Annotated in this window: 164 protein-coding genes, 2 pseudogenes, 1 riboswitch and 1 other annotated feature; of the genes and pseudogenes, 41 read left to right on the forward strand and 125 right to left on the reverse strand. The window is 50.2% G+C overall.

Features of this window, described 5'->3' with window-relative positions; translation table 11 throughout:
• Positions 1 to 451: 451 nt before the first annotated feature.
• The 10 genes from C173_RS16955 to C173_RS17000 all read left to right on the forward strand — a co-directional run bounded on the left by C173_RS16955 (position 452) and on the right by C173_RS17000 (position 14,761).
• Complete coding sequence (locus C173_RS16955; protein ID WP_036726663.1) at positions 452 to 2,266, forward strand: TerB N-terminal domain-containing protein; 1,815 nt, start codon at positions 452 to 454, stop codon at positions 2,264 to 2,266.
• 9 nt (positions 2,267 to 2,275) lie between these two features.
• A complete protein-coding gene (locus C173_RS16960; RefSeq protein ID WP_036726664.1) occupies positions 2,276 to 3,595 on the forward strand; it encodes an ATP-binding protein in 1,320 nt (439 codons plus the stop codon).
• Positions 3,592 to 5,799, forward strand: a complete 2,208-nt coding sequence (locus tag C173_RS16965) for a DEAD/DEAH box helicase (protein ID WP_036726666.1) — start codon at positions 3,592 to 3,594, stop codon at positions 5,797 to 5,799. Before C173_RS16960 ends, C173_RS16965 begins: the two co-directional genes overlap by 4 nt.
• A gap of 901 nt (positions 5,800 to 6,700) precedes the next feature.
• Positions 6,701 to 7,519, forward strand: coding sequence for a membrane protein insertase YidC (gene yidC, locus C173_RS16970; protein ID WP_036726668.1), 819 nt, complete (start codon positions 6,701 to 6,703; stop codon positions 7,517 to 7,519).
• A 279-nt stretch (positions 7,520 to 7,798) separates the two neighbouring features.
• A complete protein-coding gene (locus C173_RS16975; protein ID WP_036726670.1) occupies positions 7,799 to 8,260 on the forward strand; it encodes a GNAT family N-acetyltransferase in 462 nt (153 codons plus the stop codon).
• 93 nt (positions 8,261 to 8,353) lie between these two features.
• Positions 8,354 to 9,730 carry an extracellular solute-binding protein gene (locus tag C173_RS16980; protein ID WP_051478117.1) on the forward strand — a complete coding sequence of 459 codons (1,377 nt, stop codon included), beginning with the start codon at positions 8,354 to 8,356 and terminating at the stop codon, positions 9,728 to 9,730.
• Positions 9,731 to 9,950: 220 nt separating this feature from the next.
• Positions 9,951 to 10,841, forward strand: a complete 891-nt coding sequence (locus tag C173_RS16985) for a carbohydrate ABC transporter permease (protein WP_036726672.1) — start codon at positions 9,951 to 9,953, stop codon at positions 10,839 to 10,841.
• Positions 10,842 to 10,859: 18 nt separating this feature from the next.
• On the forward strand, positions 10,860 to 11,684 hold the full coding sequence (locus C173_RS16990) for a carbohydrate ABC transporter permease (RefSeq protein WP_036726674.1): 825 nt from the start codon (positions 10,860 to 10,862) through the stop codon (positions 11,682 to 11,684).
• A 90-nt stretch (positions 11,685 to 11,774) separates the two neighbouring features.
• Positions 11,775 to 13,562 (forward strand): cache domain-containing sensor histidine kinase, encoded by a 1,788-nt coding sequence (locus C173_RS16995; RefSeq protein WP_036726676.1) that lies wholly within the window; start codon positions 11,775 to 11,777, stop codon positions 13,560 to 13,562.
• Complete coding sequence (locus C173_RS17000) at positions 13,559 to 14,761, forward strand: response regulator (protein WP_036726678.1); 1,203 nt, start codon at positions 13,559 to 13,561, stop codon at positions 14,759 to 14,761. The genes C173_RS16995 and C173_RS17000 overlap by 4 nt, the downstream gene beginning before the upstream one ends.
• Here the strand turns inward: C173_RS17000 and C173_RS17005 are convergent.
• The 5 genes from C173_RS17005 to C173_RS34695 form a co-directional block, all read right to left on the reverse strand.
• Positions 14,739 to 15,335: a DUF2441 domain-containing protein gene (locus C173_RS17005; protein WP_036726679.1), complete on the reverse strand. Its 597-nt coding sequence runs from the start codon at positions 15,333 to 15,335 to the stop codon at positions 14,739 to 14,741. The two genes, C173_RS17000 and C173_RS17005, sit on opposite strands and share 23 nt — an antisense overlap.
• Positions 15,336 to 15,712: 377 nt before the next feature.
• Positions 15,713 to 16,060: a DUF4190 domain-containing protein gene (locus C173_RS17010; protein ID WP_036726681.1), complete on the reverse strand. Its 348-nt coding sequence runs from the start codon at positions 16,058 to 16,060 to the stop codon at positions 15,713 to 15,715.
• Between the two features lie 46 nt (positions 16,061 to 16,106).
• Entirely contained in the window at positions 16,107 to 16,880 is a 774-nt protein-coding gene (locus C173_RS17015) for a GNAT family N-acetyltransferase (protein WP_036726683.1), read from the reverse strand.
• The gene (gene murI / locus C173_RS17020; RefSeq protein ID WP_036726685.1) at positions 16,877 to 17,692 is read right to left on the reverse strand and encodes a glutamate racemase; all 816 of its coding nucleotides are present in this window, start codon (positions 17,690 to 17,692) and stop codon (positions 16,877 to 16,879) included. Before murI ends, C173_RS17015 begins: the two co-directional genes overlap by 4 nt.
• A gap of 147 nt (positions 17,693 to 17,839) precedes the next feature.
• Entirely contained in the window at positions 17,840 to 18,010 is a 171-nt protein-coding gene (locus tag C173_RS34695; protein ID WP_200869561.1) for a hypothetical protein, read from the reverse strand.
• Positions 18,011 to 18,106: 96 nt separating this feature from the next.
• On the opposite strand from C173_RS34695, the gene C173_RS17025 reads away from it, so the two are divergent.
• On the forward strand, positions 18,107 to 18,634 hold the full coding sequence (locus tag C173_RS17025) for a GrpB family protein (RefSeq protein WP_036726687.1): 528 nt from the start codon (positions 18,107 to 18,109) through the stop codon (positions 18,632 to 18,634).
• An 8-nt stretch (positions 18,635 to 18,642) separates the two neighbouring features.
• Here the strand turns inward: C173_RS17025 and C173_RS17030 are convergent, their stop codons facing one another.
• Positions 18,643 to 19,803: a C45 family autoproteolytic acyltransferase/hydolase gene (locus C173_RS17030; protein WP_036726689.1), complete on the reverse strand. Its 1,161-nt coding sequence runs from the start codon at positions 19,801 to 19,803 to the stop codon at positions 18,643 to 18,645.
• Positions 19,804 to 20,110: 307 nt separating this feature from the next.
• Complete coding sequence (locus tag C173_RS35370; RefSeq protein WP_268748454.1) at positions 20,111 to 20,233, reverse strand: hypothetical protein; 123 nt, start codon at positions 20,231 to 20,233, stop codon at positions 20,111 to 20,113.
• Positions 20,234 to 20,444: 211 nt separating this feature from the next.
• Here C173_RS35370 and C173_RS17035 point away from each other — a divergent pair, with 211 nt between their 5' ends.
• The 5 genes from C173_RS17035 to C173_RS17055 all read left to right on the forward strand — a co-directional run bounded on the left by C173_RS17035 (position 20,445) and on the right by C173_RS17055 (position 26,029).
• Positions 20,445 to 22,991: a diguanylate cyclase domain-containing protein gene (locus tag C173_RS17035; protein ID WP_036726690.1), complete on the forward strand. Its 2,547-nt coding sequence runs from the start codon at positions 20,445 to 20,447 to the stop codon at positions 22,989 to 22,991.
• A 380-nt stretch (positions 22,992 to 23,371) separates the two neighbouring features.
• Positions 23,372 to 24,052 (forward strand): succinylglutamate desuccinylase/aspartoacylase family protein, encoded by a 681-nt coding sequence (locus C173_RS17040; protein WP_036726692.1) that lies wholly within the window; start codon positions 23,372 to 23,374, stop codon positions 24,050 to 24,052.
• Positions 24,053 to 24,151: 99 nt separating this feature from the next.
• Positions 24,152 to 24,532: a GntR family transcriptional regulator gene (locus tag C173_RS17045; RefSeq protein ID WP_036726696.1), complete on the forward strand. Its 381-nt coding sequence runs from the start codon at positions 24,152 to 24,154 to the stop codon at positions 24,530 to 24,532.
• Positions 24,529 to 25,398, forward strand: a complete 870-nt coding sequence (locus C173_RS17050) for an ABC transporter ATP-binding protein (protein ID WP_036726698.1) — start codon at positions 24,529 to 24,531, stop codon at positions 25,396 to 25,398. Before C173_RS17045 ends, C173_RS17050 begins: the two co-directional genes overlap by 4 nt.
• Entirely contained in the window at positions 25,391 to 26,029 is a 639-nt protein-coding gene (locus C173_RS17055) for an ABC-2 transporter permease (RefSeq protein ID WP_036726700.1), read from the forward strand. Before C173_RS17050 ends, C173_RS17055 begins: the two co-directional genes overlap by 8 nt.
• Positions 26,030 to 26,126: 97 nt before the next feature.
• On the opposite strand, the gene C173_RS17060 is transcribed toward C173_RS17055, so the two are convergent.
• Positions 26,127 to 26,489 carry a ribosomal protein L7/L12 gene (locus tag C173_RS17060; RefSeq protein ID WP_051478118.1) on the reverse strand — a complete coding sequence of 121 codons (363 nt, stop codon included), beginning with the start codon at positions 26,487 to 26,489 and terminating at the stop codon, positions 26,127 to 26,129.
• Positions 26,490 to 26,662: 173 nt separating this feature from the next.
• Here C173_RS17060 and C173_RS17065 point away from each other — a divergent pair, with 173 nt between their 5' ends.
• On the forward strand, positions 26,663 to 27,616 hold the full coding sequence (locus C173_RS17065; RefSeq protein WP_081751208.1) for an NADP-dependent oxidoreductase: 954 nt from the start codon (positions 26,663 to 26,665) through the stop codon (positions 27,614 to 27,616).
• Here C173_RS17065 and C173_RS17070 read toward each other — a convergent pair.
• Positions 27,613 to 28,215 (reverse strand): TetR/AcrR family transcriptional regulator, encoded by a 603-nt coding sequence (locus C173_RS17070; protein ID WP_036726704.1) that lies wholly within the window; start codon positions 28,213 to 28,215, stop codon positions 27,613 to 27,615. The genes C173_RS17065 and C173_RS17070 overlap by 4 nt on opposite strands.
• A 154-nt stretch (positions 28,216 to 28,369) precedes the next feature.
• On the opposite strand from C173_RS17070, the gene C173_RS17075 reads away from it, so the two are divergent.
• A complete protein-coding gene (locus C173_RS17075; protein ID WP_036726714.1) occupies positions 28,370 to 28,561 on the forward strand; it encodes a hypothetical protein in 192 nt (63 codons plus the stop codon).
• Positions 28,562 to 28,847: 286 nt separating this feature from the next.
• Complete coding sequence (locus C173_RS17080) at positions 28,848 to 29,405, forward strand: GNAT family N-acetyltransferase (RefSeq protein ID WP_036726715.1); 558 nt, start codon at positions 28,848 to 28,850, stop codon at positions 29,403 to 29,405.
• Positions 29,406 to 29,429: 24 nt separating this feature from the next.
• Here C173_RS17080 and C173_RS17085 read toward each other — a convergent pair whose 3' ends face one another.
• Positions 29,430 to 30,209, reverse strand: a complete 780-nt coding sequence (locus C173_RS17085; RefSeq protein WP_036726716.1) for a helix-turn-helix domain-containing protein — start codon at positions 30,207 to 30,209, stop codon at positions 29,430 to 29,432.
• A 135-nt stretch (positions 30,210 to 30,344) separates the two neighbouring features.
• Here C173_RS17085 and C173_RS17090 point away from each other — a divergent pair, with 135 nt between their 5' ends.
• The 5 genes from C173_RS17090 to C173_RS17110 all read left to right on the forward strand — a co-directional run bounded on the left by C173_RS17090 (position 30,345) and on the right by C173_RS17110 (position 35,362).
• Positions 30,345 to 32,135: a glycoside hydrolase family 2 protein gene (locus tag C173_RS17090; protein WP_036726717.1), complete on the forward strand. Its 1,791-nt coding sequence runs from the start codon at positions 30,345 to 30,347 to the stop codon at positions 32,133 to 32,135.
• Between the two features lie 125 nt (positions 32,136 to 32,260).
• Entirely contained in the window at positions 32,261 to 32,734 is a 474-nt protein-coding gene (locus tag C173_RS17095; protein ID WP_036726718.1) for a C40 family peptidase, read from the forward strand.
• Positions 32,735 to 32,879: 145 nt separating this feature from the next.
• Positions 32,880 to 33,305, forward strand: coding sequence for a MarR family winged helix-turn-helix transcriptional regulator (locus C173_RS17100; protein WP_036726721.1), 426 nt, complete (start codon positions 32,880 to 32,882; stop codon positions 33,303 to 33,305).
• 122 nt (positions 33,306 to 33,427) lie between these two features.
• Positions 33,428 to 34,810 (forward strand): MFS transporter, encoded by a 1,383-nt coding sequence (locus C173_RS17105; protein ID WP_036726723.1) that lies wholly within the window; start codon positions 33,428 to 33,430, stop codon positions 34,808 to 34,810.
• Between the two features lie 48 nt (positions 34,811 to 34,858).
• On the forward strand, positions 34,859 to 35,362 hold the full coding sequence (locus C173_RS17110; RefSeq protein ID WP_051478119.1) for a hypothetical protein: 504 nt from the start codon (positions 34,859 to 34,861) through the stop codon (positions 35,360 to 35,362).
• Positions 35,363 to 35,699: 337 nt separating this feature from the next.
• Here the strand turns inward: C173_RS17110 and C173_RS17115 are convergent, their stop codons facing one another.
• A complete protein-coding gene (locus C173_RS17115; protein WP_235191923.1) occupies positions 35,700 to 36,719 on the reverse strand; it encodes a YeiH family protein in 1,020 nt (339 codons plus the stop codon).
• 154 nt (positions 36,720 to 36,873) lie between these two features.
• Here C173_RS17115 and C173_RS17120 point away from each other — a divergent pair, with 154 nt between their 5' ends.
• The gene (locus C173_RS17120) at positions 36,874 to 37,764 is read left to right on the forward strand and encodes a LysR family transcriptional regulator (protein ID WP_036726728.1); all 891 of its coding nucleotides are present in this window, start codon (positions 36,874 to 36,876) and stop codon (positions 37,762 to 37,764) included.
• A 13-nt stretch (positions 37,765 to 37,777) separates the two neighbouring features.
• On the opposite strand, the gene C173_RS17125 is transcribed toward C173_RS17120, so the two are convergent.
• From C173_RS17125 to arsC, 21 genes are all read right to left on the reverse strand, one after another.
• Positions 37,778 to 38,353, reverse strand: coding sequence for a dihydrofolate reductase family protein (locus tag C173_RS17125; RefSeq protein WP_036726730.1), 576 nt, complete (start codon positions 38,351 to 38,353; stop codon positions 37,778 to 37,780).
• Between the two features lie 622 nt (positions 38,354 to 38,975).
• Complete coding sequence (locus C173_RS17130) at positions 38,976 to 39,851, reverse strand: hypothetical protein (RefSeq protein WP_036726732.1); 876 nt, start codon at positions 39,849 to 39,851, stop codon at positions 38,976 to 38,978.
• Positions 39,817 to 41,646: an ATP-binding protein gene (locus C173_RS17135; protein WP_051478120.1), complete on the reverse strand. Its 1,830-nt coding sequence runs from the start codon at positions 41,644 to 41,646 to the stop codon at positions 39,817 to 39,819. Before C173_RS17135 ends, C173_RS17130 begins: the two co-directional genes overlap by 35 nt.
• Positions 41,630 to 42,808 (reverse strand): SIR2 family protein, encoded by a 1,179-nt coding sequence (locus C173_RS17140; protein ID WP_051478121.1) that lies wholly within the window; start codon positions 42,806 to 42,808, stop codon positions 41,630 to 41,632. Before C173_RS17140 ends, C173_RS17135 begins: the two co-directional genes overlap by 17 nt.
• A gap of 578 nt (positions 42,809 to 43,386) precedes the next feature.
• Entirely contained in the window at positions 43,387 to 44,469 is a 1,083-nt protein-coding gene (locus C173_RS17145; RefSeq protein ID WP_235191924.1) for a hypothetical protein, read from the reverse strand.
• Positions 44,470 to 44,472: 3 nt separating this feature from the next.
• Entirely contained in the window at positions 44,473 to 45,744 is a 1,272-nt protein-coding gene (locus tag C173_RS17150; RefSeq protein ID WP_036726735.1) for a hypothetical protein, read from the reverse strand.
• Complete coding sequence (locus tag C173_RS17155; protein ID WP_036726737.1) at positions 45,741 to 47,027, reverse strand: ATP-grasp domain-containing protein; 1,287 nt, start codon at positions 47,025 to 47,027, stop codon at positions 45,741 to 45,743. Before C173_RS17155 ends, C173_RS17150 begins: the two co-directional genes overlap by 4 nt.
• Entirely contained in the window at positions 47,024 to 47,893 is an 870-nt protein-coding gene (locus C173_RS17160) for a sugar phosphate isomerase/epimerase family protein (RefSeq protein ID WP_036726738.1), read from the reverse strand. Before C173_RS17160 ends, C173_RS17155 begins: the two co-directional genes overlap by 4 nt.
• Complete coding sequence (locus C173_RS17165) at positions 47,883 to 48,875, reverse strand: hypothetical protein (protein ID WP_036726740.1); 993 nt, start codon at positions 48,873 to 48,875, stop codon at positions 47,883 to 47,885. Before C173_RS17165 ends, C173_RS17160 begins: the two co-directional genes overlap by 11 nt.
• A gap of 4 nt (positions 48,876 to 48,879) precedes the next feature.
• Complete coding sequence (locus tag C173_RS17170) at positions 48,880 to 50,022, reverse strand: phenylacetate--CoA ligase family protein (RefSeq protein ID WP_036726741.1); 1,143 nt, start codon at positions 50,020 to 50,022, stop codon at positions 48,880 to 48,882.
• On the reverse strand, positions 50,019 to 50,276 hold the full coding sequence (locus C173_RS17175; protein ID WP_036726742.1) for an acyl carrier protein: 258 nt from the start codon (positions 50,274 to 50,276) through the stop codon (positions 50,019 to 50,021). Before C173_RS17175 ends, C173_RS17170 begins: the two co-directional genes overlap by 4 nt.
• Positions 50,260 to 51,804, reverse strand: a complete 1,545-nt coding sequence (locus tag C173_RS17180; protein WP_036726743.1) for a class I adenylate-forming enzyme family protein — start codon at positions 51,802 to 51,804, stop codon at positions 50,260 to 50,262. The genes C173_RS17175 and C173_RS17180 overlap by 17 nt, the downstream gene beginning before the upstream one ends.
• A complete protein-coding gene (locus tag C173_RS17185) occupies positions 51,801 to 53,597 on the reverse strand; it encodes an ABC transporter ATP-binding protein (RefSeq protein ID WP_036726747.1) in 1,797 nt (598 codons plus the stop codon). Before C173_RS17185 ends, C173_RS17180 begins: the two co-directional genes overlap by 4 nt.
• The gene (locus C173_RS17190; protein ID WP_051478123.1) at positions 53,584 to 54,957 is read right to left on the reverse strand and encodes a glycosyltransferase family 4 protein; all 1,374 of its coding nucleotides are present in this window, start codon (positions 54,955 to 54,957) and stop codon (positions 53,584 to 53,586) included. Before C173_RS17190 ends, C173_RS17185 begins: the two co-directional genes overlap by 14 nt.
• A complete protein-coding gene (locus C173_RS17195; protein ID WP_036726749.1) occupies positions 54,920 to 55,867 on the reverse strand; it encodes a DUF6005 family protein in 948 nt (315 codons plus the stop codon). Before C173_RS17195 ends, C173_RS17190 begins: the two co-directional genes overlap by 38 nt.
• 1 nt (position 55,868) lies before the next feature.
• Entirely contained in the window at positions 55,869 to 56,141 is a 273-nt protein-coding gene (locus tag C173_RS17200; protein ID WP_162174698.1) for an acyl carrier protein, read from the reverse strand.
• Between the two features lie 26 nt (positions 56,142 to 56,167).
• A complete protein-coding gene (locus C173_RS17205) occupies positions 56,168 to 56,449 on the reverse strand; it encodes a phosphopantetheine-binding protein (protein WP_036726752.1) in 282 nt (93 codons plus the stop codon).
• Positions 56,442 to 57,590, reverse strand: a complete 1,149-nt coding sequence (locus tag C173_RS17210; RefSeq protein ID WP_051478124.1) for an AMP-binding protein — start codon at positions 57,588 to 57,590, stop codon at positions 56,442 to 56,444. The genes C173_RS17205 and C173_RS17210 overlap by 8 nt, the downstream gene beginning before the upstream one ends.
• Positions 57,591 to 57,857: 267 nt before the next feature.
• Positions 57,858 to 63,209 carry a sugar-binding protein gene (locus tag C173_RS35005; protein ID WP_051478125.1) on the reverse strand — a complete coding sequence of 1,784 codons (5,352 nt, stop codon included), beginning with the start codon at positions 63,207 to 63,209 and terminating at the stop codon, positions 57,858 to 57,860.
• Between the two features lie 305 nt (positions 63,210 to 63,514).
• Complete coding sequence (locus tag C173_RS17220) at positions 63,515 to 65,491, reverse strand: sigma-70 family RNA polymerase sigma factor (protein WP_036726756.1); 1,977 nt, start codon at positions 65,489 to 65,491, stop codon at positions 63,515 to 63,517.
• Between the two features lie 467 nt (positions 65,492 to 65,958).
• Positions 65,959 to 66,378: an arsenate reductase (thioredoxin) gene (arsC, locus tag C173_RS17225; protein WP_036726758.1), complete on the reverse strand. Its 420-nt coding sequence runs from the start codon at positions 66,376 to 66,378 to the stop codon at positions 65,959 to 65,961.
• Between the two features lie 638 nt (positions 66,379 to 67,016).
• Positions 67,017 to 67,180: riboswitch (cyclic di-AMP (ydaO/yuaA leader) on the forward strand.
• 205 nt (positions 67,181 to 67,385) lie between these two features.
• Here arsC and C173_RS17230 point away from each other — a divergent pair.
• Entirely contained in the window at positions 67,386 to 67,853 is a 468-nt protein-coding gene (locus tag C173_RS17230; protein ID WP_036726760.1) for a hypothetical protein, read from the forward strand.
• A gap of 19 nt (positions 67,854 to 67,872) precedes the next feature.
• Here C173_RS17230 and C173_RS17235 read toward each other — a convergent pair.
• Positions 67,873 to 68,007: pseudogene (locus tag C173_RS17235) on the reverse strand (3'-5' exonuclease); the annotation flags it as partial.
• Positions 68,008 to 68,190: 183 nt separating this feature from the next.
• Here C173_RS17235 and C173_RS17240 point away from each other — a divergent pair.
• The gene (locus C173_RS17240) at positions 68,191 to 68,934 is read left to right on the forward strand and encodes a suppressor of fused domain protein (RefSeq protein ID WP_036726762.1); all 744 of its coding nucleotides are present in this window, start codon (positions 68,191 to 68,193) and stop codon (positions 68,932 to 68,934) included.
• Between the two features lie 84 nt (positions 68,935 to 69,018).
• Here C173_RS17240 and C173_RS17245 read toward each other — a convergent pair whose 3' ends face one another.
• The 16 genes and pseudogenes from C173_RS17245 to C173_RS17320 form a co-directional block, all read right to left on the reverse strand.
• On the reverse strand, positions 69,019 to 70,368 hold the full coding sequence (locus C173_RS17245; protein ID WP_235191926.1) for an FAD-dependent oxidoreductase: 1,350 nt from the start codon (positions 70,366 to 70,368) through the stop codon (positions 69,019 to 69,021).
• Positions 70,369 to 70,409: 41 nt separating this feature from the next.
• The gene (locus C173_RS17250) at positions 70,410 to 72,038 is read right to left on the reverse strand and encodes a response regulator (RefSeq protein ID WP_036726764.1); all 1,629 of its coding nucleotides are present in this window, start codon (positions 72,036 to 72,038) and stop codon (positions 70,410 to 70,412) included.
• Positions 72,019 to 73,872, reverse strand: a complete 1,854-nt coding sequence (locus C173_RS17255) for a sensor histidine kinase (RefSeq protein ID WP_036726766.1) — start codon at positions 73,870 to 73,872, stop codon at positions 72,019 to 72,021. The genes C173_RS17250 and C173_RS17255 overlap by 20 nt, the downstream gene beginning before the upstream one ends.
• Positions 73,873 to 73,932: 60 nt before the next feature.
• Positions 73,933 to 75,426: an extracellular solute-binding protein gene (locus tag C173_RS17260; RefSeq protein WP_036726771.1), complete on the reverse strand. Its 1,494-nt coding sequence runs from the start codon at positions 75,424 to 75,426 to the stop codon at positions 73,933 to 73,935.
• A gap of 38 nt (positions 75,427 to 75,464) precedes the next feature.
• Entirely contained in the window at positions 75,465 to 76,346 is an 882-nt protein-coding gene (locus C173_RS17265; protein WP_036726773.1) for a carbohydrate ABC transporter permease, read from the reverse strand.
• 13 nt (positions 76,347 to 76,359) lie between these two features.
• Positions 76,360 to 77,325 carry an ABC transporter permease gene (locus C173_RS17270; RefSeq protein WP_051478127.1) on the reverse strand — a complete coding sequence of 322 codons (966 nt, stop codon included), beginning with the start codon at positions 77,323 to 77,325 and terminating at the stop codon, positions 76,360 to 76,362.
• Positions 77,326 to 77,567: 242 nt separating this feature from the next.
• Positions 77,568 to 77,954 (reverse strand): MerR family transcriptional regulator, encoded by a 387-nt coding sequence (locus C173_RS17275; RefSeq protein WP_036726775.1) that lies wholly within the window; start codon positions 77,952 to 77,954, stop codon positions 77,568 to 77,570.
• A gap of 22 nt (positions 77,955 to 77,976) precedes the next feature.
• The gene (locus C173_RS17280) at positions 77,977 to 78,921 is read right to left on the reverse strand and encodes an aldo/keto reductase (RefSeq protein WP_036726777.1); all 945 of its coding nucleotides are present in this window, start codon (positions 78,919 to 78,921) and stop codon (positions 77,977 to 77,979) included.
• A gap of 210 nt (positions 78,922 to 79,131) precedes the next feature.
• Positions 79,132 to 79,452 (reverse strand): annotated as a pseudogene (locus tag C173_RS17285) (DinB family protein); the annotation flags it as partial.
• A gap of 21 nt (positions 79,453 to 79,473) precedes the next feature.
• The gene (locus C173_RS17290; protein WP_235191928.1) at positions 79,474 to 80,238 is read right to left on the reverse strand and encodes a hypothetical protein; all 765 of its coding nucleotides are present in this window, start codon (positions 80,236 to 80,238) and stop codon (positions 79,474 to 79,476) included.
• Positions 80,239 to 80,778: 540 nt separating this feature from the next.
• Positions 80,779 to 81,750 carry a proline dehydrogenase family protein gene (locus tag C173_RS17295; protein ID WP_036726781.1) on the reverse strand — a complete coding sequence of 324 codons (972 nt, stop codon included), beginning with the start codon at positions 81,748 to 81,750 and terminating at the stop codon, positions 80,779 to 80,781.
• Between the two features lie 75 nt (positions 81,751 to 81,825).
• On the reverse strand, positions 81,826 to 82,635 hold the full coding sequence (locus C173_RS17300) for an AraC family transcriptional regulator (RefSeq protein ID WP_036726783.1): 810 nt from the start codon (positions 82,633 to 82,635) through the stop codon (positions 81,826 to 81,828).
• A gap of 2 nt (positions 82,636 to 82,637) precedes the next feature.
• Complete coding sequence (locus C173_RS17305; RefSeq protein WP_036726785.1) at positions 82,638 to 83,093, reverse strand: GNAT family N-acetyltransferase; 456 nt, start codon at positions 83,091 to 83,093, stop codon at positions 82,638 to 82,640.
• Between the two features lie 148 nt (positions 83,094 to 83,241).
• Positions 83,242 to 84,390, reverse strand: a complete 1,149-nt coding sequence (gene dgoD / locus C173_RS17310; RefSeq protein WP_036726787.1) for a galactonate dehydratase — start codon at positions 84,388 to 84,390, stop codon at positions 83,242 to 83,244.
• Entirely contained in the window at positions 84,387 to 85,058 is a 672-nt protein-coding gene (locus tag C173_RS17315; RefSeq protein ID WP_036726792.1) for a bifunctional 4-hydroxy-2-oxoglutarate aldolase/2-dehydro-3-deoxy-phosphogluconate aldolase, read from the reverse strand. The genes dgoD and C173_RS17315 overlap by 4 nt, the downstream gene beginning before the upstream one ends.
• Before the next feature lie 31 nt (positions 85,059 to 85,089).
• On the reverse strand, positions 85,090 to 86,046 hold the full coding sequence (locus tag C173_RS17320) for a sugar kinase (protein WP_036726794.1): 957 nt from the start codon (positions 86,044 to 86,046) through the stop codon (positions 85,090 to 85,092).
• A gap of 261 nt (positions 86,047 to 86,307) precedes the next feature.
• Here C173_RS17320 and C173_RS17325 point away from each other — a divergent pair, with 261 nt between their 5' ends.
• A complete protein-coding gene (locus tag C173_RS17325) occupies positions 86,308 to 86,937 on the forward strand; it encodes a FadR/GntR family transcriptional regulator (RefSeq protein WP_235191929.1) in 630 nt (209 codons plus the stop codon).
• A 227-nt stretch (positions 86,938 to 87,164) separates the two neighbouring features.
• On the opposite strand, the gene C173_RS17330 is transcribed toward C173_RS17325, so the two are convergent.
• The 6 genes from C173_RS17330 to C173_RS17360 all read right to left on the reverse strand — a co-directional run bounded on the left by C173_RS17330 (position 87,165) and on the right by C173_RS17360 (position 93,011).
• Positions 87,165 to 88,013, reverse strand: coding sequence for a hypothetical protein (locus tag C173_RS17330; protein WP_051478129.1), 849 nt, complete (start codon positions 88,011 to 88,013; stop codon positions 87,165 to 87,167).
• 613 nt (positions 88,014 to 88,626) lie between these two features.
• Positions 88,627 to 90,027, reverse strand: a complete 1,401-nt coding sequence (locus C173_RS17340) for an ester cyclase (RefSeq protein ID WP_063830920.1) — start codon at positions 90,025 to 90,027, stop codon at positions 88,627 to 88,629.
• Between the two features lie 3 nt (positions 90,028 to 90,030).
• Positions 90,031 to 90,657: an ABC transporter permease gene (locus tag C173_RS17345; RefSeq protein WP_036726801.1), complete on the reverse strand. Its 627-nt coding sequence runs from the start codon at positions 90,655 to 90,657 to the stop codon at positions 90,031 to 90,033.
• Positions 90,654 to 91,424 carry an ABC transporter ATP-binding protein gene (locus tag C173_RS17350; protein ID WP_036726803.1) on the reverse strand — a complete coding sequence of 257 codons (771 nt, stop codon included), beginning with the start codon at positions 91,422 to 91,424 and terminating at the stop codon, positions 90,654 to 90,656. The genes C173_RS17345 and C173_RS17350 overlap by 4 nt, the downstream gene beginning before the upstream one ends.
• Before the next feature lie 13 nt (positions 91,425 to 91,437).
• Positions 91,438 to 92,343, reverse strand: coding sequence for a glycine betaine ABC transporter substrate-binding protein (locus C173_RS17355; RefSeq protein WP_036726805.1), 906 nt, complete (start codon positions 92,341 to 92,343; stop codon positions 91,438 to 91,440).
• 11 nt (positions 92,344 to 92,354) lie between these two features.
• The gene (locus C173_RS17360; RefSeq protein ID WP_155991508.1) at positions 92,355 to 93,011 is read right to left on the reverse strand and encodes an ABC transporter permease; all 657 of its coding nucleotides are present in this window, start codon (positions 93,009 to 93,011) and stop codon (positions 92,355 to 92,357) included.
• A 135-nt stretch (positions 93,012 to 93,146) separates the two neighbouring features.
• On the opposite strand from C173_RS17360, the gene C173_RS17365 reads away from it, so the two are divergent.
• Positions 93,147 to 93,503 (forward strand): winged helix-turn-helix transcriptional regulator, encoded by a 357-nt coding sequence (locus C173_RS17365; RefSeq protein ID WP_017688258.1) that lies wholly within the window; start codon positions 93,147 to 93,149, stop codon positions 93,501 to 93,503.
• A 55-nt stretch (positions 93,504 to 93,558) separates the two neighbouring features.
• Here C173_RS17365 and C173_RS17370 read toward each other — a convergent pair whose 3' ends face one another.
• Entirely contained in the window at positions 93,559 to 95,424 is a 1,866-nt protein-coding gene (locus tag C173_RS17370) for an alanine--tRNA ligase (protein WP_036726806.1), read from the reverse strand.
• Positions 95,425 to 95,493: 69 nt separating this feature from the next.
• Positions 95,494 to 95,737: a binding site (T-box leader), on the reverse strand.
• A 53-nt stretch (positions 95,738 to 95,790) separates the two neighbouring features.
• Positions 95,791 to 96,372 carry a TetR/AcrR family transcriptional regulator gene (locus C173_RS17375; RefSeq protein ID WP_036726808.1) on the reverse strand — a complete coding sequence of 194 codons (582 nt, stop codon included), beginning with the start codon at positions 96,370 to 96,372 and terminating at the stop codon, positions 95,791 to 95,793.
• 162 nt (positions 96,373 to 96,534) lie between these two features.
• Here C173_RS17375 and lpdA point away from each other — a divergent pair, with 162 nt between their 5' ends.
• Entirely contained in the window at positions 96,535 to 97,911 is a 1,377-nt protein-coding gene (lpdA, locus tag C173_RS17380) for a dihydrolipoyl dehydrogenase (RefSeq protein ID WP_036726810.1), read from the forward strand.
• A 33-nt stretch (positions 97,912 to 97,944) separates the two neighbouring features.
• A complete protein-coding gene (locus tag C173_RS17385) occupies positions 97,945 to 98,508 on the forward strand; it encodes a GNAT family N-acetyltransferase (protein WP_036726811.1) in 564 nt (187 codons plus the stop codon).
• A gap of 20 nt (positions 98,509 to 98,528) precedes the next feature.
• Here C173_RS17385 and C173_RS17390 read toward each other — a convergent pair whose 3' ends face one another.
• Together C173_RS17390 and C173_RS17395 are read right to left on the reverse strand one after the other, a co-directional pair.
• Positions 98,529 to 99,206 carry an MBL fold metallo-hydrolase gene (locus C173_RS17390; RefSeq protein WP_036726812.1) on the reverse strand — a complete coding sequence of 226 codons (678 nt, stop codon included), beginning with the start codon at positions 99,204 to 99,206 and terminating at the stop codon, positions 98,529 to 98,531.
• Positions 99,207 to 99,283: 77 nt separating this feature from the next.
• Positions 99,284 to 100,126: a M23 family metallopeptidase gene (locus C173_RS17395; RefSeq protein WP_036726820.1), complete on the reverse strand. Its 843-nt coding sequence runs from the start codon at positions 100,124 to 100,126 to the stop codon at positions 99,284 to 99,286.
• A gap of 407 nt (positions 100,127 to 100,533) precedes the next feature.
• Between C173_RS17395 and C173_RS17400 the strand changes: the two genes are divergently transcribed.
• Both C173_RS17400 and C173_RS17405 read left to right on the forward strand, forming a co-directional pair.
• Complete coding sequence (locus tag C173_RS17400; protein WP_036726822.1) at positions 100,534 to 101,259, forward strand: response regulator transcription factor; 726 nt, start codon at positions 100,534 to 100,536, stop codon at positions 101,257 to 101,259.
• The gene (locus C173_RS17405) at positions 101,256 to 103,022 is read left to right on the forward strand and encodes a sensor histidine kinase (RefSeq protein WP_036726823.1); all 1,767 of its coding nucleotides are present in this window, start codon (positions 101,256 to 101,258) and stop codon (positions 103,020 to 103,022) included. The genes C173_RS17400 and C173_RS17405 overlap by 4 nt, the downstream gene beginning before the upstream one ends.
• Before the next feature lie 76 nt (positions 103,023 to 103,098).
• Here C173_RS17405 and C173_RS17410 read toward each other — a convergent pair whose 3' ends face one another.
• The 31 genes from C173_RS17410 to C173_RS17560 form a co-directional block, all read right to left on the reverse strand.
• Entirely contained in the window at positions 103,099 to 103,524 is a 426-nt protein-coding gene (locus C173_RS17410) for an SRPBCC family protein (protein WP_036726970.1), read from the reverse strand.
• A 37-nt stretch (positions 103,525 to 103,561) separates the two neighbouring features.
• On the reverse strand, positions 103,562 to 104,248 hold the full coding sequence (locus tag C173_RS17415) for a TetR/AcrR family transcriptional regulator (protein ID WP_036726825.1): 687 nt from the start codon (positions 104,246 to 104,248) through the stop codon (positions 103,562 to 103,564).
• Positions 104,249 to 104,302: 54 nt separating this feature from the next.
• Positions 104,303 to 105,475: an FAD-dependent oxidoreductase gene (locus tag C173_RS17420; RefSeq protein WP_036726827.1), complete on the reverse strand. Its 1,173-nt coding sequence runs from the start codon at positions 105,473 to 105,475 to the stop codon at positions 104,303 to 104,305.
• A 33-nt stretch (positions 105,476 to 105,508) separates the two neighbouring features.
• Entirely contained in the window at positions 105,509 to 106,930 is a 1,422-nt protein-coding gene (locus C173_RS17425; RefSeq protein ID WP_051478130.1) for an MDR family MFS transporter, read from the reverse strand.
• Between the two features lie 230 nt (positions 106,931 to 107,160).
• Entirely contained in the window at positions 107,161 to 108,624 is a 1,464-nt protein-coding gene (locus C173_RS17430; RefSeq protein WP_036726829.1) for an alpha/beta hydrolase family protein, read from the reverse strand.
• A 188-nt stretch (positions 108,625 to 108,812) separates the two neighbouring features.
• Positions 108,813 to 110,021, reverse strand: a complete 1,209-nt coding sequence (locus C173_RS17435) for an SGNH/GDSL hydrolase family protein (protein WP_036726831.1) — start codon at positions 110,019 to 110,021, stop codon at positions 108,813 to 108,815.
• A gap of 17 nt (positions 110,022 to 110,038) precedes the next feature.
• Complete coding sequence (locus C173_RS17440; RefSeq protein WP_235191930.1) at positions 110,039 to 112,255, reverse strand: FAD-dependent oxidoreductase; 2,217 nt, start codon at positions 112,253 to 112,255, stop codon at positions 110,039 to 110,041.
• Between the two features lie 99 nt (positions 112,256 to 112,354).
• Positions 112,355 to 113,980, reverse strand: coding sequence for a response regulator transcription factor (locus C173_RS17445; protein ID WP_327196460.1), 1,626 nt, complete (start codon positions 113,978 to 113,980; stop codon positions 112,355 to 112,357).
• Positions 113,977 to 115,716, reverse strand: coding sequence for a sensor histidine kinase (locus C173_RS17450; RefSeq protein WP_036726835.1), 1,740 nt, complete (start codon positions 115,714 to 115,716; stop codon positions 113,977 to 113,979). Before C173_RS17450 ends, C173_RS17445 begins: the two co-directional genes overlap by 4 nt.
• 91 nt (positions 115,717 to 115,807) lie before the next feature.
• Positions 115,808 to 117,394: an extracellular solute-binding protein gene (locus tag C173_RS17455; RefSeq protein ID WP_036726837.1), complete on the reverse strand. Its 1,587-nt coding sequence runs from the start codon at positions 117,392 to 117,394 to the stop codon at positions 115,808 to 115,810.
• 65 nt (positions 117,395 to 117,459) lie between these two features.
• Positions 117,460 to 118,329 carry a carbohydrate ABC transporter permease gene (locus tag C173_RS17460; protein WP_036726839.1) on the reverse strand — a complete coding sequence of 290 codons (870 nt, stop codon included), beginning with the start codon at positions 118,327 to 118,329 and terminating at the stop codon, positions 117,460 to 117,462.
• 13 nt (positions 118,330 to 118,342) lie between these two features.
• Positions 118,343 to 119,290, reverse strand: coding sequence for an ABC transporter permease (locus C173_RS17465; protein ID WP_036726841.1), 948 nt, complete (start codon positions 119,288 to 119,290; stop codon positions 118,343 to 118,345).
• Between the two features lie 312 nt (positions 119,291 to 119,602).
• A complete protein-coding gene (locus tag C173_RS17470) occupies positions 119,603 to 121,159 on the reverse strand; it encodes a glycine betaine uptake BCCT transporter (RefSeq protein WP_036726848.1) in 1,557 nt (518 codons plus the stop codon).
• Positions 121,160 to 121,273: 114 nt separating this feature from the next.
• On the reverse strand, positions 121,274 to 121,462 hold the full coding sequence (locus tag C173_RS17475) for a hypothetical protein (protein ID WP_036726849.1): 189 nt from the start codon (positions 121,460 to 121,462) through the stop codon (positions 121,274 to 121,276).
• Between the two features lie 101 nt (positions 121,463 to 121,563).
• Positions 121,564 to 121,866, reverse strand: a complete 303-nt coding sequence (locus tag C173_RS17480; RefSeq protein ID WP_200869562.1) for a MazG-like family protein — start codon at positions 121,864 to 121,866, stop codon at positions 121,564 to 121,566.
• Between the two features lie 23 nt (positions 121,867 to 121,889).
• Positions 121,890 to 122,900 (reverse strand): hypothetical protein, encoded by a 1,011-nt coding sequence (locus C173_RS17485; protein WP_036726977.1) that lies wholly within the window; start codon positions 122,898 to 122,900, stop codon positions 121,890 to 121,892.
• A 113-nt stretch (positions 122,901 to 123,013) separates the two neighbouring features.
• Positions 123,014 to 123,850 carry a class I SAM-dependent methyltransferase gene (locus C173_RS17490; RefSeq protein ID WP_036726850.1) on the reverse strand — a complete coding sequence of 279 codons (837 nt, stop codon included), beginning with the start codon at positions 123,848 to 123,850 and terminating at the stop codon, positions 123,014 to 123,016.
• A 388-nt stretch (positions 123,851 to 124,238) separates the two neighbouring features.
• Positions 124,239 to 124,586 (reverse strand): winged helix-turn-helix transcriptional regulator, encoded by a 348-nt coding sequence (locus C173_RS17495; RefSeq protein ID WP_036726851.1) that lies wholly within the window; start codon positions 124,584 to 124,586, stop codon positions 124,239 to 124,241.
• A gap of 45 nt (positions 124,587 to 124,631) precedes the next feature.
• Positions 124,632 to 125,378, reverse strand: a complete 747-nt coding sequence (locus C173_RS17500) for an SDR family NAD(P)-dependent oxidoreductase (RefSeq protein WP_036726853.1) — start codon at positions 125,376 to 125,378, stop codon at positions 124,632 to 124,634.
• Between the two features lie 149 nt (positions 125,379 to 125,527).
• Positions 125,528 to 127,267 carry an ABC transporter ATP-binding protein gene (locus C173_RS17505; RefSeq protein WP_036726855.1) on the reverse strand — a complete coding sequence of 580 codons (1,740 nt, stop codon included), beginning with the start codon at positions 127,265 to 127,267 and terminating at the stop codon, positions 125,528 to 125,530.
• Positions 127,268 to 127,446: 179 nt separating this feature from the next.
• The gene (locus C173_RS17510) at positions 127,447 to 127,839 is read right to left on the reverse strand and encodes a GNAT family N-acetyltransferase (RefSeq protein ID WP_036726856.1); all 393 of its coding nucleotides are present in this window, start codon (positions 127,837 to 127,839) and stop codon (positions 127,447 to 127,449) included.
• Entirely contained in the window at positions 127,826 to 129,112 is a 1,287-nt protein-coding gene (locus C173_RS17515) for an ABC transporter ATP-binding protein (protein WP_036726858.1), read from the reverse strand. The genes C173_RS17510 and C173_RS17515 overlap by 14 nt, the downstream gene beginning before the upstream one ends.
• An 11-nt stretch (positions 129,113 to 129,123) precedes the next feature.
• The gene (locus tag C173_RS17520) at positions 129,124 to 130,848 is read right to left on the reverse strand and encodes an ABC transporter permease (protein WP_155991511.1); all 1,725 of its coding nucleotides are present in this window, start codon (positions 130,846 to 130,848) and stop codon (positions 129,124 to 129,126) included.
• A 112-nt stretch (positions 130,849 to 130,960) separates the two neighbouring features.
• On the reverse strand, positions 130,961 to 133,207 hold the full coding sequence (locus tag C173_RS17525; protein ID WP_036726859.1) for a hypothetical protein: 2,247 nt from the start codon (positions 133,205 to 133,207) through the stop codon (positions 130,961 to 130,963).
• A gap of 248 nt (positions 133,208 to 133,455) precedes the next feature.
• A complete protein-coding gene (locus C173_RS17530) occupies positions 133,456 to 134,205 on the reverse strand; it encodes an ABC transporter permease (protein ID WP_036726861.1) in 750 nt (249 codons plus the stop codon).
• Positions 134,202 to 134,963, reverse strand: a complete 762-nt coding sequence (locus tag C173_RS17535; protein WP_235191932.1) for an ABC transporter permease — start codon at positions 134,961 to 134,963, stop codon at positions 134,202 to 134,204. Before C173_RS17535 ends, C173_RS17530 begins: the two co-directional genes overlap by 4 nt.
• Before the next feature lie 20 nt (positions 134,964 to 134,983).
• Positions 134,984 to 135,697: an ABC transporter ATP-binding protein gene (locus C173_RS17540; protein WP_036726864.1), complete on the reverse strand. Its 714-nt coding sequence runs from the start codon at positions 135,695 to 135,697 to the stop codon at positions 134,984 to 134,986.
• 91 nt (positions 135,698 to 135,788) lie between these two features.
• A complete protein-coding gene (locus tag C173_RS17545) occupies positions 135,789 to 136,799 on the reverse strand; it encodes a histidine kinase dimerization/phospho-acceptor domain-containing protein (RefSeq protein WP_036726866.1) in 1,011 nt (336 codons plus the stop codon).
• A complete protein-coding gene (locus C173_RS17550; RefSeq protein WP_036726867.1) occupies positions 136,796 to 137,473 on the reverse strand; it encodes a response regulator transcription factor in 678 nt (225 codons plus the stop codon). Before C173_RS17550 ends, C173_RS17545 begins: the two co-directional genes overlap by 4 nt.
• Positions 137,448 to 137,663, reverse strand: coding sequence for an aspartyl-phosphate phosphatase Spo0E family protein (locus tag C173_RS32930; protein ID WP_036726871.1), 216 nt, complete (start codon positions 137,661 to 137,663; stop codon positions 137,448 to 137,450). The genes C173_RS17550 and C173_RS32930 overlap by 26 nt, the downstream gene beginning before the upstream one ends.
• Before the next feature lie 208 nt (positions 137,664 to 137,871).
• Positions 137,872 to 139,281 (reverse strand): helix-turn-helix domain-containing protein, encoded by a 1,410-nt coding sequence (locus C173_RS17560; protein WP_235191933.1) that lies wholly within the window; start codon positions 139,279 to 139,281, stop codon positions 137,872 to 137,874.
• A 236-nt stretch (positions 139,282 to 139,517) separates the two neighbouring features.
• On the opposite strand from C173_RS17560, the gene C173_RS17565 reads away from it, so the two are divergent.
• Complete coding sequence (locus C173_RS17565) at positions 139,518 to 139,754, forward strand: helix-turn-helix transcriptional regulator (protein ID WP_036726873.1); 237 nt, start codon at positions 139,518 to 139,520, stop codon at positions 139,752 to 139,754.
• Positions 139,755 to 139,858: 104 nt separating this feature from the next.
• Here the strand turns inward: C173_RS17565 and C173_RS17570 are convergent, their stop codons facing one another.
• Genes C173_RS17570 through C173_RS17580 form a run of 3 tightly spaced genes read right to left on the reverse strand, consistent with a single transcriptional unit; the run spans position 139,859 to position 143,281 of the window.
• On the reverse strand, positions 139,859 to 140,620 hold the full coding sequence (locus C173_RS17570; RefSeq protein ID WP_235191934.1) for a (S)-benzoin forming benzil reductase: 762 nt from the start codon (positions 140,618 to 140,620) through the stop codon (positions 139,859 to 139,861).
• 11 nt (positions 140,621 to 140,631) lie between these two features.
• Positions 140,632 to 141,345 (reverse strand): TetR/AcrR family transcriptional regulator, encoded by a 714-nt coding sequence (locus C173_RS17575; RefSeq protein WP_081751216.1) that lies wholly within the window; start codon positions 141,343 to 141,345, stop codon positions 140,632 to 140,634.
• Positions 141,346 to 141,403: 58 nt separating this feature from the next.
• Positions 141,404 to 143,281: a beta-L-arabinofuranosidase domain-containing protein gene (locus C173_RS17580; RefSeq protein ID WP_036726877.1), complete on the reverse strand. Its 1,878-nt coding sequence runs from the start codon at positions 143,279 to 143,281 to the stop codon at positions 141,404 to 141,406.
• Positions 143,282 to 143,633: 352 nt separating this feature from the next.
• Between C173_RS17580 and bioA the strand changes: the two genes are divergently transcribed.
• Genes bioA through bioC form a run of 6 tightly spaced genes read left to right on the forward strand, consistent with a single transcriptional unit; the run spans position 143,634 to position 149,539 of the window.
• Entirely contained in the window at positions 143,634 to 144,956 is a 1,323-nt protein-coding gene (bioA, locus tag C173_RS17585; protein WP_235191935.1) for an adenosylmethionine--8-amino-7-oxononanoate transaminase, read from the forward strand.
• A gap of 5 nt (positions 144,957 to 144,961) precedes the next feature.
• On the forward strand, positions 144,962 to 145,708 hold the full coding sequence (gene bioD, locus C173_RS17590) for a dethiobiotin synthase (RefSeq protein ID WP_036726881.1): 747 nt from the start codon (positions 144,962 to 144,964) through the stop codon (positions 145,706 to 145,708).
• Positions 145,709 to 145,713: 5 nt separating this feature from the next.
• Entirely contained in the window at positions 145,714 to 146,712 is a 999-nt protein-coding gene (gene bioB, locus C173_RS17595) for a biotin synthase BioB (protein WP_036726883.1), read from the forward strand.
• A gap of 13 nt (positions 146,713 to 146,725) precedes the next feature.
• The gene (bioF, locus tag C173_RS17600; RefSeq protein ID WP_036726884.1) at positions 146,726 to 147,904 is read left to right on the forward strand and encodes an 8-amino-7-oxononanoate synthase; all 1,179 of its coding nucleotides are present in this window, start codon (positions 146,726 to 146,728) and stop codon (positions 147,902 to 147,904) included.
• Positions 147,901 to 148,698, forward strand: coding sequence for an alpha/beta fold hydrolase (locus C173_RS17605; RefSeq protein ID WP_235191936.1), 798 nt, complete (start codon positions 147,901 to 147,903; stop codon positions 148,696 to 148,698). The genes bioF and C173_RS17605 overlap by 4 nt, the downstream gene beginning before the upstream one ends.
• Positions 148,679 to 149,539, forward strand: coding sequence for a malonyl-ACP O-methyltransferase BioC (bioC, locus tag C173_RS17610; protein WP_036726890.1), 861 nt, complete (start codon positions 148,679 to 148,681; stop codon positions 149,537 to 149,539). The genes C173_RS17605 and bioC overlap by 20 nt, the downstream gene beginning before the upstream one ends.
• A gap of 356 nt (positions 149,540 to 149,895) precedes the next feature.
• Here the strand turns inward: bioC and C173_RS17615 are convergent, their stop codons facing one another.
• The 8 genes from C173_RS17615 to C173_RS17650 form a co-directional block, all read right to left on the reverse strand.
• Complete coding sequence (locus tag C173_RS17615; RefSeq protein WP_036726892.1) at positions 149,896 to 151,467, reverse strand: glycoside hydrolase family 3 N-terminal domain-containing protein; 1,572 nt, start codon at positions 151,465 to 151,467, stop codon at positions 149,896 to 149,898.
• Between the two features lie 30 nt (positions 151,468 to 151,497).
• On the reverse strand, positions 151,498 to 153,387 hold the full coding sequence (locus C173_RS17620) for a DUF4838 domain-containing protein (RefSeq protein WP_036726894.1): 1,890 nt from the start codon (positions 153,385 to 153,387) through the stop codon (positions 151,498 to 151,500).
• Between the two features lie 524 nt (positions 153,388 to 153,911).
• Complete coding sequence (locus C173_RS17625) at positions 153,912 to 155,075, reverse strand: N-acetylglucosamine-6-phosphate deacetylase (RefSeq protein ID WP_036726896.1); 1,164 nt, start codon at positions 155,073 to 155,075, stop codon at positions 153,912 to 153,914.
• Positions 155,072 to 155,848 carry a glucosamine-6-phosphate deaminase gene (locus C173_RS17630; protein WP_200869563.1) on the reverse strand — a complete coding sequence of 259 codons (777 nt, stop codon included), beginning with the start codon at positions 155,846 to 155,848 and terminating at the stop codon, positions 155,072 to 155,074. Before C173_RS17630 ends, C173_RS17625 begins: the two co-directional genes overlap by 4 nt.
• Before the next feature lie 196 nt (positions 155,849 to 156,044).
• Positions 156,045 to 159,101: a CBM96 family carbohydrate-binding protein gene (locus C173_RS17635; protein WP_051478133.1), complete on the reverse strand. Its 3,057-nt coding sequence runs from the start codon at positions 159,099 to 159,101 to the stop codon at positions 156,045 to 156,047.
• An 85-nt stretch (positions 159,102 to 159,186) separates the two neighbouring features.
• Positions 159,187 to 160,755: an extracellular solute-binding protein gene (locus C173_RS17640; protein ID WP_036726902.1), complete on the reverse strand. Its 1,569-nt coding sequence runs from the start codon at positions 160,753 to 160,755 to the stop codon at positions 159,187 to 159,189.
• 42 nt (positions 160,756 to 160,797) lie between these two features.
• Positions 160,798 to 161,667 (reverse strand): carbohydrate ABC transporter permease, encoded by an 870-nt coding sequence (locus C173_RS17645; RefSeq protein WP_036726904.1) that lies wholly within the window; start codon positions 161,665 to 161,667, stop codon positions 160,798 to 160,800.
• A gap of 15 nt (positions 161,668 to 161,682) precedes the next feature.
• Positions 161,683 to 162,609, reverse strand: a complete 927-nt coding sequence (locus C173_RS17650) for an ABC transporter permease (RefSeq protein WP_051478139.1) — start codon at positions 162,607 to 162,609, stop codon at positions 161,683 to 161,685.
• Between the two features lie 304 nt (positions 162,610 to 162,913).
• Here C173_RS17650 and C173_RS17655 point away from each other — a divergent pair, with 304 nt between their 5' ends.
• A complete protein-coding gene (locus C173_RS17655; protein WP_036726907.1) occupies positions 162,914 to 165,205 on the forward strand; it encodes a helix-turn-helix transcriptional regulator in 2,292 nt (763 codons plus the stop codon).
• A 41-nt stretch (positions 165,206 to 165,246) separates the two neighbouring features.
• Here C173_RS17655 and C173_RS17660 read toward each other — a convergent pair whose 3' ends face one another.
• The 24 genes from C173_RS17660 to C173_RS17770 form a co-directional block, all read right to left on the reverse strand.
• Positions 165,247 to 166,002 carry a MerR family transcriptional regulator gene (locus tag C173_RS17660; RefSeq protein WP_036726908.1) on the reverse strand — a complete coding sequence of 252 codons (756 nt, stop codon included), beginning with the start codon at positions 166,000 to 166,002 and terminating at the stop codon, positions 165,247 to 165,249.
• A 298-nt stretch (positions 166,003 to 166,300) separates the two neighbouring features.
• A complete protein-coding gene (locus C173_RS17665) occupies positions 166,301 to 167,185 on the reverse strand; it encodes a CPBP family glutamic-type intramembrane protease (protein WP_155991514.1) in 885 nt (294 codons plus the stop codon).
• Between the two features lie 73 nt (positions 167,186 to 167,258).
• Entirely contained in the window at positions 167,259 to 169,922 is a 2,664-nt protein-coding gene (locus tag C173_RS17670) for an ABC transporter permease (RefSeq protein ID WP_036726910.1), read from the reverse strand.
• Positions 169,919 to 170,602, reverse strand: a complete 684-nt coding sequence (locus tag C173_RS17675) for an ABC transporter ATP-binding protein (protein WP_036726914.1) — start codon at positions 170,600 to 170,602, stop codon at positions 169,919 to 169,921. The genes C173_RS17670 and C173_RS17675 overlap by 4 nt, the downstream gene beginning before the upstream one ends.
• Before the next feature lie 82 nt (positions 170,603 to 170,684).
• The gene (locus tag C173_RS17680; RefSeq protein ID WP_036726916.1) at positions 170,685 to 171,674 is read right to left on the reverse strand and encodes a sensor histidine kinase; all 990 of its coding nucleotides are present in this window, start codon (positions 171,672 to 171,674) and stop codon (positions 170,685 to 170,687) included.
• Entirely contained in the window at positions 171,661 to 172,347 is a 687-nt protein-coding gene (locus C173_RS17685; protein ID WP_036726917.1) for a response regulator transcription factor, read from the reverse strand. Before C173_RS17685 ends, C173_RS17680 begins: the two co-directional genes overlap by 14 nt.
• Positions 172,348 to 172,430: 83 nt before the next feature.
• Complete coding sequence (locus C173_RS17690) at positions 172,431 to 173,672, reverse strand: MFS transporter (RefSeq protein ID WP_036726918.1); 1,242 nt, start codon at positions 173,670 to 173,672, stop codon at positions 172,431 to 172,433.
• Positions 173,673 to 173,796: 124 nt separating this feature from the next.
• Positions 173,797 to 175,266 carry an N-acetylmuramoyl-L-alanine amidase gene (locus C173_RS17695; RefSeq protein WP_036726919.1) on the reverse strand — a complete coding sequence of 490 codons (1,470 nt, stop codon included), beginning with the start codon at positions 175,264 to 175,266 and terminating at the stop codon, positions 173,797 to 173,799.
• 256 nt (positions 175,267 to 175,522) lie between these two features.
• Positions 175,523 to 176,512, reverse strand: a complete 990-nt coding sequence (locus C173_RS17700; RefSeq protein WP_036726920.1) for an alpha/beta fold hydrolase — start codon at positions 176,510 to 176,512, stop codon at positions 175,523 to 175,525.
• Between the two features lie 136 nt (positions 176,513 to 176,648).
• Positions 176,649 to 178,256 carry a bifunctional metallophosphatase/5'-nucleotidase gene (locus C173_RS17705; RefSeq protein ID WP_051478135.1) on the reverse strand — a complete coding sequence of 536 codons (1,608 nt, stop codon included), beginning with the start codon at positions 178,254 to 178,256 and terminating at the stop codon, positions 176,649 to 176,651.
• A gap of 23 nt (positions 178,257 to 178,279) precedes the next feature.
• A complete protein-coding gene (locus C173_RS17710) occupies positions 178,280 to 179,107 on the reverse strand; it encodes a carbohydrate ABC transporter permease (protein WP_036726921.1) in 828 nt (275 codons plus the stop codon).
• 12 nt (positions 179,108 to 179,119) lie between these two features.
• Entirely contained in the window at positions 179,120 to 180,004 is an 885-nt protein-coding gene (locus C173_RS17715) for a carbohydrate ABC transporter permease (protein ID WP_036726925.1), read from the reverse strand.
• Positions 180,005 to 180,089: 85 nt separating this feature from the next.
• The gene (locus C173_RS17720) at positions 180,090 to 181,385 is read right to left on the reverse strand and encodes an ABC transporter substrate-binding protein (RefSeq protein ID WP_036726929.1); all 1,296 of its coding nucleotides are present in this window, start codon (positions 181,383 to 181,385) and stop codon (positions 180,090 to 180,092) included.
• Between the two features lie 255 nt (positions 181,386 to 181,640).
• Positions 181,641 to 182,486: a response regulator transcription factor gene (locus C173_RS17725; RefSeq protein WP_036726931.1), complete on the reverse strand. Its 846-nt coding sequence runs from the start codon at positions 182,484 to 182,486 to the stop codon at positions 181,641 to 181,643.
• Positions 182,483 to 184,282 carry a sensor histidine kinase gene (locus tag C173_RS17730; protein WP_036726932.1) on the reverse strand — a complete coding sequence of 600 codons (1,800 nt, stop codon included), beginning with the start codon at positions 184,280 to 184,282 and terminating at the stop codon, positions 182,483 to 182,485. The genes C173_RS17725 and C173_RS17730 overlap by 4 nt, the downstream gene beginning before the upstream one ends.
• 165 nt (positions 184,283 to 184,447) lie before the next feature.
• Positions 184,448 to 185,413, reverse strand: coding sequence for an acyltransferase domain-containing protein (locus C173_RS17735; protein WP_036726937.1), 966 nt, complete (start codon positions 185,411 to 185,413; stop codon positions 184,448 to 184,450).
• A gap of 27 nt (positions 185,414 to 185,440) precedes the next feature.
• Positions 185,441 to 186,118, reverse strand: a complete 678-nt coding sequence (locus C173_RS17740; protein ID WP_036726939.1) for an MBL fold metallo-hydrolase — start codon at positions 186,116 to 186,118, stop codon at positions 185,441 to 185,443.
• Positions 186,119 to 186,278: 160 nt separating this feature from the next.
• A complete protein-coding gene (locus C173_RS17745) occupies positions 186,279 to 186,776 on the reverse strand; it encodes a DinB family protein (RefSeq protein ID WP_036726940.1) in 498 nt (165 codons plus the stop codon).
• Between the two features lie 177 nt (positions 186,777 to 186,953).
• The gene (locus tag C173_RS17750) at positions 186,954 to 188,486 is read right to left on the reverse strand and encodes a methyl-accepting chemotaxis protein (protein ID WP_036726941.1); all 1,533 of its coding nucleotides are present in this window, start codon (positions 188,484 to 188,486) and stop codon (positions 186,954 to 186,956) included.
• 155 nt (positions 188,487 to 188,641) lie between these two features.
• A complete protein-coding gene (locus C173_RS34260; protein ID WP_155991517.1) occupies positions 188,642 to 188,956 on the reverse strand; it encodes a hypothetical protein in 315 nt (104 codons plus the stop codon).
• A gap of 400 nt (positions 188,957 to 189,356) precedes the next feature.
• The gene (locus tag C173_RS17755; protein ID WP_036726943.1) at positions 189,357 to 190,943 is read right to left on the reverse strand and encodes an FAD-dependent oxidoreductase; all 1,587 of its coding nucleotides are present in this window, start codon (positions 190,941 to 190,943) and stop codon (positions 189,357 to 189,359) included.
• A 27-nt stretch (positions 190,944 to 190,970) separates the two neighbouring features.
• Positions 190,971 to 191,888 carry an ROK family protein gene (locus C173_RS17760; RefSeq protein ID WP_036726945.1) on the reverse strand — a complete coding sequence of 306 codons (918 nt, stop codon included), beginning with the start codon at positions 191,886 to 191,888 and terminating at the stop codon, positions 190,971 to 190,973.
• A gap of 354 nt (positions 191,889 to 192,242) precedes the next feature.
• Complete coding sequence (locus tag C173_RS17765; RefSeq protein WP_036726946.1) at positions 192,243 to 193,076, reverse strand: MurR/RpiR family transcriptional regulator; 834 nt, start codon at positions 193,074 to 193,076, stop codon at positions 192,243 to 192,245.
• Positions 193,063 to 193,705 (reverse strand): N-acetylmannosamine-6-phosphate 2-epimerase (locus C173_RS17770; RefSeq protein ID WP_036726948.1); only part of this gene is annotated, 643 nt, incomplete at its 5' end. The genes C173_RS17770 and C173_RS17765, both read right to left, overlap by 14 nt.

The following is a 193,705-nucleotide window of genomic DNA, read 5'->3' on the forward strand; positions in this document are numbered from 1 at the left end:
GCCCCGAGCGGACTGAGTGGGATTATTAGGGTTATTCGGCCCTGAAATGAGACATTATCGTTCAAATAAGGGATTCTGAGTCCGCTTGACCGTCATATTTGCCTGATTTGTTCAGAATAACGGAATCTCAGTCCGGCAGAGATAACTGGGGAGTAATAGTAGCAGGAAGTGGTAGGGATAGCGGTAAGTAGATGTGAGTTGCAGTAAGTAACAGTGAGTTGCAGTGAATAGTAGCGAGTAGCTGTAAGTAACAGTTAGTTGTAGTAAATAACAGTAAGTTTCAGTAAATAACAGTGAGCTGCAATGAATAGTAGCGAGAAAGAAGCAGGAAGTAGCAGTGAGAGTAGCTGCATTAACCGTACCTGCACATGACTGGAGCGGCTGCATCCGCTGCATAGGGTATATGATATAATGTGAGAATTACCAAGACATACGGGTGGGGCGATGAAGCATGGCTAAAGACAGGCAGGGGCTGCATTTCTCGGAGCTGGTCTGGGAGAGTACGGAGCAGAATGTGGCGATTCCGCCGCGCGGTACTGTAGATGAAGGCAGCCGGAAGCCTAAGTCAGAGCCGGTTAAGAAGACAACGTCCGGTTACGATACAGTCCAGCTCCAGCTCTGGGATATGGAAGAGAGTGTGGAGCCGGTAACCACTACAGAGAGCGAGTTCGTTCAGCGTGCACGTGAGCTTGTAGAACATAAGGAGCCTGCGGCGCTGTTCGTCCCGTTCAAAAGCTATTGGCCCACCTACGGGCATATGACCGGCGCGCAGAGCAGATGGTATTTCTTTTGGCGGGATGAAGTCCGGCAGGGGAGATACCCGAAGACCGATCTCTCATATATCTTCCTGCATATCTATGAGCTGATTAACGGTGTGGGCTGGGACGAGCCTCAGGAGGGCTGCCGTCAGCTCAGTCTGCTGTGGGAGGCCTACCGTGATAGTTACAAACGTCTGGATCAGTACCTTGGCGGGTGGATTGCGGATTTCTCTTTTGTCCATAAGCTGGATATCCCCCTCTCGGAGATTGTGGCCCGTTCGCGCGGGCTGGCCGGGGATCTGGCTGAGCTTGAATTGGTCCGCTGCCTGTCGGCTGCCCCGGAGCAGCTTAGGATTGAGGTACTGAGTGTGATGTCGGACTATGATATCAGCAAGTCCAAATTCTATACCGGCGAGGACAAAATCGCTGCGGATCGTTATATTCCCCAGGTTGTAGCCCTAATTGATGCTTATGTCGCGCGGAAGCATGGCTCGAATCTAATCACGATGTTCCCGCCCGCCCCTCCTGTCGTCCGTGAGCGTTATTTGTTCCGCAGCGCGGTATACGATATCTCCCTGTATGGCTATTCTGTTCTTGTGCCTGTTATCCGGGTCAGCAAGTCCCCGCCGCTGCGCAGCCTGATTACCCGGCTGTTCCGGCTGACCGAGAATAAGCTGCGAGCGCTGATGGGATACCGGGGAAGACTGAAGGATGTCCGGGTTGATGCTGATATGGATGATCTCGTCACCCGGTTCCTGGAGCGTGAATTCCGCAAGGCGGAGCAGGAAGAGAAGGGACCGGCAGTGGTCATTGACCAGCAGAAGCTGGAGCAGTTGGCAAGCGACTCCGAGGTGGTGCGTTCCTTGCTTACGGTGGAAGACGGCGGGGAGTCGGATCATGAGGATGACGCGGAATGGATAATTGAGTCTGAAGGAGCACATGGAGAAGCCGGATTGGCTGGTATTGGAAGTGATGCGGCTGCGGCTGGGAGAGCCGGATCAGCATATGTGATAAGTGATGCGGAAACACATGGAAGCGCTGAATCAGCGGGCGAGGAAAGTGTTGCGAATGCGAATGCAAGAGTTACATCAGCTGTATCAGCAAATGCGGAAAGTGTTTCCGATAGCTCTGCAAAACCTGATGAGCAAGTGGCCCGGATGGCTGGTGGTGAGCGGATAGAGATGCACAGGGAAGACCCTCTGGCAGAGTCCCTTTCTAACGGGCGGGAACTTCCCCCTTCCCTACCACCTGCCTCTGATAGCGAAGCAGACCGCTGGACATTGTTCGCTTCGGAGCTGACTCTGCTGCAACGGGAGGCCGTGCTGGCGCTGGCAGAAGAGGACGGTCCTGCGAAGGTGCAGCGGCTGGCAGCGGGAGCAGGAACGATGGCAGAGCTGCTGTACGATGAGATTAATGAGCTGGCAATGGACAGTCTGGGAGACCTCATCATTGACGGGGAAGAGCTGACCGAAGAATGTCTATCCATGCTGGACTATATAAAGAGGTGAAATTCGTAAATGAACCCACTCAAAATACCGAAGCGGATGACCACCGCGCTCGTCAATTCGCTGACAGCGGGAGTTGTACCGCGTATCGGTCTTGAACATATCGCCGTCGGCCGCCGGCCGGAGGTGGAGGCGATTCTCCGCGATATGGAGAATATTGCCGATGGCGGAGCTGCCTTCAAGCTGATTACAGGCAAATTCGGCAGCGGCAAAAGCTTCCTGCTCCAGATCATCCGCAACTATGCGATGGACCGCGACTTCGTGGTTGCCGATGCTGACCTGTCACCGGAGCGGCGGCTGGTTGGCACGAAGGGACAGGGGCTTGCCACCTACCGCGAGCTGATGAGCCATCTCTCGACCCGGACCCGCCCGGATGGAGGGGCGCTGGAGATTATGCTGCAGAAGTGGATCATGACGCTGCAACAGGCGGTGATGCAGGAGAAGGGCTACGGCCCTGACGCGCCGGAGCTGGGCGATGAGGTTGAGCAGCGTATATATTCGGTTGCTTCCGAGATGCGCGGGCTGGTGCATGGCTTCGACTTCGCTAAGGTGCTGGCCTCTTACTGGAACGGGCACAAGCTGGCCGATGACGGGCTGAAGCAGGATTCCCTGCGCTGGCTGCGGGGAGAGTTCCCGACCCGTACGGAAGCGCGGAAGGCGCTCGGCGTTGGTGTCATCATCGATGATGACAACTGGTATGACTACATGAAGCTGTGGGCGGAATTCACCGGAGCCATCGGTTATAAGGGTTTGCTGCTGTTCATCGATGAAGGGGTGAACCTCTACAAGATTACCAACAGCATCTCGCGGCAGAGCAATTACGAGAAGCTGCTGACCATGTTCAATGATACGATGCAAGGCAAAGCAGAGCGGCTGGGCATCTTCGTTGGCGGTACACCGCAGTTCGTGGAGGACCACCGGCGCGGACTGTTCAGCTATGAGGCCCTGCGCTCCCGGCTGGTGGCCGGACGGTATGCAGGCAGCGGGCTGAACAATTACACAGGACCGATTATTGCGCTGGATATGCTCTCCCACGAAGAGATTCTGATCCTGCTCCAGAAGCTGCGGGACATTCATGCGCTGCATTACGGATATGAAGCAAGACTGACGCAGGAGCAGCTGGTGCATTTCATGGAAGAGGCGGTCAACCGGCTGGGAGCTGATGAACTGCTCACCGCGCGCGAGGTTGTGCGCGACTTCATGGATCTGTTGCATACCCTGCACCAGCATCCGGAGATTTCATTCGAGAAGCTGGTTGGAGAGCGGACTTCGCGGCCTGCCGAGACGGAGCAGAATGAGCTGGACGGCTTCCTGGCGGAGTTCGACCTATGAGTGATAACCCGTTCTACCGGCTGGCTCCGTTCATCAAGGAATTCATCTACAAGAACCGCTGGGATACGCTGCGCGAGGCGCAGGTCGATGCCTGCCGGGTGCTGTTTGACACGCCTCATCATCTTCTGATCGCTTCAGGGACGGCCTCAGGCAAGACAGAAGCGGCCTTCTTCCCGGCGCTAACGGAGCTGTATGAGCGTCCGTCTGCCTCAGTAGGTATTCTATACATCGCGCCGCTGAAGGCGCTGATTAACGACCAGTTCACGCGGCTAAATGATCTGCTGCGTGAAGGGAACATTCCGGTCTGGCACTGGCATGGCGATGTGCCACAGGCGGACAAAACCAAGCTGATGCAGAATCCTTCGGGAGTCCTACAGATCACCCCTGAATCGCTGGAGGGCCTGCTGATGAACCGTCCGAATGCGATCCCGGCCCTGTTCCATGATCTGCGCTTCATCGTCATCGATGAAGTTCATGCCTTCATGGGCGCGGACCGCGGCATTCAGGTGCTGAGCCAGCTGGCGCGGATCTCGCGGATGGCGGGCTGTCATCCGCGGCGGGTCGGCCTGTCTGCGACCTTAAGCGACTACGCCTCCGTCACGGAGTGGCTGGCGGCAGGCACGCGAGAGAGCGTGGAGGTCAGCGCGCCGCAGGGCGGGCGCAAGCTGCGGCTGAGCGTGGAGCATTTCTCGTTCCCGGATGCGCGGGACGAGGTGCAGGCCGAACACCTGGAGCGGGCGCGCCAGGCTTATTATGGCTTCATCTATGATCACACGCATGTGAAGAAGGCGCTCATCTTCACGAACAGCCGCACCGATGCCGAAGAGGCCATTCTGGAGATGCGGCGCATTGCCGCCAAGCGCGGCGAGCGGGATGTCTTCCATGTGCATCATGGAAGCATCTCCGCGATGCTGCGCGAGGAGACAGAGGCCACGCTCCGTGAGGGCGCAGGGCCGGCTGTGGCTGCAGCGACGCTGACGCTGGAGCTGGGGATTGATCTGGGCGAGCTGGAGCGGGTGCTCCAGCTCGGCGCGCCTTATAGCTGCGCGAGCTTCGTGCAGCGGCTGGGTCGCTCAGGCAGGCGTGGGGACGCCGCCTCCGAGATGATCTTCGTCACGCCCGAGGAGGAGGACGAGGAGGCGCAGCTCCCGGCGCGCATGCCGTGGACGCTGCTGCGGGCCATAGCCGTAATCGAGCTGTATGTACGCGAGAAATGGGTGGAGCCGCTGGCCGTGCGCCAGCTGCCGGTCGGTCTCCTGTATCATCAGACGATGAGCATTCTGAAGAGCATGGGTGAGGCAGAGCCGGAGGAGCTGAAGGAGGCTGTACTGAGCCTGCCGTCCTTCCGCAGCATTGATCCCGCTGATTATGATGACTTCATGGAGTATATGCTGGGCATGGGCCATATCGAGAAGATGGATGAGGGAAGTCTGCTGATTGGGATGGCAGGCGAGAAGATCGTTAACAACTTCCGCTTCTATGCGGTATTCAAGGACGATGAAGAGCATGTTGTCTATAACGGGACGGAGGAGATCGGGTCCATTACCACCGTGCCGCCTCCGGGCTACTGCTTCACACTGGCAGGCAAGCTGTGGAAGGTCGAAGAGGTGGACAACCGCCATAAGGCCGTCTATGTCAAAGGCTCACGCGGCAAAGTGGACACCTTATGGCTCGGTGCAGGCGGAGATGTCCATACCCGGATTATGACGAAGATCCGCGAAGTATTAGGATCTACGGCCCTGTACCCATACCTTGCACCAAGCGCGGCCGCCAGACTGGAACGGGCCCGCAGGCTCGCGAAGGAGAGCGGACTGCTGACGCGTTCAGTTCTGCCAGCCGGGGGAGACTCCATGTTCATCCTTCCGTGGGCTGGTAGCCGCCAGTTCCGTACGCTGGAGCGCCTGCTCAAGAACAATCTGAAGGAGCCGCTTGGCTTGCGCTCGGTCGTGCCGATGGAACCGTATTACATGGTAGTCGCCGGCAAAGTGGATGCAGAGAAGCTGGAGGATGAGATCATCGCTGAGACCGCTGCCGCTACGGATGCACTCACGCTCCTGAAGCCGGATGAAGCCCCTTACCTCGGCAAATACGATGAGTTCATCCCGCATGACCTGCTGCGCAAAGCCTTTTCGCTCGACGGTCTTGATGTACCGGGTCTGGTCAATGTCATCAAACAATGGCGGCAACAGCCAGAACAAGCTTAGTATAACGGCCTTCTTTACATAACCGTAGAGAGGGCTTTTCATATTTTTTACGAAATCTTATAGTGAATTCCTGCAAGAAAAGCAGCAATGTTGCCCAAAAGAAGCGGCCTATGCTGAAATCAGGCAGTGGAAAAGGCGGACAGGCGGGATATAGTCGAAAAACCGACCGCGTTGGTGCGCGGGAAGGCGAACTGGCAGGATATAGTCGAAAAACCGATCACATCGGCGCGCGGGAAAGGCGAACAGGCAGGATATAGTCGAAAAATCGACCGCGTTGGTGCGCGGGAAGGCGAACAGGCGGGATATAGTTGAAAAACCGATCACATTCTCCTGCAAGATTGTGCAACAATGCTGCTCCATATAAGCGGTCGTTGAGAGAACCTCTCAGAATTGGCGAGAGTTAAGGGTAATTTTGTTCTGTACAGAGCAGGAGCTTGAAACCACATCGTTACTCTGACGTATAGACGTTTAACCTTTAAAATATAAGAATTTATATGTTTCACACGATAACTTATCCTTCTATTTCTCGCTGAAACAGTACCGTCCTTTAAAAGGGCGGTACAGCCGTTTCCGCTTGTTCAAATTATTCCATTATGACGCATACAGGCGGAGGTGAACCGGACTGGAGCATTTATATGATCTGATTGCATTGGCATTCTCCATCGCTTTTATCTATTCGTTAGTGTCGATACCCCTTACCTACTTTTCTTTGCAGGAAATCCACTGGGGTCATGAACTTGCTGCACCCGGTTTAACCTGGTCTGTATCGGTCCGGCTGTCGGAGCCGAGCAGTATTCAGCGGTGGATCGCACGAACCGCCAGGCGTAGAGAAGCACCTGATGAGGATGACAATAATCCTTTCCTACATTGAGATCCATACATTCAATTAGGGAGGGCAACAATGAACAAGATGAACCTGTATCCAAAATGGGCCAAGCCCATTCTCGTCCTAGCAATGGGACTTATTACGGCCATAGTGCTTAGCGGCTGCTCAGCAGCATCCCAGGCCAGCCCGATTCTGGCGGATTCACCGGGGATATTCAACCACTTCTTTATTTATCCGTTTTCGTTCTTAATCCAATTCTTCGGGGATAGCTTTCAAGGAAATTACGGTTTGTCGATTGTGCTGATGATGCTCATCATCAGGCTTGCAATCCTGCCGCTCATGATGAATCAGACCAAGAAGCAAATGGCTATGAGAGCAAAGATGGCCGTCCTCCAGCCGGAGTTAACGGAGCTGAAGGAGAGGTATAAGAACAATGCCAGTGCGGATGCCGCTAAGCAGCAGCAGGCCGAGATGATGCTGCTCTACCAGAAGCATCAGTTTAATCCGTTAAGTATGGGCTGTTTACCGATGCTGCTCCAATGGCCGATCACCCTCGCATTTTATTACGCCATTCGCCGTACCCCAGAGATTGCCGCACACGATTTCCTGTGGTTCAACCTGGGAACCGCAGATATGATTCTGCCGCTTATTGCCGCTGCGGTCTATTACGTGCAGTTCCGCGTATCGCAATCCGCAGCTGTACAGAATCAGCAAAGCCCGGGTAACCCAATGGCTTGGATGGGATGGTTGTCGCCGGTTATGATGGGCCTGTTCTCGTTTCAGGTACCCGCAGCCTTGCCGTTGTATTGGGTGGTTGGAGGGATATTCATTATCGTGCAGACAGTCATTCTGAATAAAATGTACGCGAAGCCGGATAGAGCAAGTAGTAAATGAATCTGGAAAGCAGCCGATCTATCGTGATCGGCTGCTTTTAATGAAGATGCACTTCCAAAATTAGCAAAAAGCAAAAAGAAGCGGAGGGGAAATTTGGAACTGTAGGAGCGATAGCGACCGCCTTTGTATTTGGATTTCTACCGCTATGGGAGGTTGTAATTAGGAAATCCAAATACAACAGCGGCCGGAAGTCCAAATGTTCACCGCAGTGACGACCAAGCTTAGAGTTCAATTCTTTAGTGCTTTTTATAAAAATATAAATAAACGAGGTGATTCCAAGTGAATTCACTTATAACGGTAAGGCTAGCGTCCATAACAGATGCTGAGGCATTGTCGCGACTCAATCAAGAGTTCAACGGCGGCGTCCACAGACCTCCGGCCCAAATTATTGAACATCTGCATACTAACCGTAACGAGCTGATTGCCGTAGCCGAGTTGAACGGTAGCATCGTCGGTTTTGGCTGCGCCCAAAGCCTGTATTCCTTTTGCTATGAGGAGCCCTATGGAGAAATTACAGAACTCTATGTGCAAGATACCGCCCGAAGAAAGGGAGCTGCCAGAGCTATCATTACTTGTCTGGAAGACGAGCTTAGGTTGCGCGGAGTGAAACGGGTCAAGGTATTGACGGGTAGAAGGAACACTGCGGCTATTCAGACCTACGAAGATTGTGGCTATGTGAAAGACGATGAGCAGATGTTAGATAAAGAGCTGACGAACGAAGCCCGCCCAAGCATACCCTAGAAAAAACAAACCTCATTTCTGCAGTTCCCACCTTGCCCGGAAGCGCTCTACGCGATGATAATTAGCTTATCACGACAGAGGGGGCTTTAATGAATGGTCAACAGAAAAATGAAGCAAACCGCCACCGTCACGTTCGCCGCGCTAATGGCAGTAAGCCTTGCCGCATGCGGGAACTCGAACAACAACGCCAATTCCAAGGCTAAGGACACCGCCGCACCGAACGCCGCCACAGGCAGCGGCAATGCCGCTGCTACAGACGCTCCGAGCGACAAGAAGGTAACTATTACCTTCCAGAACATCTACCCTGACCCTGCAACACCGTCTTACAAAATGATTCACGAGCTGACTGACCAGTACATGAAAGAGCATCCCAATGTAAAGATTGAGCTGGATACGCTGAACACGGATCAACAGAAGGTGAAGCTGAAAACACAAGCAGCCTCCAAAGAAATACCTGATATTACGATGGTTAACCCTGCCGCTCAAATGAAGCCCTTTGTAGATGCAGGATTATTAGCCCCGCTGAATGATGTGCTCGATCAGAATGGACTGAAAGATACGTACCAAGCGGGTCTGCTTGACTATTACAGCTTCGATAACAATGTGTATGCGCTTCCTGACGGCAACAATATCGAAGTGGTCTACTACAACAAAGACTTGTTCGCCCAAGCCGGAATTGCAGCACCTCCAACCACGTTTGAAGAATTACTGAAGGACGTTAAGCTCTTAAAAGACAAAGGGATTACTCCACTGGCTATCGGTGAAAAGGATTCGTGGACCGGCTCGTTCCTGTTCATGAACATCCTGCTTCGTACAAACGGCGGTCCTGGCTTCCTGAAAGACGTAGTGGATGGCAAGAAAACATTTGAAGATCCTGCCTTTGTTGAAGCGGTAGACGCGTTCCAGCAACTGGTAGCAGCAGGCGCATTCCCTGACGGGGCAACTTCCATCGATGCAAATGCCGGCGGGAATATTTTCAGATCCGGTAAGGCAGCAATGTGGGTTATCGGTACTTGGGAGACGGGCGCGAATGATGCTTCTTCCGTAGCCGGTAAAGTGGGAGCCTTCCAATTTCCTACGGTTAACGGTAAAGGTGATCCGAACGAATTCATGCTTGCACCGGGCAGCGCATTTGCCGTGTCTGCAAACAGCGAGCATCTGAAGGAAACGAAGGATTTCCTGAACTTCTTCGCTTCTGAATATCCTAAAAAACAGTTCGAGCTGAAGAATGCTGTAGGTATCGGGCAAAAGGTAGACGGTGACCTGAAAGCTGCCGGTTACTCCGAGCTGGCTATCACTGTGGCTGGTCTGTTCAACCAAGTAAAAGGCGGCGATCTGTCCTTCGACAACACGATGAATCCAGCAACTTCACAAGTCCACCTCAGCAGCATTCAGAACCTGTTCGTTCAAAAGATGGATTCCAAGGCGGTAGCCAAAGAGCATCAGGCCGCATTTGAAGCCAATAAATAAGCCTAAGACTTCAGCGTTTCGTATAATCTAAGCTTCACTCAATTTACGCCATCTAACGCATTCCCTGCAATCGTATAGCCGTCCTGCTCGATGCGAAGCCAGCTGATTCAGGCTGCTTCGCATCGGGTTTATCATGCACTTTTTAAAGTTAATAGCATTAATCATTAATGATATGAATCAGTAGATAAAGAAGAATCTGCTTGATTAGGAGGCGGGAAAGATGAAAGTCCTTAAGGTTCCGGCATACACAATCGCTGCCTTCATACTGCCATGTCTGTTGCTCTATGTGTGCCTGGTTTTCGTTCCCATACTGGTCTCATTATATACGGGCTTATTGAAGTGGGACGGTCTAACGACCTCTCAGTTCGTCGGCTTCGGCAACTTCAAGAATATGTTCTGGAATGACCCGGTGTTCTGGCCCTCTGTTCGGAGAACGCTGCTGTACGCCGTGGCTTCCATGCTGGAAATCCCGCTCTGTCTGGGGATGGCGATCCTGCTGAACCGCTATCTGCGCAGAGCCAACACGCTGGTGTCGATCTACTTCACGCCGGTTATCTTATCAGTCGTTATTATTGGACAACTCTGGAAGACCATCTATAACCCTACTTCGATGGGGGGCATGCTGAACGGTGTGCTGGTGTCCCTGGGGCTGGAGAGCTGGACGCATAACTGGCTGACCGAGCCTAACATCGCCATGTATTCTCTGTATCTGGTGTCCCTGTGGCAGTATTTCGGCTACCATCTGCTGATTCAGTATACCGGAGTGCAGAACATTCCCGACGAGCTGTACGAAGCGGCCAGAATTGACGGGGCTGACGGCTTCAAGGCGGATCGTTACATTACGCTTCCGCTGATCATTCCGATTTTCAAAATCTCGATCATCCTGGCGTTTATCGGGTCCCTGCAAGCCTTCGACCTGGTCATGGTCATGACTGGCGGCGGTCCTGCGCATGCAACGGATGTCATCTCCACCCATATGTATAACAGCTCCTTCTTGTCCTTCAAGTATGGCTACGGCAGCGCGATTGCGACCTTCCTCGTTGTGGTCTGTCTCATTTTTACCGGCATCATCAACATGATCTTCAACCGGCTTGAGCGAAAATTCGAATAGGAAAGGAGTGCGCGGACCATGCGTAAGCTTAAAAAAGGAATCGTGTATCTTCTTTTTGCCATTCCTGTCATTACCCAGCTCTACCCGCTACTGTGGCTCCTGTTATACTCTCTGAAGACGAATGAGGAGATTCAGGACGGGAGCTTCTTTTCTTTTCCGCGAAAATTCCAGTGGCATAACTACTATGAGGCTTACACCTCGGGCAGTTATCTGAAGTACCTGTCGAACAGCGTGTTCGTTACCGCCCTTACGATGATTTGTGTCATTCTGCTGGCTTCTATGGCGGCCTATGCGATCTCCCGGTTCCGGTGGAAATACGGCAATGTCGTGATGACCATTTTCCTGATGGGGATGATGATTCCGATGCAGGCCACGCTGCTGCCGCTGATGATTATTTTCAAAAACATGCATATTCTCAACACCCACTGGTCGCTGATTCTGCCGTACATCGCGTTCTCGACTCCCATCGCCGTGTTCATCTTGAGCGGCTTCATGAGAGCTATTCCACATGAGATCGAAGAATCGGCGTTCATCGACGGGGCGAGCGTGTACCGGATCTTCCGCAGCATTATCCTGCCGGTGTCGATTCCGCCTGTCATGACCGTATGTATCTTAACCTTCATTAATATCTGGAACGAGTACATCCTGGCCGCCACGTTCATCTCGTCAGAGAAGCTCAAAACCCTTCCATTCGGGGTCTATACCTTCGTGAGCCAGTATTCGGTCAATTACGGGAATATCGGGGCCTTCCTGGTGATGGGCGCGCTGCCGGTAATTCTGATCTACTTCTTCCTCTCGAATCAGATTACTAAAGGGATGGTGGCCGGAGCGGTTAAGGGGTAGGGTAAGGCGTGCTGAATTCCCTCATTGCATAAAAATGGAAAAGTTTTATAATAGGAAACGGCAGAACAGGTGCGTAAAGGGGAGAGTCTTATGAAGCTCGGCTTTCATTCCATTCATCATCGGTTGTTCTTGCTGTTTCTTTTTTGCATGTCCAGTATTCTGCTTATTGTCAGCCTGCTGTACTATAACCGGACTACAGACCAATTGCATGAGAAGATTGGTGATTTGTCGCAAAAAAACGTCGCCCAGAGCGCAGGCTTATTCACGCTTCTCTATAAGGGGTATGACGCCTTGTCCAAATCGCTCAGCAATAACTTCGAGATGATCCGCTTGATTAATGAGAAGACGGACGGGCCGGCGGTGGCCTATATCAATGAGCAGACGGTGACGAATATCATCGGCTCGATTTTTTATTCGCGGGACGATCTGGTGGGTATTCATGTGATCACGGACCGCGGCAAGATCTACAACTATGGCAACTATATGAATGTGGTCGATCCGAATTATAGTCAGGAGGACTGGTACCGGCAATTGCAGGCTTCTTCAGGGAAAATGGTCTGGCTCGGGGTGTACCCGCACTCCCTGATCGACCAGGTGGAGGACAGTCCGGTCTTCGCCTTCGGGCGGCAGCTCTATGACCTGAATGAGCATAAGCCGATAGGCATCGTGCTGTATGAGACGGACCCGCAGCCGGTGCTGGACGCGCTGGAGAATCTGAAGCTGGGCGCGCACAGCCAGGTCTACCTGATGTCCCCGGATGGACGGTTTGTCACCTCGGCCACAGATCCGCAGCCGGACACTGCCCGTCTGCCTAAGCTCCCCGCTTCGGAGCATGTCATGGTTCAGCAGGAGCGCGGCCAACTGGTTGTGGCGTCTAAGCTGTCTTTCTCGGGCTGGTGGGTGATGAGTATTACGCCGGACAAGGATCTGAATGTGGAGCTGGTGGAGATGAAGCGTTATCTCTTGATCGTGATCTCGGCGCTCATTCTGGTCTCCACGCTGATTGCTTCGATCGTATCGCAGACCATCTCTTCGCCGCTGAAGAAGCTAATCCGCGAGATGCGCCAGGTGGAGGTGGGGAACTTCGGCGGCATGGTCAAGGTCTCTTCGTATCAAGAGATTAACATTCTGGTCGCTTCCTTCAACCGGATGGTCCGGCGGATCGAGGAGCTGATTGAGCGGGTCAAGCTGTCCTCAGTCAGCGAAAAGAATGCGGAGCTGCACGCTTTGCAGTCCCAGGTGAACCCGCATTTTCTATACAATACGCTGGATATGATCTACTGGATGCTCGATGAGGAGGGCAATGAACAGCTTGGCGAGCTGGTGCTGTCGCTGTCCTCAATGTTCCGCTACAGCAGCCAGTGGGAAGACGGGGCTGAGGTGAGCCTGAGGGAGGAGCTGGAGCAGATCGGGCATTACCTGAAGATTATCTCGATCCGTCTGGAGGGCCGCCTCGTAATCGTGACGGATATCGATGAACGCTGGCTGAACATAAGGGTCCCGAAGATGACGGTGCAGCCGGTCATTGAGAATGCGGTCAAGCATGGACTGGAGCCGCTCTCGCGTCAGGGGATTCTTAAGGTGTACACCCGGCAAGAGGACGACCACCTTGAGCTAATTGTGGAGGATAACGGGGACGGAATGAACGGGGAGCAGCTTGCAAGGCTACAGGAGTCGCTGAATGTGGATGGTCCGGATAGTTCGGGCTCCAGTGGCAGAGAAGGCGGCAAAAGCGGGATCGGACTCCAGAACCTGCACCGCCGCCTGCGGTTCATGTTCGGGGAGGGCTATGGTCTGCAGATTCAGAGCTTCCCCGGTGAGGGGACGCAGGTGGCGATCGTGCTGCCTATTCCAGTGGAAGGAGAGCTACCGGGATGAATATTCTTATAGCCGATGATGAACGGGCCATCCGTGAAGGCATCAAGCGTACGATTAAGCAGATTAGTGCAGAGCATCAGGTGTTCGTGGCTGAGCGGGCGGAGGAAGCGGTGAAGATTCTGGAAGAGCAGCACATCCATATCGTGCTGACCGATATTCTGATGCCGGGCATGAACGGGCTGGAATTCATGAAAATCTCGAAACGCCGGTATCCGTATGTGAAATGGATTGTCATCTCTGCCCACAGCGAATTCTCCTATGCCCAGGAAGCGGTCCGGCTGGGGGCACGGGACTATCTGCTCAAGCCGATCGGCAAGCATAAGCTGACCGAGCTGATCGACAGCCTGACAATCGAAATCCAGCAGGACAACCAGCTCTCGCGGCAAGGCGAGCGGCTGAAGGCCAGTCTGCGGTTCCTGCGCGAGGGGGTTTTTCAGCGGCTGGCCTCCGGGCTGGATATCGGGAATCTGGACATCGACGCGTTCATTGAAGATTATCACTCCTTCTATCTGGTGATGGTTCAGCTGGAGCCTGGGGATCAGAGCGCCCGGCTGGAGCATTTCATTGTCGAGAATGTTCTCTCCGAGCTGATCGAGCGGTATGGGCGGGGCTTCGTGGTCAGCTATGACCGCCAGCACCTGCTGGGCCTGATCTCACCGGGCGAGAGCGTCCGGGTAGAGCAGTTCCAGGAGGAGGTGAAGACGCATCTGACGCATTATTTGAAAATCCCTTTTCAGATGATCTATTCCGGGCGGAGCTGTGACTTCCATACGGTGCCGCAGATCGTGAAGCGGATGCGGGAGGCTTCGGCCTTCCAGGGGCCGCCGCTTGAGCCGCTTAAGGGGAGTGGAGAGAAGGCGATTGAAGTGGCGCTGCAATATATTAAGGAGCATTTCTATGAGGAGCTGTCGCTGGAGAGAATCGCTTCGGTGGTGTTCCTGAATCCGGCTTATTTCAGCCAGCTGTTCAAGCAGAAGACAGGACAGGGGTACAAGGAATATGTCACCTCGCTGAGGCTGGAACAAGCGAAGTTATTATTACTGAATCCGGGGCTGAAGCTGGCCGATATCGCGGAGCGGGTAGGCTACCAGGACATGCGCCATTTTACCCAAATGTTCCGCAAGAAATACCAGCTCACCCCCACGGAGTACCGCCAGCAGGAGAGCATCAGCATTCTTAGGAGCAGGGGTACTCTGTGAGGATGTCTGCCACTTCGATTCTTCCGTTAATCAACAGCTCTGGGAGCGCGTTACTATAATTACCTTTCCAGTATTCTCTGGCTTGTTCGATTTTACGGGAGAATGGGGCACCGTCTTCCTTGGGCAATAGACTGCCATCACCTTCAAAAATAGCTCCAGTGACCTTAAGTTTCACGATCTGCAGCACTTTCCGGTGATACGAATCGAATATGCTTTTCCACATCATGGCGTCTTCATAGCTCTTTGCTGCGTATAAGCAAGACAAACGTGAAGGATACTCAGGATGTTCCTGTAGCCTTACCATTTCAACGATCACCTCTCGAACCGCTCGGATGGTCTGCTCCGCATACTTAACCGTAACATCTGCATCCTCTTTATCCAATTTCAAACCGTCATCAGTATAATTGCCGTGCAGGATTTGAATAACGTCTTCCCCTTTGGAATTCAACTGTTCTTGCTCAAAAAAGTAGTGATACAAGGTGTTTTTTTGCTGGTTGTCAAAATGAATGATTTGATTCAGGGCCATCTTCTTCCGGGTTACAATGTGGTAAACGTATCTTTCGCTTGCTTGCATTGTCTACCTCCTAGTAGAATATCTGATTTAAACGTGTGAAAATTACCTTTAACTCATCACTTGCTGAAGGTGGCTGTGCTTGATTAGGTGCAAGAGATAGGCTTAGTTGCAATCTGTACAACTAAATCGCCGGATGTGCCGCTGAATCTCTGTTTAGCTGTATTTCGTACAACTAAAATGCTTCTGTATCCGTCTTTTCGCCCATTCCGCCAAATTTAGTTGTATGGAATACAGTTAAGAGAGGTGTGCCTTCGTTTTTATTGTTTTTAGTTGCACCGAATACACTTATTTCTGAATATTAGCTATGAACGCAGCTTCATACCTTACTGCAATTATGGAATTAAAATAGTGCAGTGGGCATGTTGAGGCCGTTTCACCTAAAACACAACATAACCCATCGTAGTCTGTGCACTATTGAATAGCAGAATAGTTAAAACAAACATGATGATGAGAATGGTATAAATAAAGGTGGAGACTATTCCGCAGACCAGTCCGGCGGTCGCGAGTCCCCGGCCTTGCTCATAGCTGTAACGGATCTCCTTGAAGGCAAGTGAAGCCAGAACAATTGCGGTAATTCCGAAGAGGATGCCGACATAAGGTATTACGATGGAGAGAATACCCAGCACCAGTGCTGCAACTGCTTTGCTGTTCGTCCGCTCCTGCGGAGGCTTCGGGTACTGCTGATAGTAATTCTGTTCGCCATAGGGTGGAGGGGGATTATTCATAATCTAACTCCTTCATCAGTAGTGAGCGAATGCTCCAATTCAACCATCAATAATTAACCCAGTGCTCCAGCGTAACGGCGCGGGTAAGTCCAATGGATTCGGCGAGGCGGATGGAGGCGAGGTTGTTCTCCAGCACCTGGTACCTGGGAATGTAGCCCCGTTGCAGAGTATGGAAGACTGCTGTACGGACTACACGCTGTGCCAACCCCCGCTGTCTGGCAGCTTCTATGGTACGTACGCCGCCTATCTCCCAGATTCGCTCCTCATTGCGGTACACCATACATGTACTGAGTGGCGTATCCCCGTCAAATAACGTCACAGCGAACGCCCCGTCTTCAAAATACTGCGTGATTTCCTCTAGCGAATAATCATTCGCCATCCACAGCGGCAGCAGCCGTTCATCGATAGCTTCACTGACCGTGCAGGCCTCATCTGCGCTGAACCCCTGGCCTTCGGCCGAAGAATAAGAATAGAGACTACGGACCCGCCGCAGTGCGAAATACGGTTCCAGCGCCTGACGGTATGCATCCTCCTGAAGCTTGAAGACCAGGTTGGCGTCCTGCGGCAACCGCTTGAGCAGGGCAGGGAAGACCTCAGGACTGCTGTAGTCCATCAGCACAACGGTGTCAGCCTCCGGGTAGGTCCGGTGATCATAGCCGAAGGTTGCGGCAGGCATAAGCAGCAGCACGCCCCACTCCTCCTGCTGTTCAATCAGCACGCTGTCGATCTGAGCATGATACGCCGTCATCATTTTGAGCAGCGTAACATTCTTCAGCGGATTCCGGCGTAATCTTTCCATTATGGCTGTATAGTGACTCATGCGGGATCACTCCTTTTACTCAGATTAATAGATAGTTCAATGTCATCCAGACGCTGGAACAGACACTCATATTGAGATAACAATGCAGGATCCTCTACCTGGACACTGGATCTGTAAAAAAGGATATCGCCCGTCCCCTCATTGATCCGGCCCCCTGCTTGAAGAATCTGCTTCAGATGCCTGGCGGTTCCGAGACTGCCGGAGATGAAGTTCACCCCTTCGGGGAATATCTTCCGCAGGCTTCCCTCGAAGTAGGGGAAATGGGTACATCCAAGGACCACCGTGCTGTACCGCTTAAGGTCCAAGTGTGCCAGCTCACTTTTCAGATAGGGAATAATTCTCTCTTCGTCAAAATCAAAATGCTCCGCAAACTGAACCAGCCCGGGAAGCGGCAGACTATCTACAATCTCCCCGTGATCGATACGGTGCACCAAATCATGATACTTCTTCTCCTGAAGCGTTAAGCGGGTGGCCAGTACCAGCACCTTCTTCTGCTTGCCCTCCGATTGTTCAACCGCAGGCTTGACTGCCGGCTCGATCCCGAGGACCGGAAAGTCATACCGCTGCCGCAGCTCTTCGATTACGATGCTGGTGGCTGTGTTACAAGCGATAACCAACGCTTTGATATGCTGACTGGCCATAAAATCTACCGCTTGCAGGATGTATTCCCTGACTTCGTCTTTTGTCTTCTCCCCGTAGGGAACATGGTCTGTATCTGCATAGAAGAGGTAGTCCTCTTGCGGCAAGAGCTTAAGCGCCTGATGAAGCACCGTTAACCCGCCAATTCCGGAGTCAAAAAATCCAATTCGCATATGTCCACTCTTTCCGTCATTATTAAAAGGATTCTATTATTCTATCATTAGACTTATTGTAGAACTATAGCGCATGGATAAAAGACCAGACTTCCGCCTCTGTTGCCGGAGAGGGAAGCCTGGACAATAAGCATATCAAAGCTGAAATCAGCTCTCGTTCTTGGTCACGCCGTTTAGACTCGGCACGACATCTGCTGCTTTATCAGGAGTCACCATCTGGGGGATTTCGCTGATGCTGGCGTGATTCTGCTGGTTGTTTTTAGAATCGGCGCGGTTATCTGCACGGTCATGCTTCGGGTCTGCACTATTCTTGGGCATACTGTTCACCTCCGTCTCTGCGGGTTAGTATGAGATAGAGGTTTGTATTTTATTCCAGTGGCGGGTACAGGTTATAGCCGAAGGAGGAGAGGGATTATGGCTGAGAAGACTAAGGTTGTAGAGGTGGTTCCGTATGATCCGGCCTGGAAGGCGGAATATAGCAGAATTGAGAAGCGGATGCTGGAGATCGCCGGAGATCTGATTATCGCAGCGGAGCATGTGGGCAGCACCTCGATTGAAGGACTGTGGGCCAAGCCTGTGATTGATATCGATCTGGTGATGGAGAGCTATGACCAGCTGCCGGAGATCATCCGCAGACTGCATGCGTTCGGTTATGAGCATCAGGGTAATATGGGCATTGAGGGCCGGGAAGCCTTCAAGAGCAACCAGGATGACGGATTCATGAAATACCATCTTTATGTATGTCCCAAGGACGGCAAGGGTTACGTGGAGCATATCCGGTTCCGTGATTATCTGCGCAGCCATCCCGCTGCCCGGGAGGAATATCAGGCGGTCAAGCAGCGGCTGGCTGAAGCGTACCGTTATGATATCGATGCGTATTGTGACGGGAAGACCGCGTTTGTGCAGTCTATTTTGCGGAAGGCGTCACAGCAGCAGGAGTGAGGGTGAGCTTACCTGGGCCGGGTCCAGAATCCCTCAGCGGACGGCTTGCCCGGCAGCACTGCCTCGTATACACGCATTCCCGCCGGGTCAAGGAACCCGAATGTTCTCCAGCCGTTTAACTGCGGGGAACCGAAACAGATATGCAGCTCGCGGGCTGTGTTGTCACAGACCATGGACCATAAGGTGCCTAAGCCTTCGCTGTAATGGTGACAGCAGATCCCTTCGGGATATTCGCGTCCTGCGGCAGCTTTCATGGCTTCTACAGGATTGATAGAGGTGTTATCGTCCATAAGTGCTGCACGCAGCGCGTCATATCTTGTCCATGAGTTCTCCATGACTTGCTGATTGTGTAGCTGCATGGAGGGCAGGGTGTAATGGTTCGCCGAGAGCACAAGCTGGCTTACGCTTAAGCTGGCAGCAGTAGCAGGATGGTACTGGATCTCTTTCTCGGTACCAGCCGTCTCCACAAGGGCGATGTTCCCCTGGGCGTCAGAGATCAGGAAGTTTCTGTAGTCGGCCACCGGCATGCTGCGCATGAGCTGGACCGCCCCTTCCGCGGTAGTACATTGATCCAGCAAGGCCCGGACTACGCCTGGAAAAATAAAGCCCTCCCCGGTCATCTCCGGCCGGACTCTCCCCGAGGTGGTGGTTACGGTAAGTCCTGCTTCATTCATCCCGTCATAACGCCCGAACAGCTGCAGCGCAAAGCCGGTATGCGCCGGTTTGCCCTTCACCCGGGTTGTGCTGAGCAGCAGCTGATTATACGGCTCATCCTCCCAGCCAAAATCATAATTACGCATATGACAGATATGTCCGCTCTGTTCCCCACTTGCTCCAGTTCGGTAGGCTGCCTGTGTGCAGTGGCCCGGTGCCTGAAAATAGGAATAATAGAATACGACATGGGCGGCCTCTACGCCGGTCTCATCGGCGAAGCCTTGAATTTCTTCATTCAAGCCGGGGCAGTAGCGCTCGAAGCTCTCCATGGCTTTGTCTGCAGCATAGGGAGTCAGCGGGGAGGCTCCCATGAAGGGGGAGGACAAGAAGGATAGCATGGTGGAGCTATTCTTATGATGGGCGCCCAAGGCGCGTCCGACCTCATAATGAGTGCCTTCGGTAACGAGATGTGTAAATTGTGCGGTCTTGCGCTGTAACAGGGGATTAGCATCCATGTGAATGTTCCTTCTCTCGGTTATTCTCTGCGCAGAGTAGGTTCATTATAACGGGCGTATAGATCAGGCGGCAAAGCCTGCTGCGCCCCAAATCCCCGGATGCGCAGCCAAGCGGCGAAGCGCTGTTATGAATTAGTCACATTTTCACTGGAATAGAAGGAAATACTTGTATTATTGAGGTTTTTAAGGTAAATTATTGGTAAGACTTTCGGATTACAATTCTTCCGGAAGTGCAACCTAATACTTGGTATATGCAAGCCGAAGAGGAGCATTTCCCCCAAATGCTCCTTTTTGCGTGGGCAGGCTGTTAAGGTGCGAATGAAACGGTCTGAAGCACATAGCGGATGAGGAAGAAGGCAATGATCAGTATGGAGAAGGCGCTTAGCAGAAAAGAAACAATCTCTCTACCTGAACGTTTGGTTCGCCGCATTACGGTCACCTCGGAGTATAGGAATGGATTAGCCGTCACAGGTTATGCTCTATCCATCCATATTATACATAATTATTCCAAGACTGTAATACAAGCCAAAACAGGCTGTGCAGACCAGACTTATGTTTGTTATTGTTGCCCAAATTAAGTTAGAATGAACCTACGCCAAAACAGCTTAGAAATCATTTACTTCAATGGAGGCATTGCACCTATGTCAGATTTTAATACAGAACATGAGAATCAGCCGCTGAATCGGACCCTGTTGAATGAAGCCGGGCTGGACCCCAAGGAACCCGTGGATCTTAATAACTGCGAGAAGGAGCCCATCCATATTCCCGGACTTATTCAGCCGCATGGTGTATTGCTGGCCGTAACTCAGGACACAGCTCCTAGGATTGTCCAAGCCAGTCTGAATACGGGTAAGTTACTGGGAACAGCTGCCGAAGCACTGTTAGGAACGCCTATGGCTGACTTGGTAGGCCCGGAGCAGCTGAAGATGATGCTTGAACGCAGTGTGAATGCGAAAGAAACAGCAGATTTACAATATATAGTTATAACGATTAAAGTGGCAGATCAGCCGGAGGACTTCTTCTGCATCATTCACGAAAGTGAAGGTCTGATGATCGTTGAACTGGAGCCTGCCTCCATCGATCAGAGCGACAGCTCCAATGACTTCGACTGGATCCGCACGTTCTTCGGACGGCTGAAGCATACGGCGAACCGTCTCGAAGCCAGCCAGGCCGCCGCCGAGCAGGTGAAGGAGATGCTTGGTTATGACCGGGTCATGATCTACGAATTCGATGAACAGTGGAACGGCAAGGTGATTGCGGAAGCCAAGGAAGAAGGACTGGAACCGTTCCTTGGCCATCATTATCCTGCGTCTGACATTCCGAAGCAGGCACGTGAGCTGTATCTGCGCAACTGGCTGCGGACAATCGTTGATGTGAACTATCTTCCGGTTCCGATCACCCCGGTGCTGCAGCCGCTTACCGGTAAGCCCTTGAACCTCAGCTTGTCCATCCTCCGTAGTGTGTCTCCGCTCCATATTGAGTATTTGCAGAATATGGGGGTAGGCGCAACGACCACCATCTCGCTGATCAATAATAACAAGCTCTGGGGACTGATCACCTGTCATCACTATTCTCCCAAGTATGTCCCGCACCGTATCCGTAATCTGTGTAATTTCCTGGGTGCCTTCTTCTCGAGTGAGCTGTACCAGCGTCAGCAGCTCGACAATTATCAGACGGAGCTGGAGCTGCGGACCAAGGCGATGAGGATTGTCGATATTTTCACAGGTAACGTCAGCTCTTCCCGGGTGATTGAACAGCTCGGCGATGAAGAGCAGACGCTACTGGGGATGATGGAGGCCTCCGGCGCAGCCGTGTGTTATCAGGACAAGCTGATGCTGTTCGGAGTAGCACCCTCCCAGGAGCAGGTGCGGGAGCTTGCCGGCTGGCTGGCAGGGAAGTCGAAGGATTACACCTACTGCACCTCCAGGCTCAGTCTGGAATATGAATCAGCCAAAGCTTACAAGAATAAAGCCTCCGGTGTCATCTATCTCGCCCTGACTCCAGGACACCAGAATTACATGATCTGGTTCAGGCCTGAGGTGGTCGAGATTGTGGACTGGGCCGGAGATCCGGCTAAGGCCGTCATTCAGGAGAATGACGGACAGCGCCTGTCTCCCCGCAAGTCCTTTGAGAAATGGCGGCAGGTGGTTCAGTCCACCTCACTTCCGTGGAGAGAGCAGCATCTTAACATTCTGCCTCAGCTCAAATCTATTCTGCGCGGACAGACCGAGAACCAGCTGCGTCAGGCGGAAGAACAGGCCCTGCAGAATGCCCGCAGTCTGCGCCACAACGAACAGCGGTATCTGCAGCTGATGGATCTGTCTCCGGTAGCCTTTTTCATGATTACCGATGATGTGATCGCCTACTGCAATAACCGTGCAGTGGAGCTGATAGGTGAAGAGAAAGGAAAATCCCTGATCGGGCAGCCGTTCCTGAACTATGTGCAGGAGTCTTACCGGCCAGCCCTGGAGCAGCACTTCACAGACCTGAGCCAGAATGTGACCCAGTTCGTATCTGATCAGGGACAGTTCCTGAGCAGCGACGGGCAACCGCTGGACGTAAGCCTGAGTCTGGCTTCGGTCATTCATGGCGGCAGACCATCCATTATGGCGGTGCTTAACACTGGAACCGGTACAGAGGCGAAGGGTGAAGCCTATATCGATGCGGCCAATCAGATGCAAAGCTATCTGACGACCGATTCACTAACCGATCTGCCGAACCGCCATGCCCTTGTGCATGAGCTGGATCAGCGCTGGGAGGATACGCTGAATACCCGGGAACCCTTGCTGCTGCTGTCGATTGATATCGATGATTTCCATTCCTATAATGCGGTACACGGGCTGAAGGGCGGCGATCTTTGCATCCAGTCGGTAGCCGATGTACTGAATATCATCAGCATCACGCACGGCACCTTCGTGGCCCGCTTCAGCGGGGCGAACTTCATCCTCACGATGGCGGGTGCGTCCGCCTCCCAGGCGGAGCAATTAGCCGAGTCCGTCCGTCAAGGTGTCTCTGATCTGCAGATTCCCCGCGACCGCTTTGAAGAGGAAGGGGTGGTCACTGTAAGTATAGGCGGCCTGTTGAAGGTACCGGTTCCCTCTGACCGCCCGTCTGACTTCATTGCCAAGGCGGAGAAGGCTCTTTATGAGGCGAAGTCTGCCGGGAAGAACCAGGTCGTGTTTTATTAAAAATATAAGAATTTATATGCTTCACACTATAAACTATCCTTCTATTTCTCGCTGAAACGGTACCGTCCTTTAAAAGGACTACGAAGCCGTTTCTACTTGACACCCGCTAGTACTATCGTGCATCCAGAGAAGAAGCCGGATGAGTCCATATTGGACTTGTCAGGCTTTTTTAGATAGAGTTTATATGTTTTGGGGTCCCCGCAAAGTTTTTGAGTCATCACCTACGCTAAAGCTCCACTTTGTGGGGTTATTTTGCTGTCCTATTCGTCCAATCCCCCGCAGGTAATCCGCATACATTACAGAGTAACCGTTGGTGCTGTCCAGAATCTTGTATACCATCATCCACATGATCCGCATTATCCAGAGCGAGGTGAACCGCATTGTCTGTAGAGAAGCATACACTGGCGGCAGGAACGCCCTATGCCACACCTTATTATGTCATTAGCAGCGGCGTCCCCGGACCTGTATTCATGATCATCTCCGGTGTTCACGGCAATGAGCCGGCGAGCAGCCGTGCAGCGCAAGGCATCGCCAGCCGGCTCAGCCGGGGAGATCTGATGCTGCGCTCAGGGAAGCTGATTATCGTCCCGCTGGTGAACCAAATCGCACGGCGCAAGGGGATTCGCGGGAATCCTGACCTGAACCGTACCTTCCCGCGCGGACAAGGCGTCCCGGCCCGTCATCCGTTGTCGGCAGCTGTATGGCAGCTTGCCTTGCGCTACCGCCCTTCGTGGGTGCTGGATCTGCATGAGGCAAACGGGCTGTCCGAGCTGAATCCGAAGCGGGTCGGCCAGACCCTGATCATCAGCCCGGTCAGCCGGGCGCATGGACTGGCGAAGCAAATTGTGAAGCGGATGAATCAGACGATCACGAATAGAGCTTACCGCTTCAACATACGGCATAGGGAGCGTGCAGGAACTTCCCGGATGGCCTTTCAGCGCCTGCTCGGTGCCCGGGCGGTGACCGTAGAGACCTGCTGGAGCCTGGACTATGCCTTAAGAGTAAGGCTGCAGAGTGAGATCGTCTACCACTTTCTGCGGTCTCAGGGGATGATCGGCTAATTAAGGGGATGACTCAAGGGATTGACACAACTGAATATAGTGTATATATTACATATATACACTAGTTACAACAAACACAAAGGAAGCTGATGCTGCTGCATGAATATCGTGATATCAAGTACATCTGGCGAACCGATCTACGCCCAGATTGTGGGGCAGATTCGCCAGATGATTCTCCAAGGCGAGCTACTCTCGGGTACGCCGCTGCCATCGATCCGCTTACTGGCGAAGGAGCTGCAGATTAGCGTCATTACCACAAAGCGGGCTTATGAGGAGCTGGAGCGGGAGGGGCTGATCAACTCCATTGTCGGCAAGGGATCTTTTGTCTCCGGGGCCGATCAGGAATATATCCGGGAACAGCGGCTGCGGATGGTAGAGGGCAAGCTGAAGGAGATTATTGACGAGAGCAGACAGCTGGGCATGGAATACGCTGAACTCGCGGAGATGCTTAAGCTGCTCTATGAGGAGGAACCGGAATGAGAACTGTAATTGAGCTAGACCATGTAACGAAGAGCTACGACCGTTTTGAGCTGAAGGATATTTCGTTATCGATTAAGGAGGGTTACATTACCGGGCTGATCGGCCCGAATGGCGCAGGTAAGACCTCAATGATCAAGATGATAATGGGCTTAATCTCGCAGGACCAAGGGGACATCCGGGTCTTCGGCCAGAACAACCATCAGGAGCAGGCAGCGATTCGGGGGCGGATCGGCTACGTCTCGGATGAGAGCTTTTATTATGAGAATATGACCGTGAAGCAGATGAAGAATATTATTGCTCCGTTCTATCCAGGCTGGGACAACGATACATATCTGAGATTTCAGGAGCAGTTCAAGCTGTCGCCGGGTAAGAGAATCAAGGATCTGTCGAAGGGGATGAAGATCAAGTTCTCGCTCGCCATCGCTCTGTCCCATGGTGCCGATCTGCTGATTATGGATGAGCCTACTTCGGGGCTTGATCCGATCTTCCGCCGGGAGATGCTGGAGCTGCTCAGTGAGCATATTCAGGATGAGAAGAAGTCGATTCTGTTCTCGACTCATAACACCACAGATCTGGACCGGATTGCCGACTATATTGTATTTATTAACGAGGGACGGATCATCTTCAATGAGATGAAGGAGAGTCTGAGCGAGCGCTATTTGCTGGTCAAAGGCGGGAAAGAGCTGCTGGACCGGGATGTACGCCAGTGGTTCGTGGGGTTGCGGGAGAACGGGCTGGGATTCGAGGGCCTGATCAGCAACCGCGCGGAGGGTGAACGTTACTTCAGGGACACCGCAATCTGCGAAACGCCTTCGCTGGAAGAGATTATGTATTATACGGTAAAAGGGGACGAAGCCCATGCATAATTCCATTGCGCTGATCCGTAAAGACTTCATGCTTACCCGGAAGTTCGCTTTGCTGCTGATTCCCTATTTTGTCCTTATGCTATATTACAATTCAGAAGCCTACACGGTATTCGCCTTGTTACCAGCATTACTGCTGCTGACTAACGCCTGCACGATTGATATGCAGCATAACAACCAGAAGTTTCTAGCCACATTGCCGGTGCCGAGACAACGGCTGATTCAAGCGAAATATTTGACGCTCTTGCCGCTCGCGCTGTTTAGCCTCGTCTGTACCATTGTAATGTACTATGTTGCGGTCACGATGGGCAAGCTGGATGAACCGCTGCGCTGGAGAGAGCTGGGGCTGATTACGGCTCTGATTCCGCTGCTTGCGTCATTCTATCTGCCGCTGTATTACTGGCTGGGGCAAAAAGGGATGCAGATCGTCAATTTCATCTTTATGATGGTGATCATGCTGAATTTCACAGCCTTTGCAAGCTTGAACAAGGAATTTCCGGCTCTCGCTCAATGGGTTCAGAACGGTAAAATAGAAAATATGCTGCTCGTTGTCATCGGCGTGCTGGCATACCTGATCATTATTTATGCCTCCTATCTGATTTCGTCGCGGATTTATGTGAACAAGGATATTTAGTCTCGTTGCCGGTATAGACTGCATCACAAAAATGACCTCAGCTTCCACCGTCCAGTGGCAGTCTGAGGTCATTCTTGATCATTCAGACATGGTTCACTCAGCGGAAGTTCCCGCTCCGTTCCAGGTTCTCTACGAAGTCCTTGGCTTCCTTGAGGCCCAGATTCCGCGCTTCGCGCACGACCTTGATTGCCTGGATCTTCTTGCCCTCGGCTATCAGCAGGCGGATTCTCCGCTCGAGGTCCGGTGCCAGCTCCGGGTTCTGCACGAACATCGGCGCAGGAATATGGCTGGTTCGGCTGAAGGAGGGGTCAGCGGGCATTCCTCCGGAAGGATCTCTTTGATTGAGCCGGGCTTCCAGCTCGTTCACACGCCGCTTCAGGCTGAACACGCTAAGCATAAGCAATAGCGCCAGCACCAGAGCCAGAATGGCGATGAGATCGATCGTATCCATATGTTCCATAGGCACAACTCCTTCCCTAATTATCTACTACCCGTAAGAAGAAAGAATGAACACTTCAGGCCTGATTGTTGATTGTATCCGCTTGGGCGGGACCCTACAATGAGTTACAGGAACAGTACACCTATTGCTTCAACGGTACGCGGATTCCCAATTCATCTGGAGGAGTGATCGCAGTGAACGAAGCTACACATATGAAGGCGATTCGGATACATCAATTTGGAGGGCTAGAAGAGTTAAGGTATGAGGATGCGCCCATCCCCGTTCCCGCAGCGGACGAGATTCTGGTTAAGGTGGCAGGGACCGCATTCAATCAGGCAGATGTCAAAATCCGCAAGGGATACCTACAAGCTATTTTCCCGCATGATTTTCCTTACATTCCTAACTTTGAGGTGTCGGGTACGGTGGAGGCAGCAGGAGCAGAGGTTACCGACTTTCAGGCGGGGGACAGAGTCTATGCTGCACTCGATATGTCCCGGGACGGTGCTGCCGCAGAGTATGTGGTCACCAAAGCGCAGTATGCTGCGCTAGCGCCAGTCTCCCTGGAGCTATCCGATGCTGCCGCGCTGCCGATTGGAGTCTTAACCGCATGGCAGGGGTTATTTGATCATGGTAATCTGCCGCAGGGTGGACGTGTGCTGATTGCCGGAGCGGCTGGCGGGGTAGGCAGTTATGCAGTGCAATTTGCCAAGCAGCATGGAGCGTATGTTATCGGGACTTCCTCAGCGGCCAGCATGCCGATGCTTCAGGAGCTGGGGATTGACGAGATCATTGATTACACCAAGGAGAGCGTCACGGACAAGCTGAAGGACAAAGTGGATCTGATCCTCAATTTGTCCCCTGAGAGCACTGAGGTACTCAACACATGGCTGCCGCTGCTAAAAGAGGGAGGAGCGCTGATCTCGGCAGTGAATCCTGCGGACGAAGCGCTGGCAGCGCAGCTTGGCGTTAAGGCACACCGGCTGTTTGCACAAGAGGATCGTACGCTGCTGACGCGGGTTGCAGAGCTGGTGGATGCGGGCAAACTGAAGCTCTGGATTACTGAGCGTCTGCCGCTGACCGAGTTGGCTGCCTCCCATGCCATGAGCGAGGCCGGTAAGATCCGTGGTAAGGTGCTGATTACGATTTAGGCCTTAGCGATCAGAGTCGACTGCATGAATAAGACCTCATTATAGATCACCGCCAGCTCCTCCGGAGTATAAGGCATCCCGCTGTGCAGCCATTCTTCCGTAATTCCGAGGAAAATAGACGCGGAATGCGCAGCGAGATACTCTGGAGGAACCGCCGGGTGTTCGGCAAATACGCCATTCATCTCCAGTTTCCGGTAGAAGCTGCGCTTGATAACCTCCTTGAATTGCCCCGGAAATACCGCATCCCCTTTAGCCCCGAGAAATAAGCGGATTCGCTCGCCGTGCTGGTGCAGATACTCAAGGATATGCACCAAGGGCGGATAGGGCAAGCCCTTCAGATAATGCCCGGACATCTCTTCACGTACGATTTTGACAACCATCACCTGCTCCAGACCTGTCAGTATTTCCCACTGCAGCTGCTCCAGCAGATCGTATTTATCTGTAAAATGCAGATAGAACGTTCCCCTGTTAATATGTGTTCTAAGCGCCAGCTGGCGTACGCTCACCTTGTGAAATCCTTCCTGCTCCATGAGCTGGAGGAAGTTATCCTCGATCAAAGCCCGGGTTCCCGCTGACATCCTCTCATGTATATCGCCCATACTGTGTTCGCCTCTTCCGTTAGCTGCTGAAACTCTATCTTTTTAAAATAGGATATTTAAAGCCAAAATTCAAATGTTAGCTAAGCCAAAGTCTTTCTGTTTACCATAAATGAGATTAAATGGTGTATAATTGTGGGAAAGGGAGGCGATTGTAATGACTGATTTCTTCAATCCGGGACCTCATGCGAATTCGACTGATCCCGGCGGGCACAAAGCCAATCATGACGTTAATGAACAAAAGCTTCATAAAGAAGGGCCTCAGGGATTATGGCGGCAGATCTCTGATCTGTTAATTGCCGTAGGTGTTATTGCATTGATTATTGTTGTATTCATGTGGATTTTTTAACCGAATAGTTTGAACTGATGTTTTTTTCTGCTATGGGACTGCCATGACTCCAGAGAATGTTTGGCCCTCCGGCCGCTGCCCAATTTGGATTTCCTGAATATAACCGCTCCTCGCGGTAGAAATCCAAATACAGCCTATGCTTACGATGCGAGCTTTCCTTCGGAAAGCTTTCAGGCGTACGCTACGCTCTTACAGTTCCTAATTTCCCCGCCACTTCTTTTGCTTTTTTGTTAATTTCTTTAGTGCGTCTTATATAACATCTCCAAATGATAGGGAGAGGGTCTAAATGATATATCACCGGGCCGAGCGGATGATTGAGACAGAGCGGTTACGGCTGCGCTTATTCAAGCCAACGGATGCAAAAGATGTCAGCTATCATTGTAACAATTACAACATTTACAAGAGTACTTTGACCCTTCCGTATCCGTACCCGCTGGAGTGTGCGGTCGACTGGATCGCGAATCATAAACAGAATTTTCACCTGGACAAGATGTATGACTTCGCAATCACTGACAAGGCAGACGGCCAGCTATATGGAGCGGTCGGGTTATCCAATCATCCGTCCCATCATAACGGTGAAATCGGGTATTGGATCGGCGAAGCCCATTGGGGGCACGGTTACGGAACGGAGGCAGCCCGGGCGGTTATTGAATTTGCTTTTGCAGAGAAGAAGTATCACAAGGTCTATGCACGGCATTTCGCCTCCAACCCGGCCTCAGGCAGAATTATGCAAAAATGCGGAATGTCCAATGAAGGCACACTGAAAGATCAAATACATAAGAATAATTCCTACGAGGATTTGGTGTATTACGGAATCATTAATCCCGCTCATCTAAGCCAATAACCCCGAGCCTCTCTTCCTTCGCCATCAGCCCTTCCCTCGATATTCACTCGGGGTTTGGCCGGTGAACTTCTTGAACTGCCGCATGAAATGGACATCGTTCTCATAACCGCAACTTGCAGAGATCTGGCAGATGGTATAGGTGGTGCTCTTCAGTAAATAGGACGCATGGCCCACGCGGTTAAGGATGATGTCACTGACGGCCGGAATGCCGAAGATCTGCTTGTAGATCTGCTGAAAATAGGAAGGGCTCATGTTCATCCGCTCCGCAAGCTGTTCGACAGAGTACCAGGTGGAGGGGGAACTGAGCACTTCATTTCTCAGGTTCAGGAATGAATCATAGTATTTGCTGACCGGCTGGCTAGACTCCACATGATGCCGCATATCGCTAAGCTTCATGAACAGGCAACGAATAATGGAGTCGATAATCTCCTGGCGGAAGCTGCCGTTCTGCAGATTCTCCCAGTGAAGCTCATTCACTTTTCTAGTGATATAGAGCGGGTCATGGGCCTTCATTAAGGTGTCCAGCGGCAGCTTCAAGCGTTCAAACCAAGCATTCGCCCCCTCCAGCTCGAAGTGAAACCAGTCATGCACCAGCGGCAGCTCTGCGTCTCTGTAGAAGTAGTGGCTGTTTCTGTTATAGATGATGTAAGTATTCGGTTCAGCGTAGACGCTCCGCGTCTGAAGCCTCAGCTCCATCTTGCTCCGAAAGAATACAAAGACGTAATCGCCGGAGCCTTCCGGGCGGTCAATCGTCATGCCCTCTGGATGAATAACATTCGAACCGCACCGCTTTAGGGTGATCATACACAATTCCACCTTTTTGGAGGATAGATCAGTCAATCAATAGAATAATTCATTTTCTTTCCCGGGACAAGGGAGTACTCTGTGATAGTGAATATGGAGAATACTTCAGTAATGAGAAAGAGGGTTAATTCTAATATGACTGGAACAACGACGAAAGCAGCTACGAAATTCTATACCCCGAACTACCCGAGACCCCAATTTGTCCGCAGCCAGTGGCTGGATCTGAACGGAGAATGGGACTTTAGCTTTGATGATGATCACGCAGGCATTGCGGCGCGCTGGATGGATCATTTTCCGGCCACACATACCATTAACGTTCCATTCACCTACGAGACAGCGGCCAGCGGCATCGGTGAGGAGAACTTTCACCCACGGATCTGGTACCGCAAGCAACTCGTCCTGTCCCCGGCGTTAGAAGGGAAGCGGACAGTGCTGCATTTTGAAGGCGTGGACTATAAGGCGGTCTGCTGGGTAAACGGCGGCTATGCCGGAGAGCATGAGGGGGCGTATGCGCGGTTCTCCTTCGATATTACTGATCTGCTCAGGCAGGATGGCGTGAACGAGATTGTGCTGATGGTGACCGACAGCGACAGCTGTCTCCAGCCCCGGGGCAAGCAGCGCTGGGCGGGCCGGAACCACGATTCGTTCTATGTGCAGACCACCGGCATCTGGAAAAGCGTCTGGCTGGAGCATGTCCACGCTACCCGGCTGGATTCAGTGAAAATGACACCCGACATTAACCGCCAAATGCTCCGCTTGGACTACAGCCTGCAAGGCTTGAATGAAGCACAGGATCTCCGGCTGGAGACGGAAATTACGTTTCAAGGGGAAAGAGTGAATAAGCTTAGCCTGCCGGTAGATAGAGCTTCGATGACCGTGGAGGTCAGCATGATGGGCGGCATTAACGGGCCTTGGCTGCAGAACCTGTGGTCTCCGGGGAACCCGAATCTTTTTGACATCGAGTTCGTGCTGTATGCGGGTGAACAGGAGATAGACCGGGTCGGCTCGTATTTCGGTATGCGCAATATCTCGATCAAGGGCGGCCAGATTCTGCTGAACAACCTCCCGCTGTATCAAAGACTGATCCTGGACCAGGGCTACTGGACCGATAGTCATCTGACCCCGCCGTCAGAAGAAGCGCTGATTCAAGATATTGAAGCGATTCTGGAGATGGGCTACAATGGGCTGCGCAAGCATATGAAGGTGGAGGACGCCCGGTTCCTGTACTGGTGTGACGTCAAAGGGGTATTGGTCTGGTCGGAGATGGCTGCCGCTTATGAATATAACGACGAGGCGCTGGAGCGGTTCACCAACGAATGGCTGGAGGTCGTGCGGCAGCAGTATAATCATCCGTGCATCATCACCTGGGTGCCTTTTAACGAATCGTGGGGAGTGCAGAATATCCTTCATGACGTCCGGCAGCAGACATTCACGGAGGGTATCTATTATTTGACCAAATCTATCGATCCTTACCGTCCGGTGATTACGAATGACGGCTGGGAGCATACGGTATCTGACATTCTGACCCTGCATGATTATGTCGAGCGGGGCGAAGCGCTATATGAAACTTACAAAGATAAATATTCTATCACGGGCAGCAGCGGTACCTATAACGAGTGGAAGTTTGCTTTTGCAGAAGGTTACAAGTATAAGGGGCAGCCTATCATCATCAGCGAGTATGGAGGCATTGCCTTCAAAAGCGAACACGGCTGGGGCTATGGCCATCAGGTGGATAGCGAGGAAGCTTTTCTGGAGCGGTTCGGCAGCTTGACCCGGGCGATTCAGGCCATTCCATTCATCTCCGGGTACTGTTATACCCAGGTTACCGACGTTCAGGATGAGGTCAACGGGTTAATGACTGCGGATCGCGAGCCAAAGGTGCCGCTTGTACGGATTAGGGAGATTAACCTGGGCCGGGGGATGTAAACTCTTTCAAAAAATCATAGAAGGGGTTGACGAAAGGAGAATATTAAACTATCATTCATAATAGTTACAAAAAATTAATATTTGTCAGGCAGCATTAGCCGGCAAGAAAGGAGACTGAGTTCTTTTTGAAGAAAGGAATCGTATGGCTACTGAGTATTGTGCTATTGCTATCGTTTGGATCTGAAAGAGCATCTGCGGATGACAGCTCCAGACTTGATCAAGAGGTTAATGATGTGATGGGAACTCCATATAAATGGGGGGGCACCAAGGCATCTGAAGGGTTTGACTGTTCCGGATTTATCATATACATATTTGGCAAGTTCAACTTAGATCTTCCGAGAACATCCAAGTCGCAGGCAAGTGCAGGCGAATATGTAGCCAAGTCCGATTTACGTCCGGGAGATCTTGTCTTTTTCGAAACCGGGGGCAACGGCATCTCGCATGCAGGCATCTATGTGGGCGACAACAACTTTGCACATTCCTCAAGCAATAAGGGCGTTACGATCACCAGCCTGTCATCAGGTTACTACAAGGAACGTTATGTTACCGCCAGAAGAACCATTTCTGAGAGCACTTATCAGAAGATGACTGGCAATTAAATATAGTAATACTACGAGCCTCTAGAACTTCTAGGGGCTCTATTTATATATAAGTACTGATCTTTAAATGATTTGACACGGGAATGAGGTGAGAATATAATGGTCGTAGCAACTATAGTCATGACTGCTATGAAGGAGGTCAACCTTGGAATTAGAACAATATATTGGTGTGAATGTGCAGCGCGCGGCACTTAAATTGAATAATTACTATCAAAAGGTAGTCAATCCGTTTGACATTACAGTAGATCAGTGGGAAATCCTCATCGTACTATGGGAAAAGGAAGGGATTACGCAAAAAGAACTTGCCGAGAGACTGCACAAGGACCAGACTAATGTTGCACGAATGCTGTTCAAGCTGGAGAAGAAGGAATTCATTTATCGTGTGGTTCATGAGACGGATCGAAGGTCTTTGCGTGTATATTTAACGCCTAAAGGACGGGATATCAAAGAAGAAATCCTTACCCCTTCCAATGAGGCATATAACAAAACGATCCAGGGGTTATCCAAAGAGGAAGTTGAGACGTTTCGCAGGGTTCTTACTGTAATCTACAACAACGTAAAAGATCTATAGTCTTAAGAGGAGACTCTCTATAATCAAAGGGAAGAGAGTTTTCTCGGTTATATACTTGCTGCGGCAACTATAGCTGTGACTATTATAATTCCAAAACTTATTCTTAAAAGGAGAATTGTCAGATGGAACTATCAGCAAAAGAAGCAGGGGTCTTCGACGCCAAGTACAGAGCATTGACCATTGGGATTATTCTTGCTGTAACTACCGTTGCGTTTGAAGGTTTAGCCGTGGTTACGATTGCTCCAAGCCTGGCACAAAAATTGAACGGGCTACATTTATACGGCTGGATATTTAGCTCTTTTCTGTTGGCACAAATCCTGGGAACGATGATCATAGGAGCGCGGATTAACAAACACGGCCTATTTGCCTCGTTTGGCCTATCCATACTGTTTTTTGTGATCGGTATCGTGATTGCGGCGACTTCCGTGAATATGATTACCCTAATCATAGGGAGGGTGTTTCAAGGTTTTGGTGGAGGTGCTATCATTACATGTGTGTATTACAGCATCACTTTAGGTTACCCCGATAAGCTGAGAACGAGAATACTTGCTTTGTTTTCCGGCGCATATATTGTACCTGCCTTAATTGGCCCTTATATTGCCGGGCTTATAGCGGAGCATGTCTCCTGGAGACTTGTTTTCTGGCTGGTGCTTCCCTTCATTGGTTTGGCTGTCATGCTGACGCTTCCCGCTTTCCGCAAATTTACAGTTAGAGTGAATACCTCGTCCAAGAATAACCGAAAAGAAGGTTTGGCAGTCCTACTGACTATTGGAGCGGGAATGTTGCTGGCTGGGCTGGGCTTTATAACCGATTGGAAAGGCATGGTGCTGTCGGCAGCAGGCTTACTTATCATGATTCAGCCCTTGCGGAAGCTGCTGCCAGAGGGCACCTTAAGTGCCAGAAGAGGTTTGCCGGCTACGATTGCTTCCAGAGGATTCTTTGTGGCCAGTTATAATGCGACCGAGAGCTATGTTGTCCTGGCTTTGACAGATGTGAAAAAGCTTCCTGCGGATATGGCGGGATTAATTGTAGCCGCAGGTGCATTAAGCTGGTCAGCGGCAGCCTGGATCCAGTCCAAGTTAGATGCCAAGGATCATGGGACGGGACGGAAGAAGCGGGTAACCGTTGGTATTGGATTTATGATTATTGGAGTGGCTGCGGTCATTCTCGCTGTTGGCCTTCCCGAAGGAGGGATCGCATTTGCAGTGATTTCACAGCTTTTCACTGGCTTCGGCATCGGTTTGGCACATCCTACGACCGGAGCGATTGCCCTACAGCATACCAAGACAGGTGAAGAAGGAGAGATTGCCGCCAGCCTTCAGTTTACCGACGCATTTAGTCCGGGACTAAGCATCGGAATCGGCGGAGGCCTTATCGCCGTCAGTCAATCACTGGATTTGGGGTTGTTGACTGGGATTATATTGGCTCTGTCTCTTCAATTGTTTTTCGTTCTTTTGAGTTTTATGCTTTCCTTCCGTATTAAGCAGGCGAAGGGCTTTTTCTAACAGAAAGATTAACAAACTCCAGATCGATAGAAGTATTTCTTATAAAAAATGCCTGAAAGAAATACGGCGCACTATCGCAGCGGATTCAATGATCATCTACGGATTCCATGGAGAGCAGTTTACTCCTTCCGGTGGCGTGGACTCCTTCATTACCAGTGGCTAGTCTCTGCGGCGGAAGAAAGCGTAGAATTCACCCTGCTGGCGCTGCTGCAAATGGGCAAAGGCAAACCTATTGTGGTTGACACGGATATAGCCCCGGAGTTTCTGCGGGCGATAGCGGGTGACGAGCGGATGGTCTATGTATATGCGGAGGATGAGCTGATCCGCCGGGATTATTTCAATCGGGATCATCTGCGGGGGATGCTGGATCTCTTCCCAACCCTGTCAGATCCGGAGCGTGCCAAGCGTGAGACACTGGAGGGGATTATTGAGAATACCCACAGGTCTTTACAGCGGGCAAGACAGCATCATGTGCAGCATTATATAAGAAATGCCCAGACCACCAAGGAAGAGATGCTGGCCAAGATTGAGACGCATTTTGGACTAAACTAGAACCGCCCGGCCACCCTTCATGAGGTGGCTGGGTGTGTTTTCCGAAAGGACACAACTATGAACCTGTCAGAACTAACCCAACATACTGCATCCCGCCTAAGTCCAATGCGACTGATCCCATGGGCATGTAGATGACCGTGAATTAGCCTGATCTCTACTCCTATAATCAGACGGCGACGTTGCCCTGGAATCCACCGGGGGGAGTCGCCGTTTTTGTTAGGGTGTGTAGCTCATAGTGTGCCCTGGCTCCTCGATATGCACCATCACCCGCACCAAATAATCCTCCGGATGCTTTATAACGATCTCATCCAGCAGGAATTCCTCGTAAGCATCTCTTTTAATAACATAAGTTCAAAACCTTCACAAGCAGGAAACCTAACCCGGATAGCAGGACCGATCCGATCAAGCCGGCTCCGAAGGCCTTGAGGCCCATGCGTCTAAAAGCAGCTAAATCTACGTTCAGGCCGAGGCCCGCCATAGCCATTGCAATGAGGAAGTACGCAGCAAGTATAAGCTTATCCGTGATTGCTTCAGGGATGATCTGCAGAGTATTGACGGTGCTCATTAGCAGGAACCCCAGGATGAACCATGGAACTGGAACAGACCTCCAATTGGATGGTCCGGTCTCCGGGTTCGCCTGCCGCTCCTTGCGGTTGGCCCAGATTCCGATGATTACAGCGATCGGAACCAGCATTGTGACACGTGTTAATTTGACGATGACGGCCAGATCAACCGCCTGCTTGCCGGCCGGCCCGGTTGCTGCAATGACATGAGCGATTTCATGTAGCGTGGCACCTGAGAAGATGCCGTAGCCTAGTGGAGTCAGGTTAAGAAAAGGGTAGAGAAGGGTGTACATCAGTGTGAAAATGGTGCCCAAGATTGCAACGGTTGCCGCGCTGATCGCCGTTTCCTCGTCACTGGCTTTGAGCTGTGGAGCGATGGCTACAACTGCTGCCGCTCCGCAGATCGCTGTGCCGCAGGCCGTCAGCAGTCCCAGTCTGGATTCTACCTTGAACAGTCTCGCCAGACCAAGCACGGTACACATTGTGAACCCAATACAAACCAAGGCGATCAACAGCACCTCGGGGCCTGCCTGAAGGATATCCTTCAGGCTAAGCCGCATGCCGAGCAATATGATGCCATACCGCAAAAGCTTTTTGGAGGTAAAGGAGATTCCGGGTGTTAAATAACTTGGAACGCCTAGCGTGGCTCTCCAGATCATTCCGAGCAGAATAGCTATGACTAATTGCCCCATAATGCACAGGAAGGGGAAGGCGGATACGTATTTGGCGAAAAGGGCCAGCATTAGAGGCAAGGCGATACCGAGCGCAAAGCCCTGTTTTTTCTTTACTTCCATGCGCACAGCTAAGTGTAGATTCATCGAAGTCACGTCCAATAGGTTGAATTTAGTTCCTTTAAACACTATATTCAGTTATGATTGTTTAGGGAAATACGGATTTTAAATGTATATCATAATAAATAGTTATCTTAAAGGGGGTGCGCGATCAACCATGCTTGAATCCTTGGTGGTCTATGTAACGGTTGTGGAGCAGCGGAACTTCTCCAGGGCGGCAGAGCTTCTGCATCTGTCACAGCCTGGGGTCAGTCTGCAGATCCGTAATCTGGAGAAGGAACTTGGCGTAAAGCTGATGAACCGTTCGCCCAAATGGGTGAAGCTGACGGAAGCGGGGGAGTTGTTCTATAGACGGGCGAAGGAAATGTTGAATCTCTACGAGTCGGTGAAGCTCGATCTGGCCCGGCTGCATGATACCGTCAGCGGAAGCTTACACATCGGGGCAAGCTTTACGATTGGCGAATATGTGTTGCCCCGGCTGTTCTCATCCTTCGCCAAGCAATATCCTGACGTAGATATGGGAATGACGATTGCGAATTCAACGGAGATTGTCACTGCCTTGCGAGAGAATAAGATTGAAGTGGGGCTGATCGAAGGAAGCATCGAGGCGGCGGATCTGCAGGTTGTTCATTTTATGAAAGACGAACTGATTATTGTCGCTGCTGAGAATCACCCGCTCTCGCGAACGGGCGCGGTGGAGGTGGGCGTACTCCAGGATCAGATATGGGTGCTGCGTGAGAGCGGTTCGGGGACGCGTTCGTTCAGCAATCATTTTTTGGCACAGGCTGGTCTAAGAATGAAGCGCTCGTATGAGATCAACAGTAGTCAGGGCGTGAAGGAGGCCGTAGCTGCCGGACTGGGGATTTCCATTCTCTCAAAGTGGGTGGTCCGCAGGGAGATCGAGACCGGTAAGCTCTTAGAAATTCCTGTGCAAAGCCTGAGCCTTGAAAGAGACTTCTCGATTGTGCGGCTGACCGGTCATGTTCCCAGCCGGGCGAACGAGGTGTTCGTGGAGAGATTGGTTAAGCTGGATAGTACATTGGTCTGAATAAGTGACGAGGTTATCTAACGGTCTGGTATACGAGGCCTATGGCTCCAGAATCAAATGTTTTGTTCTCAATAAGCTTCAGATTAATCTTCTCCTGGACACCTTGGAATAACGGCAAGCCGCTGCCGATCACGACGGGGGAGACCGTAATTTTATATTCATCGATTAAGCCAAGCTGCATAAGAGTGTGTGCGAACCGGGGACTGCCGAGAATGACGATATCCTCGCCTGGCTGCTCTTTGAGACGCTGGATCTCTTCCTCGACGTCCTCTTTGACCAGTCTGGAATTATTCCATTCAACGTTCTCCAGGGTTGTGGAAAAGACCACTTTGGCTGTCCTCTCAATCCATTCCGCATGATCCCGTTCGTGCTGCGAAGCGGAGGGATCTGCTGTGACGGAGGGCCAATGACTATGCATCATTTGATATGTACCACGACCCCAAATGACCGTGTCCGCAGTACTCAGAATTTCCCTCGCGTGGCTCTCCAGATCAGCATCATAGGCAACCCAGCTAATATCCATTGGGCCGTTCGGGCCTTCTACAAAACCGTCAAGCGAAGCGTGCAGGAATAGAACGAGTTTCCTCATATTCGTTGATCCTCCGATATTCAATTTGGTTATTAGGCTTAGTATAACTCATTATGTTTTGAATATTAAAGATTTAAGATTTAAGGATTGATTATGGAAGAGACAACATATCTTGAAAATTGCTAAAGATAAGGATTTAGGCTGAACTTGGTCAGGAATATTACATAATATGGTATGGAAATAATCAATTTTATAAGCTGGTGTAAGCTGAATATGATATTGTGGTGTTATAAGAATGTTTGTCAGTATACTTAATGATACAATTGTTATCTATGTTTATTGGATAAGGATTTATGTCCGCGGGTAGATGAGACAGTTGATGCGTTATTGGGATGGAAGCGATAAATACAACGTAGCATGTAAACCGTCAAAATCCTGTCAGAGGACGATTAGTACATGATTTAATTATACGATTGAGTCGCGGTTCACTTTTAAATAAGTACTTATTCACAAAACCCGTATTTTGTACATATGTATCTATGTGTATTTTTGCTTCTGAACTCTTCTTTGGCCTTGATTTGTCGGTGGACAAAAACATAGTCCCTTGTAGGACAAGAACATGATCCCATTGCCGACGAGGCCCCCTTTTGGCCACAAAAAAACAACTCCTTAGGAGTTGTTTTTAATAATCCTGTTTCTTAATATAGGAACTCACGTAATTAATCAATTCATAATTTTGGGGGTAATCCATGGATATTCGAGCCGGTAAATATGATTTCATTTTTGGAATAGCTCTCTTTCTTCTTAAGCTATGATTTGGACATTGATGTTCAGGTATTTTAGTGTTAGCTGTATTCTCATAATACATTTTAAAATTTATACCTTTAGCGCGCTTTCCTTTAATCTCTTGGTATTTGAAAGCAATTTTAAAATTGGCTTTTGTGCTCATGAGGATCTTATCCCAATCTGTATGTTTCTTGCCATGCAGCAAAGTATCGTTGGCATATTTAAGACAGTCATAAAAAAATGCTAAACTAAAACGATATGACCATTGTTCTTGAATCCACACCAATGTATCCTTATTAACCTGTTTACCCTTACTACTAAGAACATATTCTTCTAATAATAATTTAATGTCATCAGTTATTGCATTAGTAAGCAGCTCATATCCGTGTCGTCCTCCACTTCGCGCCACAACACTACTTCGGGTATCAGAACTATAAAAATGTTCAGTCTTTAAAAGTGTTTTACGCCAGTTAATATACGCGTAAGCATATGGACAAATATCAGGGAACTCTTCCTCATCACTTTTTAGTAACTGCCAAAATTGTTTTATACAATTAGAATGATTCCTGAGTAGATTCTTTCTTAAATAACGATTACAAGTTTGGAATGTATTCACATTATTATTATATAGATCTTTGTTAAATTGAGTAGAATAATAAAAATCATCTATAAGTATCTTATTGTTATCCTGAGTAAACGATTTCTTTGTATTATTACGTAAAGTTAAAAAAGGATACTTAATCTGTTTCTTTGCTAAAAGCTCCCCAAACATTTGATGGGAGTAAAGTACTCGACGGATAACCGTAGTCTTCTCCTTTAATTATTATTTCCATCGGCACTGAAAATGCTTCACCTACCAGTAATGCAGAACCTGTTATTAAGTAAGAAATGCGTTGTAACTGTGAATCACTAATATATGGTATACTCCTTCTCATTTGTTCTAGGTCAACATTGCTTCTAATTCTGTGAAGAATGAAATTATTACATTGAGATAACACTGTTTTGGATAACTCGCCGGGTCTCTGACTTGCTAAAAACATGAAAATTCCAAATTTCCGCCCTTCTTTTGCTATTTGTTCAAAAATCTTTATAGAATTATAAAAATCATTATCACTTTCGGTTATATATTTATGTGCTTCGTCAAAAATAAAGTGGTAAAGTGAATTAACTTGTTTATTATTTCGAGAACGTTGTTCCTTTTGATTATTATAGATTATTTTTAATACATAACTAGTAAAGAATAGCAAGTCTTTATTCTCAAGACTGGCGACTTTAAATAGAGTAAAACCTTTATCGAATTTACAAACTTGATTGAAATTATTGATTTTTTGCTGGTCATTATCAAACATTGATTTAGAGTATGAGGCAATTAAATTGCTGATACGCGTCATTAAAGTTGAACAGTATGAACGCACTTGAGAATTTCCTTTACTTTCTTCAAATAAAAAAGTCAGTTCTATTCCCAACTCTAAATTTTTTAGTTGTGATACTTTACTATTAGAACTTTCCAAAAGAGATAAAATTAATTCGCTACAATCTTCATAATGATATGTTGATTTATTGCGTATAAAGCTTTTAATGGCATCAATGAAAACTTGTTCATCATAACCTTGAAAATTACCATATTGAGAACTATATCTTGTTAGAATACTTTTTATTGTTGGATCAGTTATATTTTGAAGCAAAGACACTATTTTAGTTCTTTTACCTACAACTTCAGTGTGAACATTATTATATAGTTCTAAAGCGCAATATGCCTTAACCCAATCGCAAAAAGAAGCTTCATTATTTTCAATTAGATTGGCTAAACGTAGCCCATTCATTAAAATAGGAAGTTGCACTGCACTAGCTGGCTGTACTAAATTAATCCAATCATCTGGAGATAATGTGTCAAGAGGGATTGAGATGTCTTTTAGTACATCGGTAATAGTTGATGCTTTATCCGGAAGATTATCATACTCATCGTGAACATCAAATATAATAAAATTAGCAGAGTTAATATCTAATGAGAATTCTTCTGCCGTTAAGATTATTTCATTTAAAAGTTTACGTACAGTTGTTGATTTTCCTGATCCTGTGTTACCTAAAACACACATATGATTTGAAAGTAATTTGTCCAATGAGAATTTCGGAGAATAGTATTCATGGCTCGCTAATAAGCCTAAGGTCAACGCAGGGATATTATCTTCAATTTTGAAAATTAAATCCATATCAAGAAAATCGGTAAGATATACATCATTTCCAATCATCGGAAACTTTGATAAGCCAAATTTAAAGTTATCTCCCTTTATCTCTCCTATAGGTATTGCTTCGAAATATGCCTTATTATAAAATTTTGATTCTTCTTCTACATTATCAAATGGCTTTTCCAATTCAGCTAAATTTATAATTTGATAAATGAATTTTTGATGTAATGATTTATATATAGTAACGAAAGAATTTATCCCTTCGCAAATATAAAGATCCCCATGGAAATTATAATTAATTTTATTGGTATCTGGTATTTCTATAACAATTTTATTCGTTGATACCTTACTTATAACTCCTATGCTATTCAGAGTCTGCATTATTAATCCCATCCTCTAGCAGTTGGATAACGTTACTAAAAAAATGACCATCTTCTTTATTCGCATAATTCCCTCCGATGAAATGAAAGTTGCTTTTTTCTTTATGTTTTTCAATGAAAAGCTTAGCGTTTTGCTCGATTTTATTACCAAATACTATTAAGTTGAAATCATCGTGTTGAAGTGATTGCGAAATTAATTGATTGATATGCTCATCGGGAAAACCATATCCAATTACTATTAGTGTTGAGTTTTTTCTTTGCATATGATTTGTGAACTCTCTGAAAAGTTCAGAATAAGGACTTTGTTGAGATTCAAGGTGTTTATGTAACGTTGGATAAATCAAAATTTGTTGGGAATCATTGGTGAATTCATTATTAAAACTGTTGCTTTGCTTTATTATTTGATCTTTCTCATCAAAAATCCAATCAATAGAACCGTGAATTTTAAATAATTTCACAAATCGTCTAACAGCACTCCATTTTTCTTTGTATCTATTCTCTTCATCGACGAGTCTTAAGCGAAATACAGAAGGATCGAAAGTTCTAGAGACATACCCCTTAAATCCGTTGGTATAGTGTATTCCTAGCATTTCAAGTGATACTTCAGAGAACAAATCGTAATTAGTTGTAAAGACGTTAACAGGAGATACTTGCTTATTAAATTCTCGAAAGCTAAAGATGCTCCTATAAAATCTAAGATATAAGTCTAAAGTTACAATAGTATTCAAATCTCCGGGTGTTGATTGTTCATGTTGTTTTACATAATAATCAAGCATTATAGATTTCAAAAGAAATTTTTTTGTTTTTTTGAAGGCGTCTTCTATGCTATTAAAGTATTCAGAATTTGGCTCCAAAAAATTCAAGCCGTGATTTAAGTGGTTTAAAAAACCCTCAATATCCTTACTGTCTCCATCGTACTTCCCCAAAACTTCAGTTAATTGGGGTTCATTTGATTTTAAATCCATAAAGGTTTTACCCATCAATTGAATTGCCGGTAATGAGCAACCAGAACCAAGCAAAAAGTTTAAATTTTCTGATTTACTGCAAATTTGTTTCAAGATATTAGAAATATCTTTCTTTTGATCTTTAAATTCCATTTCGTCATTAATATCCTTATTGTTTCTTAAATGATATAAATGAGGCACTGGGAAGTAGAATGTCATTTTATCTCACCTTTTTGTTTTTTATACTAGTAAGTATAAAATTCGACATAACTCTCCCCATTTCCTTTTATTTTCATTTTAAAAACACCCATTATACAAATATAGAAAATAGTTAAAAGTGGCTATAGCAAACCTACAGTGTCTATAGAAACAGTGCCTGTAGTTATCGATAATAGTAAAATTGTGTAAGTGATAAGTCTAATTCTTGACATAACACAGCTGCAAATAAGCGGCAAGGTGAATATGAAAGCGTTTTATGGTAATTACTCAAAACGGACTTTCATTTTATATACGAGTTTTTCATATACGACTTCTGCTAAAAGTTTAAGGACCGTATAATAGGAAGTGTATATCTTTAAGTCCGTGGAGCTTAATAATTCTAATTTATTTGCTCAGCTATACAATGAATGTGTCGGTAACTCCATTTCACGACCTCCTATTACAGTAAAGTTGTGTATCTATTCCACATGGTTCTTGTAGTTCCCTGCTTTCGTGAATTTATATGCCTAAAGGTACGGGAATATCATGCCTGACCGAAAAAGCAACATAAAAAAGGCCGCCAATTGGCGGCCTTTTCGCTAAGAGTTACTAACCTCAGTTGCCATCTTCATCGTCTGGACCATGTGATATTCTTTCTTCACAATCTCTTCGAGTTTTACGAACGCTTGATTATAAACACGATTATTAGATGCCATCATTTTAATAACTGTCGTTCTGTAAATTTCCCATAAACGACTTAGCTCCATGCTTTGTTCTGCTAACTGCTTATAGAGATTTGTATGGGCCGATTTATCTTCTAGTAACTTAAAAAGCCTGTTATTCTTCTTATGATTCTGTGCAAAAGAACTGCTTCTCAAGGCAAATATGCTAGTTTCGTTTAAATTACCTACAAGTTCTTCGAATTCTTCTACATAATCGGTCAACGCTTTTAGTCCCAACTGATAATGAAGACCATATTGCTCAAGAAAAACGACTTTATCATCCAATAGATTGCTTCTGAGTTCTGAGATAAACGAGTCCTGTACTGAAAAATCATGGTTAAAATTCCTTATCGATCCTTCATGAACAGACACCATTATGAATCTAACTTTTCTGCCGCTTGTAATTAGATATTGGGTAGATTCCATAATGACTTCAAGTGGAGTTAGATAATCGTGCATTCGCCCTGGAGATAAGCAATCTTCAATTACGGTGTATGCCTCCCCACTGGCACTTTTTCCATGAATAAAGGTCGGATGGATAAAATGTATTTTTCCGGCTTCTCTTCCACTAGAATAAAAAAAGCGGTCCACATCGAGAAAGACATATTTCTGCTTGTCTAAAGCGCCTTGAATCATCTCATCCAGGAAAGGGATATCCGATTGCTCAATAAGCTGATCCTCAAAGCGAAGATAATGATAGAGCTGTTCAGTATCATATTGAATCTTCGGCAGCATTAATCCTTGCTGAAGCAAGCTTTCAAAATTGTCTTCGGGGAAGGTCTGGTTGATGAGTTTTTTCCAGTACTGTGTTTTAAAGGTCAGCGGCAGCTTCTCGAACGATGAATGATGACTAATCAGAATCGCCATCAAGTTATTATTGACACAATCAAGCCATATGTCATTATAAGGCACAATCCGATGGGCAGGTGTCACATGGTCAACTCCCTTTGATGAACTCACTGATTAGGTGGATAGCCAGCTCACATCATTTAACGTACCGTCAGGGCGGAGAATCACTTCCTTCGGAAGAGCATGAGACAGAAAATGAATATTGCCGCAGGTTAAGCCATATGCCCCCATATGGGGAAACGCGATCCAATCCCCCGGCTCTAGAGGGGGGAGCATGACGCTGCCTTGCAGCACATCTGCGGGAGTGCACAATTTACCGCAGACATTGTAGGAGATCCGGCCTTCTCCTTCACCGGATTCGTATAGCCTGCGCTCCCCCGCCTTCCAAAGCTGAAGAGGCAGCGGCTGCTTGAAGCTTCGTCCCATCAGGCTGGAAAAAGCCCGGTGATGGGTTCCCCCATCGACAATGGCGAAGGCTTTGCCTCTGGAGAGCTTGGTGTACAGCACTCTGACCGCATAAATCCCCATCGTTGCGGCAATCCGCCGCCCTGATTCTACGAATACCATTTTGAGTTCCAAATCCCGGTTGCGCTCTAACTCCCCGGCAAGATACGCCCCGAAAGCTTCGACAGGAAACGGCTCATCGCCTTCAAACATGGGAACACCGAAACCGCCGCCGAGCCCTAAGCATCGAAGCTGCAGGCCGAATTGGTTTCGCACCTGCCGGGTGAGACCGAACATCATCGGAACGCTCTCCCGGTAAAAGTCGAGGTGAAAATTTTGCGTGCCCTGGTACGTATGCAATCCAATCAGCTCTAGCCCTTCAAGGTTAATGGCGGTTTGCACCGCTTCATTAATTTCACAGTCGTCGATGCCAAATTGGGAGGCAAGTCCGACCGATGACATACGCGAGCCTTTGGCTCCAGTAGACAAATTGACCCTTAACATAACGGGAGCGGCCATACCAAGCGCAACAGCTTCATCGTGAATGACGAATAGCTCGGGGATGGACTCTGCATTAATCGCGTAGATCCCATGGCGAAGCACATGATGAATCTCGTCCGCGCTTTTGCCCGGTCCGGTAAACACGATGCTGTTCGGATTTACCCCGTTAGAGCGGGCAATCTCATATTCCCCCACCGATGCGACTTCGATCGGCGAACCCCAGCCGTTGATGAGACGGCATACCTCCAGATTGGGGTTGACTTTCATGGAATAATATAGCGTCACATCCTTGGGTAAAGCGTCTCGCAGCGAAAAATAATCGGAGGCCAGCTTTCCCTCGTCATATACATAAACGGGTGATCCAAACGGCTCGGCTGCTTCCAGCCAAAAGGGTTGGCCCACTTCCTGCTGATTAGACAGTTGTTGTGAAACCATAGTCATATGACAGCTCCCCTCCATTCCATGATTGCTTCCTCCAGCCCTTGACGGGCAAGCTTCTCAGCTTCATCGTCCACACCCCAGCTCAGAGCCGAGACCCTGCAAGGCCGGATACGGTCTGCCGATTCCCCATCACGGTGGAAACCATACACGAATGCCCCGCCTTGTTCGGCAGAGATCCTTATCGATGCCACCTTTTCGGCAAATTCTGCAAATGTGGCTCCAGGGTGGAGCTTGAAATCATAGGATTGAGTCTCCATTCTAGGAAACCCGCGTTCGAGCAAGTGCTTGCGGATCTTCAGCAAATACGTGACCATGGTCAGACGGGCGTTGATCTCAATAACCGGTATTAAAGTTCCGTCTTCATCCAGTATGGAGTCTACCCCGATGAAACCCTCGTAGCCCCGGGAATGTAAAGATTTCCCTAGCTGTTGCAGCTGTTCGGTATAAGCTACGATCAAGGATTCAGGAAGGTCCGGGTGCAGCCGGCTCCCCCTGTAAACTCCTGCATCCGTAATCCTCTGCTCGGTCATAGCCAGGATCTCGCAATCGGTTCCCCCCAGCCAGAGCTGTGCCGTCAGATGGCGCTCGACCTGATGCCAGCGTTCCACCGTCACCACCGGTTGCCCGCCTCCCCGGGAGATCTGCCTCTGTAAATATGCGAGCAGCGTCTCCAAATCCGCGCCCCGATGGATATGGAACAGCGCTTTGCCGGAAGAACCGTAAGCGGTTTTTACAACCAGCCGGGCTCCAGGATGCCGTCCCTCCAACTCGGCGCAAGTACGGCGGATCGCGTCAAGCCCCTCGCATATCCTGCCGTCGCTGACTGGAAAGCCGATTTCTTCGCATAATTTACGCGTTGCGATCTTGCTGTTCAGTTCCACGGACAATCGGGCTGGCGGGCCGATCCAGCTCCCTCCGTTTTCCTTGAGAAACTGCTCCTCCTGCTCGTCCATCAAGTAAGGAACAGCAATCCGGTGGCGAAACTCACCGGTATATTCAGACCGTGTGCCAATCGCGATGGATGGCATGATGATCTTCTCTTCTTCCAAATAAGCTAGGAATTCAGGATCCGGAGCCTCTTTCAGGAGAACAAGATCATCCCGGTCAGCCAAATAAATCTGGTAGAGATCCATTTGCGAGACGAGCCGGTCTCCGGACGCATTGCTAATTTGGGGTAAGCGAATCGCTTGAGCGGCTTTTCCTTGTTCCCAATTAATATTGGAGTACCAGAGCTTCGGTGCGCGCGTTCCGGTCAGATGCTCCACATAAGGTGCGTTATTCATGTTCCCGTCACCTCCACTTTCTCCGGCTTGAGACCGGACTCCAGCCCTTTAAGCCAGCCTAGCTCCGACTTTAAGATTTGAAAGGGGTTGGCTCCGAACCATTCCAGAGATACCGGGGCCTGGGTAGGGTCCAGGATAAGGCGCTTCATGATGGCTTGGCAGTCCATTTCTCCATCGGCCAAGGGTACGATACCTCTGCGGCTGCCGCTCGGAGAATATATATTGTTAGGAGAGAATACTTCGAGCCATTGCCGGGCTTCCACATTCTTCAGATGGATATTGACAATCCATGGCTTCAAGCGTTCGTAAGCGGCAAGGGGATCAGCGCCCGACTCCCAAATGTGCAGAAAGTCCAAATTCAGCTTCAAGGCAGGGTGGCCGGTTTGCCGGAGCAGTTGAAGTGTGGAATCTAAGCCGTCGGCAGCGGTTCCCGGATGAGTCTCAACCACGGTATAGACCCCTTCCCTCTCTGCTACGGCGCAAAGGATATTTAAACGTTCGGTGCAAAGCTCCCAGTCCTTCTCATCAAGAGATTGACTGCTCAGGCTTCCGGCGAAAATCCTGAGCTTATCTGTGTGGAACGCTTTGGCCGCCTGTACGGTTTCCTGCCATTCCTTAAGTAGAACGTCCATTGGGAGATTCCCCATGAGAGGGATATAATCGCTAAGCATGTTGATTTCGAGCCCGTAGCTGAACATTTCATCCAGCATATCTTCCAGCTCCTGTCCCCGTTGGCGAAGCAAAGCCTTGGCATGCACGCCCCACAGTTCTATACCGTTGAAGCCCGTATCAAGAGCATAACGGAGCAGCTCCCGGAAGGATACCAGCTCGTGCCGAAAAGAAATCGTGCATAGATTATACCGCAGTCAGATCACCGCCTATTCCATTCATCCAGGCTAGGAATTGAAGCTCCGCATCCCGAATTTCCCGCAGTCTGGCAAGAGCCGAGCGCAGCAGCGCTTCGTCCCCGATGTGCTTGCGGTATTTCACAAGCAGGAAATTCAGTGTAGTCCATAACTTCACGATCCCGCTGATCCGGTTCGTCCCTTCCAGCACCTGTCCCTTGTCCATCACGCCCAGCCCGGTAAAGCTCTTCCATATGGAGGAGCGGAGCTTGGTTATGGAAGCAATACCGATCGAGTTCTGGCTCAACCAGTTCGACGTTTGTTCCGGGCTTAAAGCTAGAGATTCCTGCAAATCCCGGGCAAAGCTGTCCAATGCGGCGGTACCCGAACTGTATTGAGAACGGACATACATGTCGTAGTTTCGCTTGGCTGCATAGGCGAAGATATCACGCTTGCCGGGAGACTCGAACCCCTTCCCTTCTAGATCCGGCTGAAGCTCGTAGTAAATGATTTCCTCCTCTCCCGGCTCCGCCGATGCCCGCATAAGCTCTTCACCGGTCAGGAAGCCGTTGAAATCGACAATGGGATCGAATACTCTGAAGGCGTTACGCACTTCATCGAAGCTGTCTGCGAGGATATAATGCTCGAATCCGCTCTCCGCCATGCCCAGCATATGGGGTGGAAAAAAATCCAGATCGGATGGGCGGCATTTCACTACCGCACGGTTCCCTGACTGAACAGACTGCTTTAGCGCCTCAGGTCCAGTTCCCTTGTAGACCAGATGGATGCCGTACAGAAAGGGCAAGCTTTTGTTCAATCGCACATGCTGGCTCGCTGTAATAATGCGCGACACATAATTAACATTCCAGTAATCCAGCAGAAACAGATCAGGGTTGGCCCCGGACCGGTATAAGTGGGTCAGGATGCAGGAAGCTGCACATTCCATCGCCGCCAGCTTCAACATTTCCGGCTTGGCAGCCGGCGTATCCGTATGAGACGTCATCTCTTCATTCTCCTTCTTCATTTGAGGAAATACGGCAGACAAAGGACGGTATTTTGCCGCTGACAGGATCGGCTTCAAGCCTTGAGACGGTTTCTATGGACAATTCCACCGTCTTGCCCGCCGCTTGGTGAAGAAAAGCGGATAGCTTGGTCAGCACGTCCCCGAACTCGCTTGGCGGGGCTTCAGTCGCCAGCGGGACGGAAAAAGAAGTGTACGTATGCTGCACGATCTGAAATTGGCGGACTCCTCTGGCTGCAGCAAGCTCCCAAAAAAACTTGTCCAAATACCGGAAGACGGCAGAATGCACCTGCGCTCCAGGCAGCCGGATCTGGGAGGTTCGGACGGGAAGCAGTTGAAGCAGGAGACGGCCGGTTTCAGGGTCCCTGCGCATACTTCCGATATCCCCTGTCCGGTAACGGACATAAGGCAGACTCTTCATGATCTGCGAGGTGACCAGCACTTCGCCGAATTCCCCCTCCTCTACATGGTGTCCGGAGGCCGGATCGATAATTTCCACATATACGGCGGACTCATCGATTTCCAGTTGGCCGTTCTGGCCTGCGAACGCGATACACCAGAACTCTTCCAGTCCGTAATAGTCTACGCATGGAACGCGGAATACCTCCTCGATCCGTTCTTTCTGGGAGCCATGCAGCGTTTCGCCCCAGTTCTGGGTAAACAGGAGGGAAGACGGCAACGAATATCCCTCGTCACGCATATATTCGGCCAACGCGCAGAGAGCGGAGGCTCTCCCCTGGATAAAATGAGGATCTTCGCTGATCATCAGCTCTGCATAATGTCTAAGAGACCTGGGCTCCGCCAGCAGACGGTTGCTCAGCAGCAGCATCCGGTGCCTGGACGGCAGCCCCCACTTTTTTCTATGCTTATACAGGGTCAGCGAGAGCTTCCATATCTCCTCCGGGGTTTTCACGCAGCGCAGCGGCACTCCGGTAGTTCCCGAGGTGAACGATTCGATCACCCTTCCTACATCGGGATGTTCGAAAAGGGCGCGGTTGCCTGCGATCAAGTGTTTGTCTGTAATCGGCAGCTGATGGAAATCAACGTCCGTATAAGGGTTATAAAACGGATAAGTCCGGCGCAATTCGTCGGCCAGCTCTTGCAAATGGCCCGGGGTGAACACTTTCATGAAGCCACCTTGCGTTCTACTAAATGCAATACGGCCTGGACGCTTCGGAACGATTCCGGGCGAATATCGTCCACATCCAGCTCAAAGCTGAATGTATCCTCCAGGGCCGCCAGAAGCTCCAGGATTTGAATGGAGTCGATTCCCAGATCATCTACCAAGGCATGGTCCAGCTCGACCTCGCTTGTTAGCCTCTTGGCCACAGCGGCTATTGTTTCTCTCACCTTAAAGAATAGATCTTCATGCTCGGTGGACATGCTCTTCCTCCTTCACCATAGATTTCAGGGCTTTGCGGTCCAGCTTTCCGCTGGCGGTTCTGGACAGAGCCGTAACGAAGCGGAATTCTCTGGGACGCAAGGCCGAGGATAACCGCTTTACGCACCAGGCATGCAGCTCCGGGCTGCTGACAGGCTCTGTGGAAGCTTCGGATACGACCACGGCAATCAGACGATGTCCCCATTGAAGGTCTTCTACGGCCGACACAGCAGCGTCCGCCACCCCAGGCAAGCTTAATAGGACGCTTTCGACCGCTTCCGGGTACACCGTATGTCCCCCGACAAGGAGAGCGTTATCGGTCCGCCCGGTCAAGTGCAAATATCCATCCTCGTCCAGATAGCCGGTATCCCGGGTATGCAGGCCAAGGGGGCCTAGGATCTCGCGGGTGCGATCCGGATCGTCATAATAGCCGATCATCACATTCGGCCCGCGAACGACCACCTCTCCACTCTCCCCTGTTGCCGCCTCCCTTCCGTCCTGAACGATGGCCAGCTCGACGCCGTTAATGGGTATTCCGGCGGATTGCGGCTTCGTCCTCAACTGCGCATAGGGCAAATATGAGACGCGCGGGGATGCTTCGGTCAGTCCATAGGAGGGCGTCAGCCGCACGTGAGGCAGACGGTCAGCCAGACGAAGCAGCATGACGGCAGGCATCGGGCCGCCGACAATGAGCATCTGCCGGAGCGTGAGCAGATCCTCCGCCGACCATTTGGCGGAATGGATTAGAGGCAGGATCGCAGATGGTACAGTACATAAGAAGGTCACCTTGTTCGTACGGACGCACTGGATCATCTCGAAGGGATGCACGAAGCCCCCGCTTAGCACAAGATTGGCTCCGGAGGCCATGGCGGCAAACCATTCCCCAACAATGGTCGAGCAGTACCCCAGTGACTTCGAGAGCAGAACGATGTCCTTGTCGCACAGAGACGTGTAGTCCAGGATTGCGTCCACATTGGACAGCATGTTGTGGTCGCTCAGCATGATACCCTTCGGCTCTCCCGTCGAACCGGAGGAGAGGAATATCATACGCGCGGCCTCTGGCGGCGTGTACCGGCGTATCGGCCGCGGAGCGGAGCCGATTCCTGCAACCGGTCCGCTTGCCATACCTGCATACAGGCAGAATGCCAGCTCTTCCCCTTGCATGTTCCATTCCGCAAGGATTGGAAGATTCTCTTCCGAGACGAACACAGCTTCGGGTTCAAATTTGCGGATGAGGCGAAGCATGTCCTGTCCCGGCATGTAGCTGTGGATGGGGAGCGGAATGCCTCCCGCCAAAATGACGGCCCCGATGACAGCCAGACACTCCGGCGTCGGAGCCATCCAGACGGCCCCGATAAAATTCGGACGCAGCTGCTCCTGCTTCAGCCGTTCAGCGAGCAGGTCCATGCGGTTTCCGAGTTCCGCATAACTTGTCCAATCGGACTCGCCGCTTCGTGCCGCGTAAGTGATTCCCCGGTCATGCCTTCGTGCACGTTGAAACAATTCCCTGAGGGTGCCTGTGCCATTCATGCCGTAACCCCCTCTTTATGAGATGCCTGTCCGGCCACAGATGTATCGCGCTCGAAGGTCGATGCCATAGCATAATACTCAGGCGATTGCTTCATGAGCTCTTCGTGGTCGCCTTCCGCCACCAGACAACCGTTCTCCATCACCAGAATACGGTCCGCGTTCATAATGGTTTGCAGGCGATGGGTGGCTACCAGAACCGTCTTGCCCGCCATGGCGTGGCGTATGGAATTCATGAGTTCACTCTCCGTAAGCTGGTCCAAGGCGGAGGTCGGTTCGTCCAGGATAAGAATATCGGGATTATGCAAGAGGGCACGCGCAATAGCCAGCCTCTGCCGCTGTCCGCCAGACAGCTGGAAGCCTTTATGGTCAATCTTCGTGTGGAGTCCTTCAGGCAGTTGATCCAGCAGAGAGCCGAGCCGCGCATTCAGGGCTGCTTGCAGGATCATCTCCTCCGTCGCGTCCAGCTTCCCGACAGCAATATTTTCCATAAGGGTACCCCGGAACAAGTAAGGCTCCTGGAACACGATGCCAACCTTGCGGCTGATTGCGCTGCGGGTCATCTCCTCCAGATTCTGTCCGCCGATACGAATTTCACCTTCGAGAACGGGCATCATCCCGATAAGCGCCCGGAAAAGGGTGGATTTCCCTGCCCCGCTTCGCCCGACGAAAGCATATACCTTGCCCGGAGACAGCGACAGGGATAGATCCTTCAAGATTTCCGTTCCACCGTACCCGACGCGCAGACTGCTCACCTCAATATCGGATGGCGTTGCTTCAAGCTGAGGCTCCCTTGCAGGCGAAGCCTGCTTCCTCTCATTTTCCGAATAGAGATCGATCGGGGTCTGGATGAATTGCTCGATTCTGCCCATTGCAACTTCCGCGCCTTGAAGCTCTCTGAAAAAGTTGTTAATCTGCTGTACCGGATTCAGAGCGTTTTGCAGATAGGTTACGGAAGCAACCATCATGCCAACGGTCAACATTTGGTGGAGCACCTGATAGCTGCCGACCCAATAGATGGCAGCCAGGATCAGGCTAATCACGAAACCACTGATTTGAAACGACATAACGGCATACAGCGTTTCCCGAGTGCTGGCCTTCACCAGCCCCTTGTACATCGTTTCATTCCGCTTCCGTTCCCATCCCTCTAGTCCTAAAGCCCGGATTTCCTGCGAGCTTTCGATCGCTTCATAGAGATAGGCTCCGATCTCTTCATTGTGGGTTCGAACGTCGGACGAATAACGCACCACAGCGTTGCGGAACAGCCCTGGCACCCATAAGAGGAAGGGGATACTAAGCGTCGCAACGATGCCAAGCCGCCAGTCCATATAGAACAGGATTCCGAGGGATATCAGCATCATAAACAGCTGTGAGGTAATCTCGACCAGAATGTGGTTGAGGAAATTACCCATCGTAGCTGTATCCATCCCGAGCAAGGCCGTGAATTTCCCGGGTCCATGCTTCTGAATCTCCGGAATGGGAATCTGCCGGACATGCTTCAACAGCTCGTCCCGGATATCCAGCATATTACAGATGCCCAGATAGCGGAACAGACCTACCCGGATAAACAGGAACACGATGGAGAGAACACCTATTCCCAAGGAAAGGCTAAGCAGCGGGACAATCAGGTCACGGTTTCCTTCAATTAGCACATGGTCGATCAGATAGGCGAAGATTAAGGGCTGAAGCATGACGAGTCCCAATTGCAGGAACGTGCAAGCATAAGCGATCAAGGTTAAATTCCATTTGATCTTCACGTAGGGAGCAAGACGTCGGAAGAGTTTAAACGTGTGCATGATGGTTCCTCCCGGCAAAATGTTGAATAAGCGGCTTCACCCTGCGCATCCATTCCTCCGTGTCACCGGGCGGCTGCCAATCCAGAACCGACAGCGACGATTCACTCAAGCAGCCTGTCGCTTCCAATAAGCTGCAATGATAGATTTCGTTCAGCGTTCTCATAGAAGCTTCCAGCAGGGCGGTCTCCTCCGCCTCACCCGCTATCTGTCCAAGGGGAGCATTCAGGAGCCTCCTGATCTGCGGCATGATGGTTCGATAGTCGTACATTAGAGCGTTGCGCCGCGCGCCTTGCGAGAGATTGCCGTGAAACTTCTCATCCAGCAGAACCTCGGTGCAGCAGCGAACCAGCTCGTCCAGATCGATCTTAGGATGTTCACCGGACCAGTCTACCTGGACAAAGGAACCGTCCTCGCCGTCAACAAGCAGCTCCCGGAAACCGTCCCAGTTGGTGCAGACCACAGGAAGACCGTGGGCTTTCGCTTCCAGGAGGTTGAAGCCAAACGTCTCTCCCGGATCGGTGGAGAGGTTGACCAGAAGCCTGGATTCCCGGAACAGGCGGTCTTTCTCACTCCCGTGGACGGGACCTGTAAATTCCACGGCTTGCTCCAGTCTATATTTCGCTACGATGGCTTCAAGCCGTTCTTGATACCGGTCAGCTTCCTGCACAGCCCCCGTATATTCTCCGGCAATCGTCAATACCGTGTCCGGGACACGCTGCTTGATTTCCGCCATAGCCTCTAAGAGCACATGAATGTTCTTTACCTCTTCCAGCCGGCCGATGGATAGCAGACGTTTACTAGCAAGCGGCCGAACCGGCTCCGCAGCCAGCAAGGTGTCGATGCATAACGGAATCTTATGGGCATGCGCGTACCGGGGGGAGATATTCACCAGCGCCTGTCTGCAAGATTCCGTACTGGCAAGCAGCACATCCTGTTCGGTAATCCAAGGCGCACAGGACAGCCAGGTTGTCAGCCAACGGGCGGATGCGACGGAATGGGCGATAACCATGAAGCGAAGCGGAAGCTTGGCGAAGCTCCGAACCAGCATCAGGAAAGGCATGAAATAAGGAGCGTTCACATAAAGCGTATCGATTCCGTATTCTTCGCATAAGCGGGCCAGCCGCTCCGATGCTTGCGGAAGCGAAGACATCGGCTGCTTGGAGAACTGGCGAAGCGAACCCCCGAAGATCTTGGCAAAACGTACCGGCGGAATGCGGACCAGCTCCGTATATTCAGCCAGATACCCTGTCCATTGGTCATCAATCACCCGTTCGTTCAACCGGGGGGAATGGCCATCGAAGCAGCCCACCCTGGGTCTGTACTCAGCATGCAAATCGAGGTTTCCAGCGGTGATAGACATCGGTCAATTCCTCCTTCAGCTGTTGCTCCGTCCTGTGCAACTGCTCCACCTTATCCACCAGCAGTCCGATTTCTCCGGTTCGTCCCGGCATGGACGTACGGATCACCAGGTAAGCGAGCGTACTCCACATTCTTATGAAGCCTTCCAGCTGCTCCTGATACAGCTCCGTACCTTGATTAAGCGCTTCCGAAAAATATTGATACAGCAGCCCGTAGCTGTATTTGCGTTTGGCGAGGATGCCTAGCTGGGATACAGCATCCTTCAAGGCCCCGGGCGGATACATATCGGGCGACTCCACCGTCTGCATAATCCTCCGCCTCACCGTGCCGGTTAGCGACCATTCACCCGGATCGGTCTCGATCGTATCCTCGAAGATTCTCGCCACCTCGTGAGCGTCCGGCGCATGCAGCCATTCGGGATGAAGCAGCAGTCCCCCGCCCAGCTCATTGCTCAGAAAAGCATCGTGTACATGGCTCGCGGCCACTAATCCTTCCCACTCAAAATAGCGGTCGTATACCATGAATTGACCGCCCCGCATTCCGTGTACGATGACAAAATGGGGCTGATGCATGGTTTGAAACGTTCTTTTTTGATAAGGCATATGAAACAGGTCAAGCTGTACCAAAACTGGAAGCTCCGGATGACGCCGCAGGACCTCCAGGAACTTCTTCAGGTTGATGAGCTTTTCGGCCCCGTAATCATACCACTCCACGGCCCCTTCCCCGTACAGACGGGTGAACAGCTGCAAATATTCGGACGGGGTGATGTCCGCTGAGAAATAGGTCAGCTTGCCGTCCTCCGTAACGCTGAATGGCGCGTCCCAAGCACCGATATAGAGCGGACGTTCATCCCATCCGGCTTGCTCCAAGCCATAACCGAGTCCGTTCAGAAAGCAATGGGCTTGTTTCACATCAAACCTCGGTTTGAACGGCCCGTTTGGCCAATATGCGCTGTGAGATCAAGCGCGCGGTGGCGAAGTTCTCCTGCAGAAGCTCGTCGTCCTCGTAAAAAATCTCGTACTGCTGTTCAATCTGCATCATCAGGTTGACCAGCAGCACCGAATCCACGCCTGCATCCTCCAATGGGGCGTCCCCATTCAATTCCTCCGCCAGCTCCGGTCTGGAGGTCAAATCGGCCACCCGGTCAATCACGAATTGTATGATATCCTGTTCATTCACGTTCATCATCATATCCATCCTTTTCTATGATCTTAAGATTTGGTTTCCACTTGGGCGATGGGCTCCCCCTTAAGGGCATGGATGAAATCGACTAAAGAACTGACCGTTTGGAAGACGGCAGGATCCAAATCCTCCTCGGGAACAGTTACGTTGAACACTTCCTCGATGTAGACCACCAATTGGAGTACCATGATCGAATCTACGTTTAAGTCTTCGTACAGCCGGTCTTCCTCTTTAATGACGTCCGGGAGAGCGAGCTCCAATTGTTCGGACATGACCTGCCTCAATTGAGCTATCGTTTGTTCCTTATCCATGAATACCATACTCCTCTTCTACCAATTGTTTTCGCATAACCTTCCCTGTACTCGTCTTCGGAATGTCCTCCGTAAAAGCAATAAAGCCCGGAACTTTATAAGCAGGCAGAAACCGCGCGCACCACCTCTTCACCTCCTCCTGAGACAGCGCATCGCCCTTCCGGACGATTCGGGCTTTGACAGCCTCCCCCCAAACGGGATGCGGAGCCTTGTGCACGACAGCTTCCTGAACGCCGTCCAGCCTTCGGATGACATCCTCCACCTCGGAGGGAGCTACCTTCAGTCCTGACACATTAATCAGATCATCCATCCGGCACTGAACATGAAGCCTGCCGCCCGACCAATATCCCAAATCTCCGGTATGAATCCGGCGTCCGCCTGTGGCAATGATGATTTCATCCGGCTGCTCCCGGGTTCCGGCCCTTTCCATTGCCATATGCTCCAGAAGCATCCCGGCATCCGTAGAATCGGAGGGCCGGTCGCCAAGCGAGATGCAGCCCGCCTCAGAGCACCCGTATTGCTGGATCACCTCCACCTCTGCACCCCCAAGCCTGTTCAGCAGTTCTGCAGACATCGGGGAACCAGAGGATACCAGCTTTCTAAGAAGCACCTTCTCTCTCATCAGACTGAGCAGAATTTGAAAGAGGAAGGGCACCGCATACACCACATGGCGATCATGCTGCTGCATGAGATGCAGGGCGAACTTGGGGTTCTTGTCCGTCACGATAACCGGCTCTACACCGCGCTTAAGTGCGGAAAGCGTGCCTGTGATGAATCCGAAGGAATGGGATACGGGCACCAGAATGATCGGTGTATCCTCCCCGCTGCAGGGCAGCAGCTTGTTGTAGGCCTCGATTTCCATTTGCACATGAGACCAAGACCGCTGCACTAGCTTGGGAGCGCCGGTCGTGCCGGAGCTGAATTGAAGCAAGGACGGCTCACCATGAATCCGATCCAGGCTTGAGTGTAGAGGGTGAAAGACGGCGCTGCCTCCTGCGTCGGTCAGCAGACCCGTACAGCCTGCGTCATCGGCTTGACTGAGAGCGGTTTCAATCGGGGTGTCGCCGTTTATCAGAAGCACCGAACCCTCATTCCTAATAATCAGCTCCGTGGCGGCCAGAATATTCGCCGGCTCCTTCATGCATACAGCTGTCCGCCGTTCCTTCCAAACAGAGGAACCCAATAATGCGTATATCGCGTGTATTCGACGTTCCAGTTCATGCTGGTCATAATGTTCTTTATTAACAATGAACATGGGGTCTCCTTTCCCATGAGATTTTTTTACTTCTTTGAGTATTTTCGCCACATAACGACGTTTTCCTTCCCTTGTAATCAGGATTGCTAAAAAGAGACCCTTCCGGCTGGATCTTGCCCAACCGAAAGGGTCCACATGTTTCTATTTACGCTTTTACTTAGCGAGATATTCGATGAGCTTTATAAAGATAGCAGCTACTTCAGCGCGGGTGGCGTTGGCTTGGGGGGCAAAAAAGTTGCCCGGCTTGCCTGATACAATTCCGATGCCCTGCTGTGCCTGAACGGCCTTCAACGCCCATGAGCTGATCTGACTCTCGTCCGCGAAGGACTTCGATTGACTTTCAGGTATCTCATAGCCCTTGTACTTCATGTAATTGTACAGCATCACCAGCATCTGCTCGCGTGTAATCGGTGAATTGGGTTCAAACAGGTCTGCGTTTATACCGTTGACGATGCCGCTTTCGGCCGCCCACTCGACTGCCGCCGTGTACCACTGCCCATCCATCACGTCGCTAAAACGGGAATTCGTGTAGCTGGAGCGGTTTACGTTCTCAAGATTGGCCAGTACCTGCACGTACATCGCACGCGTCATTGAGGTGCCCGGTGAGAACGTCGTGGACGTCGTGCCGTTGAAAAGACCGTATGTGTAGGCGGAGTTTACGTAGCTGTAGAACCAGTCGTCCATGTTGACATCCCTGAAAGGATTGCCAGACACCACACGGAAGCCCAGCGGGGTGTCGTCTTCAAATACAAATTCCGTACCCTCATGGATGTTCAGCGACATGCCTTTGTCTAAGCCGGCACTCGCGCCGCCGTGTAGTGTCACTTCGGCGCTCTTGCCCGCCGGAATGGTCACCTTACCTTTTGAGTCTATAGTCGTGCCTTCGGGTACCTTAATCTTCGTCCCGCCCTTGGTCGTAATCTCGCCGCCGCCGGGCAGGATGGTGTTGCCGTTCTTGTCCGTGACCGCAGGCTTATCCTTCGGTGTGTTCACTGTGTAGGTCGGCTTCAACGATCCAGTGACTGTCCCGGTGCTGGTATTGCCCGTATTGCTGGTGCTGGTATTGCCCGTATTGCCCGAACTGCTGGTATTGCCGGTATTGCCACCAGAAGCACCGGGTACGCTCGTTTTTCTCTGCGCGAACATCCAATCAAAGACGTCAGTGTAGTCATTGTTCCAAGTCGGCAACTTAGAGGACTGCGCCGTAGGCTTAAGGCTCCACTCCTTGTTGGAACCTACATTGGACAAAGTATCTGTGTACCCTGAAATATTGTTCCACAGAACTGAAGCTTCCATCTCATGGCCGGAAGGAATCCAATTGGTTCCATTAACAGGTGCTTCCGCCTTGGTCCATTGGTCATAAGGCCAGACGAATATTTCATTTCTGTCGATGAACGTGTGCCTAGCGTTTTCCAATAGGGGCATTATATTCGCTATATAAGCTTCCGCCCCTGTTTTTATTGTTGAAGAATCAGTGGTGTTAACGAATGACCAGTATGCAAAGCTTTTAAGAGCATCGGCTTGTTTCGCGTTGATTGATGGTGGAAAAGACATAGGCGCCGCGGCTGCGAGCACATCGGGATATGTCGTCAAGAAAGTATTCGTATAAGCGGCTCCCATAGAGAAGCCTGCCATGTAAATACGGTTGGGGTCAACAAGTCCCTTACTTACCAGATCATCGATATAAGCCTTTAAGGTAGCAGGTGTTGCCTGAACGTTGTTTTGCGCCCGCAAAGCGATGATATGACTAGCGTATTTAGCGTTCTTCTCCATTTTTTTCATAAGCGCGGTGGCTCCGTTGGCGGACCTGATGGGCGCAAAGGTATCCCCGTCCTGTGTACCGCCGCGGGTAGAACCGTGAGCATAGATGTAAAGGGGAAGCCTTTTTACCGGAGCGCCGTTGCCGTCCTTATGAATATAGAGTCCATACTGCATCGCGTCCGCTTTATCAATTTTGGGACCCACTTCAAATTTGTCGATGATTTCATTGACGGTACCTGACTGTGCGAAAGCCGACTTAACAATGGCAGCCTTGCCATCAAGCTTGATATCGCCACTAGATACAATGTTGTAATTCTGGACGGTGGATTTGGATGCTTCCAAAGTGGACTGTCCGCCGGTTAATGTCCAAAATTCCAATTCTACAACGATGTAGCGGCCTTTAGTAAGTCCAGCTTGATAATCAGGGGAGTTCTGGTTCACACCCTTATACCCTCTGGGTCTAGGTTGGTCATTGACGTATACTCTACTGACGGTGCGTGTGCCTTGATATGCCAGGCTACCGTTGAACAGAGTATTCCTCGCCGATACTGTAAACAGATTTGAACTAAGCTCGGCACCCACAGCTTCATTTCCCGCACCCAGATCAATGATAACAGCTGTGGTAAATTCTCCGGTGGCAAAGTTATCATTGTATACGATAAAGTTAAGTAACGTTGCGGCCGGATCGGGTTTGAAGGTAACATGGATTACCTTGTCATCGGTGTTCACGTTATTCAAGGTATAGGTATTGTTTGCAATCTCTACAGACTCTCCATTTACAGTTACAGTATCCACGACATAACCGCCGATCGGAGTGAATGTAAAGGATTGGCTTCCGCCGTCAGCTACCCGAATCAAGCCGGATGGCGAGATGGTGCCGTTTAATCCTGCCGTGGCGTTAACGGGATGTCTGGTTACCGTGGAGCTCCCAAGCAGCAGCAAGCTATTCTTGAAACTGTCAGAACTGCCATAACCCGCATCGGGCTTACCTAAAGCGGATACAACCTCATAACGGTCATTCCCTGCACCAGTTGAGTTATTGATATACACATCAAACGTAATCGGGGAATTGCTTGTGAATTCAATGGTTCTTCTAGGTATCTTCACTTCCGCGATATACCCGGTATCCGTTCGTGTAACTGAACCGTCGCGGCCCTCAGCGGCTTGACCTGAGAAAATACCGCTTGCGCCAATACGCCACTGGTTTGAGCCACTTTTTCCGTCACCGACATAAAATTCCACGCTGTCGGTCATGTACTCAGTGCCAGGCGTGTGACCGGTGCACACATTCGGGTCTGTAACCACAACGCGTGCATACAGGAAGTCTTCGTCCCAAAATACTTTGGCTTTGCCGGTGGCCTTGGGGCCTATTTTCTGGTCGGGTGCGCTACTGTTGTTGATGTCAAACGCCGCAGCTTGTTCCCACAGTTTGTCGTTAGTGCTGAGTACAGGTGAACCGTATCCGGCAACAGGCCGATGGTTTGCTGCGGTCTGCGCGAACATCCAATCAAAGACGTCAGTGTAATCATTGTTCCAAGCCGGCAAGTTAGAGGACTGCGCTGTTGGCGCTATGCTCCACGTCCCCATCGTTATGTCATTGTAAAGAACAGCCGCTTCAACTTCATGCGCCACCGAATCACTCAGGGCAGGTGAATGGTTCGGATTCGGCTTCTGATTCGGCTGATCAAATTGATTGTAAGGCCATATAAGAGCCTCGTTGCTCTCAAAGCGCGAAGCTCTCGCGTTGATCATTTTTGGCATATTGGTGTTTATGAAGTTAGCGAGGTTAGTCTGGTATACTCCAACGTTATACTCATTGATAAACATCCAATAGGCCAGGTTGGTGTGAACGTAGTTGGCGTTCGCGTTCGGTGAGCCGCTTACCGGAGACATAGGTGCGGCGGACGCGAAGAAGCCGGGATAAGCGTTAATTAAGCTGTTCGTATACTGACCGCCCCATGAGAAGCCCGCCGCGTAAATACGGTTAGGGTCCACTGCACCGCTGGCAACCAGGTCGTCTATAACCTTCTTAACATTGGCTGTGGAGGGAGTACTCGTGCCATTATAGGAAATATTCAGGATATGGCTGGCGTATTTCTCGGGAGACTTTTCCATTTTCTTCATCAGAGCGACCGAGCCGTTCGCGGATTTCATCGCCGCTTTTGGGTCAGTCGCAGCGCTTGTGCCGCCGCGCCCCCTGCCGTGGGTATAGACATACAGCGGCAAGCCCCGCGACACCTCACCGTTTCCATCCTTGTGAAGGTAGAGCGCGCGATTGACCGAATTGCCCGTAGGTGCTGTAAATTGGTCAAGGATCGGATTCACAACTTTTTCCTGTTCAAAAACCGCGTAGTTAAGCGGATCCCCTTCTGTCAGTAAAATCTCGCCGTTTTGGACGACGCTGTAAACCTGTTTTGTTGAGTTCATGTTGCCATCCAGTGTTATATTGCCGCCGCTCTCTGAATAAAACTCAAACTCAACTACGATGTAACGGCCGCGTTCCAGTCCCTCCTGATAATCCGGTGAACGGCTTACCGTCCCCAGATAGCCGCGTACCTTCGGTTCGTCATTGGCGTATACCCTAGTGATCTTGCGCGTCCCTTCAAAGGTTACCGAGTCGCCGTTCAGGGTCGTGTTCCTGGCCGAGACGGTAAACAAGTCCGGATTAAGCTTGGAGCTTTCCGCCGACTTCCCTCCGCCTAAGTCAATGATAACAGCCGTCGTGTACTCGCCACGGGCGAAGTTGTCATTCCATACAATAAAGGGGAGCAACTCCGCGGCCGAATCATTTTTGAAAGTCACTTGAAGGGTATGGTTAGCGACAACATTTGAGAAGGTATAAGTGCCGTCATCGGATAGAGCTGCGTCCTCTCCGTCTACCTTTACGGTGTCTACAGTTTTGCCATAATCGGGGGTAACCGTAAAGGTTGTGTCTGAGCCGCTGGCTATTCTCAGAACATTGCCGGGTGCGTTCGGAGTTATTCGGCCGCCCGATTCCGCCGTAGCGGTGATTGAGAATCTCTCGTCCGCTTCATTGGCTTCAATGAGATTCAGGCTGTTTGTATAAGAGGCAGCATTGTTGTAAGCCGCATCCGGAATTCCGAAACAGGAAACGACTTCATAGCGGTCACCGCCCTTTTCCGACGAGTTATTGATATATACTTCAAAGGTAAAAGGGCCTGCCTGCAAGTTCAAGGTTCTTTTAGGTATTCTCATCTCCACGATATATCCTGTGTCCGTGATCTCAGTCCACGCAGCTCTGCCCGGAGCGTTTTGCCCTGAAAACACGCCCGTCGCGCTGATACGCCATTGATTCGCGCCTTGGGTTCCAGCGCCGGCATAAAACTCCAGGCCGTCGTACTGATAATCATTGCCGGGTCCCTGATATAGATTGCTGTCCTCCACGACTACACGGGCATACAGGTAATCTTGGTCCCAAAGGATCCTGGCTGTACCTGTGGAATGGGGCCTGGGGTCGCCGGGCACAGCGCTTTTGTTGATGAGATGCTCCATTGTCAGGGCCCACAGCGGGTCGTTTGCCCCGAGTTCGGGAGTGCCAAAAATGGCGGTAGGCGTTTCATTTGTCTGCAAGCTTGTAAGATCTGTAGAACTGCTGTCGCTATTAAGTGCTTCTGTATATTCGTTGTTGTCAGTGGCGGCGGCAAAGCTGGCAGGCATTAGTGACGCCACCATTAACAAGCAACATAGGAACACGAGCATTTTGCCAAATCGTTTTGACATCATTGACAATCCTCCTTTTTCGATCCGTGCACCCACGGCTAACCCATATCGTAAACACCAAGGCTTCAACAGCTTACTTCATCGCAGCGAATATAATAGCGCTTTCATATTTTCTCCTCCATAAATTTGTTATTATTTCACCCTATGCAGAATTTCACAGTTTATTCAAATATCAATCTACAGTGTTGTTATAGTTCTTGTCCTGAGAAAAGGACAAGAACTTGATCCCTTAAAACAGAAAACCCACGCTGGGCGCGGGTTCTAATAGGGCTATGTTCTTGTCCACTGACAAAAGATGTTTGTGTTTGTCAGTAAAAAGTATTTTCGTATAATTTCCCCGTATGCGCATCAAGCACTTCGGGCGTCCGCTCGTACTCGCTACCAATCATTCGATACACTAGTTCGTACGGGGCCTCTTTCGCCCTAGCATTGTGCATCCGTTCCCATTGCAGACGCAGCTTGGCCTGTGCCGTCCATCGGAGGATGGCTGACTGGGAATCAAATGAAGGCACGGTCTCCAGCTTCTTTAACTGTTCTGGCCTTATGGAGGGGGACATCAAACTTTTGACCCTCCCATTAGAGCGGTCAACAGCTAGTTGATAGCATTCATCCCTGACAGATACGTCTTCAACATATACACAAAAGCGAATGATTTCCAAACGATCTTCGTCGTCGGTCTCTTCAGTTAGAAGCTTGAGATACGGCAACATTTCGGCTGCTAGTCCTCGGACATAGTCCATAGCTACTTCTATACATGCGTCTCGATCCCAGGTTAATGGAGCTAGTTGATCTGGTTTAACATGCGAAACAAAGTCAATCAGTTGTCCGGTTTGGCTGTCTACTCGCGCCTTAACCGCTCCCTCCATCTGATCAGCCCAATAGGCCTTCCAAGACCGGTCATTCTTGGCTGGACGCTCTTCATTCTGTTGCTTCCACACCATCAACTTGGTGTTCGAGCCAATATTGTCGTCTTGTACTAACTGAAATTGTTCCTTGTCTACGCCAATCCACTCTTCTAGGCTTCGTGCGGGCGGGAACTCACCTGGCCACTCGTCCAGAGTTCTTGGGTCAGAAGGGACAGCTTCTGCCCTATAGGCTGTCGGAACTTCCTCCTGTGATGATGCAGTATAGATTAGTCCTCTACTTCGGGGGGCGTAAACAAGATGGACCTGATCGTCACCATCCGTGTACACGGCTTTGTCCAATACGCAATATTCCACATGTAGCAAAAAATTCGCCTTCATCCACGCCAACTGTTCCTCTTCTGGTGTGATCATGGTTGGGAGTGCTGGCCCTGGAACGGTTCCGTAGTACCTAAATCCGACCACGCGACCGCTGGGGTGAACCATAATCAGGCATCCCGTCTCAGGAAGCGGCAGCCCCATCGCCTTCTGCTGTCGTGTGTACCCAAACATCCCTTCCATCCACTCCATCTCACAATACGGAAAATTACGCAGTGCGCCGGGATAATGATCTTCCAGGAATTGCTCTGCCTGCTGTTTGAGCTCCTCCTCAGATAGCCGTGTCCCGTTGTCCAATGAGGCCCAGGAAATGGCATAGTCTAGCAAGTTGCCGTCCCTGGAGATTGTAGCAGAAACGGCGTCATCAGTCCCCGTTTTAACCCATAAGAATCCCGCTTCTCCCTTCCCTGTTCCCCTCATGGTGTTCTCTTGATAGTCATTGACGATCAAATCATAATCCGGTGAAACGGCAAACTGGTGCTCTGCCTGTTGTCTTAACTGCAGGCGTAATGTATCCAGGTCTCGTTCGGGAAAATCTTGAGCCATTTCGTTGCGCAAATGCTCCAGCCCCTTCCGTAATTGTGTTTTTACAGTACCTAATGGCATGTCCAGGAGATGGGCGATTTGCTGCTGGGTCAGGTCCTTCTTATATTTTAAGAACAGGAGCTGACGCAGCTTCGGATTCAGACTGGCCAATGCACGCTCCAGATCCAGGGTTTGATCGATATCATTAACGACCAATGGCTCTTGCGTCTGCGGGTCTTCGCTCAGGTGAACACGCTTGGATTTCTTCAAATGATTGAGCGCCCGGTTCACCACAATTCTGGTAAGCCAGCTCTCAAACGCTTCGGCTTGCTGCAGCATATGCAGTGACTCATAAGCCTTAACCAGGGCATCCTGAACGATATCCTCCGCATCTTTGGACTCCCGTACATAATGGCGAGCCACTCGGTGCAGCTTATCCGTTCGATCCTTTATAAGAGAAACGAAGGCATCGTGATCTCCGTTTTGTGCGGCATTGATTTGTTGCTGTGCATCGATCATTGTCGTTCACCTCCTGTTATATAGACAGCTAACTCGGGGGTTTGGATTTAATTAATGTAACATTATTCTGGAACTGACCGATCAAGTGACCACCCGCATGCGGCAAGCATGGGTGCCAAAGAGGAGGTCACTCTTGGCGTGTTCCTGCTGAAGCTCCTTCATCCACTGAAGCAGTTCTTCCAGCCCGGTACGGATATTGGAAAACACACAGTCCTTTGTTAGACCACCACATATACATGCTGGGATTCGGGCAGTATTGAGCTTCGCTTTATGTGGCAAGCTCGTTTCACCGCCAAGTTATCATCCATGCCAGGCGCACCCAAAAAACCGACCTAGTAATAAAGGTCGGGTTTAATTTGGGGTTTTAGCAAAAAAGATCTATTATACTTTACCTTCAATCAGTTCATGATAATTTACCATTATAGTTCTCTCCTATCTCATCAGCAGCAGTTATTCCACCATCGCGACTATTCACCCGTTTCAGCAAATTGTTTGATGCGCTCTCCCACTTGATCACGAACCTGCTGGAAGACTGCCCACTTCTCTTCATCTGTTCCTTGCGCTTTTGCCGGATCGTCGAATCCCCAATGCTCACGTTTCACCTGAGGCGGGGTAATGGGACACTTATCTGCTGCATCTCCACATAAAGTAATGACGAGATCAGAGCTGTTCAGCAGCTGCAGATCAATAATATCTGATGTTTGACCTGAGATATCTATACCTACTTCACTCATCGCCTGAACGGCTTTCGGATTCAACCCATGAGCCTCAATGCCTGCACTATACACATTCCATTCATTGCTCAAATATTTCTTAGCCCAGCCTTCGGCCATCTGACTCCGGCAGGAGTTTCCTGTACACAAAAAGTAAATGGTTTTCTTATCCATGAGTCGCATTCTCCTTTGATTTTAAAATAAGGTCAATGTTATATATAAACTCATTTTTTCTCGGAATAAAAGGTAAACCTACAAGTTCAAAGTGTTAGTATGTCCAAGTATCGGTAAGCACAACGCCCCTAGCATTTGCTCCCATAAAGCTTTATGTAGGCGTCCATTTTGCACTCTTGAGGATCTTATCCCAATCCGATGTTTCTTGCCATGCAACTTACGGCAAATGGCATTTGATAACAGAACTGATGTTCTCAGTTGATTATACCAGAACATTTATTCTCAATCCATTCCAATATTGGATTCATAATGGCGGCACTCCATACAAGCAAATAATTAATCGGGCTCTCCCCCATGTTCACCTGTAAAGGCAGACAATAAACTTCCTAGTTTCTACGCAACCAGTCTCAATCTCTCCGATTCTCTTTTATATAATCATGATTAAAGAAGCATTAAGATTCATTTAGCCCCATTTAGGTTGCATTAAAAAGTTAATAAATACGCGATAACTTCAGAAAATCGGGGATGAATGCGAGATTACAAGGGATTTTCTTCATTTTTATATCCTATAGAGTCTTATTTAGTCTCCTAGAGAACTTTCGGCATTTTACAAACAGTGATGCTCAGCGTAAGATTCCTTTTAACAAATGCTGAATTCCCGTCAGGCGGGAAGCGGGGGAACCAAATGGCTGTGGCCAGCCGAAATGGGGTGAATCCAAAGAAGATTGAACTCTTCACTGGTAGGACGACTCTCACCGTCCGAATCCGTCAGCTAACCTCGTAAGCACTGGAGAGAGCCTGCATTAACCATGCTTTTTTGCTGCGATCCCGCAAAACCTTTCCATTACACTTATCCATCGTACAGAAAACCAAATATTCCGTTTGGCTTGAGCATGCTGCTGTATGTGAGAATGAAACTGAACTGTCAGCCTATGTAGCCACAGCTGAGCAGACCCATAATCTGCAGCGTTATATGAAATCTATAGACAACCTAGGAGGCATTATTCATGATTAACGCCAGACTGTCACGAATCGAGTTGTTCGCATTTAGCTGCCGCCCTTCCTTCATGCATATTTCAGAGCCTTACGGATACTGGTATGGGGTGTTGAAGTTAACCTTCGGAGGACAGATCAGCTATGGGAATTGCATTCTTTGTGCGGGTGACAATGCGGTGGATTTAATCAAATGGGGCTCTTTTCTGAAAGAGATATGTCATTGTACTGCAGAAGAAGCCACAGAATACGTCCGGATGCACGGACAAGAATGGGCCCCCAATCAACTTAACATGATCAAGACTGCACTCGATAGTATGTTCATTCAAAATGACCAAATCCGAATGAAGGTAGGAGCCGGATCGGAGCGGTATCGCCATCAAAGGACAAAGCAAAGAATCCATTCAATTAATACGGTGAAGAGTCATCTGAATCCAACCATTTTATTTGCAGAATCAGTATCCTATTATTCACTGCTATAGACATGATCAATTTAAATTATCAAACCTTCAATTGGTCAAAAATCTTAACGAATATTTTCGCGAAGTTCTTGGCATCATCGATACCTCTATGGTGAGTACCTTCAAGCGGCAATTCAAGCATAGTCAAGGCTCTCTCCATGCCTACGCCCCGCTTGCGGTCATTTTCCCAACAGGTGGCTTCCAGATCAAAAATGATATAGTTCATATCTGCTCCTTTTGAAATTCGAATCGATAGACCCATCGCTCCGGGGCTATGTCTTTTGTTATACTTCCAAGTGAGGTTTCAAATACTTCATTTCGCACTTTAATATACACCCACACAGAGGAGCGCAAAGACATGAACTTTTTCAAAAAACTGTTTGGCGGCAAGGAAATGGGCAAATCGGAAGATGGTACCACCATTTATGGTTATGACGCTTCGGATGAGCAGCAGGTTACGCCTCCCGCCAATATTTTGTACATGGAAGATTTAAACGAACATTTCAATCGGGTCTTTCCAAACCGGGAAACTGGCGTGTTCCACGAACTGATTTCAGACATCGTACATATTGATGTAAATATTATGGAGGCTACACCTGATGAGCCCTACCGGGTGCTGTACACCAATGGGATGAGCGATCTGCCGCTGACGCTCCCTCAGGAGATCCGTAAAGAGTATAAGCATCTGGAACGCGCGGAGCTGATGATGTTTTTGCCGGCGGACTGGCCGCTTACGCAGGAGGATTTTGAAGTGGAGGAGAACTACTGGCCGATCCGCCTGATGAAGATGCTTGCCCGATTCCCGCATATGTATCAGACGTGGCTTGGATACGGACATACGATCCCCAACACGGAGGATTACGAGCCTTACGCGGATAACACGGAGCTGTCCGGTGTGATCCTGTATGCTCTGTCGGAAGAGGTTAGCACCGTCCATACGAAAGATGGCAATCAGGTTCAGGTTTATTTCCTGGTTCCGCTGTACCGGGAGGAAATGGAGTTCAAGCTGGAGTCCGGTATAGACGAACTGGTGGCCAAGCTGTTCGAGCTTCCAGAGGATTTCCTCGTTCTGAATCCGAATAGACGCAACGCCTGTAAATAACTGCCCGGAATAACAGGCTTGCAACAGCTTGAAAAGGCTGAGCCTAAGTCAAGAATATGACTTTGGGCTCAGCCTTTTTATTTGCTAGTACCGCTCATTAATCTGCTCCCCTAACCATGCGCCTTGGCGGACAAGTCTGCGCTGCAGGTCCATGATGTCGATACTGCGCGTTTCCCGCGTACCTGTCTTGGCCAGAATCGCCGCGGCCGTACCGGAGGCTTCGCCCATGGCAAAGCAATTCGGCATGACCCGGGTGGAGCCTTGGGCCGCTCTATCGGTTGATATCGCTCTGCCGGCTACGATTACGTTCTGAATACCAACCGGAAGTAAGGCGCGATAAGGAATGCCGTGCGACTCTCCCGGCGATAGACGTACCATCGTCATGCCGCTCGTAGGCTTTGCCATATGAATATCAATAAAGTAGGCATTTCGGGCAATGTCGTCCGGAAACGAACGGCACGCCAGAAAATCGTCGGCGGTGACGATATAATCGCCGATGATCCGGCGGGTCTCCCGAATGCCGATCTGTTCGCCTGTCAACGTCAGGAAAGCGTTCTCGAATCCGGGAATCGCTTCCCGCAGCCATCCGGTAATGTGTTCAACAAGTGCGCGGCCTTCGATTGCTCCGCGGGTCAGATCATCCGTATTTGAACCATCTATCCCGAATACATGCCCGAAATTGAAGCCTGCCGTATGATTGTTCAGCCAGGAAATACCGGCCCAATCTCTGGCGACGCGTAATCTCCCTTCAAGCTTCGCCTTGTTGATCGCATGTTTCAGATCGTGGCCGTGCGTCTCAGCACTTGAGAGAAATTTGTTCCGGTCCAGGTTATTCAGGACAAAGCACATCGTCCCCGGCTGCAGCTCTCCGTCATCTCCACCTTTGGCGAGCTGCCCGCCCGCAAGATAGGTGAGATCCGCATCGCTGGTTGCATCAATGTATATCTTCCCCTTCACCGCCTGGGTTCCGGTCTTGTTATTAATGATCGCCGCTTCAATGATGCCGTCCTGTTGAAGAACTTGACTGACGAAGGTATGGTACAGCACTTTAACGCCAGCCTCCATCATCTTCTCATCCAATATGCGCTTTAAAATTTCCGCATCAATCGGCACCCAATCCAGCCGGTCCTTCCATGCTTCCTGAAACGTCTCCTCCATCCTGCTCTTCATAGCAAGCAGAATTTCCAGCCCAATCCCGCGGATTACTGGCTTGATCTGATCGGTATACGGGCAAAATGCAGGAACCTGAGAGACCGTCGCCATGCCGCCCAGGTATCCTCTTTGCTCTATCAGCAATACGGATGCCCCGTTTCTTGCAGCTGCGAGCGCTGCCGCTACTCCTGACGGTCCTCCTCCGGCAACAACAACATCCACTTCCGTGTAGATTGGAATATCGCGCTCGGGTATTTTAACGGTTAGTGCCATATCGGTCATTCTGACCACCTCCACCTGTTTTCTTCCATTGTAGCTTTAACTTACATCAACCGCGGTGAGTCTGAACGCTCTTGTTTCTTTAATTCACTTGGGGCTACACCCCAATATTTACGAAACACTCTGGCAAAATAGCTGACATCACGATATCCTGCCGCTTCTGCTGCATCATACACCTTAACGCCGCTGTATAAGAGCTCTTTGGCATGCTCCATACTCCGCTTCAGGAGATATTCCGAAATGGATTTCCCTTCCTCCCGCTTAAAGAGCCGGCTAAGGTAAGAGGGATTGACATATAATCTTTCGGCCAGCGTGTGCAAGGTCAGTTCTTCTTTCCCCAGCATTTCCTCCACGGCTTCGATCATTTGTTTAACGAGCCGATGGCTGGAATGCTTTCGCTCGCGTTCCCGGTATTGGGTAATGCGGCTGGCCACTCTTTTGGACCATTCCACGATCTGCTCTTTGGAGAGCAGGGATTCAAAGGACAGAAACATCGAATAATCCTCCTGCAGCACCTCCTGCATCGACCAGCCTCGCGATTGAATCATACGTGTAAATAAGCTGCTCAAATACAGCAAATGCTCGTATACCTTTTGGGTTGAGACCGCTTGGGAGTATACGTCCTTGAAATAGCAGTCCATCAGCTCAGCAACCGTTGTCGCGTGATCCGTATGAACCGCAATCTCCAGCTGTTTTTCGAACTCGGCGTCATAATGAAACGGCTGCTCCATGTTGGTTACGTCCAGGTAAGGAACGAACACCTCATTTCCGTAAATGGCCCGCTCCTGCAGCGCACGGCGTGCCTGCCGGTAGGACAGCGAAACATGATCCCATGAGCCTGGGGTCCCGAGTCCGGCGCTGGCGGTAAGCTTCAGACACTCTTTCACAATGTTGAAGAGACGGGGAACGTGAACATTGATCCGCTGGATGATATCTGGAGCCGATTCTTCCGGTTGTCCCAAAAAGAGCAGCACGGTTGCTCCGTCCGCATCATTAAAGACCCGGCAGTCTTCATGCTGTAAACATTCAGCCGCTATGCATTCCAGAGAAAACTGCAGCAACGCCTGATCCGAAGACGTAAACCGTTCTCCTTGCTCGTGAATCGGATCAATTTCACATACGGCTACTGCAAACCAGGTATAGAGGGCAAGCTCCAGATTCAGCTCTTCCATATGCTTCTTGAGCTCCCAGTCCGCATACCGGCCCTGTATCCAGTTTCTATAAAAATCATCCTGGAGCTGAGGCAGGCGGTCCTGCCATTTCCGCTGCAGCTCAATCATGCTGTGCTTTTCCATCAGTTCCTCTCGGATCTCTTCCGCAGCCGCAAGAATAGCCTTCAAAATTTCATCGTCTCCGGCCGGCTTCAGCAAGTACTTCATGACGCCAAGCCCCACAGCAGCCTGCGCATACGGGAAATCGTCATGGCCGCTTAAAATCACGATTTTCATGTGCGGTTCCTGCTGCAGCACCGTTTGCGCCAAGGTCAACCCGTCCATCTCCGGCATCTCGATATCGAGCAGCATGATATCCGGTTTCCTGCGCCCGATCATGGACAGCGCTTCTAAGCCGTTCTCGGCAAGCGCGACCACTTCGATGCCATGCTCATTCCACGGTATATTATTGGCCAGGCTATTCAAAATTCGTATTTCATCTTCAACAATCATGAGATTCATGTTCCGGTTCCCCTCTCTCCTCCCGGCAGCGCTCTGCCGGCAAATCGATGATCGCCGTCGTTCCGTTCCTTTCCTCGCTGACGATCTTCAATTCCGCCGTCTCCCCATAGTAAATGGCGATTCGAGCCTGGACATTGAGCAGCGCAAAAAACTCGGAGTTCTTCTCGGGGGGTGTCGTGTAATCCCCGAACCTGATTCTTGCCAAGGCCTGTTGAATCCGCATAAGCCTTGACTTTGGAATCCCTCTTCCATTATCGGTTACCTGGATGATCAGCCGGTCATTAGACACATCGGTGCGAATGCTTAATACTCCGCCCTTTTTTCGTTTCTCCAATCCATGCAATATGGCATTCTCAACCAGCGGCTGAAGCAGCAGCTTCAGAATATGCAACTGATGGCTATCCCCGGAAGCGCAGTACTCCACCGTAAACCGCTCGGTAAAACGGATTTGCTGAATGCGAATATAGTAATGAAGGTGCTTGAATGTTTCCTCCACCGTAAACGACTCCTGCCCTTTGCTCAAGCTCAGCCTGAAGAAGTTCGACAAGTTCAGCACCATTGTACTGATCTCTTCCGCTTCATAATTTTTGGCCGTCCAATAAATCGAATCCAGCGTGTTGTACAAGAAGTGGGGATTAATCTGAGCCTGCAGAAATTTGAGCTCCGTCTTGGTCATTCTGAGCTGTTGCTCATAGATGTCCTTGATCAAATGACGCTGCTGGCTCGCCGTTTCGTTGAAAGCATCCGTTAAATACCCCAACTCGTCCTGCCGCCCGTTCTCCAGCCTGATATTCAGATTGCCTTTACGCAGCTGCCGCATACCGGACACAAGTCTTGATATCGGAGAAGCAATTCCGCTGTAGATAAACCAGGCAATCCAGACGGCAAGCACGACACTGAGTGCAATAATGCAGTACGCAAAAATTTGCAGCGGCCTCGACTTATCATAAATCTCACGCTCGGGCTGGATCAGCAGCAGCGACCATCCGCTTCGGGGAGAAGTCACCCGCAGAATCAAATTTTTCTCATCCGTTTCCGGGGTTTCCCGGACAAACACACTGCCTGGCTGGACGTCCCTCCATTCGAAAGACAATGTTTCTGCAGGAGCACTCGATACGATTAACCGCTCCCGGGCATCAAACAGATAGACCTTGGAGCTGCTGTTCGCCAGCAAATGGGACAACGAGCGGAGCAGCTGATTTTTGGAAATCGACAGCATGAGGACATTTTCGCCTTTTTCGCCGCGATAGAAATCCATAAGTCTCATCATAATAAGCTGATTCCGGTTATAGATAGGATCCGGGATTCCGGACAAATTTTCTTCATGGCGTTCTGACAAGTAGTATATGCTTGCGCCATTTGCCTTCAGAGCCTCACCGTACCATGGCTCAGGGCTTTGGGATTCACGGTGCAGCAGCCCGAGCTTTGTTGTGATCAGCGAGTTGGAAGGACGATGATAAATCATGGTATCGCTTAAATATTCATTGACCATAGTTATATTCGTAAGCTCTTTCATGACACGCGTGAAGTCCATAATTGCCCCGGAGGTCAGGGTCTTCTCCTGATGAGACAGCAGGGCGGATAAATTGGTATCAGTTGCGATCAAGGTGGACAGATTGTGGATGCTTTTTAAGGTCAGGTCAACAAACTCCAACGCGGAGTTCATGGCACTGAGTGTGCGCTCGCCAAGCTCCTGCTCCAAAATCCGCTGAGACTTTACATTGGCAAACATACTGAACGCCACCAGCGGCAGCAGGATAAGAAGAAAATAACAGGTAAGCCTAAACTGAATCGACTGCTTCAAGACGTTGCGGAATTGCGTCAGCCACTTCATACGATTCCCCCACGATTCTGCATGCCTTCATTATAGCTTAGACCCTGTTATCCGTCCTGTTCACTGCCCGTTGACCTCCTTCGTCATTTCCTCGCCGCCGTTTTTCTTCCAGTCTTCAACAAATTGATCAAAGCTGTCTACCGGCTGCTGGCCTATGATGATTTTCGTGAATGCTTCGACCTCCATTTTGGACAGCTTAGGCCCGTATTTACCCATTCCTGGCGTCGGTACGCCCAGATATTGATTACGGATGGCAACCTCGTTAATCTTGTCGACAATCTCATTCAGCTTAAACTCCATACCGAGCGAGTCCAGACGCTCTCTGGATACTTCAGAATTGAACGGTACAATCGCTTCGCCGAGCGTTAGCCGGTAAATATGCTTGTTGTGCTCATCAAAGTTCGTAACCACCTTCCCGTCCTCCATATTCCATACCTCGTCCTCAAATCCGAGCATGAGTGTGCGGTATCCGTCTCCGATCATGAAATCAAGCATCTTAATAACAGCCTCCGGATGTTTGCTCGTAACCGGAATCACATTAAACCCGGCAACATAGCTGTTGCCCCAGGTTCCCTGCTTCCCGTCAGGTCCGGTTGGATATTCGAGGGGAATCCACTCTGCATTGGGATCATTCTTCTGGTTGGTTAAGATGGGGCCACGGGTATCATACCAGTTCCCGGAGAACAGGCCCACTTTGCCGCTGGCGACTTTCTCGTCAACATTAGCCATCTTATTTAGAGCCCACTCGGGATCAATCAGCTTTTCCTTATAGAGATCGGCAAGATAGCTTAGTGCTTCCTTCATTTCCGGCAGTGTGCTGGAATTCACCAATTGCCCGTCCCGTTCAGTCCATTGGCCCCGCTGGATTCCCCATGCCCCTATAAACGGAGCTACTCTGCCGAGGTTTTCCTGCAGGATCAGGCCAAACGTATCATCTTTGCCGTTTCCGTCGGGATCATCCTGCGCAAAAGCGCGAATCACCTCTTTGTATTCTTCCAGCGTTGTCGGCGGCTTGAGCCCCAGACGGTCCAGCCAATCCTTGCGTGCAAACATGATTTCATTGCCCGGGATCGGGTTCAGGCTGGGAATCGCATAGATCTTTCCGTCCACGGTGACGACCTTCCAGGCTTCCTCCGGGATACTTTTCTTCAGATTCGGTCCGTATTCGTCGATTAAATCATTCAGAGGGGTAAGGGCCTTCTGCCGGACATAGCTTTCGAACCAATTGGCGTCATAGGACAGGAGCATATCCGGCAGATCATCGGAGGCCATAATCACGTTCAGGGCATCCCCGTAACCGTCCGCAGGAGGCGTGAGCAGCTTGATGTCCAGGCCCGTGTTCTCGCGGATGTAATCAATGTAAGGATTATTGTTCTCGTCCATGCCCGGCGGGAACTTCCGTCCGGCATTGCTTAATACGATATCAATGGCCTGGCGTTCTTCCTTCCCTTCGGCTCCTTCCTTCTTCGTGCCGGATGAACACGCGGACACCAGCAGCATGGAGGTCACCACCAGGATGGACACGGATCTTTTTACCAAGATTGAGACTTTCATGTGACAATCCCCTCTCTTTTTTCATGTTACATGCAGTTCTAGCCTTTTACGGATCCAAGCGTAATCCCTTTGACAAAATGCTTCTGCAGAAACGGATACACGAGCAGGATCGGAACTGTGCTGGCAATCAGCGCCGCAGCCTTCAAGGACTCCAAGGCCAGCAGGGTGCTGTCGATATTAGCGGAGTACCCGTTGTTATTGCTGATGTTCGATTGATTGAACATGATCAGCTCACGCAGATACACCTGCAGCGGGAAGAGATTCCGGTCCGTCACATACAGGACGGTGTCAAAGAAGGCGTTCCAATGTCCAACCGCATGAAACAAGGTAATCGTTGCAATGACCGGCATGGATAACGGAACAACGATCCGGACGAGCGTTCCGATATTGGAGGAGCCATCAATCTTGGCGGATTCCTCCAATTCGGGCGGCACGCCTTGAAAGAAATTTTTCATAATAATAACATTGAACGCGCTAACCGCTCCAGGAATGATATAGACCCAGAAGGAATTCAGCAGCCCGGTCGCTTTCACGACCAGAAAGGTCGGAATCATGCCCCCGTTAAACAGCATCGTGAACACAATCAGGAACATGATGGCTGATCGTCCTTTAATATAAGCCTTGGACAGCGGATAGGCCAGCATACAAGTGATCACCACATTTAACAGCGTCCCGATTACCGTGCGCAGCAAACTGACCTTGAAGGCGTTCACAAAGGCATGCTCGCGCAGTACCTTCACATACGCTTCGAAACTGAAATCCACCGGCCATAACGTCACCCTGCCGGATGTTATCGCCTGATGACTGCTGAAAGACTGGGCCATGACATGCAGGAATGGCAAAAGCGCAAGCAGAGCAATGAAACCCAGGATCAGGTAATTAAGCCTCGATGCCAGACGTTCTCCCCTAGTAAGTCTCATAGATTCACCCCCTCTACCATAAGCTGTTCTGGCCAAGCTTTCTGGCGGCTTTGTTGGCGAGGACGACCAATATCAGACTGATGACCGATTTGAACAACCCGACAGCGGTTGTAAAGCTGAATTGACCCTGCGTGATTCCGGTCCGGTATACATAAGTCTCGATAACATCGGCCACATTGTAGACCAGCGGATTATAGAGCACAAAGATCTGTTCGAAGCCGACATCCAGAACGCTCCCGAGGCGCAGTACGAACAGGATCACGATGGTCCCGATGAGCGATGGCAGGGTAACGTGGATCAACTGCTTCCATTTGCCCGCGCCGTCTACGACAGCGGCCTCGTAGATCTGCGGATCGATCGATGCCAGCGCAGCCAGATAGATGATGGCCCCCCATCCCGCTTCTTTCCAGATATCACTGACCACCAGCACCGTTCTGAACCATTCCTGACTGCCCAGGAAGAAGATCGGCTCCAAGCCGAGCATGCCCAGAAACTGATTGACGATGCCCGTTGCCGGGGACAGCACGTTGATCAGAATGCCTCCGATGATGACCCAGGACAGAAAATGCGGTAAATAGACAAGCGTCTGGACCCCTCGCTTATACAGCATGTGCCGGACTTCATTCAGCATCAAGGCCAGGATGATCGGACCCGGAAATCCCCAGATCAGCTTGTACAAACTGATCAGCAGCGTATTTTTGAATACCGTGTAAAACTCGCTGTCCGTAAACATATTTTTAAAATGCGTAAGTCCCACCCATTCACTGCCGCGGATGCCGGCAAAGGCGCTAAAATCCTGAAACGCAACGATGATGCCCCCCATTGGCACATATTTAAAAATGATAAAATACGCGAGTCCCGGCAGCATAATCAGGTATAAGTCCCAGTACTTTTTCAAGGCCTGAAACCGCTCCGGCTTTACCGTACGAAGGGGATGGTTCTCGTGCTGCCGATCCGCCGCTGCCAAATCTGAATCCATAGGATACCTCCTTTACCCTTAGTCATAATCTCCTATCCGTGTGACATCCTCATTGTACCTGCCGTTCGGCATTTGCTTTAAGGCCATTTGCATGACCTTTTAGGTGAATTTCTTGACCACTTGGCCGTGAACAACAATATTCCAAACCGAAACTCTCCATCTGCGCAACTTTACATACAAAAAAGCTGGCTAATAAGCCAGCTTCTAGTCCATCCAGTATACTGAGTCTTTCTATTATTCTTTCAGGCCTCCCGCCTGGTATCTTTTTCCCAGGAACGGTAGTAATCAATTTTATCCCGCAGAATATCCAAAGTCTGATGAATCGTCTGAGCCTGCTCGATTAATTTCCGCTCATGCTCCTCCAGAAGTTGTCTGCGCTGGGGAATGCCCTCATTGCCAAGCCGCATCATATCAGCGAACTGTTGCATAAGTGCGATCGGCATTCCTGTAGTCTTAAGTTTTGCGAGTAATACGATCCATTCAAAATCATGCTCCCGATAGATCCGATGACCATTCCCGGCACGGGGTATGGGGTCCATCAGACCGATCCTTTCATAATAACGAAGGGTGTGAACGCTTAACCCCGTCATCTCAGCTGCCTGCTGAATGGTCAGTTCTTTACCGGTCATAACGAGTACGCTCCTTTCAACATCAGTTCAATTGATCAAGCTGTTCTGGGCTAATTTGGAGCTGAAGTGCCCCCAGATTTTCTTCTAATTGCGCTAGACCGCTTGCAGCAACAATGGGAAGAGCTCTCGGATGCTTGTGCAGCATCCAAGCCAGGACAAGCTGATTCGGTGTCGCTCCCAGCTCTCCGGCAACCTTCCTTAGCGTATGCAATCGGGTCATCTGATCCTCTCTCCGGTATGCATCGGGTAGGACAGCTTCCTTTTTGTTGTACACGCCTCCAAGGAGGGGGGAATAAGCCATTAGCGTAAAATCATCGTGCTGACTGCAGTAAGCAAGTAAATCCTCATCGGTACTGACTTGCACTCCGAAATCCGCATCCGCTTTAGGCTGCAAATACGTATATCGCTGCTGGATGCAGCAATAGGATTGCCATCCTTTTGACTGACTGACCGCTTTGGCCTCAAGGAGCCTGGACAGCTGGTAATTGCTGCAGCCTATAGCCCTTACTTTACCCGATTTGACCAAGGAATCAAAGGTCTCCAAGGTTTCCTCAAGTTCAGTTTCATTATCGTCTACATGAGCATAGTATAAATCTACATAATCTGTTCCAAGCCTCAGCAAACTTTCGTCAATTCCCTTCTCAATTGCTTGGCGGCCTAAGCCTTCCATTTTTTCGCTTTTCGGCACGACCGGTTTCGCTCCCACTTTGGTGGCTAAAATGATCTGATCTCTGTTTTTTCTTTCTTTCATCCATTCGCCAAGCAAAGACTCGCTTTCTCCGCCAACACAGCCTTCATTCCAGATCGCATAATTATTGGCTGTATCCAGAAAGTTCCCGCCTGCTTCAAAAAAATGATCAAGCAGCTGGTAAGAGGTTTTTTTGTCGCTTCGCGATCCAAAATTCAGACAGCCCAAAGAATAAGCACTTACCAGCATTCCTGTATTCCCCAACGTAAAATGTTTCACACGAAATCCTCCCTTTAACATCTATTAAGTTCCACTTACTTGCATCTACGTGACCAGTATAAAAGTTTAAGCGCACTCTAAGTCAATACTACTGCTTGCGCTTCGTTTGAAAGCGCCAGCCAGCCTCATCTCCCCGTTACCCCTATCGTAAAGCAGTTATAAAAATAGGCCAACCAGAAATCTCTGGCTGACCCAATAATACGAGATCCGCTAGATTAGCGGTTCTGCTTGTTCATTTACTTGACTAGGTTTAGCGAGGTTCATTTTCGGCGGGATATATCCGAGCTGCCTGCCCATTTTTACAATTTGTCCTCTATGATGAAATTCGTGGGTGATGGTGTGCGAAAATAACCATAACTCGGTTAGCTCTACACTGTCACTATGCCAGGCTGCTGGTTTGGTGGAATCCCATTTGATTTTAAAGTCAGTTAGAAATTCATAAACCAGCTCATCCGTGTTCTTAAACACTTCGCGCATTTTCTCTACATTGTCAACGGATTCCACGTTTATTGTGGGAAGTGATTTGCCAAGGGCGACTCTTTTATATTTAACTCATTCGAAGTATTTTTTTGTATACTTATCTAGCAGAGCCTCTACCTTATTCAATAGCTTAATGCCTTCTGCGCCCTTCTTTTCAGCTGCATTATATTTGGTGAAATTTATTTTGGTCGTCTTCATGCTGTCCCGCATTAAGATGAACGCTTCCAGTTGGAGTTTTGCCCCTGCCAGATGGTAGTTGTAGATTTCTTTCAATTCAGCATTGTTTTTGTTGGGTTTAATGTTTTTCAACCCAGATACATATTTAGTATAGTTGGGCACTACAGTATTGTTTAAAGCCAGGAAGATAGATTTTCTTGTTGAATCGTTTACGATTTTATTATATTTATTAATTGTAGTTATGGCTTTATTTTCATAGTTATTTATGAGATTTAACTGATCAGTATAATCTGACAGATCCTGTGACATGATTTTTGCTTGGATTTCTGCTTGTGTAAGTTCCTTTACAACAACCGGTTTTGTTGGTTCAGGGGTTGGTTCGGGGGTTGGTTCAGGAATGACGGTGTATTCATCCACTACTTGAACAGTGAATACATAAGGTTCAAACTTTTCTCCGATATTAACGGTTAAGGTAGCCGTCCCTTTATTAATTGCATGAAGTTCAGAAACCCATTGTGTTTTTCGGACTACCTTGATTATATTCTCATCCGAAGAGGTTGGAGTGAAGTCATGGTCTGTAACTTCTGCATTGGTCCAGTCAGTGATGGCTATTTCGTAGGACTTCCACTCTCCAACTTTAATCTCAGTAGGTTTGGTCACTTTGACAATATCGGTGATGTTCCTCGCGGCCGCATGGATACTGCCATTCACTGATACAATCGATACTATAATTGCTAGTAATAATGAATAAATCAAACTCTTTCGTTTCATAATATTATTGTCCCCACTTAATTAATAGTAAAGCATCTACCATCTTTGCCAAATCATATCACGAATAGTTTGCAGGCAGCAAAAGCAGCAAATTACTTTCCTCCAATATTATACAACTTAATAGTATGAAGCGTCTCACTAGCAGCGTAAGAAAAGAAGGAATACTCATCCACTTTGCTTCCTAATGAACTTTTTCTAATCAAATCCGGATGAAAGCATAGCATCCAGCCTCCTGAACCGCTATCACTCGGATCGTAGTCAACCGTTAATAGCTCTTCCAGCCACGAAGATCATACTTCCTTCAATGAAATCATAGTAGCGGCGTCCGTATTTGATATCAAAATTCTCACCGTTCTTTAATGATATCGTATAAAATCCGTTTTTACCGGCTGACAAGGTGGGTTTATTTAACTAACGTTCACAATTGGTTCAATCATATGCCTCCACAGGATCAACGCGCTGCGAATCGGCTATATTTGCAACTGCCCGGTACAGATTCGGTGGATATTCGGCGATCCGGTGGCATAGGTACAAGTACCACTCATGGCCATAGGTCAAATAGATCTGAACCGGATAACCGGCTGATTTCAGCCTGCTGCCCAGCTCCGACCGGATGCCGTACAGCATCTCCAGCCTCGCGCCACGCTCCGTCAATAGACCCCGCTGTATCACTTCCTCTATGATGCGCTCATCATGCGTAGCAACTGAAACCCGGTGTCCGTCTCCGAGCGCCTGTCCCACTAGCTGCAAATACCGCTCATTCAGCGATTCGGATCGGGGTATCGCGACCTCATCCGACTCCTGATAGGCGCCTTTCACGATTCGTATCCGGCCTGGCGAAGCGGATAGCGCGGCCAAATCATCCGGCGTCCGATGTAAATGCGCCTGCAGCGTAATGCCGATATTCGGATAAATGGACACGGCCCGCTTGTATACCTCGAGGATCTGCTCTGTCTTAGCGGACTCTTCCATGCTGATGAATAGCTCCAATTCTGTTCCCTGCGCTCGTTCCGCTAATTTGACCAAGTTCGTATAAGCAAGCTCGGTATCCAGTGTTAATCCGATATGCGACAAATCGAAGGATACGCGGGCGGATGCCCCCTGTTCATTGAGATCATCGATTAGCGCTGTTATTTCCAGAGCGGCCGCCTCGCATTCCTCGGCATTTACCGTATTCTCGCCAATGTACTCTAGCGAAATGGCATAGCCTTTGGCAGTAAGCCTCTGCCCCGCTTCAAGCCCGTCTTTACGGGAGTCGCCTGTTACATACTGTAAAGCAGCCTTTTTCAGAAGCTCGTATAGCAATGGCGATTGCTCCACATAAGCCTTGATATCCATTCGTCTGGCGACCGACTTTAATGCGTCTGCCGCTTGCTGTTCCCAGTCTTTGTTATCATGCATATTACGTTTCCCCCTTCTACAAGTATTTCAAGTGTACTTGCGCAGAAGGATGTAATCTTGTAAAAAATTGCTCTTCTAAATCGACATCGCATATTGCCTGGGCGTTGCCCCTACAATTTTCAAGAAAGCCTTGGTAAAATGGCTTTGGTCATAATAACCTGCCTCTGCCGCGATATCAACGATAGGACGTTGCTTCGCCAGCTGGATTTTGGCATGATTGATGCGCAGCAGGTTTTGATAGGCGTGAGGGGGCAGATGGCTCCCTTTCTTGAAGAGCCGGATCAGATGAAAGCGGCTGATTCCGGCTTCCTGTTCCAATTGCTCAAGCGTGACCTGCCCGGTAAAATTCGCCTGTAAGTAGTCTTTGATCCGCTTCACGTATTTTTGCTCCTGAACACCTGATGAGCCTGTGTGCCCCAGGTCATTCTCGTTAGGGTCAACCAAAGCTTGCACCAGTTCAATGAGAGCCGTCTCGGTTTCAAGCGGAGTACCGTTGCCTGCGAGCGCACCCATCGTATGATTTAATCGTTTGCGGCACGCTTCATTCTTGCCTCCGCCCAGCAAGAACGGGATGTGCAGCCGATTAAGCTCCCCCGGTCCAAGCTTGTGCAGCCAGTCGGGGTGGATAAACAACATCTTATAGCGCCATTCCACGTCCGGTGCCGGATGGCAGGCATGCAGCATCATCGGCGGAAAACTGATCATCCTACCCGCTTCCACCTGAATCTGTTCACCGTCGCACCAAGCGTTCGTGTGGCCTGCATCTATGAGCCCGACCGAATATTCTTCGTGAAAATGTCTATGGTAGGCTAGATCGTCCGCCGTACAGTGCTTCCCCTCCAGAAAGGGAAGCGCTTCATCCCGGTAAAACGTAACTTCAGGCATGACTACAGTTCCTTCGTCATAAAACTACTATTCGGATCTGGGATATAATCTGCAAATGGCTCACAATACGTGAAGCCGAAATCTTCATACAGCTTGCGTGCGGGGATGAATGAATCCATGGAGCCAGTCTCCAGACTGATCCGTTTATATCCGCGGCTTATGGCTACTTCAATAATATGAGCAAGAATTTTTCTGGCTACACCTTTGCGCAAATGCCTTTTAGCGGTCCGCATCGATTTGAGCTCAGCATGTTCTTTGTCCAATTCCTTGATCGCCCCGCAGCCCAGAAGCTCTTCATCCTCCCAAGCGCACCAGAAGGTAATTTCCGGCTGCTTCAACCCGTCCAGATTAAGGGCATGAATGCTCTCTGGCGGAGAGTCCTCTGCCATTCCTTGCAGATGCTCTGCAATTAATCCAATCACTTGTGCCCCGCTCAAATCATCTACAAGAATTTTCACTGCAACCACTCCTACGTTAATGTTAGGTATGAATTATACCTGTTAATATTCTGTATTTCATATTACTCCCATGGTAGGTTTTCTGACAACATCTAAAATAAAAAAGCCGCTAAATTAGCGACTTCAATGGGACTATAAATGCTTAACCTTACCACTCAGCAATGCTGCCGTCCCGATGACGCCATACCGGATTTCTCCAGCGGTGGCCGTCCTCCGCCATCTTCCGCACATACTCCTCGTTCACAGTAATGCCAAGGCCCGGTCCGGAAGGAATATGGACATGCCCGTCACTGTAGGCAAAGACGGACGGATCGGTGATATAATCCAGCAGGTCATTGCCCTGATTATAATGGATGCCCAGGCTTTGTTCCTGAATAACTGCATTGTAAGACGTTGCATCCACCTGAAGACAGGCGGCCAGGGCGATCGGCCCAAGCGGGCAATGCGGAGCGACCGCGACATCGAACGCCTCGGCCATGGCAAATATTTTCTTACATTCCGTGATCCCTCCTGCATGGGACAAGTCGGGCTGAATAATGTCAACCACCCCATCCTTCAGCAGATTTTTGAATTCCCAGCGCGAGTACATACGCTCACCCGTGGCGATCGGAGTGCTGGTATGATGTGCGATCTCCCGCAGAACTTCGTTGTTCTCCGGCAACACCGGCTCTTCTATGAACATTAGACGGTAGGGGTCCAGCTCTCTGGCCAGTCCCCGTGCCATCGGTTTGTGAAGCCGTCCGTGAAAATCAACAGCAATCCCGAATTCCGGTCCGCAGGCCTCCCTAATGGCGGCGACCCGCTCGACGATAGCATAAATCTTGTCATGGGTATCAATGAACTGCATCTCTTCCGAGGCATTCATCTTAATCGCCGTGAACCCGGCGGCCTTCTTCTCCAGAGCCGCCTTGACAACATCGATGGGGCGGTCTCCGCCTACCCAGGAGTACACCCGCATGGAATTGCGGCAAGCGCCGCCCAGCAGCTGGTACACAGGCGCATTGTAGATTTTCCCTTTAATATCCCATAACGCCTGATCGATCCCCGCTATCGCACTCATCAGAATAGCCCCGCCACGATAGAATCCTCCCCGGTACATGAGCTGCCATAGATCTTCAATCCGCTGGGGGTCCTGCCCAATCAAATAGTCCATCAGCTCTTCTACCGCGGTCTGCACCGTATGTGCCTTGCCTTCGACCACTGGCTCCCCCCAGCCGGATATCCCTTCATCGGTTTCAATCTTCAGAAACAGCCAGCGGGGAGGAACGATAAAGGTCTCAAATCCGGTGATTTTCATAGTTTTTTTGCTCCTTTGGTGTTGTTCATTCTGGCCTTGCGGACTTCCTCGGCGAAATAGCGGGCCATCTCTGTGATCTTCCCATAGTCGCCCTGCTCCACTGCTTCCCGGTCGACGAGAGCGCTTCCAAGACCGACGGCAACAGCTCCGGCGGCAATGAAGGCTCCTACATTCGCAAGGGTCACGCCTCCTGTCGGCATCATCCGGATGTGGCCAAGGGGCCCCTGCAGTTCCTTGATGTAGGAGGCACCGAGTGAACCGCCCGGGAAGACCTTAAGCAGGTCTGCGCCCGCTTCATGTCCTCTGACTGCTTCGGTCGGTGTCATTACACCTGGAATCGAGATTCGCCCGTGCTGTAAGGTCAGTTCTACAATCGCCTCATTCAAATTGGGGGAGAAAATAAAATCGGCTCCTGCCGCGATTGCCTGCTCGGCCTGCGCCAGCTTCAGTACGGTACCCGCCCCCACCAGCAGGCGATTTCCGTATTTCGCCTTCATGTCTGTGATCAGCCGATATACTTCCGGGGTATCGGCTGTAATCTCCAGCGCCCCGACCCCGCCTTCTGCCAGTGCCGCAGCAATGTGCTCAACCCGTTCAGGCGGTGGTCTGCGGATAACGGCGACCAGACCGGAGGTTATCAGCTGCTCAATTTGCGTTTCTTTGTCCATGTCCTTCCTCCTCCTTGGGAATGTGCCTCACTTACCGGATAATATCCTCCATGCCAGTTTCCCCTGCCAGGAGAAGATCCACATCCTGCCGGGCCGGCAGACCTTCCACATCGCCGCTTACCCCGACAACAATGGAACCTACAGCGTTGCCGCGCCGCACGGCAGAAGGTAGCTCCTCCCCAAGCAGCAATCCGCTTATAAACCCTGCGGCAAAAGCGTCTCCGGCACCCATCGGATCAATGAGTCTCTTCACGGGAAACCCTGGCTCAGTTCCAGAGATTCGTCCGTTACTGTAATAAGCACCGTCCGCGCCGAGCTTGATAACGGCAGCGCCGGCACCGGCTTTCTGCAACCGGTCTGCGATCTCTGTAGGGTCACTACATCCTGTCAGGAACTGTCCCTCGTCCATACCGGGGAGCACGTAGTCGGCAAGAGCCGCGATTTCGTTAAGAACACGATAAGCCTCATCTCTGTTCCACAGCTTCCAGCGGATATTGGGATCAAATACAATGGTTGTACCGTGTTTTTTTGCCGCTTCCAGGGCACGAAAGGTTAATCTCCTGCACTCATGGCTAAGCGCCGGAGTAATACCCGTAACATGCAGGATGCGGGCACCTCCAACATAAGCCTCATTAAGCTCCTCCGCTTGCATCAGGCTGGCCGCCGATTGTTTGCGGTAGTAGTACACCTGTATTTGGTCCGGGGATATTTGTTCTTTGAAGAACACTCCCGTCGGCGCTTCATCTGTAACCCTGACTTCGGAAGTATCAACGCCATGTCCTCTTACGAACTGCCTGATATACCGTCCAAATGGATCATTTCCGAGCTTGCTGAACCAGCCTGTGGTATGCCCCATTCGGGCAAGTCCAATGGCCACATTGGTCTCAGCTCCTGCAACATGCTTGTGAAAACCATTCACATACTCCAGGGGAACCATCCGGTCCGGTGCCAGTAGTACCATGGTTTCCCCAAAGGTTACGACCTCCATTGCCCCTCCTCCTTCTGCTGTTTCACTAATTGAGTCTCCTTGCAAAGATCGTATCTTTATCATTTTTCTTTCAATATAGATATGATCTTTACGGTATGATCATATTATCTTGCTCTTCGCCAGTCAATACTAAATCAATGGTCAGACGTATCTGTTTATTGTCACGAAGCTCATATGCTAGAATGAATGTATTCCAAGTCAAAGGGACGGCTAATTATGAAACAGAATAAACAAACCGCGTTTCAAGCTACAATAGAGCTTATGAAGCAGAAAATTATAGGTGGGGAATGGGCTCCGGGAGACCGGCTCCCTACTCTTCAGCAGCTGGCTGTTGATTTCTCTGTTAGTGTCACTACAGTACGTGAGGCGCTGCGGATATTAGAGAGTCAGGGGAATGTCAGCATTGAGCACGGGCGCGGAATGTATGTGCGGAATGATCCGCTGCTGCTGGATGATCCGGCGGTCGCCTTAGAGGAATTAGACAACATTTCGATCGTGGATCTTTTGGAAGCCAGATTGCTCATTGAGCCTGAACTTGCCGCTTTAGCCGCGAAGCGGGCCGATCAGGATCAGATCCGCCGGCTGCGGGTACTGGCAGATCGTATGGTGCAGCAAATGGAGGAAGGCGGCTCCTTCTTCGAGACCGACCTCGCCTTTCATCAGTTAATCGCCGAAGGGGCAGCCAATCCGGTGGTGGCTCGGATGCTCCATTCGATTCTTCCCTTGCTGGCCGAAGGACGCAAGCAGACCAATACGCTGCCCAATATGCGGACCAAGGCTTCCAATTACCATGTTCTGATCGCCATTGCCATTGAGGAGCGGCAAAGCGAAACAGCCAGGCAGCTAATGGAAAGCCATATTCAGAGTATGCTGACTACTCTTAAGCAGTAGATTCTATCAGAATACAAAAGAAACCCAGAGTCTTTAAAAGACCTGGATTGCTCTATTGAACAATTAAAAAGACTCTACCTTGACGATAGAGTCTTTCCTTAATAAAGATAGAAATTAATTCATCTCAGACAAATCAGTGGCCCATGCCGTGGCTATTGGTTGTTACTGTTGTGGACTGAAATGAAGTGACATCTTCGGCACTTGCGGCAGTCAAAATGGTTAATGAGCTAATCAGCAATACGGTTGTCAATAATAAAAGCTTCTTTTTCAACATTTTCATCATTGAACTCCCCTTCTAAAATATTTCGCATAATTGCATGATACTCTTGTAGCTGTGAAATATTGGCCTTAGCTCTAACAAGCTCATAAAAAGCAATAGCTTTTCTAAAACCTGCTCTATCAAATAGTTTACCACTTAATATGATATTTTCCAGTGTTAGGTTTATTGCAATGGCTGACTTCCCCCGTATAAACCAATAAATTGATAATAGGTGAATGTATTCTATGTAGTACCTAACATCTACAGCAGGTGAAGTATCATCAGGTTTCTCAACGTCACTTTGCAGTTCTTCCAATGCCCAGTCCACCTGGTAGTTGTATCTTAAAGCGGAGTCCAAGATATTTAGCAACCCGGCGGTCAATTCTTCCCTTGCACCCATCTTTAAAAATTTCACGTATTCAGGCAATACTTCCTCCTTTCCCTCAAGTAAGTCAAGAACGAAGGTGTTTGCTCTAGCTGTACTCTTGTAATATTCAATTTCTGCCAATGATTCCTCATCTTCAAGTTGAACCCAGCTCAAATCTGAATACTTTTCTATGCACTGTCGGGCGTTTTTGTAATCGCCAAGTTTTTGGAGAGCAATGCCCTTTGCACAAAGACTAAACCCAAAGTAATACACTATAGAACGCTTTAACCTCTGGCCCTCAAATCCCTTGGGGGCTGTAGCATGTATTACTGCGATCATTCCCATAAGTTTGTCAGATATATCTATCATTGCTGTAAAATTGTCTAAGGTGAATGAAGCTTTTAGCATAGCTATTAAAGAGTCGGCATCCATACCATCAAGTTCCAACAACTCCTATTTCACTCCTTACAGACCATTTTATAGAAATAATAAGTCTTTTCCATCCTGTGGTCAATTAATTTGTTGGCTCTTAAATTGCCATTCGCTCCTCTCAACCGAAAAAAACCTGCAACTTGCGCAGGTTTCAAAGATTTCAATCTCCTGTCTCTTCAGCTTCAATCTGCAAGCTCCAGATTTTCTCCAACTGCTGCCTTCACCTGACGTTATATTTAGATGTTTATCAAATCGGAAATAGTACCATGTTCTTGTCTTCTGACAAAAAACAAATTCTAAGGAGTTGCTTTTAATAATCATGGCTGACATCATCAACATTATGGCAATCATAAGCATAACAGTGCCAAACGTAAACATGGGCTGTTTGAATGCCCTCAAGTCCATGTCGTATTAGCCAGCCCCTCGAAAGCTACGGTGGTTAGAACCAGCATAATACCAATCGTCAACGCCCTGTGCTGCCTGTAAAAAATTCCAATCTGATTGTTGTTTGTCTCCTACACCTTCTTTGTAAATTTAAATGTTTAAAAAGTAAATTAGAAATCAAAAAAATGCCGCTTTTAATAGCAGCATTTTCTGAGATTAATTCATTTATTTACAAGTGGTGATATAATTATGCTTTTGGAATTGCCCCTATTTGTTGGAGCAAGCCAAGCATATCGGGTTGACCATACTCTTCAATAATTTGGCCATTAGAGATCCGATAAAAATTCATTGCATTTACTTCAATTTTCTTTCCTGTTGGTGGAAACCCGAGAAAAACTCCGTCTTGTGTGCCCTTCATGACAAAATGAGCTGCTATTAGATCCTCTTCTGCTACCAGCTCCTTAACAGTCCATTGTATATCGGAAAAACCAGATCTCATCATATGAATTATGGAGAGATAACCATTTGGACCATTCATTGGTTCTTTTTGCATAGGTACATAAAAAACAGCATCTGGAGAAATCAATTCTTCAGCAAGTTCCTTGCTTGCCGTATTAATGAAGTTCGTGAAACGATGCATCAATTGTTTGTTTTCTGTAATCGTCATATTTAAACCCCTTTCTATTTCGTAAGATATAACGATCTTACCGTTTGCGGTGTTACTTTCCATTAAAAGATGTGCCTCTCCAATCTCCTCGAGTGTAAAGACTCGGGCAATAGGTGGGACTATACCATATTTTTGGAGATGCTCAAATAAAGAGATCAGTGTACTTTCTTTGATAACTTCACTGGTGAACGCTGTAAAATACACACCTGTGGGTATATCCACTAAAGGTTCAAAGGCATCAAGAGTCCATTCATTTCCTAATATTCCTGACATGCAACATATCCCTCGTTCTGAGATGAATTGCAAGGACTCCTTTACAGTTGGTGTACCAACCAACTCTAGAACCTTGTTTACCCCATTTGGAGCAATAGCATACACCTGTTCTCTCAAATGCTCATTATCGAGCAGTGCATAGTCTGCTCCAGCTTGTTGGAGAAGTGCAAATTTCTCTTTGTCTCGAGTCGTTGATATGACTGTTGCTCCTACACTCTTAGCTAGCTGAAGTGCTGCTAAGCCTACGGAACTTGTCCCACCACGAATAAGCAGCATCTCTCCTGAAGTCAATTGAAGACATTCAAATAAGGATGCATACGCGGTATAATACATTTCCGGTATCGCTGCAAGTTCAGTCCATTTCATATCCCTAGGAATAGGATACACCTGGTCCGAAGGTATAAGTGCATATTCAGCATAACTTCCGTCAAATGCACGGCCTAACCCTCCCATTAATGAAGCGACGGCTGTTCCCTTTATAAATGTGCTATCAGAAGGGTCTTCAATCTCCCCTACGCATTCGATCCCCATAATACGCGGAAATTGAACGGACGGTGAATGCCCCTGTCTAGTAAACATTTCCGAGCGATTTATTCCAAACGCCCTGATTTTTACAAGTACCCACCCAGGTTTGACTATAGGAATAGGTACTTCAGTGATCTGTAGTTCTTGTGGGGTACAGACCCTTTCCAATACAACTGCCTTCATTATTTATTTCTCCGATCTCAAATGGATTCGTTTCTCAAACAGCATGAATATTGCGTTCGTCACAATGGCAAGTCCTGCTGACAATAAGCCCCCCCACAAAATCTTATCGATATTCATGGTCCGTAATCCATCATTTAATATCGTACCTAGCCCTCCTGCATTAATGAAGGCAGCGATGGTTGCCATGCCAATGGTTGTTACCGAAGCAAGTCGAAGGCCTGCAAACAGAGGCTTGATTGCTAAGGGTACCTGAACTTGAAGTAAGATCTGAAATCGGCTCATACCGACCCCTGTAGCAGCTTCAATAACAGATAGTTCAACATGATTCAAAGCTGCAGTGAACTGACGTAGAAGGATATATTGGTTATAAGCAATGAGCACGGTAATGGCTGTCGTTTTCCCCAATCCGGTCACAGGGATCATGATTGCAAACAAAGCCAAGCTCGGAATAGAATACAAAATTGAAAACATGTAAATGAGTGATCTAGATACCTTATCAGAGGCCAGAGCTAAGATGGTTAAAACGATGGCAATGAGCACAGAGAGCAGCATGGTCAGAATGAGGATCTCCACATGCTCCAATAATGCTTGTACCAACTTATCCGGATGTTTAATGGCATAGTTGATCATGTTAAGTTCCCCCAGAAGCGTTCTTGCTCCTTCGAAGATTGAATGAGTGAGTACACAAAATCATCTGCAGGATGAGTTATAATTTCTCTCGGGGTATCGAATTGACAAACCTTACCCTGATTCATAATCACAACTCTGGTTCCTAGCTTGAATGCTTCATTAATATCATGAGTCACGAACAAAAAGGTTTTTTTCATTCCCCCATGAATCTTTAAGAGTTCATCCTGGAGATTCAAGCGCGTAATAGCGTCCAAGGCCCCAAAGGGTTCATCCAGCAGCATAATATTGGGATCGGTTGCCAATGCTCGCGCAAGACCGATTCTCTGTTGCTGCCCTCCGGACAATTGTGAAGGATAACGTCGTTTGAAGTTCTCTGAATCTAATCCAACCAAAGCTAACAATTCTTGTACCCGATCTTCGATTTTCTTTTTGTCCCATTTCAAAAGACGAGGAACGGTAGCTATATTTTGTTCAATATTGATGTGGGGGAACAAGCCTACTTGCTGAATAACATAGCCGATTTTCCTTCTAAGTATTACAGGATCAACTCCAGCGATATCCTCCCCAAATATTTTAATAATTCCGTGGGAAGGATCGTTAAGCCGATTCACCATCTTCAATAAAGTTGTTTTTCCTGATCCAGAGGAGCCGAGGATGGTAATAAACTCCCCTTCACTTATCGACAGGTTCACATGATCCACTGCATATTCATTGGAATCTGAATATGTTTTACTCACATCATGGAATTCGATTGCTGTTGGATTCATGTTAACGCCATCCTTATTTAATGGAATCATAAAATTCTTTGGCCACATCTTCATATTCTTCTTTGTCTACGTCCACTTTCGCGTTTAGTGCGGTTACGGTGTCTGTATCCAATACCGAGCTAACCTTGTTGATCACTTCAGCGATGCCGGAATCCGTTGAAAGCACATTATCACGGATAACAGGCGCCAAGTTATAAGGGGGCCATACTTGTTTGTTATCTTCCAATAGAGTAAACTCGTCTTTGTTTACCAACTGACCTTCAGTGGTATATGCGGGCGCAACATCAGCCTCGTTGTTTCTAAGCACTTCATATTTCAAACTGTTATCATATACTTTGGATGATTTCCAATTGAGCTTGCCATACACTTTCTCCAGTGCTGGAATACCGTCAGCGCGCTGGTCCACCTCTCCTTGGGAAGCAAATCGAATCTCCCCGGCATGTTTTTGCAGGTCAGTAATGGTCTTGATCCCTAATCTTTGTGATACTTCCGTTCGAATAACGAGACCCGCTCCATCATTTGCTTTTGAATAATCGAGCCATGTGATATTGAATTGCTTTTTGTACTCTTCCTTGACTGTTGTATACACTTCATCCGGATCTGTCATCAAATCCATCTGTAATACGGCCAACAACCCAGTACCTGTGTACTCTGGATACATATCGATATCGTTATTAACAATCGATGAATGAATGATAGAACCCGCAATATTAGGAACACGCTCTACTTGGTATCCCGCGTTCTCCAAAGCCAAAGCATATAGCTCCCCGACAATTAAATTCTCAGTAAAGTCTTTTGAACCAATTCGTATTGTCGATCCATGATTATTCGTTTTATTACCACATGCGCTCAACATTATGGACAAAACAAGTGTGATTGAAATGGTTAAAACTAATTTTTTCTTTATGTTCTTTTTCATTTGTGTGAACCCTACCTTTGCAAGAATTTATATCTAAATAATACACGTTCAGACACATCTAAAATGAAGCCTATCCCAATAGCCAGAATCGCTACTGAGATAGCACCAATTAAAAGTAAATCCGTTCGATTGAGTCCTAAACCGGTAAAAATGATCTCTCCTAATCCACCAGCTCCAATTTTGGCAGCCAAGGTAGCGCTGGCGATAATTTCAATCGCAGCGGTTTTAATCCCTGTCAAAATCAATGGTCCAGCCACTGGAAATTGGATTTTCCATCTGATTTGTCGTTCAGACATCCCTACACCTTGTGCAGATTCAAGTAAAGACATGGACACACTTTGTAATCCGGATACTGTATTCATTAAGATTGGAGGGATTCCTAAAATAATGAGAGCGACAAGGGCTGGCCTAATTCCAGTACCCATGATAGGAAGCAACAGAAGTAAGATTGCTAGGCTGGGAATGATTCGTAATGTTTGAAATAACGAGATGATCCATTTTTCGGAACGACTGTATTTAGTTGATAAGGTACCTAAGATCATTCCTATAAGTGTAGAAATCATCAATGCCAATAAACTGATCTCTAAATGCTCTTTCCAAGAATTCAAGAACGTTGACATATGATTCGAAAAATAGTCACTCAGTTGCATCCATAAACTTTCTCTCAAACTCCCTCCCCCTTTCATCATTTTCATTTGATTTTTCATCGACAGAATTATAATATAAGCAATGTATTGGTTTTGAAAGTAGGCACCTTTTTGTTATATAGGAACCTATTAGTAACTATTGGAGGCGATAATGTAGTGATTTCAAAAAAAGAGTTGCCGTTGTGTCCCGTCGCAACGACAGTTGGATTGATAGGTAACAAGTGGAAGCTATTGGTTATGAGGGATCTTTTGAAGGGAACTCAACGATTCGGAGAACTTCGTAAAAGTATCCCGGAGATCAGTCAAAAGGTTCTCACTGAAAATTTACGCTCAATGGAAGAGGATGGAATTGTCATTCGTACTGTTTTTGCAGAAGTCCCTCCGAGAGTCGAATACAGCTTAAGTGACTTAGGAAATTCACTGAAGCCAATTATATTCTCTATGGAAACATGGGGACTCGGGTACCAGAAACTCAATGATGAACTTCCGAACGATATTCATCAGAGTGAATGATGTCAGATTGATACTCTCTGCAATATTTCTAATAGCAGTAAAAAAGCAATGCGGATTAAATCCGAATTGCTTTATCTTTAATTACTCCTTTAATCCTTCTGACTCCAGCAGCAGAAGATTGTTCTTTTGCAATACGGAACGTTCCTAAGTTTGTGGTATCTTCTACATGAGGCCCTCCACATACTTCCCGGCTCCACACTTTCCCTTCGTGATCTTGGATGGTATACACCTTAACGATATCCGGATATTTATCCCAAAAGTTTCCTTCCACATTACTTTCTTTCGCTTCAAGTTTAGGCAGCTCTGAAATAGAGGTAACTGCTTTGGATGAAATTGCATCATTCACATACTTCTCCACCTCAGCTATTTGCTCGGGGGTAAGTTTTTCATCATGGTTGAAGTCAAACCGTAATCGTTCGGAAGTAATATTACTTCCTTGTTGGTGAACATGATCACCTAGAACTTCCCTTAACCCCGCAAGTAGCAAATGAGATACCGTGTGCAGCGCGGTTGTTTCTGCGGAATGTTCAGCTAAGCCACCTTTAAATTTACCTGCAGAAGCAGTTCTGCTCATTTCAGTATGTTTCTTTGCCGCTTCTGTATAAGACGCCTTGTCCTCCATGCTATATCCACTTTCAGTTAAATACTCTTCTGTCAACTCCAAGGGAAATCCATAGGTTTCGTAAAAGTAAAAGGCATCTGCCCCCGTAACTTTACCCTTATTCTTCAGATGTTTCTGTATTTCAAATTCTCCTTGCTGTAATGTTCTATAGAAAAGACTTTCTTCCTTATTTACGATTTCAATTACTTTCTTTTTATTGCGGATCAAATCTTCATAAGCTGTTGCTTCATCGATATAAACTTCAGACAACTGACCCACAAAGCTTCCTTGTATCCCTATTTTTTTACCCGCACGGATGGCCCTTCTTAATAGCCTTCTTGTTATATACCCTGCATCACTATTTGCCGGCTCTGCACCGTCATTAATGAGAAACGTAGCCGCTCTCACATGATCCAGTATGATTCTAAAGGACTTTAGATCGTCAGCATAGGATTTACCGCTTAGCTCCATCAACTTGTTCTTGGGATTAAGGAAGAAAGCCGTATTATAAATATCCTTGTCCCCGTTAAGGGCTGTAGCCACCCTTTCTAATCCGCCTCCATAATCCAGATTGGGATTTTTCATTTTTACGAATCCGGTCTCTCCTTTTGTGTAACACATAAATACGTTGTTCCCAATTTCCAGGAATCTGTCGCTTTCAGAAGCAGGATGATCCAGTGGATCACCGCTTGGGTCAAGATCATAAAACATTTCACTATCGGGTCCACCCGGTTCACCAACTGGCATATGGAGAGGACTTCCGGCCCGGCTCCACCAGTTTTCTTTTTCATCGTATAAGAATATTTTCCCGCCTCTAGATGCCCCGTATTGCCAGGGATCATCTTCAATGATGGGTTCTATCCCGACGGATTTGAATTTTGCTGACCAGAGCTGAGTGGCTTCCGTATCTTTCGGTATATTCAATTCGTCACTTCCTGCGAAAGCACTGATATACAGCCTGCCCGGATCCATTCCTAATTCGATGATCTGCCAATGCCAAATGGCATCGATTTGCTTTTGCTTATAGTTATGTTCATTTGCTTTGAACTCCCACCGGCCTATCATTTCAAAAAATGTCAGATGCGACGTATCCCCTACTTCATCAATATCCACTGTCCTTAAGCACTTCTGAATATTAGCAATCTCATTGCCGATCGGATGCTTTTCCCCCAATAAATAGGGAACCATCGGCTGCATGCCGCTTCCTGTAAACAACGTTGAGGGATCATTTTCCGGTAACAAGCTAGAAGAAGGCACTTGGCTAGCCCCTATTCTTTTCATAAAATCAACATAGGATTGTCTCAACTCATCTGGTGTCATTGTAATACCTCCATCAAATATTAGTTATGCTTAAAACAAAAAAGCCCTAAGCTGACATGTTTCTTGTCAACTTAGGGCGAACGATTATGTCCGTGTTACCACCTAACTTCAGATTGCTCTGCGCTCTATCAGTACGGGATTGCTCCGATACTGTTTCCTGAATAACGGTGGAACTCCGTTGAAGCCTACTAAGATTCCTCTGTTCGGTCCACAGCTCCGAGACTGCTTCACTATTAGATCAATGAAGATTCGCACCAACCATCTTCTCTCTGTGAGATCCCTAATAGCTACTATTTCTCATCATAGCCTTTTCGTTTTAAGTTAAAGCTATGCTAGCACAATCAACTTACTTCGTCAAATAAAAAGTTACCTGGTGCCGGCGCTTACCATTTGTTTGATCTGCACACGACCTGCCTGTAATAAAGCATCACTGAACTTCTCATCACTAACTGCCCTTGCCAGTGCCACAGTACCCACCATACTGCTCACCAACGCATAACCATTAGAGGGATCGATCCCAGCCATATTTGTAATAAACGCGATGAAACGTTGCAGCTCTTGTGTGTACGCTTGCCTAATATTTTCCGGTAGCTGGGCAACCTCTCCTGATAAAGCAGGTAAGATACAACCGGCTTCCATCTGATCCCGATGCAGAGGGCTTAAGTAAAAATCAATGACGGCCTCAATCGGCGTCTGATCTTCATTTTTATTTTGGTCTGCAATTCTCTGAAGTGTGTCGATGGTGTCACTAATTGCGAAATGACAGGTCTCCATCACAAGCTGATCTTTATTTGCAAAATGGGAGTAAAATCCTCCGTGCGTCAGTCCAGCACCTTTCATAATATGTGGAAGACTAATATTCCGCACGCCGTGGGTGCGAAATGCTTTGGCTGCGCTGCTAATAATATGGCTTCGAACTTTGAGCTTGTGTCCTTTCGGATAAGGCATCCTGCTCTCTCCCTTTTGTATAAGTCTGTATTTATGAATGTTTTTAAAATATTATAATTATCATATTATTTGATGTCAATTTATTATGAAGTGTTGACTCTTTTAAAATATGATGATTATAATATATTACGATCATCATATTTTAATTTGGAGGTACTCATCATGAACTCATTAGAAGCTGTAGATACCCTGGTCATTGGATCGGGGCCTGGCGGTTATGTAGCCGCATTACGTTCGTCACAATTGGGTATGAAAACATTCATTGTGGAGCGCCACCAGATCGGAGGGGTATGTACGCATGTAGGCTGTATTCCTTCCAAAGCGCTGATTGCTGAAGCGGAGCGTATTCATTTGCGCAGACACTGGTATACTGTTGACGAAGCTTCTTCTTTTCAGGAGGCTCAGTTGTTTAAGCAAGCTGTGGTGGATAAGCAGTCTGGAGGAGTTCGGTTTTTACTTAAAACAGCAGGTGTGACAGTTATCGAAGGAGAAGCCAGCTTGATAGACGCGAATACCGTTGATATTCATCACTCTGAACAGAATGAGCGCCGAATAGGCTTCAAACATCTCATCCTGGCAACCGGTTCCCGTCCGATTGAAATCAGCGCTCTTCCTTTCGGCGGACGGATTCTTTCATCCACTGAGGCGCTATCGCTAGCCGGTATTCCTAAGAGCCTTGTTGTAGTTGGCGGCGGTTATATTGGCGTGGAACTGGGTCAGATGTTTGCGAGATTTGGAACCACAGTTACGATGCTTGAGGGCGGTGAACAGATTTTACCCGGATTTGAAGCAGAGCTTGTCGCACCTGTCGTTCGTCAACTGAAGCAGGACGGGATAACCATCTTAACGGAAGCTAAGGTTACAGGAGCAGACCAATATACGAGTCACATCAATCTACATTATATGCGTCAGGATCAACACCATGTTGTTCAAGCTGAATATGTGTTAATTACGGTGGGCAGGAAACCGAACACAGATGGAACCTTGGGTCTTGAAAATATAGGTCTGTCCCCTACTCCACAAGGCTTGATCAAGATTGACAAGCAGTGCAGAACATCTATCCCGCATATCTATGCCATTGGAGATATTGTTCAAGGCCCTGCCTTGGCTCATAAAGCTTCATATGAAGCAAAAATTGCAGCAGAAGCGATCGCGGGTAAACCCTCTGTCATCGACTACAAAGCTCTTCCGCTGGTTGTGTTCTCTCACCCGGAGATTGCGAGCGTTGGTCTTAGCGAAACGGCGTGTAAACAACAATCGATTCCTGTTGTCGTTGGAAAATCTATTTTTTCTATTAATGGCCGTGCGCTGGCTCTGAAAGAAACCGAAGGCTTTGTCAAAATCGTCGCTCATGCTGCGTCTGGTCTTGTATTAGGTGCACAGATTGTAGGCGCTGAAGCATCTACTCTTATATCTGAGCTATCCCTTGCGATTGAGATGGGAGCAACGGTAGAAGATATGGCCATGACCATTCATCCGCATCCAACGTTAGGCGAAATCATCATGGAGGCCGCAGAACAAGCCCATCGCAGATTGTAACAAACGAAAATTATTGATGCAGGAGGTTTACTTATGGAGAAATCAAACGAAGTATATTGCGTTTCCGACCGGCTTGTTATTCGAAAGTTTGATTTGCAGGATGTACATTCTTTTTATCAATACCGGACGAATCCAGAGGTTTCCCGTTTTCAATCCTGGGATCATTATACGCTTCAAGAAGCTGAAGCATTTATCAGCAGACAAATAGTACATTCCCCGGATCAGCCCGGGACTTGGTTCCAATATGCAATTGCTCTAACGGAGTCAGATCAATTAATCGGTGATTGTGCCATCCACACACTCGCAGATGAACCCCGAATGGTTGAGATAGGATTCACTCTAGCACCTGAGCATCAAGGAAAAGGATACATGAATGAGGCGCTTCGTGTCCTGATTGACTATGTGTTTGGCTTACTAAATAAACATAAGCTGATCGCTTTTACCGATGTAAGGAACACAAAATCGATTCAAGTGCTAGAGCGTTTAGGCATGAGACGTGAAGGACACCTGCTCGAAAATTACATGTCCAAAGGCATTTGGGTAGATGAATTTCAATATGCAATGCTGCGATCGGAGTGGCTTAACAAACAAAACTGATTTCAAAAGAAACTTTCAGGTCAAATAGAAGTTGTTGTATTTACTATTTTCTGGAGACTTTCCTTGATACGATGCGTAACTTCGTTACCATGATAAGTGATCACTTTTTTAATATCCAGCTCTAGCAGTTTGGCAATCGACTTCAACGCAGCAGGATGATCCAACGTGTAATAGTTGTCAAAGGACAGGAGCTTACCAGCTTTTGAATTTAATGCATCGCCGGCAATTAACGTTTGAGTTGGGATATGATATAGCGATATATGATCTGGTGTGTGTCCAGGTGTAAAGACGACTTGAATACCGCCGGCCAGGGGCAGAATATCTCTATCCTTTAGTGCTGTATGAACGTGCACGGACGGTGCAAAAGTTGTACCTCTAATAAGCGGAAGCGCACCCGTCAAATAGGGTACAGTCTCCTCATGTGCGAGCACCGTCACCTCGTTCCCCCTTGCCTGAATAAGCTCCGGCAGACTGCCAATGTGATCGCTGTCTTGATGTGTAATGATGATATGCGTTAGCTGATCAAGTCCAAAGCCTTCCGTTTCAAGTAACTTACGGATCTTATCCAATTGCCCGGGAATGCCAGTATCAACAAGTACAAGATTCCGTTCATCCCACAACAAAGTTGGGTATACAATAAATGATCCCATTTGCAGCTCTATCGCTTTAATTCCGGTATTCGGCTGAGACAGGGACATTCCTTCATCATCCTTTCCTATAAGTAGGTATATTATATTACTTATAGGAAGCCGAAAGTCAACACTTTTTACACTCTCTATTCGGGCAGTCCCTGAAAAGAATTCCCTCGTGTCAGCTTCTGACTCTGATCGGCCCAGCGGATCTGAACCGAACGGGAAGTGAAGATGTCGGGCCCGTCTGATACCTGAAAATGCAAGTGTGCTTCACTGGAGTTCCCTGAATTACCGAGATGTCCGATGAGATCTCCCTGCTTAACGTTATCCCCTTTATTGACGGCTACACTGCCTTTCTTGAGATGTGCTGTGATGCTGTGCTCCCCGTTTCCATGATCAATGACCACAACATTCCCTGCCGGTTCTTCAGCGTTCATCACGCCCGGCGTGTTATCCGGAATGTCATTTTTGACTTCAACCACCTTGCCATCTGCGGCTGCATAGAGCGGTTCACCAAAAGCATAATAGTCCTCGTTGTTTTTCCCCTCACCTTGATAGCTTGAAGCATCCTGTGTGCGGATAATGTCGAGTGCGTAGCGCTGGGTTTCATGAGCATAATGATAGTTGGATAACACATCGTTTCCGCCCCAGAACACAAACCATTTGCCCTTCATCGGAAACTGGAATGCAGTCTTGGTCATCGGCTTATCCGTTGCTTCATGCGTCTCCAGCGGCTGAATCAGCAGTCCCGCAATCTGGTGATTTTCGGCAAAAGAGGCTTGAATCCCCTTGGTCCCCGTCTGATCCTTCCATGAGCTTTCAACCAGATGGTTCATTTTAAACTCGGTAACCTTCTCCCATGAAGCAGTGCCTTCCATAAAGCTATCGGCAGTCGTCTTGAATTCGTCCAGCGATATGATTTCCTGTAGCTCCGGACTCATCTGCTTGTAGATGTCCTCCTTCGATCCCTTTATTAAGGTATCCATGAAATTGTCAGGTGTAATCCTAGCGCCCTCCCCCGCTCCATTCGCAGCTTCCTCTGCTGGGGCTGGACTGGATGTCTGTTCTAACGGTAATTTCTCTTGTGGTTTAGATGCTTCCGAATTACCACATGCAGACAACATCACACACGTACCAAGAACTGCGGCAAGCCCCTTCCAGCTTTTCGAATATCCTCTAGTCATTTCCCTGCACTCCTTTGTTTGAACGATATCTTTACAGTCCAGTGTACGACATCAATCTTATCTGCCGTCTAACTTACTCTTACGACTATCTTAACTTTGCGGCGGGCTACCTCTCCAAAATTAAGCATCCGTTAAGGTTACCGGCAAGCAGCACAGTGTTTCAGAATGGTATGATACTTATATAAAAAGCTGGGAGGCTCTATTTCGCCATGGATGAAGTTTCAATTTTGCTTGTTGATGATGAACAGGCGATTCTGCATATGCTCCGAACGGTATTGCTCAAGGAGCAATTCCGAGATATTGATACGGTCACTATCGGTGAAGACGCAATTGCTTCATGTGAAAAGAAAACCTATCACTGCATCGTGTTGGACGTGATGCTACCAGGCCGAAGCGGGCTGGAAATCTGCCCTTTTCTGCGTCAAATTACAGATGCCCCTATTCTCTTTCTGACTGCGAAAACCACCGATTATGACAAGCTGACCGGCTTTGCGGTTGGCGGAGACGATTATGTCGTTAAACCCTTTAACCCGCTGGAAGTAGTCGCACGGATCAAATCCCTGCTGAGACGGTATTTGCCCAGACAGACGGAAGCGGAAAAACTGCCGCGGGAAGGGATCTATGACTATGGGCGCTTCCAGGTTATGGAGCCAGCCGGTGAACTCAGAGTCGAAGGTCAACCCGTGAACTGCCCTGCGCTGGTATACCAGCTGCTGCTATTCTTTTGCAAACATCCCAATCGTATCTTCACCAAGTCTGAATTGTATGAGCGGGTCTGGGGGTCGGAGGCCATTTCGGATGACAACACCGTCATGGTACATATTCACCGGATTCGTGAGCGTATTGAGGCTGATCCCTCCAACCCTGAATTATTGGTGAACGTTCGAGGGCTAGGGTATAAGCTCATTCAGTCCGACATGGGGCATGGGCGATGAGTGTAAGACGCAGATTGATGACGCGGTTCATTGGCCTGCTTGCGGGTACGGTGATTCTGATCTTGATCATCGGCGGAAGTATAGCTTACTGGGTCATTCAGCAGCTGAATGAGGCCAGCCTTGTTGAAGATTTTGCCACTGTCGGACTCGACCAGCTAATCAGTACAGCAGAGATTTTGCCGGACGGTAGTGTTAAGTATGATCCGGGGTTGCTGAAGCGAATTGATGAAAACAACGGCTGGCTTCAGGTTCTCGATGAGCAGGGTCGTGTGTTGGATGCTTTTCATACCCCTTCCGATGTGCCGAATCACTATAAACCTGGAGAACTCATATCTTATTGGCAAGGACAAAAGCCCTTTCCCTACCGGCTATATCTGCTTATCCGCGAAAGAGAAGGCATTAATTTCACCCTGTTGTATGGAGAGAACAACCAGTCTGTAACCATGCTGGAGCAAGCATATAACGGGGGCCGTTATGCCAATAACAAGCTGGAATTGGCATCCGGGCAGCAGGATATCATCCGCTCGGCGGATGCCTATCTTCAGATTTTGGATGAACAGGGACAGGAGATGGCTTCTTTCAACAAGCCCGCAGCAGGCATTCCGGACAGCTACAGCATCCAGGATCTGATTCTGCGTACACGATACCCCATCCGGTATGGAATGACCACAGTGACCAGCTATGATGAGCAGAACCATTCCACCTGGATGCTTAGTGTTCCTCTTGCGGACAATCCGGCGGGTAGCAACGTGAACCCCTTCGGGTTTATTTTTGGACCTGCCCTGATTGCGCTTCTGGTATCTATTATCGGCTTGCTGATCCTGCTTGCTGTCTGGTATGCCAACCTGTTCGGTTATCCGATGCTCCATATGCTGCAATGGCTGCAGCGGCTTGAACGCGGACAATATGAGGAGCCGGCAGGCCCCCGCGGCAGGCCGCTTAGCCAGAAGAAGAACGGGAGATGGCGGCGAAACTATCGGGTATATACGGAAGTGTTACATTCCATCCAGACGTTATCCGCTACCCTGAAGCAGGATAAAGAACTCCGCAAACAGACCGACTCTCTGCGGGAGGAATGGATTGCTGGAATTACCCATGATCTGAAGACACCGCTATCCTCGCTCCAGGGTTATGCACACATGCTGGAGGCAGAGAAATACCAGTGGACTACGGAAGAGGTACGCGAATTCGCGGGCATTATGGTGGACAAGTCCATGTACATGGACAGGCTGGTAAGCGACCTGGCCATGACATATCGTCTGCGCAGCGGCGGATACCAGCCTCCTGTTGAGCTAACGGATATCAATGCTCTGCTGCAGGATTTGGTACAGCGTGCTGAGCGGAACCCGGCTTTTGGAGTGGGCCGCATTACGTTCCATCCCGCCCCGGTTGAGGTACAGGGTTATGTACACATTCCCTCCTTTGAACGGATCGTTGATAATCTCACCGCCAACGCCCTGCTGCATAATCCGCCGGACACGAAGCTGATTGTAAGGGTGCAGTCAGGTAAAGAGGCAGGTGATTTCATCGTTCAATTTGCGGATGATGGACGCGGAATGGATCAGGAGACGGTGTGGAAGCTGTTCGAACGATACTACCGTGGCACAGATACAGCGGCACCCGATGTCGGCTCAGGCCTGGGTATGGCGGTAACCAGAGGGCTGATTGAGGCCATGCAAGGGCGAATTGAGGTTCATTCCAATCCCGAAGAGGGGACAGAAATACGTTTGATATGGGATGCCCGTTCGAGGGCTGGAACATAATAATCCAGAGATCATGTACACATTGGGGCTGCAAAAGAAAGACGCCGGAAATTTTCCCCGGCGTCTTCTTTGATCATTAGTTGTGTTCGGTATAGGATTTAAAATTGTCCATGATCGCTTGCCAGCCTGCTTGCTGGAGCTCGACGGGATTGGCGTTTTCCGCATCGAACGTTTGAATGATCTTCGTCTCATTCCCTTGACGGGCGAACGTAATCTCCACTCTTCTTCCGTCTTCTATGGTGTAGCTGATCACCTCATGCTGATTCACGACATCGTATACGCCGCCAAAATCAAAGCCCATGCTGCCATCCTTCGCTTCCATCCGTGTCATAAAGGTACCGCCAGGCCGCAGATTGTTCTCGGCTCTTGGCGCATGCCAGTCCTCGGAGGCCTGATTCCACTTCGTGATGTGCTCCGGCTCCGTCCAGTAGCGCCATACCTTCTCGATAGGGGCTTGTACCACAGTTTGTACGGTTACTTTCGTCGTTTGATTCTCTTCCATTTCAATAGACACCTCTCTCATGAACTTCGTCGCTTGGTTACTTACCATTGTCTCCCAACTGTTTGTGCAATATCCCCTGGAGTATTACTTCAATGGCCCAGAAGAACCTCTCCTTGGAGGCGGTATCCCCCGAGAATAAATCAGTCTTCAGACTGTTCATGAGCGGAAAACGTACCGGATCTGCTTCATTATAGTAACTCTGGGCAGTTTCCATCAGTTCGTTTGCTCTCTTAGCCTTCTCCAAGGCAACGGAGGACACGTACAAGAGCAACAGGTCCGTTCCCCAGGCAGCGGCCGTAGAGGTGATTCCGCCCTTCTGGAGGACGGTAAGTAAATGCTCATTCAGACGAAAGGCGTGATTCCCAATAGGAATCGTCTGTAGGGATAGCTCAGCTAATCCAGGTTGCTCGATAAGCAGTTCTGCATAAGCCTGCAGCGCTTGAAATAACTGCTCCTTCCAGTTCTCGTTCGTCAGCTCCGGCAGGTTCAACTCACCGAGACCAAGGTCAAGCACATATGAGCTCAATTCCTGCAGATTTTTAACGTAAACATACAGGGAGGAAGGTCCAGTGTCCAGTTGCTTGGCTACCTTCCTCATACTCATGCCGGAGGTCCCTTCCTGCTTCAGCAGCTCATACGCGGTCTTGACAATGATTTCATGACTAAGGGGTTCTTTGGCTGGCCGGTTGCGGCGGCTCACAATTTCACGTTTAGGTTTCATCATACTTTCCTTATAACATGCCGGAAGCCAATAGTAAATACATCGCCGAAGATAACATCATCCTTGCTGCTCATACAGGTCTTGATAAGATTGCATGAGTGCTGCGAACTTTGGAGCGGCATTCTCTGAGAAACTCAGGATGAGGTTTTCGTTAGACACATGTGCTTTCTCTGAGGCATACTGGAACATTTTCTCTTCATATTCTTCAATTGCCCCAGCTGTGTCCTTATTTCTTACAATGGCAAGAGCCAGCTCCAGCGCATCCAGCATCGCAAGATTCACCCCTTCTCCGGCAAAAGGAGACATGACATGAGCTGCATCACCGATTAATGTGACACCAGCGCTGCGTTCCCAGCGAAACCCGACGGGCAGCATGTAAATCCGTCTGGGTACAACCGCATCTTCGGCATACCTGATATAATTCTTGAGCGGTTCACTCCAATCGTGAAACAGCTCAAGCAGCTTGGCCTTCGTCTCCTGCGGATTATCGTTCCGAATTTCGTCTAACCAGTCCCTCCCTACCTTGAAGCTTGCATATACTTTGATCCGTCCGTTGCCGTTCAACTGGCCCAGAATCCCTTTATGATCATCCAGTGCGAACATCTTGCCACGTGCGTTAAATGCGGCCAGATCCGGGTGTTGCTCTGCAATAACGTTAAGCTCCAGCATTGTCAGACCTGAATATTCCACGTCTGTATCCGTAAGCAGAGGACGAACGCGGGAAAAGGCACCATCCGCCCCAATGACAAGATCAGCCACTGCGGTATGTCCATTCTCAAAATGAAGCTCCGTCTTACCCTCGCCCAGAGACACCGCCTTCTCCAGTTTATAGCCATACTGTATGGTAGACGGATCTAGTTTGTTTAAGAGCAAGTCACAAAGCACACCGCGGTCAATCTCCGGGCGTCTCTGCCCTTCCGAGCTCTCTTCGTCGGCCACTTCATCCAGGTATAGGGTCCCCGTCTTATCCATAAGCCGGAAGTCTTCGCCCTCAAACCGTGCTGCCTGCAGAAAAGCTTCATATAATCCGGCTTCCTTCAAAGCGAGCTGCCCGGACTCTTCATGGATATCTAAGGAGCCTCCACGTTCATGGCTAAGGTCCTCATGTTCACGTTCATAGATTGTCGAGGTAATACCATGCTTTTGCAGAATCAGGGCAAGCGTTAGCCCCCCAGGTCCACCTCCAATAATAGCGATCCGGCGTTGTTCTGTAGAATTATTTGTTGTCATGTGTAGACATCTCCTTCGTTTGAAAGTATTTTCTCAAGAATCGTGCTTCTTGCCTGCAAAAAACAAAGATAAAACCAATGCAATAACTGCAAAGCCCAAAGTAATCCAGAATGTTGAGCCGAAGGCATGACCTAATTGATCGGGTGAATGCTGTGCGGGAAGTCCCCTGATTTGTTTGGCCAGAAAAGCCATCGTGATGGTAACGCCGAAGGAGGACATAATTTGCTGTGCTGAAGTGGTTATGGGCGTAACACGGCTTATTAATTCCTTGGGAGCTGATCTGAGGACATGGGTATTAATCTGCATCATCGTTAATCCTTGCCCAAGCCCTGCAAAAGCAAAGCTGCAAATGATATATAGCGAACTGGTATGGGCATCAATCTGCGTCAGTGCAAGCAAGGACCCGCAGAGCGACAGAATACCCATGATTGCTACCGGGCGAACACCGAAACGGTCAAACAAGCGGCCGCCGGCATTAATCCCGACCGTAGATAACAGTGCTTGCGGGATCACATATAATCCAGCCTCAAGAGGAGTTAACCCCCTCACTTGCTGTAAATACAGCGGGAATAACAGAATACTTCCGAATAAAGCGATCTGATTCAGCCAGGCGACAGAGATGCCATGCACAAAGGTAGGTGAACGGAATACTCTTAGCTCCAGCAGCGGGTGCTTTTGCCGCAGCTCATTCCAGATAAAGATGGCCAGTATAACCAGGCCCCAGGCCAGTGGCGCTAACGTCCATAGGTTGGACCACCCCTTCTCACCTGCTTGATGAACAGCAAACACAATGGAAGTAAAGGCAACCGGAGCCAAAAGCGCGCCGATTACATCCAGCTTGTTGTTCGATTTTGCATCCGATGCAGGTAAGTACCTCCAGGCCATGAATAAAGCCAAGATGCCAACCGGAACGTTGATGAAAAAGATCCAGTGCCAGTTGATGTACTCGATTAGCCAGCCCGACAATAACGGGCCAAGAATAGGAGCAAGCAGCATCGGGATCCCGAGGATGCCCATGACAGATCCTCTTTTGTCCGGAGGAGCGACCATGAATACAGTGGCAATTCCGATGGGAGCCACCATGCCTCCGCCCAAACCTTGAATGATGCGGAAAATGATAAGCTGACTAGGAGTGGTTGCCATTGCACACAGCACAGAAGCGAGTACAAATAACACAATGCTAATCATAAACATCCGTTTGGGCGAGAAACGGTCAGAGAACCAGCCGGCTAACGGAATGACTGCCGATAAAGATAAGGTATACGCCGTGATGACCCACTGAATCGTACTAAGATTGGTATCGAAGGCACTTACTAATTTCGGCACGGCTACATTCATGATGGTGCTGTCTAAGATCACCAGGAACATCCCTGAAGCAACTGCGAGAAGTATGGGCAGGATCTGTTTTAAGGAAAAGGCTGCTTGAACACTGCGGCTATTATTTGTCTCTGACATAAACGCTCTCCTCCTTTCCTTACATAAGCGTATGAATTAGTTAAGTTGATACATTTATAACACAACGAACACCGTTCGTCAAGAACGATGTTCGTTATAGATTGGAGAAAGCCCCCTTCTTATTTCTATTCTCAGAATAGTATAAATAAAGGGGCTGCTCCCGAAATCGTTTGTAATTATATCAAAATCGTATATGATTCCACACTATGCTTAATTGAAATGGCCTCGTCTTAAAGCTCTTCCGGATTTATAAATTTCACCTCGGGATAGCTGTCGTTTGGCCCCTCCAATAGTTGTCCCCCTTCTCCTTTCAATTCCTTATTAAAGAAATCGAGAACATATTGATTTACGACGTCTGATCCTCTTTTACCATTTATATCTCCTGTGATTCCAGTCAGTTTAATCAGCTCAGAATAGAACTGAAGGTCCGTGAAATTGAAGTGCTGGGTACCCTCTATATAAATCGCAGGTCCTCCCTGATTGATCACATTTTTAATAATGTGCAGCTCTTCTTCAAGTTGTTTGGTGACTTCGTTATCCGGATTGGTATCCTTCTTGAAATCTGTCAACCAGTCTTTAAAAACTCCGGATCTTATGAACATAAACGGCTTGTTTAGATCATCTCTATTGTCCACTTCGATCAGTGACCCGTCCATATTGACCCCGGCCTTGATTCTAGGATCTACATAAGTAGTATTAAACGCTGTTGCCCCCCCGAAGGAATGCCCCATTACGCCCAGATGATCTAGATCGATTTTTCCTTTAAATTGACTTTCGATTGCACCTGAATTCAGCTTTTCAATTTCGTCGATTACAAACTCCACATCTTTCGTCCATATCTTACCGATTCTTCTGCGATCTTCTACGTTAGTCGTCTTGGTGGTATAGTCCGTTACACGGCCATCCGGAAAAATGGTAGCAAAGGTGCTATACGTATGATCGATGGTGACCACGATATATCCGTGACTGGCGAGATTCTCGGCCTGAGACGCATGGAGAACCCGACTGGTTCCCATACCGTGAGATAGCAGTACCACAGGATAAGGACTTGTAGAAGGCAATATTTCTACATTTTCATAAGAGTTGGTTTTACTATACTTCCAGTAATCGAATACAAAGTCTGGTAGGTTTAATGAATTAGAATAGGTCTGGATATACTTTTTGAACATTTCTTTATCTTTGGGAAAAAGAGCTTCACTCTTCTTGTTACTGCTATTTGCAGTAGGGTACCACACTTGAACCATTAGTTCCCTCTTATCGCTAGGATCTTCAGTCAAGACTTCATCTCTGTTCTGATCCGTAAAATGAAAGGTTTGAGTACCCACCTTCTCCGGACCTTCAAGCTTCGGCAAATGAAAGACTGGCAAGTATACAGACAAGCCGGTAGATATAACAAGCAGAATGACGATGATGGAAGATGAACTATATTTCAACAGCTTCCCTGCTTTTATATTCCTTATATTCCCCATCTTGCCTAAATGCCTGAGTATAACGATGAGTATGAGTAACGCCGTCATCATATATACCAAAAGCAACTGCCATCTGTATCCCTCTACAAATAATTGAACTACCAATATAACGCTGCTTCCTATCCCCAAAACCAGTCCTGTTGTCTTTGCCCCTCTTCTGATAAACAATAGATCTGCGAGTAGCGCGAAACAGGATAGAACTAAAAGTATCTCAAATAATCTCATTTGACACCCTCTCTTTCTACTTCTTCTTTTGCTAAGATGTAAGCTTAACCAATGAAAGTGTACTCCCCGTGACGTCAATATGAACTGAATATGAACGGACAAAAGAAATGCATCAAAAGCTAAAAACCCTCAGGACGCTAGGATAGCGTTCCTGAGGGTTCATCCATTGTACAATGTCTAATGAGCCATTATAAGGGAGGCTGCACCAATAACAACTTCCCAAGCCGGATCACCGTTTGATCATACCAATCCGGATGCTGCCGGAAATGCTCACTGCTCCGTGCATTGCCGGATGCCTCGAACACAGCCGCTTTGTCTGTCTTGCCAGTATCGAGCTCGAAGTGAACCGTATGTTGCCCGTTCGGGAGCTCCGGCAGGAATACATACTGATTCCGGTTATGATCGTTGTAGAATGTGAAGCGATCGACAATAAAGGGTTCTCCGCCATCCACCGTCACCTTCAATCTGCCGGAATCAGGTCCCCCGATATCGAATAATCCGATACGGGTGCCCTCGAACTGCACCGTGACCGCATCTCCAGGATCGGCTGCCCGCCACAGGCCGGGAAACAACCAGCTGTACTCGCGAGCTAGAGCAGAATTACCCGGTGTCAGATATGACCATCCTGCAGAAAAAGTAGTCAGACTATCCAGTGGCAGCATGGCCGCATACTCCCAAGGATTAGCGGGGACCAGCGGATTCTGAGGCAGGTGATGTACGAACCTTCCCGGCTGATCTTGAAGCTCTCTAATGAGCTCAAAGGAACGGGTGATCGTATCCGTGTAAATCTGGTGTCCTTCGGGAATGGTCGGATGGATCGAATCATGCGTAAAAATAACGGTGCCGGGAATGGATACGTCTTCTCTTGAGGTGAACACGAGTTGTCCCTCCGACACCAGATGACTGACCGCTACGCCCAGATGGATCGAAGGAATCCCATAATAGTCAGCCACTTCCTCTTGCATTAGAGCGCCCTTCTGGTATTCCCCGGACTGGAACAAGGCCACATCCCGCTCCTTCAGCGTATACACGAACAGGATATCGGTAAACCGGCTCCGCTTGCGGATCTGACGGACAATCCCTTCGATCCGCGCCTTGGATTCGGGATCTCCGCCATCGTTACCGACAAATTCAACAAATACCAGATCAGGCCGGTGACGCAGTACATCTGTCTCCACACGGGCACAGCCCAGATCCGATCCTGTGCCGTTAATACCTGCATTCACCGCGCGGATATCCGCCTTAGGATATCGCTCTTGAAGCCAATCCTCCGTCATAACCCTGTATCCTTCAGAACGCGTATTGCTGCCACCGAAATAGACGATGGTGACCGTATCCCCATTTTCCAGCTTCTGAATGACATTAGGGAGCCCTCTTCGAGGGAATACATCCTTCATCTCGACTTCACCTGACCTCACTTATCGTTTTTAGGAGCAAAGCATTTTACAGCAAACACTTCAAAATAAGGCGAACCATACGTTGCATAGAAATCAAAACGGATTCGGGTGACCGCTTTCGCGTCCACCTTATGTTTGTTCAAGGTGAGATAATTGCCGCGGGTTATGATTGTCCGCTCGCTTCCGTCTTCTAAGGTTAAGGTCAACTCATAATCTTGGATCAGAGACTCAATCGGATCGTCGAAATGCTCCAAATTCAGCTGCGGGTTGAAAATAAGCTGGATTTCGTCCACATTTTTGGGGCTGGCCAAACCAAATTCCAGCCATTCCTGTCCTTCCGTACGCTCAGAAATCCAGCTGTTCGGCAGACCATAAGGTCTGGAGAAGCCGTTGACGACATTCCCCGGATTATACATATCCTGGGCCGGCAACAGCTCCTTGAAACAAATGCTCTTATTGAATTTCTTCAGTCCGGACGGCTCTTCCGGTCTATAATAGAAGCTGACCGCTCCGGTCATTTTCTCTTCATTGCCGTATACGGCAAGGCCCGCCGTACCTTCCAGTACGATGTAAATTTTGTCGTCAGCCGGTGTCTGGCAGCCGAGGTCCAGCGTAATCCAGTCGTCATGACCGGGTGCAACAGCCAAGCTGTAGTCATTCAACCCGCTGACGGGAATATAATTTTCCTTCCGTTCCCCGCCGAACAGCTTCACCTGCAGGGTTTCCGGATGCCCGGACCTGTTTTTAATTTTGATCCGTACGCTTTCAGCTACGGATGTCTGAATCGGCAGGACCAGACATAACCCTGTCTCCAGGGAAAGCTCTTCGGTTGGATGAAGATTGTCGTAGCTGCGCTGAGATGAAGCACGAACCGTTAATCCGTCAGCGAAGTACGGGTCCAATTCCTCCTGAAGCCCTACAATCGTCTGTCCGTCCCGGAGCAGCAGCGCCTGCAGCTCGCTCATATGTTCCTCAGCTATAGCCGCAGGGTCGGCCTCATATTTCAAGCATAACGAAGCAGCCGTTCCCACCGCCTGTCCCATGCAACCGCAGGTTGCCATTACCCTGGTTGATCCGAAGGCCACATGGGTAGCACTTATATTGCGGCCGGCGAACATAAGATTAGGAATATTTCGTGAATACAAACTGCGGAAAGGGATATTGTACAATCCGGGCACGAAATTCCAGGCTGTAGCCGGCCCCTCATCGTAGATGCCCTTATTGGCATGTAAGTCCATATACCATCCGCCAACGGATACAGCATCCTCGAAATGCGGCTTTGTGGTAAGATCGTTCTGGGACAGCATGTGATCACCAATAAACCGCCTGGACTCCCGCTTTCCCGGAATCGGGCATACATAATCCAGGATGAGATTGGCTACATCATCAAATTCGCCGCTATTTTTGATATAATCCCAAATTCCGTACACCAGTTTCCGCAGCTCCAAGGCGATGTCTTCATTATTCTTAATAATATCCAGATGCCCGCCGTATTCCAGCCACCACAATCCGCCAAGCCCGTTGATTTTCCTTGGAAAAGACCGGTGGTTTAAGCCTTGTCTGATACTATCGAAAAAAGCCAGCTTCGTAATATCATACGCAAAGCCAGGTCTTTGGTAGGCAACGGAATATCCTACGTCACGGGCCTGAAACAGGATCGTATCGCCCATGGTATAATGGTCCGCCACTTCAGGTGCCAATTCTTCCTTATATTCATGCTTCGCCTCTCTCCCCTGCCGGAAGAGAGCCCCTGCCTGATAGCCGACAATGCCATCTCCGGAACAATCGATATAGGTCCGGCTTTCGAAACGGAATTTTCTTTCGGAAGCTAACTGAAGACCCTCCACCCACTTAATTCTGCCGTTCTCCATCCCCGTTTCATGCACACATGTATTCAGGAATAGAGCAATGTTAGCCTCACCATAGACCATGTCGAGCAAGACCGTATCCGAAAGCGAAAGCATAAGCTTCTTGTTGTACAACGGATTATAGTGAAAAATCTTCAGCTTGAGCTCTTCCACCAATCCGCCCTCGCGCGCATAATAGGATGGACTGTTTCCGAGATATGCCGACCCGTTGATATGAACCCTGACCTCGCTGCTCGCATTTCCCCCAAGGACCGGCCGGTCATTAATGAGTGAGACCTGCAGCCCTTGGCGTGCGGCAGCAATGGCTGCGCAGATCCCGGCAATACCTCCGCCTACGACGGTTACATCTGCTTTAATAAGCTCCATTTTGATAACCTCCATGATTAGATCCTTCTCTCATGGTAAGCTTTTTGGGGAGCTTTTTTTTACATGATTTCACGAAAAAATTATACGATTGTTGCAAGGTTATCCCGATTCATACCGGGTCATTTTAATCCGGTATTGCTTGGGCGTATCCCCCGTATATTCTTTAAATAATTTGCAAAAATAACCTTCGTTCACAATCCCTACTTCCTCGCACAATTCCAATATTGAATAATCCCGAATATTTAACAGCTCGAGAGCTAATTGGATTTTTTTACGGTTGATGTAAGTGATCACGCCCTCGTTCATTGTTTTTTTGAATAGGCTGCTAAAATACGATGGAGCTAAATTCACTTCCTCGGCAATCGCCTCGAGCGTTAACCGCTGTTTCAGGTTACGCTCTATAAACTGTATAGCACTCATGATTTCAGCGCGGTGTAAAAGCTGGCCGGCGTGTACATAGTCGTAGGTGAAGTCGCCAATATAGGCAAGCTGCTCCCGGAAAGACATACACTCGATGGGAAACTCTGCTACCTCCGTGGTCAGCTTGTTTCCTGATTTAAACTTCACCGTAATGTCTCTGTACAAGTCCCGCAGCATAGGCACCATGATGGACTTATGGATTTTATGTTCCGTAACGAACTGGTTCAGATCAGTAAAGGCCTGCTCCAGCTCATCCTTGGAGACCTTTCTTTTCAGCCCGTCAAGAAATTCAGCCAGCCTCTGCTGAAATTCTTCTTTTCTGTCATTGTGGTATTGGAAGCGGTGCATAGGTGTTTTTACTGCTTTCTCCGTATGATAATAGAAATCATCACTCACCTTTTGTGCTTCCGTGTAAGCCTGTTTGATCGATTCCCAGCCCCGGTGCGGACCTCCAAAAGCGACAGATACCCTTACATTCAAGTATTGGTGCAAATGGGAGACGATCTGCCCCCCTAATGCCTGGCAATCATATTCCGTTTCCAGATCACTGCGGTTATTCTCCCAGGATAGGAAACCAATAAAACGGTTAGCGGATAAATCCGCAGCTACACCACTGCCCCCATTCATCACTGTTTCCTCGATGATATTCGTAATCGCATACCTCAGGATGCTTTGATCAGACGCTGAATAAGCGTTCCGGAAACTTCCATACCTGTTCATTTCGACAATAAAACAGCAATAGCTGGCTTGGAAGAAATGAAACTGCATGCGGTTGGCAAAATCCGATGCCCGGTGAGAAGGAATTTCCCCTCTGATCAGCTCGTTAAAAAACTGCTTGCGGACTCTATATTTATTTTCAAGCACGGATACGTTTAACGATTGAAATTCCGCTTCTTTTTTCTTAAGCTCATTTAAATTCCCGGCTGCCTTATCTAAAGCCCGGTTCAAATCCGCTTCCCTGAGCGGAACCTTAACAATGTACTCCATTACGTTGGCTTGAATTGCTCTCTGAGCGTATTCAAAGGAGGAATAAGCGGTCAAAAGAATGAACTGGGTACGGGGGAGCGTTGACTTTAGCTGCTCTATCATGGAAATCCCGTCCATTCGCGGCATCACGATATCAGATATCACGATATCCGGCTTAAGCTTTACGATCTCCTCTATCCCCTCCAGCCCATTATTCGCTTTGCCCACCAGATGAAATCGCTTATCCCTAAGGGAGAGCTCTTGAAAAAACAATTCCAGCCGCTGAAGGATCAGATCCTCATCATCAACAATGAAGCAGGTGTATTCACTCACCATCATGCATCTCCTTTAAACAAGCCTACCGGGAATACGGCCTGAACACGGGTTATTTCCTTAGGTATGCTCGTGATTTGGAGTCCAAATTGTTCTCCGTAGTGAAGTCTGATCCGGTCATGAATATTGTTTAATCCGATTCTTTTCCTTTTCACTTCCACATCACTGGGTTCTGAAGTTAAAATATGCTGTATGGTATCAGCCGGAATACCCTCGCCTTGATCAACGACTTCTATGATGACCCTGCCGCCCTCTCTGTACGCATGAATAGTAATAGGGCCTTCGATCCCCCCTCCGTTATAACCATGGAAGATACTGTTCTCCACAAGCGGCTGCAGCAGCATTCTAAATACCGGAAAGTCTGTTAATCCTGCTTCGATATCTTCAATCAATTGAAAGCTCCGGTTATAACGGATGTTCTGGATCGCGATATAATCCGATACATTTTGCAGTTCCTGGCGCAGTGAGACCTTCTCCGAAGCGTCGGCGATCCCGTATTCCAGGATTGAAATCAGAGACTCGATCACCACATCTACTTTCTCAATCTGTCCGAGCCGTATGACATTGCTGATAGAACCAAGCGTGTTATACAGGAAATGAGGGTTGATTTGCGACTGCAGCACTTGAATTTCCAGCTTGCGTTCAAGGTCATGATGAAGCTCTGCTCCCCGGATCAGCTCCACAATTTGCTGCAGCATACGATCGAATGCCCGGGAGAGATCGCCAAACTCATCGTTTCGGTTAATAGATATAGTAGTTGTCAGGAGACCCTGCTCCACCCGTTTCATTTTTGTTTTGAGTGCGTAGAGCGGAGTCCTTATATATTTGGCAATAAAAAAGGATACGAACAGGCTTAAGAGAAAACCCGCAGCCAGAAGCTCGATATAATAGGTTTCCAATCTGGATAAAGCCGCTTTCAAACGTGATTCATCATTGATTGAGAGGATGGTCCAGTTGAACTTTTCCGTCGGCTTTTTCAGCAGGGAGACCTGAGCTCCCTCCTTGGTGTGCAATTGAAGGCTTGTTTCTGCGGTATCCAGAATTTGTTTCGCTGATGTTTCACCGATTGAAAACGTATGGTCTTGAATATTCAGGGAGCCTTTATTTTCCGAAAATCCGGCAATGATTTTACCCGATGCGGTGATTAGAGCCAGATTCATTTGTTCTTGTCTGTTAATCTTGAACAAGGTTTCTTCAATGGCATTGAGATCCAGATCTACCGCAATGGCCATAGGAAACGGAGTGCCGTTCAGATACCGGACCATGGTAACGGTCCAGCCGGAATATTTAGATTTGTAAGGGTCGCTGACAAAGGTAGTCCTTCTGTTCTGGTCAGCGGCAGCAAACAAGGGTTCTCTTTCAGCTAAAGGTTCATCGAATATCCGGGTAGCCGTGCTTCCGCCTAGAATGGATAAATCGCTTTGGATCAGATAAATATTACTGACGTAACTGCTGTTGAGTTCATACAGCTCTCTTAATTGCTTTTTAATTACGTCCGTATTGTCAATATTGGCTTTCACCGATGATTCCACAGAGAACAGGATCGTCTGGAAGGAGGAGAAATTAACGGTGAAATACTGGTCTATCTTGTCAAGAATTTGGTTGGTGTAATACACATCAGTGGTTCTTATTTCCTTCTGGACATAGCGGTAAGATAATTGGCTGATCAAGATGATGCAGCTTAATACAAAGGCAAAGACGATCAAAAATAATTTTAAGGGCAGGCTGATTCTTCTTCGCATCGATCATCTTCCTTCTGCATCGGTATGGAACAAATCATAGCATATGACAATAAAGAGAGGGCTATGGATAGCCGCTCTCTTCATTTAATTTTTACTTGATTAAGCCTGCTTCCTTAAATTGTTTGATTACAGACTCCCTATATCTCTGCATGTCAAACTTGGTCTCCAATGTATCTAGGAAATTGTCCCAGTTCGAAAGTGGTTCCTTGCCAGTCATAAATTTGACCAGGCTCTCATTAATGTAACGCTGGCGGTCAGCTGCCAATGAATCGTTCGGGTCTTCAGTTAATAAGTTCCCGGGCAACGTGGGCGCCACGTATTTCTGATTGTTCTCAAACGCTTCTGCCGTCTTGGGATTCTGGAAGCTGAAGTACTCCGCATCATCCCCGCGGCGCGGCATTCTGTAATGATCGACCCAGAGGTACTTTTCTTTCATGTCCTTCGATAATTCGGAGGTTTTATTTTTGATCTTACCATCCACCACATCCCAATGAATCCCTTTGATCCCGTAGGCAAAATTCGGATAGGCTTCTTGGTCCGTGAAGAAATAATTCAGCATGGACAAGATCCGGATGATTTTCTCCTTATCCGCTTTCTTGGAGATGGCCCATGAATTGCCCTGGAACGATTTTCTCTCTACAATCTGATCACCATAAGGACCTGTCATTGGAGGAATAACGATCCATTCCGGCACCTCTCCGCTGATTTCTTTCATTTTCTGCTGATAATCCGGCTCCAGTCTGCGGGCGTCTCTGATCATAAAGCCCACTTTCCCCTTAAATAACTTTTGGTCGAGCAAATCGGGCGTATTCATCGTCACCCAGTCCGGATCTACAACTTTGGCTTCCATCATTTTATGGATATAAGCGAGCGCTTCTTTCATTTTGGGATCGGTATACAGGAACACCGGTTCATTGTCCTTCACATCAATGGCTGAGGGAGGATTGACACCGAACATCCACATCAGACTATCGAAGCCGTAGGTTTGCAGATTGCCTTCTTTATTCATACCACCGATGAATCCGTACGTATCGTTCTTGCCGTTACCGTCCGGGTCCTTCTCTGTAAAGGCTTTCATAACTTCAAACAGCTCGTCAGGTGTTGTTGGCACCTCCATATTCAGCTTTGTCAGCCAATCCTGGCGGATGAAGTAGCTTCGGCTGATACCGTTGACATTATCATAACCCGGAACCCCAATGGTTTGTCCCTGATAGGTCACCGCCTCCCAGGAGTCGCTGCTGAAACGTTTCTGCAATTCAGGAAATTGATCAAGATACGGTGTCAGATCCGCAAGAACGCCTTGATCATAATATTGCGCAAGATCCGCCCGGCTTTTCAAGAAGATCAAATCCGGAATATCTCCGCCGGCTATGAGCGTATTTAATTTAGTCGTGGCTTGCCCGGATTGGGGAATCATCATTTCGAGGTCAATGTTTACGGCTTCCTCCAGCATTTGGCGCTGAATATCTTCTTCACGTGGAGGAATCGGAGCAGCCGCATTGAACGTACCCTGGTTAAACATCGTAATCTTCAATTTGGTTTCAAAGGGACTCTGCTGGCCCTCTGAATTCCCCGATGCTGCCGGCGGTTCCTCTTTGGGTCCCCCACATCCTGACAATACCGTTCCCATACCCACTATTGCTGTCAGCATAGCCAATGTAATTGCTTTACGTTGCATAATGACCTCTCCTTTGCTTCTATATTATCACGGTTTCCCCGTAACAACTCAGGTTGGAATGCCTTTTAACCTTTAACCGATCCCAAGAGCACACCTTTGGTAAAATGCTTTTGCATAAACGGGTAGACCATCAAAATCGGAACCGTAGTCACGACAACGGCAGCCATTTGCACAGCGAACGTACTAACCGTGCCGGAATTGGCAAGCGAATCCGCACTTTGTGTGGCGACGTTAAGCAGGATGTTGCGCAAAATCACTTGAAGCGGCATTAGGCCCGAATCATTGATATACACAATCGCATCGAAGTAACTGTTCCAATGCCCGACTGCGTAAAACAAAGAAATTGTGGACAGGACGGGCAGTGACAGGGGTAAAATGATCCGCCATAACGACTGAAGCTCACTTGCACCGTCCACCCTCGCGGATTCCTCGATTTCTGCGGGCAATTGCTCGAAAAAACCTTTGATGATGACCAGATTAAAGGCACTAATAAGCTGTGGAATGATCAGTACCCATGGGCTGTTCAGCAATCCCAGAGAGCGGACTAATAAATAAGTCGGAATTAATCCTCCCCCAAACATCATGGTGAAGACAATGAATAGCAGGAACGGGCTTCGTCCCGGCAAATATTTTTTGGATAAGGGATAAGCCGCGATTACCGTAAAAAACACATTCAGCGCAGTGCCTGCAATCGTCCGAAACAAGGTGATTTTATACGCCTGACCGATCCCGTGAGAAATGAATACTTCTTTATAGGCTAGAAAGGTAAAGGTCTCTGGTATAATCACAATTCCTCTTCTTAACACTTCTGATTCCGGGGTCACTGAAACAGCAACCACATAGAGAAAGGGCAGTAAGCACATCAAGGACAGCAAAATAAGAATGAAATAAACGACTGCTTGCCAGACTTTTTCCCCGGTTGTCAAATTGATCATTTGGATCACCCCCTCACCAGATTTGCCCATCGAATTTTTTGGCCAGCTTATTCGCCGCGAGCACTAAACCAAATCCGATGACCGCTTTAAATAATCCCACAGCCGTAGCCAGGCCAATCTTCAGCCGCTCGAGCCCTTCACGGTAGACCCATGTGTCAATAATGTCGATCTTCTCCTGATTGAAGCTGTTGGCAAACATGAATATCTGGTCAAAACCGGCATCCAGAATATGGCTTAATTTGAGGATCAGCATCAGAATCATAACTCCCCGGATGCCGGGAAGGGTTACATGCCAGAGCTGTCTCCATTTGGAGGCGCCATCCATTCTGGCCGCTTCATATAAGCTTGGATCGATTCCTGCTAATGCGGCAAGGTACAATATCGCGCCCCAGCCAATATCCTTCCATATTTCAGATAAGATAATCAGCAGCCGGCCCCAGGCAGGTTCTGTCAGGAATGAGATGGGTTCAACTCCAGCCTCCTTCAAAATCATGTTGAACAGCCCATCCCCCGGGGCTAATAAAGCCACCATCATTCCATACACAATGACCCATGACAGAAAATGGGGCAAATAAGTGATCGTTTGTACGATTTTCTTAAACCACTGGGTATACACTTCATTCAGCAGCAAAGCCAGAAGGACCGGAGCCGAGAAACCGAACAACAGCTTATACAGCGATATGATAATCGTGTTTCTCATGATGTCCCAGAAATAAACGCCGTTCATAAAATCCGTGAAATTTCTAAATCCCACCCACGGGCTGTCCCATAGCCCCAAAGCCAGGTTATAGTTCTTAAAAGCAATAATGATTCCCGCCATAGGAATGTATTTGAATACGGCAAAATAAACTAACGCCGGGAACAGGAGCGCGTACATCACTTTATACTTTTTTATCGTTCTTATCCATGAGTTCCGCTTTTGGGGTAGGGGCATGGCGTCCGCTGCCAATTTCGCTTGCATGTCATCACCTCGTCTCTATTTATAGTTGTATAGTAGCACCCCCTGCCCGGATAAATTTCTGTGATTTCTAGAATTTCTTATAAGATATTAATCTGAATTGTGAATGGAGGCTTTACGAAAAAAAACCTCAGGACGCTAGGATCGCGTTCCTGAGGGTTCAGCCATTGTATATTATTTCAGGCTAACCGCGCTGAAATTTTTTAATAAATTCTCTGCAACTAGCTCCATTCTGTTAGCTTCTATCCTTAGATTATCCTTTGTGATCTTTAACACACACCTTTTTATAATTTTAGTTATAAGGATAATATCGGGTCAAATGGAATCCGCATTAGCTTGGATAGCCTCATGCTCTTCCAGCAGCTGCTTCAGCTGTTGGCGTTGGCGTTTTTCCCGTTGACGGCGCTCTTTGTCCTCCTCCTTGAGCGCTTTAAGCAGGGAGAAGCACATGCCGATCAGAACAATGGCAAAAGGCAGCGCAGCTACAATGGAAGCGGTCTGAAGGCCGCCCAAGCCGCCGCTAATCAGCAGCACAACAGCGATGGAGGATTGCAGAATTCCCCAGGTTAATTTGACTCTTGCGCTGGGATTCAGCTTGCCGTCTGACGTCAGCATGCCCAGTACAAAGGTAGCCGAGTCGGCTGATGTAATGAAGAAGATCATAATCAGGATCGTAGCTATTAACGATACTATGGTGCCTAAGGGCAATTGCTCCAGCATGACGAAAAGGGCTGTGGTCGTGTCTCCTTTAACGGCTTCAGCCAGCTGGACACCATCGAAGAGCTCCATTTGTATGCCCGTTCCCCCGAATACCGAAAACCAGATAAAACCGAACAGACTCGGTATAATCAGCACACAAATGACAAATTCCTTGATTGTTCTTCCTTTGGATACCCTCGCAATGAATGTTCCGACAAAGGGTGCCCAGGCAATCCACCAGGCCCAATAGAATAAGGTCCACGCCCCTACCCAGGTTCCCTTGGAAAAAGGCGTTAACCTCAAGCTCATATTGACGATGTTTTGCAGGTAACTGCCTAATGTGGTGGTAAAGGTATCAAAGATAAACGAGGTCGGACCCGTCATCCATACGAACAGCATCAAAAGAACGGCGATCACCAGGTTTGTGTTGCTGAGGATTTTGATACCCTTGTCCAGACCGCTGGTAGCGGAGATGAGGAACAGCACGGTCACAACCGCAATAATTGCAATCTGAGCGGCTACGGTGTTCGGAAGTCCGAATAAATAATGCAGACCTCCGTTAATCTGCAGAGCCCCGAGACCCAGCGAAGTCGCTACTCCAAAAATCGTAGCAATCACCGCCAAAATATCGATGGCCTTGCCCAGCCAGCCGGAAACGAGCCTTTCCCCTAGTAAAGGGATGAAAGCTGAGCTGATCAAGCCTTTGTACCCTTTGCGGAACTGGAAATAAGCAAGCGTCAATCCAATAACGGCATAGATGGCCCATGGGTGCAGTCCCCAATGGAAAAAAGAATAGCGCATGGAGATCCGTGCTGCTTCTGTCGTCCCTCCTGTTACGCCCTCCGGCGGAGATAAATAATGGGACAGCGGTTCAGCCACTCCCCAGTAGACCAGCCCGATCCCCATTCCTGCGCTGAATAACATCGACAGCCAGGAGACTGTGGAATATTCCGGTTCATCGTCATCGTCTCCCAACCGGATACTGCCGAACCTGCTGAAGGCTAAATAGAAGGTGAAGATCAAGAAGAACAGAGTCGCCAGCAAATAGAACCAGCCGAAATTATGGATGGAGAAAGTGTACGCGGCATTAGCGGTACTTGCCATCTGGTCAGGCGCCACTGCTCCCCATATGGCAAAAATCGCTACGATAGTAATTGAAATGATAAAAACCATATATGAACCTCCATGAGTAGTGTATGTATACAATAATAAACAAAAAAAACCTCAGGAAAGCATGGAAGGCTTCCTGAGGGGTCCATCCATTGTACTTTTCCGTCAGGGTCCTGCTCAGTTCTGTCTGTTCTCCACCGATTTCATACGGTTCTGGTCGTCAGGCACCCGGTCATGACTGAATTCCTGACCTGCTTCTACTTCCCCATCTTCGGATACAGCCCGGGCAAAGCTAGTGAACTGTCTCTTCTCCTCGTCCTGCTCATGCTTCAGCTTCAAAAGCTCCTTCGGGTCCTGAGTTGTCATCACGCTAACCTCCTGAGAAATCTATTCATGCTGTTTATCTGCACTATAGAAGTTTTTCCATACTATCGGGGTACTTATGCACGAAGATTGGAGAATGCGCTTTAGTCCTTAACTTTTATGAGCACTCCATCCCTATTCTCATAGACTCTGCTTTCATTTTTTTCGAGCTTGTTCATGATCTCTTCTTCCAGGTTAATCCCCAGAATCTCCGCCAGTCCAATCAGGTAGATGGCTACGTCAGCCAACTCTTCGCCGAGGTCGTCTTTCTTCTTCCGGTAAGCATCGCAGGCTTCAGACAGTTCCCCGTGGGTCAGACAGAATTCCTGATAAATATCTGTGACATTGAACCCCTTCTCAAGCTTATTCTGATATACTCTCTTCTGGAGTTGGGCTAAATCAATCATGGCTATCTCTCCTATCCGCTAATTTATTGATCTAATCCCATATGCTTGCGTAAATGCACTAACGACATGGGCTGGATTCGCTGGGCTTTGGCAATATTCTCATACAGAAGATGGCTCTTGCCTGCCTGGGCAAACGACTCACGTAAGGCTGCGATCCTTCCTTTTTTGAGATCAAGGAACTGGAAGTCGATCTGCTTCAGATGCTTCATTGCGGTCACAGGCTCTAACTCCTTCGCGGTCACGGCTGTTGAAATCTCTCTTAGCTGTAACATTTCAAGCTGCGTTGCGGTCCATAAAGGGTCAATATCCTCCAGGGATTTCATCTGATCGAGTTCAAGCTGTATAAGCCCCGGCATATTCGAAAAGTCACACAAAGCCTCAAGCTTCGGCAAGGATAAGTTCAGGTATGTAAGATTGCTCATGGACTCCAGGGCATCCACCTCCGTTAAGTTGCGGATAGCCGCCAGACTCAGCATGGGGACGGTAGAATCTGCAAGCGCATCCAGTGATCCTTTCAAGATGGAGTCGTGAATGAAGAGGCACAGCAGGTTCGTTAACCGGCGGACAAATTCCAGCTCATGAATCGTAGTCCGCAAGATTAAGGTATCCAGGCTGGCGGCATCGCCTATCGGCGTTAAGTCCTGAAACTGCCCATGGATCGAGAGATATTGTAGCTGCTTGAAGCTTGCGAGGAAGCTTAGGTCTATCGGCTTTTTGGCCGAAATGGATAAAAACTGCAGTCGCTGCAACTTGCCAAGCACACTCAGATCCACACTATGAAACAGATTCAACTCTAAGGCTGTGATGTGCTGTAGTTCCGCTAAGGTTTGCAGCAATTCCTCGGAATAGCGCACTTTCCTGTCGGCTTGGCTAATTGACAAGACCAGATCCGGGCGTTCGGCAAATACATGCTGATCTAATTCCTGCAGATTCTGGAGCTTGTCCACATCGATGACATACGAAATAAGCGCCCGCTGTCTGAGCTCCTTCACCGCCTGATCCATTTTACCTTTTGTCCAAGGTGCTCCATTCATTGAGCTAGTCCACACTCCCATTTCCGTGATCCCCCGTTCCTTCGGATATAAAAAGTCCCGCCTGTTTGTGGCAGACGGGATTTTGATTAAGTCATGCTTATTGAGCGGCAGCCTTATAGCTTCCGCACCACGTAGATGAGATTCATGCCGCAATCAAGGGTGCCCGGCAGTTTGGTGAACGCGATCTCCTGTTCGACAAGCAGCTTCCAAAATTCCTGGTCAGCCCGGGCGTTCTCTAAGGCAGCATCTCCAGCTTGCGTATATAGTCCGGCAGAGCTTCTCTCCAGAATATTAACCGGAAACTGTGCAAATAAAGCATCCAGTTCAGAGCTCCTCATCATATGGACGTAATGCTTGCTGGGAACTGGATAATGATCTTCGTCCTGAACCCCTGTATTCATGAGCCATCTTGTAGCATCGATCCCGAACTGGTCCTTCTCATAGCGGATGCCTTCGAGATAATACATGGAAGCGCCGATGAAGCTCATCGACCCGACAATCAGGATGCCGCCCGGATTAAGTACTCTTAGCAGCTCCCGGATACCATCCGCCTCTCTGTCCAAGAGATAGTTGATGACACCGCCAATACATACTACTGAGTCAAAAGAAGCATCTGCAAACACGCTCATATCCAGCACATCTAGCACATGGTATGCCTTGATTCTGTCCACCAGGGACAGCTCTTGCATTTTGGACTTGTTGAATTCAATCTGATGGCTGGACAGATCAGCGACGGTCAACTCAGAACACATGGTAGCCAGATCTTTGGTGTACCTGCCTGAACCTGCACCAATCTCCAACACTTGGTCCCCAGGCTTGATATAGCGCTGTAGAATGTCCAGATGCACCTGATACAAAAGCTCGCCAGGCCCATCCTTCGTAAGCCGTGTCCATTCACGGTCACCATAGTTGTCATACCGGCTTCTCGGGATTTCGGGGTTGTAGCTCATGAAAGCCTCTCCTTTTCATATTCAATTGGGTAATCGGAGTAATATCGCTAATGTCGCTAATATCGCCTGCACTCATACAACCACCTCCTCCTTGGAATCCGTCTGCACCTATTATACTAAGCCTCGGCTCATTTGACATCCTAAATATTCCAAATTAAAGTTCCCAAACAAAAGTTCCTCGGTGTGGGATTACCGTGACTCCGGAGAAGTTTGGGTCTCCGGCCGTCGCCAGACGTCCCCCTGGTCACCCCATTGTCCTTCTTTGGATAGGTTAGCGTAGTCTATTGCTGTCATTATGTCTCCTCCTCTGATGTATAGCGGCATATACGCAGAAGAAGCCTGCTGGCAGCAGGCTCCTCTAGTTAGAACTATAGTTTATTAACAATACTTATTCCAAATTTAAAATCTTAATCTCGCCAGGAGCGTAGGATTGTTCTGCGTATTCCCCTCCCCAATTACAAAGCAGTCTCAAAACGGGTTCGAGGGATTGACCCAGCTCTGTCATTGAGTATTCCACCTTAGGCGGTACTTGATTGTACATGGTTCTGCGGATTAATCCGTCCGTCTCCAGCTCCCGAAGCGTTTGGATCAGCATCTTTTGCGAAATATTATGAACAAGCCGCTTCAGTTCCCCTGTACGCATCGGTCCTTGGATTAAATAGTACAGCACAAGCCCCTTCCACTTCCCTCCGATGACCTCTAGTGTAACTTCCAGTTCACAGTGAAAGATTTTCATAACAATCCATCATCTCCTGAGTTGATACACAAACGTTAAGCTGATTTAGATTTGAGCCACTCCACCGTCTGCGAATAATTCAATGCCGTTCAAATAACTGCTCTCCTCAGAGGCCAGGAACATGACTGCATTGGCGATCTCTTCTACCTGCCCTACTCTGCCGAGCGGGACATCTGTTTTGGCCTGTTCCAGGTAATTGTCAAGTTCGGAGCCGAACAATTCATCGTACGCCGGTGTGACGACTGAACCCGGACTAAGGACGTTCATCCGAATCTCTGTCCCTTTCGTATCCAGAATCCAGTTGCGGACGAGCTGTCTGATCGCTGCCTTAGAGGCGCCGTAGATACTGAACGCGGGTACCCCCATTGAGCCGGCCGTAGAGCCTGTCAGGATAATGGAACCTTTTTGGTTAGGGAACAAGGGTAATGCCTTTTGAACAGTGAAAATAGTTCCCTTCACGTTGACATCAAAGGTTTTGTAGTAGTGGGCTTCCGTAATTTCGCCTAACGGCAGGAATGATCCTAGTCCGGCATTGGCAAACAGAATGTCCAACTGTCCCTTTTCCCGCTTGACGGTATCGAATAAGGTGTCCAGATCTTCCAGCTTGGAGATGTCACCTTGAACGCCTGTAACATTCTGACCGATTTGCTGTACCGCTTCATCCAGCTCACGCTGTCTGCGTCCTGTGATAAACACGTAAGCCCCTTCTTGTACGAACTGCTGTGCCGCCGCAAGTCCGATGCCGCTTGTCCCTCCGGTTACAACTGCTACTTTCCCATCAAATCTACCCATACTATTATACACTCCTTTTATGGTTTGTAGTTCCTATGAACGCTAGTATGGGGGAAAAGTTACAAGAAAAACAGTACCCACTTTTTTGTGATATAGTCACCAAAAGGTGATAATTAAGGCGGTGCAAGCTGTGTTATTCTGCTGAAGCGCTAAATTTTCTGCTTCTCCACCATCTTGTAATACATTCCCTGTTGGACCAGTAATTCGGCTGGACTGCCTTGCTCAACAATTCTTCCCTTATCCACGACCAGGATGACATCTGCATTCTTCACGGTGGACAGCCGGTGTGCAATCACCAGGATCGTCTGCTTCCCTTTTAGGCTCAACAAGGTGTCGTTCAAGTCACTCTCTGTCAAGGCGTCGAGAGCTGAGGTGTATTCATCCAGCATCAGAATCCGGGGTTCACTCATGAATGCCCGTGCTAATAGAATCCGCTGGATCTCGCCGCCGGAGAGATTGTCGCCGTGGCCCGCCACCTTCTTCTCATATTGCTCAGGTATGGCTAGAACAAATGGGTCCACATGGGCAAGCTCAACAGCAGTGCTGAATTTTCGCCAGGTCTCTTCGTTCATGTCTTCCTTTTTTAATGGATAAATAATGTTGTCGAGAATGGACTTGTTCCAAAGAACTCCCTTTTGCGGGGAATAGCCGACATATCGTCTTAGTTCATGAATTTCCAGTTCTTGGATCGGAACGCCGTCCAGGCAAATCTCCCCTTCATCCGGCTCAATGAACCTGTGGATTAGCTCGAATATCGTAGATTTCCCTGAGCCGCTTAATCCAACAATCCCCACGAAGGCTCCGGGCTGAATGTCCAAATTAAAGTCCGTGATCCCAAAAGAATCTGCTGGAGCGTACCGGTACGAGACATTCCTCAGCTGCAGGAGGGGGACACTGTGATAGTCGGGAGCTGTAGCTCCCGATGAAATTTTCTCCAGTTCAAGGATGTCATTCAGGTTATTAATAATGACCGTCATGCGGCTCCTATCGATGTTCAGCGTAAACAGCGACTTGAAAATCTGATACAGTCTTGGAAGAATCACAATGAAAGCCAGCAATGTGCCTGGTGAGATGCGGCCTTTCAGGATCAGGTACAGGCTATAGCCATAAATTATACCGGTAATTAAGGAGATAACTGTATCCGCGACAAGATTTAACACCACATGATGAAATAGCCTAGACTGCCGGGATATCTTCCACGCCTCGTCATTCCACTCCCTCCAGCGTTTCTGCTCCGCCTGATGTCCGTTACACCTATGGACCGCCTTCAGATTCGTGAAGAAATCATTCAAATAGTTGATGCCCTTATCCAAAATGCCATGATACTGCTTATCCAGGCGCTCTGTCTTACTCCTGAAGCGCTTGAAGCCGTACATACATAGAGGAAATGAGAGGATGGCTGCGAGTGTAAGCTCGGTACTCATCGAGAACATGATCCACAGGGTAGCGATTAGCAGAATAGCATTCGAGACCATGGCCATCAGGGTGTCAACCACGAAAATTTCACATAGCATCCCCACCTGCAAGGTGATCCGGTTAATGATCTCCCCCTTGCCGATGCTGTCCACGTTTCTTGGCCGGGTCTGAAGTACGTCAGAGAACAGCCGCAGGCGCAGATTCTTGGATAAATGGTTGCCCAGCTCATTATTGTAATAAGAGGTGACGCTGTTCAAGGCGGCGTAAATTACGGGAATTAGAATTAGCAGGAGCATATAGAATGCAGCCGTCCCGATCTGCTTGTCAGGCAGGATGTCATCGAATAGGTCTTTGAACAGGAGGGGCTGAACAGTCGAGACGAATGCGGCTAAAATATTGAAGATTAGGATCATAACAAGGATTCTCTTGCTATTAGACAATATCTCCTTGATCAACGTTCGGGTAGGATTCATAAGCCCGCAGAACCTCCTTCAAAGAGCGCAGCTTATGTAAGCATAACGGATCGGGAAGATGGAATTAACCTGCCTAATAATAGTGAATCACCTTACATATTATAGAATTCAGACTTGGAACTAAACGCGGAAAAGCCAGCGTCCGCTAGGAATCGTTGGCTTCTCAGTTCTTGTATGAATTACTTTCCTTCCTCCGCTTTCCAAATCCCGGCCGCTGTAGGCGAGAAGCCGCACTTTTCATAGAATTCCTTATGCTTACGGCTATAAGTGAGGGTTACTATGGTCAATCCGCGTCGAATAGACTCGTTCAAAAGCTCCTTAACAAGCTGCTGCCCCACTCCACGCCTCTGATAATCTGGATGGATGATAATGTCCTCCATATACCCGTGCTCCAGGCCGGTTCCGGCAACGTAGCCAAAGGCAATGAGTCTGCCTGCGGGATCTCTGGCTCCCGCCCAGAAATTGCACCGCTGAAACAGGGCGGGATAGTCAGAGTCTCTTCTTGCCCAGCCCACGGCTTCTCTTAAACCGGGAACCTCCTCTCCGCGAATGTCCAAGTTAATCTGAATCATTTTCCAGATACAACACCTTTGCTTTTTTGTCGTAGGCAATCAGTTCCGCGTACCGGCCCCAGTCGATCAGGATATCCAGTTGAAGTGCGGCTTCCTCTGCCTCAAAATGCTTTTCGAAAATCTCCACGAAAAAGGCTCCTTCCATTTTATTATTTGATTTCGATTGCAGAATCCAGATGATTTTCTCCATGATGGGAACATGCTCCAGCACCTGGTCTTTAAAAATTTCCTTCCGGAAGAGAACACTTGCATTGGCAAACTGGCGTCCTGGCTCTGTCAACTCGATATCTCCATGCAGAACCGCAGCAAATTGCAGCATTTCCACCGCCTCGACGATCGGCAGGAAATCTTCCAGTTTCAGACTTAATTGATCGGCCAGCTTGTACAAGTCCACTTGTTGACCCAGATCGTCAATCAGTTCAATGAAGCCTGTGAGGGCGCCTGCCGGAACCGGTGGTATTTTCTCGATGGTATTTTGCTTTTCTTCGGCCGGACCGGCAGGCTTCACTTCCCTTTGGGTCAGTATGGAATAGATTTGGTCCACAAGCGATGTGAACTGCGGATCTTGTTTATCCCTCCAGTGCGCCATGGGAATGGGAATATCGGAGATTACACGGGCAGGGTCTCTGGAGAGGACGATGGCCCGGTCCGACATATAGACGGCTTCCTCAATACTGTGGGTGACCATAATGATGCATTTGGTAGGGATTTGCTTCTCCGTCCATAATTCCAGCAGGTCCCGCTTCAAGTTCTCTGCGGTCAATACGTCAAGGGCGGAGAACGGCTCATCCATCAGGAGAATATCCGGCTCCATGACGAGCGCCCGGCCGATACCGACACGCTGGCGCATCCCTCCGGACAATTCTTTGGGGTACGCTCCTTCAAATCCGTCAAGCCCAATCATATCGATGACCGAGAGGGCTTTACGCATTTTGTCGGCTTCGCGCAGAGGTTTGTTCTCCAGCCCCAGCTTCACATTCTCCAGGACTGTAAGCCAAGGAAACAATGCAAATGATTGGAATACCATCCCCACACCCGGATTGGTACCGGCAATCTCCCGTCCATTATAGAGCACCGTGCCCTGTGAAGGAGGGACAAGTCCCGCAATGATTCGCAAAAGAGTCGACTTCCCTGACCCTGAAGGTCCCAGGATGGATATCAGCTCGCCCTCCTTAATATTGATATTAATATCCTCCATAATACTCACATTTGCCTGCTTCGGCTGATCATAACGTTTGCTGATTTGCTTTAATTCAATCAATACTTTGGTCATGTTCTACACCTCTAATCCAAATGATATTTGCTTTCAGCTAATGCATACAGCCTGCGCCACACCAGACGGTTCACAATTACAACGAGCAGGCACATGACAAATATTCCCCAGATGATCTCCGGCCAATTGCCGTTCGTAGTGGCCTCAGCGATGTACGTACCTAACCCGGCTGCTTGAAGATCCTGATCCTTCCACGATACAATTTCGGATACAATACTGGCGTTCCAGGCGCCTCCGCTTGCCGTAATACAGCCGGTTACAAGAAATGGAAAGACGGCGGGGAGAATTAGTTTTTTCCAGGTCTGCCAGCGTGTCAATTTCAAAGTCACCGCAGCTTCCTTAAGATCGGAAGGAATGGCCATCGCACCGGCAATAACATTAAATAATACATACCATTGTGTCCCCAGCAACATCAGCGGAATGGCCCCAATCTCCATCGATATCCCGAACTTCAAGTACAGAATCGTGAATATCGGAAATGCCATGTTCGCCGGAAAAGAAGACAACACCTGCACAACAGGCTGAACAATTCGTGATAGCCGAGGATTCGTTCCAATGAACACACCCACGGGCAGCGTCCAGATCACAGCTAGAAGTGTCGAAACAACAACGCGTAACCCGGTCAGCAGACCGAGGAATACCACATGAATCAGCTCGCTCCAGCTTAAGCGGGCAATCTCGAGAATCCCCGAATACAAATATCGGAGCATAAGTACAGCGGCCACAAGCAAGATTAGCCATTTGAAGATTGTCTTGACCCGTGATGGGACATGCGGCAATTTCACATGTAAGCTTGTGGCTGAGAGCCGCAAGAATCCGTCATGAACGCCGCCGTGCAGCTTACGGTTAAGATCATGAACAAAGCTGGCCCGCTTCAGAAGCTCTAACACCCAGGAGGTTGGCGCTTCGCCTGCTTCCGTCTGTTCATTCTTGAATTTCTGGCTCCAGGCAATCACCGGACGCCAGAATAATTGGTCTACCATCACAATCAGCACCACCATCGCCAGGATCGCATAGATAAGTGCTCTAATATCGCCATCCTCTGCGGCTAGGGCCATGTACGTCCCGATTCCCGGCAGATGCAGATCCTGATTCAGCACGCTGATCGATTCACTGGCCGCCAGGAAGAACCAGCCTCCGCCAAACGACATCATGCTGTTCCAGACCAGGCCGATCATCGAGAATGGCGCTTCCAGCTTCGTGAAACGATGCCATCTGCCCAATTGGTTCATCGCGGCAGCTTCATTCAGCTCGCGCGGAATCGTCTTAAGGGAATGATAATAGCTAAGGGTCATATTCCAGACCTGACTGGTGAAAATAGCGAAGATTGAAGCCATTTCCACTCCCAGCAGGCTCCCCGGAAACAATGCCATAAAAGCCAGGACAGTGGCCGACAGGAATCCAAGTACAGGAACGGATTGCAGGATATCAATGGCGGGAATCATAAACTTCTCTGCAGTCCGGTTATACGCCGCGATGCGGCCGTATACGAAGGTGAAGATCAAGGATGCTCCAAAAGCGATAAACATCCGCAAAAGGGAACGCCCTGCATAATAAGGCAGCCACTTAGGGTCCAGACTGAGCGAGGACAGTTCCTCTGGATCTAAAGGCACCTGCATCCCCGAGCCTAACTTTGCCGCGGCATACAGGATGGATAACAACAAGGATATGACGAGAATATCCGCCCAGCCGAAGGTTCTCCGCTGATTCCCTTGATGGAAAAAGTTCATTTGCATAATGTACAACTCCAATCTGACGTAAATAAATAAACTCTCCACTGCCTCAGCAGGGAGAGTTACAAACTCCTTTATTCATAAGAATATCTTCCCGCATCCATATGATAAATGACTAAGTAGCATAATTAACAATAGTGGCTTCCCCGGTGCGCTCATCGTAGGCAATCCATAATTCATCCCCGGCTTCAACGCCATACACCGGTTCTATAGATTGCCTGATCCGGTAGCTCTGTCCGCCGCGTTCGACGGTGATCGTGGCAAGCGGCCGGTCGCCGGTCGTTCCCCGGTAGTCGACCGATCGAACTCTGGCACTGCCTTGCTTGCCTTGCAGAAGCCGCGATTGAAGCGCAACCTCCTCCGGCTTCGCAGTTACGGGAACTACTGCTCCTACGGCAACTTCCAGATGCTCCGGCACGAACTGGCTGTTCACCTTGCGCAGACGTTCCTTTCCGTTCACCATCACTATTTCAAGTAGCAGCAGATCCTGGCCGGCGATCTTCACGGGCAACCGCTGAACTCTTGTAATTTCAGCCTCTAGGGTAAGCTGGGTTGCCTGATCACTCCGCTCCGCAGGACCATATCTCAACAAACGGGCGTTGCCGCTTGTGATTATCAGATCTGCCCGTTCTCCGGTACGGTAGACGAAGCCGGAGGGCTGCACCACAGGTACACTGTAGGTTTGACCGGCTGCTTCAAAATGCAGCAGCAGTGCTTCCCCGCGGTTCACGGGTCCACAGGACTCAATCTGCCGTAGTACCGCATCTTGAATGATCCGGGGAGGTGGCTGATCCTTAAGCTCGCTGTCCCGAACCAGGATCGCCTTATGCTTGCCCCGGTTATAGCTGATCATCACCTTATCCCCCGGGCGGATAGGGTTCAGATAAGAAATGACCTGCTTGATCTGGACTTCCTTACTCTGGCCCTGGTCCGTGAAACGGACGGTAAGCCGGACCTGTGGTTGTTCGTTGACCAGCATCCCCGTCTCGGCCAGATTGATAACCGTGCCTTGAATCAGAACCCCCTCGGCCAGCTTCTGCCACCGCTTGCGGATGAGAAGCTGTGGCAGCCAGAGTAGTCCCACCACCATCAGTAAAGGAATTGCGAGCCAGATCACCCAGTTCACAACCAGGGCATTCCATGTCAGCACATAGTTCTTGAAGGTCGCTGCAGATAATTGATCCTCCCCGGCAGCCATCTGCCATTGCTGCAGCTCCCCGTTGCTGATCTGTCCGCTAAGCCCCTCCTTGACATGCAGCCAGCCTCCCAATGAATCCAGACTTGAATAGTACAGTGTATCATTATTCGCTTCTTTATAGAAGCTCAGCTTCGGATCTTGCAGCTTATCGTAGGATAATGTCTTAAGCGCGGCATTGACATTCGTAAATTCCCCAGTCTGCTCATGATACAAATAACCGCGTAAGGTACCCTTGATCTCGTCTTCCGTGGTGGACCCGGCAATCAGCGTCTCTTGGTCGTTCAGCGGGAAGAGCCTGGCCTGATAGACCGGCTCCGGCGTCTTGACGGCTTCGCCCCATTTACCCGCAGCCTCATTGTAATAGTGAACCTGTTTTGGATATTCGCTGCTTACCCGCAGTAGCCGGGTATTGTCCAGTCCGAGCTGCGCGGCAAACTCCTGTCCTACCCTCTTCTGCGCTTCGGGAGCACTCTCCTGCGCCCCCTTCAGCCCAAGTAGAGGTACGCCGTCCTTGCCGAAGAGGGCAGAAGCATAAGCGGTGCGCCCATCCTTAAGTCCCACTTCATAGACTGGGAGAGAATAACCATCCTGGAAGCTGAAGGAGGCTTCCCGAATCGAGACCGGCCGTGCGGGAAGAGCGGCTGATCCGTTCAGATTCACGTAGTGTAGCTGCGCCTGGCTGACCTCCGCCACATGGACCGCCGAGCTTTTATCCGCCCCGGCGAACAGTAATCTGCCCCGCCACTCATGCCCGTCGGAGCTCAGAAAGGTCGGGATATTAAAGCTTCCTTGTACCAGCTCTTTCGCGTCCCCCGCCGGATCAATAACATTCACCTGCAGGCCCATATTGTCCTTGGTTGCGACCACTAGCTTACCGGCCTGATAAGAGACCAGCCGCTGCCGGTGGATGTCTGAGCGCAGCTCCACCTCCTGCTCAGCCTTATGGGTGCCTGCGTCATACAACGTTGCCATTAGCCCGTTGCTGCTGTCCGTGACCGCAAGCACCTTCTTGCCCTGGTCCAGATAGTACAACGCTTTGACCGGGAGCAGGCGGTCCGCTGCACTGCGCACATAACCGGAATAATCGTTCCATACCAAGATGCTAAGGATCACTGCAGGAATCCAAAATACCAGAGTAAATAAGGACAAATATGATTTTCTCATCGCCTTCTCGCTCCTCTACATGGTTCGGTGTTCACTATAGCCTTCACCTTAAGTCACTAAGATGAATCGGCAAGCGGGAATTCATCATTCATGCGGGATGACCTCTGTCAGGTACTTGGGTGTAATGCGATCTTCCAGGACGCCAAAAAACGGTACATCCTTGTACCGTTCCATGACTTATTGCCTTTATGTTAATATACTTGGCGTCTCTACGTCCAGAAGGCCCCCTCTTCATCCTCTCTCTGGCTTCAAGCATCCCGGATACGGTAGACAACAATCGCTGTCGCCACAAAGGACACCGTCCAAATCATTACAATACCGGCCCCCTGAACAGGCGTAAGGACATTCAGTTCGCCAGAGGAGGGCAGGAGGTACATGTAACGTCCAGCCGTATCCGGGAAGTAAGCCGGAAGAAGCCCCCGCGACCATGGACTGATAATGAAATAATAGCCAAGCAGGATCACCAGGGCCGGAAGGGTTCTTCTCAATAAAGCCCCTATAGCCGCGCTAAGCAGTGTGGTCAAGGTCAGATAGCCCGTTGCCCCCAGCAATGCTTGTATGACTTCATGAGGTTCAACCCCTGCTGCATGACCATCCAGCCTCCAGCCCGCATATAAGACACCTGAGGCCGTAAGGATAAATGCGGCGGGAATCGTAATCAGGGTGAGTGCCAGATGCTTCATGAATAATTGGCGTCCGCGCCAGGGGATTACCGTTAACGTTGTGCGGATATGTCCGCCCGTATATTCGGAGCAAGCCGCCAAGATCCCCAGAATAATGAACCCTGCCTGAAGATAGCTCATCGAGGCAAGTCCTGTATTCAGGATTCCGGGTGCTGCGGCTCCTTCCTGCAGAGAGGCGGAAGTAAAGGCCGCGGTCAAAAGAAGATGAACAAGAAATGTAACCGTAACAGCGGTCCATGTCCATGGCAATGTCATCAGCTTGTCCAGTTCAGCTCTAAGGACTCGTATAGTCTTCCTGCCGGATGAGACACTCATGCCGCCACATCCCTCCTATGGAAGACAATGGCTGCAATCCCAAGCAGCACGGCTACCCAGGCAAACATGATCAAACCGCCGGTAACCGGGGTGTGATAGCTGTCGAACAGACTGCCTATAGCCTTGGGTGCCACGCTGTCCTTCGTAAACATAAACATCTCGAAGCCGGCCCGGTCCGGCAAATAGAATGCCAGCTTCGTCACCTTGGCCAGCAGGACACTGAAGGATACCAGCGATGAATTAATCATGAGCACGGTAAGCGGGATCATGCCCTGCTTCGTCAGCAGCGTCAGCCCGAAGGCCAACAGTGCAGTGAAGGTCCAGTAGCAGACGGCACCGGCAAGCCGGGTCCATTCAAGTAGCGGGGCATAGTCACCTAATATATAGTGTGTGGTTGGTACAATCAGAATCACAGCAAGGATACACAGGAGGATGCTGATGACAGATACAGCGACTGCTTTTGCCAGAAACAACTGAAGCCGCGATGACACAACCATCAGACTTGTGAAAATCTGCTGCCCTCCGGCCCCTTCACTGCTCTCTGTCCGGTACTCGCTGCTGACTGCAAGCACGCCAAGGATAATAACGCCCTGCACACCAAGACCTAATCCGCTGTAGCCCATTTCGGGCAGCCGTGTGCTGACTCCAGCTATAATCGCCTCTTTTTCTGCTATAGCGTCCAAGGCAGCAATGACCGCAGGAGCCAATGCTCCAATAAGCAGGGCGAGCCAGATCCCCGGCAGCGAGAGCAATTTCAAGATTTCTGCATGGAATGCCTTCACCAAGCATCACCTGCCTGTTCAGAGGTCAGGGCGAAGAAGGCATCCTCCAGCGTGGAATGACTGCCGGTTACCTCCTGCAAGGTGCCGTCTGCGACAATTCTCCCCTGCTTAATGATCACCACATCGTCCACCGTTTCGGCTAGCTCGCCCATAAGATGACTGGAGAGCAGCACCGTATTCCCGGCTTCTGCACGCTTACGCAGAAATGTCCGAATCCAGCGGATGCCTTCCGGGTCGAGCCCGTTCACAGGTTCATCCAGAATCAGAATCTCCGGGTCTGCCAGCAGCGCTGCGGCAATCCCCAGTCTTCTCCCCATGCCGAGCGAATACCGCTTGACTCTAGTGCCTGCTGCCTTGGTAAGACCAACGATATCCAGCACCTCCTCGACACGTGAGCGGGGCAGACCGGCGGCGCAAGCAATCCAGCGCAGGTGTGCGCGTCCTGTCCGCATCGGATGGGCTCCAGATCCGTCCAGTGCGGCACCTACGGCTGCCAGCGGGTGCTGTAATTCTGCGAAGGGCTTGCCATGAATCAAGGCGCTCCCGGAGGTGGCATGATCCAATCCGAGCAGGATACGGAGTGTAGAGCTTTTGCCGGCCCCGTTGGGTCCCAGGAATCCTGTGACTCTTCCAGGTCTGGCTTCGAAGGTGATCCCGGATAGAATCTCCTGCGTACCGCGGCGTTTGACTAAGTTATTGATAGTAAGCAACCATAACACATCCTTTCGTTATGGTGCTAAGTATACAGCTGCAAGGTTACATCCCGGTGGGCAGGCCGTTTACTTCCGGGTTAACTTCAGGTTACATTCTGCCAATGACTACATTTGTCCCCTGCCCGCTCGAGTTGAATTCAGCCTTCAGGTTCATTGTATTCAGCATGTAATGTACGGTCGATAGTCCTATTCCCGCCCCGCCGCCGTATGCGGAATGATCCATACCCGGGCCTCGGTCAGCGACAAGAATCCGTTCCTGCTGCACATCCACAGCGATCCAAGCATATTTCCCGTCCGCTGCATGGCGGATGATATTCTGAAACAGATTATCCAGCACCCGGGTCATCCACCCAGGATCTGCTGTCCAGTGGAAGGTCTCCTCTGCCGGTAAATCAACATCGACCTGTATGCCGTGTTCTTCAAAAACCGGATACCACGCAGCAACCGAGGCTCTTACCAGGCGGCCCATGTCTGTAGGGGCAGGCTCGAAGGGATATTTTCCCGAGGTAAGCAAGGTATACGAGAGCAAATCATCCATCAGTTCTCCGGTCCGGGTAATGGTCTGGTTGATCTCGGCTAAGGAGCTCTGTCCTTCTGGACTCATGGGTTCTTTGTTTAGCCTGGTGACATGTCCCCGCATGATGGTCAGCGGCGTCCGCAGGTCGTGGGACATGTTGGCAATGAGCCGTTGCCGCAGCCCTGCCTCTTCCTGCTCCCGCCTGCGGCTGTCTTCCAGCTGCCGGATCATCCGGTTGAAGGAACCGCCTAACTGGTCTATTTCATCCATGCGATCCTTTTGAATCAGGACAGGTCCAGGCCACGAATCCGCAGCAGCGGGAGTAGCGGACATAGCTTCTTGTAAGCGGGTCAGACGTTTGCGGAGTCTCCAGAAGAACAGCCAGGATAGAACAACGAACGCCACAATAATACCAGTGAACATAAGCACTGTAATGTAAAACAGGTTCAATGTATTGAATCTTGGCTCTGTCCCGGTAGTTCCGAAGAACGATGAGAAGACCATCAGCACAATAGGCGGAAGAAGGATGAACAGAAAGTGCAGCTTCAGAAAATGCCGGAACAAGGAACGGGGCTGCTTCATAGCTTCACCCGGTAGCCGATTCCCTTCAGCGTCTCAATAATCTCCGGGGTCTCCGGGTCACGCTCCAGCTTGTGCCGCAGCCGGTGGAGATGTACCAGTAAAGTCTTGTCTCCAGGGATATAAGCTTCCTCCCAGACGGCTTCATAGAGCTGTTCCTTCGGCAGAACCTGATTCGGATGACGCAGGAAATACATCAGGATCTGATGCTGCTTCCCTGTCAAAATAATCTCTTCTCCTGTACGCTTGTCATAGATGGTCTGAAGCTTCGTGTCCACTTCAATGTGAGTGCCCAGTGTAATGCGGTCCGAAGAGACTCCGCCGCTCCGGCGGATTAATACCTCCAGCCTGGCCACCAATTCATCGGTATGGAAGGGCTTCGTCACATAATCATCTGCGAATTGTAGGCCCTCCACCTTATCGTCGACGGAGGTCCGGGCGGTCAACAGCAGCACTGGAACGGCGGGTGCCGCCTTTTTTAACCGTTTGCCTATAGTGAATCCATCTAAGCCCGGTAACATGATATCCAGAATAACGACATCATACTGCGTAACCTCAGCCTCGGCTCCCTCACCGGATTGCAGCCATTGTACCGAATATCCCCGCTGCTCCAGCTCCTCTTTGACCCAAGTGCCGATTTTCTCATTATCTTCAATATAAAGTATGTTTGTTCTCAAGTAATTTCCTGCTCTCTATTAATCTCTGCTGCTCTCCCTCCATATTATACTGGTTAATCAATTCATCCAATACCATGGATTGCTTAAGGACCGCAGGGTGCTGAAGATCATGATGTTTCTCCGCCAGAATGTGAAGCCGGTTCCGGGCACGTTCAATCCGGACCTGCACGAGCATATTTCTGTTCACCATAGAATCCTCCCTTTATGCTATCTTAGGGTTTTATGACAGATAATAGGATGTCTTTTGCATTGCACAAAATAACTTCAGAACATAACAAAAAAGGCGCCCCCGAAGCTTCAGGAGCACCCCTGTATATTTTCGCGAAAATGATTAAGTTCCCCAACCATGTCCCAGTGTAGTCACCAAGGTTATCGTCATAGAAATAACAACTGAAACGCTACAGAGCGTCAAGAAGAACAAGACTTTTTTTCGCATTGAGCCGACACACCTCACTTGATAGATTTTTGAATCTTTCCTGCAGTTCCTGATCCGCGAAATCCCTATACTGCTCAAAAAGAGTCATACAAGCAATCATATTTCGGCTGCTATTGATCCTAATTGATATTTCCAAGCCTTTCAGTACCGTGTTCAACGCCTGTTCCTTACTCTTGCTGTGATTGAAAAAATAGACTGCAAGGTCGATGAGGAATTGCGCGTAGCTCTCTTGCAGGATAGCCTGATTGTATTCACCGAACTCTGTCTTGCTGGATTCATAAGGTATGTATGCCGCGAACCGCTCTAAGATACTGTCGATATTAAGCTTAAATATATTCGCCGCTTGAACCATATAACGCACTGCCACAAATATCTCATCCTCTTGAATAGCTATATAGTCTGCGTACTCATGTATTACATCCAAATCTCCGGACATTAACCGGTACAGATAAGTGTTAGCCACGGCCCATTCCGTAAATTGTGCAATGACCTGCCGGGATTCTTCATCGTTCTCCTGAACCCAGCGTTCACCATTTGCGTACAATTTCACAAAGGATAATGCCCTCTTGTAGTCGCCGCACTCTTCGCTGGCAGTAGATCTGGCTAAGTATGCGTACAGGATATAATAGTAAAAAGGACGATCAGGACACTTCACCCTTTCTTCTATTGTGTTAGATCTGCTGCCTTCCAGCTCATATTGAACGGATGCAATCCGGTGCATTTCCTTAGCGAGTTCGTCTACTCTCTTCCACTTGTGTACCAGACCATAAATATGCATTAGCTGTTTCATTGCATCGAGCTGATCGGCTGCGTCTAAGCGGTTGACATACAACTCAAATTGAGTGGCTGCACGTAACTTCTCCTCCAGATCCTGTTGTTCTTCTAATTCAATCTGAAATATACGGTACTGGCATAATGCTAACCGTTCGGAATGCTGATACTTTTCGGCTTCGCTCACACCCTGATACAGTATCCTTGCAGCTTTGCTTTTATTGTCCTCATAAAAAAGTTCAGCGAATTCAAACAGTAAAGATGCATAAGATAAATCCTCCAGCAGACGGTTCACAATCTGTTCAAGACAGTCCAGACGTTCTAACTCAGCTGAGCGAAATATAAAGGGTCGTATCCGCCGCATGGAGACTACAAAAGAAAAGCATTCCTCTATGTAGTCTTCAAAAAAATAGTCCTCCGGCAGCTTCATTCCAGCAGTAATCGCAGCAAGCTGTGCCATAGAGATTGGATGTTTACCTTTTAAGATCCGGCTGAGCGTACCTGAATTGAGACCCGCTAATTCTGCAAAATGTGAATGTATCATTTGATTTCTGTTCATATACGCGTGCAGTTCTTCCCGAATCGAATTGACCGATCCCAAACCAATACACCTCCTTCCATAAAATAGGATGAAAAGCATACGTGTAGTTGATACTAAGGTTGAATCAAACGGTGGTCAATACAAAGGTATATTTTACTATTTATCCCGTTTACATCTATTATTATATACCGAAAAACAAATTACGCAATATATTTCGTGTATTATAAATCGTTAAATTAACTTGTTTCCTCCCCTATCATAAAAACATACCGAAAAGTTGAGGGAGATATTGCATTTTGAGGATAAAGGATGCACGGAAAGCCGCAGGGTATACCCAAGAATCCATCGTACATCAGATTAATGACACCATGAAATGCACCTTGCGCAACTACCAGAATATTGAGTACGGTGTGGTACTTCCGAACGTTACATTGGCGCTTCTAATTAGTCACTTGTGTGGTGTTGATCCCCGTGAAGTAGATGAATGGAAATACTCTAATCAACGTGCAGATGCGCAAAAAAATGGCAATTGAATTTCCAAAGTCAGATTTTTTCACGGCAAGAGGTTCAATTTATACGCAAAAAACCACCAGTGAAGGTTCAGAACCTTCACTGGTGGTTTTTCTTTCTCTCCAAATTAACCGAGGGTCTCCATAATAACAGTCTGTCCAAAATCTTCACTGATAAGAATCTCAATTAATTTAGAGGCCGTGTATTCCGGCGATTGCAGCTTCCCTTCTTCAGATAGCTGAATGAATTCATTCACGTAGGGGAACAGCTCAGTGGATACAGACCGTATTTCCGATTGCAAGCTTGTATCGATCATGCCGGGATATACTGCTGCTGCTTTTGCCGGATAGGCAGCCAGCTTCTGTTCTATGTCTATACACTTGGTAAAAGAGTCTAGACCTGCTTTGGCAGTACTGTAGGCGCTTTGTGAAGGCAGTATGTACTTTGCAGAAGCTGAGGAGATATTCAGGATTCTTTTGTCCACATTCATATGCTTAGTAAGCTGTAAAAAGTTGGAGGTGATTACCATCGGTGCTAACAGATTCAAATGCAGGTTCTCTAGGATCTGCTCCGTTTCTAACCGCTCAATCGGGCTTACAGGAGTCAACATGGCGGCATTATTGATCAGATAGATGGCTTCATCGCTGGAAGGAAGAGCAATTCGGCTGAAAATATCTTCACAAAGCTGATCGATACCACTAATATTTGTTAAATCATAATTGAAATAATCCATTTGACAATCCAGTTGCTTCGCACGCTCCATGAGTCCTTGGTTAGCCGTTCTGGATATACATATCAGATGGTGGGACGGGTCGATGAATTGATTAGCCAGGGATTCACCGATTCCTCTGGATGTACCTGTAATAATAATATGTTTCAAGTGTATCACTCCCCTGTAGGTTATTGGTGATCTTCACTAAGTATCATTCTTCGGACAGCCTCTTCCCAAATCAGCTCATAGTCGAGGTCCATCTTCATCATCTTGCATCTGGATAAATTATCTATAAGCAGGGCAAGAATGGCTGCGTTAACCCCGATGGTTGAAGAAGCAATAAGCCCGAATTCAGCGCCCTTCGATAAAAGTTGAACAAAACCGTTAACAAAATTTTGTTGGATTCTCAAGAATGGGACTCGAAATTGCTCATCCCGTTCAGCCAGCATCGAAAACTCACTAAGCACCCTTAATGTGGAGCGATACTCTTCCTCACCGCTTGGCAGCATGTTTAGACCGCCGCTGAGTAATATTTCTGCAAAATTGTCTTTATTGGCGGATTCCATATCAAAATACGCTGTAAAATGATGATCCCGGAAAATATGCTCAAAGGTCCGGCTGATCAGCTCTTCTTTTGTCGCAAAATGATAGTAAATGGAGGATTTGGTGATCCCCACCTTCTTGGAAATCATGCCCAGACTCGTTTTCTCTATTCCATACTCTGCAAATAGCTCAAATGCTGCCTGGATGATGTAACTTGCTGTAATCTCTCTTTTCTTGATAACCTTCAGGCTCCCTTCGATTGAATTAATGTCATTATAAGGATTGGCCCTATGAATTGTCAATAATTTAACGACCGATCGTTCAAAAAATAAATTTACGCATAAAACAACCACCTGCATCCTTGCAGGTGGTTGTTCTGCTAAATAACGCCTATGCTTATTTAAATAGACATCGAAGCTAAAACCCCACTTTGTGGGGGGATTTTACCGGGAAATACACCTGATAAGGCTCGTATCCGATATCGCGGATTCTTCTGAGCTGAATGCCCGGGTCCTGGCGGGTGGTCTTGAAGAAGTAACGCCAGCTCCCCCACTCCCGTTCATTCTCCATGATGATCTCACCGGCTGCATCCGCTAATGGGGCATACAGAATCCGCTCGTTCTCGGTGATACCGGCCAGCACTTCCGGGCCATAGCGGAACGCGCCGGTCTGCTCGTCGTCAGGCAGAGGGATGAACCGGATGCCCACGGGCAGAATGATGCTGATCCGGTCGCCGTCCTGCCAGTTCCGCAGTATCGTGTAGAAGGCGGAGTGATCCGCAGACTTCCCGTGCAGCTCCCCGTTCACATAGATCACAGCTTCTGACATGATCCAGTCTGGAATCCGCAGATGGACGGCAAACTCGCTGGCAGAGCTGGTATGGACGGTGAAATCATATTTTCTGTAATCCGGCATGTTCTCATGAAGTGCAGTAATCTCATTCAGCTCCTGCTGCCCGGCTGTGTTCGAGGAGTTCAGCATGCTTCCGCTCATATGATCCTGGGATTGCTGAATCCGCACGCTCTCTCCGTGGATCTCGGTGGTCAGCTCCGAACGGAAATACTGGCAGACATAGATATCGTTCTGCTCCTGATAATAGATCCCTCTATTCAGCGCCGCATTTGCCTGGACCATCGTTCCATGGCAGCAGAAGAAGCTGTCTGTCTCCGTGCTCCAATCCTTGCGCAGCCCTGCCTTCATAGGCAGGAAGTAAGTCAGCAGCCCGGTTGCCGGATCACTATGCTTGTTGCCGGTCAGATGGTATTCCTGGTAATAGGCCTGCGCCATAATTCCGTTGTACATATTATATTCGATATACTGCGCATAGGCCGGATTTGAAGTGTGCCGGAAAAGAAATTCTGCCAGACGGATCATATTATATACCGTACAATGCTCCTGATTCTTGTCTCCAAGGCGGGCCTTGATCTTCATCTTCGGCATCCATACTTCACCCGCCGTATTGCCGCCGGTAGCCAGCATCCCTCGCTCAGTGACCGCACATTTCCAGTAAGCCGTGACAATATCCATCCAACGCTGCTCGCCGGTGACCTCGTAAGCTCTGGCGCAGCCGAGTACCTCGGGAATGGTTGTGTTGGCATGCATGTTGGTCAGCGGGTCTTTATTCTCCAGTAACGGACGGAACAATCTGCTGCGGTAATAGCGCTCCAGCAAAACAGTGTATTTATCGTTCCCGGTCAGCTCCAGCAGATCGGCCCAAGCCTCCAGCATACCGCCTGTCTCCATGTCCAGTATGTCATCGAACTTCTCTCTGGTGAAGGTACTGCTCCAATCGACGAACCAGTCGGCGAATCGGTCCGCGATATCAAGCGCCTTGTCGCTCCCGGTGAAATGATGCATATCGACAAGACCCATAAACAGCTTATGAATATTATATTGCGGTGCCCAGATTGCCTTGCCTTGGGCCACCCAGTGCAGATATTTCTCGGGAATCGGCGCGGCCCATTGTCCGCCGTTGTCCTTCTGGCATTCAGCCAGCTCGTCCAGGATAAGGTCAGCCTTCAGCTTGAGCTCCAGATCGCCGGTCTCATGATACCGGATCGCTGCCGCTGACAGCCAGTGTCCCAGGAAATGTCCGCGGATCTGGCAGACCGGCGTCTCCCATCCCCCATGCGCATCTTCCGGGATATCCCTGCCGTCATATCTTCCCGCCTCTACTTTATAGTTAAAGAGGAGATTATCATTCGTCAGTTTCATCAGATACCGGCGGTTGGCCTCTTCCCTGCGTTTCAAATCATGATCTTGAAGAATGACCTGTTTGCCCTTCAGTTCTCTCATTGCTACAGCCCCTTAATCTGGTTGGATTAAATATTCAGTAGGTAGGATTTCACAATGAAAGTATATAGCAGCGCTTCCAACAATCCAATGATTAATACTCCTATAAAGTTGATTCATACTGATGAGCGGTGAAAATCCGGGGACAAAGGCGACCGCTTCGCTTTTCCGCGGGTCATTCTGTATGGTGTCAATCCTCAATCTAACACTTTGAATTCTCTTTACAGGGGCGTCTAGGTCTGCTAAAATAACCAAATCCGATTGTGAACCTTAAATGATCTATTTGGTTGACAATTAAAAAACAATTACCGGATGGTGATAATTTGTGATAACAGATTACGAACGGCTTGCTGCCATGAATAAGGATCACTTATGGCATCCTTTTACTCAAATGAAAGACTACAATGACTCTGATCCGCTCATTATTGAACGTGGCGAAGGCATTATGCTGTATGACGTTCAAGGACGCGCTTATTATGATGGTTTCTCATCCGTTTGGCTCAACGTACATGGACACAACGTGCCGGAGCTAAATCAGGCGATCACAGAACAGTTAGGGCGTGTCGCCCACTCTACCCTTCTCGGAATGGCCAATGTACCAGCAGTCGAACTTGCAGCAAAGTTGGTGGGAATTACTCCGGAAGGATTAAATAAAGTGTTTTACTCAGATTCAGGAGCAACCGGTGTTGAGATCGCGATCAAAATGGCTTTTCAATACTGGCATAACAAGGGGATACGAGGTAAAACGAAGTTTATCACGATGAATCAAGCCTACCATGGAGATACAATTGGCGCGGTGAGTGTTGGTGCAATTCCTTTGTATCATGACGTGTTCCGCCCCATGTTATTTCCTTCGCACGTTATTCCTTATCCCTACGCTTATCGCCATGAGGGTGGTGAGACGAAGGCATTGGATGCTTCGCTAACTGCACTGCGTAATTTGCTTGAGACGAGGGCAGATGAGATTGCGGCTCTCATCGTGGAGCCAATTGTGCAAGGGGCTGGTGGCATCATTCTCATGCCACCGGGTTGTTTAAGTCAGATGGCTACGCTATGCCGGGAGCATGGCGTGCTGCTCATAGCTGACGAGGTGGCGACAGGTTTCGGTCGAACGGGCGCTATGTTCGCTTGTGAACTCGAAGATGTTTCACCAGATTTGATGGTGATTGGGAAAGGGTTGACTGGCGGCTATTTGCCAGTGGCAGCGACGCTTGCGACTGACGAGGTGTACGAGGCGTTTTATGCTGATTACCAAGAGCAGAAAACATTTTTCCACGGTCATTCTTACACAGGGAACCCGCTTGGTTGTGCCGTTGCTTTGGCTAGCTTGAAGCTGTTTGAAGAGCGCAACATGGTCAAAGGAGTAAGAGCAAAGGCATCATTTGTCGAGCATAAGCTCGCAGCGCTTAAAGACCGCCCGCACGTCGGTGAAATCCGACAAAAGGGACTGATGATCGGAATAGAACTTGTGCGGGATAAGGTTACACGAGAGCCATACGATTGGGCAGATCGAATCGGCGTTCGTACGAGTCAGCGGGCCAGAGAGCTTGGCATGCTAACAAGACCACTCGGGAATGTGATTGTCTTCATCCCTCCGCTTGCCAGTAGTGAAGCTGAGTTGGATGCCATGATAAATATATTGACGGAATCGATATGCCAAGTCACCGAAGGTGGTTAAATGTGATGAACAAAGTGAACTGTGAACAGGTACGCGGATTATTTGTGACAGGTACGGACACAGGTGTAGGGAAGACTGTTGTAACGGCAGCCATTACTGCTATGCTCCGCGCTGAAGGGCTGAATGCCGGTGTCTGGAAGCCGGTTCAGTCTGGTGCACCTCTTGGCAGTGGGCTTACCGATGCTGAGCGACTGCTGAAAAGCACGGAAATCGATGAGCGGCCAGAGGCAGTCGCGCCGTTTACATTTGAAGCTCCGCTTACGCCAATGCTTGCTGCCAAGCAGGCTGGTGTGACCCTTACGCTGAATGAGATAATCGCTTCTGGCTTACCGCTTACTAGACGATACGAAGGGCTGCTCATCGAAGGCGCGGGCGGCGTAGCTGTACCGCTGACCGAAGATGCCCTCATGGTGGATTTAATCTCGGAGCTTGGGATACCTGCTCTAATTGTAGCCCGTTCTGGCCTCGGAACCATTAACCACACACTTCTGACTGCTTCATTCCTTCAGAATCGCGGCGTCCCCATTGTTGGCGTTATTTTAAATGATGGAGAATTAACAGAGCTGAATGACGATCCGAGTGTTACTGCGAATGGACAACTTATTGAACAATACAGCAACCTTAAGGTGCTCGGCCGGTTTCCACATTTGTACGCCGAAGCGACTTCGGAGACGTTGATACATACCATACGAAACACAATACAATTCACGCCTATCAGAGAGGCATTTGCAGTTCAATATATGGGAGGATGATTGAGATGGAAACAGTTGCACCGGAGATGGAGTGGCAATCGCTATCCCAAAAAGCATTGCAGGGAGAATGTTTAACAGTAGAGGAAGGGCTTGCTGTGCTGGAAGCGGACAACGATGAGATACTGCTACTCATGCAGGCTGCGTTTAAGGTGAGGAAACATTTTTACGGTAAAAAAGTGAAGCTGAATATGATCATCAATGCCAAAAGCGGCTTATGCCCTGAGGACTGCGGCTACTGCTCACAATCGATCATTTCCACGGCACCGGTTAAGAAATACACCCTGCTAGATAAAGACACGTTGTTATCAGGCGCACGTGAAGCGATGGCACGCAAAGCCGGAACCTATTGCATTGTAGCTGCTGGGAAAGGACCAACAGACAAGGAGCTAGATCAAGTAGTGGACGCGGTTAGAGAAATTCGTCATACAATGCCTCTAAAAATTTGCGCATGTCTGGGCATTCTCAAGGACGATCAAGCGAAACGTCTTGCAGAAGCTGGCGTACATCGTTACAACCATAACTTGAACACGAGCAGAGCTAATTACCCATCCATCACGACGACCCATACCTATGATCAACGTGTTGAAACCGTGGAGAAGGTAAAAACATACGGCATGTCCCCTTGCTCTGGTGTTATTATCGGCATGGGCGAGACAAATCAAGAAATTGTTGAAATGGCCTATGCACTTCGCGAACTAGATGCGGATTCGATTCCGATCAATTTCCTGAATGCGATACCGGGAACACCTCTGGAACATGCAGGCCGCACACCGTCTATGAAAGCGTTGAAGGTACTAGCTCTATTTCGTTTCATTTGTCCGTCTAAAGAAATCCGCGTGGCTGGTGGTCGTGAGGTCAATCTCCGTACACTGCAGCCTTTGTCACTGTTCGCCGCAAATTCACTATTTGTAGGTGATTATTTAACGACAGCGGGCCAAGACGTAACGGCTGATCATCAAATTATTGAGGATTTGGGATTTGAGATTGAATTAAATGCCCTTTAAGGCGGTGTCGATCATGAACTGGATGGAAAAAGAACTTGAATTATTGTCTGATGCTTCGTTGGAGCGTTCCTTGCGTGCAAGTAGTTCAGTATCAGGATCTCCTGGCTATACGGTGCGTGGAGAACAAGTGTTACTCAACTTGTCCTCCAATGACTATCTTGGACTCTCCCAGCATCCTGCCATAATGGAAGTAATGCGCGAGGCTCTGCTCACGGAAGCAGCTGGCTCAGGAGCTTCACGCCTAGTAACAGGTAACCGGTTGCCTTATGTTCGTCTTGAAGAGTCACTGGCCGATTGGAAGAACTGCGAAGCAGCGTTAGTATTTGCAAATGGCTATATGGCTAATTCTGGGGTAATTAGTGCGCTAATAGGCCGAGGAGATGTTGTTTTCAGCGATCAGTTGAACCATGCAAGCATTGTGGACGGCATTGTATTGAGCCGTGCGGAGCATGCTCGGTACCGTCATAACGATATGGAACATTTGCGTACACTATTGAATAAGTATCGTGATAAACGGCGTAAGCTGATTGTTACAGATGCTGTTTTCTCCATGGATGGCGACCAGGCGCGCTTACATGAACTCCTTTCGCTCAAACGCGAATACGGGGCGATGCTTATGGTGGATGAGGCACATAGTGGGGGGATATACGGGGGGCGAGGCGAGGGATTATGCCATGAACTTGGGTTGCAAAATGATGTTGATATTCATATGGGAACATTCAGCAAATCGTTCGGTGTCTACGGCGCTTATATCTGTGGCAGCCGCACGCTAATTCGATGGCTGGTGAACAAGGCTAGACCACTCATATATTCAACAGCGCTGCCTCCTTCTATCGTAGCTGGTATTTCAAAGGCGTTAGCTTTGGTGCAAGAGGAAAACTGGCGTCGGGAAAGGCTTTATGCGGCAAGCAGGTTATTTCGGTCCTCGCTTTGTGACGCCGGGTTTAACATCGGTGCCAGCGACTCGCCAATTGTACCTTTGATCGTAGGCGATAACGATGCGGCCTTACGGTTCAGTGGAGCTCTTGAAGAAGAGGGGGTCCTAGCGGTTGCCATCCGTCCGCCTACTGTTCCTGATGGCACAGCGCGCATTCGCTTCTCCTTGTCAGCCGTTCACACGGATAAGGAGTTGACCAATGCAGTCGCACGCATCCACAACATCGGCCTTCGACTAGGGGTGTTGAGTTCATGATTGCATTGGATATTGATTCAGTTAAAATTCAGACGCAGACAAGCGGCACCATTTTATGGTTGTGCGGATGGAGTATGCCGGACGCTGTTTTCGATCGGCTTCGTGAGTTGCTGCCTGATTTTCATCATGTTTCTGTAGATTACAGTAATACTGATACTCCAGAGAAAATATTGATCCAAATTGAAATAGCAGCTAAAAATGTTCTGAATTTGGATGGAGCGGCTTGTAGGACAAGGGCTTCCTGCGGTCCGCTGTTGATCGGAGGTTGGTCTCTCGGAGGTTTACTTGCTCTGAAACTAGCGTCCAAAGGGTTCGCTGATGGCCTTTTGTTGTTCGCTGCAACGGCTCGATTTACTCGTTTAAAAGAAGAGATTGACCTCGGTTGGGTAGATACATACGTTAGGAAGATGATTACTGGGATTGAAAAGGATCGACAAGCCGTTGAAACAAATTTCCGGCAGCTCATGTTTACGGAGGCAGAAAGGGAGGCCGATATAGGCGAAAGCCTTCCCCCAATAGGTAGTTGGACAACTCCAGCGCTAATCGCAGGTCTTCAGATTTTGCGCAACGAGGATTGCTTGTCTCAACTGAAAAGCATCACTTGTCCGGTATTTCTTGTGCACGGGACTGAGGATAGTATTTGTCCTTACGGCGCCGCAACGGAGCTTATTGCCCAGTTACCTAAAGCAAAGTTATTCACGATACCTGCCTGCGGGCATGCCCCGTTCTTGGGAAAGGAAGATCATATAGCTGATGAACTGAGGAGATGGTGGCATGAGCAGCAGGATAAGTAATATTCGACGTCAATTTAACCGAAGTGCAAATTCGTATGACGCTCACGCTCAAGTTCAGCGTATAATGTCAGATCGCCTTGCAGGTTCTTTCATAGGGTGGAAGAACAAAGGTAACGTAGCCGGTCTCAATATTCTTGAGATCGGCTGCGGCACGGGGACACTGACAGAGATTCTAATAAATGAATGGCCCAGTGCGAGTATTACTGCACTTGATATTGCGCCCGCGATGATCAAATTGGCTGAACAACGTGTCCTTTCAGCTGAAGCGAACATTATTGGGAAAATTACATCGGATCGTTTACGCCTTCTTCATGCTGATGTTGAAATGTGGGCGCCAGAAGCTCCGACAGCTTCGTTTGATCTCATCGTCTCCAACGCCTGCTTTCAATGGCTGAGCAATCCTAGGCAAACAATTGGTCAACTTCGGAGGATGCTTCGACCTGGAGGCATGCTAATATTCACGACATTCGGGCCTGATACTTTCTACGAAATGCATAGGGCTTTTAATGAAGTTTATCGAGCAAGTGGATTAGAACCGCAGCGTCACGGACTGACTTTTCGATCGACAGACCAATGGACTAACTTGATGAAGGAATCAGGGTTCACAAATATCCAATATGAACGCTCGATTCAGACTGAAAAGTATGCTTCAGCAAGAGACTTTCTTCACTCGGTAAAAGCGATGGGAGCCAGCACTTCAGAGGCTGTTACTATGGGTGGACTCAGTTCGCGACGCCTGTTCACCAACATGTATAAGGAATACGAGGGGAAGTTCAGCGTACAGGGAGGCGTTGCTGCCAGTTATGATCTTCTATTGATCCAAGCATTAACCGATAGGTAGATTAAGATAAGCTCTTTAACTGATAACAACAGCTCAATACGGCAGCCCAGTCTAGAACATTGTTTGGAAGTGGAGCAACCATAAGACATTATGTGAAGAAGCAAGGGATTATGGACGAATACGTAAAGTTGCACGAAAAAACAGAAGGAGAGCAATTGACGTTTTTCGACGTTTTTCTAGGTGCGCGAAGCGAACTCTCCAGCTAAGAAAGATACCCCGCAGCAAGCTGCGGGGAGTTTCATTTGTACATTCTACAGCTATCGTTGAGTCCCTCTGCCGGTTGATGTGGTTTCGTTTCACCGAACCTCTGAGAGTCAGTCTCTATAAACAGATTTAAATCTGATGCTGTAATAGTCTCAAACGGCTGCTTCCGTTCCCTGTATAAGCACTTCTACCAGCGCCTTAAGTGAATAATCTGAGGTGGAGCATAGCAGAATGCTGCCGGCACTCTGCGGCAGGTAAGCATCGTCATAAGGGTTGCGTAACACCAGGTTCAGCAGCGGTCCGGCATCGGCAAGCTGTGCCGCAAGTTCGAGCTGTCCCCGGAACAGATGGGCATTCAGTGTTCCCTGAATTACTACATGACCGGCAGCCTGTGCACATAAGGCCGCGATTTCAGCGGCTTCGGGCTTCATGCTGCAGTATTGCAACTGTACGGACAAGCCCTCTGCTTCCAGCATCGCAGCCAAAACGATTGTCTGGCCGCCGGAGTTGTCGGCAATCGTAAGCTGCTCCTGGCGCGGCAAGATCAGCATATATGGGCGCGATGGAGACAGTGGCAGCAATTGCTGCGGATCGCGGCTGATCTTGACCGTGCGGCGCGCATATTGTAGGGTCGCCTCATTCCATCCTTCGCGCGGAATGGGCCGGGCCGCCGCCCGGTATTGCCGGAATTTCGCATAGAGGCGGAGGATGCGGTTGACCGATTCATCTATTCTGGATTCAGCGATGTCACCATCCAATACAGCCTTACGGATGCCGGCCATGACCCGCTCCTGGAATTCCGGCGTATGACACATCAGAATCATGTCGTTGCCGGCCAGCACGGCCAGTACGCCCACCTCATCCGGGTTGAAATTCTTCTTGATCGCGCCCATCTCGATGTCATCGGTGCAGATGATACCCTCGAAGCCCAGCCTGCTGCGCAGTAAGTCTCCGGCAAAGAAGGGGCTCAGTGAAGCAGGCAGTCCTGCCGACTCGGGAATGTTAGGAAATACGAGATGTCCCATCATGATTGAATCGGTCCCGGCTTCGATGGCAGCGATAAATGGCAACAGCGGCCCGTTCATTAATTCCTCCAGCGTCAGTTCACACTCGGGGAGGACGACATGGGAATCGCCGCTGACCTGTCCATGGCCGGGGAAATGCTTGGCCGTTACCGCTACACCTGTCTCGTGCATCCCCTGAATATAAGCCTTGCCGAAGGCGGCTACGACTTCAGGGTCTTCGCCGAAAGAGCGCACCCCGACAACCGGATTGTCAATATTCGTATTCACATCCAGCACTGGCGCCCAGTTCATCGGGATGCCCAGCGCGTGGAGCTGGCTGCCGATGATTTTACCCTGGAGATAGGCGGTCTCAGCATCCAGGCTTAATCCGGCAGCACGGTTGCCTGGGATGTAAGGATAGAAGGTCTTGAACTTGGAGAGCGTGCCTCCCTCCTCATCGATCGACACATAGTAAGGCTGCGGAATGCCGGAGTCTCCGGCAATGGCCTGAACCTCCGCCATCAGCTTCAGCGTCTGCTGCTCATCCTTCACATTATGAGGGAACAGGCCAATCCCGCCGAACCGGTTCTGAGACATCCGTTCACGGAAGTCAGGCTCTGCTGCTGTGGAGGGGGTTCCGACCACACACATCAGGGAAATTTTGTCCTCAAGACTCATGGCTGCCGGAGCTTGTGGTGATTTCACTTCATTCAGCTGCATAACTGTTCCATCCTCCTGTCGGTTTGTTTGCTAACCCTCGCTATGGACAAGACCCAGCTCCTGATAGAGCGTCCGTTCCAGATAATCATGCAGATAGAACCGGGATCTCACGAAATGCTCGGCCATATCGCGGGGCTGGTATTGCAGAAGCGCCTCCAGCATCCGGGGCCGGACCGCTTCGCGTCCGTTATGGTTACGGGTGTAATTGTTCAGCAAAGAACGCCATTCCGCGCTGTCGCCCGGGTACAGCTCCCAGCGGTAGGCATACTTATGGATCGCCCTGGAGCGGTCGGTGGCCACCTCGAAATCATGCATGATCGCGATCAGCTCAGCGTAGCCGTGATTCCGCTGCACCTCCTCCCGCAGCTTCCAGATGATATCGTAGTAATCCTCTAATTGGTAATTCCCCAGCCGCGCATGACCTGTCTCTGGAGTTATACCATGGAACAGCTCCAGGAAGCGGTCGATGAACGTACCAGCATCTGCCCGCCGGTTCCAGGCGAGATCGGCATGAAGCAGCATCGGATACCAGGTGGTCTCGAATACGCCATAAGGAACGCCAAGGCTGAACGGCCCGGTCCAGTTCGTAGCGACCATACAGCGGATATCCAGCTTCTCAGCTGTCTCTGCCCACTGCAGCAGATTGTCGGTCCGGTTATCAATGACCGGGTAGTTCTGATGCTCCGCCCAGTCGAAGCTGCGGACCGCAGGTGCACCCATCACCTCAATGCCGAGCGCTCTGAACTTATGGGTCAGGGAAGTAACCTCCGCTTGTATGTTGCGGCCGTTATAGATCCAGATCATTGCTGCACTGCGCGGATCAAGCTTCGCCAGCTCTTCGGGCGGGCATTTGTCCAGCATGTCATGCCAGAAGATGGGCTGCCGTCCCCGGCTGGCTGTGAATTCGATCAGGCGGTTCAGGAAGGAGATGAAGGCCCGTTCCCGTACGCCGCCGAATTCCTTCCGGCACGCTTCACATTCGCACAGGCTGTACACCTCGTCACAACCCAGATGAATATAACGTGATTCAGGATGGGCATCCATCATCTCCGCCAGCAAGCTTGTAATCAGTTCATAGGTCTGCGGATGGGACGGGCAGATCTCGCCAGTAGATTCCTCTGTCTCCCGTAGATGCTTCCAGGCGTCATGGCGCAGCACATACTCCAGATGGCCGAAGCTCTGCTGCAGCGGAATAATCTCGATATAATGCTCCTGGGCCGCAGCCTGGAGCGCCTCCAGCTCTTCCCGGCTAAGCGCGTGCTGCGGATGAGCGAATTCCCCGTGCGTCTGGAATGGGAACTTGTCCTCGTATTCAATGAGCACCGCGTTCGTCTTGTAGCTGGAGAATTCAGCCAGATATTCGATCAGCCGCTCCGGCTTCGAGAAGGTCTGGCGCAGATCGAAATTCATCACCCGAAGCTCTGTATCGGGCCAGTCCGTAATGGACATCGCCGGAATACTGCCGTCGCCGTGCAGGCTCTGCAATTGCAGCAGCGTCTGCAAGCCGTAATAGAGTCCGGGGGCGTCGAGTGCGCGGATTACAGCTCCGTTTGCGCTAACGTCCAGAAGGTAGCTTTCCGCCCGGCCCTTCAGTGGGGACAGTTCTGTCTCATCAGGATCAGCAGCCGAAGCCCGGCCGTTAGTCGGTCCCGCTTCTCCAGGCACTGCCTGCGCTGAAGTGCTCTCAGTCTCCTCCGTTCCCTCGATTCTCACAATCTCCTCAATCAGCAGCGAGTATCCCTCGCCTGCTCCCGAGACGACGGCGGTGACTTCCCTGCCGGGAAAAGCCCGCCGGCAATGAAGCACCAGCCGGGGATCTTCCACTTCCATGGCCAACCGCAAACGGACTTCCCCGCCGGCCCGCCATGGCTCCTTCTCTGTCAACCTTACCTGCTTCGGCTCGGGTATTAAGCTAAGCATCGCTCTCTCCTCCTAGTACATCGTCAGGTTTAAATTTATGGATTGGATCAGTAAGGACGAAACCGCCTATTATTGTGTTCGGTTTTTCGACTACATTTGGCCCACTCGCCGTCCCCGGTCCGAATGTAATCGGTTTTTCGACTATATTGGGCCCACTCGCCGTCTCCGTTCCAAATGTAATCGGTTTTTCGACTATATTGGGCCTCCGCACCGTCCCCGGTCGCAATGTGATCGGTTTTTCGACTATATTGGGCCCACTCGCCGTCTCCGTTCCAAATGTAATCGGTTTTTCGACTATATTGGGCCTCCGCACCGTCCCCGGTGGCAATGTGATCGGTTTTTCGACTATTTTGGGCCCACTCGCCGTCTCCGTTCCAAATGTAATCGGTTTTTCGACTACATTGGGACGGATGGCCTCATTATGGCCACTCCATTACATTTATCTCTGATTGTTCGGCACGAACGCAACGTCCTACCCTATCGCGTTAATGAAATGGAGTCAGTTCTTTAATTCTGTTACTCTCCTAGTCCTTCTTGGCCGCTGTAATCCGGCCGTTCTTCCATACCGCCTGAATATCCATGGCTACGCCGTTCCTGCGGAAGCCGATCAGATCCGCAGGCCTACCTGCGGTAAGTCCGGCAGCCTGCGGGAGCCCCAGCAGCTGGGCCGGGTGAAGTGAGGCGCAGTCGATGGCGTCCTCCAGCGGTGCCAGCCCGGCCCGGGCCAGGTAGGTCACCTGGTCCGCCAGCATCATGACTGATCCGGCCAGCAGCCGTGGATGGCCGGCCAGATGCAGCCGTCCCTCCGGCGTCAGCACCACGTCGCCGCCGATATGCAGCCGGTAAGCGCCCGGCGCCATGCCGCTCAGCGAGACGGCATCGCTGACCAGAATCGCCTGGCTCTGCTTCACCCGCAGAATCACCTTCAGCAGCGTATCCGGCAGATGGCAGCCGTCGGCAATCATGCAGCCGTACAGCTCATCGGCAGCTAGTTGCTCCCACAGATAGTGAGGATGGCGCGGCAGAGTAAGATGCGTACCGTTGCCCAGATGAGTAGACATCACCGCCCCTGCAGCCACTGCTTGCCGGATCTGCTCCGGTGAGGCCGCCGTATGTCCGATGGAGACCCTCACGCCGGAAGCGGTGCATCTGGAGATGAAGGCTGTGGCTCCCGGCCATTCGGGCGACACGGTAATGATCCGGATCAGCCCCGCCGCCGCCTCCTGCCAGCGGCAGAAGGCCTCCCAATCGGGCGGGCAGATATGCTCCAGGGGATGCGCCCCGCGCGGACCGTCCTCCGGGGACAGGAAGGGCCCCTCCAGATGAATGCCTGCAATCAGCCCGGCGATATCCGGCTGTGTCCGCACGGCTTCAGCAATCACGGATGCTGCCTGGACGAGCTGGTCCGACCCGTTCGTAATCAGGGTAGGACAATACGAGGTAACTCCCCGGGCCAGCAGGCGGCGAGAGAGTCCAGCCACGGTCTCCGGTGCAAGCGGCAGCGTATTGAAGTCAAGCCCCCAGCCGCCGTTCACCTGCAAATCAACCAGCCCCGGCGCAAGCCAGGGCCAATCGGCCATATGCGGACTCTCGGCCAGGGTATGAACCGCTTCAATGACGCCACCGTTAACGTGGACCTCGAGCGGCAGGCCGGTTCTGTAATGTCTTCCCGAGATCACACCGTTCATGAGCCGAAGGCATCCCGGTCGGTAAACAGTGTAATGGCGGGATGGGTCCGCAGTAGGCTCGCCGGGCACGCAGTGCTGAGCGGGCCATGAAGCGCAGCCTGCAGCGCAGCCCGCTTGGCTTTGCCGGGAACAATGGCGAACAGATGATGACCTGCCATCAAGGCGGGCACGGTCAGCGTCAGCGCATGAGTAGGGACATCGTCCAGCGTGGCGAAGCAGCCGTCATTCACCTGCTGCGTCCGGCAGGCTTCATCCAATTCAACCGCTTTAACAAGCAGCGGATCGGCGAAATCGGCTACAGGCGGATCATTGAACGCAATATGCCCGTTCTCCCCGATGCCGAGGCAGACGATATCAATAGGGGCTTCATTCAGCAGCGCCGCATATCTCCGGCACTCCTCATCAATACTTCCTGTCCGGCCCAGCAGCTCGATTCGTCCGGGATTCACCCTGCTGAACAACCGTTCCTGCAAGTAGTTCCCGAATCGCTGGGGAGCCTCTGACGGAAGACCGATATATTCATCCATATGAAAAGCGTGCACCCGGGACCAGTCAATCCCCTGCTCCCGCACCAGTCCCTCATACAGCTCATTCTGTGACGGAGCTGCGGCAAATACGATGCGGACCGGAGCCTGGGACTTCCCCTGCAAGTCTCTGATTCGCTGCCCAACTGCTCCTGCCGCTGCAGCACCCATCTCGCTGCGCTGGTTATAGACCAGAACGCGCATACGCTCCACCTGATGCTCCTCTGCCGGAGCCATACTATCATTCATAGCTACGTCATCCCTCCTTATTGGGGTGTGGCAGGGGCGGGGGCCGCCCCTGCTTGTTACACTCATCCAGTTACACTCATCCAGTTACACTCATCCAGTTACACTCTTCCAATTACGATCTTCTCGTTACTCTCTTTCACTTAAACTCATCCAGTTCTACTCTTCCTGTCACGCTCTGTCTAGCGCATCCACTCGGTTACAACCCGCTACTCACCATCAAGTATGGCTTGTTATCCGAATTCTCAGAACTGGCCAGCGTTACAACGATTCCCGTGGTATTAGGGTCGCTCCACTGAAAGGTCGGTGTAAGTCCAGCCGCCGCTGCCGCGACAACATAAGCGGTCACATCCGCGCTATACCAGCCGGCCCCGGTGACCCGGACCGTTCCGAGATTCGTTCCGCCGCTGACGGGCCGGTTATTCCAGGTGATGCCGCTCTCGGTCCATTGCGCTCCGGTGTAGCCCTTTAGTGCAAGTGTAACCGGGGCAGCCGGGGCAGCCGTGACATACACGTTAAGGGTTACGGACTGCACCGCCGTCCCGGAGAGATTCAGCTCTGCCTTCATGAAGGCGATACGGTCCCCTCCGCCCTGTGCGTTCGGCAGATCGGCGATCTCCAGCACAGGCTCCTGCCCGAAATTAGTCGAGGGCTGATGTTCATGGACATAGGCATCCATGGTCAATGGGATCACCGGATCTGCCGGAGCACTTCTCTCGATATTCAGCAGATAGAGATCTGCGGTTCCATCTTCATGGTACACCAGGACTGACACATCCGTAGGCTCTGAACCGATCGTAACGGATGCGGCTGTTCCCGTTGCCACTGGCATTCCATTTACAAGCACCGCATCCGAGGCCTTGGCGGTAACCGGTGTGACCTGCAGCGAAGTTACATTGCTGTTGACTGTTACGATATAGGCTTTGTCACTTGCAGTAAAAGGCTTGTCCCATACTCCTGCCGACAACGTTAATCCGCTAAGCCCGCCATGCGGCAGCAGCGCGGTGGTGTGCGGAAGGTCATGGGCGCTGGCATAATAATATCCGGCAGCCTGAACTCTTCTCGGCTCGAACCCGGCCTGAAGGTTCTGGGCAATCGCCTCTGAAGTGAAGGCAGCCCGTCCATCCGCTCCTGTAACAGCCGCCGCGTAACGGCCTGCCGAATAGGTGAACCGGCCTTCTATAGCGGTCCCTGCGAGTACCGCCCCTGTGGTATAGTCACGCACTTTCATGGAAGCTGCCGCAGCGGTTCCAGTATATGATAGCTGCATATCTGTCACGATCATCGGCTTCAGCGCTGTGCTACCGGTGACCGCAGACACTTCGCTGGAGAGCGGCCCGATATTACCCGCCAGATCGCGGGCGGCGATACGGTAATAATAAGTCGTCTCCGGGAGCAGTCCCTTGTCCTGATAATTCAGGCCCCGGGCAAGACCGGCGATATCCGCAGAGGTTGGCGTGAAGCCGGATACTGTGCTGCGGTAGATGATGTAGCGGTCAACCTCTAAGTTGTCAGTAGCCATTCCGTAATTCAGCCTTATGCTCTGATAGTCGCTGGCAACAGCGGACGGTGTGCCCGCAGGAGCAGACGGCGCTTCATGGTCTTCCGGCGCTGTCCAGAAAACGCCGCCCGGTCCCCAATAGGAAGGCAATGCCCGGTAGGAATCATAGTGATGAACAGCGATCCCGCCGAAGGCGCTGCTAAGTCCGGAAGCAGCATAGACCTTGTCCAGCTCGGCTTCCATATGGGAGCGGCCCTCCTCCTGGAAGGTAATTGTCTCCGGGTCACCGCTGTTCGCAATATCCAGCGTCTCCACCCCGATGACTACGGAATTCGGCTTGCCGATGGCCTCGGCATAGGTCAGCTCACCGGCTGCTCCGGCAATGATACCGGCCGTTCCTTCAGCGGAATCCCGGTAATCCATGATCGAGATATAATCGGAGATATCCTGGATATGCTCGGACAGCCATTTCGTCGTGCCGTTCCACTGGATATTCGCCCCCTGCTCGGAGGAATCATACCATTTAGGGACAGCAGGGCCGAAGGGCAGCTGGATACCGGCTGTATCCCGGCGGTCAATCATTTTTTGGAGACCATCCAGATACTCCTTTTGCAGGAACTTGCTTGGATCTTTGAAGTCCGGGGAGATATACGGCTCGATGTCCACATTGATTCCATCGAACTTCTCATCCGCATCCACCGCAAGATTGTAGTTGATAATCTGCTCGATCTCCCGTACGGCATGACTATGGTAGCGCTCATAAGCACCCATATAAGCCGGGGAGGTTCCGCCTGCGACAAGGGCATGGACGCTTAAATTCCGCGCATGCGCCCAGCGCATGAAGGAGCGCAGCTCATCCTCCTGCTCCTCCAGCGCCCGGTAGCCCGCGTAGTTGCCCACAGCCAGATACAGCGTCGTCACCGGCTCTGATCCGAAGGTTGCGGTGTCCGTAACGAAGGACTCCAGCACCTCCCGCGATCCCGGATTCAGCAGCAGCTTATAGCTCTCCGGCTCCCAAATCCACATCGCCCGGTCCTGATCGGGCAGAGGAACCGCCGGCTCATGCGTGCCGGCACCGACCTGCGCATAAACGGTCGGACTGTAGCCGTAACGTCCGGGCGCATTCGTTGCCCTTGCCTCCAGGCTGATCGTGCGGTCATCGATGCCCGCCGTATTCCAGGCATATACATATTCCGTGCCGTTATAAGCGGCCTGCTGCCACGGTCCCCGGTTCACCCGGACCTGCACGCCCGAGACCGGCGTAGCCGATTCTGCCTGAACAGTGACCGCCACCTGTCCAGTCACGGCAATGCCCTCATCCGGACCCGTAATCGTCACCACTGGCGCAACGCCTGCCGGGTTGTTCACCTCAAGGGTGACGGACGGACTCCACACCCCGTAGCGGGTGGTGGTATCCAGCCCGCGGGCCACCAGCTCCACCGGACCGTTATACCGTGAGGTGTCGAGCGTATAAGACCAGGTGCCGCTGTCATCCCCGTCCGGGTCATCCAGCAGCGCCTCGAACTGGGCCGTCCCGTTCACATATAGCCGGACATCATACAGTCCGGTATAGGTGCCGCTGACCTCCACCGGCCCGCCGGAGGAGACATATCCCCCGGGCGGTTCATCCAGTGTAAGGGTGCCTGCGGCCCGGGCTGTGCCCGGAACCGCCACTGCTGAGAGTACAACAATCAGACCTAGCACCGATAGAATCCATCCAAGCCGTTTACCAAAGCCTTGCAGCCTTTGCTTCATAAGCGCCGCCTCCTTTAATGGTCAAGCGAATACCCTGATTGCCTAGCCTGTGCTTCAGCGTTTCTTCCCTGCGGTCAGCACCCGGTTACTTGCTGCCTAATTGAATATTCTGAACGCGGTCGTAAGCTTCCTTATATGTCGCGAGCAGCTTGTCTACTCCGAGATTGTTAATCTCCTCGACATACTTATCCCAGTCCGCCAGCTTACGGGAACCGGTCACGAACTTGGCAAAACTCTCATCACGGTGCTTCTTGATCGCCTGTCCGGTGATCGAGATGACTTCATTCTCCTTCTCGGTGAAGGCCGGACGCGGCTGCATGTTGGCCGGATCGTATTTGACAGCCTCTTCATAAGCGTGCTTCAGGTCATCCGAGAACAGGGACAGATGGGCGTTGAAGTCAATCCACGTATACGTTCCGCTGGTCTGAAGTCCCGTCTGCTTCCGCATCTCAATCACATCGGTATATTCCGGCTTGAACTTGATCGTATCGCCTTCCTTCACATACGTCTCACCTTCCACACCCCAGCTGCTGAGCGTCCGGCCGTCCTCCGAATAGAAGAAGTCCATGTACGCCATGATATCCTCGATATTCTTGGAGGTCGAAGCAACCGTCAGACCGCCCTCCATGTAATGGAAGTAAGGATTCAGCTGTTTGCCGCCCTCAAGCCCTGCGGGAGGAGCCAAGAACTGCATATTGAATTCAGGATTCTCCTTGCGCATCGCATTATTGAAGAAGTCCACCCGGCTGATATAATCCACGGTTACAAAAGACTTGCCGGTAGACACCATGTCCTGCCACTGCTTGGTCTGCAGCGAGAGGAAGTCCGGCGGAATCAGCCCTTCATCGTAGAACTGCTTCCACATGCCGACCATTTCCTTGTAGCTGTCCTCTGTCGGCCCATAACGCCATTCTTTTGTATCAAAATCGTAGTACGCCCCTTCGCCTGTTCCATAGTTGACCGTCATGTTCGTGTTCATCTCATCGGGGATCTGTCCGTAACGGAGCGACAGCGGGTAGCTGTCCGGGTATTTCGTCTTGAGCGTCTTTAGAGCCGTATGCAGCTCATCATAAGTCTTGGGGGCCTGAATGCCCTCCTTCTCAAAAACATCCTGGCGGTACATCCAGATCATCCGGTTCGTCTCTCCGAAGCCCTGGTTCGGGAACATATACATTTTGCCGTCAGCGGAGAGTGCGGCCTTCGCCTCATCCGGGTATTGCTTCATCCAGGCGGTCAGATTCGGCAGCTTGTCCATGTATTCCATCAGGTCTACGAGTGCGCCTTGCTGGCCGAATTTGTTCGATTCCTTGCGGTTGGGCATATACATCAGATCCGGCAGCGCATTGGAAGCCACCGCCAGGTTCAACGCTTCAGCCAGCTTCCCGGAAGGTGTCTGCACCTCCAGCGTGACGCCGGTCTGATCCTTGATCCAGCCCCAGACCGGCCAGTCCTTGGAATAAGGGAAGGTGGCATTGTTGTCCAGCAGTGCGGTGAAGGTGTGGGCCTGCTTCGCTTCCGCAGTGGCAGCTCCAGATTCACCGCCCGGTGCAGCTGTGGCAGCAGGTGAGGCATTATTGTTATTGCCCCCGCTGCAGCCGCTCACCAGGATTGCCGCTGCCGCGAGGGGCAGCATTACAGACTTCCATTTGTTCATTCTTCATCTCTCCCTTAAGTAGTAGTTATGGTTCAGACCGGTTCAGCCCTTCACTGCACCGATCATGGCGCCTTTGACAAAATACTTCTGAACAAACGGATACACCGTGAGTATCGGCAGCGTAGATACCATAATCGTTGCATATTTGAGCGACTCTTCAACGACCTGGTTGTCTCCCCCGATTCCGGTCACATCCCCCGAGCTTGCGCTTCCCGCCAGCACCAGATTGCGGAGCAGCACCTGTAGCGGGAACAAATCCGGGGTACGCAGATACAGGAGCGGATAGATGAAGTTATTCCACATGCCCACTGCGTAAAATAAAGCAATAGTGGCGAAGGACGCTTTCGACAGCGGAATGATGATGCGCATGAATATCCCGATATCATTCAATCCGTCGATGCGCCCGGATTCCTCCAGCTCCTTGGGAATGCCCGAGAAGAAGGTGCGCATCAGAATCAGATTCCAGGTGCTGACCGCGCCCGGCAGGACCATGCCCCATACGGTATCCACCATATTCAGGGAGCGGACCACGAGGAAGGTCGGGATCATCCCGCCGCTGAAGAACATCGTCACGACGATCAGCATCGTGAAGGTCTTGCGCAGCGCCATATCCCGGCGGGAGAGCGCATAGGCCCCGGTAGACGTAACCACCAGCGAGATCAGCGTGCCGAGCACGGTGTAGATCAGCGTGTTTTTATAGGCCGTCCAGATCTTCGGATCTCCAAGCACCAGCTCGTACATCTTCACATTGAAGCCCTTGGGCCAGAACGAGACCGTATTCTTGATGACATTGATATCGCTGCTCAGAGACACCGCCAGCATGTGCAGGAACGGATAGAGCGTAATCACCACAACGATCATTAGAAAGAACGTGCTGACAATATTAAACAAGGATATTCTCGGTGATCTCATCACCACACCTCTTCTCTACCATAGACTTGTCTCGCTGACCCGGCGGCTGATGTAATTGGCGCTATAGATGAAGATCAGGCTGATGATGCCCATGAACAGGTCGATCGAAGCGCCATAGCTGAAGTTCCCCTGCTCCATCCCGACCCGGTACACATACGTGCTGATGATGTCGGCCGTATCGTAGATCGCCGGGTTCTGCATGAGGAACACCTTCTCGAAGCCAATCTCCAGCACCTTGCCGATATTCAGAATCAGCGTGATGACAATCGCCGGTGAGATGCCGGGCAGCGTGACATGCCATATTTTGCGCATCCGGCTGGCCCCGTCCATGTCGGCTGCTTCATAGAGCTGGGGATCAATCGCCGTTAATGCCGCCAGATAGATGATGGTCTCCCAGCCGATATGCTGCCAGATCTCCGAGAGGACATAGATCCCCCGGAACATCCCCGGCTCATTCATAAAGTTAATCGGTCCGATCCCGAAGGTGCCCAGCAGATTGTTAATCAGGCCGCCTGTCGGCGACAGGAACATAATCACCATGCTCGCCACAATGACATTCGAGATGAAATGCGGCAGATAGCTGACGGTTTGCACGAACTTTTTGAACGCGGCCTTACGGACTTCATTCAGCAGAATGGCCAGGATCACCGGGGCAGGGAAACCGAACACCAGCTTGTACAGACCCAGGAGCAGGGTGTTCTTCATCAGCGGCCAAAAGTCAGGATTCTCAAAAAACATCCGGTAATACTTCAGCCCCACCCAGTCGCTGGCCCAGATTCCTTTAAACAGATTATAATCCTTAAACGTAATGACGAGGCCGAACATCGGCGCATACCGGAAAATCAGATAGTACAGCAGGCACGGCAGGAACAGCAGCCATAGCGTTTTGTTATGGTTCCAGGTCCGCAGCAGACGCCCTTGACGCCGGTAAGGATCTTTCATTTCCTTTCGCAAGTTGTCTTGTACTACACTCGTTTGAGCCATAGGCATTCCCCTCTTGTTCTTAATGATGCAGCTCACTGGAATGTCAGCTAACTTCCCCTCTGCTACCGGGGTTTGTCTCCGAATTATAGCGGCAAGTCTTTGGGAAGCGCTATCAGCATGTTATATATCTTTTCGCCCTATTTGCGTATTTCCCTAGAATAGCGTATAAATCAGCAAAAGTGCATATTGTGCGTGTCAGCTTTGGGCCGCTATGATAGGATAAAACGATAACCAAGCGGCTGCACCTGAAGGGGGAATACATATGAAGAGACCGCTTACCAGCCAATTTGCCCTTAGCGGCCTGTTCGTTAAGCTCATGCTCAGCTTCCTGAGCGTCATCCTGCTGCTGGCTTCATTCAATCTGTTCTCTCATCTATATCTTAGCGGGAAGGTCTATCAGGAGGTGGTCCGGCAGAACGAGCAGAGCCTGAAGCAGACGGTGGAAGGGTACGAGAATCACTTCCGGCTGACGCAGAATATGATTCTGGCGCTGACCCAGTCGGATACGTGGACAGCCAACCTGGGCATTCTCAGCCATCTGAAGGAGAACCGGCGGTATGATATTCTCAACGAGGTCAAATCGGATCTGATGACGCTGTACGGGAATCCTTTTCTGCATATTGAGAATTTCATTCTGTACTTCAAGGCGGAGGACTATGTTCTTGAGAAAGAGGGACTGAGTACCGCGGCCGACATGTTCGGCAAATATTATTACAGCGGGGAGTATCCGGCGGACTTCTGGAGCGGCCAGACCATGGACAACCAGTATCTGAAGGTCCTCCCTGCTGCTTCTTTTACGGAAACAACAATGAGCTCCACGCGTGCGCTCGGGCGGCTGATGCCGGTCATGATCAAGGCGATTCCTTATGAAGAGGTCTACGGCATTGTGATGCTGAATCCGCAGCGGCTGGAGCAGGCGTACGGGGATGCCGGGAAGAATCCCTTCTATATAATGGATGCGCAGGACCGGCTGCTCTTCTCCACCGCAGAGACTGAACTGCCAGCGCTGGAGTATGCCGTTACTACAAGCGCTCATGAGCGGATCGGGGACAACTATTATTTCTATCAAAAAGGGGCGCAGACCGGATTCACCTACGTCCGGGTCACCGAGGTTGCCGCCATTGCGAGCGGGCTGCGCGGTATGCGGGTGCTGCTCGCCGTTCTGCTCGCTGCTGCGGTGCTGGTCAGCCTCCTGTTCTCCCTCCTGTTCAGCTACCGGCTGAACCAGCCGCTCCAGCGCCTGATCGCCGCGTTCGACCGCAAATCGGTCAGCCTCCCCGGCAAGGTGAGCAGCGTCAGGGAGTTCGCCATTATCGGCGACCGCCTAAGCTCCATCCTGGAGAACAACCGGTTCATCCAGAACGATCTGGCACACAAGAATTCGCTGGTCCGCCAGTATGCTTATACCCATAAGGTGAAAAATATTCCGCTGAACGCAAGTCTGAGCGAGCTGGAGGATGCGCTGCATTCCGAACGGCCGTATGCCTCCATTCTGTTCAAGCTCAGCTTCACCCGCCTCCCGGAGGAGCCGGAGAAGCATACACTGGCGTTATGGCAGCTGATTCAGCGCCTGTTCACCGGGGAGGAATCCGAGAACGTCGCCTTGCAGCCGGAGCAGGATCTGCTCTTGCTGCTGCTCTTCGATCCCGGTCCGCAGAGCGGCATTCTTCAGGTACTGGGCACGCTGCAGGAGCTGCTGGCAGAGGAGCGTTCCCTCTACCTCACGATAGCGGTCAGCCCGGTGTATTCGGGCGAAACCCCGTTCACCGATGCGTACCACAACCTGTCGGAGCTGCTGAAGGAACGCAGACTGAACGGGGAGACACAGATCATCGTGGAGCCGCGGGCCTCGTCGGCCAAAGCGTTTCATCTGAAGGTCACCCATGGAGAAGAGCTGCATAACCTGCTGCAGTCCGGCAGCGAAGAGCCGGTCTTCGGCTGGATAGACCGCCAACTGGAGCAACTGTCGAATAAGGATGCCGCTGCGGAGGATTTCCGGGCTTTTGCTGCGGGAGTGGCAGAACAGACAAGCAAGACCGTCATGAAGCTGAATCTGCCGGAGCTTGAGATGGGGCTGGTCGCGGCCCAGTCCGGTGAGCCGTTCGCCGCCTTCTATTCCACGCAGCAGTATAGTGAATGGCTCCAGGAGCTGGTGACTCCAGTGCTTGCGGCGATCCGCAGCGGCTCGGAGGCCCGGGACCCGGTCATCAGCTTCGTGCTGGAGTATCTGGAGAAGCATTACGGGGAAGACATCAATCTCAATATCGTAGCCGACAAGCTGAATCTGACCTCCGGCTATCTGTCGAGCATCTTCAAGGAGAAGACCGGCATTAACTTCAGCGAATATCTCAACACGCTGCGGATCGAACGGGCCAAGGAGCTTCTGATGAACATCGACCTGCGCATCCAGGATATCGCACTTCAGGTCGGCTACCAGAACGTGAACTCATTCATCCGCATGTTCAAGCGTGCCTCCGGCCTGACCCCGGGTGAGTACCGTAAGCGGGCTGGCGGGGATCTGCCGGGGCAGGCTCCCGCATCGGGGGAGGAATAAACAAGCGTGCCCCATTACAGGCACGCTTCATGGAACAACGATTAAGGGCGGGGATCTTCCCCGCCCATATAAATGCGGATGATCGCATCCATATACTGCATGACTTCGGTTGTCATTCCGTACACCCGTGCAGACTGGTCCTCCTGCGGAGTAATGTAGTCCCAATATTTTTGGATCAGCTGCTCGTCTCCGCCAAACATTTTATCGGCGTATTCAATAATTGAGGATGCAAGCTGCTGCGCTGCGGGTGAATCAGGCGGCTGCGCCAGCAGTCCTGAGACCCTTCTGAGGATATCGGACCACTCCATAGCGAGCGGGTTACTTACATCGCTGATCGGCAGTACCTCCAGCTCTTCCGGGGTGAAAACCTGCTGCCGCAGCTGTGGACCCTGGGAAGGCTGTTCAAGCTCACGGATAAATCCGAGCATCTCATCAATATTTACTTGTTCGGTTGCCCGCATAGCGTACAAGGTGGAAAACAGCAAATGCTCTACCGCCCGCAGCTTCTCCTGCTCCTGCTTCACGAAGACCATCTGCTGCGTAAGTGCACGGCTCCAGACAGCAACATCATGATGTGCAACCTCACCGTTGTCGAGGATCACTTTAATTTCACCCAGCTTGAAATGCATTTGCTTCAGCACAGCAATCTTCTGCAGCCGCAAAATCTCATTCTCGCTATAAGAGCGGTACTGGTTCCTGGTATCCCTGTCCGGCTGCAGCAAGCCCAGCTTCTCATAGTAATGCAGGGTGCGGACAGACACACCGGTTAGCTTGGACAGCTGCCCTACGGTATACATCGGCTTCCCTCCAAATAGGTATATTATTGGCTATATAAGAAGCACTTAAGAGTTGAACTTGAAGCTTCATCGTCACTGCGGTGAACATTTGGACTTCCGGCCGCTGTTAGGTTTGGATTTCCTAATTTATACCGCTTAATGCGGTAGAAATCCAAACCTAAAGGCGGTCGCTGACGCTCCTACAGTTCCAAATTTCCCCTCCGCTTCTTTTGCTTTTAGTTTATTTCTTTAGTGCTTCTTATATAGAAGGTTTGGCACAGTAAATCATCCGGCATTGGCATGCCCGGATGATGGTTTATTACTGCGAGGCTGTCCGCCGGCGACCCCGGCGCCACAGGTTGAGCAGTACCAGCAGCACAGCGCTGCCGACAATGATTATACCAAACTGGATCACAACGGGACCGGTCCCTGCCTCCAGCTCGTTGTACGTCAGCAAGCGCTGTTCCCTCTGCAGAATAACAAACCGCGCCATTGCCAGATACGTCAGATGAAAGCCGATGGAAGCCCACAGCGACCCGGTCAAGCTGCGCCATAGTTGAAGTACCGTGCCGAAGCATAGCAGCATAATCACATATTCTGCATTGATGCTATTTCCGCGGTCAAGTCCGCTCCAGGCTTGCAGCTGATTCACAGTGACTGGCACCAGCACAAACAGCAGCACCTGAGCGCAATAAGCAGCATAGGCAGGTAGCCGCAGCCGCAGGCCGCTGTATACAATTCCTCTCATCGATAATTCCTCCGGCAACGCTTCGTACAGGAAAGCGATAGATGTACTGAAGGCTACAGCCAGCAACAGGTCCACGGAGAAATCCCAGGCAATAATGGTGGTCCAGCCCAGCGCACCGGTAATGATAAAGCCCAATCCCCCCATTAGCAAGGCTAACGCCCCGCCGCCCAGCAAATGCAGGAATGTGGCCGGGGTCAATCGCAGTAGCCTGGCGCTTAGCCGGAAACGGCGCTGAATCAGACAGACCGCGGGCACAATAAGCAGCGCCGCGGTGAAGGCCTGGACAACGGCAATTTCGTTGTCTGTTGCACCGGAAGCCCGGACGGCGTTCCCGGCAACCGTAGCCGTGAACAGTCCCAGCGTCATGGCGAGCCACCCAAGCGCTGTAATTGCCAGCCATCTCCCGGCTGATCCCCGGCCATCGTTGTGTCTTGCAGGTAGTGTTATTCTAACCATTGTGCATCCCTCCTGCTCCCATTGTAAACCCTCCAGTATACGTCAGGGTCAAGCTTGGGATCGATGGGATTGCCTAAGTCATATCATCCCGCAGCGCATCAATGATATTCTCCCGCTTGATTGTGCTGACCGAATACAGCATGGTGACGAATACGATCAGGAGCACGCTGAACACGCTGATTCCGATGCTGGCCCAAGGGAAGACATAGTCAATCTGGTCCGCCCCGCCGATGAGCATGCCCCGGTAGATCAGCCAGGAGGAGGCCATCCCGGCGGGAAGCCCGAACAAGAGCGCCCTCATGCCATAGAAGGCACACTCGAAATTCATCATCTTCTGGAAATTGCGGTCGGACATCCCCACTGAGCGGAGCATCGCCAGCTCCCGGCGGCGCAGCTTAATGTTCGTCGAGATCGTATTGAACACATTGGCAATCGCGATCAGTGAGATCATGATAATGAAGGTATAGGCGAACACGTTGATGATGAATATCGTATTGCGGCTCTCATCCATCATCGCATACACATTATACAGCTTATATTCATCCGTAATTTGCGCACCCTGGATCGTCTTCTCCACCTCCGCGACCGACTGTGCCGGATGCTTGGAACGAAAGGTCATGCCCTTCACTGCCGGCGGACTGTCCGCCGTCTCAAACTTGCCGATGAGTGAATAAGGAGCGATTATCCGGAAGAAGAACGGTTGACTAGAGGCGGGGCTTCCTGTAACCGGCAGGGTATCCGGCGGTACAGTCTCTACGAAAGTAACCGTTACGTCATGCCCCTGCCCAATCTTCGACCCTCCCTCTGATTCGGGGGCGATGGTCAGGGTAGAGGATGAACGCTTGAACAAATTACGGAACTCGTCAGCCTCCTTCAGCCGCTTATCGTCGGCAGGACTCATCGATTTGGCAACGGCGAGGAACTTGGCGTCCGGACCTGTATATTCCGCTGCGGACAAGCCCAGCCCTTCGAGAATCTTCAGATAAGCGCTGTCATCCAAAAATTGCAGATCTACGGGCAGCGTTGCCTGCTCATCCGACCGCCCCGGCGAAGGAGCACCTGTTTTTCCTGCTTTTCCTGCTTTTCCATTATTGACTGCTTTCCCCGAGTCCCCCTCTGTGCCCCAATAGGCATCCGAGAGCTCGCTTGCCTGGGCTGTCCCCGTCACTTTCAGCAGCGTCTGGTAAGAGCTCTCATAGATGCCGCCTGCGGTTCTGAGCTTGTCGTAGAGCGCCAGCATTTCACTGTCTTTCATAGTTGGTGTGGCGAAGCCGATATCATAGGTGGTGAACGCTACTGCCTGTTCCGACATCTGCTTCAAATCAGTGACAAAAGCGCTGGCCGATATAAACAGCACGACGCTTAACATGAGCGACAGCACAATGCTGCGGTAGCGTTTCTTGTTTCTTTTGAAATTCTTAAGTGCAAGGGTGCCTTCGAGACCGTAGATACGCTGCGCCCGGCTGGACGTCTTCACGGCCTTGGCTTCAACCTTGACCTCGTTCGTCTGGCGGATACTCTCCATCACGGGAGTGCCTGCCGCCTTCCTGGCCGGAATGTAGGCCGAGATCAGAATCGTAACCATACTTAGCGCTGCCGCACACGCAATGGCCGGAACAGACACCTTCAAGCTGAGCGGTACACCGGAATAGAGAATATTCCCGAAGTTCCTGGATACGACCATTAGCACAAGTCCCATGCTGCCTATTCCCAAGAGAATGCCAGCCGGTATTCCGGCCGCACCAATACACAGACCTTCGAACAGCACAGAGTTACGCAACTGCTTCGCTGTGGCTCCCACCGATGAGAGAATGCCAAACTGGCGTGTGCGCTCATTCAGGGAGATGGTGAAGGCGTTGTAGATCATGAAGATCGAACCGGCCACAATAATAAAAGCGACGATCCCACCAACCGTGTACAGTAGAGCAGTTAGCAACCCGCTGCTTGAGACGCCCATGAAGCGCAGCACATTATCGTTGTAGATGTAAGCATGGCCTGAAGCGGTGCTGCTTGCGTAAGCCTTCACTTCACGCGGATGCTTCAGGGTAACATATAAGCTGAAGCTGTCCGCCTGTTCTGCCGGATCGGTTCTGGTAATCAGGGTATAGCCTGGTGCAGCGGATTCCTCAAAAGCAGGCCTTGCGCAGATTCCGACGACCTTGTAGGTTCGCTCTGCCCGGGGCACCAAAGCTTCAGCGGCCTTATCCGCCTGATAGGCATCATGCTGGTTCAGCCGCTGGTTGCCGTTCATCCGGTCTCCCACAGCCAGTGTGAGCATGTCGCTTTCCGCGAACTTGATCCCGCCGTTCGCCGCCAGATGTGACGGGACTAGAATCTCACTGCTGTTATCCGGCATTCGGCCGGAGACCAGAGTGACGGGCAAGGTACCGGGGGAAGCTTCGTCTTCACTTACGCCAGCAATGAACAGATAAGGCTTATCCGGGTTCTTCCCGCCACTAAGTGCCGCATAGCCAATATTTTCAAAGGATGCTGTACGGGCTACGGCCTGATCGTGTGTCCGTTCCTGCAGGAAGGAGGAATCCACAGCCGGGAACCCGATGTGCCAGCCGCCGTATTTGGCAATGGAGCCCTTGATCATATAGCTCTGCAAGGATACGGCGAAGGTGGAGACAGCAGTGATCATAGCAGTGGATAGGATTACTCCGATAATCGTTACAATGGTCCGCGTGCGGCTTTTTTTGAGGCTCTGGAGGGTAACCTTATTGAAAATATTCATGGCCGTACCCGTTCGTCCCGCACAACCCGGCCGTCAGAGATGCCGATAATCCGGTCTGCCTGAAGGGCAATATTCTCGTCATGCGTAACGATGAGCAGGGTCTGCCTATACTTCTGATTGCTTAATTTCAGCAGATTAATAATCTCATGTCCATTCCGGCTGTCCAGGCTGCCTGTGGGTTCATCCGCCAGCATGACCGCCGGGGCATTCATCAGCGCGCGTCCGATGGATACACGCTGCTGCTGTCCGCCAGAGAGCTGATTCGGCAGATGCGTTCTCCGGTCCGTCAGCCCCAGCAGCTCAAGCAAATCGTTCAGCCGCTCCTCGTTGACCTTGCGTTTGTCCATCAGAATCGGCAAGGTGATATTCTCCACCACATCCAGCGTGGGAATCAGATTGTGGAACTGGTAGATCAGCCCGACCTGCCGCCTGCGGAAGATCGCCAGTTTGTCATTGCTCTGCGCATATACATCCTGTCCGTCCAGATAAACGTTGCCGCTTGTCGGCACATCGACTCCGCCGATGATGTGAAGCAAGGTAGACTTCCCGGAGCCGGAGGAGCCGATGATCGCCGTGAACTCCCCCTTCTCAATCGTCAGAGACACTTCGTCCAGCGCTGTAACCCGGTTATCTCCCTTCCCGTAGACCTTGCTCAGCTTGTCAATTCTCAAAAACTCCATGCTGCAATTCTCCCTTCACCTGATCTATCCCTATCATAGAGCCGCAAGCTTACATCTCTGTGACTTTCAGGTGAGAGATCCGTCACTTAGGGAAACGAAGCCTGAAGAGCGCACCGCCTTGCGGGTGATTATGTGCGGTAACGGTACCTCCCTGCCGGGTGATAATCATTTTGCAGAGGGCGAGTCCGATTCCGTACCCTGCATGATTAGGGTTACTGCCGCGATAGTAGCGGTCGAACAGCCGGGGGATTTCTTCCTTGCTGAAGCCCGGGCCGTTGTCATGTACTATCAGCTCGGTATACAGCGGATTGTCTGTGCAGACCAGCTCAATCTTCCCGTTCTCCCCTGCGCTTTCCAGGCAATTCTTCAGGATATTCTGGATCGCTTCCGGAAGCCAGGCCGGATCGCCTTGGATCACTACTCCTGAAGGGCAAGCGATCCTTAAGTCTACATTGCGCAGCTCCATCTGGATCAGGAACGGACGAGCAGCGGTGCGGAGCAGGTCGTTAACGGCGATAGGCCCGCTTTGAAATACAACAATACCCGCATCCAGGCGGGATAACCTGAGCAGAGAAGTAATCAGCCAATCCATCTGCATCAGCAGCTCCTCGGTCTCCCGTATAAAAGCTTTCCGCTCGTCTTCCGCAGGACTATTCGCAAGCAGCGTCATAATCAGGTTCACCGAGGTGAGCGGGGTACGGAGCTGGTGGGCGATGTCAGCCAGGGAATCGGCAAGATGACTCTTTTCCTTGATCAGCTCGCGGTTCTGATCCCGGATGCGCTGCGTCATTTTGGTAATCTCGCTATGTAAGATGGATAACTCGCCCTCTTCCGAATTAGCGATGAACAGATGGTCCGCATTATGCAGCACCCGGTCAATTTCATCGGACAATCTCGCCAGGCTCCTGTATCTGGCCCGGGTAAATCCAACGAACGCTATGCCAAAAGTAGCAGCGCAGCCTATGGCCAGGACGCTCGCTGCCGTGTTCATGACGAATCCAGCCGTTACAGCGGCGGCGGCGAGGAGGACGAACACCACGGCAAACTGCCGGACCTCTCTATTGCGCAGCATCGCTGCCCCCCAGCCGGTATCCCGTCCCCCGCACCGTCAGGATGAGCTGCGGGCTTGCCGGATCACTCTCGATTTTCTCCCGCAGGCGCTTGATGTACACAGTCAGCGTGTTGTCATTAACAAATTCGCCCGCTGCGTCCCACAATTCATCCAGCAGTCTGCCCCGTGTAATAATGGTTCTGGGATTGTTCACAAATACGAGCAGCAGCCGGTATTCCAGCGCGGAGAGGAATACCTCCCGGCCGTTTTTTTTCACAACTCCGCTGGCCGGATCAACATGCAGCCCGCCGAGATCAAAAGCGGACCCGGAGCGCCCGCTTTTTCGCAGAGCCGTGCCCATCCGCGCGATCAGCTCCCGTGGCCGGAACGGCTTGGTGATGTAGTCGTCCGCCCCCATATTCAGCCCGGTCACCACACTCGCCTCGTCGCCCGAAGCCGTCAGGAAGATGACGGGAATGTCCTGCTCCTCCTTGATCTCCGTGCATACCGTAAAGCCATTGCCGTCCGGCAATGAGATATCAATCAGCGCCAGGTCAAACATATATCCGTCAAGCGCAGCCGTTGCTTCCTTGCGCGTAGGCGCGTGCGTGACAGTGAACCCCTCCGAGTGAAGCAGCAGCACCAGGTTGCGCGCAATGGCCGGATCGTCTTCAACCAGCAATATTTGTGTCATATTTAAGGGCCTCCGTTGTAGCCTGTTATGTATAAAAAGGTACTCTTATTAAGAGTACCTGTAAAGAAATCATTAAATTAATACTAGGCAGCCTGCGCCTGATCCGGCGCCTTATGCTTCATGATCGGTAACATCATAAGTGCACCCAGGAGGAACAGGAGTCCGGCTCCGCTGTAAATGGTACTAAGCGGCAAAGCGCTCTTCAGCGCACCCGACAGCGACATAGACACCACCATCATCCCGACGAACATCGGATTGAGCACCCCGTTGACCCGGCCGACAATGGAGCTATTAGACCATCTCAGAATCATCGTACTGATCCCGATATGAATACAAGGGAACATCAGCCCGTTCAGGAACTGGATGGTCAGCGTGAGCGGAATACTTGTCGAGAACCCGACAATGGTCGTACATACGGCACCAGCCAGCATCCCCATGGCGAGCAGCAGCTGGGGCGGAACTTTTTTGGCGAAGGCGGCCACGAGCCCTCCCCCGATCAGCATGGCTGCACCGTTGACCATAAGCATGTATTGCAGGAACTCCTTGCTTCGGCCAAGCCGCTCTGTAACGATGAACAGATTCAGTGCCTGGGCTGCGCCCACGGCAAGTCCCGCCAGTACAAACGCAAGTCCGAGCATCCGCAGCACCTGGCTCTGCCAGACATACCGGAAGCCTTCGGTGAAGTCCTTACGGAATTGCCCTTTCGCCGCAACTGTCCCGGCTTCCATATGATCCTCCGGCAGACGAATAAGCACGAGCGCCGACAGCAGAAAAGCAACGCCCATTACGGCAATGGAGATCTCAAGGCCGAAGGTGCTGTATACGAAAGTGCCTAACATCGGTCCGAGAACCATGAAGATGGCCATCAGCGATTGGAAGAGCGCCATCCCCTGCTGCAGCTGTTCCTCCGGTACATGGAACTTAAATAACCGCATACTGGAAGGCTGGGAGAACTGCGACAGAATGGCCGAGATGAAGGCGACCAGATACACGGATTCCCACGAACCGAAGTGAATGCTGAGCAGAACGGCGAACACCGATACCGCAGACAGGGAATCGCACCAGATCATCGTCCGCTTCGGGCGCCACCGGTCCGCAAAGGTTCCTCCAATGAAGGAAAAAACAAAGATAGGCGCAAATTCAGCTACGCTGATCAGCGAAATGGCGTAGGGATCATTATTGGTCCGCTCCGCAACATAGAGCAGAATGGCGAAATTACGCACCCAGATCCCGATCTGCAGCAGCACACTGGATAATAAAATCGTCTGCAGAAAGCGATTACGGAACAGGCTTGGTGGATTTGCGCTTTGGTCATGCTGATTCAACGTTTAACCCCCTATTTATCGATAAAATACGCTCAGCTTCTTAAGGCGTGGTTCTCCTTTCACTCTCTATATTATAAGGAGCGGACCGCGATCTTGAAAGCTATAAATGCAGGAGCAGACGGGGTCAAGAGATCCCAAAATATTCCTTCAGTCCCGCTACGATAGCAGCCGCTACCCGGTTCTGGAAATCGTCGGAGAACAGGATGGCTTCCTCGGCGGCATTGGACAAGAAACCAACCTCCAGCAGCGTAGCGGGCATGTTGGAATATTTCAATACGATATATTTGTTGTATTTAACCTTGCGGTCCGGAAAGCCGGTGGTCCCTTGCAGATGCCGATGCATGATATCGGCGAAGGCTTTACTTTCCTGGCTGTAATAATAGGTTTCGGTTCCCCGCACCTTGGGCGACCCTGTGACAGAATTGCCATGGATGGAGACGAAGGCATCGGCCTGCAGCTCATTGGCCATCTCTGCCCGCTGCTTGTTGGGCGGATAGGTATCCTCACGGCGTGTCATCACAACATTGAACGCCGGCTCCTGCAGCAGCAGGCGCTCCACCTTCAAGGCGACGCTAAGGTTGAAATCTTTCTCCAGCTTCTTCGTAATGCCGATCGTTCCCGGGTCCGCACCCCCATGGCCGGCATCAATAACAACGGTCTTCTTCCCGTTGCCCGGCTGGACCGGCTCTGCCGGAGGCAATTCGGCTGTGGCAGAGCTCAGATCTACGACCAGGAGCCGGGAGGCGGCATCCTCCTCGATGTAACTGGTATACTTCGTATCCGCAGAGAGCGCAATCACAATCCGCAAGGTGGCGGCGTCCGGTTCGAATAGCCCGTAATACAGCTTGTTGACATTGGGAACGCCGGTAACGGTCTGCTCGCCGGATTGGGTGCGGCTATCCCACGATACCGTCTGTAAGAAATCTGCGGAAAAGTTCGTTCGGGGCAGCTCCACTACAATCTGCAGCGGTTCGTTTCCGGTATGTACAGACGGCTGGACATCGCCGGTAAAAGCAAGCATCAGGCGGTCATCGCTGAAGCTGAGACTATGGACGGTGGAAGTCGCCGCGGCTGCGGCGGGCAGGGGCACCGGCTGGTCCGGGACTTCAGGGCTTGCCGGAGCAGGAGTGATGGCCGGCTGCTCCGGCGGAAGCGGGGCTGAAGTCAAGCCCACCACCTTGAGACTGTTGTCCCAGCTCACCTGGACACCCATGGCTTCGCTGATGAACCTTAGCGGAACCAGCGTGGTTCCGTTACGATTCCGGGGAGCGGTGGCCAGCGAATGGGAGGCCCCATCGATCAGGGCTTTCTTTTGGCCGATCGTCAGCACTATACTGCCGGATTCCTTCGGGATGGTTACGGTTCCAACCTGTTGATTCCAGAGAACCCCCATTCCCATATTCTCCGCAATGATCCGCAAGGGAACCATCACACTGCCGTTGATCAATTCGACTTTGTCTTTCTTTTGCATAGGGATTGCTTGCCCGTCCAGTATTATGGTCGGACTTGTCTTCACAGCGGCACTGGCCCGCCCGTTGAGCGGGAAGCATAAGAATAGGACAGCCAACAGGAGGAACCAACTACATTTTTTCATACGTGCATCTCATCCATTTCATCTAATTTGTAGAATTGCTGATTCTTAAATTAGACTCCAATAATTGGAATAGGTTGCGAAATTGAGCATTTATAATTAGTTATATCAAGTGGAAACGGCTTTGCCATCCTTTTAAAGGACGGTACCGTTTCAGCGAGAAATAGAAGGATAATTATAGCGCGAAGCATATAAATTCTTATCTTTCTACGAAAAAACGGCACCCCGAGGGGCGCCGCACTATAGTATTCCATTCTCCCTACTGGGCTTGCTTCAATTGAACGGTCTTCATGTATTCCTTGAATTCCTCGACGATTTCTTTGTACTTCGTATGGTGCAGGTAATGGGAGCCTACCATTGGGATCAATTTACCCTGTGAAGACTGCTTCGCCTGCTCCTCATGCAGCGGAATCCACTGCTTGTTGTTCTCGTTATTGGATTGTGCGAACAGCAAGACCGGCAAATCCTGCGGGTATTTCAGCTTTGAGCCGTTTTTGAAATTGGAACCAAGGTGGCTAAGCTCATTCATCAGTGTGGAGTTATTGCCGTGTACATTGGTGATCAGTTTCATCTGCTCTTTGGTATGCTCATCATAGTCAAGCGATTTAAACGAATCTCCGCTGAGCTTCGTTAGCAGCCGCATCACACCTGAATCCTTGGCAAACTTCATGGCCTTCAGCGGCAATTTCACATCCATGCCTGGCTGATTGGGCACACTACTGTCAATTCCTACGAAGGCTTGAACTTCATCCGGATAAGCATTTACATATGATACAGCATAGAGTCCTGTAATGGAATGTCCCATCAGAATATAACGCTTCAGACCGAGCTGCTCCACAGCCTCATGAATTTCACTGATGATATTCTCCGTCGTTCTTTCTTTATCTGTCCCATCGCTCAGGCCATAGCCGAGAGGCTCGATGGCTACGACTTTGTACGAAGGCGTCAATTGATCTATCAGCGGCTTGAAATCAAGCACAGGCGAAGCGGTTCCTTGCCCCGGCAAGAGAACTATGGTCTGTTCACCGCTGCCTTGAATCAGCACATTCATCTTTTTCCCGTCTACATTGACGTATTGCCCGTACGATTCGATCTTCTTCTTCTCTATCCCGTTACTGATGACATTAACGATAAAGGTGATGCCTATGAACAGCACGAGCACTCCGATAATGCCACCTAATATTTTCAACCATAATCTCCGTTTCTTGCGTCCCTTTTCAGGTTTATTTATTTCAGCGGTTCCTGCCATGTCCATCTTCTCCTGTCCTTCTATCTGTAGATTCGCCTTAGCGGTATAGATAGAGTCTACTTGATTAAGATGTCCTCAACATGACGGCATTATGAACGGAGTATGAACTCGGCTATTTTAATTCAATCATTCGGGATCAATCCATCCCCACAATAGACCAGTTATGATCTACCTCCGGTATGATCGTCTGGCGCTCCCTGATGTAATGAACCAGCAGCTCGCGGACGCTGCAATCCGACTCCCAGTGCTTGACGGCGCTGACCAGTCCAGAAGCCTTCAACAGGCTGCTGTAGCGGTAATTGTTAACGGCAAGCTGTAGCTCGTCCGTATCGGCAAGCGGTCTGCCCCGGTAGGCCAGATGGATGATCCGCCGGCCTACCGGCTGGGAGATATCGATCTGATAATTAATCCCGGCAAACATATCGTAGAGGTAGCTCGGCACCTCGGGATCAGCGGCAATCTCCGTGTCCCCCTGCTGCCACTGCCGGAAATGGGCAGCCGAAGCTTCCATATGAGCCTTCAGCTCCTTGCCGGTGACCCTAACGACATACAGTACATTGTCAAAAGGATAAATGCGGTAGACGTCTGCATACGTCAGCGGTCCCTGCTTCAGATCCGCCTTGTCGTTGAACAGGCTTGTAGCGGCAACATCTGCTCCGCTGGCCTCCAGCATGGCACGCTGGATCAAGGTAATGACCGCCGTATCCTGCACTCGTCCCGCCGGCAGGCCGGCAGTCTCTTCAGGCTGGAAATCAGCAGCCGCATAGCCCAAAATGCCGCCCTCCCCCTCTATGGAAGAGCCACCGCCGCCATCGGCGATGAACTGTAGGGTCTCTTCATGCGCCTCGGCAACCAGACTGCGCAATTCCGTGTCCGGCTCCCAGCCGCTCATATCTACCACCGTGACCTCGCGGCTCACAACCTTAGGTGGGCCGCCGTCCAGCTCCAGTGTCAGGTCGAAGCGTACAACTTCCCGCCCCCGGTCCCGCGGTCCGCCAATAACGGTATTCCCTATACGCTGGTTCACGGTAATATGCATATGGCCGACCAGCAGCACATCTGCTTCAGGGACAAGCTCCGCAATCCGTCCGGCGGCATCTGAGCCGCCCTCTTCATCGAACTCTGCGACCATGCCCGCATGGGCACTGATCACAATCAGGTCCGCCTTCCCTTCCGCGCGGAGGGAGGCGGCAATTGCCTGCGCAGTCTCGGCCATATGTCCGAACCTTAGGCCCTCCACCTTGCTTCCATCCCAGCGCGGAACGTTGGGGTTCGTCAGTCCGATGACCGCAATCCGGATGCCTTGCTGCTCAAGGATCACATACGGCTCTGCAAACGGTCTGCCTGCTGAATCCCAGACATTCGCCGCGAGCACCGGGAAGCTAAGCTCCTGCTTGATTCGCTCGATCAGGCTAAGGCCGAAGTTAAACTCATGATTGCCCAGCGTCAGCGCGGCATAGCCCATGGCATTAAGTGCCGCCGCAACCGGATGCCTCTCATCCGGCCGCTTATTGTAGACATCGTCAGTCAGCATATTCCCCTGGAAGACGTCTCCGTTATCGATCAGCAGAATCTCCGTCCCGCTCTCTCTAAGTTCACGGACGTAAGCGGCTACTCTGGCGAGCCCGTCATTTACGGTATCGAGTCCGTCTTCATAACGGTAGCCCCACAGATTGCCATGAACATCCGAGGTAGCGATAATCACGATCTTGCGCAGGTTACGGCTTGCTGCCGGTTCCATCATCTCTTTTCACCCTTCTCTTTTCTCTATTTCAGAATTGCACCTGCGGTGAAGCTCTTCTCCATCTGATCGCTGAACAGCACATAAGCGAGCAGAATCGGCAGCGTAGAGATCACCATTGCTGCGGCCAGCGGTCCCCAGCTAATGCTGTACTGGCCGCTGAAGTTCATTAGCCCGAGCGGCAGCGTCCGCAGCGATTCCTTCTGGATGAAGGTTGCCGCCATTAGCAGCTCATTCCACACAGCGAGGAACACGAAGATCGCAACCGAGGCCAGCGGCGGCTTCAGCAGCGGCAGCACGACCTTGAAGAAGGACTTCACCACCCCGCAGCCGTCGATGAACGCAGCCTCCTCCAACTCCTTCGGCATGCTGCGCAGGAACGCCGACAGCATATAGACGCCAATTGGCAGATTCACAGCAATGTACGGCAGGATAATCGACAGCCGTGAGCTGAGAAGGCCGAGATTCTTCAGGATCATGAACAGCGGAATCAGCGTAGCATGAATCGGTACCATGACCCCCATGAGCAGAATGAACAGAATCAATCCGTTATATTTGAATCTCATCCGTGTTAGCGCGTAGGCCATCATCGAAGCGAACAGCAGCACGCACAAGAGGGTAATCAGCGTAACTGACACACTATTGAAAAAGTATTGATTCACCTTGGCGCTTACCCAGGCTTCTGAGAAATTGCTGAACCGCCATTCTGTAGGGAGCGCCCAGACTACTCCACCGATAATCTCCGAATTATCCTTAAATGCACTGACCACAAGCCAGTAGAGCGGGAACAACTGGAGGACGGCAATGAGGCCCATCAGTAGATAGAGGCCTGTGTTTTTAGTACTCTTCAGCATGTCCGGTCCTCCTTAATATTCAATTTTTTCACGGGTAAGCACTTTATTGAGCACCCAGGCGATGATCAGACACTCCAGCACCATGAACACAGCAAGTGCACTGCCGTAACCAAAGTTCTGCTTCAGGAACGCTTCCTGGAACATTTTCAGGGCAATCATGGTCGTAGAATGCAGCGGTCCGCCGTTGGTCATAACATACACACTTTCAAAAGTCTTAAGCGAATAAATCACGTTCAGCACGACACAGATCCGCAGCACATCAGACAATAACGGAAGCGTGATATAACGGACGGCCTTCCAGCCGACGGCTCCGTCCAGCTTCGCGGCCTCATAGTACTGCTCCGAGATGCCCTGGATACCGGCGAACAGGATCAGCATGTTATAGCCTACATAATGCCAGGTTGTTACAATCAGAACAGACAAGAGTGCCGTCTTGGTATCTCCAAGCCAGGCCTGGGCCCAGCTGCCTAGGTGAGCAGCCTCCAGCAGCGTGTTCAGCATCCCGATATTCGGATCGTAGATTTTGACCCACAGCAGACTGACCATCGTCGTTGACATGACCACCGGGAAAAAGTAAATATTGCGGAACCATTTGCGTCCCTTCATCTTTCGGGAGACCAGCAGCGCCAGGCCGAACGAGAGCGGAAGCTGAACGAACACGCCTGTCAGCAGAAAGGCCACACTGTTCCATACCGCCTTCCAGAAGCTTTTATCTGCGGTGAACATCTTGGTGTAATTGTCCAGGCCCACGAAGGCCATAGGGTTAATTCCGTCCCACTCCTGGAAGCTGTAATACGCCGTCATGAGGATCGGCACGAAGTAGAAGACCAGAAATATAGTTAAGCCGGGCACTAGAAACAAAGCGATTAATTTCTTATCCGAGAGCGCTCTTTCCATCACTATCCACCTATCAGAGTGCAGAAAAGCGATGCGGTCCAAGAGACTGCATCGCCTTTCCCCTATTATATTTGTAAAACCTGTCTTACTCTGCCGAACGGAGCAGTGTTTCCAGCTGTGCTGTGTATTCCTCAGGCGTCAGATTGCCGCCATAGAGCTGCTGCGTCATATCGCGGTATTCCTGACCAGTATCTGCCGACAGCAGGCCGAACCACATCGCCTGGGTTTTGGCTGTTTTGCTGATATCTGTAGCATAAGCGGAGAGCTGCTCATTCTGCGACTCCGACTTCACTTCGCTGGCGGCATAGCCCGGCAGGCCTTTGCGTACGAACTCATCATTCAGCTTGAGGGACAGCTTAATAGCGAATTCCTTGGCTTTGTCGAGATGCTTAGAGCTGTTGTTCACGAACAAGGAGTAAGGTGCCGCCGAGTTCTGGAATCCGATCGTCGCACTGTAGACATCCTCTGCACCAGTCTTCGGGAATGCGATATATCCGAGATTATCGCCCATGGCCTTAGACAGCGCGCCGAAGTTGAAGCTGCCGTCAATCCAGATCAGCGCCTTATCGTTCTTGAACAGCTCCTGGGCATCCAGGTAAGCCGAGCCGAGGAAGCCCTTCTGGAAGGCATTGCTGCTTACCAGGGTGGCTACCTGCTTCGCTGCATCTACAAATGGAGCATCTGTAAACTTCGCATCGCCCTTAATCGCATTGTCGAAGGCGTTAACGTCCTGACGCGCTACGAGCATGTTGTACAGCAGATCACCCTGCCATCTTTCCTTGCCGCCGAGGGCGATAGGGATGATCCCTTTAGCTTCGGCCTTGGTTACAAGCGCCTGAAGATCGTCCCAGGTTGCCGGAGGCGTAGCGCCCAGATCGCTCATCAGCTTTTTGTTATAGTAGAAGACCAGGGTTGTACTGATGTTGGAAGGAACGGAATAGATATTGCCGTCTTCCTCCTTCACCAGCTGGTTGTCCAGAAATTTCGCGCCAAGTCCCGTGGAATCCAGGGTATCGTTCAGCGGGGCTACCGTTTTTGATTGCAGTACAGGTGTCCGGTAGGACTTCCCGGCATGCTGCTGGAAGACATCCGGCAGCTCATTGGCAGCCAGTGCAACACTGATTTTAGTCTTGTAGGTCTCGTCTTGTATGTACTCATAGTTCAAATCCACGCCGACTTCCGCTGCGGTAGCCTCGGCAGCAGCCTGATACATCGGATCTGCATCGAACATCCATAAGGAGACAGATTCCTTGCCTTCCGCCGGTTTCGCATCCTGATTCTGAGTTGCCCCTTCGTTACCATTGGCTCCTCCGCAAGCACTAAGCACTACACTGCTGAGCGCGATGGATGCTGCAACTACCCCAAGCTTTTTTCCGAACATTTGTGTTGGACCACCTTTCAATATTTCGGGTTTTGACTTACAGGTATCATCTTAACAAGTGAACCGCCGTGCACGAATGGAGATATATTGGTTCTAACAGTAAAATTTTTAGGTATGTCAGATTACTTTACACTTAATTTACGGGGCGTTCCCATCTTAACGGCAGCTTTACACAGGGTTAACTTTAATCAGCGAAAATGTAATCAAATGAAAAAGCCCGGCTGCAAAACACCGGACTCTGAGTAAAGCTGCTCTTTATGTATCCGAATAGGAACCGCTGTATACGGTATTCGGGGTCATTCCGTAACGTTTCTTGAAGCATTTGCTGAAATAGAACGGGTCTTTATAGCCCACCTGCCGGGCAATCGTCGCAATCTTGGGTGCCGGGGCTTCCTCCCCGGTGGCCCCCTGGCTGAGCAGCTTCATAGCCTCCCCAAGACGGACGTTCGTCACATATTCCACAAAAGACTCGCCGGTCTCCTTCTTGAACGCATGGCTTAAATAGCTCGGGTTCACAAACAGGGCGCTGGCCGTACTCTGGAGTGACAATGTATCCTCAGCGTAATGTGCCGTCACATAGGCGATGGTCTTGCTGATTAAGGCCGTGCCGCTGCTCTGCCGTTTCTGCGCACGGGCATCGCCTGCCTGCGGCTCCTGCACATCCCCGGCTTTGATTCTGAGCCGGTTGATGTAGCGTTCTGCCTCCCACTTCTCTGTCAGCTGCGTCCGGATCGTGCGGAGGGCCTGTTCGACAGCATCCTCATCGACTGGCTTCAGCAGATAATGGTCCGCTCCAAGCGATATAGCCTGCTGGGCATAAGAGAAATTATCGTAGCTGGTGATAAAAATCAGCTTGGCCGCCGAATTCAGCTTACGGACCTCCCCAATGAATTCAAGCCCGTTCATATTCGGCATCTCAATATCCGTAATGATGAGATCGATTGGCTGCTCCCCGATGATCTGCAATGCGGCCGTGCCGTCATCCGCTTCTGCGGCCACCTCGAACCCGGCGGCCTCCCAGTCCACGAGACGGATTAGGAGCTGCCTGAAATAATATTCGTCATCCACAATCAGGACGCGGGCTACCGGTGCTGTACTCATAGTCTGACTGTCCCCTCTTCCTGTTCGTTCGTCTGCAGAAGCAGCGGCAAGCGCAGCTTCACTTCTACGCCCTTGCCCGGCTCAGAGGTCAGAGAGATTCCGTAGGCCCCGCCGAACCGCAGGCGGATGCGGTCCTGAATGTTTCGGAGTCCGAAGCTGTACCTCTCCGCACTGTCATGCCCCGACCAGATCAGCCGCTGCTGCTCTTCGCTCATGCCTTTGCCGTTGTCGCGGACGGTGAAGCAGAGCCGGCTCTGTCCATTCGTGGTCTCCGCTTCGCAGGTAATTTCACACCAGCCTCCGTCCGCCATCCCTCTAATGCCATGGTGGATCGCATTCTCGACCAGCGGCTGAAGCAGCATGGTCGGCACCAGGCAGGACTCCAGCCCCGGCTCGATCCATATCCGGTAGTTCAGCTTAGGGAAACGGATCTGCTGAATATACAGGTAGCTCTCCAGATGCTTCTGCTCCTGGGCCACCGTAATCAGCTCCTGTCCGTTGCTAAGCGAGATCCGGTAGAACTCACCCAGTGCCTTCAGCATCTTGCTAATGTCCTTCGCCCCGGACATCACAGCCATCGCACGAATGGTATCCAGTGTATTGTACAGAAAATGCGGCTTGATCTGCGAGTAGAGCAGCCTCAGCTCCAGCATCCGCTTAGTCTTCTCTTCCGTTTCCACCTGAACCATCAAGCCCTGGATGTGCTCCACCATTTCATTGAAGGTAGCTCCGAGCCGCCCGACCTCGTCCTCAGAATCGGCGGCGGCTCGCCGCTCCAGATTCCCGCTGCCCACCTCGACAATCACCTCGCTAAGCTGGCTGAGCGGCCGGGTCAGCCGGCGGGCGAACAGAATAGACAGAAGCACGGCCGACAGGATGCTGATCAGGCCAAATCCGGCCAGCAGCAGAGCGATTTTCCAGTACCCGTAGGTTAGCTCCGATATCGTCACCAGCTGGACTACCTTCCAGTCATAGGGAGCAAGACTCTGCATGGATACTAAATAACGGTCTCCGGCGATCCTCTGGGTCCGGGTCCCTTGAGAGACTGACTTGACCCAATTCGTGAGGGATTCCTCCGGGACCGGCTGGTTCACCCTTGTGGCTTCATTCGCAGAGATGATTCTTCCATACCGGTTAATGACCAGCGTAGCGCTCTCCGGGTTCTGTTCATTATGATAGAGGCGGGCAAGCGTCCGCTCGTCAATGTTGACATAGATATAGCCAAGCGGGGTCCCCTTCTCCATGCTCTTAATGACCCTGCCCACACTGATCATATTCTTATGCTTCATCCCGGACAAAAAGGCAGGCGTAAGCGAATCCGCCCAGACCGCCCCGCCTCTGGCTGCATCGATCTCCGCCCGGGGATAGATTCCCAGACTCTCCCGGGTCACGCCGGTCAGATTGGAGGTGTAATAGAGATTGCCGCTCAAGGATTCTATAATTACGGAATCAATATTCGGCTCGGTTACTAGCATCGCTGCAAGTGTATTGTAGATCGACTTCAGTGCAGCAACATCATTGCCGGCACCGGTATCGCTGCTGAGCAACTTCTGGGTGTCCTGATTGATCAACACGAACTTGGTGAAATTCTGGACCGACTGGAACACCGTCTCCATCGACTGCTTGACCAGCTTCACTTCCTGCTGTGAGCTTGCCGTGGTTCTCTCCAGGGTCTGATTGAAGACAATCCGCTGAATGCTGACCATGAAAATCACCAGTGCCAGCAGGACAATCAGGAGGTTGCTTAGCAGAATCTTCCGCCGCAGCGGCATACTTCCGCTGAATAGAAAGGGCATATACGCCCTTAACCTCTTCGAGAGGGATGGATATGGCATGAACCGCTTCATCGTTCCCTCCGTTACATGTATGGTTGTACATGTATTATACACAAATTACAACAACAGAAAAGCAGCGTCTCTCCATAACTTAGAGAAAACGCTGCTTGAAGGGATTGGGCTTAATCAGACTTCTAAGGTATCGTTCACAATCTCATTCAGCTTCTTCAACTCGCTGCCCATCGGTGTAATCACTGACCGGACCTTATGGGCCAGCGGCTTGCCGAGAATATACTTGCCGAAGTTCTCCAGTGTACCCGACGGGCTCAGATCGAGCAGCAGCCGCGGCCCGCCGGCAGTCAGACCCTCCAGGGCTGTGCGGAAATTCATCGGCTTCCTCACCACATCCCACAGGAAGGATTCATCCACCGTCTGCACCTTCCCCCCGGTCATGGCCGATACCAGTGTCACTCCCGGAGCAGGCGTCTTGTAATCGATCTTTTGCATATATGTACGATAAGGCTTCTCCAGTTCATCGATGAATGAGGAATGGAAGGCGTAGTTCACAGGCAGCTTCAGACTGGCCACACCCTGTGCTCTGAGGAACTGCTGGATTTCGCCGGTATGCCCGCTTCTGCAAGCGATAGTGAAGTGCTTGTCGAAATTCACAGCGATCAGTTCGGAGCGGGTGTTCAGCTCGGCGTTCCGGTGATAGAGCTGCACATGATCCAGAACAGCAATCATCGCGCCGTTGTCGCAGGTATCCTCTAGCAGCCGTACTTGCGTCACGATCAGCTCCAGCACCTGTTCAGGCGTCAGTACCTTAGCCACCGCCAGCGCCACATACTCCCCGAGACTGACTCCCAGCGTGTAGCGTGGGGTGATTCCTTCAGCTTCCAGAGTCTCCGCCAGCGCGTATTGCACCATAAAGATTGCAGGATGGGAAAAGATAATATTTTCGAAGCTGGCACCCTTACCTCGTGAGTTCTGATACAGCTCTTCAATCACGCTCTTGCCGGTCAGCTGATGAACAAACCGGTCCAGGCGTTCCATCGATTGCCGGAATACCGGCTGCTTCCCGAACAATTCAAGCCCCATTTTATTATATTGCGAGCCTTGCCCGGAGAACATAAATACGATTTCGCTGTGCATTTCCGTCCCCCCTGATTGTAGAGCGGCTTATTTGAAATCAAGCAGTCTGGCATTATTCTTACGGTTCCTGAATTTCACAAAATGATTGATATCATCAATCTGGAAATACAGATTATTTTTGTAGAGATAGCTCATCTCCTTGCCTGGCGGATCGCCGAAGGAATGTCCCGGGTATACCCGGGTGCTGGGAGGAATCAGCCGGATGAGCCGGTGGATGCTGTTGAACATATCCTCAGCCGAGCCTCCGCTACTGTCGCATAAGCCGCAGCCTTCAATAAATACCGTATCCCCGGAGAACAGATGGTCCTGCCCCCAGTAACAGACACTTCCCTGCGTATGGCCGGGCGTCACAAGACAGGTAATCCGTGAATCACCGATACGAATGAGGTCCATGTCCTCGACGGTTCGGAGCCGGTTGCAGCGGTATTTATAGTAATCTGCCTCGGTTTTGGAGATGTAGACAGTAGGACGGTAGAGCAGTTCAAGCTTCTTCACCATATTGGTATGATCAAAATGAGAGTGGGTCAGCAGAACAGCCGTGACTGTGGCCTCATGCGAATCCAGAATACGGATCATCTGCGATACATCCCAGGATGGATCAACTACAAAAGCTTTGCGGGAAGTCTTGTCAATACCGAGATAAGCGTAGTTCAGGAAATTCATGCAATGCGTTTTAATCGTAAACAGATCATAGGTTGCTTCCATGCCCGCCTCCTTGAAGATTTGATAGATCTAATTTCCATTATTTATAGGATGAATCTACTAAATTATCATCTACTTTTTCACGAACTGTCAATGAATGTTATTGCTTCCATAGCAAAAAGCCTGCAACCTAGCATTGCAGACTTTTCCAGGATTATTCTCTTTAAGCAGGATAACCGCCCCCTGGCGGTGGCCACGCACCCTGCAGACGGCGGAGCAGAACAATCTCCCCCAGGTGATAGGAGTTATGGGAGGCGATATTGCGCAGCAGCCCGCCCTTGGTCTCCCCTGGAAAATAGGCCAATGGCTCGTCAAGCTTGGCGCTCTGAGCGATAGCAACCGCCTTATCGACACCTTGCAGCAGATGTGCGATGGCCTCCTGAAGCTGGGACTCCTCTGCTGGGGCCTTCTCCGCAGGCCAGCTCTCCTGTACGCTTGTAGGCCGCTGAGGCTGGCCGCCCTCCAGGTGGGTCAGCATGAAATCCTGCCAGAAGCCCATATGCTTCACCAGCTGATAGATGGAGTAAGGAATTCCTTCTATTGTATAACCTGCAAGCTCCAGTGTCAGATCCGGCAAGGCCCGGGCGATCGGAATATGTCCGCGCTCTCCCACCAGAGATTTCACCAGCGCTTGACCAAAAGCATGATTGGATTCGGACATCAGTATGCTCCTCCTATTGATTGTTCAAAATATAATTTACCGAAATTCAATATAGCCGGATTCTGATGATTTGTCAATTCTGATATCGAATCTAATTTGCAACACAAAAAAGCGAAACGCTTGAAGCTCCGTTCCGCTTTTTGATCTCAGGCTATGGTGTTCCATTCCAGTTAACGCTTATAAAGTACGCAGAATACCTAACAGCTCCTCCGACATCCTGCTTACTTCCTCGACAGAAGCATTAACCTCTTGCGTCAGTGCAGCCTGTGCTTCGGTCAAACTAGACATGCCGTTAATGGTACTGATAATATGGTCGATGCGGTCATTCATCTCCTGTGTGGTTTTCTCAATGTTGTTGGAAGCCATCTTGCTGTGATCTGCGAGCTTGCGTACCTCGCTTGCCACTATAGAGAAGCCCCGGCCATACTCCCCCGCATGAGCAGCTTCAATGGAAGCATTCAGCCCGAGCAGACTGGTCTGATTCGAGACCTCACTGATGAATTTGGTGATTTCTTTGGTTTCATTCGTTTTTTCTTTCACATCAACTGCAGCCTTGTAGGATTGCTCCTGGACTTCGGCGATATCCTGAGCTTGCTCTGTTACCGATACTATCCCGTGAACAATCTCGTTAATCGCAGTCAGCAAGCCTTCCATCTGCAGGTTTACCCGTCTGATTGTATCCTCTTTATTGATTTCCTGCGTAATATCACGAATCGTTCCTGCTACCCGCAGAGGAATACCCTTCTCGTCCCGGATCGTTTCACCGCCTGCGTGATACCAGCGATACTCGCCATTTTTGGAGCGCAATCTGTAGTTCACTGTATAGTCCGTCTGCCCGGTGTAGTCATTCAGATGATTGGCGAAGGCATCCAGCGTGGGCTGCAGATCCTCCGGGTGTAGCTGGTTGCTCCAGCTGCTTAACAGGTTCGGGAAATCATGCTCGCCTTCAAAACCAATCGTTCTGCGGAATTGCTCCGACCACCAGAACTCATTCTCCGGGTTGACCGGATCGCCTGCGATAACCACCATATCCCAAGGGGCTTCCACCAGGGCGCGGTTCACCAGATCATAGCGGACCACCAGTGCGCCCAGCTCGTCCTGTTTGATTTTTTTATCATGAATATCCAGCAAAGCTCCGGCTACCATAATAGGTGATCCGTCAGCGGCACGTACGGTTGTGCCCGTCGCCTGGAACCATTTGTACTCGCCTGCTTTCGTCTTGAGCCGGTATTCAATGTCGTATTTGATCGTGCCCGTCCGGTCCAGCATATGATCTGCGAACAGCTGCAGTACCCCCTCTTTATCCTCGGGATGAAGGCAATTGGACCAGCTCTCCAGCACATTGGGAAAATCATGCTCATCCGTATAGCCGATCATCCGGCGCAGCTCATCCGTCCACCTGAACTCATTATTCGGATTCACCGGATCACCCTCATATACATCCATCTCCCACAGGGAGATCTCAATCGCTTCAGTGATCATCTCCAACCGAACCTTGTAATAGTCCTCACGCTTATGTATCACGGACGTTAGTCGCGTTAACAATGCTTGCAGTTCATCAGGAACTGCGGCAGAATATGTATCGGTTTGCTCTTCTTCCTTGCGTTCAACCCGCTCCACATAGTTTCGTAATAGGTCGATTAGCTGATGGTCTGTTTGGGGCGGTGCACCTGCGTGTGTGTTTCCTTTGAATCTGTTCAGAATAGGCATGTTCTCTCAGTTCTCCTCATCTCATGGTGTGCGCTGCTTGGGAAAGCTAGATTGAGTATATAACAGGCCTGAACTTTTATATATAAATTTATATTTAAAATTTAATATAAAACAACGGCAGAATAAGACTTGACAAAAGTCTCAGACTGCCGCTGTTATTTGACTAACGTTTTGCATTTTCTCAAAAATTTTCGAAGCAATCTAATCCACTTGGGCTCGTATGCTTGGCTAATTGGAATCCCTTTATAATAAATATTATAAGGATCCATTCCCCATAGTTTTAAAAGTCCTTCAGGAACATCATGCTTATTTACAGGTGAGCTAGGATCTGCTCTGAAAAAATACTCATTACATGCAACACAGTACAAAATCAGCGATTCACCGGAGCCATATGCATAAACATTAAGCTCAGTTATACAGGTTTCACATTTACATATTCGATTGCGGTTTAGCCAATCAAGTAATTGCATGTTATCCCTTCCCCTTAGCTCAAATATACAATGTCAGTCTAATACTTTATTTTATAGATTAGAACTTGTTTTCTATGGATCAGGGAAACAGTTGGATTTTCTACACTTGCTGATGGACGATTAGGCCATAGTAGGATAGCAGTTGGAGAAAAGGCACTTAATTTTTCGCATTTTCTACTAAGGAGCGAGACTGAAGCAATTTAGTTGTACAATTTCCACTTGCTTCCTCCGTTTCTGCCAAAACCAACTGAACAAGATACGTTTATCCACCTACTTGCTGCCAGGTAACATCGACAACTAGGTAGCCCATACCAAAAAGGCACCCCGCTGACGAGGCACCTTACCTTGGATATATAATTATAGACGTTTGAGCTATACTGGATGGCCGGAGAAGGTGCGCTTAAGCGTCCAGCTCCTCCGGGGTCCAGTGCAGCTGGACGCCAAGCGCTACTAACTGCTGCTGATAAGCCTGTAGATGCTCATCCGATTCCCTGACTGCCGAGGGTTCGACCTGCTGCCTGATGGCATAGGCCGTGAGAGTGCCCGCCGCTTCGCCGATATTCCATTCTGTGGGATGCAGGCGGTAGCAGCCGTTCGCAATCTGGGTCATGGATATGTTTTTGCAAGCCGGGAGCAGGTTCTTGACCCGCACCGGGATCAATGATCCGAGAGGAATCTCATAAGGATGATTCGGGATATAAAAGGTACGCTGGCTCACCGTCGTGGGATGAAGATCCAGATGATAGCTGCCTACCCCTACGCTGTCCTCATAGCGCTTAGGCCCAGCCGGTCCGCGTAGCTCCTTGCTCACATCCTGCTCTGCTATCGTGTACAATCCGCGGATGCGCCGGGATTCCCGGATATATGGGGCTTTGGCCAGTCCATCCTCCGTGCCGAGCACATCCCCGCGCAGGCGCACGCCCGGGTACCCCTGCCCGCCGTCCAGGCGGGGCGCTTCGGTCTGGAGCCAATACACGAGTGAGAGGGTAAGCTGTCTCGCCCCCTCCAGGTGCCGCTCCCGTTCCTCCGGCGATACGCCGATAATTGACCCGGCATAGTAATCGTTCAGTGCCCAGTTCAGCAGAGTAACTTCGCCGTCATTCAGCGGCTCCGTCCAGATGGCCGGGTCTACGATCCGCCGGTAATCCCACAGGGAGACAATCCCCTGCTCATTTGGGAACATCGTGAACTGCTTCAGCTTGCTAGTATCGTCTGCATCTGAAGCGAACCAGCTTAAGATCGGATACTGCGAGAACGATGGGACATATTCGCGCCAGTAATCATAATCTCTTGGACGCGGAATCGTATAGTCTCCACCCGGCACATAGTCCACCGCCGCCACGTGGGTAATCGACTGCATGTCGAGCGGGTCCTGTGCCTCCAGAGCGTGCGGCTCCCCTGTCTCGCTGCGGGCTTCAGCGCCGCTGACATGCTCCACTCCGGCCAGCGGAAGCAGATCGCCGCACTCTGTGGCATCCAGATAGTAGGCTCCCCGCAGCCTGAAAAGCTTACCGCCCGTTCCCTGCCGGACGGTAACTCCAGTAACATAATCGCCTTCGGTATCAGCCGCGACTGGCACCGTATGATAGAGCACCTCGATCCGCCCGGTGTTCACATATGGGGCCAGCATCTCCTGCAGAACAGCCAGTGCTACCTTCGGCTCATGTGCCAGCCGGCTGACCCAACCGTTGCCGGGATTCAGTATAGGATTGCTCCTGGCAGCTTCCGTAAGCGGATAATTCCGCCTGTAATACTCCCTGACTCTGCTGCGGAACTCCCGGTAAGACGCGGTACTGCCCGATTCCTCAATCCAGCGGTGCTCATCCGGCGGCACGGCCTGGGAGGTCAATTGCCCGCCCAGCCAGTCCGTCTCCTCTGTCACAAGCACACGCAGTCCTGCCTTGGCGGCGGCCAGCGCCGCCGCCGTTCCTCCAAGTCCGCCGCCGATAATTACTACATCCGAATGCTTCTCCTGTTCACCAGCCATCTCTCTGTCTCCTCCCTGCCGCAGCAGTTAGATCTGTCTTTCGCCTTCGTCCCGGCGCAGCCGTTCCAGAGCCAGCCGGACTGCGCCGAAGCAGCCTGCCCGGTTGCCCAGCTCCGCCGGCACGATTCGGGCGGCCAAACTACCGCCCGCTTGCCCGGCCAGCAGCGGCCACCAGACCGCGCGGCTCTGAATGACCCCGCCGCCGATAATAATCAGCTCGGGGTCTACCGCCGCCCCGATGTTAGCTGTCACCAGCGCAAGATCCGCTGTGAAGCGCTCCAGCACCGCCAGCGCTGACGCGTCGCCCTGCTCCGCCGCCGCCATAATCTCCCGCCCGTGCGCATACGCCCGGCCGGTCTCCTCCAGTGCCAGCCGCAGCAGCGCCTGGCCGGACACATATTGCTCCGCGCAGCCGCGCTTGCCGCAATTACAAGGGCGACCTCCCGGCACCAGCACGCTGTGCCCCCAGTCGCCACCGCTCCAGGCGGCTCCGCGCAGCAGCCGGCCTTCCGCCAGATTAGCCCCGCCGACCCCGGTGCCCAGGGTCAGCATGACCAGGCTCGCCCTGCCGCGTCCCGCGCCCAGCCAGGCCTCGCCCAGCAGCGCCGCGTTGGCATCGTTATCGGCCGCCGCAGGCCGCCCGAACGCAGCCGTTGCCCACTGCGTAAGCTGCATCCCCTGCCAGCCGGGCAGATTATCGGTGGCGTAGACCACCTCGCCCGTATCCGCATTTACCTTGCCCGCCGAGCCGATCCCCAGCGCTTGCACCGCAGGATGGCCAGCCAGCAGTTCCTCCACCAGGCTGTGGAGCTGGCCGAGAATAACCTCCCGGCCCAGCCGGGCCTCCGTGTCGCGTCCGGCTTCCGCGAGAATCGTCCCCACTTCATCGGTCACAAGCCCCTTGATGCCTGTCCCCCCGATGTCCACACCTATGACTTGCCGCATTCGCATCACCTCCACTACTCTTTGCGCTAGCACATTGTATGCTGTTTTTCGCATACATTCGCCCCTCTGCCCTCGTAACAGCAAATTGTATACTGTTTTTCACATACATTTGCCCACGCACACTCGCGTTCGTACAATGTATACTGTTTTTCACATACATTCGCCCGTCTGCCCTCGCACCAGCAAATTGTATGCTGTTTTCCACATACATTCGCCCACGCACACCCGCGCTCACCCAATGTATACTGTTTTTCACATACATTCGCCCGTCTGCCCTCGCACCAGCACATCAGCCCCCGCCAATCCCTTACCGTTACACGGTACATCACGTACCATCGCTTCATTCCCCGAATCCTAATAAATCCGGTCAATGACCGCCCGGGCGGTGAGCTCCTTCATCCGTTTGGTCTCTTCGGCATGGAGCTGCTCCAGCCCTTGGCAGAGCAGGTCGATAATGAACAGCTGGGAGACCTTGGCCCCTACGGAGCCGCCTTCCAGCGGCGATTCCTTCCCGGCTGTCAGCAGCACAATGTCGGCAATGGAAGCAATCGGGGACTTGGCATAGTTAGTCATAGCAATCACCTTGGCCCCGTTCTGCTTGGCCTTCATCAGCATGTCATTCGTATCCAGTGTGCTGCCTGATACACTGATGCCAAATGCCACATCGCCTGCTCCCATCGTCACCGCCATCATAGACTGAATATGGCTGTCGGAATTGGCTTCGACACGCCGCCCGATCCGCAGGAAGCGGTTCTTGGCGTCCAGTGCCGTGATCCCGGAAGAGCCTACGCCGAAGAACTGGACGTACCGGGCCTGATCCAGAGCGTCTACCGCCTGCTGCAACTGCTCCCGGTCCAGCATGCCCAGGCTGGATTGCAATACACCAACCATTAAGGCATACAGGTGGTCGGCGTAATCCCCTCCGCCTGCCCCCTGCTCGCCATCCGCCTGAGTCTGCCGCTTCGGCAGGCCCTGGGCCAGCATCAGCTTGAAATCCTGATAGCCCTTGAAGCCGATTTTGCGGCAGAAGCGCATCACCGTGGTCTCGCCCGTTCCGGCAAAATCCGCCAGCTCAGTCACAGACAGATAGATCAGATTATCCGGATGCTCAAGCACACACCGGGCTACCTTTTGCTCAGACTTGGTCATGGACGGGTAATACGTGTTGATCCGGTCATTCATTTCCATTACGGTTCATCCTCACTTTTCTCGCCGCTGCTGCGAACGGCCGGGTGATCAGCTGCGGACGGGTAATTGCGGAGCCTACCACCACCGCATAGGCCCCCAGGTCCAGCGCTGCCTCCACTTGGGCGGGCTGGCTGATCCGGCCTTCGGCAATGACCGGAATCTTCAGCCGCTGTGCAGCCTGCTCCAGCAGCTCCAGATTCGGCCCTTCCTGCTGGCGGGAATACGGTGTATATCCCGACAAGGTGGTTGAGACGCAGCTGACTCCAAGCGACTCAGCGTATAGCGCTTCCTCCAGAGTGGAGATATCCGCCATGGAAGCCGCCGGGCTTGCCGTGAGCAGGTCTATGATCTGCTCCAGTGTACAATTCCCCGGCCGGGTCTGCCGGGTCCCGTCAAAAGCTATAATATCCGCCCCCGCTTCCAGCAACTCCTCAGTCTCTCTAAGCGTAGGGGTAATATAGACGTCCGAATCCGGGTAATTGCGCTTCACGATGCCGATCACCGGCAGCGCAACTGCCTGCTTGATGGCCCGCACATCTGCCGCCCCGTTCGCCCGGATGGCGATGGCCCCGCCTTCCGCTGCCGCCACCGCCATCCGGGCCATAATCTCCGGCCCGTGCAGCGGCTCG

Source organism: Paenibacillus sp. FSL R7-277, assembly GCF_000517965.1.
GTDB lineage: Bacteria > Bacillota > Bacilli > Paenibacillales > Paenibacillaceae > Paenibacillus_AQ > Paenibacillus_AQ silagei.

Bases quoted from the DNA above. Each gene is read 5' to 3' on its own strand.
- C173_RS17505 (WP_036726855.1), bottom strand. From the start codon at position 127,267: ATGAATCCTACCCGAACGTTGATCAAGGAGATATTGTCTAATAGCAAG.
- C173_RS17480 (WP_200869562.1), bottom strand. From the start codon at position 121,866: ATGATTGATTTAGCCCAACTCCAGAAGAGAGTATATCAGAATAAGCTT.
- C173_RS17485 (WP_036726977.1), bottom strand. From the start codon at position 122,900: ATGAATGGAGCACCTTGGACAAAAGGTAAAATGGATCAGGCGGTGAAG.
- bioA (WP_235191935.1), top strand. From the start codon at position 143,634: ATGAATAAGGATCACTTATGGCATCCTTTTACTCAAATGAAAGACTAC.
- C173_RS17030 (WP_036726689.1), bottom strand. From the start codon at position 19,803: ATGGATGCTAATCCCCTGTTACAGCGCAAGACCGCACAATTTACACAT.
- C173_RS17760 (WP_036726945.1), bottom strand. From the start codon at position 191,888: ATGCGGCAAGTCATAGGTGTGGACATCGGGGGGACAGGCATCAAGGGG.
- C173_RS17720 (WP_036726929.1), bottom strand. From the start codon at position 181,385: ATGTTCGGAAAAAAGCTTGGGGTAGTTGCAGCATCCATCGCGCTCAGC.
- lpdA (WP_036726810.1), top strand. From the start codon at position 96,535: ATGAACTCATTAGAAGCTGTAGATACCCTGGTCATTGGATCGGGGCCT.
- C173_RS17245 (WP_235191926.1), bottom strand. From the start codon at position 70,368: ATGACCGATATGGCACTAACCGTTAAAATACCCGAGCGCGATATTCCA.
- C173_RS34260 (WP_155991517.1), bottom strand. From the start codon at position 188,956: ATGCAATTACTTGATTGGCTAAACCGCAATCGAATATGTAAATGTGAA.
- C173_RS17700 (WP_036726920.1), bottom strand. From the start codon at position 176,512: ATGGCAGGAACCGCTGAAATAAATAAACCTGAAAAGGGACGCAAGAAA.
- C173_RS17025 (WP_036726687.1), top strand. From the start codon at position 18,107: ATGGCTGAGAAGACTAAGGTTGTAGAGGTGGTTCCGTATGATCCGGCC.
- C173_RS17395 (WP_036726820.1), bottom strand. From the start codon at position 100,126: ATGGATACCTTAATAAAGGGATCGAAGGAGGACATCTACAAGCAGATG.
- C173_RS17080 (WP_036726715.1), top strand. From the start codon at position 28,848: ATGATATATCACCGGGCCGAGCGGATGATTGAGACAGAGCGGTTACGG.
- C173_RS17495 (WP_036726851.1), bottom strand. From the start codon at position 124,586: ATGAAAATCTTTCACTGTGAACTGGAAGTTACACTAGAGGTCATCGGA.
- C173_RS17765 (WP_036726946.1), bottom strand. From the start codon at position 193,076: ATGGAAATGAATGACCGGATCAACACGTATTACCCGTCCATGACCAAG.
- C173_RS17320 (WP_036726794.1), bottom strand. From the start codon at position 86,046: ATGGAGGTCGTAACCTTTGGGGAAACCATGGTACTACTGGCACCGGAC.
- C173_RS17370 (WP_036726806.1), bottom strand. From the start codon at position 95,424: ATGACACCAGATGAGTTGAGACAATCCTATGTTGATTTTATGAAAAGA.
- C173_RS17200 (WP_162174698.1), bottom strand. From the start codon at position 56,141: ATGAACGTGAATGAACAGGATATCATACAATTCGTGATTGACCGGGTG.
- C173_RS17525 (WP_036726859.1), bottom strand. From the start codon at position 133,207: ATGAGAAAATCATATTTGTCCTTATTTACTCTGGTATTTTGGATTCCT.
- C173_RS17345 (WP_036726801.1), bottom strand. From the start codon at position 90,657: ATGATCAACTATGCCATTAAACATCCGGATAAGTTGGTACAAGCATTA.
- C173_RS17075 (WP_036726714.1), top strand. From the start codon at position 28,370: ATGACTGATTTCTTCAATCCGGGACCTCATGCGAATTCGACTGATCCC.
- C173_RS17740 (WP_036726939.1), bottom strand. From the start codon at position 186,118: ATGGAAGCAACCTATGATCTGTTTACGATTAAAACGCATTGCATGAAT.
- C173_RS17005 (WP_036726679.1), bottom strand. From the start codon at position 15,335: ATGCAAGCAAGCGAAAGATACGTTTACCACATTGTAACCCGGAAGAAG.
- C173_RS17350 (WP_036726803.1), bottom strand. From the start codon at position 91,424: ATGAATCCAACAGCAATCGAATTCCATGATGTGAGTAAAACATATTCA.
- C173_RS17060 (WP_051478118.1), bottom strand. From the start codon at position 26,489: ATGGAACATATGGATACGATCGATCTCATCGCCATTCTGGCTCTGGTG.
- C173_RS17205 (WP_036726752.1), bottom strand. From the start codon at position 56,449: ATGGATAAGGAACAAACGATAGCTCAATTGAGGCAGGTCATGTCCGAA.
- C173_RS17265 (WP_036726773.1), bottom strand. From the start codon at position 76,346: ATGAGACTTACTAGGGGAGAACGTCTGGCATCGAGGCTTAATTACCTG.
- C173_RS17270 (WP_051478127.1), bottom strand. From the start codon at position 77,325: ATGGATTCAGATTTGGCAGCGGCGGATCGGCAGCACGAGAACCATCCC.
- C173_RS17490 (WP_036726850.1), bottom strand. From the start codon at position 123,850: ATGAGCTACAACCCCGAAATCCCGAGAAGCCGGTATGACAACTATGGT.
- C173_RS17710 (WP_036726921.1), bottom strand. From the start codon at position 179,107: ATGCTGAAGAGTACTAAAAACACAGGCCTCTATCTACTGATGGGCCTC.
- C173_RS17355 (WP_036726805.1), bottom strand. From the start codon at position 92,343: ATGAAAAAGAACATAAAGAAAAAATTAGTTTTAACCATTTCAATCACA.
- C173_RS17730 (WP_036726932.1), bottom strand. From the start codon at position 184,282: ATGCCCTTTCTATTCAGCGGAAGTATGCCGCTGCGGCGGAAGATTCTG.
- C173_RS17385 (WP_036726811.1), top strand. From the start codon at position 97,945: ATGGAGAAATCAAACGAAGTATATTGCGTTTCCGACCGGCTTGTTATT.
- C173_RS17460 (WP_036726839.1), bottom strand. From the start codon at position 118,329: ATGATCAATTTGACAACCGGGGAAAAAGTCTGGCAAGCAGTCGTTTAT.
- C173_RS17260 (WP_036726771.1), bottom strand. From the start codon at position 75,426: ATGAAAGTCTCAATCTTGGTAAAAAGATCCGTGTCCATCCTGGTGGTG.
- bioB (WP_036726883.1), top strand. From the start codon at position 145,714: ATGGAAACAGTTGCACCGGAGATGGAGTGGCAATCGCTATCCCAAAAA.
- C173_RS17465 (WP_036726841.1), bottom strand. From the start codon at position 119,290: ATGCAAGCGAAATTGGCAGCGGACGCCATGCCCCTACCCCAAAAGCGG.
- C173_RS17500 (WP_036726853.1), bottom strand. From the start codon at position 125,378: ATGGGTAGATTTGATGGGAAAGTAGCAGTTGTAACCGGAGGGACAAGC.
- C173_RS17120 (WP_036726728.1), top strand. From the start codon at position 36,874: ATGCTTGAATCCTTGGTGGTCTATGTAACGGTTGTGGAGCAGCGGAAC.
- C173_RS17715 (WP_036726925.1), bottom strand. From the start codon at position 180,004: ATGGAAAGAGCGCTCTCGGATAAGAAATTAATCGCTTTGTTTCTAGTG.
- dgoD (WP_036726787.1), bottom strand. From the start codon at position 84,390: ATGAAAATCACCGGATTTGAGACCTTTATCGTTCCTCCCCGCTGGCTG.
- C173_RS17630 (WP_200869563.1), bottom strand. From the start codon at position 155,848: ATGAATGATAGTATGGCTCCGGCAGAGGAGCATCAGGTGGAGCGTATG.
- bioF (WP_036726884.1), top strand. From the start codon at position 146,726: ATGAACTGGATGGAAAAAGAACTTGAATTATTGTCTGATGCTTCGTTG.
- C173_RS17315 (WP_036726792.1), bottom strand. From the start codon at position 85,058: ATGGACAAAGAAACGCAAATTGAGCAGCTGATAACCTCCGGTCTGGTC.
- C173_RS17745 (WP_036726940.1), bottom strand. From the start codon at position 186,776: ATGTCCGAATCCAATCATGCTTTTGGTCAAGCGCTGGTGAAATCTCTG.
- C173_RS17635 (WP_051478133.1), bottom strand. From the start codon at position 159,101: ATGAAGCAAAGGCTGCAAGGCTTTGGTAAACGGCTTGGATGGATTCTA.
- C173_RS17455 (WP_036726837.1), bottom strand. From the start codon at position 117,394: ATGCAACGTAAAGCAATTACATTGGCTATGCTGACAGCAATAGTGGGT.
- C173_RS17130 (WP_036726732.1), bottom strand. From the start codon at position 39,851: ATGTTTGGGGAGCTTTTAGCAAAGAAACAGATTAAGTATCCTTTTTTA.
- C173_RS17230 (WP_036726760.1), top strand. From the start codon at position 67,386: ATGATTAACGCCAGACTGTCACGAATCGAGTTGTTCGCATTTAGCTGC.
- C173_RS17410 (WP_036726970.1), bottom strand. From the start codon at position 103,524: ATGGAAGAGAATCAAACGACGAAAGTAACCGTACAAACTGTGGTACAA.
- C173_RS17375 (WP_036726808.1), bottom strand. From the start codon at position 96,372: ATGCCTTATCCGAAAGGACACAAGCTCAAAGTTCGAAGCCATATTATT.
- C173_RS17010 (WP_036726681.1), bottom strand. From the start codon at position 16,060: ATGAATAATCCCCCTCCACCCTATGGCGAACAGAATTACTATCAGCAG.
- C173_RS17115 (WP_235191923.1), bottom strand. From the start codon at position 36,719: ATGGAAGTAAAGAAAAAACAGGGCTTTGCGCTCGGTATCGCCTTGCCT.
- C173_RS17090 (WP_036726717.1), top strand. From the start codon at position 30,345: ATGACTGGAACAACGACGAAAGCAGCTACGAAATTCTATACCCCGAAC.
- C173_RS17085 (WP_036726716.1), bottom strand. From the start codon at position 30,209: ATGATCACCCTAAAGCGGTGCGGTTCGAATGTTATTCATCCAGAGGGC.
- C173_RS17450 (WP_036726835.1), bottom strand. From the start codon at position 115,716: ATGCGAAGAAGAATCAGCCTGCCCTTAAAATTATTTTTGATCGTCTTT.
- C173_RS17655 (WP_036726907.1), top strand. From the start codon at position 162,914: ATGAAGAGACCGCTTACCAGCCAATTTGCCCTTAGCGGCCTGTTCGTT.
- C173_RS17705 (WP_051478135.1), bottom strand. From the start codon at position 178,256: ATGATGGAACCGGCAGCAAGCCGTAACCTGCGCAAGATCGTGATTATC.
- C173_RS17445 (WP_327196460.1), bottom strand. From the start codon at position 113,980: ATGATGGTGAGTGAATACACCTGCTTCATTGTTGATGATGAGGATCTG.
- bioC (WP_036726890.1), top strand. From the start codon at position 148,679: ATGAGCAGCAGGATAAGTAATATTCGACGTCAATTTAACCGAAGTGCA.
- C173_RS17440 (WP_235191930.1), bottom strand. From the start codon at position 112,255: ATGGAGCTTATTAAAGCAGATGTAACCGTCGTAGGCGGAGGTATTGCC.
- C173_RS17515 (WP_036726858.1), bottom strand. From the start codon at position 129,112: ATGACCAAAGTATTGATTGAATTAAAGCAAATCAGCAAACGTTATGAT.
- C173_RS17240 (WP_036726762.1), top strand. From the start codon at position 68,191: ATGAACTTTTTCAAAAAACTGTTTGGCGGCAAGGAAATGGGCAAATCG.
- C173_RS17045 (WP_036726696.1), top strand. From the start codon at position 24,152: ATGAATATCGTGATATCAAGTACATCTGGCGAACCGATCTACGCCCAG.
- C173_RS17430 (WP_036726829.1), bottom strand. From the start codon at position 108,624: ATGAGATTATTTGAGATACTTTTAGTTCTATCCTGTTTCGCGCTACTC.
- C173_RS17665 (WP_155991514.1), bottom strand. From the start codon at position 167,185: ATGGTTAGAATAACACTACCTGCAAGACACAACGATGGCCGGGGATCA.
- C173_RS17645 (WP_036726904.1), bottom strand. From the start codon at position 161,667: ATGAGATCACCGAGAATATCCTTGTTTAATATTGTCAGCACGTTCTTT.
- C173_RS17175 (WP_036726742.1), bottom strand. From the start codon at position 50,276: ATGTCCACCGAGCATGAAGATCTATTCTTTAAGGTGAGAGAAACAATA.
- C173_RS17520 (WP_155991511.1), bottom strand. From the start codon at position 130,848: ATGCAAATGAACTTTTTCCATCAAGGGAATCAGCGGAGAACCTTCGGC.
- C173_RS17750 (WP_036726941.1), bottom strand. From the start codon at position 188,486: ATGCCTATTCTGAACAGATTCAAAGGAAACACACACGCAGGTGCACCG.
- C173_RS17255 (WP_036726766.1), bottom strand. From the start codon at position 73,872: ATGAAGTGGCTGACGCAATTCCGCAACGTCTTGAAGCAGTCGATTCAG.
- C173_RS17055 (WP_036726700.1), top strand. From the start codon at position 25,391: ATGCATAATTCCATTGCGCTGATCCGTAAAGACTTCATGCTTACCCGG.
- C173_RS17220 (WP_036726756.1), bottom strand. From the start codon at position 65,491: ATGATCGATGCACAGCAACAAATCAATGCCGCACAAAACGGAGATCAC.
- C173_RS17295 (WP_036726781.1), bottom strand. From the start codon at position 81,750: ATGCATGATAACAAAGACTGGGAACAGCAAGCGGCAGACGCATTAAAG.
- C173_RS17340 (WP_063830920.1), bottom strand. From the start codon at position 90,027: ATGAAGGCAGTTGTATTGGAAAGGGTCTGTACCCCACAAGAACTACAG.
- C173_RS17325 (WP_235191929.1), top strand. From the start codon at position 86,308: ATGAAGCAGAAAATTATAGGTGGGGAATGGGCTCCGGGAGACCGGCTC.
- C173_RS32930 (WP_036726871.1), bottom strand. From the start codon at position 137,663: ATGGTGAACAGAAATATGCTCGTGCAGGTCCGGATTGAACGTGCCCGG.
- C173_RS16960 (WP_036726664.1), top strand. From the start codon at position 2,276: ATGAACCCACTCAAAATACCGAAGCGGATGACCACCGCGCTCGTCAAT.
- C173_RS17670 (WP_036726910.1), bottom strand. From the start codon at position 169,922: ATGAATATTTTCAATAAGGTTACCCTCCAGAGCCTCAAAAAAAGCCGC.
- C173_RS17620 (WP_036726894.1), bottom strand. From the start codon at position 153,387: ATGCTTAGCTTAATACCCGAGCCGAAGCAGGTAAGGTTGACAGAGAAG.
- C173_RS17070 (WP_036726704.1), bottom strand. From the start codon at position 28,215: ATGGGCGATATACATGAGAGGATGTCAGCGGGAACCCGGGCTTTGATC.
- yidC (WP_036726668.1), top strand. From the start codon at position 6,701: ATGAACAAGATGAACCTGTATCCAAAATGGGCCAAGCCCATTCTCGTC.
- C173_RS17125 (WP_036726730.1), bottom strand. From the start codon at position 38,353: ATGAGGAAACTCGTTCTATTCCTGCACGCTTCGCTTGACGGTTTTGTA.
- C173_RS17545 (WP_036726866.1), bottom strand. From the start codon at position 136,799: ATGAAGCAGCCCCGTTCCTTGTTCCGGCATTTTCTGAAGCTGCACTTT.
- C173_RS17155 (WP_036726737.1), bottom strand. From the start codon at position 47,027: ATGAATAACGCACCTTATGTGGAGCATCTGACCGGAACGCGCGCACCG.
- C173_RS17755 (WP_036726943.1), bottom strand. From the start codon at position 190,943: ATGGCTGGTGAACAGGAGAAGCATTCGGATGTAGTAATTATCGGCGGC.
- C173_RS17685 (WP_036726917.1), bottom strand. From the start codon at position 172,347: ATGACACAAATATTGCTGGTTGAAGACGATCCGGCCATTGCGCGCAAC.
- bioD (WP_036726881.1), top strand. From the start codon at position 144,962: ATGAACAAAGTGAACTGTGAACAGGTACGCGGATTATTTGTGACAGGT.
- C173_RS17575 (WP_081751216.1), bottom strand. From the start codon at position 141,345: ATGCAGGTGGTTGTTTTATGCGTAAATTTATTTTTTGAACGATCGGTC.
- C173_RS17660 (WP_036726908.1), bottom strand. From the start codon at position 166,002: ATGTATACCGTAGGGCAGCTGTCCAAGCTAACCGGTGTGTCTGTCCGC.
- C173_RS17015 (WP_036726683.1), bottom strand. From the start codon at position 16,880: ATGAGTCACTATACAGCCATAATGGAAAGATTACGCCGGAATCCGCTG.
- C173_RS17675 (WP_036726914.1), bottom strand. From the start codon at position 170,602: ATGGAGTTTTTGAGAATTGACAAGCTGAGCAAGGTCTACGGGAAGGGA.
- C173_RS16965 (WP_036726666.1), top strand. From the start codon at position 3,592: ATGAGTGATAACCCGTTCTACCGGCTGGCTCCGTTCATCAAGGAATTC.
- C173_RS17415 (WP_036726825.1), bottom strand. From the start codon at position 104,248: ATGATGAAACCTAAACGTGAAATTGTGAGCCGCCGCAACCGGCCAGCC.
- C173_RS17050 (WP_036726698.1), top strand. From the start codon at position 24,529: ATGAGAACTGTAATTGAGCTAGACCATGTAACGAAGAGCTACGACCGT.
- C173_RS17210 (WP_051478124.1), bottom strand. From the start codon at position 57,590: ATGAAGGAGCCGGCGAATATTCTGGCCGCCACGGAGCTGATTATTAGG.
- C173_RS17435 (WP_036726831.1), bottom strand. From the start codon at position 110,021: ATGAAGGATGTATTCCCTCGAAGAGGGCTCCCTAATGTCATTCAGAAG.
- C173_RS35370 (WP_268748454.1), bottom strand. From the start codon at position 20,233: ATGCGGCGAACCAAACGTTCAGGTAGAGAGATTGTTTCTTTTCTGCTA.
- C173_RS17735 (WP_036726937.1), bottom strand. From the start codon at position 185,413: ATGCACAGCGAAATCGTATTTATGTTCTCCGGGCAAGGCTCGCAATAT.
- C173_RS17420 (WP_036726827.1), bottom strand. From the start codon at position 105,475: ATGACAACAAATAATTCTACAGAACAACGCCGGATCGCTATTATTGGA.
- C173_RS17615 (WP_036726892.1), bottom strand. From the start codon at position 151,467: ATGCAGCTGAATGAAGTGAAATCACCACAAGCTCCGGCAGCCATGAGT.
- C173_RS17165 (WP_036726740.1), bottom strand. From the start codon at position 48,875: ATGACGTCTCATACGGATACGCCGGCTGCCAAGCCGGAAATGTTGAAG.
- C173_RS17035 (WP_036726690.1), top strand. From the start codon at position 20,445: ATGTCAGATTTTAATACAGAACATGAGAATCAGCCGCTGAATCGGACC.
- C173_RS17510 (WP_036726856.1), bottom strand. From the start codon at position 127,839: ATGATTCAGATTAACTTGGACATTCGCGGAGAGGAGGTTCCCGGTTTA.
- C173_RS16995 (WP_036726676.1), top strand. From the start codon at position 11,775: ATGAAGCTCGGCTTTCATTCCATTCATCATCGGTTGTTCTTGCTGTTT.
- C173_RS17695 (WP_036726919.1), bottom strand. From the start codon at position 175,266: ATGAAAAAATGTAGTTGGTTCCTCCTGTTGGCTGTCCTATTCTTATGC.
- C173_RS17105 (WP_036726723.1), top strand. From the start codon at position 33,428: ATGGAACTATCAGCAAAAGAAGCAGGGGTCTTCGACGCCAAGTACAGA.
- C173_RS17475 (WP_036726849.1), bottom strand. From the start codon at position 121,462: ATGACAACTCAGGACCCGAAGGAGCTTTTGAAGCTGAAGCATGAGCAG.
- C173_RS17140 (WP_051478121.1), bottom strand. From the start codon at position 42,808: ATGACATTCTACTTCCCAGTGCCTCATTTATATCATTTAAGAAACAAT.
- C173_RS17135 (WP_051478120.1), bottom strand. From the start codon at position 41,646: ATGCAGACTCTGAATAGCATAGGAGTTATAAGTAAGGTATCAACGAAT.
- C173_RS16990 (WP_036726674.1), top strand. From the start codon at position 10,860: ATGCGTAAGCTTAAAAAAGGAATCGTGTATCTTCTTTTTGCCATTCCT.
- arsC (WP_036726758.1), bottom strand. From the start codon at position 66,378: ATGGATAAGAAAACCATTTACTTTTTGTGTACAGGAAACTCCTGCCGG.
- C173_RS16985 (WP_036726672.1), top strand. From the start codon at position 9,951: ATGAAAGTCCTTAAGGTTCCGGCATACACAATCGCTGCCTTCATACTG.
- C173_RS17185 (WP_036726747.1), bottom strand. From the start codon at position 53,597: ATGCACACGTTTAAACTCTTCCGACGTCTTGCTCCCTACGTGAAGATC.
- C173_RS17110 (WP_051478119.1), top strand. From the start codon at position 34,859: ATGCCTGAAAGAAATACGGCGCACTATCGCAGCGGATTCAATGATCAT.
- C173_RS17275 (WP_036726775.1), bottom strand. From the start codon at position 77,954: ATGACCGGTAAAGAACTGACCATTCAGCAGGCAGCTGAGATGACGGGG.
- C173_RS17400 (WP_036726822.1), top strand. From the start codon at position 100,534: ATGGATGAAGTTTCAATTTTGCTTGTTGATGATGAACAGGCGATTCTG.
- murI (WP_036726685.1), bottom strand. From the start codon at position 17,692: ATGCGAATTGGATTTTTTGACTCCGGAATTGGCGGGTTAACGGTGCTT.
- C173_RS17300 (WP_036726783.1), bottom strand. From the start codon at position 82,635: ATGCCTGAAGTTACGTTTTACCGGGATGAAGCGCTTCCCTTTCTGGAG.
- C173_RS17650 (WP_051478139.1), bottom strand. From the start codon at position 162,609: ATGAAAGATCCTTACCGGCGTCAAGGGCGTCTGCTGCGGACCTGGAAC.
- C173_RS17530 (WP_036726861.1), bottom strand. From the start codon at position 134,205: ATGAGTGTCTCATCCGGCAGGAAGACTATACGAGTCCTTAGAGCTGAA.
- C173_RS17605 (WP_235191936.1), top strand. From the start codon at position 147,901: ATGATTGCATTGGATATTGATTCAGTTAAAATTCAGACGCAGACAAGC.
- C173_RS17470 (WP_036726848.1), bottom strand. From the start codon at position 121,159: ATGGTTTTTATCATTTCAATTACTATCGTAGCGATTTTTGCCATATGG.
- C173_RS35005 (WP_051478125.1), bottom strand. From the start codon at position 63,209: ATGATGTCAAAACGATTTGGCAAAATGCTCGTGTTCCTATGTTGCTTG.
- C173_RS17580 (WP_036726877.1), bottom strand. From the start codon at position 143,281: ATGAGAGAACTGAAGGGCAAACAGGTCATTCTTCAAGATCATGATTTG.
- C173_RS17425 (WP_051478130.1), bottom strand. From the start codon at position 106,930: ATGTCAGAGACAAATAATAGCCGCAGTGTTCAAGCAGCCTTTTCCTTA.
- C173_RS17405 (WP_036726823.1), top strand. From the start codon at position 101,256: ATGAGTGTAAGACGCAGATTGATGACGCGGTTCATTGGCCTGCTTGCG.
- C173_RS17190 (WP_051478123.1), bottom strand. From the start codon at position 54,957: ATGTCTATCACCGCTGGAAACCTCGATTTGCATGCTGAGTACAGACCC.
- C173_RS17640 (WP_036726902.1), bottom strand. From the start codon at position 160,755: ATGAACAAATGGAAGTCTGTAATGCTGCCCCTCGCGGCAGCGGCAATC.
- C173_RS17170 (WP_036726741.1), bottom strand. From the start codon at position 50,022: ATGAAAGTGTTCACCCCGGGCCATTTGCAAGAGCTGGCCGACGAATTG.
- C173_RS17625 (WP_036726896.1), bottom strand. From the start codon at position 155,075: ATGAACGGTGTGATCTCGGGAAGACATTACAGAACCGGCCTGCCGCTC.
- C173_RS17000 (WP_036726678.1), top strand. From the start codon at position 13,559: ATGAATATTCTTATAGCCGATGATGAACGGGCCATCCGTGAAGGCATC.
- C173_RS16955 (WP_036726663.1), top strand. From the start codon at position 452: ATGGCTAAAGACAGGCAGGGGCTGCATTTCTCGGAGCTGGTCTGGGAG.
- C173_RS16980 (WP_051478117.1), top strand. From the start codon at position 8,354: ATGGTCAACAGAAAAATGAAGCAAACCGCCACCGTCACGTTCGCCGCG.
- C173_RS17680 (WP_036726916.1), bottom strand. From the start codon at position 171,674: ATGCTGCGCAATAGAGAGGTCCGGCAGTTTGCCGTGGTGTTCGTCCTC.
- C173_RS34695 (WP_200869561.1), bottom strand. From the start codon at position 18,010: ATGCCCAAGAATAGTGCAGACCCGAAGCATGACCGTGCAGATAACCGC.
- C173_RS17150 (WP_036726735.1), bottom strand. From the start codon at position 45,744: ATGACTATGGTTTCACAACAACTGTCTAATCAGCAGGAAGTGGGCCAA.
- C173_RS17250 (WP_036726764.1), bottom strand. From the start codon at position 72,038: ATGAATCTCATGATTGTTGAAGATGAAATACGAATTTTGAATAGCCTG.
- C173_RS17180 (WP_036726743.1), bottom strand. From the start codon at position 51,804: ATGAATGGCACAGGCACCCTCAGGGAATTGTTTCAACGTGCACGAAGG.
- C173_RS17725 (WP_036726931.1), bottom strand. From the start codon at position 182,486: ATGAGTACAGCACCGGTAGCCCGCGTCCTGATTGTGGATGACGAATAT.
- C173_RS17390 (WP_036726812.1), bottom strand. From the start codon at position 99,206: ATGTCCCTGTCTCAGCCGAATACCGGAATTAAAGCGATAGAGCTGCAA.